Annotated in this window: 186 protein-coding genes (2 of these 186 only partly in view); 105 read left to right on the top strand and 81 right to left on the bottom strand. The window is 55.1% G+C overall.

Going from position 1 to position 230,686, the window contains the following annotated elements; all coding sequences use genetic code 11:
• The 3 genes from Poly59_RS12305 to Poly59_RS12295 all read left to right on the top strand — a co-directional run.
• Positions 1-1,533, top strand: the 3' end of a protein-coding gene (locus tag Poly59_RS12305; protein WP_146534294.1) for an Ig-like domain-containing protein. Its footprint begins 2,919 nt before the window's first position; 1,533 of the gene's 4,452 nt are visible here — the last part of the coding sequence; the start codon falls outside the window, past its left edge; its stop codon occupies positions 1,531-1,533.
• Positions 1,534-1,535: 2 nt separating this feature from the next.
• Positions 1,536-2,330, top strand: a complete 795-nt coding sequence (locus Poly59_RS12300) for a hypothetical protein (protein WP_246151582.1) — start codon at positions 1,536-1,538, stop codon at positions 2,328-2,330.
• Between the two features lie 71 nt (positions 2,331-2,401).
• A complete protein-coding gene (locus tag Poly59_RS12295) occupies positions 2,402-2,641 on the top strand; it encodes a hypothetical protein (protein ID WP_146534293.1) in 240 nt (79 codons plus the stop codon).
• A 313-nt stretch (positions 2,642-2,954) separates the two neighbouring features.
• Here Poly59_RS12295 and Poly59_RS12290 read toward each other — a convergent pair whose 3' ends face one another.
• The 3 genes from Poly59_RS12290 to Poly59_RS12280 form a co-directional block, all read right to left on the bottom strand.
• Positions 2,955-3,944, bottom strand: coding sequence for a hypothetical protein (locus Poly59_RS12290; RefSeq protein ID WP_146534292.1), 990 nt, complete (start codon positions 3,942-3,944; stop codon positions 2,955-2,957).
• A gap of 65 nt (positions 3,945-4,009) precedes the next feature.
• Positions 4,010-8,695: a vWA domain-containing protein gene (locus tag Poly59_RS12285; protein WP_246151581.1), complete on the bottom strand. Its 4,686-nt coding sequence runs from the start codon at positions 8,693-8,695 to the stop codon at positions 4,010-4,012.
• Between the two features lie 262 nt (positions 8,696-8,957).
• Positions 8,958-10,121 carry a cellulase family glycosylhydrolase gene (locus Poly59_RS12280; protein WP_186776198.1) on the bottom strand — a complete coding sequence of 388 codons (1,164 nt, stop codon included), beginning with the start codon at positions 10,119-10,121 and terminating at the stop codon, positions 8,958-8,960.
• 213 nt (positions 10,122-10,334) lie between these two features.
• On the opposite strand from Poly59_RS12280, the gene Poly59_RS12275 reads away from it, so the two are divergent.
• Positions 10,335-10,727, top strand: coding sequence for a PH domain-containing protein (locus Poly59_RS12275; protein ID WP_146534290.1), 393 nt, complete (start codon positions 10,335-10,337; stop codon positions 10,725-10,727).
• Between the two features lie 56 nt (positions 10,728-10,783).
• Here the strand turns inward: Poly59_RS12275 and Poly59_RS12270 are convergent, their stop codons facing one another.
• Positions 10,784-13,831, bottom strand: a complete 3,048-nt coding sequence (locus Poly59_RS12270; protein WP_146534289.1) for a protein kinase domain-containing protein — start codon at positions 13,829-13,831, stop codon at positions 10,784-10,786.
• 78 nt (positions 13,832-13,909) lie between these two features.
• On the opposite strand from Poly59_RS12270, the gene Poly59_RS12265 reads away from it, so the two are divergent.
• From Poly59_RS12265 to Poly59_RS12255, 3 genes are all read left to right on the top strand, one after another.
• Positions 13,910-14,563 carry an RNA polymerase sigma factor gene (locus Poly59_RS12265; protein ID WP_146534288.1) on the top strand — a complete coding sequence of 218 codons (654 nt, stop codon included), beginning with the start codon at positions 13,910-13,912 and terminating at the stop codon, positions 14,561-14,563.
• Positions 14,564-14,646: 83 nt separating this feature from the next.
• Positions 14,647-16,263, top strand: coding sequence for a sulfatase (locus tag Poly59_RS12260; RefSeq protein ID WP_146534287.1), 1,617 nt, complete (start codon positions 14,647-14,649; stop codon positions 16,261-16,263).
• A 531-nt stretch (positions 16,264-16,794) separates the two neighbouring features.
• Positions 16,795-20,370 (top strand): WD40 repeat domain-containing serine/threonine protein kinase, encoded by a 3,576-nt coding sequence (locus tag Poly59_RS12255; protein WP_146534286.1) that lies wholly within the window; start codon positions 16,795-16,797, stop codon positions 20,368-20,370.
• A 286-nt stretch (positions 20,371-20,656) separates the two neighbouring features.
• On the opposite strand, the gene Poly59_RS12250 is transcribed toward Poly59_RS12255, so the two are convergent.
• Entirely contained in the window at positions 20,657-22,267 is a 1,611-nt protein-coding gene (locus Poly59_RS12250) for a sulfatase (RefSeq protein ID WP_186776197.1), read from the bottom strand.
• A 256-nt stretch (positions 22,268-22,523) separates the two neighbouring features.
• Here Poly59_RS12250 and Poly59_RS12245 point away from each other — a divergent pair, with 256 nt between their 5' ends.
• Together Poly59_RS12245 and Poly59_RS12240 are read left to right on the top strand one after the other, a co-directional pair.
• Positions 22,524-23,321, top strand: a complete 798-nt coding sequence (locus tag Poly59_RS12245; protein WP_146534284.1) for an Fpg/Nei family DNA glycosylase — start codon at positions 22,524-22,526, stop codon at positions 23,319-23,321.
• Positions 23,322-23,502: 181 nt separating this feature from the next.
• Positions 23,503-23,916 carry a hypothetical protein gene (locus Poly59_RS12240; protein WP_146534283.1) on the top strand — a complete coding sequence of 138 codons (414 nt, stop codon included), beginning with the start codon at positions 23,503-23,505 and terminating at the stop codon, positions 23,914-23,916.
• 49 nt (positions 23,917-23,965) lie between these two features.
• On the opposite strand, the gene Poly59_RS12235 is transcribed toward Poly59_RS12240, so the two are convergent.
• On the bottom strand, positions 23,966-25,453 hold the full coding sequence (locus Poly59_RS12235) for a cryptochrome/photolyase family protein (RefSeq protein WP_146534282.1): 1,488 nt from the start codon (positions 25,451-25,453) through the stop codon (positions 23,966-23,968).
• 211 nt (positions 25,454-25,664) lie between these two features.
• Between Poly59_RS12235 and Poly59_RS12230 the strand changes: the two genes are divergently transcribed.
• The 9 genes from Poly59_RS12230 (at position 25,665) to Poly59_RS12190 (ending at position 34,721) form a co-directional block, all read left to right on the top strand.
• On the top strand, positions 25,665-28,130 hold the full coding sequence (locus tag Poly59_RS12230) for an FAD-dependent oxidoreductase (RefSeq protein ID WP_246151580.1): 2,466 nt from the start codon (positions 25,665-25,667) through the stop codon (positions 28,128-28,130).
• A 168-nt stretch (positions 28,131-28,298) separates the two neighbouring features.
• Positions 28,299-29,084: a hypothetical protein gene (locus tag Poly59_RS12225; RefSeq protein WP_146534281.1), complete on the top strand. Its 786-nt coding sequence runs from the start codon at positions 28,299-28,301 to the stop codon at positions 29,082-29,084.
• A 29-nt stretch (positions 29,085-29,113) separates the two neighbouring features.
• Positions 29,114-29,608 carry a 3-hydroxyacyl-ACP dehydratase FabZ family protein gene (locus tag Poly59_RS12220; protein WP_146534280.1) on the top strand — a complete coding sequence of 165 codons (495 nt, stop codon included), beginning with the start codon at positions 29,114-29,116 and terminating at the stop codon, positions 29,606-29,608.
• A gap of 294 nt (positions 29,609-29,902) precedes the next feature.
• Positions 29,903-30,403 carry a fasciclin domain-containing protein gene (locus tag Poly59_RS12215; protein ID WP_146534279.1) on the top strand — a complete coding sequence of 167 codons (501 nt, stop codon included), beginning with the start codon at positions 29,903-29,905 and terminating at the stop codon, positions 30,401-30,403.
• Between the two features lie 109 nt (positions 30,404-30,512).
• Entirely contained in the window at positions 30,513-31,247 is a 735-nt protein-coding gene (locus tag Poly59_RS12210) for a DUF7450 family protein (RefSeq protein ID WP_146534278.1), read from the top strand.
• A gap of 449 nt (positions 31,248-31,696) precedes the next feature.
• On the top strand, positions 31,697-31,969 hold the full coding sequence (locus Poly59_RS29435; protein ID WP_222436084.1) for a DUF1080 domain-containing protein: 273 nt from the start codon (positions 31,697-31,699) through the stop codon (positions 31,967-31,969).
• Between the two features lie 52 nt (positions 31,970-32,021).
• On the top strand, positions 32,022-32,714 hold the full coding sequence (locus Poly59_RS12200; protein ID WP_146534277.1) for an orotidine 5'-phosphate decarboxylase / HUMPS family protein: 693 nt from the start codon (positions 32,022-32,024) through the stop codon (positions 32,712-32,714).
• A 3-nt stretch (positions 32,715-32,717) separates the two neighbouring features.
• Positions 32,718-33,746: a zinc-binding dehydrogenase gene (locus Poly59_RS12195; RefSeq protein ID WP_146534276.1), complete on the top strand. Its 1,029-nt coding sequence runs from the start codon at positions 32,718-32,720 to the stop codon at positions 33,744-33,746.
• Between the two features lie 48 nt (positions 33,747-33,794).
• Positions 33,795-34,721 (top strand): sugar phosphate isomerase/epimerase family protein, encoded by a 927-nt coding sequence (locus tag Poly59_RS12190; RefSeq protein WP_146534275.1) that lies wholly within the window; start codon positions 33,795-33,797, stop codon positions 34,719-34,721.
• A 120-nt stretch (positions 34,722-34,841) separates the two neighbouring features.
• On the opposite strand, the gene Poly59_RS12185 is transcribed toward Poly59_RS12190, so the two are convergent.
• The gene (locus Poly59_RS12185; protein WP_146534274.1) at positions 34,842-36,884 is read right to left on the bottom strand and encodes a GMC family oxidoreductase N-terminal domain-containing protein; all 2,043 of its coding nucleotides are present in this window, start codon (positions 36,882-36,884) and stop codon (positions 34,842-34,844) included.
• Positions 36,885-37,106: 222 nt separating this feature from the next.
• Between Poly59_RS12185 and Poly59_RS12180 the strand changes: the two genes are divergently transcribed.
• The 3 genes from Poly59_RS12180 (at position 37,107) to Poly59_RS12170 (ending at position 45,612) form a co-directional block, all read left to right on the top strand.
• On the top strand, positions 37,107-39,233 hold the full coding sequence (locus tag Poly59_RS12180) for a hypothetical protein (RefSeq protein ID WP_146534273.1): 2,127 nt from the start codon (positions 37,107-37,109) through the stop codon (positions 39,231-39,233).
• Between the two features lie 162 nt (positions 39,234-39,395).
• Complete coding sequence (locus Poly59_RS12175) at positions 39,396-44,099, top strand: PVC-type heme-binding CxxCH protein (protein WP_222436083.1); 4,704 nt, start codon at positions 39,396-39,398, stop codon at positions 44,097-44,099.
• A gap of 106 nt (positions 44,100-44,205) precedes the next feature.
• Complete coding sequence (locus Poly59_RS12170; protein WP_146534271.1) at positions 44,206-45,612, top strand: PQQ-binding-like beta-propeller repeat protein; 1,407 nt, start codon at positions 44,206-44,208, stop codon at positions 45,610-45,612.
• A 127-nt stretch (positions 45,613-45,739) separates the two neighbouring features.
• Here the strand turns inward: Poly59_RS12170 and fae are convergent, their stop codons facing one another.
• Together fae and Poly59_RS12160 are read right to left on the bottom strand one after the other, a co-directional pair.
• A complete protein-coding gene (fae, locus tag Poly59_RS12165; protein ID WP_146534270.1) occupies positions 45,740-46,288 on the bottom strand; it encodes a formaldehyde-activating enzyme in 549 nt (182 codons plus the stop codon).
• Between the two features lie 432 nt (positions 46,289-46,720).
• A complete protein-coding gene (locus Poly59_RS12160) occupies positions 46,721-47,059 on the bottom strand; it encodes a hypothetical protein (protein ID WP_146534269.1) in 339 nt (112 codons plus the stop codon).
• Between the two features lie 11 nt (positions 47,060-47,070).
• Between Poly59_RS12160 and Poly59_RS12155 the strand changes: the two genes are divergently transcribed.
• Complete coding sequence (locus tag Poly59_RS12155; RefSeq protein ID WP_146534268.1) at positions 47,071-47,565, top strand: hypothetical protein; 495 nt, start codon at positions 47,071-47,073, stop codon at positions 47,563-47,565.
• On the opposite strand, the gene Poly59_RS12150 is transcribed toward Poly59_RS12155, so the two are convergent.
• From Poly59_RS12150 to Poly59_RS12125, 6 genes are all read right to left on the bottom strand, one after another.
• A complete protein-coding gene (locus Poly59_RS12150; protein WP_186776194.1) occupies positions 47,545-47,973 on the bottom strand; it encodes a hypothetical protein in 429 nt (142 codons plus the stop codon). The two genes, Poly59_RS12155 and Poly59_RS12150, sit on opposite strands and share 21 nt — an antisense overlap.
• A gap of 147 nt (positions 47,974-48,120) precedes the next feature.
• The gene (locus Poly59_RS12145; RefSeq protein WP_146534266.1) at positions 48,121-49,686 is read right to left on the bottom strand and encodes an arylsulfatase B; all 1,566 of its coding nucleotides are present in this window, start codon (positions 49,684-49,686) and stop codon (positions 48,121-48,123) included.
• A 150-nt stretch (positions 49,687-49,836) separates the two neighbouring features.
• Complete coding sequence (locus Poly59_RS12140) at positions 49,837-50,691, bottom strand: thiazole synthase (protein WP_261343487.1); 855 nt, start codon at positions 50,689-50,691, stop codon at positions 49,837-49,839.
• A 73-nt stretch (positions 50,692-50,764) separates the two neighbouring features.
• Positions 50,765-50,968, bottom strand: coding sequence for a sulfur carrier protein ThiS (thiS, locus tag Poly59_RS12135; protein ID WP_146534264.1), 204 nt, complete (start codon positions 50,966-50,968; stop codon positions 50,765-50,767).
• A 1-nt stretch (position 50,969) separates the two neighbouring features.
• Positions 50,970-51,974 carry a sugar phosphate isomerase/epimerase family protein gene (locus tag Poly59_RS12130; protein ID WP_146534263.1) on the bottom strand — a complete coding sequence of 335 codons (1,005 nt, stop codon included), beginning with the start codon at positions 51,972-51,974 and terminating at the stop codon, positions 50,970-50,972.
• A 205-nt stretch (positions 51,975-52,179) separates the two neighbouring features.
• The gene (locus tag Poly59_RS12125) at positions 52,180-52,665 is read right to left on the bottom strand and encodes a hypothetical protein (RefSeq protein ID WP_146534262.1); all 486 of its coding nucleotides are present in this window, start codon (positions 52,663-52,665) and stop codon (positions 52,180-52,182) included.
• Between the two features lie 325 nt (positions 52,666-52,990).
• Here Poly59_RS12125 and Poly59_RS12120 point away from each other — a divergent pair, with 325 nt between their 5' ends.
• The 6 genes from Poly59_RS12120 (at position 52,991) to Poly59_RS12095 (ending at position 60,370) form a co-directional block, all read left to right on the top strand.
• Positions 52,991-54,166, top strand: a complete 1,176-nt coding sequence (locus tag Poly59_RS12120; protein ID WP_390621467.1) for a prenyltransferase/squalene oxidase repeat-containing protein — start codon at positions 52,991-52,993, stop codon at positions 54,164-54,166.
• Positions 54,167-54,237: 71 nt separating this feature from the next.
• Positions 54,238-55,296, top strand: coding sequence for a WD40 repeat domain-containing protein (locus Poly59_RS12115; RefSeq protein ID WP_186776193.1), 1,059 nt, complete (start codon positions 54,238-54,240; stop codon positions 55,294-55,296).
• Entirely contained in the window at positions 55,289-56,245 is a 957-nt protein-coding gene (locus Poly59_RS12110) for a PSP1 domain-containing protein (protein WP_315852581.1), read from the top strand. The genes Poly59_RS12115 and Poly59_RS12110 overlap by 8 nt, the downstream gene beginning before the upstream one ends.
• A 142-nt stretch (positions 56,246-56,387) precedes the next feature.
• Positions 56,388-56,828 carry a Minf_1886 family protein gene (locus Poly59_RS12105; RefSeq protein ID WP_146534260.1) on the top strand — a complete coding sequence of 147 codons (441 nt, stop codon included), beginning with the start codon at positions 56,388-56,390 and terminating at the stop codon, positions 56,826-56,828.
• A 166-nt stretch (positions 56,829-56,994) separates the two neighbouring features.
• Positions 56,995-57,711: a class I SAM-dependent methyltransferase gene (locus tag Poly59_RS12100; RefSeq protein ID WP_246151611.1), complete on the top strand. Its 717-nt coding sequence runs from the start codon at positions 56,995-56,997 to the stop codon at positions 57,709-57,711.
• A gap of 58 nt (positions 57,712-57,769) precedes the next feature.
• Positions 57,770-60,370 (top strand): MFS transporter, encoded by a 2,601-nt coding sequence (locus Poly59_RS12095; protein ID WP_146534258.1) that lies wholly within the window; start codon positions 57,770-57,772, stop codon positions 60,368-60,370.
• Positions 60,371-60,541: 171 nt separating this feature from the next.
• Here the strand turns inward: Poly59_RS12095 and Poly59_RS12090 are convergent, their stop codons facing one another.
• From Poly59_RS12090 to Poly59_RS12080, 3 genes are all read right to left on the bottom strand, one after another.
• Positions 60,542-60,826, bottom strand: a complete 285-nt coding sequence (locus Poly59_RS12090; protein ID WP_146534257.1) for a hypothetical protein — start codon at positions 60,824-60,826, stop codon at positions 60,542-60,544.
• Between the two features lie 155 nt (positions 60,827-60,981).
• Positions 60,982-62,157 (bottom strand): 3-hydroxyacyl-CoA dehydrogenase family protein, encoded by a 1,176-nt coding sequence (locus tag Poly59_RS12085; protein ID WP_146534256.1) that lies wholly within the window; start codon positions 62,155-62,157, stop codon positions 60,982-60,984.
• The gene (locus tag Poly59_RS12080) at positions 62,154-63,467 is read right to left on the bottom strand and encodes a dienelactone hydrolase family protein (RefSeq protein ID WP_146534255.1); all 1,314 of its coding nucleotides are present in this window, start codon (positions 63,465-63,467) and stop codon (positions 62,154-62,156) included. Before Poly59_RS12080 ends, Poly59_RS12085 begins: the two co-directional genes overlap by 4 nt.
• A gap of 133 nt (positions 63,468-63,600) precedes the next feature.
• Here Poly59_RS12080 and Poly59_RS12075 point away from each other — a divergent pair, with 133 nt between their 5' ends.
• Positions 63,601-64,590 (top strand): hypothetical protein, encoded by a 990-nt coding sequence (locus Poly59_RS12075; RefSeq protein WP_146534254.1) that lies wholly within the window; start codon positions 63,601-63,603, stop codon positions 64,588-64,590.
• Positions 64,591-64,706: 116 nt separating this feature from the next.
• On the opposite strand, the gene Poly59_RS12070 is transcribed toward Poly59_RS12075, so the two are convergent.
• The 4 genes from Poly59_RS12070 to Poly59_RS12055 all read right to left on the bottom strand — a co-directional run bounded on the left by Poly59_RS12070 (position 64,707) and on the right by Poly59_RS12055 (position 70,099).
• A complete protein-coding gene (locus Poly59_RS12070; RefSeq protein WP_246151578.1) occupies positions 64,707-65,363 on the bottom strand; it encodes a hypothetical protein in 657 nt (218 codons plus the stop codon).
• Positions 65,364-65,702: 339 nt separating this feature from the next.
• Complete coding sequence (locus tag Poly59_RS12065; protein WP_146534253.1) at positions 65,703-66,884, bottom strand: BON domain-containing protein; 1,182 nt, start codon at positions 66,882-66,884, stop codon at positions 65,703-65,705.
• A gap of 266 nt (positions 66,885-67,150) precedes the next feature.
• Positions 67,151-67,537 (bottom strand): hypothetical protein, encoded by a 387-nt coding sequence (locus Poly59_RS12060; RefSeq protein WP_246151577.1) that lies wholly within the window; start codon positions 67,535-67,537, stop codon positions 67,151-67,153.
• A gap of 105 nt (positions 67,538-67,642) precedes the next feature.
• Positions 67,643-70,099: a TonB-dependent receptor gene (locus tag Poly59_RS12055; RefSeq protein ID WP_146534252.1), complete on the bottom strand. Its 2,457-nt coding sequence runs from the start codon at positions 70,097-70,099 to the stop codon at positions 67,643-67,645.
• Between the two features lie 311 nt (positions 70,100-70,410).
• Between Poly59_RS12055 and Poly59_RS12050 the strand changes: the two genes are divergently transcribed.
• Both Poly59_RS12050 and Poly59_RS12045 read left to right on the top strand, forming a co-directional pair.
• On the top strand, positions 70,411-70,626 hold the full coding sequence (locus tag Poly59_RS12050) for a hemin uptake protein HemP (protein WP_146534251.1): 216 nt from the start codon (positions 70,411-70,413) through the stop codon (positions 70,624-70,626).
• A 31-nt stretch (positions 70,627-70,657) separates the two neighbouring features.
• Complete coding sequence (locus Poly59_RS12045; RefSeq protein WP_146534250.1) at positions 70,658-71,416, top strand: energy transducer TonB; 759 nt, start codon at positions 70,658-70,660, stop codon at positions 71,414-71,416.
• Between the two features lie 33 nt (positions 71,417-71,449).
• Here the strand turns inward: Poly59_RS12045 and Poly59_RS12040 are convergent, their stop codons facing one another.
• Genes Poly59_RS12040 through Poly59_RS12030 form a run of 3 tightly spaced genes read right to left on the bottom strand, consistent with a single transcriptional unit; the run spans position 71,450 to position 76,577 of the window.
• A complete protein-coding gene (locus Poly59_RS12040) occupies positions 71,450-73,594 on the bottom strand; it encodes a hypothetical protein (RefSeq protein WP_146534249.1) in 2,145 nt (714 codons plus the stop codon).
• Positions 73,591-74,646, bottom strand: a complete 1,056-nt coding sequence (locus tag Poly59_RS12035; protein ID WP_186776192.1) for an efflux RND transporter periplasmic adaptor subunit — start codon at positions 74,644-74,646, stop codon at positions 73,591-73,593. Before Poly59_RS12035 ends, Poly59_RS12040 begins: the two co-directional genes overlap by 4 nt.
• 41 nt (positions 74,647-74,687) lie before the next feature.
• Entirely contained in the window at positions 74,688-76,577 is a 1,890-nt protein-coding gene (locus tag Poly59_RS12030; protein ID WP_146534247.1) for an efflux RND transporter periplasmic adaptor subunit, read from the bottom strand.
• A 347-nt stretch (positions 76,578-76,924) separates the two neighbouring features.
• On the opposite strand from Poly59_RS12030, the gene Poly59_RS12025 reads away from it, so the two are divergent.
• The 3 genes from Poly59_RS12025 to Poly59_RS12015 are packed head-to-tail and all read left to right on the top strand — an operon-like array spanning position 76,925 to position 81,825.
• Complete coding sequence (locus tag Poly59_RS12025) at positions 76,925-78,754, top strand: TolC family protein (RefSeq protein WP_146534499.1); 1,830 nt, start codon at positions 76,925-76,927, stop codon at positions 78,752-78,754.
• Between the two features lie 57 nt (positions 78,755-78,811).
• Entirely contained in the window at positions 78,812-79,519 is a 708-nt protein-coding gene (locus Poly59_RS12020) for an apolipoprotein acyltransferase (RefSeq protein WP_246151575.1), read from the top strand.
• A gap of 56 nt (positions 79,520-79,575) precedes the next feature.
• A complete protein-coding gene (locus tag Poly59_RS12015) occupies positions 79,576-81,825 on the top strand; it encodes an amino acid permease (protein WP_246151574.1) in 2,250 nt (749 codons plus the stop codon).
• Positions 81,826-81,852: 27 nt separating this feature from the next.
• On the opposite strand, the gene Poly59_RS12010 is transcribed toward Poly59_RS12015, so the two are convergent.
• Complete coding sequence (locus Poly59_RS12010; protein ID WP_146534246.1) at positions 81,853-83,283, bottom strand: phytoene desaturase family protein; 1,431 nt, start codon at positions 83,281-83,283, stop codon at positions 81,853-81,855.
• 378 nt (positions 83,284-83,661) lie between these two features.
• Between Poly59_RS12010 and Poly59_RS12005 the strand changes: the two genes are divergently transcribed.
• From Poly59_RS12005 to mqnC, 3 genes are all read left to right on the top strand, one after another.
• Positions 83,662-84,333, top strand: coding sequence for an RluA family pseudouridine synthase (locus tag Poly59_RS12005; RefSeq protein WP_246151573.1), 672 nt, complete (start codon positions 83,662-83,664; stop codon positions 84,331-84,333).
• Between the two features lie 80 nt (positions 84,334-84,413).
• Positions 84,414-85,241 carry a menaquinone biosynthetic enzyme MqnA/MqnD family protein gene (locus tag Poly59_RS12000; RefSeq protein WP_146534245.1) on the top strand — a complete coding sequence of 276 codons (828 nt, stop codon included), beginning with the start codon at positions 84,414-84,416 and terminating at the stop codon, positions 85,239-85,241.
• Complete coding sequence (gene mqnC / locus Poly59_RS11995) at positions 85,228-86,376, top strand: cyclic dehypoxanthinyl futalosine synthase (RefSeq protein WP_146534244.1); 1,149 nt, start codon at positions 85,228-85,230, stop codon at positions 86,374-86,376. The genes Poly59_RS12000 and mqnC overlap by 14 nt, the downstream gene beginning before the upstream one ends.
• 7 nt (positions 86,377-86,383) lie before the next feature.
• On the opposite strand, the gene Poly59_RS11990 is transcribed toward mqnC, so the two are convergent.
• Both Poly59_RS11990 and Poly59_RS11985 read right to left on the bottom strand, forming a co-directional pair.
• Positions 86,384-86,647 carry a WYL domain-containing protein gene (locus tag Poly59_RS11990; RefSeq protein WP_246151572.1) on the bottom strand — a complete coding sequence of 88 codons (264 nt, stop codon included), beginning with the start codon at positions 86,645-86,647 and terminating at the stop codon, positions 86,384-86,386.
• A gap of 113 nt (positions 86,648-86,760) precedes the next feature.
• Positions 86,761-87,708: an NHL repeat-containing protein gene (locus Poly59_RS11985; protein WP_146534243.1), complete on the bottom strand. Its 948-nt coding sequence runs from the start codon at positions 87,706-87,708 to the stop codon at positions 86,761-86,763.
• Positions 87,709-87,886: 178 nt separating this feature from the next.
• Between Poly59_RS11985 and Poly59_RS11980 the strand changes: the two genes are divergently transcribed.
• From Poly59_RS11980 to Poly59_RS11965, 4 genes are read left to right on the top strand one after another with little or no spacing between them, the layout of a single operon-like run.
• Entirely contained in the window at positions 87,887-89,053 is a 1,167-nt protein-coding gene (locus tag Poly59_RS11980) for an L-threonylcarbamoyladenylate synthase (protein ID WP_146534242.1), read from the top strand.
• A gap of 2 nt (positions 89,054-89,055) precedes the next feature.
• Positions 89,056-89,556 carry a ribose 5-phosphate isomerase B gene (gene rpiB / locus Poly59_RS11975; protein ID WP_146534241.1) on the top strand — a complete coding sequence of 167 codons (501 nt, stop codon included), beginning with the start codon at positions 89,056-89,058 and terminating at the stop codon, positions 89,554-89,556.
• An 8-nt stretch (positions 89,557-89,564) separates the two neighbouring features.
• The gene (locus Poly59_RS11970; RefSeq protein ID WP_146534240.1) at positions 89,565-90,584 is read left to right on the top strand and encodes a DNA polymerase III subunit; all 1,020 of its coding nucleotides are present in this window, start codon (positions 89,565-89,567) and stop codon (positions 90,582-90,584) included.
• 38 nt (positions 90,585-90,622) lie between these two features.
• A complete protein-coding gene (locus Poly59_RS11965; protein ID WP_146534239.1) occupies positions 90,623-91,345 on the top strand; it encodes a family 16 glycoside hydrolase in 723 nt (240 codons plus the stop codon).
• A 3-nt stretch (positions 91,346-91,348) separates the two neighbouring features.
• On the opposite strand, the gene Poly59_RS11960 is transcribed toward Poly59_RS11965, so the two are convergent.
• Together Poly59_RS11960 and Poly59_RS11955 are read right to left on the bottom strand one after the other, a co-directional pair.
• Complete coding sequence (locus Poly59_RS11960) at positions 91,349-92,194, bottom strand: sugar phosphate isomerase/epimerase family protein (RefSeq protein ID WP_146534494.1); 846 nt, start codon at positions 92,192-92,194, stop codon at positions 91,349-91,351.
• Positions 92,195-92,336: 142 nt separating this feature from the next.
• A complete protein-coding gene (locus Poly59_RS11955) occupies positions 92,337-93,137 on the bottom strand; it encodes an SDR family NAD(P)-dependent oxidoreductase (protein WP_146534238.1) in 801 nt (266 codons plus the stop codon).
• Positions 93,138-93,337: 200 nt separating this feature from the next.
• On the opposite strand from Poly59_RS11955, the gene Poly59_RS11950 reads away from it, so the two are divergent.
• The 12 genes from Poly59_RS11950 to Poly59_RS11895 all read left to right on the top strand — a co-directional run bounded on the left by Poly59_RS11950 (position 93,338) and on the right by Poly59_RS11895 (position 101,981).
• On the top strand, positions 93,338-94,126 hold the full coding sequence (locus Poly59_RS11950; protein WP_146534237.1) for a DeoR/GlpR family DNA-binding transcription regulator: 789 nt from the start codon (positions 93,338-93,340) through the stop codon (positions 94,124-94,126).
• A 31-nt stretch (positions 94,127-94,157) separates the two neighbouring features.
• The gene (gene pduL / locus Poly59_RS11945; protein WP_146534236.1) at positions 94,158-94,889 is read left to right on the top strand and encodes a phosphate propanoyltransferase; all 732 of its coding nucleotides are present in this window, start codon (positions 94,158-94,160) and stop codon (positions 94,887-94,889) included.
• 170 nt (positions 94,890-95,059) lie between these two features.
• Positions 95,060-95,353, top strand: a complete 294-nt coding sequence (locus Poly59_RS11940) for a BMC domain-containing protein (protein WP_146534235.1) — start codon at positions 95,060-95,062, stop codon at positions 95,351-95,353.
• A 60-nt stretch (positions 95,354-95,413) separates the two neighbouring features.
• Positions 95,414-95,683, top strand: a complete 270-nt coding sequence (locus Poly59_RS11935) for a BMC domain-containing protein (RefSeq protein WP_146534234.1) — start codon at positions 95,414-95,416, stop codon at positions 95,681-95,683.
• A gap of 129 nt (positions 95,684-95,812) precedes the next feature.
• Positions 95,813-97,012 (top strand): acetate/propionate family kinase, encoded by a 1,200-nt coding sequence (locus Poly59_RS11930; protein ID WP_146534233.1) that lies wholly within the window; start codon positions 95,813-95,815, stop codon positions 97,010-97,012.
• A gap of 11 nt (positions 97,013-97,023) precedes the next feature.
• A complete protein-coding gene (locus tag Poly59_RS11925; protein WP_146534232.1) occupies positions 97,024-97,338 on the top strand; it encodes a EutN/CcmL family microcompartment protein in 315 nt (104 codons plus the stop codon).
• Between the two features lie 96 nt (positions 97,339-97,434).
• Positions 97,435-98,859, top strand: coding sequence for an aldehyde dehydrogenase family protein (locus tag Poly59_RS11920; protein ID WP_146534231.1), 1,425 nt, complete (start codon positions 97,435-97,437; stop codon positions 98,857-98,859).
• Positions 98,860-98,863: 4 nt separating this feature from the next.
• Entirely contained in the window at positions 98,864-99,118 is a 255-nt protein-coding gene (locus Poly59_RS11915; protein WP_146534230.1) for a EutN/CcmL family microcompartment protein, read from the top strand.
• 6 nt (positions 99,119-99,124) lie between these two features.
• Positions 99,125-99,709 (top strand): hypothetical protein, encoded by a 585-nt coding sequence (locus tag Poly59_RS11910; protein WP_146534229.1) that lies wholly within the window; start codon positions 99,125-99,127, stop codon positions 99,707-99,709.
• A complete protein-coding gene (locus Poly59_RS11905; protein WP_146534228.1) occupies positions 99,706-99,987 on the top strand; it encodes a EutN/CcmL family microcompartment protein in 282 nt (93 codons plus the stop codon). Before Poly59_RS11910 ends, Poly59_RS11905 begins: the two co-directional genes overlap by 4 nt.
• A 50-nt stretch (positions 99,988-100,037) precedes the next feature.
• Positions 100,038-100,907, top strand: a complete 870-nt coding sequence (locus Poly59_RS11900) for a class II aldolase/adducin family protein (RefSeq protein WP_146534227.1) — start codon at positions 100,038-100,040, stop codon at positions 100,905-100,907.
• A 138-nt stretch (positions 100,908-101,045) separates the two neighbouring features.
• Positions 101,046-101,981 (top strand): lactate/malate dehydrogenase family protein, encoded by a 936-nt coding sequence (locus Poly59_RS11895; RefSeq protein ID WP_146534226.1) that lies wholly within the window; start codon positions 101,046-101,048, stop codon positions 101,979-101,981.
• A gap of 244 nt (positions 101,982-102,225) precedes the next feature.
• Here Poly59_RS11895 and Poly59_RS11890 read toward each other — a convergent pair whose 3' ends face one another.
• On the bottom strand, positions 102,226-103,413 hold the full coding sequence (locus Poly59_RS11890) for an anti-sigma factor family protein (protein ID WP_146534225.1): 1,188 nt from the start codon (positions 103,411-103,413) through the stop codon (positions 102,226-102,228).
• A 374-nt stretch (positions 103,414-103,787) separates the two neighbouring features.
• On the opposite strand from Poly59_RS11890, the gene Poly59_RS11885 reads away from it, so the two are divergent.
• On the top strand, positions 103,788-104,612 hold the full coding sequence (locus Poly59_RS11885; protein WP_146534493.1) for a class I SAM-dependent methyltransferase: 825 nt from the start codon (positions 103,788-103,790) through the stop codon (positions 104,610-104,612).
• 33 nt (positions 104,613-104,645) lie between these two features.
• Here the strand turns inward: Poly59_RS11885 and Poly59_RS11880 are convergent, their stop codons facing one another.
• On the bottom strand, positions 104,646-105,812 hold the full coding sequence (locus Poly59_RS11880) for a type III polyketide synthase (RefSeq protein WP_246151571.1): 1,167 nt from the start codon (positions 105,810-105,812) through the stop codon (positions 104,646-104,648).
• Positions 105,813-106,128: 316 nt separating this feature from the next.
• Between Poly59_RS11880 and Poly59_RS11875 the strand changes: the two genes are divergently transcribed.
• The 7 genes from Poly59_RS11875 (at position 106,129) to Poly59_RS11845 (ending at position 114,698) form a co-directional block, all read left to right on the top strand.
• Complete coding sequence (locus tag Poly59_RS11875) at positions 106,129-107,967, top strand: sigma 54-interacting transcriptional regulator (RefSeq protein WP_146534224.1); 1,839 nt, start codon at positions 106,129-106,131, stop codon at positions 107,965-107,967.
• Between the two features lie 12 nt (positions 107,968-107,979).
• Positions 107,980-109,212 (top strand): glycosyltransferase, encoded by a 1,233-nt coding sequence (locus tag Poly59_RS11870; RefSeq protein ID WP_146534223.1) that lies wholly within the window; start codon positions 107,980-107,982, stop codon positions 109,210-109,212.
• Positions 109,213-109,242: 30 nt separating this feature from the next.
• The gene (locus Poly59_RS11865; RefSeq protein ID WP_146534491.1) at positions 109,243-110,811 is read left to right on the top strand and encodes a sulfatase; all 1,569 of its coding nucleotides are present in this window, start codon (positions 109,243-109,245) and stop codon (positions 110,809-110,811) included.
• A gap of 73 nt (positions 110,812-110,884) precedes the next feature.
• A complete protein-coding gene (locus Poly59_RS11860) occupies positions 110,885-112,204 on the top strand; it encodes a Gfo/Idh/MocA family protein (RefSeq protein WP_246151570.1) in 1,320 nt (439 codons plus the stop codon).
• Between the two features lie 76 nt (positions 112,205-112,280).
• The gene (locus Poly59_RS11855; protein ID WP_246151569.1) at positions 112,281-113,315 is read left to right on the top strand and encodes a leucine-rich repeat domain-containing protein; all 1,035 of its coding nucleotides are present in this window, start codon (positions 112,281-112,283) and stop codon (positions 113,313-113,315) included.
• Between the two features lie 3 nt (positions 113,316-113,318).
• Positions 113,319-113,951, top strand: coding sequence for a DUF2238 domain-containing protein (locus Poly59_RS11850; RefSeq protein WP_146534221.1), 633 nt, complete (start codon positions 113,319-113,321; stop codon positions 113,949-113,951).
• 120 nt (positions 113,952-114,071) lie between these two features.
• A complete protein-coding gene (locus Poly59_RS11845) occupies positions 114,072-114,698 on the top strand; it encodes a thymidine kinase (protein WP_246151568.1) in 627 nt (208 codons plus the stop codon).
• 70 nt (positions 114,699-114,768) lie between these two features.
• Here the strand turns inward: Poly59_RS11845 and Poly59_RS11840 are convergent, their stop codons facing one another.
• The 5 genes from Poly59_RS11840 to ilvN form a co-directional block, all read right to left on the bottom strand.
• Positions 114,769-115,473, bottom strand: coding sequence for a 3-keto-disaccharide hydrolase (locus Poly59_RS11840; protein ID WP_146534220.1), 705 nt, complete (start codon positions 115,471-115,473; stop codon positions 114,769-114,771).
• 39 nt (positions 115,474-115,512) lie between these two features.
• Complete coding sequence (locus Poly59_RS11835; RefSeq protein ID WP_146534219.1) at positions 115,513-116,709, bottom strand: peroxiredoxin family protein; 1,197 nt, start codon at positions 116,707-116,709, stop codon at positions 115,513-115,515.
• 170 nt (positions 116,710-116,879) lie between these two features.
• Positions 116,880-117,488, bottom strand: a complete 609-nt coding sequence (locus Poly59_RS11830; protein WP_146534218.1) for a DUF4254 domain-containing protein — start codon at positions 117,486-117,488, stop codon at positions 116,880-116,882.
• Between the two features lie 3 nt (positions 117,489-117,491).
• On the bottom strand, positions 117,492-118,496 hold the full coding sequence (ilvC, locus tag Poly59_RS11825) for a ketol-acid reductoisomerase (RefSeq protein WP_146534217.1): 1,005 nt from the start codon (positions 118,494-118,496) through the stop codon (positions 117,492-117,494).
• Positions 118,497-118,577: 81 nt separating this feature from the next.
• The gene (gene ilvN, locus Poly59_RS11820; protein WP_146534488.1) at positions 118,578-119,117 is read right to left on the bottom strand and encodes an acetolactate synthase small subunit; all 540 of its coding nucleotides are present in this window, start codon (positions 119,115-119,117) and stop codon (positions 118,578-118,580) included.
• Between the two features lie 204 nt (positions 119,118-119,321).
• On the opposite strand from ilvN, the gene Poly59_RS11815 reads away from it, so the two are divergent.
• The 4 genes from Poly59_RS11815 to Poly59_RS30130 all read left to right on the top strand — a co-directional run bounded on the left by Poly59_RS11815 (position 119,322) and on the right by Poly59_RS30130 (position 122,940).
• Positions 119,322-120,125, top strand: coding sequence for a segregation and condensation protein A (locus tag Poly59_RS11815; protein WP_146534216.1), 804 nt, complete (start codon positions 119,322-119,324; stop codon positions 120,123-120,125).
• A 105-nt stretch (positions 120,126-120,230) separates the two neighbouring features.
• Positions 120,231-121,070, top strand: a complete 840-nt coding sequence (locus tag Poly59_RS11810) for an MBL fold metallo-hydrolase (protein WP_146534215.1) — start codon at positions 120,231-120,233, stop codon at positions 121,068-121,070.
• Entirely contained in the window at positions 121,061-122,221 is a 1,161-nt protein-coding gene (hemW, locus tag Poly59_RS11805; protein WP_315852577.1) for a radical SAM family heme chaperone HemW, read from the top strand. The genes Poly59_RS11810 and hemW overlap by 10 nt, the downstream gene beginning before the upstream one ends.
• Before the next feature lie 140 nt (positions 122,222-122,361).
• Positions 122,362-122,940, top strand: coding sequence for a hypothetical protein (locus Poly59_RS30130; RefSeq protein ID WP_246151567.1), 579 nt, complete (start codon positions 122,362-122,364; stop codon positions 122,938-122,940).
• 23 nt (positions 122,941-122,963) lie between these two features.
• Here the strand turns inward: Poly59_RS30130 and Poly59_RS11795 are convergent, their stop codons facing one another.
• The 8 genes from Poly59_RS11795 to Poly59_RS11765 all read right to left on the bottom strand — a co-directional run bounded on the left by Poly59_RS11795 (position 122,964) and on the right by Poly59_RS11765 (position 130,311).
• Positions 122,964-123,218, bottom strand: coding sequence for a DUF202 domain-containing protein (locus tag Poly59_RS11795; protein ID WP_146534214.1), 255 nt, complete (start codon positions 123,216-123,218; stop codon positions 122,964-122,966).
• Position 123,219: 1 nt separating this feature from the next.
• Complete coding sequence (locus tag Poly59_RS11790; RefSeq protein ID WP_146534213.1) at positions 123,220-123,936, bottom strand: class I SAM-dependent methyltransferase; 717 nt, start codon at positions 123,934-123,936, stop codon at positions 123,220-123,222.
• A gap of 84 nt (positions 123,937-124,020) precedes the next feature.
• Positions 124,021-125,067, bottom strand: coding sequence for an AAA family ATPase (locus Poly59_RS11785; protein WP_246151566.1), 1,047 nt, complete (start codon positions 125,065-125,067; stop codon positions 124,021-124,023).
• The gene (locus tag Poly59_RS11780; RefSeq protein WP_146534212.1) at positions 125,064-126,497 is read right to left on the bottom strand and encodes a hypothetical protein; all 1,434 of its coding nucleotides are present in this window, start codon (positions 126,495-126,497) and stop codon (positions 125,064-125,066) included. The genes Poly59_RS11785 and Poly59_RS11780 overlap by 4 nt, the downstream gene beginning before the upstream one ends.
• The gene (locus Poly59_RS29430; protein ID WP_186776191.1) at positions 126,497-127,264 is read right to left on the bottom strand and encodes a DUF4129 domain-containing protein; all 768 of its coding nucleotides are present in this window, start codon (positions 127,262-127,264) and stop codon (positions 126,497-126,499) included. Before Poly59_RS29430 ends, Poly59_RS11780 begins: the two co-directional genes overlap by 1 nt.
• A 59-nt stretch (positions 127,265-127,323) precedes the next feature.
• Positions 127,324-128,298, bottom strand: a complete 975-nt coding sequence (locus Poly59_RS29425) for a hypothetical protein (RefSeq protein WP_186776190.1) — start codon at positions 128,296-128,298, stop codon at positions 127,324-127,326.
• Positions 128,288-129,349 (bottom strand): stage II sporulation protein M, encoded by a 1,062-nt coding sequence (locus tag Poly59_RS11770; protein ID WP_146534210.1) that lies wholly within the window; start codon positions 129,347-129,349, stop codon positions 128,288-128,290. The genes Poly59_RS29425 and Poly59_RS11770 overlap by 11 nt, the downstream gene beginning before the upstream one ends.
• Positions 129,346-130,311 carry an RDD family protein gene (locus Poly59_RS11765; RefSeq protein WP_146534209.1) on the bottom strand — a complete coding sequence of 322 codons (966 nt, stop codon included), beginning with the start codon at positions 130,309-130,311 and terminating at the stop codon, positions 129,346-129,348. Before Poly59_RS11765 ends, Poly59_RS11770 begins: the two co-directional genes overlap by 4 nt.
• A gap of 166 nt (positions 130,312-130,477) precedes the next feature.
• On the opposite strand from Poly59_RS11765, the gene Poly59_RS11760 reads away from it, so the two are divergent.
• Complete coding sequence (locus Poly59_RS11760) at positions 130,478-132,061, top strand: Nramp family divalent metal transporter (RefSeq protein ID WP_186776189.1); 1,584 nt, start codon at positions 130,478-130,480, stop codon at positions 132,059-132,061.
• A 64-nt stretch (positions 132,062-132,125) separates the two neighbouring features.
• Entirely contained in the window at positions 132,126-133,121 is a 996-nt protein-coding gene (locus Poly59_RS11755; protein ID WP_146534208.1) for a Gfo/Idh/MocA family protein, read from the top strand.
• Between the two features lie 28 nt (positions 133,122-133,149).
• Here Poly59_RS11755 and Poly59_RS11750 read toward each other — a convergent pair whose 3' ends face one another.
• On the bottom strand, positions 133,150-134,577 hold the full coding sequence (locus tag Poly59_RS11750) for an undecaprenyl-phosphate glucose phosphotransferase (protein ID WP_186776188.1): 1,428 nt from the start codon (positions 134,575-134,577) through the stop codon (positions 133,150-133,152).
• A gap of 93 nt (positions 134,578-134,670) precedes the next feature.
• Positions 134,671-135,600 (bottom strand): carboxylating nicotinate-nucleotide diphosphorylase, encoded by a 930-nt coding sequence (nadC, locus tag Poly59_RS11745; RefSeq protein ID WP_146534207.1) that lies wholly within the window; start codon positions 135,598-135,600, stop codon positions 134,671-134,673.
• 97 nt (positions 135,601-135,697) lie between these two features.
• On the opposite strand from nadC, the gene Poly59_RS11740 reads away from it, so the two are divergent.
• Both Poly59_RS11740 and uvrB read left to right on the top strand, forming a co-directional pair.
• Complete coding sequence (locus Poly59_RS11740) at positions 135,698-136,090, top strand: ComEA family DNA-binding protein (protein ID WP_222436082.1); 393 nt, start codon at positions 135,698-135,700, stop codon at positions 136,088-136,090.
• Between the two features lie 94 nt (positions 136,091-136,184).
• Complete coding sequence (gene uvrB, locus Poly59_RS11735) at positions 136,185-138,314, top strand: excinuclease ABC subunit UvrB (protein ID WP_146534205.1); 2,130 nt, start codon at positions 136,185-136,187, stop codon at positions 138,312-138,314.
• A gap of 4 nt (positions 138,315-138,318) precedes the next feature.
• On the opposite strand, the gene Poly59_RS11730 is transcribed toward uvrB, so the two are convergent.
• Positions 138,319-140,313 carry a c-type cytochrome domain-containing protein gene (locus Poly59_RS11730; protein ID WP_146534204.1) on the bottom strand — a complete coding sequence of 665 codons (1,995 nt, stop codon included), beginning with the start codon at positions 140,311-140,313 and terminating at the stop codon, positions 138,319-138,321.
• A gap of 203 nt (positions 140,314-140,516) precedes the next feature.
• Complete coding sequence (gene folD, locus Poly59_RS11725) at positions 140,517-141,431, bottom strand: bifunctional methylenetetrahydrofolate dehydrogenase/methenyltetrahydrofolate cyclohydrolase FolD (protein ID WP_146534203.1); 915 nt, start codon at positions 141,429-141,431, stop codon at positions 140,517-140,519.
• 163 nt (positions 141,432-141,594) lie between these two features.
• Between folD and Poly59_RS11720 the strand changes: the two genes are divergently transcribed.
• Positions 141,595-143,340 carry an NADPH-dependent assimilatory sulfite reductase hemoprotein subunit gene (locus Poly59_RS11720; protein ID WP_146534202.1) on the top strand — a complete coding sequence of 582 codons (1,746 nt, stop codon included), beginning with the start codon at positions 141,595-141,597 and terminating at the stop codon, positions 143,338-143,340.
• A gap of 97 nt (positions 143,341-143,437) precedes the next feature.
• Here Poly59_RS11720 and Poly59_RS11715 read toward each other — a convergent pair whose 3' ends face one another.
• From Poly59_RS11715 to Poly59_RS11700, 4 genes are all read right to left on the bottom strand, one after another.
• Positions 143,438-144,313, bottom strand: coding sequence for a dihydroorotate dehydrogenase electron transfer subunit (locus Poly59_RS11715; protein WP_146534201.1), 876 nt, complete (start codon positions 144,311-144,313; stop codon positions 143,438-143,440).
• A 2-nt stretch (positions 144,314-144,315) separates the two neighbouring features.
• Positions 144,316-145,521, bottom strand: coding sequence for a pseudouridine synthase (locus tag Poly59_RS11710; protein ID WP_146534200.1), 1,206 nt, complete (start codon positions 145,519-145,521; stop codon positions 144,316-144,318).
• A 194-nt stretch (positions 145,522-145,715) separates the two neighbouring features.
• On the bottom strand, positions 145,716-145,985 hold the full coding sequence (locus Poly59_RS11705) for a membrane or secreted protein (RefSeq protein WP_246151565.1): 270 nt from the start codon (positions 145,983-145,985) through the stop codon (positions 145,716-145,718).
• Between the two features lie 238 nt (positions 145,986-146,223).
• Complete coding sequence (locus tag Poly59_RS11700) at positions 146,224-147,192, bottom strand: type I phosphomannose isomerase catalytic subunit (protein WP_146534199.1); 969 nt, start codon at positions 147,190-147,192, stop codon at positions 146,224-146,226.
• A gap of 217 nt (positions 147,193-147,409) precedes the next feature.
• On the opposite strand from Poly59_RS11700, the gene tatC reads away from it, so the two are divergent.
• On the top strand, positions 147,410-148,507 hold the full coding sequence (tatC, locus tag Poly59_RS11695) for a twin-arginine translocase subunit TatC (protein ID WP_146534198.1): 1,098 nt from the start codon (positions 147,410-147,412) through the stop codon (positions 148,505-148,507).
• 313 nt (positions 148,508-148,820) lie between these two features.
• Positions 148,821-149,498, top strand: coding sequence for an NHL repeat-containing protein (locus Poly59_RS11690; RefSeq protein WP_146534197.1), 678 nt, complete (start codon positions 148,821-148,823; stop codon positions 149,496-149,498).
• Between the two features lie 31 nt (positions 149,499-149,529).
• Here the strand turns inward: Poly59_RS11690 and Poly59_RS11685 are convergent, their stop codons facing one another.
• Both Poly59_RS11685 and Poly59_RS11680 read right to left on the bottom strand, forming a co-directional pair.
• Entirely contained in the window at positions 149,530-150,822 is a 1,293-nt protein-coding gene (locus Poly59_RS11685; protein ID WP_146534196.1) for a class I adenylate-forming enzyme family protein, read from the bottom strand.
• Positions 150,823-150,861: 39 nt separating this feature from the next.
• Complete coding sequence (locus Poly59_RS11680; RefSeq protein WP_146534195.1) at positions 150,862-152,799, bottom strand: YjhG/YagF family D-xylonate dehydratase; 1,938 nt, start codon at positions 152,797-152,799, stop codon at positions 150,862-150,864.
• A gap of 308 nt (positions 152,800-153,107) precedes the next feature.
• On the opposite strand from Poly59_RS11680, the gene Poly59_RS11675 reads away from it, so the two are divergent.
• The 10 genes from Poly59_RS11675 (at position 153,108) to gluQRS (ending at position 170,076) form a co-directional block, all read left to right on the top strand.
• The gene (locus Poly59_RS11675; RefSeq protein WP_146534194.1) at positions 153,108-154,700 is read left to right on the top strand and encodes an isochorismatase family protein; all 1,593 of its coding nucleotides are present in this window, start codon (positions 153,108-153,110) and stop codon (positions 154,698-154,700) included.
• 160 nt (positions 154,701-154,860) lie between these two features.
• A complete protein-coding gene (locus tag Poly59_RS11670) occupies positions 154,861-157,062 on the top strand; it encodes a DUF3488 domain-containing protein (protein WP_186776187.1) in 2,202 nt (733 codons plus the stop codon).
• 218 nt (positions 157,063-157,280) lie between these two features.
• Positions 157,281-158,045, top strand: a complete 765-nt coding sequence (locus Poly59_RS11665; RefSeq protein ID WP_146534192.1) for a copper homeostasis protein CutC — start codon at positions 157,281-157,283, stop codon at positions 158,043-158,045.
• 184 nt (positions 158,046-158,229) lie between these two features.
• Positions 158,230-159,891, top strand: a complete 1,662-nt coding sequence (locus Poly59_RS11660; RefSeq protein ID WP_246151564.1) for a Na/Pi cotransporter family protein — start codon at positions 158,230-158,232, stop codon at positions 159,889-159,891.
• 62 nt (positions 159,892-159,953) lie between these two features.
• Complete coding sequence (locus Poly59_RS11655) at positions 159,954-161,792, top strand: ABC transporter ATP-binding protein (RefSeq protein ID WP_146534190.1); 1,839 nt, start codon at positions 159,954-159,956, stop codon at positions 161,790-161,792.
• Positions 161,789-163,645 (top strand): ABC transporter ATP-binding protein, encoded by a 1,857-nt coding sequence (locus Poly59_RS11650; protein ID WP_146534189.1) that lies wholly within the window; start codon positions 161,789-161,791, stop codon positions 163,643-163,645. Before Poly59_RS11655 ends, Poly59_RS11650 begins: the two co-directional genes overlap by 4 nt.
• A 90-nt stretch (positions 163,646-163,735) precedes the next feature.
• Positions 163,736-166,645 carry a PSD1 and planctomycete cytochrome C domain-containing protein gene (locus Poly59_RS11645; protein ID WP_186776186.1) on the top strand — a complete coding sequence of 970 codons (2,910 nt, stop codon included), beginning with the start codon at positions 163,736-163,738 and terminating at the stop codon, positions 166,643-166,645.
• Positions 166,642-168,108, top strand: a complete 1,467-nt coding sequence (locus Poly59_RS11640; protein WP_146534187.1) for a DUF1501 domain-containing protein — start codon at positions 166,642-166,644, stop codon at positions 168,106-168,108. Before Poly59_RS11645 ends, Poly59_RS11640 begins: the two co-directional genes overlap by 4 nt.
• A gap of 210 nt (positions 168,109-168,318) precedes the next feature.
• Positions 168,319-169,161 (top strand): protein kinase domain-containing protein, encoded by an 843-nt coding sequence (locus Poly59_RS11635; RefSeq protein ID WP_246151563.1) that lies wholly within the window; start codon positions 168,319-168,321, stop codon positions 169,159-169,161.
• 6 nt (positions 169,162-169,167) lie between these two features.
• On the top strand, positions 169,168-170,076 hold the full coding sequence (gene gluQRS / locus Poly59_RS11630) for a tRNA glutamyl-Q(34) synthetase GluQRS (RefSeq protein WP_146534186.1): 909 nt from the start codon (positions 169,168-169,170) through the stop codon (positions 170,074-170,076).
• A gap of 18 nt (positions 170,077-170,094) precedes the next feature.
• Here the strand turns inward: gluQRS and Poly59_RS11625 are convergent, their stop codons facing one another.
• Both Poly59_RS11625 and Poly59_RS11620 read right to left on the bottom strand, forming a co-directional pair.
• Positions 170,095-171,690 (bottom strand): aldehyde dehydrogenase (NADP(+)), encoded by a 1,596-nt coding sequence (locus Poly59_RS11625; protein ID WP_146534185.1) that lies wholly within the window; start codon positions 171,688-171,690, stop codon positions 170,095-170,097.
• A 98-nt stretch (positions 171,691-171,788) separates the two neighbouring features.
• Positions 171,789-172,643, bottom strand: a complete 855-nt coding sequence (locus Poly59_RS11620) for a fumarylacetoacetate hydrolase family protein (RefSeq protein ID WP_146534184.1) — start codon at positions 172,641-172,643, stop codon at positions 171,789-171,791.
• Between the two features lie 57 nt (positions 172,644-172,700).
• Between Poly59_RS11620 and Poly59_RS11615 the strand changes: the two genes are divergently transcribed.
• From Poly59_RS11615 to Poly59_RS11600, 4 genes are all read left to right on the top strand, one after another.
• Positions 172,701-176,444, top strand: a complete 3,744-nt coding sequence (locus Poly59_RS11615; RefSeq protein WP_146534183.1) for an FG-GAP repeat domain-containing protein — start codon at positions 172,701-172,703, stop codon at positions 176,442-176,444.
• A gap of 107 nt (positions 176,445-176,551) precedes the next feature.
• Positions 176,552-179,326, top strand: coding sequence for a tetratricopeptide repeat protein (locus Poly59_RS11610; RefSeq protein WP_146534182.1), 2,775 nt, complete (start codon positions 176,552-176,554; stop codon positions 179,324-179,326).
• Between the two features lie 126 nt (positions 179,327-179,452).
• On the top strand, positions 179,453-181,294 hold the full coding sequence (locus Poly59_RS11605) for a CRTAC1 family protein (protein ID WP_186776185.1): 1,842 nt from the start codon (positions 179,453-179,455) through the stop codon (positions 181,292-181,294).
• Between the two features lie 34 nt (positions 181,295-181,328).
• On the top strand, positions 181,329-182,372 hold the full coding sequence (locus Poly59_RS11600) for a methyltransferase (RefSeq protein WP_146534180.1): 1,044 nt from the start codon (positions 181,329-181,331) through the stop codon (positions 182,370-182,372).
• A gap of 34 nt (positions 182,373-182,406) precedes the next feature.
• On the opposite strand, the gene Poly59_RS11595 is transcribed toward Poly59_RS11600, so the two are convergent.
• The 6 genes from Poly59_RS11595 to mdh form a co-directional block, all read right to left on the bottom strand.
• On the bottom strand, positions 182,407-183,726 hold the full coding sequence (locus Poly59_RS11595; RefSeq protein ID WP_146534179.1) for a dihydroorotase: 1,320 nt from the start codon (positions 183,724-183,726) through the stop codon (positions 182,407-182,409).
• Positions 183,727-183,731: 5 nt separating this feature from the next.
• Positions 183,732-184,745, bottom strand: a complete 1,014-nt coding sequence (locus Poly59_RS11590; protein ID WP_146534178.1) for an aspartate carbamoyltransferase catalytic subunit — start codon at positions 184,743-184,745, stop codon at positions 183,732-183,734.
• A 108-nt stretch (positions 184,746-184,853) separates the two neighbouring features.
• Positions 184,854-185,306: a DUF423 domain-containing protein gene (locus Poly59_RS11585; protein ID WP_146534177.1), complete on the bottom strand. Its 453-nt coding sequence runs from the start codon at positions 185,304-185,306 to the stop codon at positions 184,854-184,856.
• Positions 185,307-185,310: 4 nt separating this feature from the next.
• The gene (locus tag Poly59_RS11580; protein WP_146534176.1) at positions 185,311-185,784 is read right to left on the bottom strand and encodes a response regulator transcription factor; all 474 of its coding nucleotides are present in this window, start codon (positions 185,782-185,784) and stop codon (positions 185,311-185,313) included.
• A 148-nt stretch (positions 185,785-185,932) separates the two neighbouring features.
• Positions 185,933-186,781 carry an alpha/beta hydrolase gene (locus Poly59_RS11575; RefSeq protein ID WP_146534175.1) on the bottom strand — a complete coding sequence of 283 codons (849 nt, stop codon included), beginning with the start codon at positions 186,779-186,781 and terminating at the stop codon, positions 185,933-185,935.
• A 212-nt stretch (positions 186,782-186,993) separates the two neighbouring features.
• Positions 186,994-187,941 (bottom strand): malate dehydrogenase, encoded by a 948-nt coding sequence (gene mdh, locus Poly59_RS11570; RefSeq protein ID WP_146534174.1) that lies wholly within the window; start codon positions 187,939-187,941, stop codon positions 186,994-186,996.
• A 286-nt stretch (positions 187,942-188,227) separates the two neighbouring features.
• Here mdh and Poly59_RS11565 point away from each other — a divergent pair, with 286 nt between their 5' ends.
• Together Poly59_RS11565 and Poly59_RS11560 are read left to right on the top strand one after the other, a co-directional pair.
• Positions 188,228-189,661 carry a multiheme c-type cytochrome gene (locus Poly59_RS11565; RefSeq protein WP_146534173.1) on the top strand — a complete coding sequence of 478 codons (1,434 nt, stop codon included), beginning with the start codon at positions 188,228-188,230 and terminating at the stop codon, positions 189,659-189,661.
• A 148-nt stretch (positions 189,662-189,809) separates the two neighbouring features.
• Entirely contained in the window at positions 189,810-190,001 is a 192-nt protein-coding gene (locus Poly59_RS11560; RefSeq protein WP_146534172.1) for a hypothetical protein, read from the top strand.
• A gap of 12 nt (positions 190,002-190,013) precedes the next feature.
• Here Poly59_RS11560 and Poly59_RS29935 read toward each other — a convergent pair whose 3' ends face one another.
• Complete coding sequence (locus tag Poly59_RS29935; RefSeq protein WP_222436081.1) at positions 190,014-190,232, bottom strand: hypothetical protein; 219 nt, start codon at positions 190,230-190,232, stop codon at positions 190,014-190,016.
• A 90-nt stretch (positions 190,233-190,322) separates the two neighbouring features.
• Here Poly59_RS29935 and Poly59_RS11555 point away from each other — a divergent pair, with 90 nt between their 5' ends.
• A complete protein-coding gene (locus Poly59_RS11555) occupies positions 190,323-191,561 on the top strand; it encodes a DUF1559 domain-containing protein (protein WP_146534481.1) in 1,239 nt (412 codons plus the stop codon).
• A 129-nt stretch (positions 191,562-191,690) separates the two neighbouring features.
• Here the strand turns inward: Poly59_RS11555 and Poly59_RS11550 are convergent, their stop codons facing one another.
• The 3 genes from Poly59_RS11550 to Poly59_RS11540 are packed head-to-tail and all read right to left on the bottom strand — an operon-like array spanning position 191,691 to position 196,254.
• Positions 191,691-193,517: a glycosyltransferase family 39 protein gene (locus Poly59_RS11550; protein ID WP_246151562.1), complete on the bottom strand. Its 1,827-nt coding sequence runs from the start codon at positions 193,515-193,517 to the stop codon at positions 191,691-191,693.
• The gene (locus tag Poly59_RS11545; RefSeq protein WP_146534171.1) at positions 193,514-194,854 is read right to left on the bottom strand and encodes a hypothetical protein; all 1,341 of its coding nucleotides are present in this window, start codon (positions 194,852-194,854) and stop codon (positions 193,514-193,516) included. Before Poly59_RS11545 ends, Poly59_RS11550 begins: the two co-directional genes overlap by 4 nt.
• The gene (locus tag Poly59_RS11540; protein WP_146534170.1) at positions 194,851-196,254 is read right to left on the bottom strand and encodes a hypothetical protein; all 1,404 of its coding nucleotides are present in this window, start codon (positions 196,252-196,254) and stop codon (positions 194,851-194,853) included. Before Poly59_RS11540 ends, Poly59_RS11545 begins: the two co-directional genes overlap by 4 nt.
• A gap of 155 nt (positions 196,255-196,409) precedes the next feature.
• On the opposite strand from Poly59_RS11540, the gene Poly59_RS11535 reads away from it, so the two are divergent.
• The 8 genes from Poly59_RS11535 to Poly59_RS11500 all read left to right on the top strand — a co-directional run bounded on the left by Poly59_RS11535 (position 196,410) and on the right by Poly59_RS11500 (position 204,766).
• Positions 196,410-199,508 carry a tetratricopeptide repeat protein gene (locus tag Poly59_RS11535; RefSeq protein WP_146534169.1) on the top strand — a complete coding sequence of 1,033 codons (3,099 nt, stop codon included), beginning with the start codon at positions 196,410-196,412 and terminating at the stop codon, positions 199,506-199,508.
• 78 nt (positions 199,509-199,586) lie between these two features.
• A complete protein-coding gene (locus tag Poly59_RS11530) occupies positions 199,587-200,618 on the top strand; it encodes a tetratricopeptide repeat protein (RefSeq protein ID WP_146534168.1) in 1,032 nt (343 codons plus the stop codon).
• A 117-nt stretch (positions 200,619-200,735) separates the two neighbouring features.
• On the top strand, positions 200,736-201,614 hold the full coding sequence (locus Poly59_RS11525) for a MotA/TolQ/ExbB proton channel family protein (RefSeq protein WP_246151561.1): 879 nt from the start codon (positions 200,736-200,738) through the stop codon (positions 201,612-201,614).
• Between the two features lie 11 nt (positions 201,615-201,625).
• Positions 201,626-202,063: an ExbD/TolR family protein gene (locus Poly59_RS11520; protein ID WP_146534166.1), complete on the top strand. Its 438-nt coding sequence runs from the start codon at positions 201,626-201,628 to the stop codon at positions 202,061-202,063.
• Complete coding sequence (locus tag Poly59_RS11515) at positions 202,060-202,530, top strand: ExbD/TolR family protein (protein ID WP_146534165.1); 471 nt, start codon at positions 202,060-202,062, stop codon at positions 202,528-202,530. Before Poly59_RS11520 ends, Poly59_RS11515 begins: the two co-directional genes overlap by 4 nt.
• A 5-nt stretch (positions 202,531-202,535) precedes the next feature.
• Positions 202,536-203,183 carry an anthranilate synthase component II gene (locus Poly59_RS11510; RefSeq protein ID WP_146534164.1) on the top strand — a complete coding sequence of 216 codons (648 nt, stop codon included), beginning with the start codon at positions 202,536-202,538 and terminating at the stop codon, positions 203,181-203,183.
• Entirely contained in the window at positions 203,134-203,787 is a 654-nt protein-coding gene (locus Poly59_RS11505) for a DUF447 domain-containing protein (RefSeq protein WP_246151560.1), read from the top strand. The genes Poly59_RS11510 and Poly59_RS11505 overlap by 50 nt, the downstream gene beginning before the upstream one ends.
• A gap of 52 nt (positions 203,788-203,839) precedes the next feature.
• Positions 203,840-204,766 carry a GHMP family kinase ATP-binding protein gene (locus tag Poly59_RS11500; protein ID WP_186776184.1) on the top strand — a complete coding sequence of 309 codons (927 nt, stop codon included), beginning with the start codon at positions 203,840-203,842 and terminating at the stop codon, positions 204,764-204,766.
• 18 nt (positions 204,767-204,784) lie between these two features.
• Here Poly59_RS11500 and Poly59_RS11495 read toward each other — a convergent pair whose 3' ends face one another.
• Complete coding sequence (locus Poly59_RS11495; protein ID WP_246151559.1) at positions 204,785-206,458, bottom strand: permease; 1,674 nt, start codon at positions 206,456-206,458, stop codon at positions 204,785-204,787.
• A 266-nt stretch (positions 206,459-206,724) separates the two neighbouring features.
• Between Poly59_RS11495 and Poly59_RS11490 the strand changes: the two genes are divergently transcribed.
• Complete coding sequence (locus tag Poly59_RS11490; protein ID WP_146534162.1) at positions 206,725-207,399, top strand: RNA polymerase sigma factor; 675 nt, start codon at positions 206,725-206,727, stop codon at positions 207,397-207,399.
• A 187-nt stretch (positions 207,400-207,586) separates the two neighbouring features.
• Positions 207,587-208,651, top strand: a complete 1,065-nt coding sequence (locus Poly59_RS11485) for an anti-sigma factor family protein (RefSeq protein WP_146534161.1) — start codon at positions 207,587-207,589, stop codon at positions 208,649-208,651.
• Positions 208,652-208,677: 26 nt separating this feature from the next.
• On the opposite strand, the gene Poly59_RS30125 is transcribed toward Poly59_RS11485, so the two are convergent.
• The 4 genes from Poly59_RS30125 to xylB all read right to left on the bottom strand — a co-directional run bounded on the left by Poly59_RS30125 (position 208,678) and on the right by xylB (position 213,916).
• On the bottom strand, positions 208,678-209,061 hold the full coding sequence (locus Poly59_RS30125) for a hypothetical protein (RefSeq protein ID WP_246151558.1): 384 nt from the start codon (positions 209,059-209,061) through the stop codon (positions 208,678-208,680).
• A gap of 92 nt (positions 209,062-209,153) precedes the next feature.
• A complete protein-coding gene (locus tag Poly59_RS11480) occupies positions 209,154-211,085 on the bottom strand; it encodes a cytochrome C (protein ID WP_246151557.1) in 1,932 nt (643 codons plus the stop codon).
• 234 nt (positions 211,086-211,319) lie between these two features.
• Positions 211,320-212,294, bottom strand: coding sequence for a ThuA domain-containing protein (locus tag Poly59_RS11475; protein WP_146534160.1), 975 nt, complete (start codon positions 212,292-212,294; stop codon positions 211,320-211,322).
• Positions 212,295-212,389: 95 nt separating this feature from the next.
• Entirely contained in the window at positions 212,390-213,916 is a 1,527-nt protein-coding gene (xylB, locus tag Poly59_RS11470) for a xylulokinase (RefSeq protein ID WP_146534477.1), read from the bottom strand.
• 176 nt (positions 213,917-214,092) lie between these two features.
• On the opposite strand from xylB, the gene Poly59_RS11465 reads away from it, so the two are divergent.
• Positions 214,093-215,412 (top strand): type 2 periplasmic-binding domain-containing protein, encoded by a 1,320-nt coding sequence (locus Poly59_RS11465; protein ID WP_186776183.1) that lies wholly within the window; start codon positions 214,093-214,095, stop codon positions 215,410-215,412.
• 96 nt (positions 215,413-215,508) lie between these two features.
• On the opposite strand, the gene Poly59_RS11460 is transcribed toward Poly59_RS11465, so the two are convergent.
• The 7 genes from Poly59_RS11460 to Poly59_RS11430 form a co-directional block, all read right to left on the bottom strand.
• Positions 215,509-216,120 (bottom strand): bL17 family ribosomal protein, encoded by a 612-nt coding sequence (locus Poly59_RS11460; RefSeq protein ID WP_146534158.1) that lies wholly within the window; start codon positions 216,118-216,120, stop codon positions 215,509-215,511.
• A 71-nt stretch (positions 216,121-216,191) separates the two neighbouring features.
• Positions 216,192-217,187, bottom strand: a complete 996-nt coding sequence (locus Poly59_RS11455; protein ID WP_146534157.1) for a DNA-directed RNA polymerase subunit alpha — start codon at positions 217,185-217,187, stop codon at positions 216,192-216,194.
• A gap of 130 nt (positions 217,188-217,317) precedes the next feature.
• Entirely contained in the window at positions 217,318-217,701 is a 384-nt protein-coding gene (gene rpsK, locus Poly59_RS11450; RefSeq protein WP_146534156.1) for a 30S ribosomal protein S11, read from the bottom strand.
• Between the two features lie 142 nt (positions 217,702-217,843).
• Positions 217,844-218,215: a 30S ribosomal protein S13 gene (gene rpsM / locus Poly59_RS11445; RefSeq protein ID WP_146534476.1), complete on the bottom strand. Its 372-nt coding sequence runs from the start codon at positions 218,213-218,215 to the stop codon at positions 217,844-217,846.
• Between the two features lie 153 nt (positions 218,216-218,368).
• Positions 218,369-218,908, bottom strand: coding sequence for a dihydrofolate reductase (locus Poly59_RS11440; protein ID WP_146534155.1), 540 nt, complete (start codon positions 218,906-218,908; stop codon positions 218,369-218,371).
• A 5-nt stretch (positions 218,909-218,913) separates the two neighbouring features.
• Positions 218,914-219,708 carry a thymidylate synthase gene (locus Poly59_RS11435; protein ID WP_146534154.1) on the bottom strand — a complete coding sequence of 265 codons (795 nt, stop codon included), beginning with the start codon at positions 219,706-219,708 and terminating at the stop codon, positions 218,914-218,916.
• 70 nt (positions 219,709-219,778) lie between these two features.
• Positions 219,779-220,492, bottom strand: a complete 714-nt coding sequence (locus Poly59_RS11430; protein WP_146534153.1) for a class I SAM-dependent methyltransferase — start codon at positions 220,490-220,492, stop codon at positions 219,779-219,781.
• A gap of 421 nt (positions 220,493-220,913) precedes the next feature.
• Between Poly59_RS11430 and Poly59_RS11425 the strand changes: the two genes are divergently transcribed.
• From Poly59_RS11425 to Poly59_RS11405, 5 genes are all read left to right on the top strand, one after another.
• Positions 220,914-222,620, top strand: coding sequence for a GumC family protein (locus Poly59_RS11425; RefSeq protein ID WP_146534152.1), 1,707 nt, complete (start codon positions 220,914-220,916; stop codon positions 222,618-222,620).
• A gap of 132 nt (positions 222,621-222,752) precedes the next feature.
• Positions 222,753-223,946 (top strand): sugar transferase, encoded by a 1,194-nt coding sequence (locus tag Poly59_RS11420; protein ID WP_246151556.1) that lies wholly within the window; start codon positions 222,753-222,755, stop codon positions 223,944-223,946.
• Between the two features lie 5 nt (positions 223,947-223,951).
• Positions 223,952-225,178: a glycosyltransferase family 4 protein gene (locus Poly59_RS11415; RefSeq protein WP_246151555.1), complete on the top strand. Its 1,227-nt coding sequence runs from the start codon at positions 223,952-223,954 to the stop codon at positions 225,176-225,178.
• A complete protein-coding gene (locus tag Poly59_RS11410) occupies positions 225,175-226,206 on the top strand; it encodes a polysaccharide deacetylase family protein (protein WP_146534151.1) in 1,032 nt (343 codons plus the stop codon). Before Poly59_RS11415 ends, Poly59_RS11410 begins: the two co-directional genes overlap by 4 nt.
• A gap of 17 nt (positions 226,207-226,223) precedes the next feature.
• Complete coding sequence (locus Poly59_RS11405; RefSeq protein WP_146534150.1) at positions 226,224-227,030, top strand: WecB/TagA/CpsF family glycosyltransferase; 807 nt, start codon at positions 226,224-226,226, stop codon at positions 227,028-227,030.
• A gap of 14 nt (positions 227,031-227,044) precedes the next feature.
• Here the strand turns inward: Poly59_RS11405 and Poly59_RS11400 are convergent, their stop codons facing one another.
• On the bottom strand, positions 227,045-228,883 hold the full coding sequence (locus tag Poly59_RS11400; RefSeq protein WP_146534149.1) for an SHD1 domain-containing protein: 1,839 nt from the start codon (positions 228,881-228,883) through the stop codon (positions 227,045-227,047).
• A 59-nt stretch (positions 228,884-228,942) separates the two neighbouring features.
• Positions 228,943-230,686: the 3' portion of an outer membrane protein assembly factor BamB family protein gene (locus Poly59_RS29420; protein ID WP_186776181.1), read on the bottom strand. It continues 806 nt past the right edge of the window; only the last 1,744 of its 2,550 coding nucleotides appear in the window; the start codon falls outside the window, past its right edge — the gene reads right to left on this strand; its stop codon occupies positions 228,943-228,945.

The following is a 230,686-nucleotide window of genomic DNA, read 5'->3' as shown; positions in this document are numbered from 1 at the left end:
GCGAAGGTCACGTTTTTGCCCGCCAAGCTCGATCCGCTTGCTGCACCGGTCACGGTCGCATCACTGTGGTGTGAAGTGACTGATGAAGATTGTGACGCGGTCCAAATGATCGACCTCGGACCGTGTGTTTATCGCCCGGCTGCGTTGATTCGACCTGTGGTAGCGTTTGATCACAATTTGCAACGTGTCGACGTTTCAATTCAATCGCTCGACGGAGTCGATGCATCGACTCATGTTCGTGTCGAACTATTCGACGTGGTCAGCAATCGCATCATGGCCAGTGGTGACATGATGGTGCCGCCCGGCACGCAAGCGAATAAATCCTACTCAGCAGCCGGTTGCGACGGACGTGCGTTCGGCGTTCGCGTGCTAACCGACCAATGGCCGAGTGCTTTTGTGTTTCACGTTGCCGGCGATCGCAGCGAGGTTGCAATTGCACCGTCGGATACCGACGCGTCCGTGACGATTCGGACGCCCGATTCCGATTCGGATCAGTTCATTGTCCCCAAGGGTGCTGATGTGGTCGATGCGAATGTTTGGGTCGACCTAAGCGACAGCAAATTTCGGTATGGTTCTGACCAACTGACGCTAGGCATCGATCTGAATGGCGATCGATATCTTGACGAAGAACCGTCCGTGACGGTCTCAACACCGACCGCGATTAAGTTTGCTTGGGCGGGTGTCAACGCAACCGGGGCTTTGGGGCTTCACAGTCAAGTCGAACCTCATCGACTGTCCGTTCCGGTTGGCCTGGTCAAAGATCGACGAGCACCGCTGATTGCAAGTCTGCAACGAGGCGCACAGATGATTTGGAGCAATGCTTTGACGGGAGTGTTTGATGCGCAGGCACCGAAGGTCAAAGATGTTCAGTTTCAATCGCCGCTGCCGTCCGTGTTGGGGAAACCGGTTGTGGTTCGGGTCGTGGTCGACGATGCGGGACTGAGCGAAGCGGCCTCGATTCGCGCCGGTTGGGCGACGGCCGGTCAGCAAGAATTCACGTCCGATGTGAAGCCGTTGGCCGGACAGCGGATCGGCCAAGGGCACTGGGCGATCATCGCTCCGACGGACGCGCTGGTCTCGGGTACTCACACGTTGTTGATCCAAGCAACGGACGCCGCACAGAATATCGGTGCCGTTACGACCGTCGCGATCGAAGTCCGCAGCGAGGCGGAATGGATCACGAAACAACAGTCGCAGTCCACCGCTGTCCGCGGCAAGATCGCCTATGTGAAACTTCCAGTCGCGGGGATGAAAGTCGCCCTGACACGGCGAACGGAATCGAAGCCGGACAGTCCAAATGAAAAGCCGGACAATCCGACCGGAAAAGCAGTGGAGGAACCCTCCCAAGCGTCGAATTTACCCCAAGAGGTACTGACCGACGCGGGCGGCAATTTCGTGATTCCCGACGTCAAAGCGGGCGAGTACGAATTGACCCTCGAGGGGCTCTACCGCGGAATGAAATATGCCAAAAGCGTACGTGTTGCGGTCAAGCCGCCGCAACCATCCAACGTCTCCACCATCCGCATCGATTGAGAATGAACGCCCGACGGCAGACGACCGCTCGCCGATTTTCGCCGTTGAGTCTGCTGCTGGGCTTCGCTAGCGTTCCCCTCGTTTCCGGCTGCGCCTCGCTGGATGCACTTGATCGCCAAGCAACAACGCCGATCGTCGTTGGTGCCGATGGATTGGTCGTGCCACAGGCGGAATCATCGATGACCCTGCCTCGCTTTTTGGGAATCGACAATGTGGCCCGTCGAGCGGCTCGTAAAACGATCCTGCTTGCTCAGCTTACTCGCGAGAAGGCTGCAGTTGTCGTTCCGGCGCTGGAGCCAAAGCCGCTCAGCCTGCCGCTCTCGCATCCCGCTAACGCAGCATCGCCGTCGCCCGCCGTTGCGGGAGCTCACAAAGTGAAAAAGGCGAAGGCTGTCGAAGCGGCAAAGGTCAAAGCGATGGCCGTCTTGGCGGGCGAAGATTGTGTCACAAATCCGCATGTCGAAGAAGGAATTTTGGCGGCGCTCGACGACGTGTCCGCTAACGTTCGCATCGCCGCGGTCGAAGCCGTAATTGCTTCGCGTCGTGGATGCGACCCAGGATGCAGCGGATGTTGCAGTGACGCGATTCGTCGCAAACTGACCCGAATGGTTTTTGAGAAAACGGGGCCATGCTGTTGGTTCGAACCAAATTCCAAAGCACGTCGGCTGGCCCGACTGGCGCTGGATGCTTGTGGCGGACCGCTCGATCCCGCTTCCTGTGGCTGTGTCACAGAAACCGAGTTCCCAATTGAGACACCGCCGAGCGAACTGGTGCTGCAGATTCTGTCGGAAGGTTGATCGTCCGGTACTAGCGATTCCATCGCTGCTTGTCGTTTGGGTAGCGAAACTCGTCAACGGTTTCGGCCTGCGTGGAAAACGCCGAAAGTCTTGACGACTGTCGCTACAAATTCTTCACGAAAACTAAGCTGCGGTACAACACTCGATGGGGCGAAGACGTTCGTTTATCGCGATGCCATTCGGGCGGCCAAGATGAGAGCGGCGGGTTCAACGCTGAAGCGGTACTCAAGCCACAGCATAGAATCTTGGTCGAACAGTTTCGCAGTGATCAACTCGGCCAATTCGCATTCGTGTTGAATCGAGGTGGATAGCTAAGTCGGTTGCCACTCGGCCTCGCTTAACGCCGTTGGTTCCGTTGACTAGCTTGTAGCCTGCGCGGCCATGCGCACGCTCGCAAAATTTCGCTGGAGATTCGCAAAGCTGGACTCTGTGGTGTCGAAATCTTCAGCATCATCGGCTTCCTCAAAAGGAGCCCGTCAAGCTTCGCTGGCGACGATTCGCAAGTGCCTTCGCGAAGTCCACGACTCAAAGCTCTCCCGGCCTATTGGCAAGTCATGGCGACGTGTTCGAAGTATGAACCGTTGCGCAGAAAAGACGCCACAACGAGAAAACCAGACGGCTCCATCAGGCGACTCGTCGATACTTCGGCTGAACCGAACTCGAAAGAACCAACTCGCGATTCTTGATTCGCTTGGCTTCTTTGTCACTCAGCCCGTCGTAGTACGCTCGCATGGCATCTTCGGCACTTTCCGGCGAATCGAAGAACAAGTATTTGGCGGCTTCGCCCGAGACGAGCTTTCCAGCCCGGTCGAGCGATTTTAATTCGTGAGCGTTCTCCGTGTCGCCGACCAAAACGTGCCACAAGATTCGAAATCGCATGCCATGTTGCTGCTGCAACTTCAGCAGTTTGGGTAACTCGATACGAAACATCACGCTATTTTTATCAAAGTTCCGTACGAACATGTGGATGTCTGATTGCGCGGCTTGGCAAACAAATTCGTAGGACAAGTAATTCCAGAGTGCCTTGAGTGTTTCATCGCTGCGGTACCATTTGCCGCGCTCCATCGCAGCACCGATTAGGGAAGATTCAAGACAGGTGTAGCCAAGTGATTGAGCGAACTCGCTGACGGCGTAGCCACCCGACCAAAGTGCCATCTTGTTGTGCGCGAACAGCGATTGATTCGTCTCAAGAACCGATGCAATGTCCAAAAACGAATGGTTGGTGTGCTCGGGATGATCACGACCAATTTTGACGTCGCGTGTGTCCCTCAGCTTGACCAGTTCGCGTTGTTCGACGATTCCCGTTTTGAACAGTTCCCAAAGCTTATCGATCGCCGGCTTCTTCAATTGCAGTTCCTTAAAAAACGCTCGGATTTTCATCTCCAATAGAACGGTGTGGTGGCCCCGGAAAACGGCATCCGCAGGCAATTGAATTTTGGCGGACCGGCCCTCGTCCATCGCGTTGGACCGCTTGCGGGTCGCTTGCTGTAGCCGGTGGACTTTCGAAGGCGGAATACTCGGGGGCGCCTCGGCAAATGCGGCGATGATTACCTCCGCCATCTGTTGCATGATGGGATTGCCCTTGACCCGTGGCTCTACAAGAAAATTCGGCATTGGCTTGTCCTTCTTATACGGTTGTGTTACCCGGGATTTGGTCCGTACCCGAACAACGGTGGGGGCTATTTACGTATTCCGCCGGGCGTCGTTGCTTGAAGGGTCGCAACACTTGGCAGCATGGTTCCTTGGATGGGGCGAACCGTGTGTACCGATCGCTTTTTGATGTTCGAGATCGTTTCAAGCTCAAGGTGAACCGTCCCCGATGTGTCTGCCAATCGGAACACGTGGAAGCTGCGTTTGCCGCCGTCGTCGTACCAATGATCTGCGGACGCTAGCGGGACTCCGTTGACATTGACCACCAACATCGCGTCCAAGTCGACTGAATCGGTGCCGGCATACTCAAACCCGATCTGGATTTCATCAGCAGTTCGTTCAATGCGGTACGTCACGCCGTCGATCCCCTTCAAATCTCGTGATTTGCCTTCGCTTGACTCAGCGTCGATTGTCACTAAATCAGAAGTCGGTGACTTGGCCGCGCACCACACTTGCATCTGGTAACCAGTCGCGTTGGCAGGCCAATCTTGGCACGAGAACTCGGCGACCGGACAAGGCATCTTCGGCAACCACTGGAACTGGCTAGTTCGATAGGCAACCTGATCAGTGGCAACTTGGTTAGCAATAGGCTCACGAGACTTCGGCACGATTTCTACCCACATCGACGCTGGGCGATCGGAAACTTGTTGATCGCCTCGTTGCAGCGAGAGCCGGAAACGACAATCTTTCTTTTCAAGCGTTGGCGTTTCAACGCCGACACGTGTCGATACGGCGTGGTCCTCCGCAGTCGCCAGCGGTCGAAACACCGGAGCCCCAGCCAGATACGGGGGTGTACTGAGTCGATGTTGCATTTGGTTGGCCAGCAATTCCAAACAATCGCCGGGCGAGACCGCAATCGTCGTGGATACGCCGCCGATGCTTACCAAGATTGGTGAGTTGACGTTCGCGATCTCTGGCAACTTGATCGTTTCGCTAAATTTGCCTTCCCGTTTAGTTCCGTCGGGCAGTTGGATCTGGAAAGTCTGGGACGACGATAGCTGTTCCATTCGCCTCAGTAACTCCGTTGCGTTCTTCACATCGATCACGGATTCGCCACCGCTACCACTTGCCAAGGTCTCAAACTCGATCGCTGCGGTGGCTGCTTCGGCCGTTGGCAACCCAAATCCGATGACATGAATTCGCACGCCATGTTCGGTTGCCTGAGAAACCAATTGACCAAGCGTGAAGACAGTCTCGGCCGTTGGATTGAACTGGTAGTTACGTCCATCTGAAATCACGATGATGTCTTTGGTGACACCGTGACCGGCGCGACTGATGTCATTGATCGCTTTGGAAATCGCAAGATAAAGAGGCGTTTGCCCCCACGGCACGGCAGCGTCCAAGTGCTGTCGTGCGAGTTCGAGTTCAACGATATCAAAGCGTCCTGTGGGCAAGGCAACCTCTACATCTTCGAACGGCCGGATCGTTGGTGAGAAGGGAAACCGTTTGTGATACCGTTTCTGTAATAGCAGTCCATCGTTTTCACTGAATCGTTGGTCAGCGGCAACGGCCATGCGGTGCCCATACAGAACTAGTCCAACTTGCGAGCCGCTCGGCTGCATGCGCCGCATCATCTCGTAGAGAGCCGAACGGGCGGCGTCGAACTTGTTCGCACTTCGCGAGCCCGGCGTGGAACGACCGAGTTCCCCGTCCACAGACTCGTTCATCGAGGCGGAACAGTCCAGGATGAACGTGACCGCGCGGCCAGCGTCCATTGCGTCTCGGATCGTGATCTCGGCGCCGGTTTCGCGGGATTGGCCGCGTGACGCAACGCCAAATGCCGTGCCAGATGACATCACCGACGATTGGTAGCGATTGCCCCGGAAGTTCACCTCGGCGACCGAGTCGCTACTTTGCATGGTCGTCAGCGTCAGTTCACTGATCGCTGATTTTGACGGCGAAGTCGTCGGACCAGAATCACGAATCACAATCGGCTGATCCGATAGACTGGTCACACCATCGGGTTGGCGAATTGACAAGACTGCAGTTCCGCCGGGCAGTTGTCCTTGACCTGCCGATGGATCCAGCGAAACCGAAATCGATTGTTTCTGTCGCTCGATAAACGAAGGTGTAGATTTCGCTTGGATCACCAGTCCGTTAGCGGACGCGAGTCGACGCAAGATAAGCTTTTCATTCACCGCTCGCTTGGTCGTTTTCCAAGTCGGCGTTTCAATCGCATCGGTCCCAGCCAGGCTTAGCAGCGCCTGAGCAGTAACGTCAAAGTATGCCGATCCCGAAGTAGACGGCGCGTACCAAAAGTCATCCAGCGTCTCGTCGATGCGGCTGGCCAACCGAGACTGACGTTCGGCTTTCTGGGCAGCGTCGATCACGCCAGAGAATTGTTCGTTGACGATGATCGAAACTGCTCGCCGCGCCTTGTGGCGGTTCGTCAGCGTCTGGCTGTGAGTGGATGTCAGGGAACGTAGCTGTCGGCGAACTTCGCTGGCGTTGGTATCGTCGGGATCCAGTCCCAGCATGATCCCCAATGAATCGGGAGTGACATGGACCGTGTGTTCGTCAACTTGATCATGATTTGAGACAAGCGACGGAAGGGGCTTGTGAGCAAGCTCGCCATCGAGTTGTCGAAGTCGTTCTTCGATTCGCATTTGTTGAAACGGATCCGACGCAATCAAGCCACAGCGATTGGCGGACGATAACGTGCCCGCCCTGGCACCCATCGAGCCGGATGAGCCCTTCGCCGGCGTGTCGTGCATGGACATCAGAGTCGACTCTCGCGCTCCCGACATGTGTTCCAGAAACTCGCGAGATCGCTTTGTCGCGATGGCGATTTGGTCGCTGCTGGTCGGTGTCCAGGGTTGTTTTTGATCGGTAAATTGATTCAGCAACGTATCCAATCGCATGACATCATCCATGCCAGTTGACTCGTCCGTATCGGCCAAATGGGAGTGCAGTGTCGCGGTGACTTCGTCAATCACTTGGATCAGATAGGGCAGTTCTAGGAAAGCTTGATCGCGAGTCTCCCATGCCAGCACTAACTCGGATAACGCCGCTCGTGCCGTCTTCACACTGCTTTCGAACTGATCCAGCGATTGGACGACCGAATCGATCGAAGTAGATTCGCCGGTTTTAGAATCGTCCGCGAGCGCATCGCCCAGTGGCGAGACATTTGCCAGGATCGTATCGGCCAGATGTCGTCTGCTATTGTGTACAGGCGACGCAATCTGATCGGCAGCCGGGAACACTCCGTCGGGCAGACTCAAAGTCGTATCAAGCCAGCTGGCCTGTGCCGACGCCAGACGCCGAATCAGATCCGTCCGTCGCCAAAATTTCGACTCCGTACCGCCCGATGCAACGATTTTGTCCTCGTCGCCATGCAGCAGAGCGTACAGCATTGGGACTGGTACGATTTTGTCTGGGGCGAGCTCTCGGATCATGTCGGCTGCGGTACGATGGGTGGGCTGCTTTGCGATCGCGGACCAAATTTGGTGGGCACTTCGATTCATTTCGATGTCCACCCAATGGGATGACTCGCTCGCTCGCATAGCAATTTTTTGTCGCAAACTTTGCAATTGGTGTTCCAGTCGGCTGTACCACCGATCGCTGGAATCTCGGACGGACTTGCCTCCGTAGACCGATTGCCCGATCGAATGCATGGTTCGTTGTATCTGTGACCAAGCATGAGCATCCACCGAAATTGGATGCAGGTCGCGCATCGCCACAGCGGAATCGATTGCTGATCGCAAGCGTTTCAGGTCTTCCTTCGACGGAGCCGGAGTCTTTGTCGATTCACGCCGCTGTTGACGGCTCACGCGAGCGATTTCGATGGGCTGCGACGCACCTGCGCGATGTAATGTCGGCGTCTGTGACAGACTGCGGTGTTGCACGGCCCAGCCATCGACTTGTTGACGGACAAAGCGATGCAGTTCGTCAGTGTCGACGTATCCGTCCGCCTTTTGATTGGTCCCATAGCCGTCGGCCGCTCCGCTCAAGCCATCGGCAACATAGCGAGTGAACACGTCACCGTCGCCAAGCCGAGAATACAGACTGCGTTGTCGACGAGCCGCCGATGACAGAATGGTGACCCTGGATTGTGGGTAATTGCGGTGATGCGATGCTAGCACACCACCGAGTTGATCATCAAAATCGTTGTCGGAAATTCCTGCCGGCCAATGGGCTCGTAGCCGGCCGCATTCAAGCAGCAAGACGATCGGGCGGAACTCATTCTCGGACTGCAACTGCGCGACATGGTCCAGGAAGTCGTTGATTGGAAACCAAGTCGACGCGTCTGTCACTAACGCATTCGGCGGAATCCAGCAGGCGCGACCTTCATCGTCTACTGCACCGTGCAAGTTCACATAGAACGTCAACGGCCGCTCTTTTGGGCAGGCCTGCAGAGCCGCGCGAATCGCATCGTTGGTTTCGTCCCAAAATCCGCCCGCGATTTGATCGATGCTGGGCAGTTCGCGGACAGAGAACGTGCCCTGGCCCAACGTTCCGATCGTGTCCAGATCTTCGGCCACCCAAGCATTCAAGTCCCATTCGGGACCGTAGACGCCAGTTAAAGTCAGAATGGGCGTGCGTGCTGGACGCGAAAGAACGGATGCAACGAAACAGGCACAGACAATGATCATCGCGATCAAACACAGCAGCAACTTGAATCCGACTCGCGGACCTGCTCCAAGGGTTGGCGTTTCTATCGCAAGAATACGACGATTGGATATCGCGGTATCGGCATTTTGTATCGGGAACGTCATGCAGCGGTACAGCCCGTCGAACCGTTGAGTGTTTAGTCATCCGAAGAGTGTGGTGCCCCGGTCGCCGACACGCAGCGATGATCGCCGACCACGTGCCCGTCGAGAGAATCATCGGGATCCCGTCATCCGACATTTCGCTTGTAAAGGGATAAGACGGATTAATCCTCACCATGGACCGTACAATCGGTACGACATGACTGTTTACGTGTCGCGGCGACGACGTAGAGCCGTGAAACACGTTTCAGTCGGCAAATCGTCTCGGCTACCAAGCGTACCCGTGCTTCGCCGCGTCGGTGATCAGCCAGTCTAGATTTCTCATTTCTTTGGGGCCTGATGTGTTCCAAAGAAACCAACTGATGCCAAGACGCTGCATGGATTGGATCCCTGTGCTATCGCCTTTTAAGAGCGGCGGAGAATCGGGATCTTCGGACTCGATCGTGCCGGTTGGAAAGTTTTGTTCAGTATTCAGTGCCGCATACCCAGCTCTCATCAGCTCGGTCACGGGCTTGATCAGATCCAAGTCAGCGACCTGGGGCGAGCACGCTTGGCCATCAGCGTCGATGTCGGCAAGCGAGTAAGGATGAAATCCGATAGACGCGTTGGAAAAGTCGACACCCCGTTTTTCAAGTTCTCGGGCTAGGAACAGCAAGTTCCGGCGGCGATCCCAACTGGCCGTCGTTGCGGCTGATACCAACACCACATGAGTCTCGGGTGCATCACTGCGTACTTGGCCGTACAGCGAGGCGAAATTTTCCAAGTCGGTCGCGGTATAGTCGTTTGGATGCCAACGCACCGGTTCGTTAGTCAGTTCGTAAAAAACATGAGCCTGGTTTCGATAACGGCTGGCTACCAGTTTCCAAAACCGCTGGCAATACTGCATCGATTCCCCGTAGGAAAAGTGTCGGTCGTCGGCAGCGACCGTGTGCAGCGGATCTCGATAGCCACCGGTGTCGTGGTAATTGATCATCACCGACATGCCGCGCCGGTCGGCCTGTTCGACAGCCTTGTCGATGTCGCGAAGCGTCGCCGCGACGTCGTCAGCATTGTCGAGGTCAGCGAAGGGATACGGATCGCTGGCACCTGCGTCGCCGTGAGACCGTTGCCATGGATCAAAGTAAACGACGCGAACCGCATTGATGCCTCGGTCAACCAATTCGTCCCAGTAAGTGTCCGAGTCGATGTCATCCAGCAGCGCGACACCAGACTGTTGAACGTCGCTCCGGCGATACTTGAATACAAAAACAGCAACACCGCGAAGCATTTCGCCATCGCCGCCGCGAACGGTTACTAAATCATTCTGGCGAAACACGCCCGGACGTTTGGGAGTTGTCTGTTCCTGTGCATAGACGCAAGGTCGTGCTAACGAGAAGCAGATTCCGACCGCGATCAAAACGAGCAAACCGATGGAGCGAGACAGCAAGAGCATGGTCGGATTTCCGAACTTCGTTATGAGGGAAACAGTCGTATAAATGCGCAAGCCGGCGTTAAGAGATAATTTTACCAGGGAACCATCATCGATCTTCATTTTTCGACGCATCGTTTTTTCGCGCCTTGACTGACTCCATTCTGGGCCGGTCAAAGTGTGGGAAAAGAGATCGTATCTGTTTCACGCTTGAATTTCTCTAGGAGAACACACAAGATGTCCGACGAAGAAACCGTCTTTGTTGACTCGCCTTCGATGTTTCGAAACAACCCCATCGGATTCGTTGTCACCGTGATTTTGTGCCTTGTCGGGGTCGGAATCCCCATCCTATTAGTTTGGTATTTTCGTTGCCGGTCGACTGAATTGACTATCACCAACCTTCGAACGCGATTGCATCGAGGTTGGCTCAGTCGGTCGATCACCGAAGTCTGGCACCGTGACGTACGCAACGTTCAGCTGGATCAAACGTTCTTTCAACGAATTCTTGATACGGGTCGGATCGGGGTCAGCAGTGCGGCTCAATCAGGGATTGAAATCGATGTCAGCGGCCTGCGAGGTCCTGATAAAATCAAAAACATCATCGACAAATATCGGGCCAAGGCCGACTGACACGCTAGGATCGAATTAGAACCATGACCTGTTCGGTGACAACCTATCCGATGTTGTTAGGGGGGCAAGATTTCGCCGCCGTCTCTTGTGATCAGGGATTTTAGTTTGTCCATGTCGATTGGGTGCATCGTTTGCACTGATCCGTCGGCCAGGGCGTAGCGAAGTACCGCGTCATTGGTGAACTCGGGTATCCCGTCCAGATCTTGCGGCTTCGTCCAAGGTATCGACGATTCGGTTTCCATGATCAATAACGTGTTCGACGTTCCGTCGCGGATGTCTCGTAGTTTTAGGCCGTCGGTGGTTCCCATCGCACCGGTTCCGTTGGCGATGCCTTGATAGTTGGTGTGTCCGGCCGGTTGATCGGCCGGCGCCGTGGGGCTGCGATATACGTCGGGCATTTGGTCCAGTAATTTCAAATTGGCTTCGCTGTCCCACGGTTCGTCAAAGCGATATTGCTCGTAAAGCTGTTGTTGTTCAATAAACGGCAAGATCGCTACTCGCCAAGAGAACGGCTGAATCTGCGATTCGTTGTCGACGCCAAGTGATCCTTCCCGCCCGGTCGATGCCGAAGCGGGAAACTTTCGGTACACGGCGTTGAAGTTGTGAAAACCAAGGGCCAATCGTTTCAAGTGATTGTTGGACTCTGTTTGATGTTGGGCCGTCTGTGCTTTCTTGTGGAACGCGGCGTATCCTTCGATGCCCATCGACTTCACTTGCATGATCTGCATCGCGGCCTGCAGCAACTTGCCCCTCGTGTCTACTTCGATATTGGCCAACGGAGGACTCTTTGTCAGCTCAAAAGTCTGTTCCATGGTGCTGGGCATGTCGCCAAGACGATCGATTACCACCACGTTGACACTCAGGGCGTCGTCGGGGTTTGTCGACAGCAAGGCAGAAGGATCGTAACTAAGCTGTAGTTCGATTCGGTCCTTTGCAAGAAAACGGTAAACTGCCGTTTGTTTTGGCCCAGATGGAAATGAATAATTCAGTTCCATCTGTTTGTGCTTTCCGCCCTTGAAGGTCATTTTTCCAGCGGATAGAACCGAATCTCGATCGGCTATGACAAAGGTTGAGGTGTCGAACGCGACCAGCGAATGGTTGTTCTCTGACATTAGCCAAACGCCTTGCAATCGCTGGAGATCGGTTTTCGACTCCGTCGCGTCTGCCGGTTTCGACAATGGTTGAACAAGTCCGCTGCCCAGTGAATCCATTAGGAACTTGATTTCTGCGTCGCTGAACTTACCCGAGATGGCGACATCGCGTCCGACTTCGTCGTTGATCGTTGGCGCCATTCGAATCTTGCCGTTGACGATGATCGCCAGTTGTCGCTTCAAGTTGTTGCGAGTCAACTCGCGGAGTGATTTTCCGGATTGTTCGCTCAGTCGCAGTTCGATCAGTTGCCTGCCTTTCGATTGCGCCGTTTCGATTTCCTCACGCAAGTTTCCGTTGGTGAACTTCAGCGATTCAGCTTCGCGAACTAAATGAAAAGCTTGGCCATCCTTTTCGAAATTCTGCACCGTGGTCACGTCTGGATCTACTACGTACCAGCGAATGCCATCGTGAGAAATGTTTAGGTCGTCGGACGGCCCACCATGTTTGGCCACATACTGGTCCGTTTCGGCCTTCGACGCCAAAATCGCAAACATCAGGAAGGGGGCTTCGTATTCGTTTCCGAGCGATGTCGCGACAGCGGATGTAGGTACGGACTCTTTCGTTTCTTCGGGATGAATGCTGATCTCACTCCCCTCCGGTGCACTCACTGTCACGACCGAGCCATCGGGCGACTTGATGCGAATCAGAAATCCACCGCACAATCCAACGAACAAACCGACAAAGCCCGCAGCGATCGCAACGGATCGAGGCACGGTTCGTCGCAGCCACGGCTGTGTTTGAGGGGGGGCTTGCTGTACCGATTCGGTAGCGACGGCGTGATCGGGTACGACCGTTTCGGCGTGATGAATCAACGCATTTAGGTCGGCGTCTCTAGCAAACGGTGTCAGTTTTTCAGCAACCTGCATCGGAGTTTGTGGTCGCGATGCGGGATCTTTCGCCAACATCGACGCGATCAAGTTCGACAAGCCGCGGGGCACATCGGGAAGCTGATCGCTGGTCTTTGGCGGTGGGGAAGAAACGTGCGCGGTCATCTTCGCGAACGCGGTCGAGTGTTCGGGACCGGTAAACGGGGCGTGTCCGGTCAGCAGTTTGAATAGCGTGCAGCCCAGCGAATAGATGTCGGCACGAACGTCAACGCTGCGACTGTCGGTGACCTGTTCGGGCGCGATGAAGTCAGCCGTCCCCATCGCTTGTCCGGTGCCGGTCAAATTGGACGGCTCGTGAACGGGTTCCTGCAGACGGGCCAACCCCAAGTCCAGCAACTTCACTTCGGCGCCGCTGCCCAGCATGATGTTAGACGGTTTGATGTCGCGATGAACGAATCCTTGATCGCTGGTGTATTGCAGTGCCACCGCGACTTGTCGGACGAGCTCGCAAGCGTTCGCGACGCCGATCGGTCCGGTTCGCGAAACCAACTGAGACAAATCCATGCCGTCGATGAACTCGGTCACCAGCACCGCCGTTCCGTCGATTTCGCGAGCGTCATGAGCGGTGACGATGCCCGGATGACTTAGCCGACCGACCGCCCGCATTTCGGCCTCGAAACGCTCCTTCATTTTGGCATCAGCTAGACGATGGTTGGCTAGCACTTTGATCGCAACCAATCGCCCCAGCTTGGTATGGCGGGCTAAATACACGTTCCCCATTCCGCCACGGCCGAGCGGACGAACGATCTCGTACTCGTCCATTGAAACGGGGAAGGCGGGAACGTCCGAGGACGTGAGCGATGGATCGCGGCTGCCGAGTGCCCCCAGGGCCGCGACCAAAGCCTGCTGGAACTGGGGTTCGCTAGCCAAGCCCGAATCGTCGTCGGGAGACCGAATGGCGTGGATGAGGGAGTCATCGCCGTCGCCGATCGTTTCCAGTTCGGCTTGGCAAACCTGACAGTCGCGAAGATGGTCCAGCACGGCATCACTATCGTCTTCGGCCAAACGCCCAAGCGTCAGCTCTCTGAGACGTTCGATCGACGGGCACTCGGTTGCGGTCATCATGGGGTTCTCCGGGCTTGTTAGGGTAACTCACCAGGATGAACGCCGGCATCTGACACGCTTTGCTGATAAAATCTTTTTATGAACAAAGTTTTTCCCCCATTTGTGAACTCAGACGAGCAGCCCGGCGATCACCCCACGCTTTCAACGATGCTGATGAGCGGCGTCAAGCAAATGGATGCGGAAAGTTGGAGCCGGCTGGTCAACACGTTTGGCCCGATCGTTTATCGGTGGTGCCGGACTTCGGGAATCGCGCCGTCCGACGCGCCGGATGTGGTTCAAGACGTGTTTGCGTCGGTCGCGCGAGGCATCGGCGACTTCCAACGCCAAAAGGACAAAGGCAGTTTCCGGTCCTGGTTGGCCACGATCACACGCAATCGGGTTCGCGACCATTTTCGCCGATTGTCAAAACGCGAGGCCGCCGAGGGAGGTGCGGCCGGCGGGACCGCGGCACTGGATCAACTGCACCAAGTCAGCCAGGATGGCCAGCCCGATTCGTTGGATTCAACGATCTGTCCGGCATCGATCGAGAGCCCGCTGATCCGGCAAGTCCTGACGTTCGTGGAATCCGAATTCGAGCCGACGACTTGGCGAGCATTCTTGTTGACCGCCGTGGACCAGCAACCCGCATCAACGGTCGCAGCCACCCTGGGGATCTCGGTCGCCAGCGTCTATCAAGCAAAGTCGCGAGTGCTGCGCCGATTGAGAACGCGTATGGCCGAGTTACCCGAGTAGCAACAAGCGTCACGCTCTATGCCGGGTTAGCAATCATCGATCCGACAATTTGAATACAATTGTGATCGAATAGAACTCGTAAAATGATCACGCACTCGGACAAGGCTTTGCAAGTGTCGACCGATCTATGTTTAAGAATTGAAATCTTAAGAAGCCGCATCGCGGCGATGTTCGCAGTGGCGGCGTTTGTTGTCACCGGGCCGCTGTTATGCGCCGCCGACAAACTGAATGTGCTATTCATCGCTGTCGATGATCTCCGTACCGAGCTTGGCTGTTACGGCGAACCAGCGATTCAGTCGCCCAACATCGATCGCTTGGCAAAATCGGGTGTGCTGTTTGATCGTGCCTACTGCCAAGTGGCTGTCTGCAACCCTTCGCGAGTCAGCATCATGACGGGATTGAGGCCGGACACGACCAAGGTTTGGGATCTGGTGACTGAGTTTCGTACGACGATGCCGGATGCGGTCACCATGCCCAAGCACTTCATCGATCATGGTTACCACGCGGTGTCCTATGGAAAGATCTTCCATAATCCGTGGCCGGATAACGAATCCTGGAGCGAGCCGCATGCTTGGCCGACGCCACGGGTGCTTTGGTCGGATGATTCGAAACGTAAGCTTGCCGAGTTCCGAATTCAGATGAAGGTCGAAGGGCGACCACAGAAAAAGATTAACCGCATGCGAGCCGAAGCGACGGAGATCGTTGATGTTCCCGAACACTTACACATTGACGGTGCAATTGCCGAGCAAGCACTTACGGCCATGAAGCGATTGGCGAAACAAGACAAGCCGTTCTTCTTGGCCGCCGGATTCGTTCGTCCGCATTTGCCGTTCGTCGTGCCACGCAAGTACTGGGAACTTTACGACCCCAAATCAATTCCGGTTGCCGTCAATCCGATGCTGCCGAAAGACTCGCCTGCATTCGCTATGAACACGATGTACGAACTGCGAGACTACTTCGATTTCGCTGGCGCTCCGGCACCCGATCAAGGTTCTCTTACAAATGAGCAGCAACGTCGGCTCAAGCATGGCTACTATGCATCGGTCAGTTTTATCGACAGCTTGGTGGGCAAACTAATCAGCGAATTGGACCTGCTGGGGCTGTCGGAAAATACGGTGGTCGTTTTGTGGAGCGACCATGGTTGGAAACTTGGCGAACATAACAGTTGGTGCAAGCAGACCAACCACGAGATCGACACGCGAGTACCATTGATCATTCGCGCACCTAGCGCCAAGGGAAACGGCCAAAAAACTCGCGCACTGGTCGAATTGCTTGACGTTTTCCCGACCCTGTGCGAACTGACGGGACTTCCGATCCCCGATCAACTTGAAGGCCGCAGCCTCACGCCGCTGTTGGCGGGTTCTGATCAAGAGGTAAAGCAGGCTGCGTTTAGTCAGTTTCAACGAAAGCACAACGGCACGCCGATGATGGGCTACTCGATGCGCACCAGTCGCTACCGCTACACGCAGTGGCAGGACCGCCGAAACGGTAAAGTCATCGCAACGGAACTGTACGACCACGAAACCGATCCGATGGAAAATACAAACATCGCTAGCGCACCTGAGAATCGCCAAACCCTAGCCGATCTAGACCACCAAATGTGGAAAACACTACCACCGCCACCGACGGTGGCGAGTCTCGGCAATGATCCCCGCACGACAAAATCACCGGTAAGCTTCGAGGCCACAGTCGAAAACTAGACTGGTGTTGCCATAATCAAAGGCGCCGCGTTCGTTAGGTGATTGAACCGGTTGCTTAGTTGCGAGTGGTAAGTCGAGACGTCGCAAGATAATTGCTGCGTTAACAGACTCCGGTTGGAGCAGGGTTGAGTCTGTAGCCGGGGGTACATCGTCAGCATTCGATTCAACATGACGACGACGCTAACGCGAGCGACTGAAGATTCACGTTCTCAAATTCATGAAATTTGCTTTTTGTTGAGATTTAGAAAATCAATTGTCTCCTTGCTGCATCTCGGTCGATGCTTTGGCTAAACTTCACGGTTTTATCGTGATCGCAATGACGGCATTGGACCAGCGTCGTTAACAAAATGCATTCGGATGCACCGGACTAATTTAAAGAAATGATCGTAAAACTAGACGTTGGAGTTTCTTGATGGTTTGGGGTGTGATTGGAATTTACTCTTGTCGGCGATCGCTGGCGTCACTGTCGATCGTTCAAGGACGGTGGATCAAAGGTCTTGACCAGCTTGGATTGAAGTTGGAGGAGCCAAGTTGACCACGGATGATACGTTTGACGATTCGGATCCGCAGCTTGGTTTCGGTCAGAGGAAATCATTTTCCGGAGACTCGTCGTCGCTGAATCAGTTGGCGAGTGCAGCCGAGGATTTTGATCAACGATTGCGTCAGCGCGGCTTGGGCGAACTTTCCGAACGACTGAGTCACTCACGCATCGCGCAAGTGCTAAGACTCTTGCACGCAGCGACGGGAAGCAGTCTGCCGACGCGATCGATCGGCCAGTCGTCCGATTCGTCGTTTACGATGCTGCCCCGGCAAGTACCTGAACGCATTGGCCGATTTGTGATGGGCGCAAAAGTAGGCCAGGGAGGGTTTGGTGTGGTCCATCGCGCACACGATGAAGTGCTGCGCCGTGACGTGGCGATCAAGGTGCTAGCGAAATCAGTTGCCGGCCAATCGATCGAGAACGAGTATCGTCTGTTCGAAGCCCGCGCGGCTGCGAGTTTAAACCATCCGTACTTGGTGCCGCTGTACGAAGTGCTCGATGACGACGATCACGTTTATTTAGTGTCTGAATTTTGTGACGGTCCGACGCTGCAGCAATACCTGCGCGAAGGCGGCAGCATGAATCCGAAACTAGCGTCGGAGGTGACGATCAAGATTGGTCAAGCAGTCTCGCACGCACACGGTCGTGGTTTGGTACACCGCGATATCAAGCCCGGCAACGTCATGTTGGTTGCCGATACTGCGAAGGACTCACCGTTACCATTCACGCCTCGGTTGACCGACTTTGGATTGGTCACCAATGCGAATTGGGAATCGGACGTGGGCGACCAGTGGCGAATCGGTGGCACGATCATCTACATGGCTCCCGAGCAACTGATGGGACTGAAAGGTGCCGATGCTCGAATCGCCGATGTGTATTCGCTGGGACTGTTGCTGTACCAAACGTTGGTCGGAAGGTTGCCGTTTCAGTCAGTCGATTCGGTCGAGTTGCTGGCTGAGATCTGTACCGGCGACATTGAATCGCTGCCGATTCAGGCTCCGCCAATTTCTCGCGATCTGGTGGCGATTTGCTTGAAATCAATTCGCCGCGATCTCACCCGCCGCTATGCTTCGGTACAAGACTTTGTGGACGATTTGGTTCGTTGGCGCGAAGGTCGCGAGGTGCATGCTCGGCCGCGATCGGTTGTGGAAAGAAGCGTAGGTGTTGCGAAACAGTCGCCGTGGTCATCGCTGTTGGTGTTCGCAATGATCGTGTTGGCGATGTCGAGTTTGGTTTACTTCGCGAACACGAACCAGCGTCTGAGAACCCAGGGTAAATCCTTAGAGCTTGCGCTCGATCAAAAAGCAACTTCCGAGTCCAAGGCAATCAATATTGCGTATCGATCGGATTTGGAACACGCGTTCGCCTCGATCGCGCGCAATGATGACGCGGAAGCAATCGACCGAATTCGCGAGATCGAACGTTACGTCAGTGACGCTTGGCGAGATCGTTTCGATTTTCGTATTTTAAAGGCGATTTCGACAGCTGACTGGTTCCGAGGCGAATCGTTCGATACTCGCGTCTCGGAAATCGTTCCCCTATCTGGGACGGATCTTTTCGCCATCGTTGCCGAACAGAATCTGATTCGAGTTTATCAAGGCAGCAACGGCGCGATGGTTAAAGAAATTGCCTTGGATCCGAAAACAAAGATATACGCATTAGACGTTTCTGCTGACAGAAGCTTGTTTGCAGTTGGTGTCTCGGTTCCAACGAGTTTCTCATGGTTTGGACCATCGAATCAAGTTGAGTTTTGGCCCACGTTGCTTGGAACGGCTGACAGCAATGCCAAGTCAAAACGTTTGGATGTAAATTTGACGGGGTTCAAGACTACCGTCGAGTCCGTGGCGTTTTCAGGTGATGGTCAGCGACTTGCTGTCGGAACGCGATACGAGCCGCTGGAAACCTATGACTGGAAAACGAATGCCCGGACCGGCGTCTACGAATCCAAGTCTCGAAGCAATGATCTTTGCTTTGAAACAGGCCAGGACTTGATGTACATGCCCAATAGTGGCGAAGTCGTCATTCGAAAAACTGAAACCGGGGACGTGCTCAACCGCTTTGTGCCGCCCAAATGGCGAAAATTTTACCGAATGGCGAGGTCAGGCGATGGTCGATGGGTCGCGGTATCGTTGTCGGCACGAGGCGCGGTGTGCCTTTACGATGTTAATTCGGCCCCAGAAAATGGTGAGACCGGGTTGCCGATTGTTCTCGAAAGTCCGCACGGTGAAACACTTGTTGTTCGAATCTCGGCGGATGGTCGGTTCGTGGTAGCCGGAACGTCTGGTGGCGGCATCGTGGTTTGGGACTTGAGTGATGTCGTCAATGAACAATCCAGTGTCGAACAACCTAGAGACGAACAAACCAACGACGAAACGATCCAAAAGCCGATCACGGTTTCTCCCGCCCTTTACCGTGTCATTCACGACCAACCGATCACAGCGATTTCAATCAACGATGACGGGGTGATCGCTAGCGGGAGCGAAGACGGCACAGTGGCTTTCTCCTATGCCTTACCGAAACCCGTTACGGAAAACGCAATTCGATTTGATGACGGATCCATCGTGGCCGCGATGACGGCGGATGGACGTACTGCCTTCGTCGGATGCTATGACGGATCGATTTGGCGATTCGATGTCGAAACGAAAAAACAAATTTGCATTCGGAAAGCGAATCGATTGAGGGCCAGATCCATCGCTGTGATGCCGCGCGGACCGTGGGGCGAGGACGACTGGATTGCAGTCGGATTCGACCAAGGCGGCGCAATCATCGGTCGAGTGCCAGTTTCGGGTGTCGCAAACACGCCCGTTCACTGGCACGACATCCCCTCGAAAATTCAGCCCGGTGTTCCATTGGACGACGAGTCGTTGGTTGCGGTAAAGATTGTCTGTGATGAATCGGACAAGAAAATCTGTCTTTGCCGGGGCTTTGGTCGCATTCAATGTGTTCGATTCGAATGCACACCTGATAACCAAGAAATACAAAGCATCAAGCCGGATGTGATTGATCAAACTTTGACGTCTGTCAAAGCAGCCTACTTCGCCGACGACCAGACGGTCGTGACGCTCGGCGAAACGATTCACGTCTTGAAACATTCGCCCGAATCATCGGTCATTAGCAAGCCCGGAATAAACTTTGTTCAATGTCTAGCTTTCGATCGAAACAAGCAGCTGATTTATGTCGGGGGCAAGGACGGCCGAGTTCGAATGCTTGACAAGAATTTTGAACTATTGAAGTGCAGTCGACCGTGGGTGCCACTTGAATCGAAGCTGCATCACAGTCGCGTGATTGAGTCGATCACGCTATCACCGGACGGCAATAGTTTCTTGACTGGCAGCGACACGGGCGACGTGGCGATTTGGGATTCGGAGACCGTGCGATGCCTGGGAACCATATGGACAGGTGACAGTATCGGAGGCTTGGAAAGCATGTCCATTTCCGATGATGCGAGCGTGCTGTTGATGCATCAGTGTGGCCTGTACAAACCGCTGGATTCACATCGCGGCGCTCTAAGGTTTTTAAATCTACCGGCCTTAACTAATCCGCAAACAACGCTCCCGTCGAACTAATCGTCACTACGTTTTTTGGGGCTGCTACTGCGTAAAAGTAGAAAACCGTTTCTTGAGTGATCCATCGAGCTCGGCGAATGTTCAAAACGATTACGCTACGGTGAGCGTTTTACGAGACTTGGTGAAGCATATTTTGGGTTTGAGTGGTCGAAGAGTGATTAGGGCTCAGCAAAAAGTGACTGTCGTCCTCGACATCGAAATCGGGCACTAGTTTTCCCGCTCGGCCTTTGATGATCGACATACAACGCGAGTCCGTAGCGAGTGAGGCGGGTGAAAACGATCGAAGCTACTTGAGTTTCGATTGATCGCGGCGCGGCTTGATTGTTTCGTCGATCTTGCCACCCTGCTTTGCCGCATTCTTAGCGAAGCGAGATTTAACCACGGCGGCGTCGCTTTTGGGCAGGAAGGATTTCAATTTTGCGATGACAACTTCGGCTTCTTGCGGAGTCGTCTGGATCAGGTTGGTCCACTCCATCGGATCGTTTTCAAGGTTGTACAGTTCGTCGACTCCGTTGGCTCGAGTGATGTAGTGCCATTGTTCGGACATCACGCTGTGATTGCCTTTTCCCGCAGTCGTGATAGTTGGTTGCCAGGCAAGGCTCGGGTCATCCAACAGCGGCGCAATCGAGGTGCCGTCGAGTTTCTTTTCGGGAAGACCGCAAAGTTCGATGAGCGTCGGATACAGATCAATCAAATTCACGTTTCGGGTGCAATCCTGTCGCTGATTCATTCCAGGGATTTGAATGATCAGCGGCAACTGGGTGGATTCTCGCCACAGTGACGCTTTGCGGAATTTCAGTTTTTCGCCAAGGTGCCAGCCATGATCGCCCCAGATGACGACGATCGTATTTTCGGCATGAGCACTATTGGCCAATGCATCGAGGACAACGCCCACACATTCGTCCGCGTAACTGATCGAAGCCATGTAGGCACGAACGGCTTCCTTCATGACCCCGTATTCTTGACACCACTGAAAATCAACATGCGGTTTGAATGCCTTCTTACCATCGGGGGTCAGAATGTCGTCGAGGTCGTCCATCCGGTATTCCGGAACCTTCACTGAATCGAGATCATAGAGGTCAAAATATTTCTGAGGCGCGTAAAACGGTAGATGCGGCTTCGAGAAACCGACCGCCATGAAGAACGGTTTGTCAAAATCCTCTTTCAATTTTCCCTCAAACCACTTCGCCGTTTCATAGTCTTTCGTACCTTCGTTCCCGCCCAGCAGGGGCCCGAAGGCAAAGCTTGAACCACCGCTTTCAGTGTGCTTTGGGTTCACCAGCTTTTTTCCGTTCACGATGCCTTGGTCACGAAAATTGAGTTGTGCGGGGTCCGGCTTTCCGCCGCCTTTGGAATTCTGCCACACATCAAACGCCCACTGCCCCTGATCCGATCCGTTCCCTGTGGTGTGAGCGTGAAAGATTTTGCCGCGAGAGATGGTCCGGTAACCGTTCTGGGAGAAGTATTCTGGCAGCGTTGCATGTGACTGCACGATGTTCGAATCGAGCATGTTGTTGGCGTTGCCGTACAGTCCTGTTGTCGCCGGCATGAAACCTGACAATAGTGCCGATCGCGATGGACCGCATACCGGGCCAGGACAACTTGCGTTGCGAAAGACCATTGCTGTTTCTGCAAAACGGTCGATGTGAGGCGTTCTGCACTGGGGATGCCCGCCGTACACGCCGACCCAATCGTTCAGATCATCGACCGCAATGAACAGCACGTTTGGTGCGTCGTCTGAAAACGCCTGATGGGCAACTGAGACGTGTTGAGAGAAAACCCCTAACGCAAGCAGCACGATCGCGGTTTTGGCGACGGTTCGAATCGACCTAAAACCGTTCATGCGGATCTTTTCGTGATACAGAGACGGCTTGGTTTGGGATCGTACGGTGTTCATGGGGTGACCTTGGCGGTGTGTTTGCATTTGCCTGCTTTGTCGTTTCGTTTTTCGTAAAGCAGTGGGCCGTTCGCTGGCGGCAACCGTTATCACGGACATTGGCATTGACAAGCCAATAAAATGCCGACAATTCCATTTTGCGGTAACTCTCGCCTAGCGAACGCTTATCGTAGTGGGTGATGGTGAGGTGAAACCACCTCGGTCTGTGGGATTGTCACTGCCAAGACCATGCCTCCTCCCTTAACCGAAACCGTTGATGCCTGAAGGACACACGATTCACCGGATCGCCCGCGACCATCGGGTTTGGTTTTCTGGTCAAACGATCAGCTTAACGTCGCCACAAGGACGATTCGGAGCGGAAGCAAGAACACTTGACGGTTGTCGACTGCAAGATGTGACGGCGCGCGGCAAGCATTTGTTTTACCACTGGAGTCCGCAGGAAATTGTTCACATCCATTTGGGGCTGTATGGAAAATTCCGCATTCATAAAAATCCTGCTCCCGAGCCTCGCGGCGCGGTAAGGGTGCGGATGGTCGGGCAAGAACGTTCGTTCGACTTGAACGGCCCCACCTGCTGCGAACTGATCGATGCGGAAAAGTTTGTCGCGATTAAGAATCGGCTCGGGCAGGATCCGCTGTGCAAAGATGCGTGCCCCGAAACGCTCTGGCAGCGTATGAGTCGAAGTCGATCTGCGATTGGCACGCTATTGTTGAACCAATCGGTCATTGCGGGTGTTGGAAATATCTACCGAGCTGAAATCCTTTTCTTGCTCGGCATTCATCCCGAGACGCCCGCCAATCAGCTTTCTCGTGAGCAGTTCGATTGCTTATGGGAGTTAACCGGTAACCTGCTAAAGACCGGCGTTAAATACAATCGGATCATCACGGTCGACCCTGGGCTTTTCAACAAACCTCTTAGCAAATTGAAATCTTCAGAGCGTCTCTGCGTTTACAAACAATCAAATTGCCGAAACTGCAACACAAAAATCGAAGACTGGTTGCTGGGCAACCGCAAAATCTTTGCGTGCAGTAAATGTCAGAAAATGCGAAGCTAGCGAATTGCAATGCAATCGCGACGCGACATTTGAAGTGCCATGGCAAATCGCCGCCTTTATTGCCATTCCTCTAAGATGCCTTGGACGTTATCCGGGGCTGTGCATCTGAAATTGGGACGGAGTCGTGGGCGACGGTGCCGCAGGGTGGCCGAGCAGTTTGCAATCGAAAGCGAGTTGACCAATGCGTTTTACAGAAGATGAGATTGTTGCCGCGAAACGGCTACATGAGTGTGGCTTGCCATGGGAACCGCAGGCGGGACACTACGTTTTTGACGAAACGGGGTTTTGCGAACAGTCGTCACCATTCCAAGAAAAAGTCTATTTCATTTTAAACTACTCTTACTTCATGCGAATCGTTGGCGGCGTGAAGCGGTTCACGGAGATCATGGTATGGTTGCCAACCTGGGAGGACCTGCGAGAGGTTTTGCGAGACTTGGGATTGTCTGACATTGAGGTGGCCAACTACTTGGACGAACGGCAGGCTACTGGATTGGGATCTGAGCGATTGGCACTTTATCAATTGGTCCAAGATTGCTTGTCGAAATCCGCCACTTCACCCCAAGAAGTCCAATCATCGGATCAGACAGAAAGCTGAAAGCATGATGGTGATGGTGATCGCATGATTGCGTACAGCGACAGGAACGCTAGCGAAGTTTCTCTAGAAATTTTTCGGCCTTGGACAAGTGTTGCTCTCGCTTCGTGGTGTCCATTTTCTTTGCCATGCTACACATCATCGCCCACCTTGGATTCTTGCTCAATTCGTCGACGTGGTTCCAGATCCAGCGCCAATACAAGCCGTCCCAAATTTCGCACCACGGCTCTTTTTTGTAGTGGCTCATCTTGCGAATGTACGACGATCCCGAAAAGTACGGCTTCGTCGTTATTTTTCCTCCGTCAGCGTTTTGGCTCATGGCATAAACATTTGGAACCATTACCCAGTCGTAGCTGTCAATGAACATTTCCATGAACCATTGGTAAATGTCATCGGGATCGATTTCGCACAAAAACATGAAGCCGCCTAGCACCATCAAACGCTCGATGTGATGGCAATAGCCCGTATCCAGAATCCGCCGGATCGTATCGTCAACTGGGGCGATGCCGGTCGTTGCATTGTAGAAACTGTCGGGCATGGCTCGATGGTGTTGCCATCGATTGGTCGTTCGCATGGGAACGCCAAGATCTTCATAGGTCGCCCGCATGAACTCGCGCCAGCCAATGACTTGCCGCAAGAATCCTTCCAGCGAGTTTAGTGGAACAGTGTTTTTTTCGGCATAAGCAATGGATGCATCGACCACATCGTCGGGGGTTAGCAAGCCAGTATTCAACGCCGGCGTCAGCACGCTATGCCAGAGCCACGACTCGCCGGCGGCGATTGCATCTTCGTAGTCGCCGAAATGGTCAAAGCGATTGGCCAGAAAGTGATCTAGCCACTTCTTTGCGGATCGATGCGACGTGGGATAGTAGAGTTGGTCGAGGCTGCCCGGATGATCCGAGAAACGTTTCGCCACGTAGTCGCGGGCTTCGTCGTCTATCTTGTCCCGATCAAGCGTCGGTATCTCTGGGACGGTCGCGAGCAGTTTCTTGGGAATCTTCTTTCGGTTCTCGTCGTCGAAACTCCACTGGCCACCTTGCGGTTGATCACCGTCCATCAGGATGTCCAATCGCTGACGCTGCCACTTGTAAAAGTCAGCCATGAACCATCGTTTCTTGCCAGCGCGGTATTCCCGGTTCTGCTCAGGTGAGTTAAGAAATCCGGGGTTGGGCAGTACTTGTCCGTCCATGCCCAGATTTTCACATGCCTTGTGAAGACGCTTTTGCAAAACGAAGTCCGTCGGATCGATGTAGCACAGCGTATGGTCTGGCCGGTCCTTCGGATCGATCGATTTCGCTAGCTGGTCAGCGAGTTCGGCTCCGAAGTCGACGTACTGCGTCTCGTAGCCTTGCTCTTGAAGGTCAGCCTCGTACCGTTTCATGCTGGCACGATGCAACCACAGTTTTTGCTTATGGAAACGCATCGCGTAACGGTGATCTGAAAAAAAGAGAGGGTCCTCAAACAGGATCACGCGAGACGGATTGAGCTCGAGACCGGGGTGCTTGGCAAATAGTTGGTTTGGGAAAATCAGCAGGATCATTATTTCTTTGGCTTCGCATCTCGATGAATTCAATCGGCGTCTTTTTTCGGTTCAGTGCGTCTTGCTAGCGGACCGGTGAAAGTGTAGCCACAGGGGAAATGGACCGGAGAGCCACCACGTTTGCCGATTTCGTCGCGTGGACCGAGGTGGTCTTGTCTGATCTCTACAATATTGAAAAACTCTTTGAACTTTGCCAAATTTGGGCGACAGAATGGACAACGGCGGGATCTATCATTCGCTTCCCAAGCCCCTTTTGGAACGAACACGATTGGTTGGTCCCAACCAAGTGCCCAGCCGAGGTGAATTTGTCCTCTACTGGATGCGGGCAGCAATCCGCACAGACGAAAACCCGGCACTCAATGTTGCGATCGAGCTTGCGAATCGTTTGGAATTGCCGCTGTTGGTCTACCAGGGACTTTCTGAACGATACCCGTTCGCATCAGATCGTCATCACACGTTTGTTTTGCAGGGGGCTCGCGATGTGCAGTTGGAAATGGCTAGGCGAAACCTTCCTTACGCCTTGCATGTTGAACGGTCGGGGCATCGCGGTCCGCATCTGAAGACGCTCGCGCAAAACGCATCGTCCGTCGTTACCGAAGACATGCCCACCGAACCGCTGCGAAGCTGGACCCTTTCACTAAGCCGCAAGATTTCTGGTGCGTTGGTGGTTGTCGATACGGCATGTGTCGTGCCCATGCGGTTAGTCGGGCGAAGCTACGAGCGTGCTTTTGAATACCGCGACGCTACAAGAGACCTATATTCGCAGCGAGTTTCAGTACCGCCCAATGATTCCGTGCTTGGGAATTCCGTGTTTGGGACGAACGGCCGAGCGTCGATCGACCTGCCGTTTGAGCCGATTGATTTGCAAGACTGCGACATCGCCAGTTTAGTTGGTCAGTGTGAAATTGATCACTCGATTGGTCCCGTATCGCATTCGCCCGGCGGATCCATCGCGGGCTACCGACGCTGGCAGGAATTCAGAAACAAAGGGCTGTCAAGCTATGCCCGTCGGCGGAACGACGTCGTCGATGATGGGGTAAGCCGAATGTCGCCTTACCTTCACTACGGCATGGTGGCTCCCACGCGAATCGCCCGCGAAGCAACAGCAGATCAGTCAGCCGGCGCTGAGAAGTTTCTGGATGAGTTATTGATTTGGCGAGAACTGTCCTACGCCTTTTGCCATTATCGCCGAGACCATGGCAGAGTCTCGGCGATTCCAAATTGGGCTCGCGAGACTCTGCGCGAACACAAGCGGGACTCTCGCGATCTATTGTCGTGGGAAACGATGGCTCGCGGCCGCACTGGCGATTCGATTTGGGATGCTGCTCAGCGATCTCTGTTGATGCATGGCGAGTTGCACAACAACGTTCGGATGACGTGGGGCAAGGCGGTCTTGAAGTGGACTCCCGACGCAAAGCGGGCACTTGCTCGCTTGATTGATCTGAACCATCGCTATGCCTTGGACGGACGAGACCCTGCATCTTATGGTGGGATTCTATGGTGTTTGGGGCAATTCGATCGTCCTTTCTCGCCGGTGCAACCTGTGTATGGAACCGTTCGAAATCGCCCAACGGATCAACATGCCAAACGAATCGATTCCATCGCCTACCAACGCAAGGTCACGCGACCGCTGTGGAACCCGGTTCCGAAAGTGGCGGTGATCGGAGCTGGAATTTCAGGTCTGACGTGCGCTCGAACACTTGCTGATCACGGCTGCGACGTCAGCGTCTTTGATAAGAGTCGTGGAGTGAGTGGCCGCATGTCGACGCGAAGGCTCGAGGATGCGATCAGCTTTGATCATGGAGCCCAGTATTTCACCGCTCGTGACGGTCGCTTCAAAAGGTATGTCGAATCGTGGATCGATGATGGAATCGTTCAGCGATGGGATGGACGAATCGTTGCCGTTGAAAAAGGCGTCGTCTATTCTGAGAAAGTAGGTGACCAACGTTTCGTGGCAGTGCCCGGTATGAGTGCGCTTGGCAAGCACCTGGCATCAGACTTGAAGATGTGCCTGGGAGCTCAGGTCGTAGCGCCCGAACGAGCGAATGACAAATGGCAGCTCGCTACCGATGATGGATCCGACTTGGGCGAATTCGATTACGTGGTCGTTGCAGTGCCTTCGCATCAGGCGACCTCTCTGCTGGTAAACGCCCCAGGTCTGGCCGAGCAAGCGAGCGGTGTCAAGATGAACGGATGCTGGGCGGTGATGCTGGCGTTCGAGCAATCGTTGAACATCGGCTTTGACGGAGCTTTCGTTCAGCAGTCGCCGTTGTCATGGATCGCCCGCAACAACAGCAAACCTGGTCGGAACGGCGATCGCGAGACGTGGGTTTTGCATGCTGACGCCGAGTGGACCGAGGCACACATGGAAGACTCGCCTGGCGCAATCGAATCGTTCTTGATCGCAGAATTCTTTCGAGCGGTAGGTGGAATAAATGTTGAGCCAAGCTACTCGGCAATCCATCGTTGGCGATTCGCAATTCCGCAAGACCCACTTTCCGCTGATTGTCTGTTGGACGTTCAACGAAACATTGGGGCTTGCGGTGACTGGTGTGGCGGACCGCGAGTGGAAGGTGCCTTCCTGAGCGGAATGGCGATTGCGGGACGAATCCTGGGGCAGATGAACATGAACGCCGCGCCTCTTTTGCGAATGGACCAGCAGCTTGACCTCTTCTAAATCGACGTCTGTTTCAACTGAGCCAATAGCATTTCGGTTCCCTAGGCTTGTGCTCGCGGCCAGTCATTTTTCGAGAGTTTTTGTGTCACAGGTTTCTGTTGTGGAATGTCGACGGCGGATGGAAACGAGCACTGGTCCTACCATTCAAGGCGTCGATGGAGCTTTGAGATGAACTTCGATCTGTGCATTGGGGTTGATTACTCGGGGGCGAAGACGCCTGTGACTCGCAGCAAGACGTTGCAGGTGTACGCGTCGCATCGTGGCGAAGAACCGTCACGTGTTTCGTCACCCTCCTCGTCAGACAAGTCTTCACGCAATTGGTGTCGACGCGAGATAGCGTGCTGGCTGGCGGACCAAGTTAACCAGGGCAATCGCATCATCGCTGGAATCGATCACGGGTTTTCGTTTCCGATTAGCTACTTTGAACGTTACGGTCTTGAGTCCTGGCCCCAGTTCTTGGCTGACTTTGTTGAGTATTGGCCGACGGATCAGGATCACGTTCACGTCAGCGAAGTCCGGGGACATAACAACAGTTTTGAATCGAAACGAACTGGAACCAACAAGGAATTTCGACTGACTGAAAGATGGTCGAGCTCGGCAAAGTCTGTGTTTCAGTTTGACGTTCAAGGGAGTGTCGCGATGTCGACGCATGCGGGCATCCCATGGCTCCATCAATTGAAAAGCGAGCTAGCCGATCGTATCCACTTTTGGCCGTTTGACGGCTGGGATCCTCCCGAAGACAAGTCAGTCATTGCTGAAATCTACCCTTCGATTTTCAAGAATCGTTATCCGCGTTTAGATCGAACGTGCGATCAGCAGGACGCTTATAGTGTCGCGAAGTGGCTCAGCGAGACTTCTCGAAGCGGTTTCCTAAATCGCTATTTCAACCCACCCCTTAACGATAAAGAACGGACCTGTGCTGAACTCGAAGGTTGGATCCTCGGCATCAGCTAGGTCTGCTAGCCCAAACCAAAGTGACACTCATGCAGTATTACGAACATCGTTTCGACCGTGTTGAAGACTACCTTCACCATCGGTCGCCGTACCTGATGGTGGATCGAATCCTTTCGATCTCTAAAGACGAGGTTCAAACGGAAAAAAGTATCAGCGGTGACGAATTCTATTTGCAAGGACACTTTCCGGGTGCTGCGGTCTTCCCGGGTGCCATGATGCAGGAGTTGAGCACGCAATCAGCGGGCATTTTAATCGCAGCCAAATACAATCCGATGCAAGAATACAACACGCATGATCCTCACTTCAATAAGTTTGCGCTTGGCGTGCTGGTTCGGGTGAGAAATGCAAAATACAGAGGTTTCGCCAAGCCCGGAGAAACCCTAACGGCTCATGTCAAACTCAACGAACACGCATCAAACTTGTTTGATTTCACTGCCAAAATCGCGGTGGATGGCAAGACCGTCATGCGAAACGCTTTTCAGTTGGCAACTGTCGAATCAGAGTTGCTGTATCGTCGACCATAGCACTGGAAATTGACCCGATGGCGACCGAATACAACGATTCATGTTGATCTGGATCGTTGATCCCTGCCGCGGCAAGAGTCATTTGACGCGGTACAAAGGCGTTTATTTCCGACTATCGGTAACCCACACGACGATTTGCGGTTTTTTTGACGTTGCCACTTGACTGGCTTCGTACAGTCTACGGCTCCAAGTGTTTGCGAGCAGTCATCAATAAAATGACTTACCCAACACAAAGTGTCTCTGCAACGAGGTTCCCAATCGGAAACCGGTTGCCCCTCTCGAAGGATGTGAAAAATGAAGAAGTTCGTGCTCGCTCTCGCTGCCACCGTTTTGACTTTGACCAGCTCGGTCACTTCGGTGCAAGCCGATTGCGGAACTTGCGACAAAACGATTGTAGAGGTCGCCGTCGCAGGCGACGATTTCAAGACTCTTGTTGCTGCTGTCAAAGCAGGCGGATTGGTCGAAACTCTGTCAGGTGAAGGTCCATTCACGGTTTTTGCTCCCACGGACGCTGCGTTCGCGAAATTGCCCAAGGGCACGTTGGAATCTCTACTTCTGCCAGAGAACAAGGAGAAGCTGGTTGCTATTTTGAAGTACCACGTTGTCGCTGGAAAAGTGATGGCGAAGGACGTCGTCAAGCTGACCGAAGCCAAGACCGTTCAGGGCTCAGCCGTCCAAATCAAGGTCGTAGAAGGCAAGGTGATGTTGGATAAGGCAACCGTTGTCAAGGCAGACATTCCCTGTAGCAATGGCGTCATCCACGTCATCGACTCGGTAATCTTGCCAAAGGAATAATCGCCTCCTAATTGTCGATTGAGAGTAGAACGCTGGGTGCGACGGTGCCCAGCGTTCTTTTGTTTTTGTGGACTGTTTGCCGATCAGCCTCCTTACCATCGAGAACGCTTTGAACATTCGCTTTCTGGTCGCTGTAGTGTGCATGGCTGTCGGAGCGCCTGCGACACCGGGCTTTGCCCACGTGCCTGCGGAATTTCTGGAGGTCTTTAGTGTCCACGCTGCTTTGCCAGTTGACCACGATGTTGATTTGAAGACTGCCGTTGACCAGGCTCGACGCGAATCAAAGGTGACTGGTCCAACGTACTTTGCACACTCGACCGCGGCGATGGGGCGTTCGTCAGGCGAGACTCCTGCGTTCACGAACTGGTACGCAATTGTTGATCCGGTCGATCAGCCTCGTCGGTCTGTTAGTGTTTTAGATCTAGTCCGTGGCAGCAAGGAGAAGATGCTAACGCTTGGAAAAGCGGAATTTCTGTTGTGTCCGTCGCAGTCGATCACGACGGGTGCACCTGCTCCCATACCCGACGGACTTGACTTCTATAAGGCCTACAGGGTCGTTGATGGGCCAAAGGTCAGCATGGCGGTTTCCGTTGGCGGTTCTGGATCGTCGCAACGCCAACTTGGGAAGCCGCTTTACGTTTGTATCGCGACCCAGCAATGGCATCACGAGGCGACCGTTACCCCTTCTCATCCTAGAGACTGCTTTGTCGTTTACGAGTTGGATGAAGTTAAAGCTGAATCCACCGTCAGTACGATTGACCAGTTCGGGTTAAACGAATTGCGACGGACGAAGTCCGTATGGCTTTGTGTGCACGGTGCGATTCTGACGAAACTCGTGGACTAATCTTCAAACGTACTTGCGCGTCGCGGACAACCTACCGTCACTTGAACGCTCGCTCGGAAGCCATTTGCCTTTCTTTTTACAAGCAAATTGCTGAGCATTTCATACGCCGGCACCATTTAGGTGTTACTGCGATTGTACCGGCAATCGACCGCAACCGTTTTGCGACAGTTGGGAATGCAATCAAAGTGAGTCGCGGTTATTCACCCAACTGATTATTGCGGATGCACCTCAAAGCTTCGCAGATATGCGCCTCGGCAACGCACGTGCCTATTGTGATTGATGGTATTTGTTGCGATTCACATCTAGCTGAGAAAGTCTGGCAAGATTTACGATATCATACGCAGGCGAATAGCTGCCGCGATCGAATCACCGGGAAGTAGCGACGCGCAACGTCGAGACCCAAGTCTCTTGACAGCTAGTAGGGTCATTTTCGTTTTGAAAGGTCCGTCGTGATACGCACATTTACCGTTTTTTCGATGGTTTTGGTCTCCGCTGCAATTTCGTCTGTCCAGGACGGCGGCAGTTTTGTTGACCTGTTCAACGACAAGGACCCGAGTGGTTGGACGCAGCGGAACGGAACTGCGACGTATCGAGCCGAAGACGATTCAATCGTTGGCAAAACAATGGTGGGGCAGCCCGAACTTGTTCCTATGCCTGGAATCGGCGCTGGTCAGGTGCCGTACGAAGTTCGTCGGCGAAATCTAACGAGTCGCGAACTGTAAAGCGATCACCGTTTGCATTTTCTTAACATACGCATTAGCAACAGGCTTCGTCATGCGACCCATCGTTCAAATTTCGCTCGACCTAACCAATATCGACGAAGCCCTCGATACGGCCCGCTTAGCAATGCGAGCTGGCGTGGATTGGTTGGAAGCGGGTACGCCGCTGATTCTTGCGGAGGGATTGCATGGCGTGCGTGCGCTTCGCGAAGCCTTTCCTAGTACGCCGATTGTCGCTGACTTGAAGACGATGGACGGTGGATATTTGGAAGTCGAGATGATGGCAAAGGCCGGTGCGACGCATGTCGTTGTGATGGCTCGGGCGCACGAAGAAACGATTCGCTGTGTCGTGAAAGCGGGTGCTGATTTTGGTTGCAAGGTAATGGGCGACAACATGGTCTGTGATGACATGGTGGCGGGAGCAAAGTGGTTGGAGGATCTCGGTTGCGATTTTGTGATTCATCACATTGGTTATGATGAGCGGCGCGGTATCGCGGCACGCGGCCAGCGGATGCCAAGCCCGCTAGACCAGCTTCGGCAAGTAGTGGATGCGGTAAAGATTCCCGTTCAAGCCGTTGGCGGACTTTCGCTAGAGCAAGCAATTGAGTGTCCAAAGTACGGTGCACCGCTGGTGGTCCTGGGGGCTCCCTTGACCATCGACGCAGACGCATTCAAAACGGCAGATGGAGATCTGGAAGCTTCGCTGCGAATGATCTGTGATGCCGTTCACTCGCAAGACGTAGGTTAAAAAATGAAATCAGCTGCTGTTGTGAACTTCGCACCTGAAAAGGGAAGCGTCGAAATTCGCGAGGTCGAAAAACCAGTGATTGGTGCTGACGATGTGCTGCTGGAAGTTGCCAATGTAGGCGTTTGCGGCAGTGACTTGCATCAATGGACAGCCGATCATTCGTGGCCCGTGAACTATCCGGTTGTGCTTGGGCACGAATTTGGCGGACACATCGTCGAGACAGGTTCGGGGGTCGAAGGCTGGAAGGAAGGTGACCGCGTCGTCAGCGAGACCGCAGCGATCATTGACCAGCGAAATCCGATGTCGCGTCGTGGGTTGTATAATCTCGACCCAACGCGAAAAGGATTTGGCTACGGTGTCGACGGCGCGATGACCAAGTACGTGCGTGTCCCGTCGCGGATTTTACATTCGGTTCCCGATTCGCTCGCGTTCGAACACGCTTGCCTGACCGAGCCTTGCTGCGTGGCTTACAACGCGGTTGTTCGCAATGCGAGAATCGAACCGGGAGATCGTGTTGTCGTTCTCGGTCCTGGAACAATTGGCATTCTTTGCGCAGCGATGGCCCGACTATGCGGAGCCGAGGTCGCATTGGTTGGCCTCGAATCGGATCGTCATCGACTGGCGATTGCAAGTGAACATTACGGATCTGAAGGAATCGTTGGGGATCCAATGGACTGGGCGCGCCGGCGTGACGGCCTGGGGTGCGATGGTGTGATCGACGCAGCAGGTGCCAGCGCGACGCTGAAGATTGCGATTGACATCGTGCGACCGGCGGGCTGGATCAGCAAGGTCGGCTGGGGGCCACAGTCGCTGGGATTCAATCTCGATCCGTTGGTGCAAAAGAACGTCACTCTGCAAGGTAGCTTCAGTCACAACTGGCCGATTTGGGAACGTGTGCTGGCGCTGTTGGCCAGTGGTCAACTGGACGTCAAGCCGATCATTGGCGGTGTGTGGCCCATCGACAAGTGGCACGATGCGTTTGAAAAAATGCACAAGGGCGAGGTTGTGAAGTCAGTGTTAAAACCGATTTGAGTCTCTGACTTCAGATTCATTTTTATCGCAAACGAAAGGACCACGCTCGTGCCAAAACTTGCTGCGTTTCCAAAAGCTTACATGCAAGCCCTGTGCAAAGACGGCACGATGAAGCTCGCCGAGTGGTTTGAGCTTGCGACTACTTTGGATGTCGAGGGTTTAGAGTTTTACGCTGGCTTCATTGAAATGGATGACGAAGCGAAGTGGTCTGGGTTCCGCAGGCAGGTCGAAGATCTTGGCATGTCCATTCCCATGCTTTGTTGTTCGCCCGACTTCACGCATCCCGACGCTGCGTTTCGAGAGCGAGAGATCGCCAAGCAGAAACGTTGGATCGATATGACTGACGCACTGGGTGGAAACTATTGCCGAGTCCTCAGTGGCCAGCGTCGACCCGAATTGACGATTCAAGAAGGCGTTGGTTTGGCCGCCGATAGCATCAAGGCCTGTTTGCCATACGCGCAAGAACGAAACATCACGCTGATTCTCGAAAACCACTACAAGGACGATTTCTGGGAGTACCCCGAGTTTGCTCAGGCGATGGATGTGTTTTGTGACCTCGTTGCCGCGATCGACCATCCCAACTTTGGTGTTAACTACGACCCCAGCAACGCGTTCCTCGCCGGCGATGATCCGATCGAGTTACTCAAGCGAGTGTCGCACCGCGTCGTCACCATGCATGCGAGCGATCGCTATTTGTTAGAAGGTACGATCGAAGACTTACGACGCGAGGAAGGTGGATCGCCAGGTTACGCAAAACGACTCAGTCATGGCGAGATTGGCAAAGGGCTGAACGACTACGATGCGATCTTCAGCGAACTGAAAGGCAAAGGCTTTGACGGCTGGATCAGCATCGAAGACGGCGTTGATGGTATTGATCAACTAAGGCGAAGCGCCGAATTTTTGCGTAGAAAAATCGCACAGCATTGGCCATCGCCAGCGTCTGCTCGGCTTCCACCAGGTGAGCCTGGTCTCTGACTTCAGTAAGTCAGCTGGATCAAGCGACCATTGCAGGTTCGCAATGCAATCGATGCTGGTAAAGTCGAGAAACAGTTTTCGATCACCTGGCCTGCCTTGCCCTGGCGTTTCGTGAATCAATCAAGCAAACAAATCCGCATGGGCTGGGTCGCCTGCTATTTGCTGGGAGATACGTTCGGCTAGCGCTGAGATTGTCATCAGCGGATTGCATCCGATCGAGGTGGGGATGATCGACCCGTCGGCAACGTAAAGACCGGTATGGATGGATGGCGTTTCCAAACCCGTGGCGGCATCCCATTGGCCGCCTCGCGATGCATCAAAAACTCGCCCGCAATCATCGACGACACCATTTCGTGGATCATCAGCCATCGCGCATCCCCCCAGTGGGTGCACGGTGATTAAGTTGTCGCCAAAGATTTTCAGGTATTTGTATTTGCCGCCATGGGCGGCAGCGACCTTAGCGAATTCACGGCGGATTAGTTTTCGATAGGGGCTGTCTTTCAAGCCGGGCCACTTCACGCTGCCCAGTCCATCGTCGCCCAGCACCACTCGCCCCGCCGCGCCGTCGTGCCCCATGCCAAGCATCACTAGTGTCTGGTCAAGATCCATGTCTTGCATCAAAAGACCTAGCACGTTGGCGTATGATCGCGAGACGCTGCCATCTTGAATCAGCACTCGCTCAGACAACCTGGTGCGGCCTGGGTAAGTCAGATTCGTCTGAATCGTGGGGCCGACCGCACAACCGCTTTGAGCAAACGCGCTGAAGCCGCCAATGTTGGTCAAGTGATCGCTCTTTCGAATGAAGCCAACTGCGTCACCGTTGGTGGTCCAGCGATGGCCAACACGATCAGAAACGGATAAGCCAGCCGAGCGACTGCGTAGCAAGATTTCGTTGCTGCCGATACTACCCGCACCGACGACCACCATTCGAGTGGTTGTCGTTCCAGACTGCGTGCAAAGTTTGCCTTCGCGATCCGGGTGAAAATTGTTGAAGTGAATTCGGTAGTGATCACAAAGTTTTTCGATCCGGACCACTTCGGTGTGCGTGTAGATTTCAGCGCCGTGTCGTCGAGCAAGCGGAAGGTAGTTCATCGCCAGCGTGTTCTTGGCGCCGACATTGCAGCCTGCCGTGCAGTCGCCGCAATCGATGCATCCACGTTGCCGTAAACCTTGACGATTCAAGATAGCGGCCGTCTCATTCTTGCTGCCGCGAGTCACCGTTAGCGAAGCTGGTTCGAAATTTGCACCGCAAATTTCCAGACGCTTGGCCGCCAATCGTTGGCTTCGCATTTTCGGACTGGCGTCGATCGATTCAACACGGGCGTCTAGCTCCAAACTGGCGCGGTCGTAGTACGGATCCAGCACGCGTCGATCACGTAGGGCCGCGGGCCAGTCCGTCTGGTTGAAGCAATCCGCATCGGGGCGAATCGCAACATTGGCGTTGATCAACGACGAACCGCCCAATCCGTTGCCCGACAAGACGTTCACTTCGTCATTCTGCATCGCGTTGAACAGGCCGATCGGATTGTCGATCGTTTTTTTGTTCGGACCGAGCATTTGGTATCGCGATTGCTTCATCGCGCCGGCAAACGTATCTGCAAAGGTTCCCGGAATCCACTCGCGTCCACGTTCCAAAACCGCCAATCGAACACCGGACTGTTTCGCCATCGCCAAACGGGCCGCACAGATCGATGCTCCGTAGCCTGATCCAATTACGACGATGTCAAAATCCCAAGGGCCGGTTGCGGCGCTGCGTGTCTGGTGAAATAACGCATGCCCATGGCGGGCAAGTGATCCGCCAAACGGTTTCATGTTTGCGGCATGATCGGCGATTGCCCGTTCTTTAAATTCACTCGACCCCGTCCGCGCGCGGTCAACGATCACTGGCAATGATCGGACTAACGCGAAGTCAGCGCTGGCGCGTGGTGATGCAATCGAACTAGCTGCGCTGGCAACAAGCGCCGCGGTCGATTTCAATACGTTTCGTCGGGTTTCCATAGACACTGGTATCGGTGGGCGAGCGGCCGAGACTTCCGCGTCGAGCGTTACAATCGCGTTAGCGTGATGTCCACGGTGAACGGTTGTGTCGATCGTAACGCTAGCAGCGATCCCCTCAGTTTTCCCAATGCCGGCGGGGCGACAAAGCCGGATTGTCCATGGCATGTTCGCTACACAGGTTGAAGCCAAGTTTCACGAAACGATTGCGGCAGTCACAAGGTCAGCCGACAAAGTGGATCGAGCTTGTTTGGTTCGTTAAGATGGGTGTCCAGTCGCTTTGTAGATGGTCATCGCCTCGATAGCAGCCCAATTTTTCAATTTATGAGCAACTTTCTGATGTTCCGTTTTCTGCTTTGCCGTCAAGTTTGTTTTGTCGGAGTGGTTGCCATGTTGACTGGTTTTGGTGAAGTCGGCGGCGAAGATATCGTTACGGCTCTGGCAAATCTCAGATCGACAGATCTTGAAATACAAATGCCGACTGGCGATGACGTGGTGACCAGCATTGAGCTGCGCGAACATCGTTATGTGTTCAACCGCCGAACACTCGTTGATGCTTATCAAGCAGTTGGTGCACGAAGCGAAAAGTGGGACGACGCCGCGGTCGAGTTTCTTGATGACATGGCCAAGTACTTTTCGCGGACGGGTGGGAATTTTTGCTCGGCAAAGCTGGCAAACAAAGGCGAGAAAGTCATCGAACTCGGGTGCGAGGATCCGTTGGTTCGGTACTGTCGGGCCGTGATGATGAGCGACGGCGATGCATCGGATTCGGACCGTGGCAAAGCGATGCAAATGATCGAAGACGTGTATCCGTTGATCGTGGTGCGACGCTATCCAGCGATCCGCTGTTTCGCCGCGGCCGACCGTCTTCGCAAATTCTATGAGGCCAAAGATGGCGAAAGCCAGAGAGCCAAAAAGTACTTTGACGAATGTTGGCGTCACTCGTTACAGATGATCGTCCAGGATGATTCGTCGAATCCCGAATCGCTGCCCATCGTTGATTCGGCGTTGAAGTTCTTTCACGCGATGCCGCTCAAACTCCGAGGCAACTACTTCTTCACTGCCAAGAAGTTGGAGAAAGAATCACCGTGGTTGGTCAACGTGATCGGCGGCGAACTGCATCTCGATAAAGCGTGGGCCGAGCGCGGCGGCGGCTGGGGCTATAACGTCAGTGATTCAGACTGGGAAGGGTTCGCGGAACATTTGAAGCGTGCCGAAAACTGCTTCAAACGAGCCTGGGAGATCTGCCCCGAACGTCCACACGCGGCGACCGGCATGATCACAGTATCCATGGGGGCGTCCGAAAACCCACGCCAAGCGATGCAGGTGTGGTTCCAGCGTGCCATCGATGCGCAACTCGACTATTCGTTTGCCTATCACCGGATGTTCAACGGACTGAGACCGCGCTGGCATGGATCGCACGAACAGATGTTACAGCTCGGACGGTTGGCGGCTTCAACGCAGCGCTACGACACCGACGTGCCGTACATGTTGTGCGAATCGCTGTGGAGGATCTTGCATGATTTCCAGAATGACGAGGGCGATGGTTTTTTGCGTGAAAACGAAGTCTTTGACGAAGTCGAATCGGTTTGCCGCAAGTACATCGATCATTATCAGCAACAGGAATGCGAATCGCCCTGGTGGCAGACCGTATTGACCGGGTTCGCGTTTTTGGACCAGCGTTACGAACTTGCGAAGGATCAAATCAACGAACTCGATGGTGAACTGAACGAAGAAGCGCTGAGCCGATTTCCGCTCAGTAGTGATGCCGTGATTTCGAAAGTCTTTCGAAGCGTTGGCCCCCAACATGATGCGATCGCCGCGATCGACGCGGCGATGAAAAAGGCGGAGTACGGCAACGCGATGGTGTTGATCGAATCGCTGTTAAAAGGGGAAGGATTGCGACCACAAGTGATCGGCTCGCTGCGCTCGGACTTGCAGGCCGCAAAGTGGTTGACACAGTTTGCGACCGGTGAAGAGGTCAGCTTGCTTCCGGAGAAGGATCTGGCCGGTTGGTTGATCCTGTCGGGAAAGTGGATAAGTCGTCCCACTGGCGCGCTGCGTGGGGAATCGGGTGAGTCCAATCGCAACGGTTTGATGACTACTTGCCAAGCCGATTTTGGGCAGCGGTGGGTGTTGACGGGCGAGATCGCGCGCGGCGGTGGTCGTGCTTCACACGGAACAGCAGGCGTCTATTTGTACGAAGGTCGCGATCGAAAATACTCGTTCGTTTACAACCATGCGTCTCAGTGGATGAGCTATGGCGCCATCGGTGAACTGAGTACGAACGAGCGCAGGTTCGTCCCGAAATCAATCGTCGTGCCGTTTGAGATCCGATTCGAGCAAGGTGAAATCAACGTGTGGATGGACTACCGCGAATTGGTCAAGAAATACAAACTGACCGACTACGATCCGCAGGCTGCATTGTCGATCGCACTCGGTACGGTGATCGAACACGATGGCACCGTACTGACGTATCGCAATTTAAAAGTGAAACGTTTACCAGAAAATGACTAGTGGGTCAGCGTGCCTTGGATGGGAGATTGGGTGTCGTTCGCATTTGCAGAGCGCAAAACCCAAATTTGCGGAATCCACTTGAACAGACAGGAGTCAAATGCTGTGTTCGGCATGCTGCTCAGGTACATTGATCGATCCCGCCCCTCCAATGAGTACGTGTTTATGCGCCAGATCCTCTCGCCAACTTCGGTCATTTTCGCTTGTGCATGTTCCGTGCTGTTGACTGCGGCCGAGCCGGATCTGGTGACCTGGAAGACGCAGCAACTGTCGTCAGAATTTTATAGCGAGTCTGCGACAACAGGCGACTTCAATCGCGATGGGCTGACGGACATTGCGTCCGGTCCGTTTTGGTACGAAGGACCTGATTTTCAATCATCGAATCGTTTTTATACTGGCGACGCGTTTGACCCGCACGCGTACTCGAATAACTTCTTTGCCTTCACCGACGACTTCAATGGCGACGGTTGGGACGACATCCTGGTTTACGGATTTCCGGGCAAAGACGCATCGTGGTTTGAAAACCCCAAGGGTCAAGATCGTTTTTGGCCGCGTCATCAAGTACTGGACAGCGTCGATAACGAATCACCAACTTATGCCGATATCAATGGGGACGGAAAACGAGACGTTGTCTGTAGCAGCGATGGTTATTTTGGCTTTGCCGAAGTTCAACGCGATCATCCGGCGGCAAAATGGAAGTTCCGACGGATAAGCGATCAGTCAGCGGGCGGCAAGTTTACGCATGGTTTGGGCGTCGGCGATATCGATGGCGATGGACGAATGGACTTGATCGAAAAAAGTGGATGGTGGCAGCAGCCCGAGTCTTTGGACGGTGATTCGGTCTGGACGAAGCATCCGTTTGAGTTCGCACCCGGTCGTGGTTCGGCGCAAATGTTTGCCTATGATGTCGACGGCGATGGCGATAACGACGTCGTCACGTCGTTGGATGCACACGGGTACGGGTTGGCATGGTACGAGCAAACCGGTGGCGATGGCGAAGTGCAGCGTGACTTTATTGTGCACCGCATTCTTGGATCCAAGGCAGACGAGAGTCCCTTTGGTGTGGTCTTTTCTCAGCTTCATGCGGTCAAACTCGTCGACGTCAACGGCGACGGACTTAAGGACATCGTCACTGGAAAACGATGGTGGGCACATGGACCTCATGGTGATGCCGATCCGAATGATCCGGCCGTTCTGTATTGGTTTGAGCTGAGTCGATCTGCCGAAGGAACGGTCACTTGGATTCCTCATCTTGTGGACGATGCGTCCGGTGTCGGAACGGATCTGTGCGTGGCTGACCTCAACGGTGATCAAGCACCTGATGTGATCGTTGGCAACAAAAAAGGAACGTTCGTCAGCCTGCAAAAGCGAACCCCGGCCAACGCGGGCGACAGCAGCCGGACTCAACCTCGACCAACTGAACTGAATGCGATCAGCGAGACGGCAGGCCTGCCAACAAACGAAGGCTTGTCGCCGATCGAGGCCGCCGAGGCAATGACGGTTCCCGAAGGATTCCGAGTGCAATTAGCAGCTGGTGAACCGATGGTTCACCAGCCGATCGCGATGACGTTCGACCATCGCGGGCGATTGTGGATCGCCGAAGCTCACACGTATCCGGTTCGTGCTCCCGAAGGCGAAGGTGACGACAAAATTATTATTTTGGAAGATGTGGATCACGACGGTGTGTTCGACAAGCGAACGGTTTTTGTCGAAGGATTGAACTTGGTCAGCGGCCTAGAGGTTGGGTTTGGCGGCGTATGGGTCGGCGCGGCACCTTACTTGATGTTCATTCCCGATGCGGACGGTGATGATGTGCCGGACGGCCCCGAGCAAATTTTGTTAGACGGATTCGGATACCACGATACTCACGAAGTACTGAACGCGTTCACTTGGGGACCCGACGGATGGTTGTACGGTTGTCACGGCGTGTTCACTCATTCATTGGTCGGAAAACCGGGCACGGTAAAAGACGATCGTACTCCGCTTAACTGTGGCGTATGGCGATACCATCCGATTCGGCATCAGTTCGAAGTATTTGCGAGAGGAACCAGTAACCCGTGGGGAGTCGATTTCAACGAGTATGGGCAAACGTTTATCACGGCGTGTGTGATTCCGCACATGTTCCACATGATTCAAGGCGGCCGATACCATCGCCAAGGCGGACAACATTTTAATCCGCATATTTACGAAGACATTCAAACGATCGCGGACCACGCGCACTATGCCGGCAATATCCGCGACCATGCTTGGTGGGGACGAGATCAACCCGCCGGTGCAGACGATACTCATGCGGCGGGCGGTGGCCACGCCCACTGTGGTGCGATGATCTACTTGGCCGATAATTGGCCGCATCAGTATCGCGGGTCCATCTTCATGGCGAATGTTCATGGCAACCGCATCAACAACGACATTCTCAGTCGTCAAGGCAGCGGCTATGTTGCTTCGCACGGATCCGACGTGCTGTTTGCAAACGACCGTTGGTTTCGCGCAATCAATATGAGGTACGGCCCCGACGGCAGCGTCTACATGATCGACTGGTATGACAAAAACGCTTGTCACCGCGCGGACAAAGAAATCTGGGACCGAAGCAACGGGCGGGTGTACCGAGTATCGTTCGGTGCCACCGACTGGCCGGGGCTGTCGCTTGACAGCGCCACGATGCACGAACTGGCATTGTTGCATCGCAGCACCAACGAAAACCACGTGCGAACCGCTCGCCGGTTGATGCAAGAAAAACTGCTGCTGCGTGGCGAATCGGTCGACGCGGAGGATCGCGTGGTGGCGATCAAGTCGCTGCGAGAAATCGCGATGGGCAATGAAGAAGTCTCGTTGCGATTACGAGCGATCTGGACCCTGCACTGCGTCGGTGAACTTGGCGACGCTGATTTAGAAGCGTTGCTGCATGAAAGTGGGCACAAGTCGGAATACTTGCGAGCTTGGGCGATCCAGCTTGCCATGGAAGACTCCGCCGCCAGTCAGGCACTGCTGACGCGTTTCGCCGAGATGGCGAGCAGCGATTCGTCATCGCTGGTTCGACTTTATCTCGCGTCGGCGCTTCAACGTCTGCCAATCGAATCGCGATGGGCGATCGCAGCAGGTTTGCTCAGCCACGCTGATGATGCGAACGATTCGAACTTGCCATTGATGTATTGGTATGGCATCGAACCACTTGTGCCAGTTGACACGGATCGGGTATTCGCGCTAGCGTCTGCCTATCGGATTCCAAAGGTCAGCCAATTTATCTTCCGCCGTGCCGCGGCCGATGAGGATAGCATCGGTGCGCTGCTAACATCGCTTGGCAAGACGGATAAAGCAGAAATGCAAGCCATCATGCTCGGCGAAGTCGTTGCGGCGATCAAGAATCAAGGCAAATTGCGGATGCCCACGGCATGGCCCGACGTTTACGCCAAGCTGACGGCCAGCAATGACGCAAAGATCCGCCAGCAAGCTCAACTGGTTACCGTCAAGTTCGGCGATGCGTCGATTTTTCCAGTGCTGCGGTCGATTGCGAGTGACAGTGCGGCGTCAACTGAGCAGCGGACCAGCGCGTTGCAAGCACTGATTGCCGGCAAAGACAATGCGTTGGTGCCGACCTTGATTTCAATCTTGGACGACGATGTCATGCGAGCAATGGCGATCCGTGCGATGGCGGGTTACGACGATGCGAAGATTCCCGACGCGATCCTGGCTCGCTACCAAACGCTTTCGCCTAGCGAACGATCCGACGCCGTGGCAGCGCTGTCATCGCGATCCGCCTGGGCGCACAAGCTGCTGGGTGCCGTCGAAGATGGTATCGTCGACCGAAAAGATCTGTCAGCGTTTACGATTCGGCAAATGCAATCGCTTGGCGACGCGGAGATTTCCGAACTGATCAACAGGACTTGGGGGTCGATGCGAGCGACGACGGCGGACAAGAAGCAGCAGATCGAACAATGGAAACAACGGCTCACACCGGAGACGCTGCAATCCGCGAATCGGTCGCACGGACGTTTGCTCTACAACAACACCTGCGGAAAATGCCACCAGCTATTCGGTCAAGGCGAAAAAATTGGTCCCGACATTACGGGCAGCAACCGTGGTGACTTGGACTACACGCTGCAAAACATCTTGGACCCAAGCGCGTTGGTCGGCCGTGATTATCAGGCCACCACGATCGTGACGATCGACGGCCGAACAATCAATGGTCTCGTGCGTGAAACGAACGAAACCGCCATCGTGATTCAAACGGCCAATGAACGTTTGGTTGTCGATCGCGGCGATATCGAAGCACAGAAGTTGACCGAGGTGTCCATGATGCCGGACGGACAACTCGATCAACTGAAGCCGGATGAAGTCGTCGACCTGATAGCCTATTTGGCGAGTCCGACACAGGTGCCGTTGCCTGGCGAAGGACCTGTGCTTAACGAAACAAGCGGGCGTGTCGAGGGAGCACTAGAAGGTGAGTCGCTGCACGTTGCAAAGATCAGTGGGGGCAACGTGAGTCCGCAAGGAATGGGCAATTTCAAAGCGGGCAAGTGGAGCGGCAATGCTCATCTGTGGTGGACGGGTGGAAAGACAGGCGATCGACTGAGTTTGACCGTTCCGGTGAATAAGGCTGGGCGTTACGAAGTATTTGTCGCGATGACCCAAGCACGCGACTACGGAATCGTCCGTTTCGCCGTGAATGATTCGCAGGTGGCTGAGAGATTCGATCTGTTCAACGGACCCAATGTCGTTTCGACGGGGCCGGTTTCACTCGGCACGTTCGAATTGGCGTCGGGCGACAATGCACTGCACGTTTCTATCGAGGGAACGAATCCGCATGCTGCGCCCGCATTCATGTTTGGTCTGGACTATGTTCATTTAAATCAAGCGATGCCAAGCAATTAGTCGCTCAGTAGTGGCGTTCACGGCCCTACAATCCAGCGATCTCAAGGTGCTCGCATTTTGCGGGTGCCGACTTTGTTCCCATCCCTTTTCGATTTGGAGCTCCGCAATGCAAACCTGCCCTTTCCTTTGTCTGTTCGGTTTGACGTTCAGTGTTCTGGCTTACTCTGCCGCGGCCGAAGATGTAAATCGAGATTGGCCCCAGTGGCGTGGTCCAGACGCAAGCGGAGTTGCGGAGGGTTCTGAGCCGCCGACCAAGTGGAGTGAATCGGAGAACATCAAGTGGAAGATCGAAGTTCCTGGTGTCGGCAGTAGCACCCCTATCATTCTTGGCGATCGAGTTTACGTCAGCACGGCGGTGAAGATAGACCGGGTCGCCGACGCGAAAGCGGCCACTGAGGACAAACCGGCCGAAGCAGCACCGGTTGAAGTCGCGCAGGCCGAACAAAGCGACCGAGGTTCGGGGCGACGTGGTGGTGGCCGTGGACGCGGTGGTTTTGGTGGTGGGCCAGCACCAACCAACTTTTACGATTTTATCGTTTTGGCTTACGACCGAGCCACGGGCAAAGAAGTTTGGCGGACGTCGCTAACGCAGCAAGTCCCACACGAAGCTGGACACAACACCAACACCTTTGCATCATCATCACCAGTGACCGACGGCGAGCGACTATACATGTCATTTGGTTCGCGCGGCGTCTTTTGTCTTGACCTCAATGGCAAGCAGCTTTGGGACGTGCACCTAGGGCAGATGAGTACGCGAGCACAGTTTGGCGAAGGCAGCTCACCAGCGATTCATGATGGAACTCTTGTCGTGCCGTGGGATCACGAAGGCGACTCGTTCATCGTTGCCTTGGACGCCAAGACGGGCGATGAAAAGTGGCGTCAATCGCGAGACGAGCAAACGACTTGGTCAACGCCGCTGATCACCGAATACGACGGACGTACCCAAGTCATCACCAACGGTTCCAACCGAGTGCGCAACTACGACCTTGCCACGGGTGAATTGATTTGGGAATGTGGCGGACAGGCTGGCAACCCCATCCCAACGCCAGTTCGTTTTGAAGACAACGTCATCGTGATGACCGGATACCGAGGCTACGCGATCTATTCGATTCCACTGAGTGCCAAAGGTGACATTACTGATTCGGACATCGTCACTTGGATCGAAGACGATGCCGCGCCGTACGTTCCGTCGCCGGTGCTTTATAATGGCCAGCTCTATTTCGTCAAATCGAACAATGGGATCCTGGTTTCGCGAAACGCAAAGACGGGCGATCTTGTTATCGACGAGACTCGCCTGCCCGATGTTTCGTCGGTCTATGCGTCGCCGGTTGCCGCCGCGGGTCACATTTACCTGACCGGCCGCGACGGTACGACGCTGGTTTTCAAGCACGGCAAGACCTTCGACGTGATTGCGACGAACAAACTTGACGATGAGATTGATGCGTCAGCCGCCATTGTCGGAAATGAGATTTTCCTGCGAGGCAAGAATCACTTGTACTGCATCGCCAAATAGTCCACGACTTGCTGCACGAATGTGAAAGTCCTGTGCGTAGTGGACGAAGACTGCTTCGATTCTCTTGGTTGCGGTTCCAAAGGGGGAAACTAAAAAACCTTCGGAACGATGCGTTTTGAATCGTCGACTAGATTTTTCCGTCTAGGCCCATCTGGTAGTACTTGTGGGTGATTTTGTCTTGGTTTTCTAGCAACCAGTCAATCGACGGTTCGTTGTTCATCGCTTTGTGAATCGCCAGCGTCATTGCTTTTCGGTGAATGTCGAACAACGCCTTGTGATCCAAATTGTCATCGTCGATGACACCGGGGTTCAGCCAAACGCTGCAAATGATTCCAAGTTCATTGACGCGGTCCTTCGGCAGGTCACCTGCACGAACTGCATCAAGGACACCGTTGGCAATCGCGGCTTGGACGGTGCCCATCAGAATATTTGTGTAGCGGCTGTTTTTGACTGTCACCTTGCTGACGCAAAGAGTGACTGGACGAACCTGAATGTCCGTGTTCAAAATTGCGAATACCTTCGAGTGCCCCATCGACTGGTCGCCCGTTAATGTCGCCAAAGCGGTACCGACTGGACCGTCCAATTCACCAATCACGACTTCGGGTTCGGCGGCTGTGAATGGTGGGCCGCCGGCGACCAATGCCTCGCCGGTTCTCATGATGATTCGTTCGGACATTCGATGGCACTCTCAAAAAACAAAGGTTCAAGCGGGACATGGCGAATCCGCTGTTGGTAACGGTTTCGCCATAGGGGGAACCGAGTGTATCGCGAATGCGGCGAAGCGTTAACCGTGCCTCCAAGGGTTAACGGCCTTCAGGTTAACTTCAGTGAAAATTGATTTTTTAAACGTGGCTGTCTCAAGGTCGCGACAACCACAGCCCATAGAATCAATTTGGTTATGACGTGCAGATCCAAATGTGTCAGGCAATAACCCATTGGGGTAAGTCCGACAGTTCGAGACCTAATCGCAAGCGTATGAAACGCTAGTCTCGTTTGGGTTTAATTTTTCGTTTCTTTTTGGTTCTGCAAACGCGCATAAAAAAACGCGGCGACTGCTCACACTTCTCAGCGTGAGCAACATTGCCGCGTCCACGTTCACTGGAAGCTACTACTTCTTCTTAGCGACAGCCTTCGGCGCTTGCTTTGCCTTCGGGGCCGATTTTGCGACCACCTTGACGGCAGCAGCTTTCGCGGCTGGCTTCTTTGCGGCTGGCGATTTCGCAGCAGCCTTTACGGCGACTGGCTTGGCAGTTTGAGCGACTGATTTCACAGCAGCCTTTGGCGAAGCTTTCACCTTGGTTGCGGTCGTTACTTTCGGAGCCGCGGTTGCCTTGGCGGTGGTGACCTTTGCTTTGACGCTGGTCGCCTTTACCGTGGCAGCGGAAGGCTTGGCAGCCTTAACCGAAGTGGTCTTGTTGGCCTTTACGTTCGCTACTTTTGTAGCCATCTCGAATCCCTTTGAAACGAATAAAACGCGGGCGAAAGCCCAACGTTGAAATCCATTTAGCAGAAGAAATGAAATTTAAAAATATCAGTTCCTCAGCGATCAAGGAAAAACACGACGGTGTTTGGGTAAAGCAACAAGCAGCCCGCCAATCAATAAGGACCCTGACTTATTTTTGTGCCGGCATTCCTGATGCGCATGGGCTGGGGTGGCAACGACGTTCGGGGTGGCGTTCATATGACATTTGTCGGTCAAAGATGATGGTTGAGTCGCCTCGTCGCAAGAATGTGTGGCGATATCTTACGGTGGGTACGGCGAAACTTGTGTGCGTCGCGGAGCTTTTTAGGCAGTTAAACGCCGGCGGGAATTTGGCCGATTGTCATGTCGCTTGGCATAGCGTCTTGATAGATCAAGTTGTCAACCTACACGACGACGCTAAGCGGATAGGTGTTTCAGAGTGTGGGTTCGCCGCTGGTGAGCGAAAAGATTTAGCTGCCGCGATTGTTTGAGTTTTTCGGGATGCCGTCCTGTGCTTGGAACTGTTGCGTCTCGACATGTTTGTTGTATTCGGCTTTGAAGATCAAGCCGGCGCGCGATGCGACCGACCAACCGATGTCTTCTAGCATGGCGGTGACTACTGCAGTGATCCGCTCGTGTGCCACGCCGCTTTGGACGTCAAGTTGAACTTTGGTGCCTTCACCCCGAGCCGCAAATTCTGGATTGCTTGTGATCGAGTCTAGGAACAGCAGCACGTCGGGGATGGTGCAGTGCACGATCGAGTCTTCGCTCAGATTCGCAATCACCCATATGAACGGTGAGTCATGATCCAAAACGGCAGCAATGTATCGGCCGTCCACTCCTGCTGATTTGCTAAAACCAACAGGAACCCCCAACGCCGAGATCAAGACAATTGTCAACGTATCGCGAACGGGCGGACAACTGCAACTTCTGATTCCAACGACTCGGATGAGGGCTCGTGTGTCGATTCAAACACAACCATCAATCTCATCCGAAATCCGGATGGCTATGGTCCGCATCGCGAGTTGGTTTGATCGGTCACCTCGTCATTTGGTCAGTTCGTCTTTCAGCCCATCCATCTTGCTGGCGTCTGCGCCCAGCGGCGCTTTTGGCCATGGCGTTTCGCCTGGTGCCCACTCGGTGGGCTGGGTGGCGCGGACCGCATCGACGGCTGTGACCAACCAGTCGGGCACATTGGTCTGTTCGTCCAGGCCATAGACGTACGGCAATGGCGGGTCCATCAACAGCGGTTTGTCGCCCAACGGGGGACGTTCGGATGCGGCTTTATCGAGTCGTTGTTTCAGATCTTGGACAACGCCTGGATGTTTGTCGGCGACGTCGGTTTGCTCACCGGGATCTTTCGCAATGTTGTAAAGCACGTCGCCCATCAACTTGAAATCGCCTCGGCGAATCGTTGGCAAACGAACGCTTCCCGTCACGTCATAGATGATTTCTTGACGAGGGCTTTCCTGGCCGGCAAACAACATCGACGTCATGTCGATTCCGTCGATCGGCCGGTCCTGTTGGTGATTGCCGTTTGCCAATGTGATGAAGGTTGGGAAGAAGTCGGCAATGAACATCAATCCCGATTTTGTTGTCCCTGGTTCGGTGTGTCCTGGCCATCGCAGGATCGCGGGCTGTCGCACGCCGCCTTCGTAGGTCGTGTTCTTGGTACCGCGAAACGGTCGGCTCAGTTCTTCGAGCACTGGTCCGTTGTCGTTGCAAAGCACTAGCAACGTGTTGTTTCGAAAGCCGTGCTGGTCGATCGAGCGTTCGATGCGCCCCACTGCGTTATCGAGGCTGCTTAGCATGGCGTCGCGGATTGCCATCGAGTCGTCGGGATCGCCCGAGAAGCCTGGTGGCGGATTCAGTGGACCATGCACTGCGTTAAAGGCGACGTACACAAAGAATGGTCGATCGTCGTTCTTTCGGGCTGCGATCACGCGATCCGCTTCCGCCGCGATCAAGTCCGTCGCGTACCCAGTTTCGTGAATCGGTTGTTGGTTGCGATGCCAATCGTAAACGGCAAAACGAGCCGGTGCGTTGTGGACGATCGTTTTATTGTAGTAGTCGATGCCCCAGGCGTAATGACCGTATTGATGTTCGAACCCCTGTCCCATTGGCAAGTGCCCGGGCAACCATTCGCCAAGGTGCCATTTCCCGATCAGGGACGTGAAGTAACCAGCATCGCGAAGGGCTTCGGCAATCGTTCTTTCTTCGGTATCGAGTGCATGGATGCGGCGTGTTGGTTCGCCGCGATCGTTGTGAGCCAGTGTCAGACCAAGCTTGGCAAGGTAGCTTGGTTTGCCAAAGTCTTCGGTCCGCCAATCGCTCCAGGTGCGAAAGGCGTAGCGTCCGGTCAGCAGCGCGGCACGCGTTGGGGCGCAAACACTGTGAGTGTAGAAATCGCTGAGTCGCATTCCTTCGTCGGCCAGCGCATCCATGTTTGGTGTCAGTGCCGGATTACCGCCGTTGAACCCTGGCTGAGCCCATCCCATGTCATCGGCCATGATGAAGACGATGTTCGGCCGACTTCCCGATTGAGCATGGCCGACTGGCAGGATGCCAAGCTGGATTAACGCCACGACGGCAGCGATGATGAATGGTCGCATAGGGCTTTCACACGCTTTCGCGGGAATCGACGGAATGGGGCAGCGCAAAGGAAGACGACAAAAAGTCAATCTTAATCAAACGGCCGATGCGACTTTGTAAAGTTGATCGCGATTGATGGCACAGCAAGTTTTCGAAATTCGCAGGCGATATTAAGCCTGCGATCCGTACGGGCGTGTGCTGATGACGCCGTCGGTTGGGCTGCTGGCGGTCCCGTAGAGTCGCTTGGGGATTCGCCCAGATAGATAGGCGTCGCGTCCGGCCAGCGTGGCGTACTTCATGGCGCGAGCCATGCGGATCGGGTCGCGAGCATGAGCGATGGCGGTATTGAGCAAGACACCGTCGGCGCCTAGTTCGAACGCTTCGCTGATGTCGCTGGCCGTGCCGACGCCAGCGTCGATGATGACAGGATAGTCCGCGTCGTCTTCTTTTAAGTATTCCAGGATGATCTTCAAGTTATTGACGTTCAGTAGTCCTTGGCCACTGCCGATCGGGCTGCCAGCTGGCATCACGCTGGCTGCGCCGGCGGCTTTCAGTTTTTGCGCCGTCACGGGGCAATCGCTGGTGTAGCACAAGACTTGGAAACCATCGGCTGCCAGTTCGCGGCAAGCGGCTAGGGTTTCCGTTGGATCGGGCAACAGTGTCTTGCTGTCGCCCAGGACTTCCAGTTTGACCCAGTCGGAACCGGGGTTCCCAAGCGAGCGCAGGATTTCGCGTCCTAGCTTTGCGGCACGAATGGCGTCGGCGGCGGTGTAGCAACCAGCCGTATTGGGCAACAGAATGTACCGGTCCAGGTCCAAGAAGTCCAAGATGTTTTGGCCGGTTTTGTCGTACAGTCGCTCACGCCGCACGGCGACGGTGACGCAGTCGGCACCGGACGCGTCGAGTGACGCTCGCATCTGTTCCATCGTGTCGTAACGACCGGTGCCAACGATCATGCGGCTAGCCAACGTGTGCGTTCCGATGGTCAGCGGTCGGTCGTCGGCAATGATTGGATCGGTGGGCAAGTGGAGACGCTGGGTGTTACGGGAGCGGCGGGTGATAGGGTGTCGCGATCGAACGAGGCTGCGCGGCCGTATCCTAGCCGCCGCCGACCAGCGTGACGACTTCGATGTCGTCGCCATCGCTAACCGTGGTGGCGGAGTAGTCTTCGCGAGGCACGACGTCGCCATTGACTTCGACCGCCAAATAATTTGGCGGCACGTCGACTGTTTCAAGCAATTGCTTGACCGACATCGACGTCTGGATTTCGACGGCTGTGCCGTTAACCGTGATAGAGATCAAGTCAGTCGTTCGCTTCGTCAAAGGCTGCGTCAAACGCTCGGTTGGATGGCGAGAAGTCCAGCTTCTTGGTGAACTCGCAGGCTTCGCGAGCACCGAAGGTTCGTTCCATGCCACAGTCTTCCCACTCGATCGACAATGGGCCTTCGTAACCGATGTCATTGAGGGCACGGATGATTTCTTCGAAGTTGACGCCACCACGACCAGGGCTGCGGAAATCCCAGCCTCGACGGTAATCGCCAAAGTTCAAGTGGCTGCTGAGGATACCGCTGCTGCCATCAAGTTTGACGATCGCGTCCTTGATGTGCACGTGATAGATGCGATCGGCAAACGTGCGAATGAATTGGACCGGATCAACGCCCTGCCAGATCAAGTGGCTGGGATCAAAGTTGAAACCGAATTCGGCGCGATGGTCCAGAGCTTCGAGTGCTCGTTGGGCGGTGTAGATATCGAACGCGATTTCAGTCGGGTGAACTTCCAATGCGAACCGCACGCCACACTCGCCAAACACGTCCAGGATCGGATTGAATCGATCCGCCAGCAAGCTGAAACCATCGTCAATCATCGACGGCGGGACAGGCGGGAACGAGTACAGAAGGTGCCAAATGCTGCTGCCGGTGAACCCGTTGACGACGTCAACGCCAAACTTTTGGGCGGCGCGAGCGGTGTTTTTGAGTTCTTCGATTGCCCGCTCGTTGACGCCGGCTGGGTCGCCATCGCCCCAAACGTAAGGCGGCAAAATCGCTTTGTGCCGTTCGTCGATGTTATCCAGAACGGCTTGGCCAACCAAGTGTGCGCTAATCGCATGGCACTGCAACCCAGCGTCGTCAAGCAGTTTGCGATGGTTGTCGCAGTAATCGTCTTCGGCCAGCGCGCGATCGACTTCGAAGTGGTCACCCCAACAAGCCAGTTCAATTCCGTCGTAACCAAAGCCGGCGGTCATGCGGGCCATTTCTTCGATCGGCAGGTCTGCCCATTGGCCGGTGAAAAGAGTGACGGGACGAGGCATCGAGGTCTCCGAGGAAAAGCCATGGCAAGAAGTGAGGGACCACTGAGAATAATTCAGAGATCACGAGGGCTGCTATTTTGGCTTTCCGACAGTCATCATGCAACGACCCGGACAAAATGTGCCTCAATGCCGGGCGATTGGCCGTCGATTTGTGGTTTTCTTGGGGCAGGGACGGCCGTGTTGTTGAATTCGGAGCCGATCAAGCTCACTCGCCAAACGCCATTCGGCGGGCCTGGGACTGAAGTTCGGTACGAAGTCGTTCGGCCGAGCGTTTTTGTTCGGCGAGTTCGGTGACGGCGTCCTGCTGAACCATCCGAAACTGGCGTTCGCGGTGATCTTGGACTGACGCACGCACGTTTAATTGGGCCTCGCGAGCGTCAAGATCCGCTGCCCAAGCCTGTAAACGGTCGATCAGGTCGGTCGCCTGCAGTTTTAGCCATTCTTGATTCGCGTCGGATTGTTCGAAATCGATGGGTTGCGGGGCCGCCGAGCCCGATCCAGCCAATTTGAGGCGATCAGGCCGGTCGACGCGAAAAGTCCGCCCGGGTGCGGAGGCGTCTGATTTTTCGCCGTCGGGAGTCGGATTTTCCGTCGAGGTTCGTGCACGCACGACCGATCGTCGTCGCGGCAGCGACGGCGAGGATGTTCCGAGCGACGCCGGATCGATGCGGTACGAAGGTTGGCTGGACATGATTGCATGAGGGGAGATCAAGGGTGCCGAAACGCCGAAGATCGCCAGAATCAACCGGAAAACTCGAGACTTCTACTTCTCGTTCCATCGACCAGCGATCCCGGGGCACTGCATTGAAGTCCGGTCCTGGCTAGGATTGAGGGTGAGGAGGAGCACGTTTGCAGCGAGGGCACGGCTTTTGCGGGTGTCTTTGTGGATGTCACTGCGACCAGCGATTTTCTTCGCAAGTCGGTTGGGCGAGTCCTGTGGCACGATTGCCAAGCCGACCAACCATTCCAACCGTGTTTGTCTTCCCGAACCCTTTCCCTTCTACGGATTCCAAGTGATGCGATCGCATTCTCTTTCCCTGAACTATTTGATTTTGTCATCCACAAAGTTGTCAGCCATGTTGTTGACGGGCATTTTGATCTGCTCGGTGGACACCTCCGCAGCGCCTGCGCAGGAAGCTTTAGCGACAACACCTGCAAAATCAACGAGCTCGGAAATCGAAACCGCAGCCAGTCGTGGAATCGAGTTTCTCAAGGCGCGTGGTCAGGCTGACGACGGATCGTTTAGCGGCGAGACCGGCGCGGCGGTAACGTCGCTTTGTGTGCGCGCGATTCTGGAGCACCGTCCAGCCGCGATTAACGATCCGGCTGTCAAAAAAGCGATCTCGTACATCGAGAGTAAGTTCCAAGGCGACGGCGGCATTTATGCAACCGGTTCGCGGTGGAAAAACTATGAAACGTCGGTCGCCGTGATGGCGCTAATGAAGGCGAACCAGGACGGCAAGTACGACAGCATGCTGAAGAAAGCCGAACTGTTTCTAAAGGACATCCAGTGGGACGAAGGCGAAGGCATCAAACCGTCGGATACCGCGTACGGCGGCGCGGGTTACGGCAGCCATTCGCGTCCGGACTTGTCCAACACATCGTTCTTGGTCGAGGCGCTGCATGAATTGGGCAACGAAGCCGATGACGAAGCGATCCAGAAGGCATTGAAGTTTGTCATTCGAGCTCAAAACTTGGCCGGCCACGGTAACGACACCGAACATGCGGACGACGTTGGCGATGGTGGCTTTTATTACACTCCTGCCGCAGGTGGCGAAAGCCAAGCCGGCAAAGACGACGGCGGTGGGCTGCGAAGCTACGCCTCGATGACCTATGCGGGACTGAAAAGCATGATCTATGCGGGGTTGTCCAAGGATGATCCACGAGTGGTTGCGGCCATGGATTTTATTGGCAAGAACTATTCGCTTGAATCAAACCCAGGCATGGGGGCCGCCGGTCTGTTCTATTATTACCACACGTTCGGCAAGGCCCTGCAAGCGGCGAGCATCACCACGATCGATGACGCATCGGGCACGCCGCACGTATGGCGAGACGAGTTGGTTCGTACCTTGGTGTCCGAGCAACAAGCCGACGGTTCGTGGGTCAATGGGGAAAATGATCGCTGGATGGAAGGCGATCGAAACTTGGTGACGGCGTACGCACTGTTAGCACTCGCTTATGCCGGTGAGTAATCAAAGACCATGACTCGTCATGGTCAACAAATCTAAACGCAGATGGGAATAAGCGGATGAACCAAAGCTCGATGAAATCATCAGTCGTCGTTGTGGCCATTTTGGCAGCCTTGTTTTGGGCCCCCGAAAATCAGGCTTACTGCGAAGATGCCGTATCCGACGTCGATGGCGCCTGGGTGACATCGATGGCTAGGGTTGGTGATAGCGACAAGTTTGTCGCGTCGACGGCCAGCGGACTTCTGCTGCGCCCGGCTGATGTGGTTTCATTCGAAGCATCGGATCCGGCCGTTCTAATGACGCTTTATTCTCATCCCGCTGCAGTTTGGCGAGTCGTTGCGACCGGCGATGGACAAACTGTCGCTAGCGTTGATTATCGCGGCAATTTGATGACGTTTAATACCGAAGGCGGCGAAGCGAAGACATTTGAAAAAGCGTTCGAGCGATGGTGCCAAGCATTGGTGTTGATGCCGGACCAAAAATCAGTGATCGCTGGTAACGAAGGCGGCAAAGTCTTCCTATGGAATTTGGCCGATGCGAAGGTCGCAAAGTCAGTTGAACTTGATGGTCATGCCGTCACCGGATTGGCGGTGTCGCCGGACGGTGCGATGGCTGCGGCGTGCGATGGCGGCGGTCATGTGCATTTGCTGAAATTGCCAGAACTGGAAGCGGTTGGAAAGATCGAGTTTGGAACCGAACCGGCTTGGTGCGTTGCGATGATCGACGACGGCAAAAAGTTGGTCGTCGGAAGCGGCGATCGCAATCTGTACCAGTGCGAAGCTGTGGCCGACGCGAAGTCCGAAGTGATCGCCAAGGGGACTGACTGGATCACGCAAATTGCTGTTTCACCGGCCGGGCAAATCGCGGCATCCGAAGTCGGTGGTCGACTGCACTTTCCGGCCAGCGATTCGATGGACGCGCCCAGCGGCGTTTGGTCGTTGGCTTGGAATGGTGACGGTCAGTTGCTCGTCGGGACTCGCAAGAGTGGCGTGGTCGCGGCCGGCCGGTCCTGGAGCTGGTCAAAACCAAAGCCGAAACCAGCCGCTGCACCCGAGACGACTAAGCCGGCCGGGTCGCAAGAAGGCAAGGTAGACGACGAAACGCCTCCACAAGACGGTTCCACTGATGAGTGAGCCGCTAAATGAGCCAGGCGAGGCTGACGCTGGCAAATCGACTTCATCACAAACCGCAACGGCGATCGCATCGGGGCCACCCGAGTACGTGGTCCGCTGCGGGTCGATGCGGACGCTTGGCGTGATGACGTCCAAGCAAAGCTATCGGTACGGTGACGAAGTGATTGTCCGCACTGATCGGGGGACGGAGATCGGAACGGTTCTGTGTGAAGCAACGCCGACAGCGCTCGATTCGATGAACGAGCCAACGATGGGCCGCATCGTCCGGGCGATGTCCGACGACGACCGATCCCAGTGGCGACATCTTGAATCGAAAACAAGTGACGACTTGGATGCCGCCAACCGCTGCGTTGAATCGCTTCGTTTGAAGATGGAATTGGTCGACGTTGAACGCATTCTTGGCGGCGAACGTTTGGTGATTTACTTCTTGGCCGACGAACGCGTTGACTTTCGCGAACTCGTTCGCAAACTTGCCAAAGAGTTTCAAACACGAATCGAGATGCGCCAAATCGGTGTTCGCGACGAAGCAAAGTTGTTGGCCGATTACGGCGATTGCGGCCAACCGATCTGCTGTGCAACGTTTCTCAGCAAGATGCCGCCAGTGTCGATGAAGATGGCCAAGTTGCAAAAGGCGACGCTGGATCCATCGAAGATCTCGGGTCGTTGCGGCCGGCTGAAGTGCTGCTTGCGTTACGAATACGACACGTACGAGGCACTGGCCAAGGAACTGCCGCCACCCGGCAGCGTCGTGTTGACTCGAGAAGGCAGCGTGACGGTCATTGCTCAGGATATTTTGTCGGGGCAGTTGACCGTCAAAACAGACGACCATCGCCGAGTCTTGATCCAGTCGGACGACGTCATCAGCATCGTCAGCCGTGGTGAAGAACTGGGAAAACCCCGGCGCAGCCGAACCCGCAAGCCTCGGGATCCTGATTCGGGAACCAAGTAGTCGGCGCTCGATCGAGCAACTTGCGCAGCGAAACTAGGTTAAGTTATCGGTGCCCGGTATTCCCAGAAAACCGATTCCCATTAACAATCTTGCCTCGGCCAGTGGTTTGTCCCCCAACTCGATGTTCCCAGATGAGTTTGAAATGAAGTCTCCGTTGCAAGCAATGCGAGATCTGTTGGCCGAGGACACGCGTTACAAGATCGAAGCGTATCAATTTATCCGTGAATCGCTGCAGTTCGCTCACGAAAATATGCCCGAAGCGACGGATGTCTTGCACGGCGAATTCGGGGATGATGATCTAGAAACCGATGAACAAGTTGCCGCCCGGCACGTCACTGGACAGCAACTGTGCGAATCGTGCCGGCAATATGCGCTGCAGCAGTACGGGTACTTGGCCAAAATGGTCCTTGCCAATTGGGGCATCCATCGCACCGGTGACTTCGGTGATTTGGTTTACAATCTGATTCGTATCGAGCAGATGCGAAAAAGTGAAACTGACCGCCGCGAGGATTTCGATGATGTCTATAGCTTTGAAGATGCGTTCGAACCCGAGTTTGAATTCATTCCCAAAGACGAAGATTAGGTTTGCCGTAGGGATCGCCTTGGCCCTGTGTTTGTGTGCCAGGACGGTTGCGCAAAAAACAGCGGTTGCGCAAAAAACAGCGGTTGCGCAAAAAACAGCGGTTGCGCAAGAAACAGCGGTTGCACAAGAAGCGGCGATCGAACCTGCGCCGGCGGATGTCGGCACTGTGCCGGTTGCATCGAAGCCTGTTGGTTCAAAGTCAGCCGATTTGAAACCAACTGATTCGAAACCAATCGAAGAAGCTCGCAATGACTATCTAGGCCGGACGCTGGCCAAACCGATGTCGCACCTGGGCGCGTCCTGGTTGATTCGCCCCGAGCGTGATGAAGAAGAGAGCACGTCGGAATCGTTTATTCAATTGAAACTTGCGCCCGGCATGACTGTCTGCGACTTGGGTTGCGGTAACGGCTACTGGACTCTGCCGATGGCTCGCGCGGTTGGCAAAGATGGCAAAGTGCTTGCCGTCGACATCCAACGCGAAATGTTGCACAAGCTTCGTGAACGATCCGGTCGTTTGAAGTTGCCGCAAATCAAACCGGTCCTTGGCGAGATCGATGATCCCAAGTTGCCAACCGGTGAAGTGGACTTGTTGTTGATGGTCGATGTCTATCACGAGTTTTCGCATCCGGAATCCATGCTGTGGGGCATCCGCCGATCACTTGCGCCGGAAGGCGTGGTGGCGCTGCTTGAGTACCGAGAGGAAGATCCCGCCGTGCCGATCAAGCCGCTGCACAAGATGTCAAAGTCGCAAATCATCAAAGAATACGAAGCAAACGGGCTGAAGCTTGTACGCGAGTACAACGATCTTCCCTGGCAACATCTGATGTTCTTCGCACGTGACGATAGTCCGCTCGAACAGATCGAGCCCGTGGCCTTCAAGTGATCTTATTCAGTTCACCAAAATCCCCTCTTCGCTGACCTCACCAACCGAACGGAAACTCATGAATCCTGTTGTCCGCGTCCAGCTTTCCATCATGATGTTTCTGGAGTTCTTTGTTTGGGGAGCCTGGTACGTCACCGCACCTAACTTTTTGCAAACGATCGGCTTTGATGCCGGTGATATCGGCAATACGTATTCGGTTGGTCCGATCGCTGGTTTGTTGACGCCGCTGTTGGTTGGATTGATTGCCGACCGCTTTTTCAGTGCTCAGAAAGTGCTAGCGATTTTGCACCTGCTTGGTGGCGGGATTTTGTTTGCTGCTGTCTCCGTGATGAAGGGTGAATCGCCATCGCCGTCCGTGCTGAACTGGGGATTTTTTCTTGGTTACATGCTGACTTATTATCCCACGTTGGCGCTGACCAACACGATCGCTATGAAGAACATGTCGGATCCGGAAACTGAATTTCCTGGCATACGAGTATTGGGAACGATCGGCTGGATCGCGGCCGGTTTTGCTTTGACTTTCACGGGTTTTGAAACCAACGCGGGAATGTTTTACATGGCCGCAGGCGCAGCGATCTTGCTAGGCGTGTTCAGTTTCTTTTTGCCTGATACGCCACCGGTCAAGTCCGACGAAAAGGTTAGCATTCGCCAACTCTTTGGACTTGATGCGTTGGTATTGCTCAAAGACCGCTCGTACGCCGTGTTCGTGATTTCATCGATTCTGATTTGCATCCCTTTGGCTTTCTATTACCAAATCGCCAGCCGCGTCGTCGAGTTGGTTCAGTTGCCGATTGCGTTCACGATGTCATTTGGCCAGTGGTTCGAAATCCCGTTCCTGTTGGTTGTACCGTTCTTCTTCAAACGCTTGGGCGTGAAGTGGATGCTGGCGATCGGCATGTTGGCTTGGGTGCTTCGTTACACTCTGTTCGCGTTTGGTGCATCGGACGAAATTCGCTGGATGATTATTGGCGGGATCGTTTTGCACGGCATCTGTTACGACTTCTTTTTCGTCACGGGCCAGATCTACACCGACAAAAAGGCTCCGCCGGCGATGCGTGCTCAAGCCCAGGGATTGTTGGTCATGTTGACGCTCGGTCTCGGCATGATGATCGGTGCTCAGGTTGCCGGGCAAGTCGAAGGCCAGCACACGACCGAACAAGCAAAGCAATTCAACGAACAAGTCGTCGAGAAGACCAAGGCGATCGAGTCGGCCACTCAGGCCGGTGCGAGTCCCGATTCAATTGCCGCAATGGTCGCCGAAAAGGACGAACTGCGGCACTCGGAATTGGCATCGATCGAATGGAAAGAGCTGTGGATGAAACCTGCCTTCTTCGCGCTTGCTGTGTTGGTTGGATTTGTGCTGTTGTTCCGTGATCATGGCAAAGATCATGGAAAACCGTCCGGCACGACTGCGGCGATGTTGTTGTTTCTGGGCTCCTTAGCCTGCACCACGAATTCCTCGGCAGCCGACATTTCTGCGACTGACTGGCCCGCTTGGCGCGGTGCGAATCACGACGGCATCGTGACGACGGCGACCGGTGTGCCGACGACTTGGTCCGATACCGAAAACGTGCGATGGAAGTCACCGATCAAAGGACGCGGTCACGGATCGCCAATGGTGTTGGGCGATCGAGTTTATGTGCCGACCGCGCTAGCGGATTCTCAGCAACAGCTTGTGCTTTGCTTTGACCGAAATACGGGCCAGCAGGTTTGGCAAGCGATCGTTCACGAAGGCGGTTTTGCCAGTAAGAGTGGCCGCAAAGCAAACGACAAAGCCTCGATGGCTTCTTCATCGGTCGCGACCGATGGCACGCGTCTGTTTATCAATTTCTTGAATGACAACGCTGTTTGGACGTCCGCGTTATCGCTGGATGGAGAACTGCTTTGGAAGTCAAAGGTATCCGACTACGAAGTCCATCAAGGTTACGGTAGCTCGCCGGTGATCTATCGATCGATGGTGATCGCATCGGCTGACAACAAAGGCGGCGGTGCGGTCGTGGCGATGAACCGCGAAAACGGAAGTATGCTTTGGAAACATGATCGTCCTGCCAAACCCAACTACGCATCGCCATCGATTGTCCAAATCGATGGTGAAGACCAATTGATCATGACGGGCTGTGACATTGTCGAAAGCTTGGATCCGATGACCGGAAAAGTTCTCTGGAAGGTCGATGGCGCAACCACCGAGTGCGTTTCATCGACACCGACCGACGGTCGATTGGTGTTCAGCAGCGGTGGCTATCCCCGAAATCATTTGGCCGCCTATGACGCGACCGATTCGGGGAAACTGGTTTGGGACCAAAATTTGCGAATCTATGTTCCTTCGTTTGTGCTGCGCGACGGTTATTTGTATGCCGTGCTCGACGAAGGAATCGCGGTCTGCATTCGGGCAGCCGACGGTGAGACGGTGTGGAAGAAGCGACTCGGCGGCACGTTCAGCGGTTCGTTGGTTCTCGTCGGCGACCGAATCTACGGTACCAATGAAGACGGCGAGACGCATGTTTTCGAAGCCAACTCCGACGGATTCAAAAAGGTCAGCGTCAATAAACTAGGCACCAGCGTCTTTGCAACGCCAACGTTTAGCGGCAAGCAGATCTTCCTTCGAATGGCCGAGTATCAAAACGATCAGCGCCAGGAATATCTTGTCTGCATCGAGTAAGTCGGCTGGTTGGCTCTTTTGTCCCAGCGAGACAGTTGATTTGCGTCATCACTAAATGCAGCAAGCGGCTGGTGAGAACACTGGCCGCTTGTTGGCATGAACGATTCAGACTTGGGCGCTACAGGGTTAGTTGCCGTCGCCAACGTCTGATTCTGATTTTGAAAGGTTGTCTTACTCGACAGCGTTTTTGACAGCATCGGCAGCTTCGCCGATCTTTTCTTCGGCGGCATCGACGCCATCACCGACGACTTCTTCTGCTTTATCCTTTGCTTGACCGATTGCTTCGGTGGTTGAGTCGACAGCAGCGTCAACTGCTTCGCCGGCACTGTCGGCTGCTTCGCTGGCGGTGTCGGCAACGTCGCTTGCGCCCTTACTGATTTCATCAGTGGCTGCTTCGCAACCGACCAACGACAACACGAACGTCAACAAAGCAACGCTGAAAATACCTGACTTCATCACAAAACCTCTTCCAACTATTCAAACGATTGATCGAATCAAGCGGACGCAATCCATCGCCCCGCGTGCCGCCCAACTTGGGTAGCAGATGTTCATTATGGGTCGTCGCCCCCCCTTTCCTAGTGGACTGCCCGCGAATTGTGATGATTTTGCGATCAGGATGGTCGTTGTTCCAGCAATTGCCGGGCTGATAAATCGTGATTCATTGACTTGAAAGTTGGCCGCCAACGTTCGATCGAGGATTGAATCGTGTCGCTGCCAAGATCATTAAAGAATTCAGACCAAGCTTGGTGGGGTGAGAATCCAAGTCCACCTCGCATCGCGACGTCGAACGATTCAAACAATGAAACGGTGCCCTCGTCGTGGGCAATTGCCGCTTCGATTCGCATCGGAATCGATAGGAGCTCGACTAGATCAAGATCGGTTAGTTCCGCGATGGGCCGAAAATAACTCTCGGCAAGTTTTATGGTCTCCGGCGCTAGATCCTGGGAACGTTGGCCGTTCGTGTAATCGTAGAACCCTGCGCCGACCGACTTGCCTAGTCGTCCAGTCTTGATCATTTTTCCTAGCATGGGTGCTGGAGCGATCCGATTGGGAAACGATTGCCAGTACACGCGGCCAGCATCAAACGTTGTGCGAGTTCCGATGGTGTCAATCAATTCGAGTGGCGACATCGGCATTCCATACGCGATCGCCGCACGCTCGATCCGGTCGGCGGCAACACCATGGCACAGCAGCAGCATCGCTTGGTTCAAATACGGTGATAACAACCGATTGACGATAAAACCGGGGCTGTCTTTGACCACCAGCGGTTCTTTTCCGAGACGCAGGACATGTTGGTTGCAGGCTTGGATGGTTGCTTCGCTGGTGCGTTCGCCGCGAACAATTTCAACAGCCGGTCGCTGTTCGACCGGCATGAAGAAGTGCATCCCTGCAAATCGGCTAGCGCATTGAAGCGACGACGCGATCGTCGTGATCCGCAGCGTTGATGTGTTGCTGCAGAAAACCGTTTCATCAGCAAAGACTTGCGCCGCTTCGGCAAAGAACTTTTGTTTGACGTCCAATCGCTCGGCAATGGATTCGATTAAAATTGTCGGTCGCGGCTCGCTGTCTCTACCATGTCGAATTGGAACGGTGGTCAACGACTCGCTGATTTGAGCTGGTGGCATGACCTGCCAGTCGTCGCTTAGGTCTAGTGAATCGATCGCGAGCTCGATCGCAGATGGATTCATGTCGACCAGATGGACCGATATCCGGGCGTCGATGTGGGCGCGTAAGATCGATCGTCCGACGACACCGGCACCTACGAGAATGGTTCCGGCCAAACTCACTTCGGCAGCCTACCGAAAAAATCTAGGAAGTTCTTCCAATCCACATGGGTCAATCCGTGGCCACCGGAACCGATGTGATAGCCCGTTTGGCCCACGATGACGGGGTGATCCAGCGGTGGCGGGTAGGCGGAGTTGGTCAAATCAGAGTCTGCGATGACTTCATCGCCGATCGATCGTTTGCCAAGCAATTGATACACCGGTGCGGATAGCACGAGCGATAAATATTCGCCTCGCGGGTCAGCCCACAAGTCTTCGTCAGCGCTGGCTACATAGACGGGACGCGGAGCGATCAGCGAAAATAATTCGTGTTGATCGATCGGCAATTCGTTTTCTCGGCCAGCATACTTTGCAAAATTGGGACTGAACCAATGCGGAAATGCGGACGTGATTCGATCGACGGTTTCACCAAAGGCTCGACGCGATAGGGCAGCGCCGCCGCATCCGGAATGGTTGCTGTACGCGACCGCAAATCGAGGGTCTTCGGCAGCCGCCCACAGCGAAGTTTTTCCGCCCCGAGAATGGCCGACGACAGCAACTCGCGACGAGTCAATTTCCGGCAGTCGTTCGAGGTAGTCCAGCACACGACTGGCAGCAAATCCCCAAGCCGACAGACTTCGCCAAGCGTCGTCGGCCAGTGGTTTACCCTGAGCGAAGAATCCGCGAATGCCATCGGCAAAACCGTCCGCGCGATCGGGATCGACATCGGATGTAAAGAACGCGGCCGCCGCGTATCCACGATCGATCAGGTCTTTGACCGGGAAAAACGAATCGTACTTGCTGTTCACTTCATCAACCGATGGAAACGATCGGTTGTTGATGAGAATGACCGCAGGCAGGTCATTACCGGCATTGGTCGGAGTGAACAACACAAAGGGGAACGAAAACGTGTGGTCATCGATTTGCAGCGTGGCCGTGATTGTTTTCCCGATTGCGGTGCCATCCAGGATGGTTGCTTCGGAAACTGTCGCGAAAGAAAGCGAATACTGTGTGTCGGGGCGCTGGCCGTAAACGAGTTTCCGGAACGAATCGAGCAGTTCAGGTCGGCGCTGGTCGAACCATTGGTCGGCAGAGGTGACTGGATCGCCATTTTGCATCACCAGCGGATCGGGAATTGAATACTTGGGCACCTTCGATTCGTCGTAATTGAATTCCGATCGCTTTTGGGAAAGCTTGGCCACGATCGCCGGATCGGCACGCCATGCTTTTGCCGCCGTGCCGGTCGATTGAGCGTTTGCTGGACCTGGCGAAGTCATCGCCGTCAAAATCATCCCGATCAAGATCACAGAAACGGCAGAGGGAGGTATGGTCATCGCGAAGATCCTGGATCAATGAGGCAAACGGAGACAAAGACGCAAATCTAGCGTCCCCATCCAGCAATTTGATGCCGCTGATGATACCGTATATTTGGATTACTGGCGTTCAAACGAAGAAGAGGGCATTGGTATGTGTTGTTTCAGTCAGCCCGTTTCGCATGTGGGGAACACGCGAATCTTTGGTCGCTTGGCCGCATCGGGGACTCAGTTCTTGGCGTACGAGATGGAGTACGAGTCCGAATCGCCCACAGCGATGATATTGCCGCTGCCGATTGATTTGGCTGTCCGTGATGGAGACACCCATGATTCAGCGGCGAATGATTCATTGGCTGGCGGTAGGCCACTGCGATTCATTTCGTTGGAAGGGTACCCCGATTTCTTCTCGCATTTTGAACGTGGGTTTCCGTTCATCCCTGGTGTGTCGATTGGTTGTTCAACCAACGAACTGATCACGAGCTCATCGGCGGCAATGATCGAGGTTCAAGAGATTGGCGACTACATCGCTTCATACGTTCCCTCGCTGCAGGACTTTGATCGGCTTGATCCTCAGTTTTCGATTGCCTCGTCGGTCTGGGATCAATTGCCGCTTTACCACGACTTTGGATTCGCTGTTTTTCAGCTCAAGAAATTGTCGGGAAAGCCTCATCCGATGGCGATGGAGTTTGCGACACGCTGGCCTGCGGAAGTGTTCTTTCCCACGGTGCACATTCACGACGGTGAAGTGCACTCGGTCGAACGATTTGACCATGCGTTGTATTTGCAGCATGCGGCTTGGGATAGCATCGTCGATGGCTACGTGAACAGTGACGTGCGAGACCAAGCCACTGGATTTGTACGTTCCAATCGCCCGGCCAAGCAGTTCATGGCGACGGCTGATTCGGCGGGGTTGCTGCAACCGGATCTGCTGGTGCACCGCAGCATCTTGAGCGGTGATCTTGCGAATGAAGACCAGCGTTTTTCAATTTCCGGTGATCCGATCACTCCGACGATGAACTGGAACAATCTGAAACAATTGTTGCCGTGGGGAATCGGTGCTGGGGCGCTGGCATGGTTCTTGGGTCGACGTTCGCGTTTGCGACGTCAGGCAACTTTGAATTCTAAACCACTTGAAGGTGCATAAAAAAAGCCAGCCTGATTGAATCAAGCTGGCTTGGTAGTTCGTGGCTGTTAAACGTTGCGGCGATCAAGTCGCCAGCGATCGGGAACGAGCGACCGCTAAGCGGTGATCGGTTCCGTTTACAGGTTCGGCGTCGTGTACGGTTCGACGTCGCCAACCATGTGGAAGTGGTTGTGGTCGATGTACACTACTTCGATTGCTTCGCGGTCATGCAGTGTATGAGGCACTGGGTAGCCGACGGTAGTCTTTTCGTCGAAGTAAATCGTGCACTTGTAGTGAGCGTGGTGCAATTGTGCCGGGCCGATCAAAGGATAGAAACGCGGCGGATCGATGTAGTCGGCGATCTTTTCTTTGATGATGCGAACGTTGTTCCGTTGCTTTTCATAGATCAACGGAATGCCACCTTGGACCGGGCGAGCGGTTTCCAGGGCATGGATAACTTCGTCATCACTTGGTGGGTCAAGTGCCTTGACGGTACCGCCCGACGTGGTCGGCGCCAGGATCGGCACGCGTTCATAACGCTCGTGCTTCCAGAACTTTTCTTCTTGCTTGTGTTGATAGTAGGGGCTGACGGGAATCGGATATCCGAGGAATCCGAGATTGAATCCGCCACCCGTACCAAAACACCCGGTGGTCGAAATGGCCATCAAGGCCAACGTCCCCAGGGCGATTCGGCCCAAGATGCGATGTTGCCCGACGCACGTGCGTTTAGGCGAAATTGAATCGTGGGTCGCGTTACTCGTTTCGTGAGTGCGACGGCAATTCGAGCTGGTCATCCGAGAAACCTTCCGTGGTTCGTTCCATGTGCGAGAGGCTTCGGCACCTCTTGCGTACCAGTAGTATCGTGTGAACCTGTGCCGATCTTGCGGGTAATTCCGAAGAATCGTTCGATTTGGTGATTGGACTTTGGCCGAGGCCGTCTTCACTGGTCCGTGTTTGCTGGGCATGGCCGTGTGCGGGCACGTCTGCCGCCGCAGCTGCCTGCGTGAATCACGAAAGAAGCTTCTTCCACGAAGTCGACGCCCACGCACGAAAAAAGCCCGCCTGCGACAAGTGTCGCGGACGGGCTTCTGTTTCACGCTAAAGCTTTGGCTAGTTTAACAACCAGCTATGGATCAGCGGTCTGTGAAGTCCAAGAACCACCAACCGTCGTCCCATTCCAAGCTGACCTTACGCCATCCCAGTGGGACTTGTGGATAAGGATAGAACGGGCCGATGTATGGCCATGCCGATGGGCTGTACTGTTGTGGGTACGTGACCGCCGCATAGTTGGGGTGAGCCGCGTAGCCTGGCCAAGCATAGTTAGGCAGGTTGGGCGAATCGTACCGTGGTGCTCCGCCGCCGGACGAGTACGGTGCCATTGGGACAGGCTGTCCCATCACTGGTGCACCGTGCATGCCAACGGTTCGCATTTGGCCTTGTTGTGGCTGACCATTTTGCGTGCGGTAAGGAGCCGTCATCGCTTGTTGGGGTGCCATTTGTTGCTGCGGATAGCTCGGAGCCGATGCCAATTGAGCTGGTGTTCCAGATTGTGGCAGACGGGCCAAACTCGCAGGTTGTGTCGAGGCAACCGAGATCGCTTCGCGAATCCCTGAAACACCGGGCACCGATTCAGCAATGCGAAGAATTTCAACGCGTTGTTCGGCACTGGCGGCACGGCCGGTCAGTTGCAAAACGCCGTTGTTGCTCTTCACGTCGACGCCAAAGCCCTTCAATTGGCCGGCATCTTTCGCTTGACTGAGCGCGTTGACCACGCTGCTGACAACCGCATCATCATCGAGTGGTTCAACCGCCGATGCAGGGCGAATTTCGCCGGGCATCACTGAGCTTGGTTGAATCGCCCGAGCTTGAGCAGCCAGAGCTTCTCGGAACGAAAAGTCGCTGGCGGGTTGAGCTTCGGTTGCTAGTTCCAAAGGAACTTGTTGAAGTTCGATTTCCTCGGCCGTTGCAACTTCGGTCGAGGGTTTCACGATCGATGCCTTTTCGGCTGTCTCAGTCGCAGCAACTTGAGCTGCGATCACGCTGACTTCGTCAACAATCTTTGCGATGCCTTCGATGCCGTCGGCGGCGTCAAGGACCAAGTCCTTCTGAGCCGCTTTGCTTACGCTGCCTCGGAACAACACCACGCCATCGTCGACTTTCATGTCGAGGGTGAAGTCCTTGAGAGCTCCTGAATCACGATTCGTCTTTAATCGCGAGATGATCTGTTCCGCGATTTCGCGGTCGCCACCCCAGGCCTGCATTGGCCCGAGGGTAGCGAGCGCGGCAATCGCCAATCCGAAATACTTGCGTCGCATTGAATATGCCTCCCTGCAGTCCTAGATCCGTCTGGGCCTGTTCCACTACAAGTTCCGCCGACACGATGTCGATGGGCAAGTCGCCCAGTCGTGGGGACTTGGTGGTTCAGGCGGTAATACCAGACTGGTGTTGCTGGTAGTTTCGGCTTGTTAGGGAGGTGCAAGGTAGGTTTTTTCTGATTTTGTCGCTGATTCCGTTTGCAGCGCCCGCAAATTTTAACACTGTCGCAGTTTCACAGCACTTAGAACGCAACGAACGACACCGTCTATCGCAGCCCACGCATGAAAACTGTGATCGCGGCGATCGTGCCGATTGCTGGAAAAACGACCAAGGCCAATTGAGGCCGGACGGCGATCACTGCCAAACCTGCAACACCTGCAACCGCGATCCCGGGGGGCAACCATCGTGCGGGTTTCTTAAGTGATGGCCAAGCCAACCACAGAGCCCCCATCAACAAGCCGACTCGGCCCGTCGCGGCCGACAGAAACCGAGCCGATCCGTCGCTGCCGAATTTCCAAGTCACCACGCCACAAACGACCAACAGCACAATCGCGATCAGTAATACCAAGACGCGGCGCGGATCGGCGGGCGGGCGGGTGCTGGCCGAGTAGTCGGGTCTGGCCGTTCGAGGCGGTTGGGATAATCGGTTCATGACGGTAAACGATAACGTCTGATCGGATAGGGACCATAGGCGACTCGCCTGGCACCGACTGGGCATAGTTCCTGGGGAAGTCTCAGGGGGCGTCTCAGTGACATGCTATAGTCGCCACTGGTACCCAAAGATTGCGTTGAACCCGGTACCATCGACGCCACTGCCAAGCACTCGGTATCCCTTGTCGGTTAGGTTTTCCAGCGACAAGGACAGTTGATGTTGGCGTTTGTCGCCAAAGCTTCGCCCTGTTCGAACGTTCAAGGTCGCATAGCCCGGCGTGCCGCCCGGTATAAATCGCACGTCGCTGAGATTCAGTTGGTTGTAACGATCCGATCGCCCCACCATCCATGTGTAGACATCGACAAAGGCGTTCGCGTTAGGTTCCGTCAGACGCAGTCCAAGGATGCTCTGAATGGGCGGAATGCGGGTGATCGGTTCGTCACTCGATGTGATCTGGCCATACGTGTAAGCAAAGTTTCCGTACAGCGAAAGGTTTGTCGTTAGCAAGTATTCGCCGTTGATTTCGGTACCGTTCAGGTACGCCGTTTGGTTCGTCAAGAAGTCAACGCCGCCAATCGTTTCACGCGACAGAAAACTATCGAAGTCCGTCCAGTATTCGACTGCCTGCAATCGCAGTCGGTCGTAATTGAACTTCAATCCGACTTCATACGTGTAGCTATGTTCGGGCTCAGCCGCCAAGTTTCCAACCAATGGAACCGAGACATTATTTTGCAGCGAAGTCTTGTTGGCCGTCAAATCGTCAATCGTGGGTGCTCGAAATCCTTCGTATACACCGCCGATCAAACGCATGTTCTCGGTCAACTCGTAAGACAAGCCGATGCTGGCGATCCAGTCTTGGTAAGAACGTTGAAAGTAGGTTTCACCCAGGCCGGTAAAGTTGGGCGTGCCCGAAACGTTGATGTTTTCGTATCGAACACTGGTCGTTGCATCAAGCCGATCGGTCACGGGGACGTTCCATGACAAGTAAGCGCCGACTCGATCGGCTGCGCTGTCGTCCGGATACTGGGGATCCACGTTGGCGGGCGTCGAGACCGGGTTCGCGGGATCGTTGATTCGAATCCGCTCGGCGTTGATCGATTCGGCATAGAAGTCGGTGCCGTAAGTCAATCTGCCAAAGTCGCCCATATTCTTCACCGCCGACAGCACCGTGCCCCAACCGAGGTCGTCGAACTCGCTGATTTCGCGGCGAGTGATCGTGGCAGCCGCCGAATTGTCGGTGTAACGATCAACGATGGAGCCTTCTTTGGTTCGCGTTCCCGAGAACGTGACTGAATAAGCGTCGGCAAAGAACACGTCGTCGGGCAGCAAGCCTTCCAGTCGTGCGTAGATCAGATCCCGTTGCTGCGGATCATAAATGGTGGGGCGCTGTGTGGGCACGCTTCCGTCCGGGGCCGGCCCCAGGACAAACGGCAAAAATCGGTCGCTGCGTTTCAGGTCTTGCTGTTCAAAATGTTGCAGTGCCACTGTCAGCAGATGATCTTTGGTCAACATTCGTTGCAGTTTCACGTCGCCGGCGTACTGCTGGTAGTCCGTCGCAAATTGGCGTCCAAGATCGCCTCCGCGATCGACATTCCCGACGTCCAGGTACGAAATGCCACCGACGATTCCGGTGGCGCCGTACCATCCGCTGAAGCCGGTGCGTGTGTAGGATGAAGCTTCGGCCGAGCTGTAGATCTGACTGAATTCGGGGCTCGAATAGTTGCCACGCAGCGGATCAGCCGACCGAGTGACCACGTTGATGACACCGCCAATCGCGTCGCTTCCCCACAGAGCCGATTCGGCTCCGCGAATGACTTCGATCCGCTGGATGGTTCCTGGATCAATCGTCGCGGCATATTGATTAGGACCAGGACGCAGGATGCTGGTATTCATCCGAATTCCGTCGACCAGCACCAGGATCTGTTGCCCCGTCAATCCGCGAATGAACGGCGACAATTGGCCGTTGCCGGTCTGTTGCAACGTCACGCCGACTTCGTTTTGAAGGGCGCGAAACATCGTCGTGGCCTGACGCCTATCCAAGTCAGATCGGTCGACGATGGTGCCCAGTTGGGGCGAATCAAACAGATCCGACTCGCCACGAAAAGCACTGTTGAGTCCGGTGGGGTTGCTCGCGATTGAGCCGAAAATTTGTTCGCTAAGCGAAGGGAACGAGTCGCTGAAGGGTGAGTTTGCGGTGGCGCCATTCGATGGTGACGCGGGCGCGCGGCTTGCAACGTTTGCCGGTGAGGGCGAGGCGACCGATGATCCATTCGTCGGGAACTCTGGCGGTGCAAATGCTGGCTCGATAGGAGTGGAATTTGGTGCCAGCATTGGCGCTGGTGTAACGACGGTATCCGGTGGTGTGTCGATCGGGGCGATCGGTGGCTCTGCGGCGGGTGGGCGGACTTCGATCTCTGGTAACGTCGCCGACTCGTTTTGTTGCAGCAGCGTTGCCAGGCTGACGTTGCTGTCGGTCACGATTTGGGCGCAGACGCTAGAAACAAGGACGCTCGATCCAAGTGCAGTCGCCAGCGTCAGGCCGAGAATGGAATGCAGTTTCACAGTAGCTGACTTTTAATCCGAACGAATTTCAGCCGTCGCAACAGGGCTAGGCTAGCGTAATCGTTCTGGTTGGTTCATTGGTTGTCATCGGCGCAAGCGGCTTGAACGCTTTGCCCGTTGCATCCGGCACCGGCAAAGTTGCCTCAACGCGAATAATGGGAACAACGATCTTCGATTTCGTGGCGTTCGTTTCGCCGTCGCGGGCGGATTTTGCGTCGCTCGGGTCCATTTCACCGGCTTCAAAGTGGGAAAAAGGCCATGCGAAGCAAAAGTCGACTGGGGCGGCACGACATCTGCATTAGGGAAGTAGGATGCCTGAATCTGAAAAACCCGATGATCCGTGCAAAATCGAAGAGTCGAGCAAAACGCTCGACTGCAGTGGGCGGTCGGACCATTCTGGTCAGGATCCGTTGTTCATCTCCTCGCAAGAAATACTACGTGGTCGACGAGAGGTATGGATCGATCACGCAGGCGATGTTTACCGTTTGCGGCTGACTTCATCGGGAAAATTATACTTAAGTAAATAGTCGCTTTCGCGGCCGAGTACTGGAATTCATTTTGAAATCGTTTGTCCGTTCGACTCTGATCTCCGTTGCCGTTCATGCGAGCGTGATGGGGGCGATCTGCGCGTTACCGATTTCAGTGGTCAATCGATTCAAAACCTCTGGTCACCAGAATGCTGTTTCGATCGAGATCAGCATCGCCAGTGCAACGTCGACCGAGTCGGTTGCGATGACGATGGTCAGCTTAGCGGCTGAACCGATTGCGATTCGTCAGCCGACGCCCGTCGAAGCGATCGATCGGGACTTGAAATCTCTGGTCGACAAATCGCCCGTCGATCCGACTAATGTCGCCGACCGATCACTGCCCGAGTGGGATGAATGTCAATCTGAACGCGAACCGATAATTTCGCGAACGTCGATTGCGGTCGTGGACATGCCAACGATTGAGTTCACTGCCGAGCCAAGGCCGAGGCGATCGGTCGCCCGCCAATCCAAACCGCCATCGGTCGATCTATCGCCACTTGAGCAAGTGGTCGGGCTCGCGGAAAAAATCGCGGTGGACTTTTCATTCAGTCCACCACCGGAGTATCCGGTCGAAGCTGTGCGTGACGGTTTGGAGGGAACGGTCATGCTGCGATTAAAAATCGACTCGGTCGGGCGCGTTGCCGAAGTTAAAGTTGTCGAATCCAGCGGCCACACGACTCTTGATCGCGCAGCCGTCGCGGCAGTGAGTCAATGGCACGGACAACCTGCGCGGCGTTTCGGGCGAGCAACTGAGTCGGTGGAAGTACTGCCGATTCGATTTCGGTTATAGCGACGGTTGAACTTAAGCGTTTTGCGTGGTTGATCAAAACGCGTCACTTGCCCAGCGATTCAGCCGCGTCCAAAAGGATGCTGAATCCACTTTGATTTGGGCCGCTGCGATCATTCGAACCGGTAGCGTGATCGGTTGATGATCGATTCGGATTCGGGCCTGATAGTAAGGTTGCGGTTGCGAGTCGACTGACGATTGTTGAATTCGCCCGGACTGGATTAGACTCGCTGGTATTTCGTTGGCCGGAGACGTTGCGATTTCGGTGATGTGTCCGGTCACGCTGCCTCGCGGTCGGTCGGCAACTCGCAGAATCGCTTGTTGGCCGATCCGAACCAATTCAACGTCATTCTGGCTCAAGTAAACGATCGCGTCTCGCCGGACGGCGTCACCAATCACACAAACTTGCGTGCCTTCATCAAGCTGCGCGCCGCGATTGCTGACGTCCAGCGGTGTGCCTTTCCAACCGCGAGGTTGCCAATCCGGCGTTTGTGATTCTGTGATCCGCTCGGGCGGAAAGGCAACACCGTTGACGTCGGACCGCAGGGTTCGACGGTCGAGTTCGCGATCGATCAGGCTGAGTTGCTTGTTCGTTTGATCCAGAGACTTTCGGGTCATCGGGATCGCTGCCGATGCGCCGGCGTCAACGCCGCGGCGATTCTGCAATCCCGCCAACTCGGATTCCAGTTGGTCTCGGTGAGTCGCAATCGCTATGCGTTCTCGATCGGCGTCGTCATCGATCAGGCTTGCCACGATGTCGTTGGGCCGGACCGTGGCACCCGACAATACGGCGTGACGAATTTGGCCTGGGGCCGAGACGACGATTGATTTGGCGGACTGTGGTTCGGTGATCGACACCGCGGTGACCGAACGAGGCAAGGGGAACGTTACTGCGATGACAGTTAACGCCGCGGCAATCCCGGTGGCCGTGCCAACTCGAATCTGTGAACGCCCGTGTGGCGATCGGGCATGTTTCGGCTGTGTCAAAAGATGGTAAATCCTTCGGCCCACAGCAAATGATCCCGCCGCTAGGCCCACCGCAAAAACCGTATCGGCAAATCCGTGCAATTTGGCCCACTGATAGAAGGTCATCGCGATCACGGAGTAAACCAGAGTTCGGTAGATTCCGCTGGCGATTGCAAATCCGATCAGGCCGATTTCGTAGTGCGCCGGATCGTGAATCGATCCGGATCCAGAATTCGACGGTGCACCCCAAATCGTGTTCGTGAACCGACGCTGAAACGCAGTTCTCGCACGACTAGCAAGATTAGGCATTCCGATCACGTCCGACAGAATGTAATAGCCGTCGTACTTCATCAACGGGTTGCCATTGAACAGTAGGGTCGAAACCGAACAGACTACCATCACGGTGACGCAAATGTCGCGCAGCGGGCCGTCGTTGGCTGCGACCCAAGCCACGGTTGCAACGGCAGCGATCGAAAGTTCGGCGATCATTCCGGCTGCCGACACCAGAATTCGTTTCCAAGGCCGGTCCAGCATCCAAGCGTCCGAGACGTCGCAGTACAAACAGGGAACGCCAACCAAAAACATCACACCGATTTCGCTACATCGGGCACCCAGTTTTTGGCATGCCATTGCATGGGCAAGCTCGTGAGTGATTTTGGTTGTTCCAATCACGAGGGCCAGAATGATCCAGTTGTCCAACCGCGAGGCCGCCGTTGCTACATCGCTGGCAAACGAAGACCACCGAGTGATGACCGTCAAGACGGCGGCAATGACTAGTGTCGCGATCACGGTCATTGCCGGCACTGAAAAGAGCAGACGCGAAACGAAATCGAGTTTGGCAAGTCCTTGGGTGGGATCGATGCCGGGCAATCGAATGGCGAGTGGGTTTGACCACCGGCGGGATCGCTTCGCAAGTGATGGCGTTGACGTGTTTCGGGTTGCGACAAGACCGTTGTGGCTGGCACCAGCGAAGAACTGGAGGACTTGTTGGGGCGACAAGTGTAGCGGCAAGAACAACGATGCTGCGTCGGCAGACAATTGCTTGAAAGATCGACGGCCATCGGCCAACATCAACATCGCGTGCTCTTGATCGGTAAAGTGAAAGTACGATCGGACAAGCGGATCTTTGACCACCCAAATCTTTTGGCCGCCCGACCTGATTTGGCGATGGATCAAGTCCGCCCGCAACCGCACGGTTGTCGGATGCGATGTCACGGCGACCGGCTCGCGGTTAAGTGCATGCCGGGCAACACATCGCGATTCGGATTGTCGAACTCGATCCAGAATTTTGCTTCGTTGTTGACGGGATCAATTTCGGGGCTGACGAAAACCACCTCGCCAGTCCGCGTGATGACTTCGTCGCTTCCAATCCGAATGGAGAGTTCGACCATAGGGCGATTTCGCAGGTCTTGAATCTGGTCGGCGCTGGCGTAACCTTCGGCCCTTAGTCGATCTAGGCGAATCACTCGCGCGATCGGTTCGCCTTCGACGACCCAATCACCGGGTTTGCGATGAATTTCAACGACAACACCGTCAAGCGGCGACTTGATGAGGTGTCGTTGGCTTTCCAAATTTGCGAGTTCTTTTTGATGATCACCCAGAGTCAGTTTTAGCCCGTCGACGATTTTGTTAACGCGTGATTGTTGCAGGGCAAGCTTCGATTGCTGGATGCTCCATAGATGGCCTTCTGCGGTCTCGGCTTCGGCATCGGCTTTCAACTGGTCAATGTCATGTTCAACTTTAGCCTGAGTGGTATCCAGGAGAGATTTTTCGAATACCAGTCGCAGCCCATCAATTTCTGACTTTGAAATGCTCTCTGCATACTCGGCGCGAGAACGCAGTGCGCGGTCGAGCTCGTTCTTCGCGACAGCTGCTGACTTTTCCGCAGCCTCGATGCGAACGCTGTTCTTAGCCATTCGCTGCGCGATTTGTTGACGGACTAAGTGTTCTTTGGCAGTTTGCCGTTGGGCACCAAGCTCTGCTTCGGCTTGTTCAGTCGCAAGACAATCATCGACCGCTTGCTGGAGAATTTCCAATTGAGTCTTGGCGATCGCCGCCCGAACGCGAGACTCGCGGTCGTCCGTGGATGCAATCAAGTCGCCTGCGGAAATCGACTGGCCTTCTCGCACCGCGAGTTTCGAAATTACACCGGTCGCGGCCGAAGGGACTTCCACCGAATCAATCACCGTCACGACAAGGTTTTCGAATTGAATCAAATCATCGGCGCAAGCGGAACCCGTTCCTGTGGAAAGGGAAAAGAAGACCATCGCGGCCGAAAATGTTCTCGAAAAGGGCATCATAGCTATTCTTAAAACCAACTCACTTGACGATACCACTGGATCAGACTTCGCAAATAAACGAAGCCGGCTGCACGTCGACCGCAATGCAATTTCGCGACCACGGTTGCTCCTTGTCGCATCGAAGCATCGGCGTCGATTTCGATCGGGACGTGAACCTTGACGACCGATTGGCCGGCCATGTTCATGTCGGCCACGTTCGCGACTCGGTCAACTTGGCCATGCAACACGATCGTTGGACTTGAACGCAGTTTCAATGAGCAAGGCGTCGGGCGCCGCGACTGCGATTCGAGCACGTAACCAATCGATTGGTCGGCAATCTCAAGTTCTGCATTCCAGCCGTCAGTCTTCGATACTACGCTGACGAGATACTGGCCGTGCGAAACGGGCCGGGACGCCAACATGCCAGTCACGTCCCATTGGTCGACCGTTCCGTCGATGGGGCTGGTCAACGTCAGTCCTTCAAGTTGCCAGTTAATGGCGGCAATTTGGCGGTCTAGTCCAGCAATTTCAGCCTCCAGGACTTGTTCGTCGGCTGAGATCTGCGAATCTCGTGTGACGCCGCGACGGGCCGACAGCGACGCTAGCTTTGCCTTGGCGGTTTCCATCGCGGCCATGAGTGATTGGTATCGCAATTCAAGGTCAGGGCTGCGCAAAATCACGAGCGGTTGGCCCGCTGTGACCGCGTCTCCGTCGGATACTAAGACGTCGGACACGACGGCTTCCGCAGGCGAATAAATGCGTGACTGATTCACCGCGGTTATTTTGCCTTCGGCGGGAATGGCAAATTGGACTGGAATCCAAGCAAGTAGTGCAAGCGTTAGGACTGCAACGGCCGATGCGATTCGCGTGCGCCGGCCATCGGTCGATATTAGATGACGGATTGCAGACGGCAGCAGTGAGGCTTGGCGATCGATTGCGGCACGGACGGCCGAGGCGACTGGGATGCGGACAGGATTCCAAGCGTCGCAAAGATGCTCGGGTGCATCGAGTGGATACTGGAATCGTTCAAGGACGACAGCGGCAACGGTTTTTTTTGATTCCGGATCGATGATGGTTTCGAAGTGGACTTCGCGGCATCCAGCTTCGTCGATGTAACGTAGCACCTCGTCGGCGGTCGACGTGTTCTTGGGCGGTCCATCGCCGATAGCAAACGCGAATCGTGATGAGTCGGACAAGCAACGTTTGGCCAATTGTTGCAGTGATCGAACGTGGTCGGCACGTCGGTCGACCGAATGGGACGCGGACGAGGCGCTCAATTGATAACGACCTTCGCGGTATCGCATCAGGCTGACTCGATCGATCGAGACCGCCTCGGCCGAAGCAGCGGCGATTGCTGCTAATGTTTCAGACAAACTATTGCCGCGGTGCAGATCGGCGATGAAGCGATCTCGGTTGGACTGTTGGTTCAGACGCGACCTCAGCAACTCGACACTGTTTCGTAATTCGATCGGTGCCGCCAGATCCACCAGCACCGTCAGCAATTGCTCGACGGGGGCTCGGCGGGCCAGTGGAAGCGGATCACCGAATCGGACTTCGATTTCGAGCGTGTCGTTGTCGGCAAGCGGCGCCGAAGCGATGACCGATTCCGAGGTATCACTCGTCACTGCAGTATCTTCGGTGTGATGCAATAGTGCGAGGCCCTGATTGGCCAGATTGATCCAAACGCCACTATGGCAAGTGCGAATCCGAACCGCACCAGCACCGATGGTCGTTAACAAGTCTGACGCGATTCGCTGATAGAGCCGGTTGCTCGTTTCGCTGGCTTCGCCGCTAGGTCGATGTTCTCGACCTGTGGTTTGCTTAGCGAGTTGTTCGATTCGGTCGATCAACCGCTGACATTCATCCCAAAACTTGTCGCCCGATAGTCGATCGTCGACGGTGCGTTGGCGGTCGGTCATGAGATCGAACCAGTGGACAGACAAGGATGTGGAAAAGAGGGCTTTGCTAGACCTCGCATTTTAACATCCGTGTCATCAATATCGCACAAAACACGTGTGTTTCACGGCAATGTTTTGACAGCCATGTGAATTTGTTCGGATTGAGTGGACGGGTTGGGGCCGGTCGTACGATCTATGCCAATGGTACCGGTTATGTCGGCGAAAATGGGCATGCTGCGCCTGCGATGGTAACTCATTGCCGGCCTGTGAGTTTCGCATCGCCAGAGAGATCGGACTTGATGACTCAAAGAACGATTTTACAGACGCTATTGGCGAAAACGTTGGCAATTGTGCGGCTAATCAATCGAATGAAGCGACCAACACTCGGACTTGCCCAATGGGCAAAGATTCTGCTGTGCGCGCTCGTGGTTGTGTCGCCGACCGGATGCCAGTCCTATCGTAATCTGCCGCAGACGATCGGCAACAATACCGACTACGTTGATTCGATCATGCGACAAGTCGATGCGGGCGCGCCGGCGTCGGACGCATCGGTCGCGACAGTCTCGCATTCGGTAATCGAGCCGATGACCTTGCGGACGCCGGATGATTTTGAAAACGCACAGTACCGCGAGATATCGCTTGCTCAGGCGATCGAATCGGCGGTTGGTAACGCGCAGGTGTTACGAGACTTGGGTGCGACTGTGCTGCGCTCGCCAAGCCAAGTCGTCACGACCGAAGCCCTTGGTTTGATCCAGACTGATCCTCAAGCCAGCATCGAAGCGGCTTTATCGGCCTACGACGCCCAGCTCTATGCATTCGGAAAATGGCAAAACAACGACCGACGGTTCAATAACCGGTTTTTCGGTGGTGGCTCAACTGCGTTCAAGCAAGACACGCACGACTATGTGGCGCAGTTGTCAAAGCGAACCGCCACCGGCGCTCAGTTTGCGGTTCGCAGTGTGACCGACTATGACGCCAACAACGCGACCGGCAATCTTTTCAACAGTGCTTGGCAAACTCAGTTGCAAGCCGAAGCACGCCAGCCGTTGTTGCAAGGCGGTGGTTTGACGTTCAACCGGATTGCCGGTCCGGCGGCTGAGCCTGGTGTGTACCACGGCATCCTGATCGCAAAAGTCAATAATGATATCACTGCGTCGAAGTTCCGCAGTCAGACGCGTGACTTTGTCAGCGACGTGATGAACGCCTATTGGGACTTGTACTTTGCGTATCGTGATCTCGATGCGAAACGCGATGCGCTGGATCGGGCGCGGCAGACCTGGGAAAGTTTCCAGGCCCAGAAAACAAGCAATCGAAAATCAGGTGCCGCCGAAGCGCTGGCTCGCGAGCAGTACTATCGATTCAAGTCGGAGCTGCAGGATGCGATCGCGGGCAAGTTGACTCAGCGAACTCAGGTTGATAATTCCAGTTCGGGAGGCACGTTTGCGGGCGTCGGTGGCGTTCAAGCGGCCGAACGTCGGTTGCGATTGTTGATTGGGCTACCGATCAGTGACGGTGTCTTGCTTCGCCCATCGGACGAGCCCAACGATGCGCCGTTGATCTTTGATTGGGATTCCATTTCGGCCGAAGCGATTCAGCTTCGCAGTGAGTTACAGCAGCAGCGATTGACCGTCAAACAACGCGAGATGGAATTGTTGGCGGCCAAAAATTTCCTAATGCCCTCGCTCGATTTGGTGTCGATTTATCGACTGCGAGGACTCGGGAAAGACTTGGCGGGTGACGGCAGTGCGTGGAATGAACTCGGTTCGCTCGACTATCAGGAATACGAGGCCAGTTTGGAACTTCGAATGCCGGTTGGTTTCCGGCAAGGTCATTTGGCGGTCCGAAACGCGCAAATGCAGATCGCACGCGAGAAAGCAATTTTACGAGAACAGGAACGACAAATCCTGCACGACTTGACTGCGGTCGTCGCGGATGTTGATCGATCATTCGCTCAGATGCAGACGAACATAAATCGGTTTTTGGCCGCTAGCGAGGCAATGGACGTTCTGGAAGCCAACCGTAAAGCCGGGCTGCCCGTCAACTTGGAACAACTCCTCGATGCCCAGCGACGAGTCAGCGAAGCTCAGAGTCGTTATTATTCAGCGATTGCCGAATACACGATTTCAACCAAAAACGTGCAATTCGAGAAAGGCACGCTGCTGGAATCAGCCAACTTGATGATCATGGAATTGCCTTAGCGGTAAAGTGGGGGACGTCACTCGAATCCGACACTCCGTTTCACCTAGACTGTTGGTATGAATACCGAGTCCCTTTTTCAACGATTTCACGACCGTTCCGGTCAATCGCCCGAACAGCCGCTGGATCCCGATTCCTTGATTGGTTTTTTTCAGGCGTTTCGTCCCGATGGGCGTGCGCTTGTTGATCTGTATGACGGCCTCGAAGTGGGCGAATTCGACGTCACTGCGGCTCTTGCCCAGCGTTTGGAATCGCTGTTCAAATTCGCTGGCGACGATCGACGGCCGAAGGGAGGACGTGACGCTTATTTTGTGGTCCGAAATCCACGGCCGCTGGATCCTGAGCAGGCGGAAGCTTGGACCCAGGACTGGCTCTCGAGTGTCCGAGATTTGGCGATTTCCGTCGGCGATTTAGAGCTCGTCGAATCGCTCGATCCAACTCCCGCGGTTCGAGTGCTCGAAGGCATACCGCCGAAGCATCCCAAAAAAGATGACGAAAAATCGGGGCTGCTGAAGGCCATCCAGCAGAATCTGCCGATGCTGGTGGAACAGCTTGACGTCGGTCCGTTCCCCGCTGTTTTGCGGCCCGCTTACTACTTCATCGCGTGTGATGCGATCCTTCGTGACTATTTGATGTGGCCGCTGTACGCCAGCGCGGCTGGTCTCGCGGATCCGTTCGAACCGTACTTCCAATTGTGGAGCCACGGTGTCAAGTATCGCATTTTTGAAGACGGCAAGATCGACGTTTATCTGCCACGTCAGAACTAGCGACATTGCTGTGGCGTCTTCCACTGAACCGCTCATTCACCGGACGGAAATAGGTTTTGTCGAATCGAGCCGCAGATTCATTGCCCGCAGGTCCTGCTAAGTTTGGCATGTTCGCGGGTGTGTTCACGCCCTGTACGCTGACGATCCTTGGCGTGATCATGTTCCTGAGGTTCGGCCAAGTGGTTGGCCAATCGGGGATCATCAACGCGGTGCTGATCGTTTTGGCGGCCAAAGCGATCACGACGTTAACCACGTTGTCGCTTTCGGCAATCGCCACCAATACGCGTGTCAAAGGCGGCGGCGCGTACTATCTGATCAGCCGCTCGTTGGGGGTTGAGTTTGGCGGCGCGATTGGGATTCTGTTTTTCTCGGCCCAAGCGATTTCGGTGGCGATGTACATCATCGGTTTCACCGAAGCGTTTGCCGAAACGTTCCCTCAGTGGTCTGGCCATTTCATTGCGATCGCAAGCACGGTTAACCTGATTACCTTCGTTTGCGTTTACATCGGCGCCGGATGGACGATCAAAGTCCAGTACTTCATTCTGGCGATTCTGGTCGCCGCGTTAGGTTCGTTTTACGCGGGCGCGATTGCTGATTTTAATCCTGTCTATCTGCAGGAAAACCTGACTTCGCATTACATCGGCGGTGAAAATTGGTTCACGATGTTTGCACTGTTTTTTCCCGCGGTGACCGGAATCATGGCGGGCGCCAACATGTCTGGCGATTTGGCTAATCCGTCCAAGTCGATCCCACGCGGCACGTTGTTGGCGATCGCCGTGACAGCGATTGTCTATCTTTCACAAGCTTTCTTGCTTGGATGTGCTCGTCCGGCTGATGAACTGATCAACAATACCATGGTGATTCGTGATCTGTCGATTTGGCCGATTGCGATCACGGCAGGTGTTTTTGCAGCCACGTTGTCGTCGGCGCTCGGCAGCATGATGGGGGCACCGCGAATCTTGCAAGCGTTCGCACGTGATGAAATCTTTAGCTCGCTAAGCTTTTTTGGAGCTGGCAGCGGGCTTACGAATGAACCGCGCCGAGCGACGGTGTTGACGTTTGCGATCGCGCAGATCTGCATCGTTCTTGGTGACTTGAACGCGATTGCGCCGATCATCACGATGTTCTTCATGATCACTTATGGTTTGTTGAACTTGGCAACGTTTTATGAAGCCATCACAAAGAACCCTAGTTATCGGCCGACGTTCAGGTTCAGCCACTGGCTGACGTCGCTAGCAGGAACGATCGGCTGTTTAGGCGTGATGTTCTTGGTCAATTGGAAGTGGGCCACCGCTTCGATTCTGTTCATTGGCGGATTGCACTGGTTTATCCGGTCGCGCGAAATCGAGGCCCGCTGGGGTGACCTGCAAAGTGGCGTGATCTTTGAACGTGCCCGTAAATCGTTGTTGCGTTTGGAAACCGAAGCCTATCATCCGAAAAACTGGCGTCCCATCATCATGGCGCTCAGCGGGACGGGTTGGACGCGCAGTCACATTCCCATTTATGGTCACTGGTTGACGTCGGGGCATGGCATGATGACGCTTGCTCATGTCATTTCGGGCGACATCGAAGATCATGCCGAGCTTCGAGACCGTTACGAAAAGGTGCTCCGCAACTTCATTGCCAAAGAACAACTCGAAGCCTTCCCGGCGGTGACTTGCAACGCGTTGCTGTCTGACGGCATCGAATCTCTAATGCAGTGTTCGGGGATCGGCGGCCTGCGCCCCAATACAGTCTTGCTGGGCTGGCCGCGCGATGAATCGAAAGCCGAAGCGTTTGGTGCGAATATTCGTTTGATCGCGCGGATGAACCGCAGCATCCTGACGATGCGTTTTCTTTCGCATCGTGGTGACGAAGCGTTAGCAGGATCGGACGACAACAGTAATGTCGACGAGCACTGGAAGATTCCTGCCGGCACGATTGACGTTTGGTGGCGTGGTATGGAAAACGGCGCTCTGATGATGTTGCTGGCACACCTTTTGAATCGTAATTCGGGATGGCGTGACAACCCGATTCGGTTGATGCGGGTTGTTGAAAACGAGGAGGCCAAAGAGGAAGTCCGCAAGCACTTGGTTGAACTTGGCGCGTCTTCGCGTATCAAAGTCATCCCCGAGGTCGTGGTGTCCAACCGGCCTGCATCCGAGGTGATCGCCCAGGCATCAGCATCTGCGGCGATCGTCTTGCTGGGTTTCCAGACTCCCGACGAAGGCAAAGAAATGGAGCTTTACCGGCGAATGGAAGAACTCGCCGGTGACTTGCCGCGTCTGTTGTTCGTCGACAGTGCCGGTGGGATGGCACTTGAATAGGCGAGTGATGCTCGCTGACTGCTCAACCTAGACGTGCGAGCTTTCGCGGATCAGTTGCTGGTCAACCTCGTTGCTGACAATGACGCCGTAATTGATCGCGCCCAACCAGCCGCTCATGATGATGCCAACGCTGCCGGCGTGGTACATGCCGCCGACTTGCGATGGCAGTTCGCGGCTGACCCCCAGACCTTCAAATTTGGTTCCGAAACTGGCACCCGATTCGTGGCGAGTATAGTGCTGAAATGTTCGCGGCGTGGCGGCTTCGGCGCGGTCGATTTTGTTGCGGATGCCGGGGATGTATTTTTCGAGCGCATCGATGGTCGTTTCGACCAAGTCGGCTTTGCTGGCTTGGTAATCGGTTTCGTTCAAATCGGCCCAGTCCGACCAGTTTGCGTTGGTGCTGCTGACGATTGCGTAACGTTCTTTCTTGGTGGGCCGTGTTCGTGGGTAATAGAAACTAAACGTGCGGCTGGTGATGTCACGGCTAAGCAGCAGGTCGGTGCGAAATTCTTTTGACGTGCTGGTGAAGAACAGGTCACCGCTGGATTCGTCGATTTCTTCTCCTGCCTTTAGCGCCATATAGACCTGGGTGCTACTGTTATTCAGCCTTACGGCTTCGGTCTTTTCGACAAATGATTTGTCCAGTGCATCCGGGCCGATCATCTTCAGCACCGTCGTGCGCAGGTTTGCGTTGCTGACCACGGCGCGGCATTTGATTTTGCGACCGTTGGTTTCAACGGCCGCAACGTGGCCATTTTCGACGTGGATTTGGTCAACGCCGCAATTGATTCGGATGTCGACGTTGTTGGACAGTAGTTCCTTCTTCATTCGGGCGACCAAGTCGTCGGTTCCGCCTTCGTAGATGAAGACACCCTTGCTCATGAAGTTGCTGAACACGATGCCGTAGGTGATCGCGGGGTCTTCCAGCGTCGATCCGTTGGCATACGTGATCGGTTCCATCAGCAGTCTTACCACGTCGTCGCGACCGGGAAAGAACTTGTCGAACAATTGTCGCGTCGTCAGCGCCTGATCGTCATAGAAGTTCATGCTGCGGGCGGTGTCGAAAAAATCGGATACCGTTTGGTGTTCGATGCCGAACTTCGTCGTCAAAAGCTTTGTGAAGTCTTCGCGATTGAACGTGGTGGTCAGCGAGAACTGGGGATTGTCGAACCGAATGTTTTTCAGTTGCACGATTCGGTCGGAAATGTCTTTGTTCCAGTACCTGCGACATGACTTGATCATGCCGTGCGGAAACCCGTGAAGCGAGATATCGAAGGTGTGTCCGCCGGGACGCAAAAACCAAGTCGCTAGTCCGCCGAGCTTATAGTGTTGTTCAAGCAGTAAGACGCGGTGACCGGCGCGGCCGAGGATGTTGGCCGAAGTCATTCCGGCAAGCCCGCTGCCGATCACGACGACGTCATACTCGTCGGCGGCACCTTTCAAAAAATCGCGTGACATGAAAACTCAAAGGGAAAGTAATATGGATTGAGTAGTTTGCCAGATCGTCCAGCCTGGTGGCAGCGACCGGGCCTGGGAGTGGCCAGCCAACACCGTACAACAACCGGCTCCGCTCGCCGACCAGCCATCTTTTGACGGCGGACGGCAATGCTCGCTGCCGGCCTGTTCGGGTTGATTTTGGGTGGGGAATTCGGTTTTCTGACCTGTGGCGGAAAGATGTCCGCTTGCGTCATGGGGCAATTGTATCGAAGTTGTCCAGGATGATTGCACCGAAGGGATGATTGCACGAAGGGCCGCATCTCTAGGACAGGGCCAAGTTTTCGTGGTTTCGTGTCTGTGTGCAGGCAATTCCCCATCACTGCAAGCTGATTTTTCAACGTGAACGAACTTTCGATCCTATGGGACGGCGGTCATTTGATCGCCGTCGACAAGCCGCCCGGCCTTTCGACTCAGGCGCCGCCGGGGGGCGAGAGCTTGGAAAGTCAGTTGAAGGCCCAACTCGCCGATCGGGCCGAGTACTTTGCGATCATCCACCGACTGGACCGGCCGGTTGGCGGTGTGGTGCTGGTGGCCCTTCGAAAGAAGGAAGCTCGGTTGTTGTCGGACCAGTTTTCCAGCCGAAAGGTGATCAAACAGTACGCCGCGATCGTTCAGGGCAAGATCGCGCCGAGTGAATCGGACATCGTTTGGGTTGATCAAATCCGCAAGATCGCTGATCAGCCCAAAGCCGAAATTTGCTCGGGCGGTGACGAAGGCGCCAAAGAAGCAGAGACTCGAATCGATGTGGTCGGATATGACGCTGCGACCGACCGGACTCTCATCCGCATGTATCCCCACACCGGGCGAATGCATCAATTACGGATCCAGGCGGCCCATCGCGGGCATCCGATCGTTGGTGATGAATTGTACGGCGGAGCGAGTTCGGGCGATGGTTCGGAACAAGGAACTCTGTTGCTACGAGCCGAATCGATCGTATTTCACGATCCCAAAAACGGGAAACTGCGAACCGTCCGCGGACCCGCGTTGCCTTCAAGCGAAGCCTTCGGTTAACAAAATCGGCATGGTGTCCCCCCGTGACCGAAACGCTTCACGGCGCGTCATCGCCGTGCTACCAAAAAATGAGTCTGACCATGTTACGCCTCGGCGCAGTTTCTTACCTGAATACCAAGCCGCTGATTCACACGCTTGCCGAGCAACTGGGTTCGAAAGGAACTTTGTCGGTGGATTTGCCCAGCAGGCTAGCCAGCGACTTGGCAGCGGGCAGACTTGATGTGGCTCTAATTCCGTCGGTCGAGTACTTCCGCGGTCAGGGCTACCAGATCGTGTCCGACGCTGCGATCGGTTGCCGTGGCCCGGTTTGGAGCGTCCGGTTGCTCAGCCGCGTGCCGGTTCCAGAAATCCGCACCCTCGCGCTCGACGAAGGAAGTCGGACGAGTGCCGCGATGGTGCAGGTCTTGCTGCACGAAATGCATGGATTGCGACCCTCGACGGTACCCATGGAAATTGATCAAACGGTTGACGACGTGGACGCCGACGCGATTTTGATGATTGGTGACCGGGCGATGCATCCGGCCTCGGGCGTTTATCATGAGATCTGGGATCTCGGTGATCGATGGTGCCGATGGACAGAATTGCCCTTTGTGTTCGCAATGTGGGTGGCCCGTCCGGGCGTCGAAGTGACGGGGTTGAGCGAGATTTTGGAATCGAGTCGCGACGTTGGAATTGAGCACTTCGAGTCGATCGCCGCCGCACACGCCGCCACGCACGGGCTGACGAAAGAAGACCTGCACCGTTATTTTGCAGAGAACCTGCACTTTCAACTTGGACCGGGCGAGCGGCGGGGCCTGGAATCGTTCCGCCAGCGAGCGACCGCGATCGGATTGGTGCCCGATCTCAACGTAACCACAACCGCTTACAAAAGATCCCTTGGCAGCGACAACGATCATGATCTCCACTGACACGACCATTCGGCCCATCCTCGACAAAGCCCTCGCCGGCGAGCGATTGACGCTCGGGGATGGATTGGCGCTTTTGCAAAGCCACGATTTGGCGGCGATCGGCTCTGCGGCTGACCAGATTTCTCGCCGTATGCACCCCGAACCGTATCGGACTTACAACGTCGATCGGAACATCAACTACACCAATGTTTGTTCGGCGGTTTGTCATTTTTGCGCGTTTTATCGTGGGCCAAAGAGTGACGAAGGCTATGTGCTGTCGCGCGAAGAAGTCCTCAGTAAGGTCGAAGAAACAGTGGCCCTTGGTGGCAATCAGATTTTGATGCAGGGCGGACTGCATCCGAAATTTAAACTTGATTGGTATGAGGAACTGCTGCGCGACATCAAATCTTCGTTTCCTGAGGTCAATATTCACGGGTTCAGCCCACCCGAATTCCACCACTTCACGAAGGTCAACAAACTGTCGATCGAAGAAGTGCTGACCCGGTTGAAAGCCGCCGGCCTTGGCAGCATTCCAGGTGGCGGCGCGGAGATCTTGGTTGACCGTGTTCGCAATGTATTGACTCGCGGCAAAGTGATGTCGGACGACTGGCTCGGCGTGATGCGAGCGTGGCACAAACTGGGCGGCATCAGCACGGCGACGATGATGTTTGGCCACGTTGAAACGCTTGCCGAACGTGTCGAACATCTGCAGCGAGTGCGAGACCTGCAGGATGAAACCAACGGATTCACGGCGTTCATTTGTTGGACATTCCAGCCCGACAATACCGACTTGTCGCACATTCCGCCGGTGGGATCATTCGAGTACTTGAAGACCTTGGCGGTGTCGCGGTTGTATTTGGATAACGTCCCCAGCATTCAAAGCAGTTGGGTCACCCAGGGGCTAAAGATCGGACAGCTCGCGATGCTGTTCGGCGCCAACGACATGGGCAGTTTGATGATCGAGGAGAACGTCGTCGCCGAAGCTGGCACGGTTCATTACCTGTCGCTCGACCAGATTCGCGCGGCGATCGAAGAACTCGGTTTCGAAGCTCGCCAGCGCGATGTGTTTTATAAGCTCGTGTCGCCCGACCTGGAACGCAAGGCGATCGAAGCGGCCCACAACCCACCGAAAGAATTGGTGCAGTTGTCGGTCTGATGCAATCTTAGTTCAGCTCGCATGATCCGGCCCCCATTGGGACCGGCATCATGACGTTTTCGGCAGCCACCAAACGGATGTTGCGACAGCGTGAAAGTTGGAACTGGCGAGGCTGTTCGCGACACAGGCATAGCCCCAAGAATCGGTAGCTGCCCATCAATCGGATTGGGCTGACAACGCGGTGCGTGCGGTTGCCCTTGGCATCTTCGTAATCCATTTCAATGACGTAATTTTCGCAGTCGTTCATCGCTTGTTGAAGAATTCGGTTCATTTGTTTTCCCCCCGGAAAATTGTTTCAAAAGTGTCTTGGTCTGACACTTTTAATATGCGTGACGTCCATGACACGTCTGGTCACGGATGGGGGAAAACGGCCAAATCTGCGATTTATGCGGGCAAATGGATGCGTTGAACTCGGTGATTGTTGCTGTCCAAAATGTGGACGCGGTCCTGCGAGTCGACAACGATGCCCCAGGGCTGGTTCAGCATCCCGGGCTCGAACCCAGGGCCGCCCCACATGGCGATCGGTTTTCCGTCGGGCGATAGACGTTGGACTCGGTTGTTCTTGTACTCGACCACCAGCAGGCTGCCGTCGCTAGCCAACGCCAAATCGTACGGATAATAGTACTGGCCCGGTTGGGTTCCCGGTCCACCCCAAACGTCGATCAGTCGCGGCGTTTCTTCGCTCAAATCGAATCGCTGAATGCGGTGGTTGCACGCGTCGGCCACCCACATCACGTCGTCGCGAATGATCAGGCTTTGCGGACGAACGAACGTGCCCGGCGTGTCGCCGGTGCCGCCCCACTGGGTCATGAATATTCCGTCGGGATCGAATTTCTGGATCCGATCTGACGCGTTGTATTCGCCGATGTAGACGCATCCCTGGCTGTCGCTGACCGCATCGGTAACAAATGCAAATTCACCCGGCAAATGGCCGGCGGTTCCACCGATTTGTTGGTCAGCAAGCAATTTGCCGTCGGGTGTGTAAGCCAACATTCGATAGTAATGAGTGTCAGCAACCAATAGTCGCGATTGTCCGCTAGGGCTAGCTGACGCCGGTTGGAATGACATTCCCGTCGGGCGTCCGTTGGCGGTTTTTGGGGTTTCCCAAAAACGCAGAAAGTTCCCGTCGGTGTCAAACACCTGGATCCGTCCGGTTGTGTCGACAATGTACAACTGGTCCGCGTCGTCGATCGTGATCGCGCGGGGTTTTAAGAACCTGCCCGAACTTAAACCGCGGCGTCCCCAGACCAGATCGGGCACGTCGCTATCGGTGACGGGAACACACCCGGATGTTCCGGCTAGCGAAATTGCGGCGATTCCGGTCGAGGCCATTTCGAGGGACTGACGTACGAAATGTCTGCGATTGACGGGCTCGAACGTGATTCGAGTCGACGTAGGGGGGGGCATCAAGTTGCTGGCCGACTTGTGAAGGCGATTGCGAGAGAATTACAATGATTCTTGCCTTTGAATTTTACCCGATGGTTGGCCGTAAGGTCAGAATCCTTTTTCGATGTCAATAATCCTGGACCTCCGAGCGACGGATGACCCGCGCGACATCGTTCATCGGTCGGTTCAAGCTCTCGTCGAGGGCGAGGTTGTCGGAGTCCCAACTGATACGGTTTACGGACTTGCAGCCAGCGCCCTGTCCGAGCGTGCGGTCGAGCGGCTTTGCGAGATCAAGGGCCGAGCCAATTGGATGCCGATCGCGATTTCTGTGGGCAGTCGCGAGTCAGCCGAGGATTTCTACTGCGGCACCAGCCCGCTTGCGCGGCGGTTAGCGTCGCGATGCTGGCCGGGGCCGTTGACGCTGGTGATTCCCTGCAATTCACCCCATTCGGCGGTGACTCAGCTACCCCAAGGGGTTCAGGATCGCATTCGGGGTGAGTTTGGCTGTGTCGGTTTTCGGGTCGTTAATCACCGCGTGATCACGCATATTCACCGTTTTTTGTCGGCTCCTTTGTTGTTGACTAGCGCCAATCTGACTGGTCAACCTGTCGCTACCACGGCGGATCAAGTTCAGCAGCAACTCGGAGATTTAATTCCACTGCTGCTCGACGACGGTCCAACCCGTTATGGTGGAGCTTCAACGGTCGCCCGCGTTCAGGGCAATCAAATGGAAATCCTTCGCGAGGGCGTCATCGAACGAGCCGCCATGAATCAATTCGTTAAACCAGTGATCGCTCTGGTCTGTACCGGAAATACGTGCCGCAGCCCGATGGCAGAAACATTGCTGCGCGACCAAATGAGCAAGAAATATGGCTGTGAAGACGCTGTGCGGGTCTTGTCGGCCGGCGTCGCGGCCAATCCCGGTTGCGGTGCCACGCCCCAAGCGATCGAGGTGATGGGCAACCGTGGACTGGATTTGACCGGGCATAGCAGTCGGACGCTCGATGAATCGGTGATGGGAGTTGCTGACCTGGTGCTGACGATGACGCGAGGCCACCGTGCAGCGATCTTGGCGGCATGGCCAGGATTGCACGATCGAGTCTTCACGCTGCGACGTGATGGGGGCGACATCGGGGATCCGGTCGGGATGCCTGTGGACGTCTATGAAGCCTGTGCTGACCAGATCGAAGGTGAACTGCAAGCGTGGGCGGAAGCTTTGGGCGACGATTTTTTCCCTCAAGCGATTGGCTCGAGCGATCCCGAATCCGATTCAACAACTGACCAGGCATAAAGATGGAGGGCGTCGTGTTAAAAATTGCAATCGGCAGCGACCACCGCGGCGTCAAAATTAAAGACCGCTTGGTTCAGAATCTGACTGCGGCAGGTTTTCCGGTCATCGACGTGGGAACCCACGGCGATGCCGCTGTGGACTATCCCGACATTGCCCAGGCCGTTGCCCAGCAAGTCAGTCATGGCGACGTTGATCGAGGTATTTTGATTTGCGGCACGGGGATCGGTATGTCGATCGCCGCAAACAAGTTTGCCGGCGTCCGCGCCGCGTCGTGCTATGACGAAGTCATGGTCGAAATTAGTCGCCGGCACAACGACGTTAACATCCTGTGCTTACCAGGTGACATGATCGGTGATCGCCCAATCGACGATCTGATTCGAATGTGGTTGAACACCGAATTCGATGGTGGCCGGCACGCTGTTCGAATCCAGAAAATTGGCAACATCGAACAGGGCTCCAAGCCCGTTGTCCCTGTCGACGCGGTTAGTCCTCCATCGTCATGACGGCCGAGATGACAAATTGGTCAACGTTAATCGGCCACGACAAAGCCCAACGTTGGTTCGCCGCTGCGATCAAGCAAAACCGTCTTGGCGGCAGCTTCTTGCTGGTAGGATCACCGGGGATCGGCAAGCGAACGGTAGCCAACGTGCTGGCTAGAACACTGCTGTGCCAGCGGTCCGACCCACGCCTAATGTCACCCTGCGGTGTTTGCCCGTCGTGCTTGCAGGTCAACGCGGGCACGCACCCAGACGTGGTCAGGGTCTGCAAGCCAGATGACAAGAGTTTGATTCCGGTCGAACTGTTGATCGGTTCACGCGAGAATCGGATGCAAGAAGGTTTTTGCCGCGACATTCGGCTGCGTCCGATGGTTGGCAAACGCAAAGTTGCGATTCTCGAGGATGCTGATTTCTTGAATGAAGAAGGCGCGAATTGCCTTTTGAAGACGCTCGAAGAACCCCCGTCCGGTGCTGTCGTGATGCTGGTCGGCACCAGCGAACAGCGTCAATTGCCGACGATTCGGTCACGCTGTCAAATTCTTCGGCTCGGTCCACTATCGAACCAGGATGCTGCGAAACTGCTGCGCCAGGTTCACGGCGTCGAGGCCAGCGATGAAGCGATTGAAAACGCAATGGATGTCGCCGGCGGTGATGTCGAAGTCGCCTTGAGATTACTCAGTGGCGAATCCGACAGCCTGCGCAGCGCGCTGGCTGGGCAACTGGATGCGGACTACCCAGACCCCGCCACTTTGGCGCGGATCATCACGACTCACGTCGACGGTGTTGGCAAAGATGCAGGCAAGCGTCGTGGTGCAATGCGAGACGTCTTTGCCATGTCGGTCCAGCATTTTCGCCGGAAAATGAGATCTGGTGCCCACCAAAACACGGTCTCGCCGATCATACTGGCTCGCGTGGACCGATCCGTCCGCGCCCTCCGCGAAGTCGATCGTAGCGCTAATCAGGCGACATTGATCGAGTGCTTTGCCGCTGACATTGCCGCCGGTGTGACGGGTGATCGCGGCGAAATCGGTTGATCGACAAGCTCTGTTTCTCTCTCTTACGGAATTGTTCTATGAAACGTGTTTCCCGCTGCGCGGCTCTTGTGTGTCTGTCTAGTGCCACGTTTGTTTCGTCGTTGCATGCTGATACGCCGGAGTCCAAGGTCTTGTTTTCAGACGACTTTGAGCGTACCGAATCGAAGCCAGAACTCGAAGAAGTCGGCAATGGCTGGGGGACCAACAGTAAGAGTCGCGCCAAAGGAAACAAGCAAGTCGATTTGGTCGATGGCGCAATTTTTATCGTTAAGCATGCCGAAGCCGATCACGGTGTTTCAGTGACTCAAGATGTTGAGTTTCGCGATGCCACCATTTCACTGCGTTTTAAGATTGGGCCCAAGGATGATCTGGGCATCAACATCGCCGACATGAACGAGAAGTCTGTTCATGCGGGCCACATTTGCATGGCCAAAGTTCGGCTCAATCGCGTCGAAATGACGGACCTGAAAACTGGCCGAATGGATTTGGGAATCCGCACACGGCGGCTAGCCAATGAGACCACCGAAGCGGACAAGAAAGCGATCAAAGCAGACACGAAAACAGTGCCGGTTAAGCTAGACGCCGATGCGTGGCACCAGCTTTCCGTTGCGGTCGCTGGTGACACCATGACCGTCTCGATCGACGGGGCGAACGTCGGCCATTTTTCGTCGCCCGGCATCGGTCACCCGACCAAACGACGGTTGCGGTTGGCGGTCAACCGCGAAGCCCTGGTCGATGACGTGAAGATCACCACGCCGTAGCAATCAAGCCAAGGTTTGCTGTCTGAGTTTGGTCAGCAGTTCGATTGCTGCACCTATTTCGGCTTTCTGTCGCGCGGGGTCCTGAGGGATCTCGCGTTCAATCGTTAGTGGTCCTTCGTACCCAATTTCCCGGAGGGTTCGAAGGTACGATTCCATGTTGACGTCGCCCTGCCCCAGCGGCACTTCCTTGCCCCAAGTCACGCCGGGTTGGTCGCTCCAGGTGCCGTCTTTGCAATGGATGCTGCGGACGTGCTTGGCGACTTTTCGCAATGCTTCGATGGGTTCGCCGGTTCCATACAAAATCATGTTGGCCGGGTCGAAGTTGATCTTCAAGTTGGCTCGGTCGACATGATGAATGAACTCTAGCAGGCCGTCCGCCGTTTCTTGGCCGGTTTCCAAGTGCAGGAACTGGTCGTTCGCAGCGGCGTGGTCACAAAGGTCGCGAGTCACAGCGACGATGCCGTCGTAGCCATCGGCCGAAGGGCCTTCGGGGACAAAGCCAAGGTGCAGTGCGATCGCGTCGCAGCCGAGTGCTTTCGTGAAGTCGGAGATGTCTTTCATCTCCTGCAGTCGCGCTGGACGTGTTGATTCAGGGACCAAGCCGATCGTCTTCACAACCGTTGGGATGTCTGCATAGCTTTCGCCGTCAAACCCACCAAAAACCGCCGTGCAGCGAACGCCCATGTCGGCCAATTGGTCGGCAAGCGATTGCGCTGATGCCGTGTTTCGTTTGTCAGGATTGGGTGCATGGAGCTGTATCGTGGGAACTTTCAATTCCGAGATCACATTCCAAGCGACGCCGAGGCCGGCGTCGACCGAGGCAAATACACCAAGAGGCCAAGATTCCATCATTCAACCTTCGTTCCGCGTTCATTAAGGCGTTGTGTAGGCCAACTGCTGCTTTGCAAGGTTCGGCCTCGTATTGAAAAACTCCGACGCGCGTCGCATTGCGCCACGCGTTGAAGTAGTTTTAGAAAACATTGAAAGTGGGTCAAGAAACGCCCGATGGCCTCTCTTTTGTGCGATACATTTCTCGCCACGGCAATTGAATTCCGCCGTCGATGGTCAATGTGCTGCCAGTAATGTACTGGCTGGCCGGATCGCAAAGGAACACCACGCCACGGCCAATTTCTTCGGCAGCACCAAGTCGTCCGAGTGGCAGCTTTGCAGCTTCGGTTGCCAGCGTTTCTTCGGAAAAGAACTTTCGTTCGCCGGGAGTGTCCGTCCAGCCTGGGTGAATGATGTTGACGCGAATGCCGTGCTGGGCCAGTTCGCAGGCGGCGGTTTTTCCCATTTGGTCGTTCGCGGCTTTGGCCATGTTGTAGGCCATCGCGCCGGGGATCGCCATGTGAGCGTGGGGGCTGCTGATGACAACGATGTTGCCGCCGTTTTCTGCTTCGACCATCAATCTGGCGCTGCTTCGCACCAGATAAAACGCGCCCCACATGCTGATGTCGATCGTCTTGTGGAATTCATTCAAATCCGATTCCAGCATCAAGTGGCGATCGCTGTAAGCGGCATTGCTGACGACGATATCCAGTCCCCCCATCAAGTCTGCCGATTCGGCCACCAAACGCTCGACTTCGGATTGAATGCCAAGATCGGCCGCGATCATGTGAGCTTTTCCACCGACCGCTTCGCACTGGGCAACCACGTCTGCCGCTTCGTCCGGGTGGCTGCGAAAATTAATGATGACTTCGGCGCCTTGGGCAGCCAATTGCAGGGCAATTCCTCGCCCGATTCCTCGTGATGAACCGGTGACAATCGCCCGCTTTCCGTTCAATACCGTCATTGATGCCTCTTTTTCGCCCTCGAGATTTGGGAGTTCGTCACGTCGAAATTAGCGTACCTGCCCCATGTGCGTGGGTCGATTGCGGGCAACAAACGAAAATTTGAAGAAAATCTCTCAAATCCTGGTTCGGGTGATTGCTTTCTGTCACTCGTGAGAGAAAACTGTCAGCAGTCGAAAGTTGATGACCTAGGAGGTCCCCTGTGGCTGGCCAATTAACGAGCGAAACGCGTCGCGAGCGGCTGCGAGAGATGGTTCAAGCACGCGGTTTTGCATCGCTTGGCGAGCTGGCAGCGGCGCTAGAGGTTAGCGAATCGACGATCCGACGAGACTTAGAGCAGCTTGAAAAAGAGGGTCAGGCAAGGCGAACGCATGGCGGCGCATTTTGGACCGGTGAGCCGGACACGATGCAGATCTTCGAAAACCGACGCGACGATTCGTGGCCGGCCAAAGTGGCGATTGGCGAATTGGCCGCGGCGATGATCGAAGACCATGACACGATTTTGCTTGGCGGCGGAAGTACGACCTACGAGCTGGCACGTCACTTGGTGAATCGACCTCTGCAGGTCGTCACCAACAGCCTGCCGGTCGCCCACTTGTTATCGACCAGCGACTCCATTGATTTGGTGATGATTGGCGGATGCGTGCGGGGGCGAACGGCGGTCACGATTGGGCCGATGGCCGATTCGATGCTGCGAAGCATCAATGTTGGAAAAGTGTTTTTGTCGGTTGCAGGAATCACCGAACGTGGTTTCTTCAACAGCAACATGATGTTGGTCGAGAGCGAGAAGGCGATGCTAGAGTCGGCCGATCAAACGATTGTGGTCGCAGACAGCACCAAGTTCGGAAAGGTCAGCCTGAGTCGGTTGTGCGGATTACAGGAAGTAGACACGGTCGTATCCGACGAGGGCATTGAAAACAGTTGGAAAGAGCATCTTGAATTTGCGGACGTCAAACTAGTCTTGGCTTCCGCCTCGGAATCAAAAATCTAAGCGAGCAATTTTTAAAGGCTCATACAAAAATATGACTGCATCTACGATCGATCGAAGTGTAATCGAGCAGCTAGTCCGAAACGCGATTCGCCAATCCGGTGGTCCTGCGTCCACGCCTGTTGCGGCACGTGGCGCCGCGAACCCGCCTGGCTGGATCGATGGCAAGCCAAATTTGCGTGTCAGCATTTCAGCGCGCCACTGTCACTTGACCGACGAACATGTCGAGATTCTGTTTGGTGCCGGTTCGGTGCTCAAACCCGAAAAAGACCTCTATCAAGACGGCTTCTACGCCGCCGAACAAACCGTGATGGTTGTCGGTCCACGTCGGCGCATGCTCGGCAGCGTTCGCGTCCTAGGCCCCACTCGTCCATTCAGCCAAGTTGAATTGGCACTGACAGATTCGATCTCGCTGGGCATCGACGCACCCGTCCGCCACAGCGGCAAGATTGATGGCACGCCCGGATGCGTTCTGGTCGGACCGGCTGGCAGTGTGCAACTGACTCAAGGCGTCATTCGCGCCGCTCGTCACGTTCACATGAATTTTGCCGACTGCGATCATTACGGTGTTCAGAACGGTGACATGATGAAACTAAAAATTGTTAGCCCGGATTGCAGCGTCACCTTCGAAGACGTTTTGGTTCGCGCCGACGAAGCAGCCAAGTTGGAAGTCCACATCGACACCGATGAAGGCAACGCTTGCAACTTGGACACCGCAACCGAAGTGACTTTGAAAAAAGGCGGCTGCGGCTGCGAGAAAAAGTAAGTACCCGGTGAAAGGCGTTTGATGTTTGGGAGAGATCCTGCATCGGACGTTAGCCGAACCCTGCGTCCCAAGTCAGTGGTTTTAGATCAGTGACACTGGACCAGAGATTTTAGAACCTTGATATCTGATAACCGAGACCTCTTTCCCTTTCCAATAAGGCAGTTTTAACGATGGCAAAAGTTAGCGAAGCGCTCGGCATGATTGAAACCAAAGGCTTCATCGCCTTGGTCGAAGCATGTGACGCAATGATGAAAGCAGCAAACGTTCAATTCATGGGCTGGGACAAGGTCGGCAGCGGCTTGTGTAGCGCATTCGTGACCGGTGATGTCGCCGCGGTCAAAGCCGCAGTTGATGCGGGTGCTGCGGCTGCTGGACGCGTCGGCGAAGTTGCCAGCGTTCAGGTAATCGCTCGTCCCCACGAAGACGTGGCTTCCATTTTGAAGTTCCCTACCGCCAAAAAGTAGTCGCACCGTCGACTGCTGTGACCTATTTTTCCACTATCAACTCAGCGAAGAAGCTCTCTCATGAATGATGCAATCGGATTGATTGAAACCAAAGGTTTGTTGCCCCTGATCGAAGCGACCGACGCAATGGCCAAAGCCGCCAACGTCAAAATCGTCAAGCGAATTGACATCGGTGGCGCCTACGTGACGACCGTCGTCAGTGGTGATGTCGGCAGTGTTCGTGCTGCAGTCGAAGCGGGTGCCGCAGCTGCGGCACAAGTAGGTGAACTGGTTGGCAGCCACATCATCCCGCGTCCAGCCGAAGGCTTGGCTGCGGCATTGTTGTCGTAAAACGCGTGCTGTAGACGGCCTTGTCAAACGTTCGGCGGTGTCATGGTTGGCACCCAAACCGTAACGCAGAATTGCTCGGCCGCTGGCCTTTCGTCCTGTACCTTTCTCCAGCTGAAAAGTGTTAAGTCAGTGCTTGTTCTTGTAGCGAACCTAGGATCGACCAGCTTCAAGTATCGTTTGTTCGATATGTCCAACGGGCAATGTTTGGCTCGAGGTGCAGTCGATCGAATTGGCGAAGAAGTCAGTCACTGCGAGGTCGAAATCGGTGACTGGAAAGACGAACGTTCGATGTCGGTGCCAGACCATGGTTTGGCAGTGTCGGCTTGTTTGGAACAGTTGACCGATCCAGATCACGGTGCCCTAAAGGATGCATCGGAGATCGTAGCGATTGGATTCAAAGCGGTTCACGGTGGTCGATTGTCGGGTGTGTTCGTTGTGGATGACGATGTGCTTGCGGCAATGACGGAAATGAACGCTGCTGCACCGGCCCACAATCCACCCTACATCGCCGCAATGAAGTTGTTGCGAGAGCGGTTCCCTGATCTGCCGTTGGTGGCAGCCTTTGAAACCAACTTTCATCGCACGATTCCTTCGTCGCGACGGGAATACGCGATCCCGCGTGCTTGGGCGGACGGACTACATATTCGTCGATATGGCTTTCACGGCGCCTCGCACCGATTCATTGCCGGCCGCGTGGCCGAAGTGTTGGGACGCAGCGATGCACGCGTGATCTCTTGTCACCTTGGCGGCAGCAGTTCGTTGACCGCGATTGTTGGCGGTGAAAGTGTGATGACGACGATGGGCATGACGCCGCAAACCGGTTTGCCGCAGAACAATCGCGTCGGTGACTTTGATCCGTTCGCGTTGCCGTTGATTATCGAAAAAACTGGGTTAACACTCGACGAAGTGTTGGGGAAACTCGCCAGCGAAGGCGGCTTACTTGGGCTCAGTGATAAGAGTGGCGATATGCGAGATTTGGAACTCGCCGCTGCCAATGGCGACGAAAAATCACAACTCGCTCTGGATGTGTTTGTCGAAGAAGTTCGTCGTCACATGGGCGGAATGATTGTCGCGATGGGTGGGGTCGATGCCATCGTGTTCACCGGCGGAATCGGTGAAAAGGGCAAGGAAACGCGAGCTGCGATTGTGGCGGGCTTGGAAGAGCTTGGCATTGTCGCCGATGGCGAAGCCAACAAGAAGATCAAGGGTGAAGGTTCATTTCACGCTGGCGATAGCCGGACTGAATTGTGGGTGATCCCAACCAACGAAGAACTGGTCGTCGCCCGGCAATGTGTCGAGCTTTTGCAAGAAACCGATAAATCTGCTTAGGCACTCCCTCAATGTTCATTGCCAAAGTTACCGGTTCGGTTGTCGCGACGCAAAAAGTCGGATCCATGACCGGCCATAAATTGCTGGTCGTTGAACCCTACCGACTGGAAGACAAAAAACGTGCGTCAATGGTTTCGACCGGACGAACGTTCATTGCCGTCGACACACTCGGAAGCGGTGAAGGCGATTATGTGTTGGTGTGCCAAGGCAGCAGTGCTCGCCTGACACCGGAAACGAAAGAGCTACCTATCGATGCGGTCGTGATCGGCATCGTTGATAGCGTTCACATTGAAAAACGAAACGTCTACGACAGAAATGGAAGTTAGGTCTTCTTGACTTCGCAGTGCAAGCGATCCCGGATTGCTTGCTTGCCCGCAAAATCTATTTCCTGATTCCTATAAACCAACAACGTATCTCATCCTATGCATTTCGACGAAAACACCATTCGCAGCGTTGTCGCTCAAGTCTTGGCCGAAGTTGGCCCGATGCCCAAGTCCAATGGGGCTTCGTCCCAGGCCGGTGGCAAGAACGGAGTCTTCTATGATGCGGACTCGGCGGTCACGGCTGCTCGTGCTGCGTTCGAAGAATTTCGCACTCGGTCGATGGCGACTCGGAAACAAGTCATCGACATCATTCGCCGCATTTCGATCGAGAATTGCGAAGAACTCGGGTTGATGGAAATGGCCGAAACCAAGATCGGTCGCCCGGAACACAAAATTGAAAAGCTGCGAGCTCTTGGTGAAATGTCACCTGGGACTGAGTTCTTGGAAACCAAGTGTTACAGCGGCGACCACGGTTTGGCGATCATCGAACGAGCACCGTTTGGTGTGATTGGTGCAATCACGCCGGTGACTCATAGCTTGCCAACGATCACCGGCAACGCCGTCAGCATGTTGGCCGGTGGCAACACGGTTGTGGTCAACCCGCATCCATCGGGTAAAGGCGTGGCAACCGAAGGCGTGCGACGATTCAATGAAGCCATCGCTGCCGAAGTTGGCATCGACAATCTGATTTGTGTGATCGCCGAACCGACTCTCGAAACAGCCGAAGCTCTGTTCAAGCATCGCCAAGTCTCGCTGATCTGTGTGACGGGTGGACCTGCAGTTGGACGCGCGGCACTGAACAGCGGCAAGCGAGCCATCGTTGCTGGACCTGGCAACCCGCCTGTGGTTGTCGACGAAACGGCCGATTTGGACAATGCCGCACGCTGCATCATTCAGGGCGGTGCGTATGATAACAACTTGCTGTGCATCGCAGAAAAGGAAGTTTTTGTCGTCGACAGTGTTTTCGACGCGATGATGGCTGCCATGCGACGTGCGGGTGCCGTTCAGCTTGATGCAATTCAAATTTCAAATCTGACCAGCAAGGCGATCGTAAAAGTCGGCGACGACCAACACGATGCAGCTTGCAAAGACTACATCGGACGCGACGCGTCCGTTCTGGCCCAGGCAGCCGGCGTCAGTGTTCCCGAGGGAACTGAATTGTTGTTCGGCGAAACGGACGAGCATCATCCGTTCGTTACCGTCGAGCAAATGATGCCTTTTATTCCATTCGTGCGTGCTCGTGACGTTGATCATGCGATCGCACTTGCGAAACATTACGAGCACGGATTCCGGCACACCGCCATCATCCACTCTCGCAACGTTCACAACATGACGAAGATGGGACGCGAATTGGACACAACGCTGTACGTCAAAAATGGTCCTTGCATGGCGTCGCTGGGCCTTGGTGGCGAAGGCTATCTGTCCTTTTCGATTGCCGGTCCGACGGGCGAAGGCGTCACAACGCCCAACACGTTCACTCGGGAACGCCGCTGCAGCATGATTGACGAATTGCGAGTGGTCTAACCCGATGCAAACTGCCCGCGTCCTAGGATCAACTCGTGCGACCGTCAAAGATAAAAGTCTTCAAGGTCAACGTTTGGTGATTGTCCAGTTGTTGCTCTTGAACGAGATGCCCGACGGACCACCCTTGATTGCTCTGGACGTGCTGGGGTGTCGACGCGGTGACCGCGTGATGTTGACCAGCGACGGGACACTTGCACGCGAATTTACAAAAAATATAGATACACCTGCCCGTTGGACTGTGATGGGAATTTTGGACTAGCCCGCAATGCCGACCCGACCCAACCCTACGATTCTCTCTGCGATCGATTCAGCCGTCTTGGCTCGGATCGTCGGCGAGGTGATTGCGCGGTTGAAAGCGAGTCAATCCGTTGTGGTTGAATCCAAAATCATTGACGCCAAGACGATTGGACAGTACGCGGTTGGTGCCACGATCACGATTGCTGCAAGAGCCATTGTGACACCGGCGGCAAAGGACGAGGCAAAACAACGAAACATCACGATCACGCGTGACGCGGTCATCACCCAGGAATCGATCGGCAAGCCATCCTGCTCTGTCAAAATCATGGATTCCGACCATCAAAGGGCGGAATCCGTCGAGGCACAGTTGGTCCGTCGCGGTATCAATTTGGCTGCGGCCAGCGTGGTGCTAAGCGATGCACCGGCGCTTGAAGTTGCCAGTCAGTTCGGCAGTGGAAAGCGAGCGGTCATGATCGGTTCTCTCGATGATGTCAATCGTTTTGGACGCGAAGTTGATCCTCAGGTGTGGGTTTTGGATATGAAACGATTGAATTTGATCGCAGCGGTGAACGTGATATCAGCGATCACTCGATTTAGGAGCGTGAGCAAATGAAAATGGCCCGAACGATTGGATCGGTGACATTGTCGAAAGCTCATCCAGCCATGGCTGGTGCGAAGCTTCGTTGTGTTGAAGTGGTAGAGTCGATTGAACAAATCGACACGTTTCCGCTTGGTGGCGAAACTGTCGTTGCTTGGGATTTATGCGGCACCGGTATTGGAGACTTGGTGGCGATCGCAGAAGGCCCGGAAGCGGCGCAGCCGTTTCGGCCGGATGTGAAACCGATTGATGCGTCCATCGTGGCGTTACTGGATGAAGTGGACTTGGATTGACGCCAAGCGAAAAAGAACCCTTAGTCAGATACTCAAACGAAAAAACTGATATGCAAAACCTTCATAAGATCAAGCAAGACATGTGCGACATCGGTCGTCGCATCTACGACCGTCAATTCGCTGCGGCTAACGATGGCAACATCACCGTTCGGGTTAGCGAAAACGAAGTACTTTGCACGCCGACATTGCACTGTAAAGGGTTTTTGACGCCTGACGATATTTCGCTCGTCGACATGACTGGCAAGCAATTGTCGGGTCGCAAGAAACGGTCAAGCGAAGCTCTTTTGCACCTAGAAATCTATCGCCAACGCGAAGACATCAAGAGTGTCGTGCACTGCCACCCGCCGCACGCAACTGCTTTCGCGATCGCTCGCGAGCCGATTCCACAGTGCATCCTTCCCGAAGTTGAAGTATTCCTGGGTGACGTGCCGATCACCAAGTACGAAACACCAGGCGGGCAGAGCTTTGCTGATACGATCATTCCATTCGTCAATCGCACTAACGTCATGATCCTCGCCAATCACGGTACGGTCAGTTACGGCGAAACGGTTGAACAAGCATATTGGTGGACTGAGATTCTTGACGCTTATTGCCGCATGCTGATTCTTGCCAAGCAACTAGGTGGGGTCTCTTACCTCAGTGGCGAGAAGTCACAAGAGTTGTTGGACCTGAAGGAACAGTGGGGCTACAAGGATCCACGCAATACGCCTGAGTATGAAAACTGTGACATCTGTGCAAACGATATCTTCCGCGATTCGTGGGCCGATTCGGGCGTTGCTCGTCGTGCCTTCCCTGCACCGCCGTCACTGAAGCCGTCGGCTGATGTGGGTGCCAAGAATGGCATGCCAGCAGGCGTCACCGAAGAAGCGCTAGTCAAAGCGATCACTGATGAAGTGATGCGTCAAATGCGCCAAAACTAGGCGGCAAACGAACTGTATTCGTAACCGCAAACTCTATTCGCAACTGGAAAACGCCGCGCGGTCGTCGCCAACGCCTTGGCAGACATCGCCGCTGGTATTCAGCACCTCAACGATCTACTCCCAACACGATTTGAAATCATGAAAGTATCCATCATCGGCGCCGGCGGATTGGTTGGCTCTTGTGCGGCCTACGCGCTGCAGTGTGGCGGCATCGCCAGCGAGATTGCGTTGCTGGACGTCAACCAAGAAATGGCTGTTGGGCAAGCGCTCGACTTACAACACGGCAGCCCCAGTGTCGCTGATCAAGTGATCTCGGGCGGCGGCTATGAACACATTCCTTCCAGCGATGTGATCTGCATCACGGCGGGACTGCGACGCAAGCCGGACGAGTCGCGTTTGGACTTGATCAATCGCAACACGGACTTGTTCGTGCAAATCTTGCGTGACGTCAAAGCGGCTGGTCCTAAGCCCTCGGCGATCGTATTGGTGGTCAGCAATCCTGTTGATATTCTGACTTACGTTGCTGCCCAAACGCTTGGGTTGCCCGTCAACCAAGTGATCGGGTTGGGAACACAGTTGGACACGATCCGGTTCTGTTCGTTGATCGCAGCCGAACTGAAAGCGCCGCCTACTCAAACCAAAGCACTGATCCTTGGCGAGCACGGGGATTCGATGGTGCCGATCTGGAGTAGCGCGACAATCGCCGGTTTGCCGCTGGACAAGTATCCAGGTTGGAACGCCAATTTGGCCAACCAACTGTTCACGCGAACACGCGGCAGTGGTGCCGAAGTGATCAAGCGAAAGGGCGGCGCTGGTTTTGCCGTCGGGATTGCGATTCGTGACGTCATCGACGCAATTGTCCTGGACCAGCACAAGATTCTGCCCGTCAGCAGCGTCCAATCAGGCTGCTATGGCATTCGTGACGTCGCGTTATCAGTACCCACTGTGGTGGGAAGAAAGGGCGTGATTGATCGTTTGGAAATTGATCTTTGGCCCAAAGAAGTTCAGGGGATTCGTGCAAGCGGCGCGGCTTTACGAAAAACTCTCGAGATTGTCCTGCCCCGGGTTGGTTAGGGTCTCGTCAAAGCTCTGTGTTTGATTACTTTAGAGGCAGCCGATGCCTCGAAACGGGGTGCACAGGTTTTCGAAGTCACATTTTAACGGCTGTGTACTAACTTTTCCTGTGTCTCCCTTTCGGGGCATCGATTTCTTAGCCACACATTGCGACTTGAGTCGCCATGCGAGATCTCAAGAGTTGCGGACGGGGAACGAATTTCGAGCTTGCAGGTTTCGCCTCGATCTCGCCGCATCGTGTGTGTCAGCGGATCAGCACGATGATTTGCACGTCGATGTCGCTTCCCGAATCGCCGACAGATCCAGCCGGCATCGGAAGGAACTGCAAGTTACCCAAATCGCGAGAAACCGCTTGGGTCGCATCTGAATCGCTGGCCAGCCAAACCAGATTTGAATGCCGGATCGCGTGAGGTTCGTTTGCTGCGTCCTGGAACTTCTGCAGCAGCTTGACGTCGTCCGTCACCGACAATTGCAATGACTCGATGCCCTGTTCGTCGGCCAAAAGTTGGACGTGCAATTGGTCGAATTTCTTTCCTGTTGTTCGCAGGTACATCACCGAGACTCGGTCGTCGGCATTGCCCTGGGTCGCTGCCTTGACCGCGGCATCTTGAAGAGACGCTTGGACGTCTTGGGGCTCTAGCTGAGCGATGCCGGCGGATCGAAGCGACTTTCGAAATGCACCGCGTGCGCGGCCTAGTTCGGTTTCGCGAATGTTAACGACCATCAATGGCGAGTTTGACAATTGCAGATTGCTAGCCAGCGATAGGTCGGTTTGCAGTAGATTCGATTGCGATCCCGTTGGCATCGATCCAGTTGTTGATGGTTCACGCGGGGTAACCGCAGGCGATTGGTCAGTCGCGGCCGCAATGTTGGCAGTCATCAAATCGGGCGATTGGAGGGCTGCCGATGGGTGCGTCGGAATCGAATCCGAAATGGCGATATCCATCGCGACCGTTTCGGGAGTCTTGGCCGGTTCAAGCTTGGCGATCGCGTGGGTTGGTGGTGGTGACTTCAAGGCAGCGTCATCAGCGTCTGGACCGAAAGCCAGGACCGCGATTCCGACGCTGGCGGCGATTCCGCCAATCACGCCGGCCATCCGCAACCACGATACCGAATCACCGGGCTGATGCAGCGACGTGGGATGTTCCGAAACGCGTACCAACGGATGGTCTTCGGCTAGTCCTTCGGCGCGGGCTCGAGCCACAGCGGCTTCGACGACTCGGCCGGCAAACCCTTTGTCGAGTTGATGCGTACGGTCGATCGAAGCAATCAGTCGAAGCGACTTACGCATTTCGCGAAGCTTGTTCAATTGTGCGCCGATCGTCGGGTCAGTACGAAGCCAGTTTTCGACCTCGGCTTGCTCGTCGGATGTGAGGGCTTCATCCAAATAGCCGCTCAGTAGGTGGTCGACGTGTGCTTGAGAGAATGTCATCGCGTTAAAACCGTGGGTCAATAATTGGGGCTCGATCGAGGTTGCGTTTCCCGACTCGCCCACCGCCCGCTTGGCTGCTATTCAGAATCATCGTCTGGCTTGGCATGATAGCGGTAATGGAAAGCAGTCATTGCTTTCGACCCTGTTGTGATGCCCAAACGAGGGCCAAAGTTCCCTGTCGTGTCGTCAAAACTGGATGAAGCCGTTTTTTTCGACATTTTTTTGGGTACACCCGGTGGCAACATGCACAGCAAATCGGCGTCGGGAATTCTCAATAGCGCTCAGACGTTCACCTTCATTGCTGCAACTACAGAACAACGGTTTATGGGATGTCTGACGACTATTTGCGAACCAACCGAAAGGTTTACGACTCGATGGCGGCGGCTGGCGATCCGCTGTGCCGGCCGGCGAAAGACTGCGAGCTGGCAGATCCACTAAGGACGGTCGATGCCGCCGGCTGGTTGGGAAAGTCGATCCAGGGCCGCCGTTTGCTGTGCTTGGCCGCAGGCGGTGGTCGCCAGAGTTCGCTCTATGCGGCCGCCGGAGCTGACGTCACGGTGGTTGATTTGAGCGGCGCGATGCTAGAACTCGACCGCCGCGTGGCGGCCGAACGTGGCTACTCGTTGCGGCTTTTTGAGACCTCGATGGACGATTTGTCGATGTTCGCGGGCGGTGAATTCGACATTGTGATCCAGCCAGTCAGCACTTGTTATGTGCCCAACATCGCACGCGTTTTTGCTGAGGTCGCAAGAGTCTCGCGGTCCGGAGCACTCTACATCAGCCAGCACAAGCAGCCGGGCAGTTTGCAAAGCTCAGTCGAGCCAAATTCAAGCGGCGGCTATTCGAATCTGCATCCCTACTATCGCCAAACAAAATCGTCCAGCCAACCTAACCAACCGATTCCGGCTCCGCCTGCTTCGACGCACGCGGTGACCCGCAGCGCGACAAAGCGACTGCGAGAGTCGGGAGCCGTGGAATACTTGCATCGATGGGAAGAGATCGTCGGCGGGATGTGTCGATCTGGGTTCGTGATCGAGGATCTGACTGAACCGCTGCACGCCAAAGCGGATGCCGAGGTCGGCTCGTTTGGCCACCGTGCCAAATTTATTCCCCCGTATGTTCGAATCAAAGCCAAACGCGTTGGCGCGACGCAGGCATCCACGAGCGACGGCGGAAAGATCTGGCTGCCGTCGAGCTAGGCAACTATTAATCAACGTCTATCGAACTAGCGCCTATCGGATCAGTGCGACCTCGATTTCAAGCCCAGGGCCAAAGCCCAGCATTACCCATGGTTTCGGGCGACCCTGTTCTGCGAAACGTTGCAAAATGAACAGCATCGTCGCTGATGACATGTTGCCGTGATCCGACAGAACTTTGCGAGAAACGCTGAGAGCGTCGGCATCCAGTTTCAAGCTAGTTTCGGCCGCAGTCAAGATTCGCGATCCGCCCGGATGAACAGCCCAGCCCTGAACCGATTCAATCGTTTCGCCTTGGCCAGCAAGCCAATCCACCATGAATGATTTTAGGTACTTTTCGATCAGCCCAGGGACTTTGGCGGACAGCGTCATTTCAAAGCCGTTGTCGCCAATCAACCAAGTCATCGCATCCCGGCTGTCGGCGACCAAGTAGGAACCTGTTGCAGCCACGGATCCGATGGACCCGAATGCCGAGTCATTCGTGTCGTCCGAAAGGGCGGCGTCGGTGTGGGCGCGATTGAGCACGACGGCTGCTGCACCATCAGCAAACAACGCTCCGCTAACAATGCGATCGGGGTCGTATCCGTATTGGTAGTGCAGGCTGCAAAGTTCGACACTGCACATCAGCACGTTGGCGTCTGGCGAGGCTGCGACCAAACCGGACGCGGCGCGCAGACCGTTGATGGCACCGTGGCATCCCATGAATCCAACTTGAACGCGCTGGGTCGTCGGCGGTAAACCTAAACGATCGATCAATTCAATGTCGACGCCGGGGGCGCTAAATCCGGTGCATGAAACGGTCACCAGGTGAGTGATTTGATCTGCCGTTGTGCCGCTGGATTTCAGAGCTTTCAATGACGCTTGAGTCGCTAATTGAGGCGCTTCGAGAGCGTATCGATCGCTTCGTTGTTGGGTGGTCGGGCCACGATCTTCGGGCGAAATCAGCGGTGGGTAGAATTCGTTGACGATTTCTAAATCGTGGTTCTCTTCCAGCAAGACACTGCCCCTGTGCTCGATTCCGGTGCGCCGGTAGAGCGCAGCGACCTTTCGAGACTGGCTTGACGTGGTGCACGACATTTTGTCGGCGAAATTGGCACTCGCTAGATGACCAGCTCGGAACTTCGGAATCGCGATGCCCATCCCTCGGATGGCGGACTCGATCGTGTCGGCGGAGAGGTCGACAGTGGTGGCGTTCGGCTTCATAGGGCCCGTTCAGTCGTATTGTGGTCAAAACCAGAGTGCTGCCGATCGAAGTTACGACACATGCACGCTGCGGTACCCGTCAATTGATAATACCAATTAGCTAATACCGTACCGAACAATGGTAATCACGGGCAGGTGCGAAATTCGCGAACCTGAACAAAAGGACGGTCAAAACCAACACCAAAACCATTGCAGCACGCCAGGGCGTGGAATCACGACCACTGGTCGCATGCAATTCGATCGCGCCTTAAAATGAGACGAACGCGAGATTGTCGCTGGCAGCATCGCAGTCCCCGTAAATGAGCCAGAATGATTCATGGTCGCCTACTTAGCGGTTCGCAGTGGTCCCGAGAAAGGGAAGCAGTTTCCCCTGGATCGATCGCGTCCGTTGCATATCGGACGAGGTTCGTCTTGTGAGATCATGTTGAGTGATCCGGTCAGTTCGCGATTTCACGCCGTCGTCTATTTCGAAGACGGTAATTGGCACCTTCGTGACACCAGCAGCCGAAACGGGACTCGCGTGAATGGCCAAAAAACTGACCATGCTCGACTGCTGGACGAGTCCGTCGTTTCGATCGGCAGTACGGACCTGCAATTGGTCGAGCCCGATATGGATTCCAATGACGAGACGATCCACACCCAAACGATGGTCCAGGATGCGCCGACTCGGCGAAGCTGGCGAAACGATCTGGACGATCCGGTCGAGGGCGTTGCCAAGGCTGGCCACCTGATCGACTTGTACACACTTAGCCTGCAATTGCTGAAGAGTGAGGGATCCAGTGAAGTCATCGAAACGGTTCTGGAACTGCTGCGAGACCGAACCGATGCGGACGTTGTTGCCGTGTCGTTCGATACTGGCGACGGCCGGTTGAAGCCGCTTCGTGTTTTCCCACCCGAACAAGCCGACGCGGTTTCAATCAGTCGGGCGCTGGTTCGGCGAGTGGTACGGCACGGCGAAGCTTTGTTGATCAACGAGGAAACCCAAACCGATCTGAATGGACCCAATTTAGATGGCTTGAAGATCGACGGCCCTTGGTCCGATGTGATCTATGTGCCGCTCGATAACGGTGATCAAAAGTTGGGCGTCTTGCATCTGTACCGTTCTACGCCCCGATTTCAAGAACGACACTTTGAGTTGTCCGTCGCCGCTGGGCGACTCTTGGCCGTCGGTTTAGCTCGCGCGATCGAAAATGATGTCTTGCGAGTCGAGAGTCGTCGCATCGCCGATCGCAACGCGGACTCCGATGACTTCATTGGTTCCAGTCCGTCGGTGATGAAGTTAAAGGCCAAGATCGAGCGAGTGGGAAACGCGAGCGGGTCGGTGTTGATTCGTGGCGAGAGTGGCGCGGGCAAGGAATTGGTTGCTCGCGCGGTTCATCGCGCCAGCCAACGTTCGCGCCGGCCGATGTTGACGGTCAACTGCGCTGCGATTCCCAGCGAGCTGATCGAGAGCCAATTGTTCGGACACAAAAAGGGTTCGTTCACCGGCGCGGACAATGATCACGTGGGTTGGTTCCAGCAATCGCATACCGGAACACTGTTCTTGGACGAGATCGGTGAGTTGACACTCGAAGGGCAAGCCAAGCTATTGCGGATTCTCGAAGGACATCCTTTCTTACCGGTCGGGGCGACCGAGGAAGTGCTGGTCGATGTACGCGTTTTAGCGGCGACCAATCGCGACTTGGCAGAGTTCGTTCGTGAAAAGAAGTTCCGCGAAGACTTATTCTATCGTTTGAGCGTGTTCGAGCTGCTGGTGCCTCCGCTGCGTGATCGTGGCGACGACATTGACATTTTGATCGATCACTTTCTTGATCATTTCCGCCGCCAACATGGCCGGGCTGCTCTAAAACTTTCGGACGCTGCGCGATCTCGATTATGCGAATACGCCTGGCCGGGAAATGTTCGGCAACTTCGCAATGTGATCGACAGCGCGGTCGTGATGGCCGATGAACCGACCATCGAGGTCGACGATTTAGGTTTGCGTGACGCTGGTCTTAGCCAGCTCGATACGCTGCGAATTGACGAATGGGAACGAAGGCTGATCACCAAAGCGCTAGAACGATCGGCGGGCAGTGTTCCCGACGCGGCCAAGTTGTTGGGGATCAGTCGAGCAACGGCTTATCGAAAGATTACTGAATACGAAATCAATCGCTAACGAGCGAAATGCATGCGAGCGATTCTGTCCGCGCCGGGCTCACGAGGCGACGTCAATCCAATGGTCGCCATCGGCGCGGCACTGAAACGTCGTGGATTCGAAGTCGTCATCTCTCTCGCCGAGCCCTACGCAAAAGTTGCCGAAGACGCTGGACTGATCGTCGAGCCCGTCATCGATACTGCTCGGTTCGACGAATTGCTGTCCAATCCAGCCGTCTGGAAGCCGATTCGTGGTGCGCGGGCTATCTTTCGTGAAGTTGCCGGTGATTTTTTGCCAAGACACGCCAAGGTCATTCGGCGCCACCATGTACCGGGCGAAACGATTCTTGTTTCGCATCCGCTCGACCTGGCGTCGCGGATTCATCGCGAAGTGGATCAGGCGACGCCGCTGGTCGATGTTCATTTGGCGCCGTCGATGCTACGCACATTTGATGATCCGCCACGAATGACTCCTTGGCCGTTCGAGTTGCGGCGTCCGCAGTGGTTACTTCGGTCGGCGTATTGGTTGGCCGACAAGATCGCGGTCGATCCGATAATCGCGAGTAAAGTCAATCAAGTTCGCGCCGAACATGGTCTGGCACCGATCAGTCGCGTGATTCACGATTGGTGGTTGTCGCCCGATCGTATTTTGGCCATGTATCCGCAGTGGTACGCACCGGCAACCGCATCGTTTGCGCCCCGATTGGTGCATTGTGGGTTTCCGCTTCATGACGCGGTTTCCGGTGACGTGTCTGGTCTGCCGGGCAACCGTCCGATCGTGTTCACCGCTGGCACGGCTCACCATCACTGTGGCAAATTCTTCAGTGCGGCAGTCGCTGCTTGCCAGCGTCTGGATCGCCCCGGACTGTTGGTTTCGACTCACACAAAAAATTTCCCCGATCGATTGCCGCCTCAAGTCGCGACGACCGGCTACGTCTCGTTCGCGAATCTATTTCCTATTGCATCCGCGGTCATTCACCATGGTGGGATTGGAACGACGTCCCAATGTTTTGCCGCCGGCGTCCCGCAAATCATTCGGCCGATGGCGTTCGACCAGTTTGACAACACGGCACGTGTCGAGCGGTTAAACTGTGGACGCTGGCTGAGAAACGATCGGCATCTCGCCGAAACACTGGATGCCGTCTTGCGGGATCCTGCGATTGCTCGATCGTCCCACCACATCAGTCAACGCATCCAACGTGATGCCGTCGAGCGTGCCGCAAGTGAAATCCACTCGCTGATCTTCAATCCCAATGCGACTCAATAGCCAAATCAGAAACCAAAATTTGAAACCATGATGCACGTCTCTCGCGTCTTCGCCGTCCTGTGTTTGGTCACGCTGTCCGCCTTTGCCGCTCGTGCTGCGTCGCTCGACCGCCCCAATGTCGTCATGATTTTGGCGGACGATTTAGGGCTGCATGATTTATCAGTTGAAGGTAGCACGTTTTATCAAAGCCCGAACATCGACGCGCTCGCTCGCGGCGGAATGCGTTTCACCCAGGGTTACGCGACCTGCCGAGTATGCAGCCCGTCGCGAGCCAGCATCCAATTGGGGAAGTTCACCGCACGTCACGGAATCACCCAGTGGATCGGTGCAGCATCAGGGAAGGATTGGAAGCGTGGCGACCGGCTGCTACCTGCCGATTATCTGCATGCACTTCCTGCGGATGACATCACACTTGCCGAATCCATGAAAGAAGGCGGCTACAAAACCTTTTTTGCGGGCAAGTGGCACTTGGGTGGCGAAGGTTCGTTGCCCACCGACCATGGTTTCGACATCAACGTCGGTGGTCACCACGCTGGCAGCCCGCCCGGTGGATACTTTGCACCGTACAAAAATCCAGAAATGAAAAATGGCCCCGACGGAGAATCGTTGACGCTGCGACTTGCTCGCGAGACTTCGGACTTCATCGCATCCAATCAGGACAAACCGTTCTTTGCGATGTTGTCGTTCTATACCGTTCACGGGCCACTGCAAACGTCGCCCGATCGATGGTCTAAGTATCAAAGGATTGCAGCGGAGAAACCTGCGGTTGATCAGCGTTTCAAAGTGGATCGCACGCTGCCGGTTCGCCAAGTCCAAGATAATCCAGTTTATGCCGGCATGATCGAAACGATGGACGATGCCGTCGGCATGGTGATGGAAACGCTCAAGAAAAATGGTTTGAGTGAGAACACCATCGTGATTTTCACCAGCGACAACGGCGGAGTCTCGTCGGGTGACGGTTACGCGACCAGTAATCTGCCGCTGCGTGGTGGAAAGGGACGGCAATGGGAAGGCGGAGTTCGAGAACCCTATTACATTTGTTTTCCGGCCAAGATCAAAGCTGAATCGACTTGCGATGTGCCAGTCACCGGTGCCGACTTCTATCCTACGATCATGGAACTGTGCGGGTTGCCGGCCAAGCGTGACCAACACGTCGATGGCGTCAGTCTGGTTCCGCTGCTCGATGGCGGTTCAATTTCACCTCGCCCGCTGTATTGGCACTACCCGCAATACGACAACCAAGGCGGCGAGCCCAGTTCGTTGCTGCGAGACGGCGATTGGAAGCTGATCCATTATTACGAGGATGGGCGAAATGAACTCTATAATTTGGAAGCAGACCCGACCGAGACAAGCGATCTAGCGTTGACGCATTCGGTTCGCACCCAGCGAATGGCAGCGCAATTAGATGATTGGCTAAGATCCGTTGGCGCGTTGTTTCCTGAGTCTAACCCTCGGTTCGATCCAGCAAAGTCGGAGGCACGCTTTGAAAACGCACGCACGGTCGGTAAAGCAAAGCTGGAACGACAGCATGCCGAATTGTTGAATCCAGATTGGCAACCCAATGCCGATTGGTGGGGAAGCGCGGTCACAAAAGACTAGCAATTCTTTTAAGTCATTAAATACAATGCCGTTACCCGCAACGGCCAACTCTACGTTACCCGGACGCAAATTCATGAATGCTCTCAATCGACGCCGTTTTATTCAATCGACCACGGCGGCCACGATCGCCGGAGGTTTCTTTAGCGAAACCAAGGCACAGGGGACCAACTCGGCAAACCAGAAACTGAAAATTCTTTGTGTTGGTACTGCCAATCGAGCCGCGGAAGACATCAGGGGAGTCGAAGGCGAAGACATCGTTGGTTTGTGCGATGTCGACAAGAATTATCTGGATCGTGTTTCGGCAAAGTTTCCTACCGCAAAAACCTATGCCGACTATCGCGAAATGATCGCGGCTGAATCTGACCGCGCTGATGCAATCGTGATCGGAACGACTGACCATCATCACGCACCTGCCACCATGCGAGCTATCCAAGCGGGGTTGCACGTGTACTGTGAAAAGCCGTTGACTCACACCGTGGCCGAAGCACGCATGATTGCCGAAGCTGCCAAGGTGGCTGGTGTCGCGACGCAAATGGGCACCCAAATTCATGCCGAGGACAACTACCGACGCGTGGTCGAGTTGGTCAAGTCCGGCGCGATCGGTGACGTTGGCGAAGTTCACGTTTGGGTCGGCAAAGGATGGGGCGGCGGTGATCGGCCGGAAAAGGGGGATCCCGTACCGGCGCACCTTGACTGGGATCTGTGGCTTGGCCCAGCACCCGAGCGCCCATTCGCAATCGGTCGTTATCATCCTGCGCAGTGGCGTCGTTGGTGGGATTTCGGTCAGGGAACACTTGGCGATATGGGATGTCACTACATGGATTTGCCGTTCTGGGCGTTAGATCTACGTCATCCGGTTTCTTGCGAGGCCGAAGGCCCCGAGGTCCATCCCGAAACTTGCCCACTCGGTCTGACCGTTCGTTACAAGTATCCGAAGCGAGGTGATTTGGCGGCCGTTGACTTGACGTGGTACGACGGCGACCAATGTCCCAAAGAAGTCGCCGGCGAACGAGTTCCTGGCAGCGGCGTGATGTTTGTGGGCAGCGAAGGTAATCTATTTGCCAGCTACACCAACTATAAATTGTTTCCGAAAGAAAAGTTCGCAGACTTTCAGCCACCGCCTCAAACGATTCCGAAATCGATTGGGCACCACGCAGAGTGGATCGCCGCTTGCAAAGACGGCACGCCGACGACGTGCAACTTTGATTACTCCGGTGCATTGTCTGAATCGGTGCTGTTGGGCAACGTCGCCTACCGAACCGGAAAGAAGCTGGATTGGAACGCCGCCGAATTGAAGGCGACCAATTGCCCCGAAGCCGACGCACTGATCCACAAAGATTATCGCGCTGGATGGGAAGTCGAACCGCTAGTGTTGGCCGAAGCTGGTCAGTAACGTACCTGCCTTGCACTTTGAACGCCCTGCACCGGGCGCCTCACTCGATCCATCAATCATTTAACGGAGAACTCACTTGTCACGGAAAATCTTCCTGTCAATTGGACTGGTCGCTCTAACCGGTTGTGGATCGTCGACACCCGCTACAGTCACGCCACCTGCCAAAGCGGAGGCGGCGAAAGTCGTTGCGGTAGCTGATGATGCCGAGGCGGTTGCGAAAATCGAAGCACTGACTGAGAACCTGCGGCGAAACGCAGACGGCTCGATCACTCATGTTGATTTGCGTGGAACCGATGCGTCGGACGAAACGCTGGTGGCCGTTGGTAAATTGGCTTCGCTCGAGCAACTAGATTTGCGAGAGTGCGGGATCAGCGACGCAGGGCTGGAGCATCTAACTTCGCTAACTAAGTTGAAGGCGCTGCGGCTTTCCGGTAAGGAAGGCGACTGCAGTGTCAGCGACGACGGAATGGTCGCAGTTGGCAAGCTGACCAGCCTGAAAGTGCTCGCTATTGACTATCTGTGGATCAGTGAAGATGGATTAGGCGAGTTGTCGGCGCTAAAGAATCTGCAAGAGTTGTACATGGCTGAAACAACGATCGCCGATGAAGCGATCGACGTGATGGCAGGTTTTTTGAACCTGAAAAAGCTGCGAGTCGCACGCACACGGATCGGTGAAGCAGCCTTGGCTTCACTGCCAAAGTTGTCAAAGTTAGAAGAACTCGATCTCAGCGAATGTGCTCAGATTTCGGATTCCGCGATGGGACCGCTTAGTGAAATGAAGTCGCTGAAGAAACTAAATCTCTGGCGAGTGAACTTGTCGGATGAAGGCATTGAACCACTGGCTGGTTTGACGAATCTGGAAAACTTGAATTTGGACAACACACGTTTGAGCGACGAAGGGTTGCCGCTGTTAAGCGGGCTGACCAAGTTGACGTTCTTGCATCTCGGTTCGACCGCGATTTCGGACGCAGGACTTACGCATTTGAAAAACTTGACGGCTCTAAAAGACTTGATCGTGACGCGTACCGGCGTAACACAGGCCGGCGTTGATGAACTGAAGAAGTCGCTGCCGAACACGAAGATTCAACTGTTGTATTTGGGCGGCGAATGATCCGTGAAGTTTCAGTTTGCGGTTCTGTTTGTAACGGCAATCACGGCGGCTGCGTCGTTTTGGGACGCTCCCTATCCAGAAGAACTGAAATTGCAGCATGGACCGACGTTGCTGATTCTGGTTGGGATGGCGTCGTCGTCGGTTTGGTTTCGGATGTCGAACCTGTCGTTCACGTGCATCATCGCATTTTTGATGCTGCACATCATTGGGGCGCGGTGGATCTATTCATTCGTGCCTTACGACAAGTGGACGGATACGTTGTTCGGGATCGAGTTGACCCAGCATTTCGGATGGCAACGAAATCACTACGATCGACTGGTACACTTTGCATCAGGCCTGCTGCTGACGCCTCCTGCGTCAGAATTGGTACAGCGTGCTGGTCGTATGCGACCGTGCGCAGCGGCGGTCACGAGCATTGCGGTTGTGTTGGCGGTCGGTGCGATTTACGAAATCCTTGAATGGCAGATCGCGACCTTTTTCTCGCCAGCGGCAGCCGAGTCCTACAACGGTCAGCAAGGCGACGTCTGGGATCCACAAAAGGATATGGCTTTGGCGTGGTTTGGCGCCGTTATCGCAGCCGTCATTGTGTTTCGCTGTTCATTTGATCCGATCAAAGGACAGAGTGTTTCGTCATAGAAGAATCGACGAGTGACAACGAACTTTCCATTGGCGACGGGTCTGAGATTTTGATTACATTGAGCTGTTCGCGAGGTCGATTTTCTATTGAAGATCGTTCCGCGTAGAAAACGGACTCTCGTGACTCTCAATTCTGATGCCATGGCCAAGCTCTATTTCTACTATTCAACGATGAACGCGGGGAAGTCAACGGTCCTGTTGCAGTCCAGTTACAACTATCGCGAGCGTGGCATGAACACGCTGTTGTTAGCGCCTGAAATCGATAATCGAATGGGGGCCGGAAAGGTATCGTCGCGGATCGGAATCAATGCGGAAGCCGAGGTTTTCAACACCGCCGATAACTTGTTTGTGATCGTCGATCACGAGCATAATCGAGCGCCGATTCACTGTGTCTTGATCGACGAGGCTCAGTTTCTGACGAAGCGGCAAGTTCATCAGTTGAGTGATGTTTGCGACAACTTAGAAATCCCTGTGCTCGCCTATGGGCTGCGGACCGATTTTCAGGGCAACTTGTTCGAAGGCAGTGACGCACTGCTCGCCTGGGCCGATACGTTGTCCGAAATCAAGACGATCTGCCACTGCGGCAGCAAGGCAACGATGGTGCTGCGGATGGACAATTCAGGGCGTGTTGTCAAAGAGGGCCAGCAGGTCCAGATCGGTGGCAACGAACGATACGTGCCGGTTTGTCGAAAGCATTTCAAAGAAGGAATTGCCCAAGGCGGCGATCCTCAATTGCCGCTGCTGTAGTTTATCCTGTACGTCGGTCGGCTCACGATGCCGAAGCAGAGTGCTGCATCTAGAGTTCGCTCGACGCAGGCTACGGCAGTTCGCGGACGCGAATATTTCGGAAGTGAATCGGGGCACCTTCGGATTCAAGGCACAGGTAGCCTTCGTTCGGTTGGCTGTCCTTGCCGCCTGATACTTCTACGCCGTTGACCCACAGTCGGACTTCGCCGTTGATCCCCCGAACGTAGTAGTGATTCCATTCCCCGAATCCGTTACTGAGATTCTTTGACGGAAAGCTACGACTTCCGTTGGGCGAAAGTGGTGGGAATGGTTTCATCGTTGATTTTCCGACCGCGAAAATATCACCGTTGGTCGAGAACCAGTCGCCCGGTTTTCCGCTTCGTTTTTCGTACAGCTCGGTGTAGCCATGGTCGAGCATCTGGATTTCGATTCCACCGTTGGGCAGCGTATCGGGTTTCAGTTTTTCGAGCGCCGAGATGGGGACCCAAGCGAATACACCCGAGTTACCGCCGTGCGTTTGGTGTTGCCACTCGATCGACAACTCAAAGTTCTTGTAAGATTTTTTAGTTCGCGTGACACCGATTGGTGTGCCGCTGCCAATCGCGATGCCGTCCTTCCAGGTCAACGTTTTGTCGTCGCCGTTGACGCGAACAAAATCGTCTTCGCCAAGCGTGATCCACCCCGGCCCATCACCAACTTGCGTTGGCCATGATTCAGCTCGCGCTGAAATGGTGAAGGTAAGCAGTCCAACCATCAAGCATAGAGATCGAATCATCAAGTTGTCTTTCGGTGGCGTAGGAGGCAGCGTAGGAGACTATTCAGCGTCGTCAGCATCAACTTTTTCAGGCGGGGCGCCGAGTTGTTCTTCGAGCAATCGGTCCAGTTCTTTACCGCGTGCTCGCATCGAAACAACCTTACCTTCTTTGTCCACTAAGATTGCGGTCGGGATTCCGGAGATTCCGTAGTAAGTGGCGACTGGGTTGTCCCATCCCATTTCGTCTTCCTTGTCGCTGATCAAATTGGTCCACGCCAGTTCTTCTTGCTCGACATATTCTTGGCAAGCTTCCAGCGTGCGATCTAAATTGATTCCAACGACGGCGAACCCTAGGTCGCCGTAGAGGTCGAGATTGCGTTTCATGTTGGGCACTTCACCACGACAAGGTCCACACCACGAAGCCCAAAAGTCGACCAAGACTACTTTGCCGCGATAGCTTTCCCAGTCAAATTCTTCGCCTTCGGTTGTTTTTCCAACCAGCTCGATTGGATTGCCTGGCAACTGGATTCGTCTGGCCGCGCCGATCATTTTAGGAGCCCGTTCCTGCATGGCTTCATCGTCGGAAGCCTTCATCCAGTCGCCCATCTGTCGATAGAAATTGGCGGCGATTTCAGTGTTGCCGGATTGGGCGATCGATTCTGCCAATCGATATGAAAGTGCAAAGACACTGCGGTCGAACGATGATTCGGAAACCATCGTTTCGATTTCGCCAATCAGTGCTCGCTGGTCTTCTGGGCTCGCGTTACTTGCCTTTTCGATTCGCTGTTTCAACTGTTCGGCCACAGCTAATTTGCGAATGGCCGGGCGGTCATCGTTAGCCAGTTCGTCCACTAGCTTTTCGAGACGCGCGGCTGCTAATTTTTCGTAGCGGGATAGGAACGTTAACACCGAAATCTGCTCCTGCAGGGCACCAGTGAGCAGTTCAACATCGACGTCATCGAGCCTGCGAATCTCGTCGACGGTGTCCGCCACAACGGTCGCGGACTTTGACATTGTCTCGAGGGTTCGTCCTCGTAGCCGAGTGACGGCGCGCATGTGGGCGACCAGTTCTTCGGCGGTTGCGTTTTCGGGGATCTGATAGGGATCCGCCTCTTCGGCGTCCTCGGTTTCGGTTGCAGCAGGTTTGTCAGCATCCGCAGTGACGGAATCTTGCGACTCGGCGCTAGGCAGAATCATGCAACTGGCGAATGAAATCGCCACAGAGAACGCAATCGGCGATCGAAAGAAACGCAGCATGAAACGAGACCTCGGGAAGAGTAGCGAAGGGAAACGCGGTACTCAAAGCTTAGCGATCTCGCAGCACGCATACAAACCAAATGGCTAAGAATCGAGCCACCTGAAATTCACCAGTTTCGCCGGGCTGTTCACGGTGTTGTTCACCATAACTCCGGACGTCACTGCCCGAGTTATTTCTTCGCGTCGTAAATCGACGGGTTCAGTGTCGGGTCATTGTACATCTTCATTTGCCGGTACGTTCGATGCTGTTTTCGCCCGGCAAAGATGTCGTCGAGAAGCTGCTGTAGCGACGTGGACAGGTCCGTGTGCTGCTGCTCGCACAGCGCGATTCGTTCGTTCACTTTTGCGCGGTGCGATTCGTCCGCGTCGGCGCGGTCGGCTTGTTCGCGATAGTGATACAGTCGCAGCGACATGATCGACAGGCGGTCGATCGCGCTGCCAGGTGTTTCCGTGTTGATCGGACCGCCCGCCGCCGACACGCCCGCGTCACACAGGATTATGGTCAACGCATCGTCGACCTTTTCGATCATGTCGTTTCGAGCTTGGTTGAAACCGTCGATCGCCCGTTTGACCGTCGCGATCTCTTGATCAGTCGCAGATGGGCTTCGTGCTTTATCTTCTTCGTGCCACAGCCGATAATTGAATTCATGTTGTTGGCAGACAAGCGACTTGATCCCTTCGTAGGGATTTTCGATCGGCTCGCGGTGCCAAAGATCGACCGTGTCGATCTGCAACTGAGTCAATTCAGCTATGGCGGGAAAGGATAAAGCATTCGGCATCGATCAAACTTCCTTTTCTTCGATCCAGTTCATCATGCGACGAAGTCCGATGCCGATTTGCTCGACACCATGTTGTCGTTCCAAACGACGAGTTGCCTTAAAGAACGGTGCACCGGCACGGTTTTCCGAGATCCACTTGCGAGCGAATTCGCCGGTTTGAATTTCGGTCAGAATCTTCTTCATCTCAACTTTGGTTTCAGGCGTGATGATGCGTGGGCCGCTGACATAGTCACCGTACTCGGCTGTGTTCGAGATACTGTAACGCATGTAGCTGAGTCCACCTTGGTAAAGCAGGTCGACAATCAGCTTCAGTTCGTGCATGCATTCGAAGTAAGCCATTTCGGGCTGATAGCCAGCTTCGACGAGAGTTTCGAAACCAGCTTTGACCAACTCGCTGACGCCACCGCAGAGAACGACTTGTTCGCCGAATAGGTCGGTTTCGGTTTCTTCGGCGAAGGTGGTTTCGATCACACCACCGCGGGTTCCGCCGATGCCCTTGGCGTAGGCCAAGCCGATTTGCTTGGTAGTGTCCGATGCGTCTTCACCGAGTGCGATCAAGCAAGGAACGCCACCGCCCTTTTCGTACTCGCTGCGAACCAAGTGGCCAGGTCCCTTGGGCGCGACCAACAGAGTGTCGATACCGGCGGGTGGTTCGATTTGGCCGAAGTGAATGTTGAAGCCGTGCGAGCACATCAACACGTTGCCCTTGGACAAGTTGTCGCGAATGTCGCTCTTGTAGATGTCGCCTTGAACTTCGTCGGGAAGCAAGACGTTGATGACATCGGCTGCTTTGCAAGCGTCAGCGATCGACATTGGCTTGAAACCGTGCGAGACGGCCAAGTCGTAGTTGGGCGAACCGGGGCGTTGACCGATCAAGACTTCGACGCCGCTGTCGCGAAGGTTTTGAGCTTGAGCGTGGCCTTGCGAGCCGTAACCTAGGATCGCGACCTTCTTGCCCTTGAGGTGCGAAAGGTCAGCGTCGTTTTCGTAGTAAATCGTTGCAGCCATGTCAGGAATATCGGTTCGAGTATCGGGGAGAGGGTTTTAAAGATTAAGAGTTTCCGGCGATCCGTCGTCTTCGTCAGTCCGTTAGGAGGCGAATCGAGATTCGCTTTCGTCGATTGCTGAACTTTCGTTGCCGCTGCGGACCATCGCAATTCGGCCCGTGCGGACCAATTCGGTGATGCCGTAGGATCGCATACGTTCGATGAACGCTTGAACCTTCGTTTCGCGTCCGCTGATTTCGATCATGACTTCTTCGGGGCCAACATCGACGATTTGCCCGCGGAAAATGTCGACCAGTTCTCGAATTTCGCTGCGAGCGGATCCGGCTGGCGCCTTTACCTTCAGCAACAGTAGATCGCGTTCAACGAAATCACTGCTGCTGACGTCCAGCACCTTCACAACCGTGACAATCTTTTCCAGTTGTTTGCCGACTTGTTCCAAGACTTGATCGTCGCCGACGACCACGAAAGTCATTCTGGACAGAAGTACGTCGTCCGTTTCGCCAACGGCCAGCGAGTCGATATTGAAGCCGCGTGACGCGAGCATGCCCGAAATGTGGGCCAGAACGCCGGGGACATTCTGGACCAGGGCGGATAGAACATGACGCTGGTTGGATTGAGACATCAGCGGGCGGAAAATGGGTTCGGGGGACGAATGGAGTCGGTCGGGGAACCGTCCGAAGCGTGGCATCATAATTTTGGCCTCTAAATCCAACAAGGGCTGCGATTTGGGACCGGTCAGCTTACGATAGACTTCCGGCCGGTCCCTTTTCATGGTTTTGTGAACTGGTTTCAATTTCTGGGACGCGTCACCTCAGACGCGCTAAACATGTCTTTCCGTATCGATTTACCGGCTTATCGAGGCCCCATCGACCTGCTGCTGTACCTGGTACGGCGGCACGAGGTCGACTTGGCCGAGATGTCGTTGGCTAAGATCGTCGACCAGTACGTTTCCTACATCGAAGTGCTGCAGGAGATGGATTTGACGGATGTGGGGGACTTTATCGATCTGGCCAGCACGCTGGTGGAGCTGAAAAGTCAGTCGGTTTTGCCGAAAATTGTCGATGAAACCGAAGAAAGTGCCATCGAGGACCCGCAAACCGAACTGGTCGAACGGCTGTTGCAGTACAAAGAAATCCGAGACGCGGCGGCTGTTTTGGACGAAATGGGCGGCCGATGGCAGCAGCGGTACGAAAGGATGACGGACGATTTGCCGGCTCGGCGAGTCGATTTGGGAGATCAGCCGATCGTTGATTTGGAGATTTGGGACTTGGTCAGTGCGTTTGGCCGGATCATGCGGGAAGCTGGTGGACCACCCCAAACCGAGGTCATCTACGACGACACCCCGATCCATGTTTATATGCAGCGAATTCATGCCAAGCTGGGCAAGTCTGAACGATTGCCGCTGTTCGATTTGGTGGAAGGTGGAATTCACAAATCAGCCGTCATTGGGTGGTTCTTGGCAACGTTGGAATTGACCCGCCACCACGGTGCGGCGGTCGAACAGTCTGACACCGGCGACATCTTTGTGGTTCGCACCGCAAGCTATACCGACGACTTAAGTGTCAACGAAGTCGACAACTACGGCGCCGAAGAGTTCAAGGCTGCCAACATGCCCGGGATGCCTCGGTAGTCTTGGTGTGTGTCAGTTCGGCCTTTAACGCCGACTGTTCTGCGAGTCGTTGTTATCACCGCCTGGCTGCCGAACCTTTATTTAATCATTTGCATCACTGGATTCATGGTCGATAACGTCCCCCTCATTTCGCATGTTCATCACGGTCTGACGATCGATGGCTATTCGCGCGCCGCCGTCCAAACGTGCTGGCGGATCAATGAACTGAAGCTGTTGTTCGACGTCGGCGTCCAGCCTTGGGAATTCATGGGCACGCCAACCATGTTTATCTCGCATGCGCACCTGGATCACATTGCTGCCCTACCCGCTTACGTGTCACGTCGGCGCATGATGAAGATGGATCCGCCGGTGATTTATATGCCCGACTCGGCGGTCGATACGGCCTGGGACATGTTGCAGTGTTTTCGCAAACTCGATCGCGGTGCGATGCCCTGCGAACTGGTTGGATTGTTGCCAGGCGATGAAACTCATATCAGTCGCGAGTACATCGTGACCGCGTTGCCCACGACTCATACCATCGATTCGCTTGGGTTTGTGGTTCATCAGCGGCGTCACAAACTGAAACCTGAATTTGTTGATCTAACGGGTGAACAAATTCGTGATCTGAAAACAAGTGGCACGGAAATCACGACCGAGTCGAGGATTCCGATCGTTGCGTATTCTGGTGATACGGCGCCGAAGGGGCTGGATGACAATCCGGTTTTCTATGAAGCGAAAGTGTTGATCAACGAGATGACCTTTGTCGCGCCGGAACATCGAAAAGACAAGATTCACAAACATGGTCACATGCACATTGACGATTGGCGAAAACGCGCCGATCGTTTCAACAACGAACTGCTGATCGCCGGCCACTTAAGCACTCGGTACAACGAGAGCCAAGTGAAACGGTTCGTCGACAAAGTGTTCCCCGACAAAATGGACGGCCGTTTGAAGCTATGGCTGTAGAGGCGATGGCGGCAGCGTCGTTTGTTTGGCCGACACCTCGATCGGTTTACCTTCATGTGCCATTTTGCAGGCACCGCTGCGGGTACTGTAACTTTAGCGTCGTGGCGGATCGAGACGACCTGATCGATCGGTACTTGGATGCGATCGATTGCGAGTTAGCATCGCTCGACCGTCCTGTCGTGAATACCGTGTTCATTGGTGGTGGTACACCGACACATTTGCCACCCGTGGCCCTTTCAAAACTGCTGGCGATCGCAAAGCAGCGGTTTCAGTTTGAAGGTGATGTCGAGTTCAGCACCGAGGCGAACCCGGAAGACATCACGGCCGAGAAACTCGATTGCCTGGTTCACCATGGCGTCAATCGAATCAGTCTTGGCGTTCAATCATTCAATGACGACAAGTTGCGTTTGCTTGAACGGGGCCATACCGGCGGGCGTGCCGCCGCGATGATTGAGTTGGCCGCGTCGCGGATTCCCAACGTTTCAATTGACCTGATTTTCGCGGCACCCGGTGAAACAACCGAGCAGTGGCAGCAAGACCTAAGCACCGCTTTGTCGCTGCCGATCCAGCACATTTCGACCTATGCGTTGACGTTCGAAAAAGGCACGTCGTTTTGGTCGCGTTTGTCTCGCGGCGATTTGTCGACCACCGACGAAGCGATCGAAGTCGAAATGTATCAAGCTGGTCGCCGGATGACCGCCGAGGCTGGTCTTTCGCACTACGAGATTTCCAATTTTGCTCGGGCTGGTCATCGTTGCCGTCACAACTTGGCATATTGGGATGGGCAAGGTTGGTATGCGGCCGGCCCCGGCGCGGCTCGGTTTGTTGGCGGTCGGCGTGAAGTCAATCATCGCAGCACGACGACCTACATCAAGCGAATGGAATCGGGCCAAACGCCAACGGCCGAGTCCGAATTGATCTCGCCGCTGCAGTGTGCGCGCGAGCGGGCGGCGTTTGGAGTTCGCCTGATCGACGGTGTCGATATTGATGCGATCGGACGCGAGACAGGGATTCCGATCCGCGAAGCATGCTCCGACGCAATCGCTGGTTCGTTTGCCGAAGGGTTGCTGGAAGAAGCCGGCGGTCGAATGCGGCTGACTGATCGCGGTGTGCTGTTTGCCGATACGGTCGCGTCCCGCTTTTTGGGGTAGGGACGCGTGCAGCATGGTTGCGTGAAACTCGCTTAGCGATCGACCTTAACGAATGGGTAAAAAGATTCAATTGTGACGGTTGTGTTGGTCGATGTTGTGGATATCTATCCACGTATGAGACTGCCACAGGGCTTCCGACTATGTATTTGCAGAAACGATTCGCGGCCGTCATTGCTTGCTCGGCTTTGCTTTGGATGACCGGATGTGTCGGACCCATGGCTTGTGGGCCAAACGGCGCCCGCGGACCTTTGGCGATCAATTCTTGTGGCGGATGCGGCGACTGTGAAGGTTGCGGCGAGCTTTACATCGATCCGTGGATCAATGAACCGGCCAATTGTGTCGATCCATGTGACAAGTGCGGAAACCACAACGGCCAGTCGTGCGGAAAGTGCCGTTCGGTGTTCAGCGGCTTCGAAAGCCTGTGGGGATACCGTTGCAATGGCGGATGCGATTCCTGCGGCAGCGCATCATGTGGCGGCGGATGCTGTCCACCGATCAGCGGCGGAGCACTGGGCGGTGGCCCTGGCGATTGTGATTCCGGCTGTGGATGTGATGGCGGTTGCGACTCGTGCGGTGGCCAGGATTCCGTCTACATCAGCGGTGACGAAATGATGCCGCCGACCGAATACATCGAAAGCACTCCGACGCGAGCTTACGCGCCCAGCCGATCTCGCCAAATCTTCAAGCCTCGCGGTGACTTTGGTTCGGGTTTGCGATAAAGCATCGAATTCGAAAGTCGTTGTTAGTTCAAGCGTCTTTTCAGAGAAACGAACCTCTGGATTCCGACTAGCCCAACGATCAAACCCAAGCCGATCAGAATCAGTCCCATCGTTCGGATGGGAACGGTATCGGCAAAGAATTTGATCAGCGTGACTCCGGTCGCAGCGACCATCAAAGCCGTTCGACCATAGGCTAACAACGTCCGCTCGTTTGCCAAGTGAGTACGAGCGAGAGCGAGATCGTCGCCGCGGGAACTCACCGCTTTCTTGTCAGCCATCCTAAGAGTCGACCCTTGGGAAAGCCGCCGGTTGGCCAAACCAAGGCGGATAGAATCCTTCGCGAACGGCCAGCAAAATCGCTTTGCCGTGCAGGTGTTCGGGGCCATGAGTGCAATCCCATTCCTGGCGTTCTTCGTACCGTAGTACTCGCAATCGCGAACTTGGATCGACTGCCCACCTCGCCAATTGGTTCGGCCGAAAATAGTTCACCACGGCGCCGGCCGTCTCGCTGATCGGCGCGTCGCTGTCACAGCCCGGCTTTTGATCGCTGCCCGGATCTTCGGTCGTGTGGACTTCGACAAACAGCATGCCGGTATCGGTCAATGCCTCAGTCATCCGCTGCCAAACCCGTTTCGCATCGGCGGCGGGAATGTGATCGAGCACGGTCGTCGCGATCAGGGCGTCAATGCTGTTTTGTGGCAGATCAACCTCGCGAACATCTGCTTCCTTGGTCGTGACCAATTTCTCGACGCCCGCTGCCTCGGCCCGTTCGCGGACTCGTTTGAGGCCACGACTGCTTAGATCTACCGCCGTGACTTGAAAACCGGCTGATGCCAACGCGATCGTGTCTCGTCCGGCACCGGCACCCAAGTCAATTGCGGTGCCCCCGCATTCGATTTGATCCAGAAACGCCGCGATCGCTGCCGTTGGCGCGTCACCGTAGGCGATATCCTTGCGGTCGTAGGGTTCAAAAAAAGGGTCGGCCGTTTGAGGCATGTTTGGCGATCACAATTGAGTACATTTCCGAGAGGTCCGTTGATTTTAGCGGTGCGGCAAGCAACTGCCCACCGACAACTTTGATCAATCGCGCGGAACCTCAATGCCTCGAATCAGCGTGCTCAGTTCCTCGTCGGCGGTCCGCCCTTCGATTTCTGATTCAGCGGTCAATTGAACGCGGTGTCGCATCGCTGGGATCGCAATTTCGACCACGTCGTCCGGGACTGCGTAGTCGCGGCCACCAAACGCGGCCAACGTTCGCGCCGATTGCATCAGCGCCAATCCTGCTCGCGGTGAGGCACCGATATGGAATGCCGGCCAAGTCCGAGTGGCTCGGACAATCTTGTTGATATAGTCCACTAAGCTGTCTTCGACCCGGACACTGGCGCACATCTGCATGACTTGCAAGACTTGCTCAGGATTCGTAACCGCTTGCACTTCCTTTCGAAGTCGCTCGTTCAGGTCAACTTGTTGGCTGTGCATCTTTAGAATTTCAGACTCTTGTTCGGCGCTCGGGTAGTCGACACGCAATTTGAACATGAACCGGTCCAGCTGGGCTTCGGGCAGGTTATACGTGCCTTCACTTTCCAGTGGGTTTTGAGTTGCCATCACCAAGAATGGCCGCGGCACTTGGTGGCTGGTGCCGTCAACGGTGACGCGGTACTCCTGCATGATTTCAAGCAGCGCCGCGTGAGTCTTGGCGGGCGAACGGTTGATTTCGTCAGCCAACAAGAATTGAGTAAAGACGGGGCCAGGGCGAAACCGGAACTCGCTTTTTTGCATGTCGTAAACCGGCGCACCGGTGATGTCCGACGGCATCAAGTCGGCGGTGAACTGGATGCGACCAAACTCGCACCCCAGTGTTCGGCCTAGCGTTCGCACGAACAAGGTTTTTCCTAAACCCGGGACCGATTCGATCAGCACGTGACCACCCGAAAATAACGCCGTTAACGTGCCCAGCACCAGCTCGTCTTGCCCAACGTAGAGCTTGGCGATTTCCCCGGCAATTTGTTCGTACAGTTTTCGAATAGGCAGAAATTTTTCTGACGTTTGGCGGGCGCTCGGCGACGTCGGCGCAGGGGATGCGGCAACGGTTTCGGAGTCAGACGAGGGCAGCAAAGGATCGTTCAAGAGTCTTCCTTTTCAGGGGCAACCGCAGGATCGACTGCGGTAATGGTTGGGAGGATGGTTTTGCGTTTGATGCCAAGTGGCGGCAGCGGTTTGGATTTTGATTCCGCGGTCTCGCTTTGGATATTGACCCAGGGACCGGTCGTTTCGCCGCGAACGCGCTTGAAGTATTCACTAATCCGGTCCCGTGCGTATTCCTCGCCGCCGGTACGGTTCATCAATCCGGCAACCGCATCCAAGTGATCACCAAAGTGTGTGTGTTCGGACAAGTGAACTCGTTTGGGGCGTCCCAAAATTGGCCACAGCATCAAACAGATCACCAAGCCCAACATGGCGCCATGCATCGTGACCAGCGACAATGGCCATACCGTTAACAGTTCCATGCCAGTCGCAACCGGCACGCCAGGTTTGGTCTCGCTGACCGAAACACCCATCCAGTCGCTGGTCAGGAATCCGACTAATAGCGTTTCACGATCATTTACGCCGTCGTTTGCTGAACCAACCGTGGACGCTGACTCGGTGATGATCTTTGCTGCTAGTCGCTGATTGGGGTCGTGCGTTAAGGCGAAGTTCGTCAAAAGCGATCCGCCGGCGACCACGATGATCTTCGATGTGCGCCAGTCGTCGGATCGGATTTCCGCCACGATTGTTCCACCACCCGCATCTCCATCTCCACCCGCATCCTTGACGACAGCATCGAATCCGGTCTGCGTCGAGGTTGGGCTAACGTCATTGGCCGGCAAGAAACCAGGGGATGCGGGACCGGTCGGGCCTGAATTGTTTTTGGCAACCGCTGGTGGCGTTTGAGCGGTCGCAGCATCATCGTATGTTTTGATTGAAAACTCAGTCGCAAATTTCGGCTCTCGCTCGTCATCGCCTAACAGTTCCCGGCTCCAATCGCCGGTGATCAGATTGGCCGTGGTTCGGTGCTGCAGCGGCTCGATTTGGAACCAACCATTGCTAGCCGAGGGTTGACGGTTCAAACGCCAGATCATCCGTTGATTGATACTGCGAGCGGATCGCTTTCGATACTCGATCCGTTGATCCGGCGGCGCTAACGCTGCGGCTTCCGTCCAGTAGTCCGCTTCGCTGCCGCTGTCGGGTACCACGTAAACCAATGTCTTGCCGCCACTCTTCAGCCAACGATCAAACCAACGAGTCACACTGTCATCGATGACATCAAGCGTTTGGGGTGTCCAAACAATCACATCGCTGCGGCGCACGCGGTTTGTCAATCGAGATACATCGCGGCTACGGTAACCTGCGTTTTCAAAACTGTTTCGCAGCGCACCAAATCCGTTCAAGCTGGATTGCCCTGTCAGTCCCTTGGTCTTGCCGTAGTCCGTCGACAATTCACTGCATCCGGACATCATCAGCAAAACGAAGACTGCCACTGACCGGATCAAGTTTCGCTTCTGGATTTCTTTGTCCATCAGGCAACCGCTCCTTGATCGACTTGAATCGATGATTCTAGATCACGGTTGGACTTCCAAAGTTCGGCAAATTCGCTGGCCGTGATTTCGTGACGCCCAAAGTACGACCGTTCGAATGCGTCGACTGTTTCTTGTAACGCGGTGGAGGTTTTGGGATTGATTTCACGAGTCTCACGCAAATACTTGCGATTCGTTTTGCCGCGGTTCAGTCGCAGCATGCCAACGCGGTCGAGCAACAGTAGTTGATGTCCGAACAGCAAGATGATCGCTTGATCGAAGAGGTTCTCGTTCATCAGCCGTTCAGCTTCGGTTCGCAAGTTGACGTCCGTTCGGCGAAGTTCGGCCGGCAAGTGCTTCATCCGCTGGATCATCTGCTCGTCCGGCGTGTTGTTGTTTGCAACTGATCCGCAACGCGTGGATGGGTTCGCGGTCAAGTCGATTTCGGCTTTGTTCATTGCGAATAAAATGATCGCAATCGCGAGGGCGAATAAGGTGGCAAGCAATCCCCACCCCAGCACGTTGGCAAGCGTCCATCCAGTACCAAACAGTCCGCCGTTACCAGTGTTGGTCGTCGGTGTCGTGGGCGTTTTGGGTTTGGCAACCTTCTCGGGCTTTGGCAACCAGCGACTGTCGCGATTAACCGAATCATCAAGTTCCGGATCGACATCAACCGGGATCAGACTTTGTTTGTCAGAATCAAACCAGATTGAATCGGCCACCGCATTTTCGGTGCTGGCGATCGCTTGGTCGGCAAACAAAGTATTCATCGAACACGGTTTGAAAACCAACGCCATTATACCTAGCAGCATCAGGAAGAGCCGTGCGTTCATGACACAACCTCGGCCATTTGGACGTCGTCGCAGGTCGTGGTTACCGGTTCGATCGGCGCGTCCACTGAGTCGCCAAACTGGCGGATGGCTTCGGCGCGGACGGCAAGCTCGACTTCCCAGCCTTCCAGTCGAATTCGAGTGTCCAAATAGTTCAGCAGCCGAACCAAGACGCTGATGCCAGCGACGATCCAAAGTGCGAGCGGATACATCACCAACAGAACGGTCAAGTCTAAGAAGGCCCATTGGCCGATCGTTATGCCTCGCGCCCACATCAACGTGTACAACACGCTCAAAAAGACCGCCGTCAAAACGAACGCTGCCGCCACAAAACGACCCGTCAAATCGCTTGCCACAGGTGAGTGCAGTGACTTTGACCGACGTTTGGCGGTAATCACATTCTCGTTTTGACTTCGCAACGGGCATTGTTCCAGCATCAAAATCTCTGGCAAGAACGGTCGCCCTGCGCGGACGAGCGATGCGCAAAGCAAGAAAACCACTGGTGCGATGACGTCCCAAAAAGCAGACACCGGTTGTCCCCATCGCACCGCCAGCACCATCATCATCGGCACGGTTAGCCGGACCACCGCTAACGCCCAGAACCAACGGGTAAACAGTCGTTTCGTTTCTTGGAAAACGCTCGCCCATGTTGGACGCTGCTCGAACACAGCCTGACCTAAATACACCGTTGTCATGATTCCTGCGGCCGGCGCCTGGGCAACGACTAGGATTGCCATCCAGGTCATGTAGCGCGCGATTTCCGTCATGGCTTCTTCGTCATCGAGGCCGTAGCCCGATTCAGCGATCGGAATCCATCCCAATAGCAACAGATTTGCGACTGCCCATGGCACTGCACCAGCGGCGAAACCGATCAACAGTGCGGCCGGGTAGCGACGAATCATCACTAGCGCCAAGTCGCCGATCTCGGACATCGTTCGCAATCGAATGACGACGTGCGTTTGGTCAAGTTGCATGAGGGTCTCCATCGTCATCGTCTGCCCACGGCGATGAAACGGTCGACACATTCGGACGGGCAAAACCGTCGCGAGGGAATCCCAGAACGACAAAGTAGAAACTGATCAGTCCGGACGACATGATTGCCCAGGCGGCTTTGATCAAATACGGCGCTGGGCTCGGGGACAAAAATCCTTCGGTGAACGCGGCCAGCGTGAACAACACCGCGGACGCCACCATCACGGGCACCGACTTCATTGCGTTGACACGCAGCGAATCCGTTCGACTAAGTCCGGCGGTATAGAACAAGCCAACCCCCAGCCTTAAACCGGCCGCTGCGGACAACGCGATCGCTGTCAATTCAAACGGTCCGTGTGCAGTCACGAAGTGATAGAAGTTGTCACCGCCGACGGCACCTTCGCGGCCCATGTAACCAAAGACTGTCCCCAGCGTCACCGCGTTGAACGCCAGGATGAACAGGCACGGAATGATCAAAATGCCGTACGCAAAGCACTGCAAACCAATGCCGGTGTTGTGCATGATGTAGAAGCCAGCCATCGGAACGTAGTGATCGAGCGAACCGGAAATTGGTTGTTCATACATTTCTTCCATCTGTTCAAGCTGGGCCGTTCCGACCATCGCTTCGGCAAATCCGGGGAACAGGTGTTCGTTGCGTCCCAAGTAGATTGAAAGTGCAAAGAGACCAAAAAACACGATCGTGGCGATGCGGACACAGGGATCCGCAAAGATCTGCTGCGGGGCTTCGCGAAAGACCACGTCTGCCCATTTCGTGGGTTCGAATTTATTGGCCCGATACAGTTGGTTGTGCGCACGAGCTACCAGACGGTGCAAGTAAGTGACCGTGCCGGGCGGCAGCTGGTAGGCATCGGCAAGCGCCAAATCCGCGCACACGCTGCGATACAGTTCCGAAAACCTTGACACACCCTCGGCGCCACGGTGATGGGCCGCACCGGTCTTGTCGGTCCGTCCACGCATCTCCATCGAATCGCAAAGGGCTTCCAGTTCGGTCCACTGGATGCGTCGTTTGTCTAACAGCGCGGCGACGTTCATTGAGTCATCTCCGGCGAGTCAGGTTGTATCGGCGGTGGTGTCGCTGTTGCCGTCGTAGACTGCAAGTCGGCGTTCTTGCCGGGTTTATTGGAATCGCGCCGCAGCGGGCTGTAACCGGCCAGCGGCCCCAGGTCAGGTAAGTCGGCAGACGCATCAGCAAGAAACGTTTTGTAGTACAACGCGTACATCAACAAGTCGGGATCAATGTCGCTGCGGAATTCAAACCGCTCGATCAACGATGTTGTCAAATGACGAGCCACCTCGCGCCGGCGAGCAGGCGTCAGATAATGCCGGCGCTCGGTATAAATAGCTAGCGTTCTGGCCATGCTGCGCGAGACTCGATAGTCACCCGGAAAAAACGACGCCAGCGCGGGGACGCGAGGATCGTCGACTTTCGCAATCGGCAACTTCCAAGCTCGTTCGTCGACAATCACCATCGTGCCGGCTGCCAAATCACCAAGTCGCTGCATTCGCCGGGTCACTAACATCGTCGCCAATCCAACCATGCCGGTGGGAATGATGAAAGCTGGTGGTACGTCCTCGGCAAACGTGCTCATTGCCGCGATCGGTGCCAGGTCGGCGATGCGCAATAAGTTGCGCAAGAAAGCTCGCTTACCTGTGATGGGACGTCCTTCGACATCAATCGCGCGAATCCCGACGGCCCATTTGCCGATCGTGCGGCCGTTGTAATAGGTTTCCATCAGCGTCCCGTAGAACCAACTGATGGCAAAATAGAAAATCAACGCGGCGGCAATGGCGAACGGGCCAAGCAAGCGAATGTCGATCAGGGCGCCGGTTAAGAAGATGGCGACCACAAAGATGGCAATCATCAGCCACCGTACTGCCACGTCGATCAGGTAAGCGGGTAGACGCCGAAACGGACCAGCCAACTGATAGTCAAACGCGATGTTCTCGGGCGTGACCACGGCGATCGTCGTATCGATTGCTTGTGAAGCGGCCATGCGGCGGATTGGGATTCTTGATGTTTGAAGGGTCGGTTTGGAAACGACGAGAATTCCGCCGCAGTGCATTATCGGTTCCAGACCACCCAGATTGCAACGCGGGTACCAGAAACCTGTTAAAACCGACCGGCCTCTTGGTTCTCCCTTTCTTTTCGCGTCGCCGACCATGACCGTCACACCTTCCGAAGATGATCTGACACCCGCCGAATCGCAAGCCGATTTGACCGAAGGCGATGTGACGACCGATCCACCCACCGCTCCGCTAAAGGTGTTGCGTTATGTGGGGCCCGGATTGATTGTGGCGGGTTCGATCGTCGGCAGCGGCGAATTGATCGCGACCACCAAGACCGGCGCCGAAGCGGGGTTCACCCTGTTGTGGCTGATCATTTTGGGCTGCGTCGTGAAAGTATTCGTGCAGGTCGAGTTTGGGCGCTACGCGATCATCAGCGGAAAAACGACGCTGATGGCGCTCGACGAAGTCCCCGGGCCTCGGTTCCGCGGTCGCGGAAACTGGTTGGTTTGGTACTGGGTCATCATGTGGTTTACCAGCATCGGCCAATTGGGCGGGATCGTCGGCAGCGTCGGTCAAGCACTCGCGATTGGTGCGCCGATCACAAAGGCTGGGGCAGCCTACAACGAGATCGCCGATGCGCAAACGCTGTTGCAATTCGAACAATTCGCGCTGGAAAAAAGTGCGATCCGCGAACAGCCGCTCGTGCCGACGACTACGGACGCTGAAATTGAATCACGCTGGGAAGCGTTTCGGATTCAGTTCGGCGACGTGACGACGACGTCCGACGCAGCGACTTGGGCCACCGTGATGGCGATCGTGACGAGTTTGATTTTGGTAAACGGTCGTTACGGTTTGATCCAGTCGTTATCGACGGTTTTGGTCGGTGCGTTCACCCTGCTGACGATTGTCAATTTGTTTTTGCTGCAGGATCAGCCTGATTTTCGGGTTCGTTTTTCTGAGTTCATCAGCGGATTGCGTTTCAGTTTGCCAGCCGCCAACGGTGATGCCCGGCCGATCGGTACCGCGCTTGCGACGTTTGGAATCATCGGCGTCGGAGCGGCGGAGCTTGTCGTCTATCCGTATTGGTTGTTGGAAAAAGGCTACGGACGATTCGTCGGTAAGAACGATGGTTCATCGGAATGGACCACGCGCGCGGCCGGCTGGATGCGAGTGATGCGTATCGACGCATGGGGTGCGATGGCTCTCTACACGTTTGCCACTGTCGCGTTCTATTTGTTGGGGGCGGCGATCCTTCATCGGGTTGAACTGAATCCTGCGAAAGACAATCTGGTGCGGACGCTGGCGGTGATGTTTGTGCCGGTGTTTTCGACGTGGGCATCGTCCGTCTTCCTGTTCGGCGCGTTCGCGGTTCTGTATTCGACCTTTTTTGTTGCCAACGCTTCTCACGCTCGCACGTTTTCTGACGCGATGCGAGTGATTGGATTGATCGATGACGACGCCGAGACGCGAGCGAAATGGATCAGTTGGCTTAGCGGCGCGTTTCCGATTCTCTGCCTGGTAATCTACCTGGTGTTCCCCGAACCGGCCCAGTTGGTGCTGATCAGCGGGATCGCGCAAGGCATCATGTTGCCGATGCTAGCAGGTGCGGCGCTGTACTACCGATACCAACGGTGTCCACCGGGGCTGGCGCCGGGCAATTTGTGGGACATCATGTTGTGGCTGTCGGCGGTTGCCATGCTGATCACGGGACTGTGGACGGTGTGGACGCAGTTTTAGGTCGCCGTAGTGACTGTCCAGTATTTGCAGTCACCCTACTTATCGCTATATCGCTTGAGATTTTATGACCACGTCTTCTACTCGTTTCGGCGTCATCGGCACCGGACGAATCACTCGTCGGTTGGTTGCCGATTTGCAATCGACTGACGGGGCTGTGGTCACTGCGATCGCCAGTCGCTCTCGCGAGCGTGCACGGTGGTATGGCGACCAGTATGGCATCGACGCAGCGGTCGAAGGCTACGCAGAACTGCTAAAACGCGATGACGTGGATGCTGTCTACATCTCACTGCCGCCGTCGATGCATGCCGAGTGGGCGATTGCGGCCGCCAACCATGGCAAACATGTGCTGTGCGAAAAGCCGCTTACCGTCTCGGTCGCTCAAACTCGCCAGGTAGATCTCGCTTGCCAAGCCGCCGGCGTTCGGTGGCTCGACGCAACGGGGTGGCTGCATCACGACCGGACCGACGCGTTTGCAACCTGGCTGGGCGAAGGCCGCTTTGGCAAGATCGGCCACGTTAGCGCTGCGGTTTCTTTCTACCAACCGTTTCAATCAGGCGATCACCGCTTGGACGCATCGCTCGGTGGCGGATGCATTCTTGACTTGGGTTGGTACGCCGGTGGACTCGTTCGGTTCGCAATGGGAAGGATGCCAGCGTGGGTGCTGGCCGATGAAGTGATTCTGGACGGTGTGTCCCAGCGATTGACTGCGATGATGGGTTTCGACGACGGTGCAACCGCAACGATCAGTTGTGGCTATGACACTGCGACTCGCAAGTGGTTCGAGGTCGCCGGTACTGAATCGTCATTGATCTGTGACGACTTCACGCGGCCCTGGGCCGATCGACCGGCGCGTTATTGGATCCATGACGCCGCCGGAACGGTGAAGTCCGAATCCTTCGACGGGCATCAAGAACGAAACATGATCAAGCGATTGATCAGTGACGAGCCATTGTTGCGCTACCAACAGCAAGCGATCGATACTCAGGCGATCGTCGAAGCCGTCCAAGCATCGATCAAAGCCGGTGGAACCAAGTTCGTGCTCTCGACCATGACGGACTAAATGATCTAGCTACGATCGCGCTGCCGAACTAGTAGGCTTCGTCTTGTTTCAGCACGACCAGCACGGTTTGGATCATGATCTTGATGTCCAACCATAGCGACCAACTGCGGATGTAGCGGTGGTCCCAGTCGACGCGTGCCTGCATTTTATCGAGTGTTTCTGTTTCGCCGCGACAACCGTTCACTTGGGCCAGTCCGGTGATGCCGGGTTTGACCTTGTGACGCAGCATGTAACCGCGAATCAAGCTGCGGTACTGTTCGTTGTGCGCTGACGCATGAGGACGAGGTCCGACCAACGACATCGAACCGTCGATGACGTTGAACAGTTGCGGTAGTTCGTCCAGGCTGGTCCGACGTAGGATGCCACCGAGCTTGGTGATGCGGGGATCAAGTTTGGTAGCTTGCTTGACGACAGGGCCGTTGTCGCACGTTCGCATCGAACGAAACTTCCAAACTAAGATTTCGCGTCCATCGAGTCCGTAACGTTTTTGGCGGAAGAACACAGGTCCCCTGGATGTCAATTTGATCGCAACCGCGATCGCAGCCATGGGGACCGCGGCAACGAAAATGGCACACATCGCCAGCGCGATGTCGGCGATTCGTTTGACGACGCCATCGACACCGAACAAGGGATTCTCGAACACGCTAACCGCAGGTAAACCGCCCATGCTGGTCCACTGCGAATGTAGCAGTTCGAAGACAAAGAAGTCCGGCACGATATAGACCGACGCCGTTGAATCACTGAGCTGGTCCAGGATAAACCGGATGCGTTTTTCAGCTCGCATCGGCAACGTGATCATGACAGTATCAATTTCACCGCGGCGTGCTTTGGCGACCAAGTCGGTAAGCGTTCCCGAAAGCGTTTCGTCTTCGTTTTCTGAAGCACCGACGGTAGTGTCCGATTCAGGGTCGCGAGCTTCGATTCGGTCGTCGTAGAATCCGGTCATTTGTAAACCGAGCGACGGATCGTTCTTGATATTGCGAAACGTTTGACGGCCTAGGTCATTCAAGCCTGCGATCGCAACACGACGAACGCCGACTCCGCGGCGCAGCAATCCTTGTTGTAGGATGCGCTGGCACATTCGCCCAAGCCCCACAAGTGCTGGCGCTAACACGATCCATGCGAACATCACCCCGCGAGACAGATACTGGCCATACTGCGTGGCAAACGCGAGCACTGCAAGCACCATTACAGTCATCGACCAAGTAGCAACCAACCGAGTCATTTCTCGGTCGGGCGTGCCCACATCGGAACGACGATGAAAACCCGACAACTGTGAAATCAGCAGGAATACGATCGTGGCAATCAAGCCAATCGCCACCGCCATTTCGTCCACGGTGCCTCGTGAGCACCATTTGACAAAGGCCAGCGACGCCATCACGGCCGCCGAGTCGAGCGTTGGCTGAAGTACGTCCCACCAACGTCGTTGAGTGGTAATTGGCGTACGAGTTTGCATAAAACTGATTCGGACGGGAACGAGTAGGAAGCGGCTCGGCAGTCACCCATTCGCCATCACCGTGGACGAATAAACACTGCTTCTGCACGAACCCTAGCTTGCGTTTGTGTCGAACCAATCGAATCCGAGATCTAAAGATGTGGCTTGGTGGGTCAGGGCTCCACTACTGATTCGGTCCACGCCGGTTGCCGCGATCGCAGCAATCGTGTCGATTTTGACGTTGCCCGATGCTTCAAGCTCGACCGGTGAACCAGCCTGGTCGCGATAGGCGACTGCTTCGCGAAGATCTTCAAGTCGAAAGTTGTCCAACAGGATGATGTCCGGGCCGACCGGCAGCACATCGCGAAACTGTTCGAGCGAATCGACTTCGATTTCTACGATCGACGGTGCATGCATCCGATCAACCGTGCTGTCTCGCCACGCCAGGGCTCTTTCGGCCGCCGCACTCGCCGCCATCGGACCATTGGCATCACCGGCCAGCGCCAAGTGATTGTCCTTGATCAGGAAACCGTCGTACAAACCACTGCGATGATTTTGACCGCCTCCGCATCGGACTGCGTACTTTTCGATCAGTCGCCAACCTGGGGTTGTTTTGCGAGTGTCGTACAATCGCGACTTGGTTCCGACGATCGCATCGACATACGACTTTGTCAGTGTCGCGATCCCACACAACCGAGACAGCACATTCAAAATCGTCCGCTCGGCCGTCAACAGATCGCGAACATTTCCCTCGATGCTAGCAATTGCTTTTTTAGGTTCTAGCTGTTCGCCGTCAGTGCTGTGGATTTGCACATTCAAGTCAGCGTCAAATTCTTCGATGATCCAAGGCAGTACCGCCAGTCCCGCGCAAACGCCCGATTTTCGCGGCACGATTTGGCATCCGCCGCGTCGGTTCGGGTCGATCAAGCAGACCGTCGTCCAGTCGACGGCGTCGCGCAAGTCTTCGGTGATCGACAGTCGAACCAGGGATCGCAAGTTGCTTTCCATCGCCGCGTCGGGTTCAACGGTGGCATAATCTTTCATCTTTTTTATCGCCTTCGAGGATGCAGTTCGTTAGCTTGATAGAAGTCGTTGGCGTCGGCAATGACCGACCGAGTGGATGCAAAGGGGCCAAGAAAGCATGACGGAGCGAACTGGACAAGTCGAGTCACCCTTTGCCAAGTTGTCGGTGCAGCGAATCGTTGCGTTACTGGCGGTTGGGATTGCCGGATCGCTGTGGATCTTATCCGCGCCCGTTGACCGGCCGATCGAATTCAACGCCGCTCGGCCGCCTCGTTTGCAAATTGATCTGAACCAAGCCGGATCCAACGAGCTGTCGTTGATTCCGGGCGTCGGGCCGATTTTGGCGGACCGAATCATTGCCGACCGTGACCAGAATGGCGACTTTGCGTCAATGAACCAGTTGGACCGAGTGTACGGGATCGGCCCCAAAACACTTCAACAACTTCGGTCCATCTGCGTCGTCGAAACCCCTCTTTTGCCTGCTCGATTCGCGGCGATGGAAGATGAGTAGAGACCGTCGTCGTGACCGCCTACGGAGATATTGGCCTAGGGGGTAACATGGATGCGTCACGTCATCCAACTTGATCGCCGGATCGCCCGCTACGATGCCAGAATCTGAAATCGAAACCGAGTCTGAAACGCTGCCTCCGGCCGACTTTCAATTGCACCAGCCATTCTTGCCGGGTGGTGACCAGCCCAAAGCGATCGAGCAATTGACTCGAAATTTCTTGGCCGGCCGCAAAGAACAAGTCCTGCTGGGCGCGACCGGTACGGGCAAGACTTTCACGATGGCCAACGTGATCGCCAACGTCCGCCGCCCCGCACTGGTGTTGAGTCACAATAAGACGCTGGCCGCTCAGTTGTACGGCGAATTCAAAGAGTTCTTTCCTGCCAACGCCGTCCATTATTTCGTCAGCTACTACGACTACTATCAACCCGAAGCCTACATTCCTCAGCGGGATGTTTACATCGAAAAAGACTCTTCGATCAACGAAGAGATCGACCGACTGCGGTTGGCTACGACCCGTTCATTGGTCTCTCGCCGCGACGTCGTGATTGTTGCGTCGGTCAGCAGTATTTATGGACTCGGTTCGCCGAAAGAATACAAGGCACAAATCGTCTCGCTTCAGCGCGGTGAGAAGACTCGGCGTGATCACTTGTTGTTGAAGTTCGTTGACATTCTTTACGACCGCAACGACATCAACTTTGAACGCGGCAAGTTTCGCGTTCGTGGTGACTCCATCGAATTGTGGCCCAGCTATGAAGAGTTCGCTTTTCGGATCGAAATGTGGGGCGACGAGATTGAACAAATTTCGATGATCAAACCAGTCTCGGGCGAGACGATCAAAACGCTTGATCATCTTTACATCTACCCGGCGCGTCACTTTGTGATGCCAGAGAGTCGTATCCAGGCAGCGATTCGAAGCATCAAAGAAGAGCTCGCTCAACAATTGGAAACATTCCAGAGCCAGGGGAAATTGCTTGAGGCCCAGCGGTTGTCGGCGCGGACTCGTTTCGATCTGGAAATGATGGCCGAAGTCGGTCATTGTCCAGGGATCGAGAACTACAGCCGAGTGTTGTCGGGCAAACCGCCCGGCGCGACACCGGATACGTTGTACGATTTTTTTCCTGATGACTTCATCACCTTTGTCGACGAGTCGCACGTGACCGTGTCGCAGGTTCGGGCGATGTACGCAGGCGATCGCAGTCGTAAAGAGACGCTTGTTTCGCACGGGTTTCGTCTGCCCAGCGCGCTAGACAACCGGCCGCTGAAATTCGACGAGTGGGAGAACCGTACGGGACAGATTTGTTTCGTCAGCGCGACGCCCGCCGACTATGAACTTGAACGTACCGGCGGCGAAGTGGTCGAACAGATCATCCGTCCGACTGGCTTGCTGGATCCGATAGTCGAAGTGGTTTCGGCCCGCGGCCAAGTGAATCATTTGCTTGACGAGATTCGAAAACGAGCGGCGGTCGATGAACGTGTGTTGGTGACGGCGCTGACCAAACGGTTGGCCGAAGACTTGGCCACGTTCTTTCAAGAACAGAACGTCAGGTGTCGTTGGCTTCACAGCGAACTCGACGCGTTTGAACGCGTAGAGTTGTTGCAGGACTTACGCGGTGGTGCCTTTGATTGCTTGGTCGGTGTGAACTTGCTTCGGGAAGGCTTGGACTTGCCGGAGGTTTCGCTGGTGGCGATTTTGGATGCCGACAAAGAAGGCTTCCTGCGCAGCGAGACCAGTTTAATTCAAACGATCGGCCGGGCTGCTCGGAACGCAAACTCGCGAGTCATCTTGTACGCTGACAAGGTGACCAATTCGATGAAGATGGCGTTAGACGAAACGGAACGCCGCCGCGCGGTTCAGCAGGCCTACAACGAAAAGCATGGAATCACACCAACGACGGTTCGCAAGAACATTCGAAAAGGTATCGAAGCCGATGCAGCCAAGCGGCGCGAAAACGTCGCAGCGGCCAAGGCCGAATCCGACGGCGTCTACATCACGCTGGAATACGTCGAAGCCCTTGAACAGGAAATGTTGCTGGCGGCGGAAGAACTGGAATTCGAACGAGCCGCCAGTTTGCGAGACCGCGTTTTGCAGCTGAAAGACAACATCGGCAAACCGCTAAGCGAAATCGAAAACGCAAAACCAGCTGGGGGAGGAAAAGGCGGTCGGCAAAGAAAAGGCCGCAAGGGAGTTCGTGCCGGAAGCAAAACTCGACGGCCTAAAGAATAGCTCGCTAGCCACGGACCCATTTCATCCACGCGTCAACAAACGCCGTCGGCGTGGCGCCAAATGATTGTTGAAACGCTCGATCAAACGATGCACCTTCGCTGAGGAATTTGAGGCAGCGGTCGAAGTTGCGTCGGTGCGTTCGGTCCAGCAGGCTGGTGGCAATCGCGGCGCCGATGCGGTCCGACTGTTCGGGAGTCAGTTTCCCGGTTAGGAATTTTTTGGCATCGCCCATCGCAGCGATGGCTTGCGAAATCTCCGATTCAATTTTTTGTCTCTCGGCCCGGTCAAGGCCCTTTGTGCGACTTGCGGTTGCCGTCGCGACGCCTTCGGCCAACCATCGTGGCACGTCGCCACCGCGAGTCGCTACCGCCAATCCAGTTAGCGGCGAAAGCAAGCGTGTTGCGATCACCTCTTCATCATCACGGTCCGTCGCAACCATCGAAACGTAGGCATCGATGCCGTCGAATTTCCAGTGGCTCGACCAATCACTAGGCACGCTACGGGCTTCAACCATCTTGGCAAATTCGCTGTAGTCGTAGCGCCGAGGCAACACAAAAATGGTGGCGCGGCCATGATAAAAGCCTTCGCCTTTGTCACCGGATACAACCGACTTGACCATCTTCATTTGATCTTCGGCTGCCTTGGCGACAACTTCTAGAGTGGCTTCCGAAGCGGTACCGACTAAATAGAAATGCTCGGTCGTCTTTTCTGCTACTGGCGCGCCCGAGGCATTGGCGAGCTTAAAACTATCGGCGGCCATTTCGCGGCGCCGTTCGCTGAGTTCTTCGTTGGAGGCTGATGCCGCCCAGGCAAGTTCACTCATCACGGATAACGGTTGGTTTTCGCTGGCACCGTCGAGTGTTGCACCTTCGTCGATCCATTTTGAAATCAGCTGAATCTTTTCTTCTGACAGCGCCGGACGGCCACCGGCCGGCATGCGGTCGCCTTCCATGCCGCGAATTTTCTTGACGATTAAACTTGCTGCACTCTTGCCAGGCTCAACGACTGCACCACTGTCACCGCCGCGAAACAAACCGGCAAAGTTTGTCATGTTCAAACCACCCCGAGTCTGCATGGCATCGATGTGACATCCTTTGCAGTTTTCAACCAAGATGGGCGCGATGTCGCCAGCAAAGCTAACGGTTTCATTGCCGGTCGCCCGACGTACTTCCGGGCGAGCCCCGTTTGCGGTCATCGCCGGTGCCGGGCCTGCACCGCCGGTGATGGAAGCTGCCGGATCAGTGCCGTCAAACTTGGCACCGGTCATGATCCAAGCCTTTAGCGTCGCCAATTCGTCGGGTGAGACTTTGCCGCCACCGCGTGGCATGTCGCCAGTTTCAATCGTTTCAATCAAGCGGCTGCCAATCGTATCGCCAGCGAAGATAACGACTCCTTCGGGCGGCCCTTTCATCAGCGCCGCGAACGTCGCCAAACTGAACCCGCCCTTGGATCCGTTGATGTGACACCCGCCACAGCGATTGGACAGAATCGGAGCCACCGTCTTCGTAAAGCTGATGGCGTTGGGGGCGGACGTTGGAGCTGCCGCTGGGTCAGATTTGGGAACGACCTTGGGATCGAGATCAAAAATTCTCGGGGTCGCAGGCTCTGGCGCGGCCATCTCGGCTGATTCCATTGGTTGTTCTTGTTTCGGTGCCGCGGTCGGAGCGTCGGGAACTTGGAACGGAGGCAGTGAAACACCCTCGAATTGCAGCATCGTGTGCGCCTTGCTGATTCGCCGCATTGCTGGCAAAAGCAGTTCGTAGACTTCCGGCGATCCGTCGACGCTGGCCGCTTGAACCTGTTTGATCGCCTCGCGAATGCTCTGGCCGGCCGATTCGTAGTCGCCTGCGGCGAATTGGGTTCCCGCTTGTTGCACCGCTGAGTTGGCCGATTGGATCGCTTTGCGTTGGCCCAGGCTAATGCCCGCTGCATCAACGACAGACGACGCTGAGACCCAAGCGACAGCCACCAACCCCAATACCTGAATCAGTCCACGCATCAACAATCACCATCCAAATCAGACCCAAAGAACCGCTGACATTCGCAAAAGAGAACGCCAGAGCACAGTATAAAGTACCCGTCGCAGATCTTGGACGCCGAAAACACGGTGTTTCAGCGAAGAACAAGCCTCCTCGCGCGATTGTGCCGCACGCAGGGACTCGTTTTGCGAGATGAGGCCTGATCAGGTGCTGTCAGGACACGCTATTTTTTGAAAATGGCCTGCGCGGCTAGCAATGTGTTGTGCAGCAGCATCGCAATCGTCAGCGGGCCGACGCCGCCAGGTACTGGCGTGATCGCGGACGCTTTTTTGGCTGCTTCGTCAAAATTCACGTCGCCCACCAACTTGTAGCCGCCCGCACCGTCGGCGACTCGGTTGATACCCACGTCGATCACCACGGCACCGTCCGAAATCATGTCGCCGCCAATCATTTCCGGCACACCAACCGCCGCCACCAAAACGTCTGCTGACCGACAAATCTCAGCTAAGTTTGCTGTCCGGCTGTGAGCGATCGTGACCGTGGCGTTGGCGACTTTCGGGCCACAGGAACCATCACGCTGGGCCAACATCATTGCCATCGGCTTGCCGACAATGTCGCTGCGCCCGACCACGACAACATGTTTGCCGGCGACGGACAGGTTCTCGCGATGCAGCAATTGGACGATTCCGTGGGGCGTGCAAGGCAGAAAACGTGGGCGTCCTTGCATCAGAAGTCCCACATTGACGGGCGAAAATGCGTCAACGTCCTTGCGTGGGTCGACCGCATCGAGAACCAGTCGTTCGTCAAATCCTTTGCCGCCGTTGCCATCCTTGGGTAACGGCAATTGCACCAAAATCCCGTGAACGGCGGGGTCGGCGTTCAGGTTTCGGACCACGTCGAGCAGTTCCTGCTCGGTCGTTTCGACTGGCAAACGCAGGGTTCGGCCGTCGATGCCAGCCTTTTCACAGGCCCGTGATTTATTTCGGACGTAAACCTGGCTGGCAGGGTCTTCGCCAACTAAAACGGCGGTCAAGCAGGGTGTCGGACCACCCGACTGGACGAATTCCTTGACCTTGACCCCCACTTCCTCTCGGATCTCTGCCGCGATCTTTTTGCCGTCCAACAGTGTCGCTGTCATTTGGATTTACCTGGTTTTGCGTCCGAGTTGATCGCCATAGTGATAAAGGGCGGCGACCGGTATAGTTACGAGAGAGGCGAGATTTGCGGGAGTTATACCGCGAGATGGCGGTTTTCCCGCTCTGCCGTTTACGAATAAGAAATCACACAGGATTTGTGTCTCGATGTCTACCGACACACCAAAATTAAGCCCCGTTGAAAAGATCAAGACTGCCAGCCACTACTTGAAAGGCACGATTGGTGAAGAAGTCGCCGATCCGGTTGACCATTTCAACAAAGACAATTTGCAGTTGCTGAAGTTCCACGGATCCTACCAGCAGGACGACCGAGATTCGCGCGGCGCCGCGAAGAAAGAGGGGGGCGGTAAATCGTACAGCATGATGCTGCGACTGCGGATTCCCGGTGGGCGAATCACGTCAGATCAGTTCTTGTCGATGCTGGACGCTTGCGAAGAGCTCGGCAATTCGACGATGAAAATCACGACTCGCCAAACGATTCAGTTGCACGGCATCCTGAAAGACAATCTGCAGCCGACGATCAAACGCATCAATGATCTGGCGCTGTCAACGCTAGCGGCCTGCGGCGACGTGAACCGAAACATCATGTGCTGCCCTGCCAAGCGGACTGGCAATGTGCATTCCCAAATCGAAGCGTTGACCGACGAACTGACCACGGCGATGGCGCCTCAAACGAGTGCCTATCACGAGCTTTGGTTGACGGATCCTGAAACGGGCGAAAAGACACTCGAGGGCGGCGGTACGGCGCCAGTCGTTCACGGCCGAGTCAGTGGTGACGAAGTCGAACCGCTTTATGGATCGACGTATCTGCCACGTAAGTTCAAGATGGGGATTGGCTTCCCCGACGATAATTGTGTCGACCTGTACACCCAGGACATCGGCTTGCTCGCCATCGTCCGCGACGACAACGTGATTGGTTACAACGTGTTGGTCGGTGGCGGCATGGGGACGACCCCATCGGCCGCAAAGACTTTCCCGGCGCTGGCCAAGCGAATGGCCTTTGCGACGCCTGAGCAAGTCGTCGGTGTTTGCCAGTGTGTCTTGCAAGTTCAACGCGACAACGGGAACCGAGCGGATCGAAAAGTTGCGCGGCTGAAGTACTTGATCGCTGACTGGGGTGTCGAAAAGTTCCGCAGCGAAGTCGAAAAGTACTACGGCGAAAAACTGGCCGATTGCACGCCTGATGACGTTCATGAAGTGGATGATCACATGGGGTGGCAACCCCAGGGTGATGGCAAGTGGTCGTATGGTTTGAACATCGAAAACGGTCGCCTGTACGACAATGATGATCAGCAATTGAAGGCGGGGCTGCGAGCAGTTTGTCGCGAATTCAAAACTGAAATTCGGATGACCGGCCACCAAAGCGTGATCTTCACTGACATCGAAGAAGCGGACAAAGCCAAGCTGATCAGTTTGATCAAGCAAAGCCACATGCCAACGACCGAAGAAACCAGCACGGTGCGTCGTTGGTCGATGTCGTGCGTGGCACTGCCGACGTGCGGTTTGGCGATCACGGAAAGCGAACGACGTCTGCCCAGCATCATCGATGGACTGGAAGCCCCGCTTGCAAAGTTGGGTTTGGCGAAAGAACGGTTCACGATTCGGATGACGGGTTGCCCCAACGGTTGTGCTCGCCCCTACAACGCCGATATTGCCTTGGTTGGAAAAGCCAAAGACAAATACACCGTTTTCACGGGCGGCGGATGGTTGGGCAATCGGTTGGCAGTCGTCTACAAAGACTTAGTGCCTGACGACATCGTCATTGACGAACTGATCGCCATCTTCGCCGCGTTCAAAGTGAACCGTGAGGGCACCGAATCGCTCGGCGATTTTTGCAGCCGTGTCGGACCAGAAGACTTGGCCGTGTTGGCCGCCGCAGCACCGAAACCTTAGTGCTCGGCGTCAGCCTAGTTTTCACGTAACGAAACTCGTCAAGAGTTTCGGGCTGCATGCGAAACCGCCGAAAGTCTTGGCGACGTTCTTGACGAACTCAGTCCCAGCAAAGCTTCTCTGCGTCGAAAATTGGCCCTTCGACGCACGTTCGTTTGTAGTCCCAATCGCCGTCATCTTGGCGGACTTTGGCGACGCACGAAAAACAGATTCCGATACCGCAGGCCATCGGTGTTTCCATGCTGACTTGGCAATCGACGCCGGCCGCTTCACACGCCTCGGCCACTTTCTGCATCATGATTTCAGGGCCGCAGGTGACCACGCGGATTCGTGTCCCCGCCTGGATTTTCGATAGTCGTTCGGCCAAAACATCCGGCACCAATCGCTTCTCGCCGATCGAGCCATCGTCGGTGCACAAAGTGACATCGAAACCCGCGGCTTTGAAATCGTCAACGCCGGCCAACAGGCTAGCTCGCCTAGCACCGTAGATCAGTTCTACTTTTTCGGCCCAACCGGACGCACGATCACAGCCGAACGATCGCGTGCCGAGCGCTTCTTGGCCGAGCAACAGCATGGGCGTTTGCCCAATGCCGCCGACCGCCATGATCAAGTGGTCGCATTGGCGGTTGGAGAATCCGTTGCCGAGCGGTCCCCACACCGTGACTTCGGTACCGACCTGGCAGTTCGCCAGCGCCGTCGTTAACACGCCTTTTTTAAGGTAAACCAAGTCGATGCACCGGAGCGATCCGTCGTCGTCGGCGACGACATCGTAGACCGCCAGGGCGCGTCCGATCAGTGGAGAATTGAGCCCCTTGATTCGGATCATCACAAATTGACCGGGGGCAACTTGCGCTGCGATCTCGGGTGCGGCGATGCGGACGCGGTAGGTTCCTTCGCCGATCAGTTCATTCAGTTCAATCGCGCCGTCGACTTGTTTCATCGAATCGGCGTAATACTCGGCGTGTAGTTTCGACATGATTAGCGTTTCTTGGTGCGTCGTTGGTTGGTCCGTCCTTTGCCCGGTCTCCCCTTCGTCGGCTTGCCTCTGCCGCCGGCGGATCGCGAATCGGTTCCGCCTGCGGCTTCTTTACGCTGTGCGCCTGTGGGTCTGGCTTTGACGACGTGTTCTTTTAATTTTGATCGGTCGACCAGTGGCTTCGAGTCACCACCAATAATCGCACCCGATCCCGATGGTTTGATCGGCGTGTTCAGCGGCGCAGCCGACTTGGTTGCAGGCCCCGCTTTCTTGCCAGTCGACTTGCCGGCCGATCTGACTGTCGTTTTGCCGCCAGACTTTGCATTCGAACCGGTAAATTTCTTGGTCGCGCCACCAAACTTTGTGGACGCTTTCTTTTTGGTTGAACGTCCCGGGCCGGCGGTCTTTTTCTTGGTGTGTCGTGGGGTCGGCGTGTTCTCGGCGGCCTCGATGGTCGCCCACAGCTTGTCGATTTCTTCTCGCCGCAAAACTCGGTAAGCGCCCGGTGGAATGTCGCCCAGTTTCAGCGGCCCAACCGCGATGCGGCGCAATTGTTGGACCTTGTGGCCAAGTCGGGCCAGGATCCGGCGAATCTCGCGGTTCTTGCCTTCGCTTAGCGTGATTTCCAGTTCGGTTGATCGAGCCTTTGCTTTCAACAGCTTGGCACCGTCAACTTTGACAAACCCTTCGGCGATGTAGATGCCTTCCCGCATCTTCTTCATCGTTTCGTTTTCGACTTTGCCGGCCACTACGACGCGATAGATTTTCTTGACACCGATACTGGGGTGAGTCAGCTTTTGTGCCAGCTCGCCATCGTTGGTCAATACGATCAGCCCTTCGCTACTAAGGTCGAGCCGGCCGACTGGAAAAACACGTTCGTCCGGCGGGACCAGGTCAACGACACGCGGCCGTCCCTGTGGATCGCGGTTGGTAGTGACCACACCGACGGGCTTGTTGACCGCGTAGTAGACGACTTTTTGCTTTCGCAAAGGTTGACCATCGACCAAGATTTTTTGGACGCTAGCGTCCACAGTTGTGCCCAATTTGTCGACGACAACGCCATCGACGTGGACGCGTCCATCCTCGATCAATTCCTCGCACTGACGCCGGGAACCAAAGCCCGCGCCAGCCAAAACGCGTTGCAGCCGCAGTGACGAGGACTCTTCCGTGGAATTGGCGGGGCGTTTTTGAGCGGTTTTGCGAGGCATGTTGGTCTTGGAGTTGGAAGGGACGTCAACGTCCCAACCTACCAAAACCGAACCTGATTCCGTAGTGGCTCAGTCGTCAAGTGGACGAACTTTCCCCGTGAATGACGACGATCGTCGCGAACTTACACGTCAGAGCCGTGATCTCGAAACGGTCATTTCAAGACGTCATTTCGAGACAGTCCAGACGAGGCAGGCTATCGGCCGAGCCAAGGCATCGCGTCGGGAACCAGGCGATTTCGTACGGCTTCGGGCAGCGGTTGCTGGTAATCCGGCGGACGTGACGCCATGTCATCGGGGGCGATACCGCTTTGAGGGAACGGATCGTGAGCGATCGCGTTGGCCTGTTGCTGGTTCATCGAACCAGGCGGTGCGAGGAAGTTATTGCCTCGGCATCCCCCGATCGCGGCGACAAAAATCGCGGACAGGACGAGTCCAAGTAGGGGGGCGAATCGGCAACAAGACATGGCGAGACTTTCAGCGGAATCGAATCGGCGAGACAAAGTGCCCGGCAACGGTCGTAAAACGTGCCCAGGCACGCGGATCCTACGAAGCTTTTCCGGTCGATGTTAAGAGCGATCTGGGCAAAGCCAACGATGCGGACGAGGCCGGCACAGTGGTTGATTCGGTATCCGGCGCGAAAGTGGACGAGACATCCGATCAAAACGACGCCAAATCAGCCAAAGCTCGTTGGGATTGTTCGCATCAATCCGGCAAATGCGATGACATCACGGCCGTGCCGGCGGCTTGGACCGCGACGTTGCAAGAACCAATTGCCGCTGGCAGCATCACTGTAGCGCCCGCATCGAGCTTCATCGATTGGCCTGCCACCGAAAGGGTTACGGTGCCGCGTGGAACCGTCAGGATGTGAAACTTCCCGTCGCCGCCAACTTTTGCCGTGCCTTCTTCCATCACTTGCATCACGAACTTGTCGCACTCGACCATCGTTTGCCAGCCCGCAACGCCTTCCTCGCATCGACGCGGGGCAACTGGCCCCGACACGTAATCGGTCACCGATAGGCTCTGGTCGACATGCAGTGGACGGCTGTTCCCCCGTTCGTCGACTCGGTTCCAGTCAAACAGTCGAAATGTGGTATCGCTGGACTGCTGGATTTCGGCGATCAACAATCCCGCGCCCAACGCGTGAATCGTGCCAGCCGGAATGAAGACGACGTCGCCGATCGAGGGATTGAACGAATGCAAAGCCTGTTCCGTCTGTCCGGCTGCGATTGCTTCACGCAGCATTTGCTGGTCGACGCCCTGTTTCAGCCCCGCATAGATCAGGCTGCCCGGATCCGCCGCGACCACAAACCAGGCTTCGGTTTTGCCAAGGTCCGGTTTGGGCATTTTCAGAGCATAGGCATCGTCGGGATGCACCTGAACCGATAGGACTCGGTTGCAATCCAAGTATTTTAAAAGCAGCGGAAATGGGCCATCGGGCACGTGTTTTCCAAGCAGCCATTTGCGGTGGTTTGCAATCACGCTGGCCAGTGTTTGGCCGGCAAGCTCGCCGTTTGCAACGATGCTTTGGTCGTCGCCATGGTCGACCACTTCCCACGATTCAGCATAGTTTGATTCGTCGCCGATGGGTTTGCCCAGCTGCTGGCCGAGACGTCGGCCACCCCAAATGGTTTGCTTTAGGACAGGTCGAAAACTGAGCGGATAAGGTTGCATTGCAATGATTTTGTCGGTGACAACACTAAATTTGAGACGTTCCGGTCACTGGCGGCGCGGGCGATCTCGCCGCTGGCTGTTACACTAAGGAAACGCGGGTTTGTGGCAAGGTTAGCTTGCCGCCAGCGTGAAGGTGTCGAAGTTTTCGCTTCGATAACATCCCCCCTGACCATTTTTACTGCCGGAAATACGTTCTGGCCCAAGTGAGACACGATTCGTGGACCGATTGGCTCGCCCCAAAGACGACCTGTTTGATAACTCAACGATGACCTTCGGGGAACACCTCGATGAGCTTCGCCAATGCTTGGTGAAAGCCATCATGTGGTTGGTGATCGGCATGATGGGCGGTCTGTTTTTCGCCGACAGCGTGATTTTATTCATTCAGCGGCCACTGGAGAGCGCGATTCGCGAATTTCAGGCTGACCGCGATCTGTATCAAATGGGCTACGACCCCAAATCGGAGGAAGTCAAGCCGCTGCAGGCGTTCTTGTCGGGCGGCTCGCTGATCGCCGAAGTCGTTTACGATGTGCCCGAGGAATATCAGAAATTAACGATGGACTCGTTGCGAGTTTCGTCGTCGTTGCCGACTGACACGAACGGCGAACCAGCCGGAGCTTCCCAGACGGAGGCTCAGGTCACGATCGAGCCTAGTGAGCTGGCGGACATCTTGGGATCGTTACCTGATCCCAATCAACTGAAACCACGGATTCAGTTTCGTCAAAATAAGACCGGCCTTAGCTCTCTGAAGGTCGAAGAGCCGTTCATGATCTGGGTCAAGGCTGGCTTGATCGTCGGCGCCGTTTTTGCCTCGCCGATGATCTTCTATCACATCTGGGCATTTGTCGCCGCAGGCATGCACGACCATGAACGACGGTACGTCTATGTCTACCTTCCGATCAGCGTGATCTTGTTTGTTGCGGGCGTCGTGTTGGCGTTCTTTCTAGTGCTGCACTACGTGCTCGCGTTCTTGCTGGCGTTCAACGGTTCGATGGACGTCGCGATCGAACCGCGGCTTTCGTACTACGTCAATTTCGTGCTGATGTTGCCGCTTGGGTTCGGCATCGCATTCCAGTTGCCGCTCGTGATGCTGTTCTTGCAACGAATCGGGATTCTAGAAACGCAAGCTTTCATCGACAGTTGGAAAGTCGCAGTACTGGTGATCTTTGTGATCTCGATGGTCGTGACACCAGCCGACGTGACCAGCATGGTGGCGCTTGCGATTCCGCTAACGTTTCTGTATTTGCTAGGCATTCTGATGTGCATGTTTATCCCCCGAGGCCGAGGTTTAGGCAGCGACGCCTACGATCCGGCCTAAAGAGGTCAAACACGAAAGTCATCATGCCATTTCGTACTTCATTTGAGATGGCATTGGTTCTGCGGGGCGTGGCATTGGGACCCGTCCTCGTTGCCGGTGTTTCCATGGGTGACGAGGATTGGACGCTGGTGTAACCATCCGTCCAATCATCGCCGTCGCGGCAGTTCGAACTGCTTGGACATGCCAAGCCGATCGCTTCCCCGATCCACAATGTCTTTCGGTTCGCGGTCGACGACCAGCGACGCATCGCCTTCATCCGCAACGAATCCGGTGAAGACAAAACGGACATGGCTATGGTGTCGATGGGCGGACTGTGACTACACATGTGTTTGATGCATCGGGGCAGTTCATGCACCAGTGTGTGCTAGGTCCGGATCAGTTTCGCGGCGAAATTTGCTGGCCCGCCATTTCGATCAGCGACGAGGGCACGGTCTCGCTCTCCGTTAGCGGTCCAGAGTATACGGCTCGCTTGTTCCGATTCGATGCAAATGGCAAGCCAATTTGTCAATTTTCATTCGATGTGGATTCGGATGAAGTGTTCCCCCAACCGGGAACCGATCGCGTTGTCGCAGTGACGTACGAAGAAATCCACTTGCTGGATCGTCATGGGAAATTGATTCGCAAAATCGAACACCGTCCGGATGGACAGTGGGTGGTCTATCCGCAAAACCTCACCTTCGCCAAGGACGGTTCGTTTGCGGTCATCTCGGATCGCACCGTTTGCATTTTCTCAAGTGATGCCACGCCGATCAACCATTTTGATCTGCCGCCACCGGTGACACATTGCTCGAAAATTGCAATCAACAAAGACCGTGTGGTGGCGGTCAGTGATCGTGATCTGACCATCCAGGATCGAACCGGAAAATTGATTCAGTGCACCAAGCTTGGCGTAGATCGGAAGGACGCGCATCCCTGTTTTTCTGTGGATGAATCGGAACTGTTGTTGATCCCTCGTGCAGGAACGCAAGTGACTCGGTACGCGATACCTTGAATCACTCCCCTGCCCTTCACTCATTTGGCCTTCACTCGCTATTCCATCTGGCCATGATCGCGTTTCGTCGGATCGTTCCCTTGGCGGTTAGCTCGGCATGCTCGGCCGACAGAGGCGGATCGAAGCGATGAAGCGTCGCGTGGCGACAATGGGGATACTGGCTGAGAGTTTTTCGAATCGAATCTTCGTTCATGTCTCCATCGATCCAGCATTCCAGTCGCCCCCGCCAAACCAACATCGCGTGGTTCACGCCGGCGACTTGTTCAAGGTCGCGCTGAATCGAATTGGGTGAGATCTTTCGGCCGTTGTCCATCACCAACACATCATCCACTCGGCCGAGAATACGGAGCTGTCCGGTCTCTTCATCACGCTCGACTAAGTCTCCCGTTCGCAGCCAGCCGCCCGAGTCGATTTTCGCTCGCGTTGCAGTTTCGTCGTTCCAGTAGCCCTGCATCACATGCGGCCCGCGGACGTACAGTTCACCGCTACGGATTTCGTGTTGCCATCCGTCAACAAAATCACCAACCAAACCAGCCGTCGCATTCTCAGGCGTCGCACTGCAGATCACTGGCCCGGTTTCGGTCAATCCGTATCCTTGAATCACGGTGATGCCGAGTCGTTTGAACAGATCAAACGTGACCGCCGAAATCGGTGCGCCGCCACAGCCGAGCAATCGCAGTCGGCCCAATCCCATCGCGGCGAGGTCGGTGTCGGAATCAAGCAATTGATAGGCGATCGATGGCACGACATTCATCAGGGTTGGATGCACGATCGGCGCAAAATCACGCAGCCCATCAAACCCAAGGGTCACTGCCAACTTGCAACCGCTGATCATCCAAGTACCAAAGTCGCTTGTACGGGCGTACGCATGCGAAAGCGGTAGGACGGTCAGCCGCACGTCGTCGGTTGATTGAGGGACGGCCGTCAATTTTGCAGCCGCGTTGCCAAGCAAGTTCGTGTGCGTCAAGACGACTCCCTTGGGCGTCGACGTGGTGCCGCTGGTTTGCAGGACGAGCGCTGCCTCTGGCGATGCCGTTTGCATTTCATCAACGGAGATCAGTTCAGGATCAACACAAGCTTCCATCACTCCGTATCGCATCATTGCCAGAATATCGACGACTTGCTCGTGCGAGTTGTCGGGGTGGGCGTGACCGAAGTGGCGGTTTGCAAAGAATGCTGATCGCTCGTGGATCAAACGGTCAAGCTGTTTCCAAGTTGACGTGATCAACTGACCCGAAGAGCGCGAGCGAGCGATCAAAGCGACCGCGTCGCCACGATCGGCGACGTGAAAATCAAAGGCATCAATTAGACGTCGGTAGGGCACTTTTTTCTCGCGTGATGCAAAGCAAAATGGTAGCCGATTTCAATCGTCGCCGCGCAGCTTTCGAACAATGTCGTCAACGTCGTAGACGCATCCGCCCCAGGTGCCACCGCCGACTTGTTGCAGAGCTGCCCACAGTTTGGTGTCGTCGGGCATGTCCGGTTCGACTTGCAGATCAGGGTGAGGGGACCGATGGTTAAGAATTTGCTTGGCTGTCATCGATGGATCTTCGCTGACAAGATTCACATGCCCGATCATTTCATTTCGGTCGATCACGATATCAATCAGGTCGCCATCACGGACCTTGGCGATTGGGCCGCCGGCAAGTGCTTCGGGGCCAACGTGACCGATGCAAGCACCGGTGCTGACGCCCGAAAACCGTGCGTCGGTGATCAACGCGACTTGCTTGCCAAACGACAAGTACTTTAGCGCCGACGTGATCTGATACGTCTCTTCCATGCCGCATCCGATCGGCCCGCGACCAATCAACACGATCACGTCGCCAGCTTTGATCGGTCGATCGGTTTGCCCCTTGATCGCGGCAATCGCATCGCGTTCGGCAACGAACACTCTGGCACGCCCGCAATTGCGATACACGCCATCATCGTCAATCACATCCGGATCGATCGACGTTGCTTTGATCACAGAGCCTTCGGGGCACAAGTTGCCCGTCGGAAAGCAGACCGTGCTGGTAAGCCCGCGAGTCTTCGCGACCGACGGTGTCATGATGACGTCGTCCGGATCGATGCCATCGGCGTCACGCAATCGATCGCGGCAAACTTCGCGGCGCGGGCTCGTTTCCCACCGATCAAGAAGTTCATCCCAGGTCATGCCCGTGACAGTGCGAGCTTGCGTTTTCAGCAATCCCAGTCGGCGCAGATGCAGCGCCACTTCGGGGACACCGCCAGCCAAGAACATTTGCACCGTGGGGTGACCGACGGGGCCGTTCGGCAGACAGTCGACGAACCGAGGCACCAAGCGATTGATCTCGCGAAAGGCTGCCGCATCAGGTCGTTTCAGTCCTGCGGCGTGTGCGATCGCAGGAATGTGCAGCAGCAAGTTGGTGCTGCCGCCGACGGCCGCATGAACCAGCATCGCGTTGAAGAGTGCATCATCAGTCAAAATGTCGGCCATCGTTTCGCCTCGCTCGACCATGCCCAGGGACGCGTCGGCCGAGTCGCGTGCCAGTTGGGTCCAGATCGGTTGTCCGCTCGGGGCAAGGGCCGCATGCGGCACCGTCATCCCGAGTGCTTCGGCGACGACTTGGCTGGTCGCCGCGGTGCCTAAGAATTGGCAACCGCCGCCGGGCGTCCCACAGGCACGGCAGCCTTCTAGCGACGCTTCTTCCAATGTCATCTCACCCTTGGTGTATCGCGCACCGATTGTCTGGACCTTGCCCGCGTCTTCCCCGGTCGTTGGCGGCAGCGTTACACCGCCGGGAACCAACACATTTGCCAAGTGCCTTGTTCCGGCCAGCGCCATCATCATCGCGGGCAGTCCCTTGTCACAGGTCGCGATGCCGATGACTCCCTTTCGCTGTGGCAATGAACGAATCAGTCGCCGCATCACGATGGCAGCGTCGTTGCGGTAAGGCAACGAATCAAACATGCCTTTGGTCCCCTGCGTCCGGCCGTCACAGGGGTCGCTGACGAATGCAGCAAAGGGAACGCCGTCATGTCGACAGATCTGTTCGGCCGCTGCTTGGACCAGCAACCCAACTTCCCAGTGACCGGTGTGATAGCCCAGCGCAATCGGTTGGCCGTCCGGTGCCCGGACGCCACCCTGAGTGCTGAGTATCAAAAACTGGTCGCCCAGAACTCGCCGCGGATCAAATCCCATGCCGACGCTTTGCGTCAAACCAAAGATATCACCGCTGGTCCACTGGCGAAGAATTTCGTCGGACAACGGCAATGAACCTGTTGGTCCCTTTGCATGAGTCAGGATCGTGTCAGGGTCAAGTGATTCAAAGTATTGTTTCATAGCCGTCAATCGTATCTTAAACGCGCGAGGTTCCAAGGTCCGCACGGCTTCACGATGCATGACATTCGTCAAAATGTCCACAAGCCGCCGCGATGGAGCTCACTAGTTTGTGGATTTTACGATTGTCCGATCGATGTACGTTTGCTGCGAATGGACGAAGACGCCTCGCAATCCCACAGACGGTATGATTAGCGGCGGGGATCGAACGCCTATTCGATTAGCAACCCTGCTTTGCAATCGGCTCGATCGGTGTTTGGGATATCGTCGTTCCTTGGCGGCACCTCCTTTCTTGAATCGGTGGGATCAACGTGACACGTTTTTTTATCTTGCATTTCGTTAGCTTGCTGTCGATTGCCTCATTGTCGAATTGTCGCGGAGCAGAGGCCATCCCCTTGCGGCTTCGGCATCAAGTCGAGACGCAGTCAGGCAGTGGGATTTACCATCGCTTGGAAAAGGACGCCACTTGGTCACCCAGCGAAACCGCTCTGATCGTCTGTGATATGTGGGATGCGCATCATTGTTACCGTGCGGTGCAACGTGCCACCGAGTTTGCACCCCGCTTGGAACGCTTGGTAGGCAAAGTCCGTGATGCCGGAGTGACGATCATTCACGCGCCAAGCGGTTGCACGGCAGCCTATGAAGATACCCGGGCCAGGAAGCGAGCACTCGACGCAAAACCTGCCAGCGACCATCCGCCGAAAATTGCGGATTGGTGTACTGAAATTTCGGCGTCGGAAATGGCAGTCTATCCGATCGATCAAAGCGATGGCGGTGAAGACGATAGTCCGCAAGAGCACGCTGCTTGGGCTAAGAAGCTCGAAGCGAGCGGGCGGAACCCGCTCAGTCCATGGATGAAACAAATGGACGCGATCACCATCGATCAATCGAAAGATTTCATTAGCGATTCTGGCACCGAAATCTGGAACATACTGCAAGAACTTGGAATCAAGAATGTGATACTTACCGGCGTGCATACCAACATGTGTGTACTGGGGCGACCATTTGGATTACGCCGCATGGCGATGGCTGGAAAGAATGTTGTCTTGATGCGAGATCTGACCGACACGATGTACAACCCTGCGGCCAAACCTTATGTCAGCCACTTCACGGGCACCGACTTGATTGTCGACCATATCGAAAGGCATGTTTGCCCGACAATCAGTAGCGATCAAATTCTCGGCGGTAAACCGTTTCGTTTTCGAAACGACCGACGGCCTCATTTGGCAATCATGGTTGGTGAGGCAGAATACCGAACCAGCGAAACGTTACCGCGTTTTGCACTCGAGATGCTGGGGACGGACTATCGAGTGTCCTGGTTCTTTCCCCGCGCCGATGATAAGAATCGATTTCCAGGTCTCGATCAAATGTCCGAGGCGGATGCGTTGCTGATCTCCGTTCGTCGCCGCACGCTTCCCGCCGATCAGTTGGAAATCGTGCAACGTTTCGTCCAATCGGGCAAACCAGTGGTTGGGATCCGCACCGCCAGCCACGCGTTTTCGCTGCGAGGCCAACAGCCCCCGGAAGGTTGCGTCAGTTGGCCGGAATTCGATGCGACAGTATTCGGCGGTAACTACACCAACCACTACGGCAACGATTTGAAACCCGCGATTGAGTTGGCAAATGCGGACGCCCATCCGCTGGCCAGCGGATGGAAACCTAAACCGTTTCAAGCCGGCGGTTCGTTGTACGTGGTCTCGCCGGTTGCGAAAACCGCCGCCGTTATCCTTAATGGAAAAGTCGACGGACACCCAGCCGAACCGGTCGCATGGACGTATCAGCGAAGCGACGGTGGCCGATCGTTTTACACTTCGTTGGGCCACACCAAAGATTTTGAGCAACCCGAGTTCAATGAACTATTGAAGCGAGGCATCGATTGGGCGGTTAGAGAAGTCGCTCACTGACAAACGATGCGATTGGCGGCGAGGCTTTGGCTCCTAAATTTTTCGGTCAGTGTCTTCCTGTCAGCACCGTGCCCGGCGTTCCTGTTCGATTCCGGATGCTTTGTATCAAGACGCCGCCGGAGTCTCCTCATCCTCCCAACCTTAACCCATCGAGAATTCGTTGTTGCGTTCGTCTTGGTTGATTCGCGGAGGCCTGTTTGTTGTTCTGCTGGTGTGGGCAGTTCTGGTTTGGTATGTGCCAGCGATCAATGTATGCCAAGGGCATTTCAATGGGATCTATGGTGATCCGCCCAAGATGTTGATGTCGGCGTCCTCTTACAGTTCACCGCTGACACCGTCCGTGATCACCGAATCCGCAGTGGTCGACTTCGAAGAGCATCGTGTGTACCGACCGGTGCAAGGACGCGGCATTTCGTCACCCATGATCTTGGTCGACGGTAACCGGTTGTTGATTCAAGCGATCTATCCGACCAAATCGATCGACATGAGCGATGTCACGCAACGGTGGTTCGAATGGCGTGATGTGAAGACGGGTGAAGTGATCGAGTCCAAGTCGATCAAATTCGGTAGGTTCAAGGCCTGGGGAAGTTTGGGCACGATCCATGTTTCGACCGATCGAAAACAGATTGGGCTGGTCGACTTTGCAGACATGAAGAACGCCAAGTTTCGTACGTTCCCGTTGAACGTTTCGGATCACTGGTACGAGATTGAAGGTACCAATCACGTTCATACCGTCGAGCCAAAGCGTGTCGTGGTGCCTGCGCCAGTCGGAACTGCCAAGGGGACTGGTCCCGCGAAGACGCGTGACATACTAGAGAATGTTCTTTACGAACTTGACGCCGTCGAGGGCCCCAAGGAGTTGGCACGCTGGGTAGCGGGGGAGAAGCCGGAGTTCAGCTACACTAAATCGGGTTTGCCAATCATCACCGTGTCGGAGGAGCGAACAGGACTGGAGATTCGTTCCTCGGATGATGGATCGTTGCAACAAACGGTTGCATTGCCGGTTGGGTTCGATCCTTTGAAATCAAGCTTCAAGGTCAGAGGCGAAATGTTTGTCTTCGATCAAGGCGGAACAACGAAGTACTATGACGCGATCCGTGAAGTGATGCTCGCGGAACCTGATGATCGGGGTGACTGGCATGTGGACGGCCAATGGGATGGTCAGACGATTTGGTATAGCCCTGATTATGTTGCGGTGACGCGGGTCGCGAGCGATGGGGAATCGAAGTCCGTCGTGCGATGTAAGATTTCCGTTGCTGGCAAGGGCCGTTGGGTATCACATTTACTCGGTCCCGATCGACTTGCCGTTTCCATGACACGGCTGGGTGGATCGGTCGAAGTCTACGACGTCAATTCGGGTCAGATGATCGATGCGATTCGGCCGTACGCGTGGGTCGGGTGGGTATTTCCGGTCGCCTTGATCGGATACGTCGTCTGGATGGTGGCATGGCTGCGTGATTCAAAGCATCGGTATGAAGCGATCGCTGCAGAAGGCGGGCCGCCGAAGTGGCTTGTACTCGATTCATTGAAACTGCTCGGATTGCCGATGATCGCCTTGGTGGCGCGTGTGGTTCTTGTCGGAGATTCGACTGATTTGTATCGGCCGCCCTTCCAGTACGCGCAGGGGATATCGATGGCGATGTTGGCGATGGCAGTGGCACGGTTTTGTTGGGGGCAAGCCGTTTGGACTCGCCGTATCCTGCCGGTAGCGATCGTGTTTGTTTCGATCGGTTTTATTTTGGCGTATTGTTTCCGCGATGCGCCCCAGCATGCGACGATGGCGATCGTGTCCGTCAGCACGCCCCTGGTAGTCGCAGCTGCGGCCCTGATGTTCCTTCGTTTTGCGGGGTGTCGAATCAGCTACTTTCCGCCCGACCAGTTGCGGCATTCTGACCAGTTGCGTAATTCTGGCCAACATCGATCAGCTAGGCACGTCACAATCGGCAACGATCAGCAAAGCCGTTGGCCGATTCGCGATATGTTCTTGATTACCGCAGCGGCGTCGATGGTATTTGCGGCGATTCGTTTGTTGATCCCCACGCTCGGAGATATTCCTAGCATCAACTTCATGGAGCCGCTGCTGTTCCAGTTCAACTTGATCTTCCTGAGCGTGTTGATGCTGGCGCTGGTTCGTTGGCGTTGGGTCTATGCCGTCGGCGCGGTACTGTGTTCGTGTTTGATCGCATGGCTGATTGCCTGCGTCTTGTACCAATACATTTGGAATGCCGATTGGGCTGATGTAATGGGGATGCACCCTAATAACATCGTCCTGGCGACATTTGCAACGTCGCTGTTTGTTGGCCTGGTTCCGTTTCGAAACGCTGGGTATCGAATTGGAAACCGGTTCTTGGGGACTGCCTAAATGGACAACGCTATTCGTACCTGACCCCTTTGCGCCGATTGGGAAGACCCGCATTCAATGCACGATTGAAATGGGCTTCGATTGGTCGTCACCGAAATTTCTTCCTGCCCGAATGGCAACGGCGAAAGCGATTTGGGCGGCTTGCGGTTAAATGCGTTTTTACTGGCACACCCTAACGCTTTGTCATCTTATCACCTTCAACCTAATTCATTTCAAGCATGACAATCTCGTCGGCACATTCAGGGCTGCTGATCGAATTGTGTGCAGGTGGCATTGATGATGTTCTTCTAGCGGCGGAACTCCAGGTCGATCGGATTGAGCTCAATTGTGGCATGGCACTCGGGGGCCTCACACCATCGGCAGGCCTCGTGGCAGCCGCTCGGGAAGCATTCACCGGGCCGATCGTCGCCATGGTTCGTCCACGTGAAGCTGGTTTCACGTACTCAGAGGCTGAATTCAATCTGATGCTGGCAGACTGCGACTCTCTGCTGGCCGCGGGAATCAACGGCATCGCGATCGGCTGTCTCACGTCATCCGGTACAATTGATGCCCAGCGATGTGCCGCCATCCGTCGCCGATGCGCTACCACGACTCTGGTGTTCCATAAGGCGTTTGACGGAACCTCCGATTTGCTACTTTCGGCTCGTCAACTGATTGATGTCGGATTTGACCGCATTCTGACAAGTGGCGGAGCTAGCACAGCCGTCGCGGGAAGGCAACAAATTCGGACCCTGGTGCGGGATTTCAGCTCCCAGATAGAGATTGTCGTGGGCGGCGGAGTGCGAGCTGAAAATCTGGAGGACATCGTCAGAGAGACCGGCTGCGACCAGATTCATTCTTCCGTGCGTCGAGTCGTTGAGTGTCCACTATCTGCAAGTGATTGCGACTTCGGAGCAATTTTCCACAACGGTGTCGTGGGTTTCGGTATCGCCGACCGAACACAACTGCAACGTCTGATCCAGGTTGCTCGAGAACTCACCTAGCAACCATCACGAAAATAGGGTGACACTTTTGTCCAAACCACTCCTTTTCGCTGTTATTGGCTGATTTTCGCAGTTCATTGCAAAACAACTCACCCGCCGTAGAATGGGCGGTCTTCATCGATTCTTATTAAAAGTTCCTTCTCACCTGACTGACAATGCTTTGGACTTTTCCAATCTAATCGAAATGATTTTCACCCTCGCCGGCGGGCTGGGAATTTTCCTGCTAGGCATGAAGTATATGTCCGACGGAATGCAGGCAGTCGCCGGCAGCAGCTTACGGCGGCTAATTGGTGCGGTGACGAACAATCGCATCCTGGCTGCCACGGTGGGTGTCGTTGTCACGTGCATTGTACAATCCAGCTCGATCACAACCGTGATGGTGGTGGGCTTTGTGAATAGTGGTGTGATGGTATTGGCACAGGGAATCGGAGTGATCATGGGGGCCAATATCGGCACCACGATCACCGGATGGATCTTGGTACTGAAAGTTGGCAAGTACGGATTACCACTGCTGGGATTTTCCTCCTTCGCTTACCTGTTCTCCAAGGGCGACCGGTGGCGATACTGGGCAATGTTCGTGATGGGCGTTGGTATGGTTTTCTTTGGGCTGGAAATCATGAAGGACGCTTGCTCAGTCATCAAGGAGATTCCCGAATTCGAGGCTTGGTTCGCCAGGTTCAATGCCGACACTTATGTGGGAGTGCTTAAGTGCGCTGCCGTTGGCTGTATTCTGACGACGCTGGTTCAGTCCTCTTCAGCGACGCTGGGAATCACAATCTCGCTGGCGACGCAGGGAGTCATTTCTTATCCAACCGCCGCTGCACTCGTGCTTGGGGAGAACATCGGCACCACCATCACCGCCTTTCTAGCGTCGCTTGGGACAACCACTCACGCTAGGCGCGCCGCATACTTTCACATCATCTTCAATCTCATAGGTGTATTCTGGATTACGTTAATTTTTCAGTGGTACATCGGCTTGATTCAGTCCATCGTCGGAGTTGATGTTGCTGAAAAAGTGATGGTTGACGGCAGCCCGACGTTTCCAAATGTGGTGGCTGCGATCGCGGCGACGCATAGTGTTTTCAACATTGCGAACACGCTGCTGTTTCTGCCGTTCTTGACTCCGATGGTGCGGTTTCTCGAGTGGGCGGTTCCTGCGCGAGCTTACAAAGAGAAACCACGTTTAACAGACCTGGATGTCTTGATTCTCGAAACGCCACTGCTTGCGATCGAACAGTCACGTAAAGAAGTCCTGAAAATGGGTGACGGATGCTTGAAAATGATGGATTGGTTGCTGCAATTGATGAACGAGGACGAGCCGGATAAGACGCTCGCGGATCGTTTGAAGCAACGGGAACGAATCCTTGATAGCGTCCAGGACGAAATCGCCGAGTTCATGACGGGACTACTGTCGGGCGGTAATATTTCACACGCGACGGCGGAGGAAGCCAGACGCCAATTGCGGATCGCTGACGAGTACGAGTCGATTAGCGACTACATCGCCAATCTGGATAAGTTTGACCGCAAGCTTCGTCGTGATGGCTTTCGGTTTACTGATTCCCAGCGGGCCGATCTGGGGCAATTGAACCGACACATCGTTGAATATGTTGCGGCGGTCCACGATGGATTGGCGAAAGACAATCGAAATACGTTGGCGGCGACAAGTGCCGCTGCCAAACGAGTCCGCGCCGAAGTCAAATCGCTGCGTCGCAAGCACTTGGAAGAACTGTCGACAGGCCCGATTCCGCCGGTGGTCAGTGTCGCGTTCCTGGCCGCGCTCAATGCCTATGTCCGAGTTCGTGATCATGCACAGAACATTGCCGAAACAATTGCACCAGATAAATAGGCGATCGAGCTAGTAGACTTACGGCTTCGCGGTCGTCGTTTTAATCGCTACTCTTGGCGTTCATGTCTGCGAACGAATCTATCACCACGACCGAGCTGAGTAACGCGAAAGTCGTGGTCCGGCTGCTGCGGTTGGCTTGGAATTACCGTGGTTGGTGCGCCGCAATGCTGGTGCTGCAAGCGGTGTTGATGGGGCTAGCCGTGACGTTGGTGCAAGTTGGTGGGCTGACGATTGACGTGATTCGTTTTCACGCGGGCTCGTCGGCCCTGCCGCCAAGCCTGCCGCTAGGCTTCGTTTTTCCTGTCGCTTGGGCGCCGATGCAGCAGGTGATCTCGCTCGTAGTTGCGATGATCGTGATTGCGATTTTGCGAGCGATTCTCAACTACGCCTATGCGCTGACGTCCGGCACTCTGGTGCAGCGCAAGATTGTCGTGGACTTGCGTGCGGCCGTGTATGCGAAACTGCAACGACTAAGTCTTCGGTTTTACAGCGATCAGCCGGTCGGCACGATCATCAATCGTGTCACCGGCGATGTGCAGGCGACGCGAATGTTCATCGACGGCGTGCTGGTGCAGCTTTCGATTCTGGCAATGTCGTTGATTGTCTACTTGACGTTCATGTTGCGAATTCACATTGGTTTGACGATCGCGTGCTTGATGACAACCCCGGTGATTTGGGGGATCAGCATTCGTTTTTCGCAAACCGTACGGCCGATGTACGATCGCACGCGGCAACTGTTCGACGATTTGGTTTTGCGGATCGCCGAAAGCAGTGACGGAGTTGCCGTGATCAAAACTCTAGGGCGACAGTCTGCCGAGACCGAACGTTTTCACCGAGCCAACGATGCTGTTCAGAGTCAACAGCAAGACGTCTTCGCCAAGGTCAGTAACTTCGGCCCGCTGATCGGCTTTTTGACTCAGGTCAACTTGGTCATTCTGCTGATCTATGGCGGCTACTTGACCTCGATTGGCACGCTGGCTTTGGGTACTGGGCTGATCGTTTATGCGGGATTACTGCAACAGTTCAGCAATCAAGTCGGCAATCTATCTGGTCTGGCCGGCTCGATTCAACAATCGCTGACTGGCGCAAGACGGGTCTTTGAAGTGCTTGATGCGAACGAAGAAGTCAAGGCTCCGCTTGATCCTTGGAAACCCGATCGCATTCGCGGCGATATCGACTTGCACGGCGTGTGGTTTGAGTATCAGCCCGGAACAACCGTGTTGAAAGACATCTCGCTGCACATTCGAGCGGGCGAGCGAATCGCGATCCTGGGGGCGGTGGGCCAGGGCAAGTCGACGCTGTTGAGTTTGATTCCGCGGTTCTTTGATCCGCAGTGCGGTATCGTCGAAGTCGATGGCGTGGATGTACGACAGTGGGATTTGAAAACGCTGCGCCGCAGCGTTGGTTTGGTTTTGCAAGAACCGCTTCTGCTCAGCAATACGATCGGCGCGAATATCGCATTCGGCGTTCCCGGTGCGTCTCGCGAACAAGTGCGGATGGCGGCGCGCTTAGCAGTGGCTCATGATTTCATCATGGATTTGCCTGACGGTTATGACACAATGTTGGGCGAATTCGGCATGTCGCTTTCCGGCGGACAGCGACAACGCCTGGCATTAGCGAGAGCAATCTTGACGGACCCGGCAATCTTGTTGCTCGATGATCCGGTATCGGCGATCGATCCAGAAACCGAACACGAAATCATGACGGCGATGGAAACTGCGTCCGCCGGCCGCACGACGTTCATTGTCGCGCATCGTTTAAGCACGCTGCGGGGGTCGGATCGAGTGCTGGTGATTGACGAAGGTGCGATTGTCCAAGAGGGCACGCATGCGGAACTGGTACGACAAGAAGGACCTTATCGAGCGGTAGCGCAGAGCCAGGGAATCGAGGTGACGAAATGAGTAACGCCGCCTTCCCGCCGATGGTTCGTGTCGTCCGCGATCCCGAAGCCGACGCGGAAGCCAAACAACGTCCGCTGTCGATGGCGCTGGTGCGGCGGTTATGGGCGCTGATGAAGCCGCACACTCGCAAGCGAAACCTATTGACGGTGCTAGTTGTTCTGCGATCGATGCAGTTGCCCGCACTCGCATGGGCGATCGGTGCGGTCATCAACGGGCCGATCACGCGTGGAACGCAGGCTGATGGTGGACAGTTTTTCGCGATTGTGATGGGAGCGGTCGGTGTGCTGATTTTGGCAGCGATCACGCAAGTGACCTTCATTTATCGACAACGGTTGGCGCTAGAACTTGGTGAGTCTGTGGTTCACGATCTGCGAGGCCAAGTGTACGAACACTTGCAGCAGATGCCGATGCAGTATTACGCAAAAACAAAGACAGGCCGCATCATCAGTCGCATTACCAGCGATTGCGATTCTGTTCGCGTGGGCGTGCAAGATGTGCTGTTCGTTTCGATGGTTCAAGCCGGACAAATGGTCGGCGCGGCGCTAGTGATGGCCTGGTATGACCTGCCGCTGCTGGCCGTCGTCGTCGCGATGAGTCCGGTCATGTGGCTGATCGGCCGCGTGATGCGTTCGAGACTTAGTAAAGCGTATCGTGAGGTGCAGGAGAGTTTTAGCCGCGTGACGGCAACGATCGCCGAATCCGTCGCGGTGATTCGGGTTACTCAGGCGCTCGCTCGCGAAGACGTCAACGCAGATCTGTTCCGCGAACTGACCAGCGACCATGCCCAGTACAACATGAACACGGTTCGAGCAGGCGGGCAATTGATGCCGCTGTTGGAATTGACCGGTCAAGTTTCGATGGGCTTAGTGTTGGTGGTTGGTGCTTACCGCGCGATTGTCGTCGCCGATCCGATGCCCGTTGGCGATCTAATTCAGTTCTGGTTTTTGGTCGGCTTGTTCTTTAGTCCCATTCAAGTGTTGGGCAACCAGTACAACCAGGCGTTGGCGGCGATGGCGGGTGCCGAACGTGTGTTTCGATTGCTCGACACGCCGCCTGCATGGACCGACGTTGACAACGCTTGCGAACTACCTCCGGGCGTCCGCGGTGACTTGTCGGTCGAAAACGTTACATTTGCGTATGAGCCCGGTCGCCCGGTGCTGCGAGATATCTCGTTCAGTGCCCCGGCGGGTTCGATGATTGCTTTGGTGGGCGAAACCGGCAGCGGTAAATCGACACTCACCAACATGATCGCCCGATACTACTTGCCCGATTCTGGGATCGTCAAAATCGATGGTTACGACATTCGCCAACTGACATCAAAGTCGCTAGCACACGTCGTTTCCGTTGTGCCACAGCAGAACTATTTGTTTACCGGCACTGTGGGCGAAAATATCATCGCCGGTCGCGACGGAGCAACGGCCGACGACGCGATCGCGGCGCTGCGGTCGCTCGATTGCGAGTGGCTAATCGATGACTTGCCTGAGGGTTTGAACACACAGGCCGGTTCGCGCGGTGGCCGAGTTTCACTGGGGCAGCGTCAATTGATTTGCTTTGCCCGCGCGGTCGTCGCCAATCCAAGAATCTTGATCTTAGATGAGGCCACCAGCGCCGTGGATACGATGACGGAAGTGCGGATTCAGCATGCACTGGAACGGTTGCTCGAGAGTCGAACCAGCATCGTCGTCGCGCACCGGCTGAGTACGATCAAATCCGCCGACCAAATCCTCGTCTTTGATCACGGCCAAATCATTGAACGCGGCAGCCACGACGAGCTCCTAGACCAGTCTGGCACCTACGCCACGCTGTACGAACGATTCGTGTCGCAATCGATACCTCAATCTCGGTCGCGTTAACACCAGTCTGCCTTGGGCATATCTGGCCGTGGTGGGTTACAATGACGGATGTTTCTCGAGTCTCCGCCTGAACCCGCCTCGACATCATCAATGCGCACTGAGTACCCCCGCCCGTTTTTGGGCATCATCATCGCCGCAGTTTTTTCATTGCTGGTTTCCGCTGAAGCGATGGGAGTCGAGCCGATCGATTTCAACCGTGATGTGCGACCGATTTTGATCCAGCACTGCACGTCGTGTCATGGTGGCGTTAAACAGGCGGGTGACGTGTCATTTGTCTATGCCGACCTTGTCTTGCCGCCGGATGGCTGGATCGTGGAACCCGGCGATCCTGATGCGTCGGTCTTGATCGAACGAATCACCACCGATGATCCCGATGCGCGGATGCCACCACCGGACGAACATCCCGAACCGCTTTCAGCAGAAAAAGTCGCGACATTGACGCGGTGGATTGCTGAAGGTGCCAAGTGGGGCGATCTATGGTCGATGGCGCCGCTGGAGACCGATTTCAAGCTGCCCGTTCACGATTCCAATTGGGCGAGAAAGTCGTTGGACGAATTTGTTCTTGCTGGTGTGGTTGCCAATGAATTGACACATGCACCCGAAGCGCCACCGGCCCAGTGGCTGCGGCGAGCGTCGTTTGATCTGAACGGCTTGCCACCGACGATCGACCAAATTGATTCGTTCTTGAAAAAGTGTGTCGATGCGAATTCCGGTTTAGAAGTCGATCAGGTCTACGCCGCGGAAGTCGATCGAATGCTCGCCAGTCCTAACTATGGGCAACGGTGGGCTTCGCTTTGGATGGACTTGGCTCGGTATGCGGATTCGCGTGGCTTCGAAAAGGATCCTCACCGTGACATGTGGCCTTACCGTGATTGGTTGATCGACGCTTTCAATCGTGACATGCCCTACGACGAATTTACGATCAAGCAATTGGCCGGCGATCAACTTCCTGATCCAACGGCCGACGAATTGATTGCGACGGCGTTTCATCGAAACACGCAAACCAACACCGAGGGTGGTACCGACGACGAAGAGTTTCGTGTTGCGGCGATCATTGATCGGGTCAACACGACATGGACGGTCTGGCAAGCGACGACGTTCGGATGTGTCCAGTGTCACTCGCACCCGTACGACCCGATCGAACACGACGAGTATTACCGATGCATGGCGTTGTTTGATAATTCGTCGGACGCCGATTTGGATGATGACTATCCGACCATCAAAGTCCCAATGGATCGATCGCAAATCGAAGACGCCGTCGCAATCCAGCGACAGCACGAAATCATTCGCAACGAACGCAACGAATTTGGCCGCTCATTTGCGACTTCCGTTCCGTGGAACTTGATCACGCCGGCAAACGTTTCCTCCACCGGTGGCCAGTTGGAAATCGTTGGCGATCATGTGCAGACCAAATCGGGCACGTTCCCGGTTGGCGTTGAGTATACCGTTGACTTCGCTGCTGAATCCATGACCGAAACGGAGTCGCCGATGACGGCGCTGCGGATTGAGATTGCTCGCTTGTCGGATGATCCCACGACCGGCCCCGAAAAAGGTTCCGTACTTAGTAAATTGATCGCTAGTTTGATCGCCGCCGACGGCACAAAGTCGCCAGTTCAGTTTACTGATGTTTTCGTCGATTCTGTGACTGGCCCGGCCGATCCACGCGATGCGTTGAAAGACAACGATCGAGGTGTGGGCGAGTTTCCGAAGTTAAACGCTACACGCTGGGCCGTTTTTGTTTTGGCCGAACCGCTGCAAATCCCTGATGCAGCAAGCTTGGAATTAGTGATGCGACAGAAGGCCTCCACGTCGGGCAACAACGCGACACCGATCCGCCGGTTCGCTTGGTCGACCAGCGATGACATAAGATGGATTCAGCGATCGACAAGCGATGAACTTCGGCGACTCGACGAAACGCTTTCCCAGTCAAAATCGCGAGTCGACAAGATCCAGGGTGGGTCGTTGCCGGTGATGGCCTCGCGGCCAGTTTCGGCGCGAAGAGAGACTCGAACTTTCACTCGCGGAAATTGGATGGATCGTGGTGAAGAGGTCGAACCGGGAATTCCAAGTGTGTTTGCAAATGCAGACGGGTTTCCGGTGGTCAACAATCGATTGCAGTTCGCGAAGTGGTTGGTTTCGACCGAAAATCCATTGGCGGCAAGAGTTTGGGCCAACCGTGTTTGGGCACAGTTGTTCGGACGCGGGTTGGTCGAGACTCAAGAGGATTTTGGTTCAAGCGGCCTGCCGCCGTCGGACCCGCTGTTGCTTGATCACATCGCCAATCGATTGCAATCCAGCCATCAGTGGCACTTGAAACCGTTCTTGCGTGAACTGGTGTTGTCGTCAACCTATCGACAAGACAACGAAGTGACGGCGGAACAGCATGCTAAGGATGCAGCAAATCGGTATTACGCTCGCGGACCACGGACCGGATTATCGGCGGAAATGGTTCGTGACCAAGCGATCGAAGCATCGGGGTTGATCAACAATCAAGTCGGCGGTCCGTCCGTGATGCCACCTCAGCCCGACGGAGTATGGCAAACCATTTACAGCGGCGCGTCATGGGAAAATGCAAAAGATTCACAGCGTTACCGGCAGGCCCTCTACACGTATTGGCGGCGCACGAGTCCCTATCCGAGTTTTCTGACATTTGATTCGCCGACTCGTGACCTTTGTTCGGCACGTCGGATCGATACAAATACTCCGCTTCAAGCATTGGTAACTCTAAACGATCCTGTTTACCAGGAATGTTCGCACGCGCTCGCTGACCGTTCGCTCGCTCTGTGCGATGGATCGATTGAGCACACGATCCAGCGGATGTACCGGTCCGTAACGGGGAAATTTCCGACTGATCTGGAATCCACCGAGCTGTTGTCGCTGTACCGAGATCTGTGCGATCCTTCGGCAGAAGACCAGTTTGCAGACCAAACCGTCGATCGGGCAGCAATGGCGATTGTCGCCAACACTATTTTGAACCTCGACAAGGCGTTGACCAAATGAGCTACCCTAACGATTCGATTCGCGACGGTGTTGCCCGCTGGGCCACGCGGCGTCACTTCATCAAGGACTGTTCGCTTGGTCTGGCTGGGATGTGGATGGGGGCTTCGGCGACCGGGCAAGCCAGCGCCATGGAATCTGGCGGACACGATGGTCGTGGCGTGCATTTTCCGCCTCGCGCCAAACGAGTGATCTTTCTGCACATGGCAGGCGCGCCGAGCCAACTTGAACTGTTCGATTACAAGCCGGACTTGCAGTTGCTTGATGGCAAGGAATGCCCGGCAAGTTTCTTAGAAGGCAAACGGTTCGCGTTCATTCAGGGCGTTCCTAAAATGCTGGGACCGCAGTTTCCGTTCAAGCAATGCGGCGAAAGCGGCGCTTGGGTATCGGACCGATTGCCCGAGTTCCAATCGGTGGCGGATAAGGTTTGTTTCATCAAATCGATGCAGACGACTCAGTTCAACCACGCTCCTGCGCAGTTGTTACTGCACACCGGAAACCAGAATTTGGGTTCTGCTTCGTTTGGTGCTTGGACGATGTACGGGCTGGGCAGCGAGAACGAAAACCTTCCCGGATTCATCGTTTTAGTTTCCGGCGGAAAAACGCCGTCGGCGGGCAAGAGCGTTTGGGGATCAGGTTTCTTGCCATCGGTTCATCAAGGCGTTCAGTGTCGTTCCAAGGGCGATCCGGTTTTGTACCTTTCAAACCCAGATGATGTCTCTCGCCAGCAACGTCGCCGAGCGTTGGACGCGATTGAACGAATCAACCGAGCGACCTTCGAGGAATCCGGCGACCCCGAAGTGCTGACCCGCATCTCGCAGTACGAGATGGCGTTTCGGATGCAGACTCATGCGACCGATGCGTTCGATTTGTCACAAGAAACAGTGGCGACTCACGAGGCCTACGGGACTCAGCCCGGCCAGGAGTCATTCGCCAACAATTGCTTGCTGGCTCGGCGGTTGGCAGAACGGGATGTGCGATTCATTCAGTTGTTTCACTGGGGTTGGGATTCGCATGGCGCGGGTGCGGCGGAGGCGCTCAATGCAGGTTTCACGGACCGCTGCAATGAAGTCGATCGACCGATGACGGCACTATTGAAGGACTTGGAGCAACGCGGGCTGTTGGAAGATACGCTGGTGGTTTGGGGCGGCGAGTTTGGCCGGACGCCGATGCGAGAAAATCGCGGCGGAAAGGAAATGAAGTTGATCGGCCGCGATCATAATCCTGGCGGCTTCACGATGTGGTTGGCCGGTGGAGGTGTGAAACCCGGTATCTCGTTCGGCGAAACCGACGAGATTGGATACGAAGCTGTCCGCGACAAGGTTTCGCCGCACGATCTGCACGCGACTCTGCTGCACACGCTGGGGATTGACCACAAGCGACTGACGTACTTCACCCAAGGATTGCCTCAGCGGTTGTCCAACGTCACGCAGCCGTCGCGAGTGGTGGAGGAAATATTGAGCTGAGATTACTGGCGAAGCTTTTTCCCGACGGATCCGTTTCTGTTGACGCGTCATTGAATCGGCTGTCGGCGGGAAACTGCGTCGATCCGGTCAGGCAAGATATGACGGTTGGTGGATCGACGATTCCGCATCCGTGCTCGGTTGGTCGATACAAACGTTACGACTTCTGCGTTGACCAATTCGCATTGAACCGCGAGCAAAGGATTGCTTCTTGTGACGAACGTCTCACCCCAACGTTCCGCATCGCCTGGCATCAGCCCAGGCGAAGCGTCGACTTCGATCCTCGGCATTTGGCGAGTCGGCCGCCTGCTGCATCGCAGCACGACAGCCGAACTGAGTTTGGCACAGCCCGCCGACGCCGCAGGCAGTCCGCGATGGGATTACGCGATCAAGCGTGCCACCGCTGACGATATCGAGAGTCGTCGACAAATCACCCAGTTCGTCGCTGCAGCTTCGACGATCGTACATCCAAATTTAGTTGCTGTTTTAGACGCTTCGAATTCGGCTGCATCGCCGTATCTTGTGATGCCGCGACTTGATGGCGTCACGATGCAGGCTCATTTGGATTCTTCGGATCCGAAACCGTTGCCGGTCGCGTTATGGTTGGTTCGGCAATTGGCTCAGGCGCTAGACGCGTTGCACACCGCCGGCTGGGTGCACGGCGATGTGAAACCCGATAACGCGATCGTCGGTTCACGTGGGCACGTGACGCTTGTGGATCTCGGGTTTGCCTGTCGAATTCACACGGTGGCGGGAGGCCATTTTCGCGGCACTCCGGCTTACTCGGCACCCGAAGCGATCTCGGGCAATCACGCTGCGATTGCGGCGTCAGATGTCTTTTCGCTGGGGCGGATTTTGTGGCAGTGGCTAGCCCACACTCACGCAGCCAGTCGCGCGACGTTGGAACCGATTGCTGATCTTGTTGAGTCGATGATTGCGGTTGATGCGGTTAAGCGGCCAACCGCTGGCCGAGTGGCAAAGCAATTGTTGAAGCTCGAAATTGAAACGTTGGGCCAACACATCGGTCCATCCGAAGGAATTCGCCGCGCGGCGTGATCGAGGATGATCACTTCCCGTCTGGCACCATCGCCCACCGGCGCCCAACATTTGGGGAATGCGCGAACGTACTTGATCGCGCATTGGTCGGCGCTGCATTCGCAGGCGAACATGATTCTGCGAATCGAAGATGTGGATTCACCGCGGATCAAACCATGGGCGACGGCGCAAGTGATCGAAGACTTGCGTTGGTTAGGTATCACGTGGAACGAAGGCCCCGATGTTGGCGGTCCTCATTCACCCTACGTCCAAACCGAGCGAATGAGTCTGTATCGTACCTCGCTGGATCGCTTGATCGAGGCCGATCGAGTTTACCCGTGTGTTTGCACGCGGAAAGACATCGAGGAAGCCGGATCCGCGCCCCACTTCGAACACGAGAGCCCGATCTATCCGGGCACCTGTGCGAGCTGGCAAAACGGTGACCAGCTTCCAGAGCCTGGCAAGTATTGTTGGCGATTTCGCGCGGGCAGCGATAACGTCGCATTTGACGATCTCGTGCTCGGTCAACAATCGTGCATCCCGAAGACGTCGCTCGGTGATTTTCCAATTACCCAAAAAAACGGGCAGCCGTCTTACCAGCTTGCGGTCGTGGTGGACGACGCGGCAATGGGGATCACTGAAGTCGTCCGTGGCAACGATCTTCTCGCCAGCACATTTCGGCAGTTAGAAATCTATGCTGCGTTGGACGCCATCCCACCTCAATTTGCTCACGTGCCGCTGGTCCGAGGCCCCGACGGTCGGCGACTCGCCAAGCGTCATGGCGACACGAGGCTGAGCCACTATCGTGACCGGGGTGTTGCACCAGAGACGATCATCCGCTGGGCTGCCCAAACAAGTGGGCTCGATCCCAACGGCGAAGGTTTCAGTTGGTCGAAGCTCAGCCGAGAAGACGTGATCTTTGACGACTTCTCGTAAGGTTGTCCGCGTCAATCGCTACGCGACTTCTGCAGTCGTCCACTTTCCGTCAACCAGACGCCAAGTTTCGCCGGTCGGGTTTTTGTCTTGCAAGATCGCGGGCAACCGGTTCGGGCGAACGTTGTCGAAGCTGGTCAGCTTGCCAAATCGAACCAGTGATCCAGGAACACCAACGGCCGTGAAGCCCGGATGTCCCGTCGCAGGATACGGTCCGCCGTGGTTCATCGCGGCCGAGACCGCAACACCCGTTGGCATTTTGTCGTTCAGCAAGCGGCCAACTTTGGGCGTCAGCTCGAAGCTGATCGCCGATGCAGCGTCCTCGTCGCTGCCGTCTTTGGCCGTGTACAGGCAGCCCGTCAAGTTGCCTTCGAGATGACCGATCGCTGCACAAAGTTGTTCAACGCTGTCGGCCACCACCAACAACGACGCGTTTCCGAATGCTTCGGTTTGAAAGCCTTCGGGATTGCTTAGAAACTCGGATGCGGTTGTTTTGAGCAACGTGTTGGCGTAGGCACATCGGCCGGATTCTGGTTCGCCACCACCAGTCAGTAGTTCCGCGCCGAAGTCACATAGCTTTTTGATGCTGGACGACAAACTCTTGGCGACGGCTGGCGATAGCAGCGTGCCCGCAGGCGATGACTTGAACTTGTCGGTAACCGATGCAATGAACTTATCTGTGGCTTCGCCTTTGACCAGCATCACCATGCCGGGGTTGGTGCAGAACTGGCCTGTCCCCATTAAGACACTGGTGATGAATTCGCCAACGATTTCGTCGCCACGTTCGGCTAGGGCGGCCGGAGTGATCGCAACCGGATTGACGCTGGAAAGTTCCAAGTAGATCGGCTTGCCGGCTTTGTCGGCGGCGGCCTTGAGAGCCAATCCGGCACCACGGCTGCCCGTGTATCCGGTTGCTCCGGTGCGAGCATCGGAAACTAGCCGTTCACCATCCGCGTGGCTGGTGCGATAGATCAATTGAACCGTCGCCGCCGGCAGTCCCGTTTCGGTCAAGGCTTCGGCGGCCTGTTCGGCTAATAACCGGGTCGTTTCAGGATGCGAGCTGTTCGCTTTGGCAATCACGGGGTTGCCGGCAGCGATCGCGGCAGCAAAGTCGCCACCCGAAACGCTGTTGAACGCGAACGGGAAATTGTTTGGTCCGAACACGCAGACGGGACCGAGCGGTTCAAAGACACTGCGAATGCCGGCCGCGGTATCGATGGTCGCCATTGCCCAGTTTCCGGTTCGGCAAGCTTTTGCGGCGGCGCGAAGCTGGTTGCTGGTGCGTGGCAATTCAACGTCGGCAAGACGAGGTGACTTGCCGAGTCCGGTTTCAGCAAACGCCGATTCGACGAGAGAGTCTTTGGCAGCGTCAATTCGATCCGCATAACGTTCCATGAACTCAGCGATCTTGGCCGACGGCAACTTGCGAAGCTGGCGTGCTGCGTCAACGGCGGCGTTTAGAGCTTCGTCACAGTCTTGCCAAGAACTGACGGGGAATTCGGCAGCTAGGCGTTCGTTTTTGTTCGGGTCTGTGGCTTGATAGGTGTCGGAAAAATTGGCGTCACGCCATTGGCCGGCGATCAAGACAGGACGAACGGTTGCGGTCGAGGTGGGCATGGTTGGTTGTGGTATTTGGGTATTGAAAACGGAGTTGCTCTCTGGCAGGCAAGAGAGCATGTGTGAAATGTCGGAATGACCAGCGGTTGGCGGCGTGCTTAACCTTGAACGACCGTGTTGGACAAAGTGCCAACGCCTGCAATCGAAATGTCAACGACATCGCCCGGGGCGAGAGTGAACTCGTTGCTGGGAACAATCCCCGTGCCTGTCATCAGGAACGCACCATCGGGAAAGCTATTGTCACGGCCCAGCCACCCGACCAAGTCGTCGAACTTGCGAGCCATTTGGTCAGCACCGGATTGGCCTTCGAAGACGACGCTGCCGTCACGGATGATTTTTAGATCAATCGTGATCTCCGCCACAGGCGGCAATGAATCATATAGCGTGATCCAAGGGCCGAGTCCCGCGCACTGGTCGTAGCACTTTGCCTGTGGTAGATACAGCGGATTGTCGCCCTCGATGTCTCGCGAGCTCATGTCATTGCCGATCGTCAAACCGACGATTTTTAGTTGCGGCGACAAAACCAGCGTGACCTCAGGTTCGGGCACGTTCCATTTCGCATCGATGCGAATTCGTAGCGGTCCGTTGTGTCCCGACACGCGGTGCGGCGTCGCCTTGAAGAACAGTTCGGGCCGATCGGCTTGATAGACACGGTCATAGCAAGACGCGGCAGCTTCGGATTCTTCCATCCGAGCGGTTTGGCTGCGTTTGTAGGTCACGCCAGCTGCCCAGACTTCCTGGTGATCAATCGGCGGCAACCACTTCGTTTGGTGGTCAATCGTGAGGGGATCCTCTTTGGTCAGGGCTGCAATCGCCTTCGTTGGCGACTCTGCCGCCAACAAGTCCGCAAGCGTCCGATATCGCTCGCCAAGAACGAGCGGATATATTAAATCACCCTGAACCAGCCCAACTCGTGGGGCGCCAGATTCGTCGACAAATTTTGTTACGTTCATAGCTTAAAGAATATCGAAAACTGATCGGGCCAAACAGATTGGCTACCGGAGGGATAAATGGTCAAAAACGAATCTCGCGACGCAAAACGTTCCGGCGGAACGGGCAAGATCGTCATCGCGCTTGCCGTAATCGCCGTTGTCGTCGCCGGAATCATCCTTTGGTCGTCGCGTCCTGACAACCTTGGCAATGTCGCCGACGTTGATGATAGCGAAGAAAGGCAGGCCGCTGAGCAACTGGATTTGACCCGAAGGGCGCTTGCGGCGACCGAGAACTTGGAAGCTAAATCGGCAGACAAGTCCTGGGAATCGTTGTACCAGCAATCCCCCGGCGACAAGTTTATGCTGCAAAATCGGGCTCTGAATCGGATTTTGAACGTCGACGAACTTGCCGGACAGGCATCCAATTCTTCCCTCGAAGCCGCAGCCAAGCAAGCAGCACGGGCTCAGTTGCCCGACGCAATCGCAGCCACACGATTGGCAATCGAGCAATATGCGACCGAATCGGACGACAAGGTGCTGCCAGTCTGGATGAAGGCACGAATTGACTTGCAAGAGGCATCGCTGTTGCCGGGATCGATGACAAAGTCGCTGCGCCGCGAAATTTTCGAGCGTTTGTCCGAAACATTGCGGGGTGAGCTTGGCAAACTGCCTTCGGCGCGGATCTTGGGCGGATCGCTAATCGAAGTTCTTGGCCAAATGGAAGATCCGATTGACGGTCTGCCAGCCGCCACGATGAAGTCAGCTGCCGAGACCGTGAAAGTTTTGTCGGATTCGCACCCCGATAATCTGTACTTTGCCCTTCGTGCCGCTCGATTGAATATCGACATCAAAAATGCGAACGCAACCGAGTTGGTCAAACGCACCGGCGAACTGGCTCGGGCGATCGCCCCACTGGTTGGCCGCGAAACTAGAGCGATCGGCATGACGCCCGCCGAGCTTGTCACCAGCATCGTCGATGCGATCGGAGCCGGCGAGTGGCCGACCGCCGAAACACGGATGTCGCAGTGGTTCAACGTGCTCAACGGAACAGAAATTGTTAAGACCGATCGTCGCTTGGCGCTGCCCCACCCGCTTGATCGATTGTCATTTGAGTCCCTGCGTCGCTTGTCGTCCTTGATTTCCCAAAAGTCACAGATCGAGCGAGGCAAGTCACCGCTGGTTTTCGAAAGTGTACAAGTTAATGCATCTGAGAAATCTCGTCTTGTAACGTCGATCGATTTTGACGTTGATCTGGATTCCGACATCGTCACGGTCGATGACCAATCGATCATGCACGCGTATCGAAATGACGGTGACGCCAAATTTGTATCGGCAGGATCTGCAAAGCTACCGCTGACGCCAGCGGGAATCGTGGTGGCCGATCTGTTCGTGGTTGATAGCAGCAGCCCAAGCCGAATTCGGTCGGGCGGCGCGTCCGTCGCAGGCCGGCACGACACGCTGCCATGCTTGGTGATGTACGGCGACGAAGGTGTGACATTGGCGTGTATCGATGGACGGGAAGCCACCGGCGACGACAAGCGATTCATCCTTGTCGACGAAGAAACCGGACTTGAAAGTGTTACTGGTGTCACGTTCGCTGTTGCCGGTGACCTCGAAGCCGATGGTGACTTGGACCTAGTTTTTGCGACCAAGACGGATGGAGTGCGGATGTTTGTCAATCGTGGCAACCGAACCTTTTTTGAACTGGATCGCGTTGAAGCTTCGTTCGGCAAGTCCGACCCGGTTACCTGCATTGCTGCCGGTGACTTGGACCGCGACTTGGACCTTGATCTCGTGACGACTCACGCCAGCGGCAAAGTCGGGATGCTGGAAAACTTGCTCCACCTGCAATTCCGCGGCCGTTTTCTTGACGAAATCAAAGCGGTCCCTGGTGCTTCGCAGATTGCGATCGAAGACGTTGATGGAAATGTTTCGTGGGATCTGATCGTCAGTGCTGATTCCGGATCGACGATCGTGTACTCGCAGACTGCCGCTGCAGGTGCGTGGACGGTCGAGCGAACCGAGAGCACGAAGACTGTAGCCGCACCGGCATTGCTGGCGGATTTTGACAATGACTCTTGGCTGGATCTCATCACTGACGCTGGTATTTCAACCATTGGACCATGGGGATTCGACCAGCGGCAAGGAAGTGCAGTGCCTGGGTTTCGCGGGAACGCTGCGGATTTCAACGCGGATGGATTGCAGGATTTCCCCATCATCGATCAGGGCAAACTGTCGATCGCGATTAACCAGACAGCGGCGTCTGGTCACTTCGTCAACGCTCGATTCAAGGGCATCGACGATAACGCCAGCGGACGTGTCAATCACTTTGCGATCGGCAGCGTGCTGGAGATGCGATTCGGGCCTCACTATCGTGCCCGAATTGTCACGTCACCGTCGACTCACTTTGGCATCGACGGATTTGACGACGGTGCAACGATTCGAGCGATTCTGCCAAACGGTTTGACGCAGACGATTCGCGACATCAAGGCCGACACTTTGGTCGAAGAGGAACAAACTTTAAAAGGTTCGTGCCCGTATCTGTACGCCTGGGACGGAAGCAAATTTCGCTTTGTGACGGATTGTTTGTGGGCGGCACCGCTTGGGTTGCAAGTTGCCGACGGAATTGTCGCAAAGGATCGGCCTTGGGAATACTTGAAAATTGACGGAACCCATATCCGTCCTCGGGATGATCGGTACGAGTTCCGGCTGACCGAGGAATTGTGGGAGGTTGCCTACTTTGACGAAGTTGCGATCACCGCTGTTGATCACCCTTCGGACGTTGATATTTGGACGAATGAAAAGGTCGGCCCGGCCGATATTGCAACACCGACCATCTTTGCCTTCGACAAACAGCAACGACGACAACCCACGTTGGCGATCGACACGAATGGCCGCGATGTGACTGGCGAGATGATGCGTGTGGACGGCGACTTCATGCAGGGTTTCGATCAACGCTTGCGACAAGGGCTATGTCCGCCGCACTGGGTCGATTTGACTTTCGAGACTTTGCCAAAACAGGGGTCGGTTTACTTGGTGATGACGGGCTGGATTTTGCCGACCGACACATCGCTGAACATTCAGATTGATCAGAACGACAGTCTGTCGCCGATCGAGTTTCCGTCGGTCTGGGTTCCCGATTCGAAGAAAGAATCGGGCTGGCGCCAGGCGATTCCGTTTGCTGGTTTTCCAGGTGGGAAAACAAAAACAATCGTGATCGATGTGACTGACGCGGTGGACCGTGAAGATGTCCGTGTAAGGGTGCGAACGTCGGCCCAGATTTACTGGGATGCTGCCGAGATCGCGACGCAAGTACAGCCTGCTGAGTTTACGACGTCACCGATGTCATTGCTGGCGGCATCGGTCGGCTTTCACGGTTTTTCCCGCCGATCCAAGCCAGGCCGGTTGGCACCCGAAACTTACGACTACCAGGACGCGGCCACGGTCCCTCGCTGGCCGCCGCTGACCGGAAAGTTGACGCGGTCCGGTGATTGCCTGGAGCTGCTGGGCCGGTGGGATGACAAGATGGTGGTGATCGGCGCGGGCGATGAAGTTCGCTTGTCGTTCGCAGCCCCGAAAAAGCCGCCGCCAACCGGGTGGGTGCGTGATTTTGTGATGCACAATGTCGGCTGGGATAAAGACGCCGATTTGAACACGTTGGCTGGCCAAAAAACCGGACCGTTGCCGTATCGGTCCATGTCGACCTACCCACCGCCGGCCGCTGAATCGGATCAATCGCGAAAGCGAGACGAACTCAACCGCGATCATTTGCAACGTGAACAGTCATTCCGAAAGTTCTGGCATCGTCCGATCCAACCGTAGACAATGTGAAAGAACTAAATTGGGGCGGCGGACGATGAAACCGGAATGCCGTTCGTAACGTATTGCTGGATTCTGGCCTCGACCGACTGATTGCATTTCACTGGACAATGACTGACTTAAACACCGCAAAAAAAACGCCCAAACGACCCGTCACTCCTCGGTTGCGCCTGGTGCTCTATGTCGTGCTGACGTTGTTTGGAATTTTGTTTGCAAACGGTCTGTACCTGACCTCGATCACGTGGCTGCAGGTGGCGACGGGACGAGTGCTCGAAACGCACTTCTACCAATTGATGTTTCTGCTGCATCTGGGACTGGGATTGCTGTTGATTGTGCCCGCAGTCGGTTTCGGGCTGGTCCACATGTGGCGCAGCAAAGACCGTCGCAATCGCCGTGCTGTCAAAATTGGATACGCGTTGTTTGCCGTTGCAATCTTAATCCTGGTCAGCGGTCTGGCACTGATGCGTTTGGGTTCGTTTGCGATCGTAAATCCTGCTTCAAGAAACGTCGTCTACTGGATGCACCTGATTGCACCACTAGCAGTGATTTGGCTGTATTGGCTGCATCGTCTCGTCGGCCCACGAATCAAATGGGAGGTGGGGCGACGCGTCGGTTTGGCGATTGGGATTTTCGTTGCCGCAATGGTGGCCTTCCAGGCCTCCGATCCTCGTATCAGTGAAGACCGAGCGCCTATCAACGGTGACGAGTACTTTGAGCCTTCGTTGGCACGGACCTCGTCCGGAAAATTCATCAGTTCGAAAACGTTGATGAACGACGAATACTGTTTGCGATGTCACAGCGATATCAACAAGACCTTCATTCACAGTGCGCACAGACTAAGTAGTTTCAATAATCCAGCCTACCGAGCGTCGGTTCGCGAGACACGGAAAGTCGCCTCTGAACGCGCCGGTACGGTTCAGGCGTCGCGTTGGTGTGCAGGCTGTCACGATCCGGTGCCATTTTTCTCGGGTGAGTTCGACGACCCGAACTACGACGACGTCGCCAATCCAACCGCGCACGCGGGAATCACCTGCACTGTCTGTCACGCGATCCAGTCGGTCGACAGCGCGCTCGGCAACGCGGACTACACGATCGATGAACCCAAGCACTACCCATTTGCCTACAGCGACAATTCGCTATTGCAAGAACTCAATTCATTGATGGTCAAAGCGAAGCCGGCATTTCACAAACATGAAATGTTAAAACCGTTTCACAAGACCGCCGAGTTCTGCAGTACCTGCCACAAGGTTAGCTTGCCTGGCGAAGTGACGGCATACAAAGAATTTCTGCGTGGGCAAAACCACTACGACAGCTATTTGCTGTCCGGCGTTTCAGGTCATGGTGCACGAAGTTTTTACTATCCCCCCAAAGCCGAAGCCAACTGCAACGAGTGCCACATGCCGGCAATGGCCAGCAATCAGGTTGGAGCAAAGTACATGGAAAAGCTTGGCACGCTGGGCGTTCACGATCACTTCTTTCCAAGCGCCAATACGGCGCTAGCGCATTGGTTTGGCGATTCGAAAGCGGTCGAAGCTCATCGCGAGTATTTGAAAGGCACGCTTCGGGTTGATTTGTTTGGACTGCGAAAAACGGGGGCGATCGACGGTGAATTGATTGCACCGCTAGGCGATTCGCAAACGGTCCAGTCGGGCGAAAGTTATCTGATCGAAACGGTGCTGCGAACGATGAAACTGGGGCATCACTTCACGCAAGGAACCACCGATAGCAACCAAATTTGGGTCGAGCTGATTGCGACACAAGACGGTGAGGTCATCGGAAAGAGCGGTGGACGCGACGACCGCGAGGTGGTCGATCCTTGGTCACACTTCGTCAACACGTTCATGCTTGATCCCGAAGGCGTGCGACTAAATCGGCGTAACGTGCAGAATATCTTCACACCGCTTTATAGTCACCAAATTCCACCGGGTGCGGGCCAGTCGCTGCACTACCAATTGACGATCCCCGACCAATCCAAATCACCGATTCAAATCACCGCTCGGCTGTTGTATCGCAAATTTGACACCGAGTATCTCGATTACGTTCGCGCTGATCGCGACCCTGTTCGCGACCCCTTGGACTTGGGCCAACCTGGCGATCCGAATGATCTGCCGATCATCGAAATTGCAAGCGACAAAGTGGTGCTAAACATCGCTGGGGCCGCTAACAAGGTCGCCGAAACGGAACCGGTCAACGAGCCGATTCCGTTATGGCAACGATGGAATGATTATGGAATCGGGTTATTGCTGAAAGGCAAGGCAGAGCTTCGGCAGGCTGCCGAGGCATTTGCCATGGTCGAAGAACTCGGGCGTTTCGACGGGCCGCTGAACTTGGCTCGTGTGCAATTTGCCGAAGGAGACCTCGACGGCGCGACCGATTCACTCGGTCGTGCTGCCGCAATGGATCCGCCGCCACCAACCTGGACGCACAGTTGGCTTAGTGGCATGGTGAACCGGCAACAGGGCAACTTGGAAGCCGCCGCCGATTCGTTCCGAGCGGTGCTGCAGACCAAAGTGCCAGAGCGAGGATTTGATTTTTCGCTGGACTACGATGTTCGAAACGAACTTGGACTGACGTTGATCGACTTGGCTCAGCGAGCCGAAGTCATGGGCAACGACGATGACTTCAAGAATTTGCTCAGCGAAGCTCGAGAAACGTTCTTGGCGGTTCTCGCTGTCGATGCCGAAAACGTGACGGCGCACGTTAACCTGGCTGAAGTTTATTCATGGAGTGGTGACAATGAGCGAGCGGATCATCATCGGACCCTTCATGCAAAGTACAAGCCCGATGATAACGCGGCCGAAGTCGCAATTCCGAAGGCACGCCGCCGATATCCAGCCGCCAATCATGCCGCCGAAGCGTTGGTAATCTATGATCTTCAGCGATAGGAAAGCCTGTCGCCACAATGATGGTTGATGCTCAACTCTTGAGCATCTTTATTTACGCGTCGCGTCCTTCCCTGCCGAACTGCAAAGTTTCCTCCGGATTTCATTACTCCTATTAGCTTTTGATTGATGACCGATCACGAATCCGATGAAGATGTCCAAAACGATGCTGTGATCGCCAGCGCGCTTCGAACTTCATTGATTGTGATCATGTTGATGGGGGTGCCGGTGATCGGGGTGTTGGTCTACCTGAATTTGAAGAAGGTGACGCAAGAATCGACCGAAATTGAAGTCACGCTGCCTGAGGTGCGTGAGGCGGTCGAGCAAACGATTCCCAAGTTGTCGATGTCGGATGTGACGACCAAATGTGGTATCGACTTTGTTCACCAATCGGGTCGCTACGGAGAAAAACTGTTGCCCGAAACGATGGGCAGCGGTGTGGCCGTGTTGGATTACAACGGTGATGGGCACAGCGACTTGTTTTTCGTGAACTCGTCGTTCTGGCCGTGGGACGAATCGCATCAGAATCAACCCACGCCATGCCGGTTGTACCGCGGCGATGGCAAGTTTCAATTCACCGATGTCACCAAGGAAACGGGCACCGAAGAAACTCTTTATGGAATGGGAGTCGCAGTTGGTGATATCGACAACGACGGTGATAGCGACCTTTTCATTTCGGCGGTCGGGAAGAACCGCATGCTGCGAAACGACGATGGAGTCTACACGGACATTTCTGACGATTCGGAAACGGCCGGATCGGATGAAGCTTGGAGCACGAGTTGTGGATTTTTTGACTATGACAACGACGGATTGCTGGACTTGTTTGTATGTAATTACGTGACTTGGAACAAAGAGATCGATTTGAGCCAAGAGTTCACCTTGGATGGACAAAGTCGTGCATATGGGCCGCCAAAAGCGTTTTCAGGTTCGTTCTCTTACCTGTACCACAACGATGGCGACGGCAAGTTTAGCGACGCTTCGGAAACGGCCGGCATTCAAATTCGCAATGACGACACGGACGTGCCGTTGGGCAAAGCGATGGGTTTGGCACCTGTCGATTTCAACGAAGACGGGTGGATGGATATCGTGGTCGCCAACGATACCGTTCGCAACTTTATGTTTCAAAACAACAAAAATGGAACGTTCACCGAAGTTGGTCGCTTGACGGGGATCGCCTACGATCGCAGCACCGGAAGTGCTCGCGGCGCGATGGGAATCGATACGGCAATGTTTCGCGACGACGGTACTCTGGCGATTGGGATTGGTAACTTTGCTAACGAAGCAAGCGCACTTTACATGGCACGTTCGGGTGACTCGAATCGTAAGCAGTTCATCGATGCGGCTATGTTCACCGGTTTTGGGCCTCCGACGCGTCAAGGTTTGACTTTTGGGTTGTTTTTCTTTGACGTCGATTTGGATGGGCGTCTTGATGTGATGGGCGCGAATGGTCACTTGGAAGAAGAGATTTCCAAGACGCAAGCGACCCAGCGATACGAGCAACCGCCGCAACTGTTTTGGAATGCGGGACGCGAATCGCAAAGTGAACTCGCGCTTGTCGAAGCTGACTGCACCGGGGAATCTTTCTGCGATCCGATCGTTGGACGGGGAACCGCGTATGGCGATTTTGATGAAGATGGTGATTTGGATGTCGTGATCTCAACCAGTCATTCGGCACCCAAGGTGTTTCGCAATGATCAAGCGACCGGTCACCATTGGTTACGAGTGCGTCTGATAGGTTCGGACTGTAACCGGGATGCGATCGGTGCAATCATTCAGATCAAGACGGGCGACGCTGTACTGTCGCGGACGATCATGCCAACGCGAAGCTATTTGAGTCAATCTGAAAAGACGGCAAGCTTTGGCCTCGGCACCTCTGAACAGGTCGACGCTCTGACCGTGACTTGGCCGGGTGGTGAAACGAAGACGTACCCTATCGACGGCGTAGATGCATTGGTTGAATTGAAGCAGTAAGCGTTCGATATCGCAGTGACTTGAAAGTAAAAGAATGACTCATCCGCTGGCACAATCACCAAGCACGTCGCCAACTCTATTATTGCGATATCGCGATCGCCAATACGCAGCGGATTTGATCGGTGCGGCGATTTTAGAATTTGATCTGTTCAGTTGGTTGGCATCGAATCCAGGTGTCGATACGAAGACACTGCTTGGAAATTTTGGTATTGCTGATCGGCCAGGTGATGTGCTGCTGACGCTGTGCCGGGCGATGGATTTGATTGAAACCGATGCAAACGATTGCCACGTCCTGACCGCGATGGGGCGTGAGCACTTGGTGGCATCGTCGCCTTGGTTTTTGGGACCGTATTACAAGCCGATTGCCGACTCGCCTATCTTAAAGGACCATCTGAAGGTGCTCCGCAGCGGCAAGCCAGCCAATTGGCAAGCGAAAAACGACGGCAGCGATTGGCACGCATCGATGCTGAAGCCCGAGTTTGCGCGCAGCTTTACCGACATGATGAACTGCCGTGGGCTTTCGTTCGGCCAAGCACTCGCCAAGTCGCTGGCTCCGTTGGTCGGCAGTCGCAAGCATCTTCTGGACGTGGGTGGTGGATCGGGCATCTATTCGGCGACGATTGTGGCGGCTCTAGATCAAGTGAAAGCAACCGTGCTGGAGCAACCGCCGGTCGACAAAATTGTTCGGCAAGAGATCGCCCGTCACGAGCTAGAGAACCGCGTTGATGTTGTTAGCGGCGATATGTTCACTGACACTTGGCCAAGTAACGTCGACATGGTGTTGCTGTCGAACGTGCTGCATGACTGGGGGTTTCCCGAAGTCACCCAGTTGCTTCAGAAGACCGCTGCGACGTTGTCGAGTGGCGGACTGTTGATCATTCACGAAGCGTTCATCAATGACGACAAAACGGGGCCGTTGCCGGTTGCCGAGTATTCAGCATTGTTGGCCAACATCACACAGGGCAAATGCTATTCGGCCAAAGAGTATCGAGACTTATTGGAACCCCTGGGGTTCGACGTCGGGCAGTACCAAGACACGATCGCCGACCGCGGCTTCATGACCGCGATAAAACGCTAGATCGCTTTTGATCGGAACCCGTTGTGCCTCGCGCTTATGCCAGGTGGCTAAGTTCAGGACGCAGGGAGAAGCGTAGTCGTCCGCCGACAAACGTGTGCGTGACACGGCTGGTCAGTTCAATGTTATCCAGCGGCGTGCTGATGCAGTGCGACTTGAATTGGTGACCGTCGACGGTCCATTTGTCGTCGGGGTCGATGATGGTGATATCGGCTGGCGAACCAACCGCCAGCGTACCGCCTGCGATGCCGGCAATTCGAGCCGGGGCGGTAGATAGTCGATCGATGATGGCAAGCCAATCAAAGCCGTTGATGCCCAACATAAACGTTGCCACCGTCGACAATGTCGTTTCGAGCGACGCCAAACCGAACGGAGATTCGAACAGGTCGTCCATCTTTTTTTCGCGAGCACGTGGCATGTGGCCGCTTTGGATCGCGTCGATGGTTCCATCGGCAACTGCGTTTCGCAGCGTTTCGATATGCCGTGGGCTGCGGAGCGGCGGATGGACTTTGAACCGTGCATCGAATGATCGCAAGTGGGTGTCGTCGAGACAAAGGTTATGCGGGCAAACCGATGCGGTGATGTTGATGCCACGCTCTTTGACTCGCGAGATCAAGTCGACCGCACCCATCGTGCTCACCGGGCCAATGTGCAGTCGCCCGTTGGTCGCCTCGGCGATTCGCACATCGCGAGCGACGGCCAAGTCTTCGGCTTCCGTCGGCAAGCCTTTCAGCCCAAGCACGAGAGCGACTTGCCCGTCGTGCATGATGCCGCCTTCGGACAACGTCATCACGTTGGGCCGATTGATGATGGGCAAATCGAACATTTGTGCGTATTCGAGTGCTCGCTTCAGCAGTGCATCGTTGGGCATCGGCCGCGGCGAATCGCTGTAGGCGACAGCGCCGGCTTCGTGTAGCAATCCAAGTTCGGCCATTTGCTGAGCGTCACGGTTCTTGCTCAGACAGCCAATCACGTGGACTCGAACCCCATCGGCTTGGACGGCTTTTTGCCGCACAAATTCGACGGCACCGTGCGAGTCAATGCAGGGTGACGTGCTGCTGCAGGCCAGAATCGAAGTGAACCCGCCAGCCAGCGCCGCATCGCTGCCCGAGGCGATTGTTTCGTCCTCTTCGAATCCAGGTTCGCGAAGTTCGACGCCAAGATCAACAAGCCCCGGCGCCACAATTTTTCCGGACGCATCGATGTGTTCGATGTTGCTAGGGATTTCGCCATCAGCAGGATCGATGGCTTCAACTTGGCCATCGATTACTAGCAACCGGGCAACACGGTCAAGATTCTGGGATGGGTCAACCAGGCGACCGCCAGTGATCAGAAACGATGGGGCAGCAGGAATCATAGAGACTAAACCGGAGAGTGACTTGCGCAATTGGCGTTTGTACTGCTAAATGGTTCGCTGCTGGCTTGAGCGCCGGCGGTCAACCACAACGCGGCCATGCGAACGGCGATGCCGTTGGTGACTTGTTCCAAAATGACACTGTGTGGACCGTCGGCAACTTCGGGGGTGATCTCAACCCCACGGTTGATTGGCCCCGGTGCCATGATCAGGATATTGTCTTTGGCACGCCGCATCCGAGCAGCGTTCATCGCGTACAGCGCTGCGTATTCGTGAACGCTTGGAAATGGCCGTGCCGATTGACGTTCGAATTGAATGCGCAGCAAGTTCAGGACATCGCAGCGGGGGAGGATCTCGTCGAGTGAATGAGCGACTTCGAATCCAAGCTCGCGCCACCGAGGACTGACCAGCGTCGGTGGCCCGCACACGATCACGTGGGCACCCAGCTTGCTGAGTCCCCAGATGTTCGCTCGTGCGGTGCGGCTGTGTGCGATGTCGCCCACCAGTGCAACCGTCAAGCCAGCGACCGAACCACGGTGTTGCAGGAGCGTCAGGATGTCCAGCAAGCCTTGGGTCGGATGATCGTGCGGTCCATCGCCAGCGTTGATCACGCTGCAGCCGAGTTCGCGGGCCAGCAAGTGCGGCGTGCCGGGGACCGAGTGGCGAGTGACGACCCAGTCCACACCCATCGCTTCGATGGTCTTGGCCGTGTCGACGAACGTTTCGCCTTTGGTAACGCTGCTGCCGCTGGCGCTAAATTCAACGGTGTCGGCGCCCAATCGCTTAGCCGCTAGCGAGAAACTGTTTCGTGTGCGCGTGCTGTTTTCAAAGAATAAGTTTGCGCAGGTCTTCCCGCTTAGCAGCGTCAATTTGTTTCGGCAGCCGCCCGTCATGTCCTTAAGCTGCTGGGCAACCTGAAGAATCGTTGTGATTTCTTCCGCGGAAAGGCTTTCCAAATCCAACAGGTGTCGACGCGTCCACGTCGATGGGAACGTCAATTCGGCCTGGTCGGTTTCAGCCATGGTTACACCACCGGTTTCCATCAAGTTCGGATCACGAACAGTTCGCTACGGTGTGACACGTTAGCGATTGATGCGTCCACCGGCGAGTAGGCCCCATCACGTTTTCGCCTAAGGCATCCTGCCGCGAATTTGGTGGAAACGTTTCTCTTTGCGTCTGCCTTCTCTTGCAATCCAAATCAAGCCGCACCAAGCCGAGATCCAGGTTAACCCACCGAGCGGGGTGATCAGGCCAAATTTGCTGATGTTGGTAATGGCAATCGCGTACAGCGATCCGCTGAAGATGACCGTGCCGACCACGAACAAACGACCAATCCAGCGGCGAATAACGCTGGGGCCAACCGGCAGGCCGGCCAGGGCCACCAGGACGACGGCGTGGACCAGTTGATATCGAGCTCCGATGTCGAACTGGCCAGTGCGCTTCTCGACTAGATCGGGCTGCATCCCTTGGTTGGCAAGATACTCAGGCAAAAAATGAGCACCAATGGCGCCAAAGGCTACGCCGGTCGCGCCGAGGATCGCGCCATAAATCAGGATTCTTTGCGAAGCTGAGTCTTCGAGCATCTTTTTAGGTGTCCAACAACTTGCCGACGGCTTCGATCAAACGATCCATCGCAAATGGCTTTCGAATGTAATCACTGACACCGAGCAATTCTGCATACGCCTTGTGCCGGCTCCCCTCGTTCCCCGTAATCATAATTACAGGAAGTGGCACGTCACGGAGGCGACGAAGTTTTTCCAGAACCAGGAAACCGCTACGTTTCGGCATCATCATGTCCAAAACCATCAGATCTGGGTTCTCTCGCTCGGCCAGCGCCAAGGCCTGGTTACCATCGCGAGCGATAACAACTTGATAGCCAGCACCCTCGAGCGCGTAGCGAACCGATTCAATGATTTCAAAATCGTCGTCGACAACCAGAATCTTTTTCCCGCTCGGCACTGCAGCCGGATTTATTGCGCCAGACGCAGCTGGTATCGCAGCGTCGACGTTGGCGGGTTCGTTGTCGTCGGACGGGTGGGGGGCAGGGTCACCGGAATTCATGAGGTTTCACGATCAGTGGACTGGGCCAGGTGGGAAGGCGGGCGGATGCATTCAGTGTAGCCGAAGCGACGAAAAGCGTAGCCCGGCACCGCGCCAAATTGAATAGGAACAACCGAAGCTTAGGCTACGTTTGTCCATCATCGTCGTGCTAATTGTTCGAATACGCCGTTGGCTTCGTCGACCATCGATCCGATGAGTCGCTTGGGACGGAAACAATCTCTTGCATCACCCATCGATCCAGGTCCGCCAACAGGACAGTATCCATCTCATCGTCGCCGGGATACTGACGAATCTCAACTTTTGATCCAATCGCCATCGCCGCCTGGCAATCGACTTTCAGCCCTTCGTCAGTGTAGTTCTTGTTTTCACGTGCCCATTGCCAAAGCATTGGCATTCGGCGAGCTCGCAGCTGCGACAAGTTTCGAATCGCTCCTTGCGGCATTCGGCCGCCGACTGAAATTGCACCCGCAATGCGACTGGGGTCTCGCATCGCGATCCTCATCGCCATCGTTCCGCCTGTGCCAAAGCCCGCCAGCACGATACGGCTCGAATGAACGGAATAGCGATCGGCTGCCTCTTCGGCGGCGTCGATCACGTTGTCGTGTGCAATGCCAATTGCCGCACGACTGTCGTGCCAATCAAATCGGTGGCCACTGGAATCAGCCGCTCGGTTTCCTCGGACACCCACGCCCACGTAATTTCGCAAGCTGATATGCGGCATCACCTGCTCGATCTGGTTCTCGTTGAACCCGTCACAGTGCAGCCAAACGATCAGGGGATAGCTGTAGCCTGGGGAGTAATGCACCGGTAAAAAGAAAGTGCGTTTTGAACGTACTTGTTCCCATTGCCCGCTGGCCAAACGAGACTGTTTCGAATTCCCCGATTCGGCGTGGTCACGACCGTCATGGGAGTTGCCTGCGCCCGGTTCTTGGGAGGCGGAACCCGGCAATTGGGATCCGGAAAATTTCCATGACATCGGCTTTTCAAAACGACTCATGGCCCTGCATTTGTTTTGGAGGATGGCGAAGGACGTTTGCAGCGGATCGTTGTGACGATCGATTCCCACATCGCCGCCAAAAGTAAGGTTCGGCGGTGATTGGTGTCAACGTCGATGAGGACAAAGTCTGTTAGCTTTCGGAAAGTCGCGACGGGTGAATCGATACACACGTCGCGACCTTGACTACTGCTTCGTCGGTGGGGATCCCGCGATTAAGCGGACAACAACCCGTCCATTGTGGCGACCAAGTCCTTGACGGCCTGAACGCTGTTCTTGAAATCGGCGGTTTCTTTGTCCGTCAAATCCAATTCGATTACTTTTTCGACACCGCCGCTGCCCATCACAACGGGAACACCGACGTAATAGCCGCCAACGCCGTACTCTTTGTCACAGTAGGCGGCGACTGGGATCACTCGTTTCTTGTCGCGGACAACCGCTTCGACCATCTGGGCACATGCTGCGGCGGGAGCGTAGTAGGCCGATCCTGTCTTCAAAAGTGCTACGATCTCTGCGCCGCCCTTGCGAGTACGGTCGACGATTTCGTCCAGTCGCGCCGATTCGATCAACTGGGTGACCGGAATGCCGCCCACGCTGGTGCAACTTGGGATCGGTACCATCGTGTCGCCGTGGCCACCCATCAACAGAGCGCTGATGTCTTCGACGCTGACGCCTAATTCCATAGCCAGGAATGTTCGGTAACGCGCCGTGTCCAGAACGCCGGCTTGGCCGCAGACCTTGGCTGGATCAAAGCCAGTAATTTTGAACATTTGCTGGACCATCGCGTCCAGAGGGTTGCTGACCACGATCACGACTGCGTCGGGGCTGGTCGCTTTGATGTTTTCGGCTACATCGGTGACAATTTTGGCGTTTGTCGCCAACAAGTCATCGCGACTCATGCCCGGTTTCCGTGGAATCCCTGCGGTCACCACGATTACGTCGCTGTTGGCAGAGTCGTCATAGCTGGTCGTCCCGACAATGTTGGAATCGTATCCCATGATCGGCGAAGCCTGCATCAGGTCCAACGCTTTCCCTCGCGGCATGTCTTCCGTGCGCGGGATGTCCAATAGGACGATGTCGCCCAATTCTGCAGCAGCGCACCAATGGGCACAGGTCGCGCCGACGTTTCCGGCGCCGATGATTGTAATTTTTGCTCGTCGCATGCCAAAAGCCTTCAATAGGATTCGCGGTTCGGTTGATTGCAGATCACAAGTCGATATGGTGCCCGTTGCCCCCGCTGGGTCAAGTGGACGAGTTGGCGTTGTTCGCGTTTCCGGGCGGTTCGCGTGACTCGGATGATTTTATCGCGGGCAACCGGGTACAATGAACGGCGAATTGTGATGCGATTGAAGCTCTTTCTGGCACAGGGTGTAAGGCTTCCCAAGCGACGATTTGTCATTCGGTTTTTATTTTTGGCTTTCTCTCTCTACTTATCTGCAGACAGTGCTCGTGCGAAAAAAACACCTGTTGATCGTCGCGTTGACGATTTGCGTCATTGGGTGGTTCCTATACGCGGAATCGCGCGTTGATGACTCGGCTAGCGACGTTGCCCGACTGCGAAAACTAAAGCGGAGTCGGCCCACGGAGTCCGAGATCGCGACGGCGAACTTCGACGCACTGGCTGAGGCTGGAAAGGGACAACCGGTTCCCGCCGGGTTGATCAACCATCGCGATCCTTCGGGGTTTTGGTTCGTCGGTAAAAACGGCCAAGACGTTGGCGTGGAAGTACCGTTTGCGCCCGGGACGATACCAAAACCGCCAAAATCGGTTCCGCCGATTCATGAAAACCCTGGCTTCGTCGGTGCTGTCGCCTGCGGAAAATGTCATCCAGAAACATTCAAGACTTTTTCGCAAACCGCGCACCACCGAACGAGCAGTCCGGCGACCGCCGAAACATTAAACGGCCCGTTCACGCCGCCAGAGAACGTGATGCAGACGTCGAACTATGACGTCAATTTCACCATGCTCAAACGCGGCGATCGGTTTTACCAACGAGTGTCGTTTTTTGATTGGAAGTTTGAAGTCCCCTTCGACATCATTTTTGGGTCGTCGAAGATGGCGCAAACGTGTCTTTACTGGAACGACGATCAGTTGTTTCAAATGAACGTTACGTACTTGACGGAAATCGACGGTTGGATCAATAGTCCCGGATTCATTGATGGCGATGCTGCCTACGCGCGCCCGATCGGTGCGGTGTGCATGGATTGCCACACCACGTATGCTGATTTTCGATCCGATCCGAACCACTTCACACCTGGGTCGATTGTCTATGGCGTGTCCTGTGAACGGTGCCATGGCCCTGGTCGCCAACACATCGAATATCACGAGCAGAACCCGAATGTAAAGGGAGGAAAGCACTTGATCGTTCCGAGTGACTTGCCTCGCGATCGTGAGCTCGAAATCTGTGCCCAGTGCCATTCGGGGACTCGGAACTTGCTAGAAGGCGCGTATCAATTTCGTCCGGGCGACCTTACCAGCGATCATTACTCGCCCGCCGCCGGGGATTCGAAAAACCATGTCCATACCAGCAACCAATTGGCGCGTTTGTCGATCAGCAAGTGCTTCACCGAATCAGAGATGACCTGTGCCGATTGCCATGATCCCCATCAGTTCGAACGAGGCAACAAAACACTGTTTTCACAAAGGTGTTCGAAGTGTCACAATGATCTCGACGAAACCGTACACGCTTCGATCGCGTCGAAAGTTTCGCCTCAGCAGATCGCCGATAATTGTGTGGACTGCCACATGCCAAGCAAAGCTGGCGATCATTTGAAAATGGATCGCGGCGGCGAAATGATTTTTCCGCCGCTCCGCGACCATCACGTTCGAATCGATCTAGAAGCGGCGGCCGAGTTCATCCGTCAGATATCGCCAATTCAGTGACCTCCGCGTCTGACAACCGTGCATGACCCCGAAACTTGGTGAAGGCAACGACGATCTGATCGACTTGCACCAATAGTGTCGATCGATAAAAGTGTTGGCTCACCGGGAGGCACAACCCTCTCATGAAACTACCTTATTTGAGAGACTGATGATGAAGACGACCTGGATGAAGCTTGTTTTTGCTGGCCTTTGTTTCGCAATGACCATCGGGTGTGGCGGCGACGCTGGTGGTGTCATCGATCAACCAGAAAAAACCCCAGAAGAGCTGGCAGCTGAGATGGAAGCCTACAATGCAGAAATGGACGCTGATTCGGAGCTGAATGGCGAGACACAGAGATAGTTTGACGCGAAATCAAACTTTCTTAAAAAAATCAAATAGAGCCTCGGGCATCAAATGTTCGAGGCTTTTTGCGTGGCTTTTTACACCGTGCCAGCAAGAAGTCTCTGTCAATTGAGTTTCTTTGCCGTTTTGCGACATGTTTGCTAGTGGTGTGATTGTTTCCGCCGCATCTTCTGGCGGTGTCAAGCCTGCACTTAAATTTGACTCCGGTCGGTCAGGTTGATAGAACATCTCAGGTAGGGGAACCCCCTTGCACACTCTCTTGTTTGATCGGCCTCTCTTGATGGTCGGATTCTATTTCTCTATTTAGGAGTCTGGATGATGCGAAATCGCACTTCCTCTCGGCAAGCATTCACGTTGGTGGAATTGCTCGTCGTAATCGCAATCATTGGTGTTCTGGTCGGGCTGTTATTGCCCGCCGTCCAAGCTGCACGCGAAGCAGCACGTCGTATGTCGTGCAGTAACAATTTCAAGCAAATTGGTCTGTCGATCCACAATTATCACAGTGCGTACAAACAGTTGCCGCAGACCATGATGGGCACCAGCCGTACTGAAATTGCCAACGTGACATACAACTCAAGCCGCTTGTATACCAGCGGGTTGGTTGGTTTGTTGCCTTTCATCGAGCAGCAAGCGCTTTGGGAGCAAATCGCGAACCCTAGCCAGGACTTAACTCCTGGAACAACCTTGCCCGGCGGTGTGACGAACAACACTTGGCCCGCCATGGGACCATGTGCGTGGGTCACCCAGTACCGACCTTGGGCTACATCGGTTCCTGGTTTTCGTTGCCCTAGCGATCCAACGCAAACTCCTGGAATCGGTACCGCTTTCACGAACTACGGCTTCTGTTTTGGTGATGGCGTCCAGTTCGTGAACAATGGCGGCAAGAACGATTGGGGTAACATCGATAACGACAACAACAATACGAATGGGATCAACCAAACTTGGGTTGCAACTCGTGCTCGTGCCGCTAACCGCGGTATGTTTTGGGCTCGTCACAAGACCACGTTTGCGAGTGTCCTAGACGGCTTGTCGAATACGATCGCCGCAGGCGAAATTGTCGCCTCGGGTGGTAAGAAAGAGCTCATTGCCGACATTCGTCGAGACATGCCTGGTGGTGGTGATGCGATCGTCCGAGATCCAGGCATCTGTTTGGAAGTGGCGGCGTCGGCTGGAGTTGTTGGGATCGATCCCTTGCGACCTAATTTCTACACGCGTTCCACTAATATCGTGCCGCGGGCAACTCGTTGGGCAGATGGACGGGCTAACTACAGCGGGATGAATACGATTTTCCCACCTGGTAAGCCTAGCTGTGCCGATGGCGGTGACAACACTCGCGGTATCTACACCTCAGCAAGTCGCCACCAAGGTGGTTGCCACGTGTTGATGGGTGACGGTGCGGTCAAGTTCATCACCGACAGCATCGAAGCTGGTGATTCGACCGCACCAAGCGTCGAACGTGACGGTGCCGTTAATGCTCAGGGTGCCGAAAGTCCTTATGGCGTTTGGGGTGCTCTTGGTACTCGTGACATGTCTGAAGTGATCGAGATCGAGCTCTAAGTCTTTAAGCGAGCAAGCTTGAACGATTCGAATTGTCCCCGCCATCAGAAATGATGGCGGGGATTTTTTTGTGCTTGTAGTAATTCGCGAGACATTCGGTTCGCGTGTTTCGCTACTGCTAGTTCAAGCTTACTCGGGCGTCAGTCGCTCGATCGCATCCATGGCGGAGCGGTTATTCGGTTCAAGCAGGAGGGTTTGCTTATAGAAGACGATGGCCCGCTGTGGTTGGCCGATCCGTTCAAGGTTCTGTGCCAAGTAAAAATTCGCCGTCGCGAAATTAGGTTCTAGGCGAACGGCGTTTTCAAGGAAGCCGACCGCTCGATCAGGCCTTCCTGCCATCGACCATGCAAAACCCAAATTGAATTGGCTTTCCGCGATTTGTGGAGCCAGCGAGACCGCTCGTTCCAGCAGCGTGATTGCGGTTGGCAGGTCTCCGTGTTGCCCTGCGGCTACGCCCACATTCATCAATGAACTTGCGTTCAATCCGGCTTCGTCATGGACCGGCAAATTTGCCAGTGCACCCATGACGACGGCGGCGGCTGCTGGAAGAAATAGCTGGGACCATTTTCGGTCGGCCACCGCAGTGATCACAGACGTGATCCCGGCCGCAGCGAATGGGATTAGCAGCGGCACCAATGGCAACCGATACCGCCCCAAAATGAAGAACAACGCCACCGCGGCAACCATGATCAAAATCAATGTGTCGAAAAACCACAGCTCGCGCCAACGTCGTCGAGTGGCGACGATTCCCAGGGTAGCCAGTGGTACGAGCGTCCCAAAATTCCAAAACGACAACACGGCTAAGCCGATGGAGTACGACTGAAAGATGTTCAAACTGTCGACGTCTGGGACTTCAAATCGGTTGACCACCATGAATGTTTTTTGAATCATCAGCTGAACCCAACTGCCCGGTGACCGGGAAATTTCGTCATAAGATTGTGCAAACCAAAAACGGGAAACCTCGCGCGACGTCAGCGGATGTCCTTTGGTTTGCTCGGCGATGCGTTGTGCATCGGTACGTTCGTAGACAGGAGTTTCGTGTCCAGGCACCAGTGCCTCGTAGATTCCGCTAGCGCCGGCCCGGTTCCCGATGTAAAAGTTCGGTCCCGCCTGAAATGTCGTCGGTGACCATTCACCGCCAAGCGAGGCGTTTCGAGCCGCAACAGGCACGAGCACGATCGCAGCGCCGACAAAGTAAAACGCCACCATCGCAGTAGCGAATTGTTTCGACTTTGCAAAAGCCAAAATCCCAATCCAGAGCGGAAAAATAGGCAACCAAAGCATCGCGTTCTCGCGCGTCAAAACCAGCAAGCCAATCAGCACGCCGGTCGCCATCGCTAGCGCCGCCGAAGCTCTTGTGTCCACCGCTGGGGATTGAACCTTAGATCGGAACAGCGAACAGGTCGCCAGCAAGACACACAACAGGAACGAGGCCAAAGACGCTTTTTGGACGATTCCGTCGTAGTAGATTGCCGGGGCGTACATCGCCATCATCAAGCCGGCAAGGATCCCGACTCGGTTGCCGAACCACTGCTTACCGGTCACGCCGATTGCGACAGCTCCAATCGTCCCTAGGATCGCCTGAACCAGGCGCAGCCCAGGGACGCCCACACCAAAAATTTTAATCAGTACGGCAATGAAGTACGGGTAAAGCGGTGCTTGGTAAAACGTTTCATTACCGTACCAATTTCCGGCCGCAATTCGGCTGCCCCATTCGAAATAGCCCGCCGCATCACCAAGCAGCTGGACGATCGATGGCACGTTGGCCGTATGCCAAACATTCATCAGTCGAAGCGTCAATGCAACTGCGGCAACACCCAACATCCAAACCGAAAACGAAAAACCGATTAACTGTTCCGAGTGCAGGCTATGACCACCACTTGGATGTTCGTCTTCGCCGGAATTAGATTTCGTATCGGGCGAGGTTTTCGTCCGGTGTCGATTGCGTTTGGTCATTTCAGTAGTTCGTCGTCGATGGATTGCTGTTGTTTGCGTTTTCGTGACACGACTTGGTCACCGGCCGTCGTTAAGCGATGCCAAATCCAGGTCGCCAGCAGGCCCGCAAGCACGGCGACCGCGGCAACTTTCCCAATGATCGAAACGCCGATCGGGTCGGCAGTCTTGGGAGTTTGGTCGATGATACGCGCGGCGATCACCAGGGGGCCAAATTGATCTTCGCCACCAAAACGTTCCATGTATTCCGATTGGTAACTCCACAGTCGGAAAAAGAAGCCGTCGATCGCGACTTGGCGACTGACTTCGGCGATAACGGCGTCGGGGCCTGCCTGTTTCCAGACCGCTTCGTTTAAGAACGCTGGTAACTCGGTCGTCACAATCGACACCGGGTATCGGTTCTCGAACGTTGCTGACGGCGCAATTTCACCGGTTTCGTTTGAATCTTTTTCCGAGCTTTCAATCTTGATCACAGCTCGCCCGAGATCGGCGACGGCGTCGATTTGAAAATAATGATCAGCGCTCAGCTGACTTCGCCGGAGCGGATCGATGACGGAAATTCGCGTGATTTGGACGGTCTCTAATTCCAGGCGAATCCATTCACCCGCCATCGATGTTGCGTCGGTCAACATTTTCACGGCACTGGCCGGAACGGCGGGCGGCAAATTCGATTGCTGGGTCACCGTCTTAGCCGCGGCTAGTACGGCATAAAAAGCGTCCGAATCCGCACCCACCAACGGTTTTCGATTGCGAGTTGAAACGTCCGCAACCATTCCGATATCGACACCTTCGTGGGCTAACAAACGCCATCCAACCGAGTTCGCCGCACGAGGAATCCAGCCCAGTTTCGCCACTGCAACTGCCGCGGGTGAATTGGTTTGCGCGTTGGCAATGACTCCGACGCCACGGACTCGGTCGCCAATCTTTGCGTCGGCCGACACGTTTGCCGTGATCACGATCACTTCGGCATCATCGACTTGGACTTGTAGCAATGTCATGCGTTTGAATTCCAAGAATTCAACCAGTCTCGGCGGCACGTTGATTTTCTGGGTCGAGATGATCTTGCCATCGATTTTCAGTACATTCCCGACGTCATTCTTTTGACCGGCGACCATCCGCTCTGCAAGCGAGTTGGTGTCCACGGACTTGAGTCGGAACAACAATTTCGCTAGTTCCCCGCTCGATTTTTCGGTCGATGGTGGATACGCCGCCGCAATGCGATCGCGATCGAAACCGCTTAGCAAATCAAAGGCGTCTCGTCCGACCGCACGAGATACGTTTGTCAGCAACACCATGGCCAGGGCCATCGAAGTGAAGTTCGCTTTTGCCGATCCGATCATTGCAATTGGTCTTTCGACGATGACAGGGCCGTCGTTTCGAGGTCTTTCAGAAATTCACTTTGCGACGGTCGCCCGGAAACACGAAGTGCTCGACTGCGACGCGTCATCACGGTCGTTCGCCACATCGCCAGCGAAGTCGCGGCCACACCGATCAGGCAAGCCAGCGTGACCGTCCAGCCTAATCGCCAACGAATGTCGGAATCCGAAAGGCTTGATGTGTCCACTGGCAAACTAGTATCAGCGATCGATTCCAATGGCACATCGAGCACACCAATGATGACCGGGGCCAAGTCTGCGCCAGCGGATGACTGATACGCCAAGCGTTTTAGAAACGTGCCCATCAGTTCGGCCGGCGGGCCTGATTCAAGCGATGCATCTTCGTCAACGCGAGCGATGGAAGGGGGGACTGTGGGAACGATTGCCACGATTGGTCGGTCCGCACCGTCATCGGGACGCAGCCAAAGCTGCCAATATTCTGTGATCCCAAACACGTTGTCTCGGGCATCCAAACGCTGAGCCCGAGCAACCGTGCCCGAAACGCGGACGGGATGTCCGCGGAAAACATCGGGTTGCTGCAGCAACGGAACCACTCCGACCCGAGTCGCCGAGCGGTTGGTCCCCCGCTGCTTTGATTCGTTGGCAGCTTGGTCGAGCAATCGATAGAACAAATCGAAGTCGCCACTTCGCCAAACACTGCCATCCACCACACGGCTGAGTGCGGCATCATCAAGCGACGCCAAAAGTGCGGCCGCGATGGCGCGTGTCTCGTGACTGGATGTTTGATCGTGATTCGGGGCGACAGCGTCGGGTGATTGGCTTAGCCGCGCCATTGCGGTTTGCCACTTTGCAATTTGTTCGTTCGACAAGCCGGATTGGCGGTCTGCCAGCGCGTCGACGTGTCCGGCGATCTCTGACAGGGACGACCGGTTCGCGAGTGAATTGGCAACCGGCGACTGCGGATCACCTGGTGGCTCTCCCTCTAAGACGCGCGAGAGATCGCGAACCCAGATTCGCTGGGCCTCGGGATCGGTTTGAGCCACCAGTTCGTCTGCGATGCTGCGATCTTCGGGAAGAATTTGATTGCCCGAAAAAAGTCGAAATTCGCCTCGATTTTGACTGCCTGATTTGGTCGCTTTTGAAGTTCTCGCTTCTACTGTAGCTGCCCCCCCACCAGAGCCTTCGGTCGGCATTGTGGAATTCGTGACCAATGCGGGGGGAGCGGAAAAGAACGGGCGATAAATTGACGCTTTGGACGCTTGCTTCATCACGACGATGACCAGTGCTAGGCCGATCACCAATCGAATCAAGCGGCGAGATTGGCCGAAACTTCTGCCGGTTCGGCAACCGTTTTGACCGCGCCGATAGAGGTTGTCATCGTTAAATTCGGAAGGGATTCGCACCAGATTTTCCAATCAGACCGGTTGAAGTGCCAGGGCTATGCTTGAAGGCGTGATGAGCGGCTCTTACTCTAATGATAATGGGCGGTTCTTGGTTACTATTACAACTTAACCAGAGTTGGCCATCACGCTCATCTGTCCTGAACCTACGACTAGCCATGCTCTTCCGACGTATCGCTCGACGCATTCAAGCCAACGGTCCCAACGCCCGCGGTTCAATTCGGGTGATCACTCTGGTGTCGGGAGCCTGTTTTTTTGCGGGCGGCTTACCTTCGGTCCTGCCAGGAACTTCATCTGGGATGGCCATTGTCGCAGCCGCTGAGCCTGCGGAAGACTTTTTGGCTCGGCTGCGTGCGGCCAAGTACTTCGACACCGCCATCTTGTACTTGGATCGGCTGGACAAGTATGCGGGTGTAGACGGTGAATTCAAAAAAGCAGTATTGCTCGAAAAGGCACAGACCTACGTCGACGCGGCTCGAGTCTCTCGAAGCGCCGCGGCACGTGACGATTTCTTGAAGGAAGCGACCACTTCGCTGGATGAATTCCTGAAGGGCGGCTCAAATCCGCGACAAGCCGAAGCTCGTTTGATGTTAGGCACGCTGCAGATGTTTCGCGGCGCTCAAGCATTAGGAGTGAAGCCCGACGATGCCGCCCGGAAAGCTGCTCTTGGGCACTATTCCGCCGCCGGGAAAACTTTCGACGAGATCGTTGCGACTCTGAAAGCAAAATTGACAGAGATGCAGGGGGCCAAGATCGACGCAAAAGCGAATCCTGAAAAAGCTGCCGAGCGTGATCAATCCCGTGGCGAGTACCTGCAGGCCCTCACGATGGCAGGCGAAGCTCGCCTGCAAGCAGCCAAAACGTACAAGGATCCAGCCAAGGCCGGCAAAACGCAATTGGACGAAGCACTCGGCTTCTTTACGGACTTGAGCGAGAAGTACACGCACTTTCCACCCGGTGCCGTCGCCTTGATGAGTCGCGGCCTGGTGCAAGAAGAGCTTGGCCAAAATGACGCGGCGATGGACAGCTTCATTCGAATGTTAGAAACGCCCGATGTCGAAGATTTGCGTGACGCCAAGTTCAAGGCGACCAGCGGATTGATTCGATTGTCCTTGGCCGAAAAGCCGCCGAAATACCAGCCTGCGATCGATCGCGGCCAAGGAATGATCGACACGGTTCGCCCCAACGAACGACGCTCGCCCGTCGTGATGCAGTTGCAAGTGGATTTGGCCAAAGCGTATTTGCAAAAATCGACTGACAAGGAAAATCAAAAACCGGCGGACTTAAAACGTTCTGAATCCGAAGGACGCCAATTGCTGATCAAAGCTAGCAAGGTTGACGGTGATCATGTCGCCGAAGCCAATGAGTTGTTGAAGGGGCTGGGCGTCGAATCGGAATCTGGCAAGGTCGCTGAATTGCCCACCGCCGAAGACCCGACCAGCCTGGATGATGCTTACGCCAAAGCGATCGAACTTTATCAGGCGGCCGAAAATTACTCGGCGATGTTGGCGACGGCTAAAAAAGACAATGACGCGACAAAGCAAAAAGAACTTGACCAAAAAATCGTCGAGTCTCGCGGCGTCGCGATTCGGATTTTGTCGCGTGGTCTAGCAATGATTGGCGCCAATTCGGACGGCGAAGTCGCGAACAATGGACGCCAACTGCTCGCCTTCATGCTGTACCAGGACTCGCGTTACCGCGACGCGGCGGTTGTCGGCACTTTCTTGGCCAAAAACTCGCCTGGTACGGATATGGGGATGAAGGGCGCGTTGATCGCTCGCAATTCGTTGCAGACCCTGTTGGTTTCGGATTTGTCAAACCAGCGTCTGATTTCCGAGGTCAAGGATTTGGCTGCGTTTGCGGAAATGAACTGGGCGACTCACTCGGAAACCCCCGTCTTTCAACGTTTGGTGGTCGAGTTATCGTTGCAAGAAAATCAATGGGACAAAGCTCGGGCGATCATCGAAAAGATGTCCGAGAGCCCGACGCGTTCTCTGATGCAGCGGAAGCTTGGTTTGTTTCTGTATCAAGCATCTGCAGAGGCTCGTGCGGCCGGCGAGGATGCCGAGGCGACCAAGTTGATGGGCGACGCTGAAAAGGAACTGCGTTCCGGGCTGGATTCGATCCAGGGAAACTTGGCCGACGAAGAAGCCATGAAGGCGGCGCTGATTCTGACTAAGGTCTATCTGCGAAGCGACAATATCGAACAAGCCGACAAAACGCTTCGCAGCACCAAGTACGGTCCAGCAAAACTGGCGGATACCTTGGGCAAATCGGACGAGACGTTTGCGAGCGACTTGTACAGCACCGAGCTCAGTCTGTTGGTTCAAAAAATGACTGCGCCGGGCAGCGATACCGAATCGCTGGTCAGCAAGGCCAACGAAGTGATGGATAAACTTCGTGGCAGTGTCACCGGCGACGATGCGGCCCAGCGGATCAGTGGCATTTACTTGCGAATGGCACGCGACATTCGCGAGCAGCTTGATACGGCCGATCCGGCCCAGAAAACGAAACTAATCGGCGCGTTTCGCGTCTTCTTGCAACGCATCTCGACCACCACCGACGACACTGCCACGTTGCAGTGGATCGGCCAAACGGTAATGGAGCTTGCCGAAGCGTCTATGCAGCCAGGTGAAACAAAGGCGGTTGGGCAGGCAGCTGACTTGTTGGGGACAGCGATTGAAACTTTCGGACGCTTGAAAGAGAAGTCGTCCGAAACTCCTTTGACGGTCGACTATCAACTCGGCCGTGCCCAACGCTTGCTCGGCGAATACAAGAAGGCCATCGACACGCTCGAGCCTGTGCTTCGCAAGAACCCCAATATGCTGAACGCGCAAATCGAAGCCGCCACCGCGTACGAGCAATGGGGCGCAATCTTGCCGCCCAATTTTGCCAGCAGCTCCTTCAAGGCCGCTCTCAATGGTGCCAAGCCAGACGAAAATCGAAAAAACGTGATTTGGGGTTGGGGCAAGATCAGTCAGTTGACCAGCGGAAATCCTAAGTTTCGCGACACCTTTTTTGACGCTCGCTACCACGTCGCTTTATGCCGATATCTGTGGGGCAAAACGACCAAAGAGGAAGCGTTGATTTCAAAATCGGCTGGTGACATCACGCAAGTTGCTGCGTTATTCCCGACGTTGGGCGGGCCAGCCCAGCATCGGAAATTTGATCAACTGTTGAAACTGATCCAGAAAGAACTGGGCCAAAAACCCGACGGGCTTCCAGCATTGCCAAAACCCGCTCTGCCGGCTGGTTAAGCTTGGCGGCTTGGTTGGCTACGCCAGCGGCCGTCGCATTTTTACCCTCAACTCGTTCTCGACCCTTGGTCGCTTTTCATGAACCACTTTTCAAAACTCATTTGCATCGTCATTGTCGTTACTGTGACGCTTGCGTTTGCGTCGCCTGTCCAGGCCCAGAACGATCGGCTGTACGACAAGTCGGGTAAGAGCGTCACCGGCGCAGTTGCCCAGACCAGTGCCAAAGGTGTTCAAGTAAAACGCAGCGATGGCGTTCAAAATTTCTTGTCGGCGGACATCGAAAAAATACTCTACGAAGGCGACCCAGGTTCGTTGACCAAGGCTCGCGAGTTTGTGATCGACGATCAATACGAGCAGGCGCTCGAAGAGTTGAAAAAGGTCGACACGAAAGAAATCAAACGCGCTGTCATCGAAGCCGACTACGCTTACTACACCGTTCTTTCGCAAAGCAAACTGGCCTTGTCGGGACGCGGTCCTAAGGAAGCTGCCGCATCGGCGGTACTTGGCTTCATCGGAAAGTACCGCGATTCATGGCACTTGTTTGACGCCGCGAAGATCCTGGGCGATTTGGCGCTGGCACTGAACAAACCGGCCGATGCGCTGAAGTACTACAAACTGCTTGACAGTTCAGCTTCGGCGGACACCAAGATCGAATCGGTTTATCTGCAGGGGATGGTTTCTGTCTCGCAAAAAGAAAGCGATGCGGCGATCTCGCTGTTTGACAAAGTCATCAACGTCAAGGCGCAAACACCGCAGACGATTCGCACTCAATCGCTTGCTAAAGCTGGCAAAGCCGTCGCGCTAGCTCAAACCGGTAAGGCGACCGAAGGTCTCGAGCTAGTCAATTCGCTGATTGCTGAATTGAATCCTACCGACATTGAAATGGCCGCTCGGATTTACAATGCGCAAGGTGCTAGTTACGAAGCATCTGGCGACTTTGAAGGAGCCGTATTGGCCTACTTGCACACTCATTTGATGTTTTCGCGTTTGCCAGATGCACATGCGCAAGCGTTGCTAAAGCTTGTCGAACTGTGGCCCAAACTCGGGAAACCCGATCGAGCGGCCGAAGCACGCCAAGAACTGCAACAACGCTACCCCGGTGCTTTGTAGTCGCACGAAATCGCTAGACTATGATGGAGACAATGGTTTTGCCGTCGTTTCGTAAACTCCCCATCCAAATTCAAACTACCTTTTCTCACTCAAGCTTTGACTCGGAGAGCCTCTTTGATGTCCGTCTCCTGCGGTTCGCTAACTGGCATGTCCAGTCTTCTTCGTTCGATCGTTTTCATGATCGTGTTCATTTCTTCGTCTTCTCTGGCAATCACTGCCAGCGCTCAAGATGATGCCGCTGCCGAATTCGGAGACGCCGCAGGCGAATTTGCCGACGACGTCGCTGCCGAGCCGGAGCCACCGGCCGCAGACGGTGGAAACGAAAACCAAGCAGACACGCCGGCTCCCAAGGGTAGCCAGAACTTGTTGAAGTGGACCTATGACTCACTTGGACTCGGCTACGTGCTGATCTTCTTAGCCCTTTCGATCACTTTGGTGTCCTTGTTTGTGATGAACATGTTGGCCGCCCGACGCGATACACTTTGTCCGCAAGAGTTGGTCGATAATTTCGAGGCTCGGCTGAACGAAAAAGACTTCCAAGGCGCCTATGACATGGCCCGAACTGACGAGTCGGTGCTTGGGCAAGTCTTGTCGGCTGGCTTGGCAAAACTAAGCCGCGGCTACAACAAGGCGCTCGAAGGAATGCAGGAAGTCGGCGAAGAAGAAAGCATGAAGCTGGAACACCGCCTCAGTTACATGGCGTTGATCGGCAACCTTAGTCCCATGATCGGTCTGTTCGGAACGGTTCAGGGGATGATTTCATCGTTCCAAGTGATCGCGTTGGGCGGATCCACTCCCAAGCCATCGGATTTGGCCGCAGGTATTTCGACGGCGTTGTTTACGACGCTGGTCGGCTTGGCGGTCGCGATTCCGGCGATCGCGGCTTACAACATTTTGCGTAACCGAGTCTCGCGTTTGCTGTTAGAAGTCGGCGTGACTAGCGAAAACTTGATGAGCCGTTTCGAAGACGTTCAACCTCAAGCGGTTAAGAAGTAGGAACTGATTCGATGCGCGTAAAAAACAACAAAGTCGATTTGGCCGAAGGCGACCTGACGCCGATGATCGATATGACGTTCCAGTTGATCGCCTTTTTTATGGTCCTGATCAACTTTGCGCAAACCGAATCGAATGATCGCGTCAAGTTGCCAAGTAGCCAATTGGTCAAGCCGCCGGAAGTCGCGATTGAGTTTCCGATCGTGCTGCATGTAGCCAAAGATGGCGAGATCATCTTGGGCGGTGACGACTACACCGCAGAAACACTTCGGATTGGGCTAAGCCGTGAAATATCGGTGATTCGAGCCGAAGGTAAATCGGTGAATGACGCCAACGTCATCATCCGAGCGCACAAGGACACCGCCGCTGGTGACGTGCAGGAGATCATTCGTGTCGCCCAAGAACAGAAGCTCGAAAACTTTGCGCTTCGTGTGAAGGAGGATCGTTCATGAAAATTCGAAATCAAAAAGACGCCGAAAAGAACGGACTGGACATGACCAGCATGATCGACATTGTCTTTCTGCTGCTGATCTTCTTTGTGATGACGTTCAAAATTGTTGAGATGGAAGGTGATTTCAGCGTTCGGATGCCATTGGCTGGTGGTGCTGCGTCGGACCCGACGGACTTGCCGTTGAAACTGCGATTGCGAGCTAATGAGGAAGGTCAATTGACCGGCATGTCGATGAATGAAATTGATCTAGGAACCGATTTTGACAAACTTCGCGGCAACGTTGTTTCGATGGTGGGCGGCAACGCACCCGTCGCCGGTGACGAAGGTCCCGAACTGGAAATTGACACCGATTACAACCTGCGATACGAATACGTGATCCGCGCGATTACCGCAGTCAGCGGTTACAAAGACGGTGACCAAGTGGTGAAGCTGATCGAAAAGATCAAGTTTGCAAAACCACGCCGGTAAGTTCCTTGATCCTACTTCTCGACAATTACGATTCCTTCGTTCACAACCTGGCCCGATACTTTCGTCGGGCTGGATGCGAAACAATTGTCGTTCGAAGCGACCAGATCGATGTACGCGGATGTAACGAACTGTCACCCGACGCAGTGGTGTTGTCGCCGGGCCCGCGGCGCCCCGAAGAGGCAGGTTGTTCGATTGAGGTACTGCGTGAACTGTCGCCCGAGATTCCGATTCTAGGTGTCTGCTTGGGCCATCAATCGATCGGCGCCGCATTCGGTGGCGTGATCCATCGTTGTGGACCAATGCACGGCGTCAGCAGTTTGATCCAGCACGACGGACTTGGCGTTTATGCCGATTGTCCGTCACCGATGCGAGTTGCCCGGTATCACTCACTTGCGATCGATCCGGATCATGTTCCCCGTGAATTGATCGTGACCGCATCGACGGACGATGGAGTCATCATGGGCGTGCGGCATAGAACTCGACCGATCCATGGCGTGCAATTTCATCCCGAATCGGTGCTGTCAGATTACGGCGCAAAGATCATCGAAAACTTCATTGCAATTGCTCGTCAATGCGCTGGCGACAGCGCGGCGGATTCACTCAATGCGTTTTCTCGATCGCAGCCAAATGCGACTCTTCCCGAGAAAGGGTGAAGTCTTGATTCTAGAGTCTCTCGTTTCGTCGATCGATGCATCGGGCCGAGTCAATCTTGCGCCGATGGGGCCGATCGTTCATGGTGACCTTACTGAACCAAGTGGCATGGGGGTGACCTTTACGCTGCGCCCGTTCGTGTCGTCGCGCACGTTCAGTAATTTGAAACAGTCCAAGTGTGCGGTCATTCACGTCACCGACGACGCCATGCTGATCGCTCGTGCGGCCGTAGGCCAGATCGATGACGTCGATGTTGCGGGACTCGTTCGCCAGATCGAGGGCACCGATTGGTGGCCGCTGATCGATTGTCATCGCTGGTTCGCGGTCGAGATTGAATCGATCGAGCATGACGAAGTTCGGTCCGAGATGCATTGCAGAGTGGTTCGGTCCAAGATGGTTCGTCCATTCTTTGGGTTCAATCGCGCCAAGCACGCGGTGTTGGAAACTGCAATTTTGGCGACGCGAACGCATCTGATTTCGGCCGACGCGATTCACGACGAGATCAAACGTCTGACACCACTGATCGACAAAACCGCTGGTTCTGCTGAACATGATGCCTTCAAAATGCTTCGCAGGATCATTGATGAACGACTCGCCGACCAGTAACACCCATTCCAGTAACACCCATTCCAGAGCACCAATTCCAGGTGAACGAACGGTGCGTGTGACCACGGGAGCTCGATTGCATTTTGGGTTGCTGGACACCGCTGCTCCGTTTGGCGGCGTCGGTGTGATGGTGGACCAACCGGCAACCGAAATTGTGGTTCGTCCAAATGCCGCGTTTGTTGCCGATGATTCGATCATCGGGCGAGCCACCAAAATTGTGACACGGCTTTGCCATCACGTTGGTTGGGATGGACTGCCGGCTTGCCAAATCAACCTGGTCGCAGCACCACCGTCGCATTGCGGGCTCGGTAGCGGTACTCAGTTGTCGATGGCGATCGCGGAATCGATCTGCGCATTTTTTGATGTCGACATTGCTGCGGAAACGCTGGCCGTTGAGATTGCGGGCAGGGGGAAACGTTCAGCCATCGGTGTGCATGGTTACTATGCCGGCGGATTGATCGATGAACGGGCTGATTCGCCGACGGACCTGAATCCGCTCAATCATCGGATTGAATTGCCTGAGTCGTGGCGGGTGATCGTCATGCGTCCCAAAGCGGAGGCAACGACGATTAGTGGCGACACCGAGATTGAACAGTTTTCGGCTTTGAAGTTGGCCACTGCTGAAGCGAAGTCGAATCTGATCCACATTTTGGATCACGAGATATTGCCAGCGGCCAGAGCGGCCGACTTTGCCACGTTTGCAAGCAGCGTGCAGCGGTACAACTACGCCAGCGGAATGTTTTTCGCGAGCGTGCAAGGCGGGCCGTATCACGGTGAAGACGTGGCACGCTTAATCGATGAAACGATCGGTCGTGGCGGTCACGGCGTTGGGCAAAGCAGTTGGGGGCCGGGGGTTTTCGCTTGGTTCGAATCCGCCGGCGATCTGGAACGCTTTACAGACAACTTGCCCGCGGATGTCGACGTGATCGCAAAAACGAAACCGAAACACCAACCGCGATCAATCGAAATCGAATCCTGAGCAAAATAAACGCTTTGACTAGGCCGGTGGTTCTTCGTCACCGATGATGGGCTTTCCAATGCCGCCCATGAATGACCACGCAAACAGCAGAACTGCGGATGCAAAGTACCCTGCTGCGAATTCCAGCACGAGTTTGCGATTGACGGGATCTAGCACCATGTTGCCCCAAGTCTCGGGACCAATGGGAACGAATAAGCGATTCCCGGCAAGCGGCGAATGCATCACTCCAAACAGCGTCAAAACACAGGCAAGCAGCAGGACTTTCGCCGCCAATACCAGTCGTCGGTCAATCGCAGCCGCCAGCGCCCACGACCAAAGCAGACTGGTCAGAATGAATCCGCTGCTGAGCATGCCGATCGTTTTTAGGTTTGCCATCAACCCAGGGTCATGAAGCGTTTCAGCACTGATGCCCTGCGACATCAACGCGTCATCACCAAAGATTCGGCCGGGCAGATTCATCGCTAAAAATGCGAGTGCAGGCAGGCAAGCTATCGCGACCGCTGGGTAGTGTCGACGCGGTGTTGCTAGAAAACTTTGTGCTGTGATTTCAAGGCCGACAAAAACCAGGATTGGAAAAACCACCGGGGCGGGGATCCATGCATTCAACCACGCGAAGTATCCCACTAATCCAGCAGATCCGACTAACAACGCTGTCCCCAGCACATAGGCCGCGCGACCGCCCATCGCCTTGTACGCAGGGTGTCCGATGTACGGCGTCGTCTGAATCACGCCCCCCGACAGGCCCGCGATCAATGTTGCCAGTGCTTCGACACCGATGACAGTTCGCGTGTCGTAGGCATCGCCCGCGGCGCATGCACTTTCGGTACAGTCAATGCCGCCAACAATGGTGGCGATTGCAAACGGCATCGCTATCGGGACATATGGCAATGCATCGGCAAAGCTACCGAGCCACTGGAACTGCCAACTTTCCATCCACATCGTCGGGAACCAAGCAACGTCGACGGGTTTGGGAAAATGGTATCCGGTATCGGGGATCCAACACATAATGTAGTACATCGCGCCGGCGACAATCAAAGCGCCTAGCGTTCCGGGCGTTCGTCCGGGCAGCGGAATCCGGCCAATCAAAGTCGTCAGCACGATCACCAGCGCAATCATGCCCGGCAGTGGATGACCCAGGATTTCCATCAGCGGCAGAAAGCTGATCAAGACCAACGCGATCGCGGCGAGCGATCCCAACAAACCGGCTCGCGGCACACAGCGGCGAACCCACTCAGTCGCTGGTGCCAACATGAACTTCAGTAATCCCGACAGCACGATGCACCAAATCCCGATGTACCAAGTTCGGTAGGCCGCAGCGGTTGGGTCGAGCCCCATCGCTTGACCTTGCAGGAACGACGGCCCTAGTACGAACAAGACAATGCCAAAGGTAGACGGAGTATCTAGCCCCAGCGGCATCGCGGTGATGTCGTCGCGTCCGGTCTGTTTTGCGAGTCGAAACGCAAGAAAGAAAAACGCCAAGTCACCGATCAGAACTCCCAAAGCCGTGCCGGGAACCATCGCCGAAACCGCGAACTCGGTCGGGAATCCGAATCCGGCCAGCAGACCTACCATCAACAGCAGCCCGGCAATGTTGTCCAGCATCAAGCCAAAGAAGGCGTTGATATCACCCGGCGCGGCCCAGCGGTATTTTGTCCGGCCAAGAGGGGATATGGACGTCCTTGAATCATTCATGCAGCGTTTCCGGCGTTGATCGTATGGTTCTTTACGGTTTTAGCATGTCCAGAGGTTCTTGCGACCAAACTGGGCTAATTCGCTTTGACGTGCAGCCGATTTTGGAGATACTGGGGGAGGATCGCAGAGAAAGCTGTCTCCAAAGTGAAATTCGTGACCACTAACGTGAATTTTCCGCGGGTTACGCCAGCGAAAACCGCTTTCTTTTATTGTCTTGATATTCGTGTTACGCATTCGTCCAAACTCTTCACCCTTTCAGGCCCCTCATGAACGCATCGACTAAGATCGCTGCCGTGGAAATGCCCACTGTCGAACATGAAATCGATGGGGCGATCCAAAGTGACGTTTCGGATGAAAGCTTGATTGCACAGTACCGAAAATCGGGCGACCGTGGCTTATACGAAACGCTGATGCGTCGGTACGAACGAGAAATCTACAGCTATCTTCGACGCTACATTGGCGATGCGGAACTAGCAGAAGACGCGTTTCAGGGCACTTTCTTGCAGGTCCACCTGAAATGCCACCAGTTTGACCCGGTGCGGCGATTCCGGCCTTGGCTGTACGCAATCGCGACCAACCAGGCGATCGACGTCCAGCGCCGAAATAAGCGTCACAGGATGGTTAGTCTGGATCGTACCGCGGTCACTGACAAAGACGGGTCGGGTGGTGGTTGGTCTGAAAAGTTGGTGGGTGATTCGCCTGATCCGCTGATCGTCGCGACCGAGCAGGAAAATAGCCGCTGGATCCATGAATCGGTCGCGTCGCTTGGCGAATCGATGCAGCAAGTTGTGCAGTTAGTTTACTACCAGGGCATGAAGTACCGCGAAGCGGCTGATGTGCTGGGGATTCCTGTGGGAACCGTCAAAAGCCGTCTGCACGCTGCGGTCCAGCGACTGGGGCTGTTGTGGGACGAAAGCCACGAAGGCAGCGACAGCCAGTAGCTAGCCAGGCTGTCGGATTGTGCGTCAATTGCGTCAGCGAGTTGCTGTGTTTGGTTTGGCGAACTAGAGAACGTCGAGTTTTTGCGAACCTTCTTGGCGTCTAGCGCGTAAGTAAAGAAAACCGCAGGGTTGGTTTTCGACGTTGAATCCGGCCCCGCATCTTCCTTCCGCGTTGGCGTTTTTGGCGATGCACGAAGATCTTCTTGGCTACTTGCTTGGCGCATTAGAACCGCATGAAATGCGACGCGTCGACCAATGGTTGAGGGACGACCCCGAGGCTCGTCGCCAACTGGCCGATGTCGAGCGACTGCTCAAGCCGCTCGAAGAAGCACCGCCGGTCGAGTTGCCGCCTCCGGATTTGATCGCTCGCACGATGGCAAGCTTGCCGTCATTGCCGCCGGTCGATTCCACCGGCCGGAGTGATCGTTCCGGTTCGAGTTCACCGGCTGACGCGGCACCTGTTTTGGTTTCAATGCAGGCTAATCTGGATTCGTCCGATCATCGAGGTTGGACTTGGTTGGATTGGGTTGCCAGTGCGTCGGCGGCGGCGGTGCTGCTGGCACTGTTATTACCGTCGATTGCCGAAGGTCGTTTCGAAGCTCGAAAAGTTGCCTGCCAAGATCAACTGCGCCAACTTGGCACGGCGATCACTCACTTCGTGACCCGTAACGAGCAATCCCGTTTGCCGGCGGTTTCTAGTTCGGGACCGGAAGCGTTTGCAGGTGTCTATGCGGTTCGGTTGCGAGACGCAGGATTGTTGGACGACGAGCAAATTCGATGGTGTCCATCATTGGACCTGCCTGCCTCGGCTTCCGACATGCCGTCGACCGATCTGGTGTCGGTCCAGGAACTGCACGTCGCGCCGCTGGACCGTTTGCGAGAGATCCAGCAGTTCGCTGGCGGTCATTACGCATACACGTTGGGCGTGGTCGAGAAAGATCATTTGACGTCGCCACGTTTTGAATCGCGATCCAGTTTTGCGGTGATGTCAGATGCTCCGCTGGCTGGAATTGCCACCGAATCAAGTTTGGCAGGATCCAACTTGGCTGGTTCAATTGGACATGGTGGTGTTGGCATTAATGTGCTTTACGAAGATGGGCGAATCCAGTTTCTGCAAGTTGCATCTTTGGCGTCGATTCCGGATCACCCGCTGTTGAATAATCGTGGCGAGGGCGAAGCGGGCGTGAATGTTGATGACGCTTCGTTGGCACCGAGTTGGCGGCCACCCTTCGTCAACGTTCGTCAGCGCTAGATTGGTTTCACGCGTTCAGCGATTTCTTATGGCTGTGATTTTGGCTTCCATTTTCGGTAACCAAATCCGCCGACCACCAAAGCGCCAACCAGCATTCCACCGAGCGCCAACAAGACTTGTCCCCACGCGCTGGTCAGTACAATTTTGTTGACCAATCCGAAGTGTTGGTTCGTCGTCTTGGGCAACTGGCCGGAGTACTCGGCGACGTGGTGCAGAAGGCTGACTGCGAGCGACGCTTTCGGGATTTCTTTGTGGCACGCGATGCATGTGCCATCGCGTTTGATGTGATCCATCTCTTCTTTGTTGAACGCACGCGACAATTTGAAGTGATGCCCTACCGTTCCGATCTGGTTGCCTTCTTCGTCAACAATCTGTGACCAGTCATTTTCCAGGCCGTCGATCGCTTCCATTTGCGGCTGTGTATTTTTGGGCAGGATCTTGCCGTCGACGGTTTCCAGATCGACGGTGTGCTCTTCATCCCACGGACGCGTCGAGCCGATTCCTAGGCCAATCGCCTTGTCGGATGCGTGACATGATTCGCATGAACGGGCGTCCTGGTGGTCGTGTGTGGCTGGGTTGGGCTCATGTCGATCGCCAACTGGCCTTCGTCACCGCCGCCTTCGGTGCCGGGTGCTGTCCTGAAGATATGGTTCAGTAGAATTGGCTTGCCGTCTTGGCCGATCAAAGTCACGGACGGTTGGCATCCCGGCGCCAGCGGTGTCACGCGACCTTCGCCGTTGATGCCCATCATCGGTTCTTCCCATCGCAAGTACGACCGCTGCTCGGTGATCTTGCCGGGAATGATCGTGTCGTAACCCGATTCGCCAGGGTCAGCCGCGTGGGCCGCTTCCATATGCTTTCGTCCGGCCGCAACCCAGTCGAAGTTTTCCTTCGATTCGTTGCATTCGGGACACTTGTCTTTCTGCGAGTAATCGATTTTGACGTGACAGCCGTAGCACTGCGGCGTCCAACTGCTGTGGCACGTGTAGCATTCCATCCGATCCAGGTGTTTTGAAACTCCCATCATCGACACCATGCCGCGCTGGCTGATGCTTTTCTCTTCGACCAGTTTTTTTAGCGGCTTCATCGGGATGTCTTTGCCGGCTGCGGTGTGAACGAGGATCTCGTCACCGACGCGAACGACATTTTCGTACGGGTTGCCGCGCGCCGTCAAAAGCAATCCATCGCGAACCGCGACAGGTGAGCCTTGTTTCGTGTGAGGAAGCGAATCAGTCGCTGTTCCGCGCGGTGAACCGTCGGCCGGTGACATCGCGAACTCATCCATGTAACCTAGTGGCAATTCCCAGGGGTACTTTTCCGGCGTTCCGTGACAGTCACTGCATTCGATTTGCACCGACGCCAAGTTGGCCGCCGCCAAGAAACCGTCGCCGTGAACATCAAGCGAAGTGTGACAATCTTGGCAAGTCATTCCCTTTTGGTAGTGAACGTCTTGCTCCATCGCGATGTAGTGCTTGGTATGCAGTGCGGGTTGATCGCCACCGTCGGCAGCAAATGGCGCGTGGTACGGCGATTCCATCAAACCTTGAAATGACACGCCGATCCGTTTGCCGCGGTCATGGCAAGTCGTGCAGGTTTCGACGGGAATGCCCGAGTAAGTTTCGTCGTGAACGGTCACCTTTGCTTCGCGAGTTCCTTGGATCGAATGGACCAGCATGTGGCCGGTCTTGTCATGGGGAATCGACTTGTCTTCGCCTTCGTAGAAACCTTCGTTTCCATAGGGTATGTGGCAAGACGAGCATCCCATGCCGCGAAAATCGCCTCGTTCCTGGCGGCCTTTGACCGCATGGTGGCAGCGCTGGCATTCTTGGCGAATGTAAGTGAACGCAGCCAACGTCGGGTCGTCGCTGAGTTTGTCCAGATCGTCATACCCGAGTGCGTCGGGAAGTGGTTCGTGTTTGGAAACAAACACGTCCGGTTCGATTTCTGTCAAGCGTTCCATGTAAGCGCGATACGCATCGGTACCAAGCCTTGCACCGGGGTCCGCCGGGTTCTCGACCGCGTAGTTGGCCCAGCGGTGGTTGTATCCGGTCAGCGAACCGAACGCCCAGCAGACGCCTTGGATCTTTCCCGCCTCGGTCATCATCAGACTTTGCCACTGAACACGAACCTGCGTCGGGTGGCACTGGCCGCAGGTTTGTTCGTTGACCCAGGGGCTGCCGGGATCCGCATAAAACGCTTCGCCAGCGAATGTGCCGTGCGCAATCTCTTTGTCGATCCGTTCGTTGGGATTGCCGCGGTGGCAAACGACGCATCCGGCTGGGTCACCCATTGATGGCCCAAGTTCCATGATCTGCTTCATCATCCCCGAATCGGCTTCGCGAATCAGTTCAATGTCGCCGTGGCAGGCCATGCAGCCGCTCGCAGCGGCCTCGGGAAAGTGGTCGACAAGCTTGTCGGCAGCCGCCGAAATCATGGGGATTCCAACGGTTAGAGCTAGGCAGATGAAACAACGAAGCAGCAGAAAAAGCATATCGACCTGTGGGTTGCAGCAGACGAGAACCACGATCGTACCACAGAAGTCCGTGTTGCCCGTTTTCCTCTCAGTCCACAACGTCTCCCCTCAAAGGCATCGCTTCCCAAGCACCTGGCCCGTCGATGAAATCGAACAGGCGGTGGCATTTGGACGGTGCTAATCGATCGTCCCTAATTACTGGAGCACGAATTCGCGTTCGCTTGACTGTGTTGCCGTTGGGAAATCGTCTGGCGTTTCGGTCAGGGTCACTTCGCCCGTCGCGGCCCATTCGGCGCCTCGAACGACCAGAGTGATGTACCCCACGCAGGCCACCGACTTATCATCGTGACCCATCGGAGTATGAAAGATCCGTCCCTTGCCGTAGTCGATCGTCATCAACATCGGTTCGTGGCGGTCGGTGCCTTTGAATTTCGGGTCGGCGTACGCAGTTGCCAAGATCGACATGTTGTTTGCAGGTCCGCGAAGCTGTTGGTAGAGTTCGTCCTTGACGTGCATCCAAGCGCGGGGCAGTCCATTGGTGATTGGGTGATCTGGATCGCGAATCACGATTTGGTATTCGTGCTGGGGACCGTGGTTTCCGCCGCTGCCTTTGGATTCATCGCGAACGACTTTGCCATCGTTATCCAAGTAAACGTAGGGGCCAGACTTTTCATTGCGGCCATCCCAGCCGCCCAGTCCGATCATTTGGTTGAAGGCGTCCCAATCGCCGAATGAATTGTCGGCTGCATGAACAATCACCATTCCGCCTCCGCCGCTGACATAGGCTTCCAGGGCCGCTTGGGTTTCCTTGGGCCATGGCGCAGCCTTCCAGCCAAAGTTGCTTAGCACGACGTCATAGTCAGCGAAGTTTGGTTTGAAGTCAGGGTCGGTCTTCGGTTCGCTTAAATCTTCATAAGTCTTGCCGTCACCGAGCGGAAACTTCTCTAGCAAGTCGCCTCCTTTCCAGGTGTACTTGGTTCGCTGGACATCGACGGTGAAGCGACCGCTGTCTTCCAAGTAGTCCTTCATCATCATCGTGGTTTTGGGCCACGCGGCATGGTTGTTTTGACCATCAATGATCAAACATTTCAGTTTGTCTTCGGCCGATGAAATGGATGCTGGTCCGATTGTAAAGACCGAAAGAAAAAGCAGAGTGAAGATGGGTTTCATAAATTTGCCATTGAGGTTGAGGTAGGTCGTGATCGTTCGCTTCTTGTGGGCACGATCAAGACGTCAGGGTGGGCGTTTTGTCGGCCTAAGTTTGGTCAAGCTGATTGATACTCGGCCAGCTTCGTCATTGATTCTTTCAGGTTGCCATACAGGTCACGATAGATCGGGAACAGTTGGTCGTATTTTTTAGCCGCGGCACGGTCGACCTTTGTTTCATCCGCCACTTTAATCGTTGCCGAACACGCTTGCTCGATCGATTTGAAGGTCCCGTCGCCGACGGCGGCTAACAGGGCGACGCCGAACGCCGGTCCTTGCTCGACTTCTAGCGTGGTGACTTTCTTGCCAAACACGTCCGACTGCATTTGTCGCCACATCGGGTTCTTGCTGCCGCCGCCGGATGCTCGGACCTGCTTCACAGGAACGCCCATCGAGGTGATGATTTCAAGGCTGTCGCGAAGCGCGAATGTGATTCCTTCCATCACACTGCGAGTCATGTGGCCGCGAGTGTGAGTCAAGTTCATGCCGACGAAACTGCCGCGAGCATTTGGGTCGCCGTGCGGTGTTCGCTCGCCGTTCAGGTAGGGCAGAAAGATCAGCCCGTCGGATCCTGCCGCGACCGATTGTGCTTCGTCGGTTGCCGCGTCATAGCGTTTGCTTTTTGGGATGCCTGTTAGACCTTGCAGTACCGAATCAACCCACCATTGCAGCGACCCGCCGCTGGTCAAGTTGACGCCCATCATGTGCCACTTTCCATCGACTGCGTGACAGAACGTATGCAGTCGTCCGTCGGCATCGTATTGGGGCTGGTCGCTGTGCACGAACATCACGCCACTCGTTCCAATTGATGTGCTCAGTACGCCAGTCTTGACGACGCCGTTTCCGACTGCGCCGGCGGCACAGTCGCCAGCACCGCCGACGACCTTGCAGGCAGTCGTTAATCCCAGTGTCTTGGCTGCGTCAGCCGTAAGTGTGCCCGTGACTTCGTGACTCTCAACAACGCTTGGCAGCAGATTGGCATCCAAGCCCAGCTTGCTGATCAGTTGGGTCGACCACTTTCGGTTGACGACATCCAACAGTAACGTGCCGCTCGCATCGCTGACTTCGGTGACGTACCCGCCGGTCAGGCGGCGACGGATGTCGTCCTTGGGCAATAGGACTTTCGCCAGCTTGTCGAAGTTGCGTTTCTCATTATTGCGCAGCCACAGAATTTTTGGAGCTTGGAACCCTGTCAGCGCCGGGTTGGCGACCATCTTGACCAGCGATTTGCGTCCACCGGCGGCGGTGGTGATTTCGTCGCACTCGGCGGCAGTGCGTTGGTCATTCCAAAGCAGCGCGTTCCGGATGACTTTGTCGTTCTTGTCTAAAAAGACACTGCCGTGCATTTGGCCGCTCAAGCCGATCGCTTTTACATCCGCTGGCTTGACCTTGCTGGACTTCATTACCGCTCGGACAGTCTTGACGGTGCCATTCCACCAATCTTCGGGGTCTTGTTCGGTCCAACCTGGTTTGGGTTGGTGCATCGGATACTCGGCATTGGCTTCGGCGATCACCTTGCCGGCTTGGTCGATCAGCAACGTTTTGGTGCCGCTGGTTCCGATATCAATGCCTAGGTAGTAGCTCATGATCTGTTCAAGTCGTAGTGAGAAAACAAAGTTTGTGACGAACGATTTGCCGTACGATTGAGTGTACTGGACGAATCGCGGAACGGCGTTTCGAACGAACCGAACGGTAATATAGTTCGTAAGGTCATATTGCTGTTGCTGCGTCGCCATCTCTCTCTTTTCGTTGAGCGTTTGACTTGTCATTTGAATCTGGCTCTGTGCATCGTGTGACCCGCCGGCAAGCGATTTCGCAATCCGCCACCTGCTTGGCCGGCATCACGCTGTTGGGATGCAATCGTACCGACGAAGTGGTTGCGCCGGTCGCGGCGGCGCGGACCGACATTCCCCTGCGAATCACGTGGGTGGGCAGCCAAGACGAAGCCGATGCGATCGAAAGGGGATGGTCGTCGGTTAGTGAGCAAGCGATCGCGATCAATGTCGTAGTGATTGATCGCTCTCAGTCCGTCCCGTCGATTGCCGACTTGACCGAACTGGCCAAAAGCAGCGATTTGCTAAGCGTGCCCTTGATGATGGTCGCGGAATTGGCGTCGAGCGAGTCCATCGAATCTCTTACCGGCGATGCGATTAGCGTGATCACGTCGGACCTGTTGCCGGCGATGCGCAGCGGAGTCGCTCGATATGGCGGAGACACGTTTGCAATTCCTTACGCTGCGAATCTGCCGGCTTTGTTCTTTTCGACCAACCGTAGCGAGGCCGACTTGGCATTGTCGTGGAAGGAATACGGCGATCGAGTTGGTGCAGATTGGAACGGTAAGGCGGGTGAGCCGACGACTGCTGGATGGGCGGCTTCGATGTTTTTGTGGCGTTCGATTGGTTCGGCCCAGCGATGGCTCGTCAGCCGCGAGACGTTCGAACCCACGATCGACGACGAGCCCTACGTTCAGGCTCTTGATCAGATGCGGCAAACGGTGGCTCGCTATGAAACGCCTCGCCAAACACCCTCGCAAATTTGGCAGAGATTGCAGCAGCGCGAATTGGCCGCAGGGATCACGTTTCCAACGAGCCAAGCGAACTCGGAAGCTGAACTCAGTGCTGCAGACCTGCCGAGTCCCGAATCGAGCAGCCAGTCGCTAGCTTCGCTTGCATTCAGCCCTTGGTTGAATGCGATCACGATGTCGGCAAACTGCCGGCAAACTGATGCTTCGAAGCTATTTATGGACTGGATCAGCGGCGGTGAGGGAAGCGAGTCGACGCGGCAAATGGTTGCGCCCTATAACGCCGTGCGATCTAGCGACGCGTCATCGAGCTTAACTCCATACGCACAATGGATAGAAAAGAAGCTTGGTTCGCCTGTCACCCTGCCGTCGATGCAATTCATTTCCGCTGGTGAATACTACGCAGCGCTCGATCACGCGGTGATGGACTGCCTTGATGGAAAATCGACTGCGGCCGAGGCGCTTGCCAGCGCAAAGTCTCACTGGCAATCGATCACCAAACGAGTTGGCGTTGATGTGCAACTGCGTGCATGGCGAAGAGCCAACGGTATGCGTGCTTAGTTGAGCGTCACAATCAGTGGTCGTCGCGCATAAAAAAACACGCCGTGCCTTGATGGCTCGGCGTGTTCTTCTGAGTTTGATTTCGAACGGTTGAAACTATTCTTCGCTGCCTGCAGCGACTGCTTCAGGTTCTTCTTGCGGTGCTTCACCTTCGAATGCAGGACGTTGAGCTGATCGCTTGACACGGTCGTTCTTACCGACGAATTCCAAGATTGCTCGTTCACCGTTATCGCCCAAGCGAGGCTTGGCCAATCGAAGGATACGTGTGTATCCACCGGGACGGTCAACAAAACGCGGGGCGATGGTGTCGAACAGGATCTTGGCGGCATCCTTGTCACCGATCAGTTGAACGACGCGTCGACGTGCGGTAACAACCGGTGCACGAGCGGCAGCCCACTTGGACCATTGATCGCTGGTGCGCCATTTCTTCCATGCGTCGGAGCCGCGTTCCGCAGGTGCGGCAAACTTCTCGGCTTCTTCGGCAGCGGAAATTGACTTCTTAGCAATCGTGATGCACTTTTCGACCAGAGGACGTACCTCTTTGGCCTTGTGCAAGGTAGTCGTGATGCGGCCGGCAACCTTCGGTGCGTTGTCGTCGTAAGTCGCGTCGCGTTCTGTCAAAAACAGAGCGCTGGCGAGGTTCTTCAGCAAAGCTTTACGGTGGCTCGGGCTGCGACCGAGCGTGCGGCCTCGTCGTCGGTGACGCATGGCGAAATGTCCGTCAAAAAGTTTTCAAGGTGATGATAAATGGGCAACGCAAGCGAATCAAAGCAAACCGCTTAGAATAGCGGTGCGTTTGGCACTCGCATGCCGAGGTGCAGTCCGTACTGAGCAAGCTTCTCGCGAGTCTCGTTCAGGGTGGTGTCGCCGAAGTTGCGCACTTCAAGCAGACTGTCTTCGGTTCGCTGGACTAGGTCACGAACCGTTTGAATATTTTCGCTTTCCAAGCAGTTGTTGGCTCGCACCGACAAACGCAAATCGGCAAGCGTCATGTTTAGCTTGGCTTCGAGCTGAGCCTCTGGTGATCCCGCGCCGCCTCGAGCTGCCGAGAAAATACTCGGGCCAAGTTCGCGGTATTGAACGAACGGGTTCAGGTGTTTGCGCAAGATCTTGGCCGCTTCAACCAACGCCAATTCCGGGCTGACCGATCCATCGGACCAAATTTCCAAGTTCAATTTATCGTAGTTGGTCTTTTGACCCACGCGAGTTTCTTCGACTTCGTATCGAACGCGAGTGATCGGGCTGAAGACCGCGTCGATTGGAATGATTCCGATTTCGTGATCGACAGAGCTGTGTTCGGTGCTTGGCACATAGCCTCGACCGTTTTCAACGACCATTTCCATCATGAATGGAACGTCGGACGTCAACGTCGCGATGACGTGGTCCTTGTTGATGATTTCGACATCCGAGTCGGTTTGAACGTCGGCGCCGGTTAGCACGCCTGCCTTGTTCGATTCGATCGTGATCACGCGAGTTGCTTCGCTGTGATTGCGAACCACCAAGCTCTTCACGTTCAGAACGATCTGGGTAACGTCTTCGACGACACCGGGGATCGAGGTGAATTCGTGTTGGGCACCGCGGATTTTGATTTGCGTAACGGCGCTGCCCATCAAGCTGCTTAGCAGGACGCGACGGAGGCTATTGCCAACGCTTGATCCAAATCCACGCTCGAAAGGTTCGGCGACGAACTTGCCGTAGGACGATGTTAGGGTATCACGGTCGACTTCCAGGGCGGAGGGAAGTTCCATGCCACGCCAACGAATATGCATTGTCATGTGACCTCAGTTCTGTGGGACCAGATGTGAGAGAGGAGTGTTTTGGCGAAAGAGCGTTCAGGACGAAAACCGGCAAGTGCGGGCAAGCCGAAGAACCCTGGAAACGCTTGGCTAAACGAAAGCCGACGGATTAAACGCGGCGTTTCTTGCGAGGACGACAACCGTTATGTGGAATTGGCGTTACTTCCTCGATCACTTTCACATTCAAGCCAGCAGCCTGCAGCGAAGTGATGGCACTTTCGCGTCCCGAGCCGGGGCCCTTGACCTTCACTTCACAGTCACGCATGCCAAACTTCGTTGCTTTTTCAGCAGCTTGCTGTGCAGCACACTGACCAGCGAACGGAGTGCTTTTGCGGCTTCCCTTGAAACCACTCGTTCCAGCACTTGCCCAGCAAAGGGTGTCGCCTTTGGGGTCCGTGATTGTCACAGTTGTGTTGTTGAAGGTCGCGTGAATGTGCGCGATGCCACTGCTGACGTTGCGACGAACGCGTTTCTTTTTATTGGTCTTTGCCACTGCAAAGGTCTCGTGATGGCTGTGAGGTGATTGGCTTGAACAAATAGGATCGGCGGCTTGCCTGCCTGCACCTTGGATGTGAATCCAACGCTGGGGGATAGGCTAAGCCGCGATAACTGCTGCAGTCGGTAAACACCAAGGACTATCGAAGGTCCTTGACGCCCTTCTTGCCGGCAACCGTCTTACGAGGCCCTTTACGGGTTCTCGCGTTAGTTTTGGTGCGTTGACCGCGAACCGGCAGGCTCGAACGGTGACGCATACCGCGGTACGACTTGATTTCTCGCAAACGGCTGATGTTTTGAGCGACTTGACGGCGAAGAGGGCCTTCGACCGTGTAGTCACGCTCAAGCATCGCAGCGATTTGACCGAGTTCATCCTCGTTCAGCTCGCTAGCCGGTCGATCTGGATCGATACCCAACTTCTCGCAAACTTGGCGAGCTGTACGTAGCCCGATGCCATACAAATAGGTCATCGAGTATTGGATTTTTTTGTCGTTGGGGATATCAACGCCCATCAAACGGGGCATAACCAGACTCCGGTGAATGTTTCATCAGGTAGTTCAACGTAAGCGGACACTTACACACTTGAATTGCAAAGTTCCCGCCAAGAATCCCGGAATATACAGACCGGCCCCCTTTTTGCTCAAGTGGCAAGAGGCATGATTTTTCTAGGAATTTTGACGAACGAGCCGAAAAAACTCTGTCGGCACGTCATCGCGGTCCGAAGCGGGGACGCGAGTTTGCTCTAAAACCCGGAAATTCGATAGGTCAATCGATAATTTGGTGTCGCCCAGAATTCCGGACCAAACTCGCGTTAACCAAATTTCTTTACAGCTTGGAAGCAGTTGTCGATAGATTTCGGCACCTCCGACCACAAAAATCGGACCCTGGCCGGCCATCAAAATTGCTTTTTCAGGATCTGACGCCCGGTCAACCCCTTCGGCGTGCCAAGATTTGTTGCGAGTCACCACAATCGTGCGGCGTCCTGGCAAAGGTCGGCCGATTGAATCGTAGGTTTTCCGGCCCATGATCAAAACGCCGCCCATGGTCATCGACTTGAACCGCATCAAATCAGCTCGCAGTCGCCAAGGCATGTCGCCATCAAGGCCGATTGTTCCGTTGGAAGTCATCGCAACGACGGCGATCACCGCAGGCTCGATCGCTCGCGTCTCTAAGTTTGCGTTCGTCTGCGGAGATTCAGGTTCCATGCGACTTAAACCGCTACCGATGCTTTGATCGTTGGGTGCGGGTCGTAGTCGACCAGCGTGAAGTCTTCGAATTGGAAGCCGTCGATGGATTCAGGGCTGGAGCTAATTTGCATCTTAGGCAATGGGCGTGGGTGCCGAGAAAGCTGCTCGCGAGTTTGGTCAAAATGGTTTCGGTACAGGTGCAAATCGCCCAGTGTATGGACGAATTCGCCGGGTTTTAGGCCTGTGACCTTCGCCATCATCATTGTGAGCAATGCATAGCTGGCGATATTGAAAGGAACGCCAAGAAACATATCGGCGCTGCGCTGATAGAGATGGCACGACAGTCGATCGCCGCTGACATAGAACTGAAACAGCACGTGGCACGGTGGCAGCGCCATGTCCTGGACGTCGGCGACGTTCCACGCCGACACGATCAGTCGCCTTGATTGCGGATTGGTTCTGATTTCATTCTGGATCCATCCGATTTGGTCAATTGTCGTTCCATCCGGTTTCGGCCAAGAACGCCACTGGTGACCATAAACGGGGCCAAGGTCTCCCTTTTTATCCGCCCATTCGTCCCAGATTCGAACGCCGTTTTCCTTCAAATACTTGATGTTTGTATCCCCACGCAGGAACCACAGCAGTTCATAAATGACCGACCGAACGTGGATTTTTTTTGTTGTCAGAAGGGGAAACCCGTCGGCCAAGTCGAACCGCATTTGGCGGCCAAATAATCCGCGAGTCCCAACGCCCGTTCGATCATCGCGATCGAGTCCGTCGTGAAGAACTTCGTCAAGGAGTTGAAGGTAAGTTCGCATGCGTTTCAGTCGGTCAGAAAGGTTAGCCAGATTCCGAAGTCAAACTCTCAGCGAGCCGATAGATGCCGGCTTATTGAATCATCGGCTTTACCCAATCAAGGGTCCAGTGACGGTCGCTGGTCATTTGAACGCACGAAGCACGTGCTCCCAACCCCTCGATCCCCATCCGAGCGGCGATTTCATGGACCTCGTCGATCGATAACGCAGCCCAAAGTGATTGTCTTAGCATTTGCTTGGCCGCGTCGGTGTGACCATCGCCATGCAGCGATACTAGCGACTCGATTTCAGCTTCCGAATCGGGACGGGACAGGTCGCGAATGAACACTCGGCCGCCTGGGCGAGCCAATCGCACTGCGGTCGCCAGTCCAAGGCTCGGTTCGTCCAGATGATGCATCGCGCTGTTGGAAATCACTGCGTCCGCTAGTCCGTCCTCGAACACGGACATGTCGGTAATATCAGCTTGTTCCAGCCGGATTCGCCCCAGCATTCCAGCGATGTCGATTTCGATTTTCGCGATCTCCAGCATCTCGACTTCAAGGTCGACCGCCAGCATTTCGATGTTCGGGTCAGCTTGGCAAAGCAGGATTGGGATCTGGCCTGGTCCGCATCCCAGATCGATCACCCGTGGGCCGGCCGTCGCTGGAAAGTTTTGGTTGTTGAATTTGCCACTCAGGAAATCGTCAACGAATTGCTGGTTGATCGCCAAGTGGTCCATCGCGAAGTACTCGTCCGCGTCCTCGCGAGCGTTCTCTGGCTTGGGCTCGGGGACTCGTGAAAGTGTCATCGGCAGTGCATCCAATTGCGGGGGTTCGTGTCGCCCAGAAACGCTGCTGGGTTAGCCGGAAAATGTTTTGCTGGCAAAAAGGTGCGGGAATGTATCGTGTTTCACGCATCTTTTTCCGCAGGCGAAAACCGGGATGGTCACCGCTAGAAAAGGTAGCAAGGAACATTTGACCACCTTAGGCCCGACATTGTGATTCTATGCGATGTGCCACATCCCCTTCATCGGGCTCGAGCGTAAGATAAACAACGTTGGATTCGGGGAAAATAGTACAGATTCTGACGCTTGCAGGGGTTAAAGTCTGTGGCTGGATCTGGCGGGGGGGACCGAGTAAAAACACGGTTTGTTTGGCGATCTAACGATCACAGCACACCAAACCCGCATTCACAACTATCTTCCATTCTGTAAAAGACATCGAATTCTAATGGACCGCAATCATCTCGCCACGCGTGTCGGACATGTCGATTCCCAGCCTGTGGACTCCGCAGACACTTACAACTCTGACGTTTGGTCGACGGTTTCACCGCACGACCTGACCCTTGTGATCATTCGACGTCTGCCGTCTGTCTTGGTGACCGCTGGGATCACCACGCTCTCGGTAGGTGCGTTGTTGCTTGCCTGGCCAAACCAATACGCCAGCGACGGGTTGTTGTACGCTCGGTTGGGGCGCGGTGCTGTTGCTATTGATCCGACAACCGAACCGGGCCGTTCGGTGTCGCTGCAAGATAGCCGGTCGTCGGAAGTTGCTAGTATCTCGGAAATGCTTGGCAGTCGCGAAATCGCTGATCGGGTGGTGCAGAAAGTTGGCGCTCGCGAAATCAACTTCCCACGCACTTGGACGGATCGGTTGGCGAACAGGGTTGGTTCCTTGGTCAATAACATGGCCCCGTCAAACGACATTGACGGTTCGGAACTCGATCGGACCGAGTTCGATCGTCAAGTATCACATGAAGAGGCTGTCAAACGCGTCATCGATTCTGTCACGATCAAGGTTCCTAAAAATACCTATACGATTTCGGTTGCTTCGCGATTCAGCGACCCGGTTGTGGCACAGAAGATCGTCCAGTCCATCATGGACCAGTACGGTCAATATCACGTCGAAGCTCACACTTCGGTGGGAGCGCTGGGATTCTTTGAAGAGCAAACGACAGCAAGTCACGCCGCAGCCATCGCCGCTCGCAAGAAGCTGCAAGAAACCAAAAACAGCATGGGTTGGATGAGCGTCGCGTCAGCGGAAGAATCGCTGCGTGAACGAATTTTGAATCTGGAACTATCGCTTGATCAAGCCAACAGCGAATTCGCGGACGCGGAAAGCAAAGCCGCTTCGATCAGCGAGCGGTTAGCCGAGATCGAAGAGTGGATCCCAATGGAAGTTACCAAGGTCGCTGATAACGCGGTCGATGGAATGAAGACCCAGTTGTACGGACACAAACTGCAAGACGGCGAAGAGCTTTCCAAGGTAACCGCCAGCCATCCGCGTTACAAAATCTTGCGAGACAAGATCATCCAAGGTGAACAGATCGTTGAATCTGCCGAAGGTGATCGCGAGCAAACTGTCGAGGCACTGAATCCTTTGCGGCTAAGCCTCGAAACGGCTTACCAAACCGCCCTGACGACGGCAGCCGGAAACAAGAGCCGGCTAGAATCGTTGACCAAGAGCCTCGCTTCGGCACAACGCGATCTGAATCGTTTGAATCAAGACGGAATTGTCCTCGCAGAATTGGGTTGGGCTGCGGACATCGCCGAGACGAACTATCTGAGCCACTCGCAGAGTCTGGAAAGTTCACGATTGGTCCAGGAGCTCGATAACCAGAAGATGTCCGATGTCTCGGTCATTCAGAACGCTTCTTTGAACTTGAAAAAGGTCGGGCCGCCGCGATTGATTCTGGCACTGGTCGGTGGAATCCTCGGTATTTGCTTGGGTCTGATGCAGGCGATTATTCGAGGAACTGGCCAAAGTAGAGACTCGAAATCGTTGGCAAGTGCCGGCAATCGGGCCATATCGACACAATCTAAAAATCCGGTGAACAAATCCGACCTATCGCAATTAGACTCAGAGAGCGAGATCGGGCACGGGCTGGATGATGATGATGTTTTGGAAGAGGCATTTGCTTCTTCGTTACCCCGATAAATCCGACTATTTTTAACTAAGTACCCCCCCATAAGAGCCCGCGTTCGCTACAACAGCGGGCGTGTCTTGCCCCACTTTGATGCCTGTCGCGGGGCTTTCGCGACAGCGTCGATCTCAACAGAGTTTACGCAAGTGCTTGGAGCATTGATTGACGACTTGAGACAGCGAGTGTCGACCATCGGCGTTCGTGATGCGTTATTGCTTAGCGAGACTCATTTCAACCGTGAGCTCGCACGCGAGCGGATTCGTGCGACGCGGCGTTCGATCCCGTTTTGCATCATCACGGTCAAATTGATCGGCAATCGCCAGCGACGTGCCCAGTTGCGAAAAATGCTGCGTTTGCTGCATCGCAATCTGCGGATGACGGACCAAAAAGGAATGCTCAGTCAAGGTGTCGTGGGCATTCTGTTAGTGGACACGTCTGAGATGGGCGGTCGCTCTGCGATGGACCGACTAGCCGGTGTCATGCAGACGAATCATTTGCATGTTGAAATGGACTTGAAGGTTCATGATCCAGACGGTTTTGGCCCCCAAGATCAGTCGGGCCCGAACGACCAGCAATCTCGCATCGACGTAGGTCGTTCGCCGTGGCAATCCACGCCTCACCATCGCGTCGACGAACCTACCCATCAAGAAGCCGGAATCTCGGGTGAACTGACGGTCTCGGGTGGGCCCGCTGCGATGGCAATGATCGCCAGCGAAGAACCGATGATGGATCTTCCCCGCCTTCGGATGTTCAGCAAGCGCGCGTTCGATGTCGTTGGAGCTTCGGTCGGATTGGTTGTTCTCAGCCCCGTGATCGCGGCCGCAATGCTAAAGATCCGAATGGACGACGGTGGTTCGCCATTGTTCAAGCAGACTCGCGAAGGCATGCATGGCAGGCCGTTCACGATCTACAAACTTCGCACTATGGTTGTTGACGCTGAAAAACGACAAGCCGAACTGCGTCACCAGAGTCATCGTGACGGGCCAGCGTTCAAGATCAAGCATGACCCTCGTATCACAAATGTGGGCCGTTTTTTGCGTCGCAGTTGCATTGATGAATTGCCACAACTTTGGAACGTGCTAAAGGGCGACATGTCATTGGTCGGTCCACGTCCACTGCCATGGCAGGAAAGCCGCGCTTGCGCAGGCTGGCATCGCCGCCGTTTGGATCTGCGTCCCGGCATGACCTGTTACTGGCAAGTTAACAAAGCCAACATCAAGTCGTTCGACGACTGGATGCGACTTGATCTGCGATACCTCAGTACATTCGGCGTCGTCGAAGACGCTCGTCTGATCTTCCAAACCATTAAGGTTCCTATTCTTGGGCGCGGGAGCGAATAGGGATCGTGACGTTGACCGAAGATCGTACTACTGAAGAAAGCGTTTCCGTTGATTCGCTCATCGATGCGCGGGTTGTGTTTTTGACGCACTACATCCCGCTTTATCAAGTTCGAGTTCTGCAATCTTTGGCTTCATCGATTCGCGATTTTCATGTGTTGCTCAGCACTCCCATTGAACCCAACCGAGACTTCAAGCCGGACTGGACGGGCTTGGACGTTCGTGTTCAAAAGACGGTAACCTTTCGGCGAAAATGGCGGCACCGCGAAGCAGGCTTCGACGATCCGTTGTTTGTCCATTTCCCTTACGACACGACCGCTCAGCTTCGTAAACTGAATCCTGACGTTGTGATGTCGTTGGAACTTGGCGCTCGTTCAGTCGGTGCGGCAAGATACTGTCGCCGCTATCCCGACACGAAACTGGTGCTTTGCACTTACATGAGTGAGCGAACCGAACAGGGACGCGGTCCTTTGCGGCAAATGGTTCGCCGGTGGTTGATCGATCGCGCCGATGCGATCACTTTCAACGGGCCGTCTTGTAAAAAGTATCTGCGACAAGTCGGTGTTCCAGAACCAAAGCTGTTCCCGTTGCCGTACGCCGCCGACGACCGAACCCAATACAATGGCCCAGTTGAGCGAGTTGATGCGACGACTCGCCCTCGCCTGTTGGTTGTCGGGCAACTTAGCGAACGAAAAGGCGTATTGCCTTTGATCCAACAAGTTGCCAAATACGCCGTCGCTCGCAAAGAGCAGATGATTGAATTGGTGTTCGCTGGTGACGGTCCCTTGCGGTCCGCTGTCGAAGAGCACGATGTTCCTGCGAATCTGCTGATCAAGGTGTTAGGGAACATCTCGCCATCTGATCTCGCTCATGAAATGAAAGACTGTGGTTGTCTGATCGCAGCAACTTTGGCCGATGAATGGATGTTGGTCGTTAACGAGGCACTTAACGCTGGTGTGCCAGTCATTGGCAGCGTTCATGCGCAAGCCGTCACGACGTTGATTCAGGACGGCGTCAATGGTTGGCGATATGACCCGACGATTGCGGGCGACTTGGACAAGTCGCTTGATCAGTACTTTGAATGTTCAGCTAAACTGATCAGCAAGATGCGACAGGCGTCTCGAGATTCCGTCGCCAATCGAACGCCACGGTGGGCCGCATCGGGTGCCCTTGAAGCCGTTCGATATGTCTTAAATTCCAACCGGACCACCGATTCAGAGACAAGCAAATCATGACGCGCCCATTGGCAAGTCTATCGCTGGACCTGGACAACAAGTGGGCGTATCTGCGTGCCGCGGGGCGACCTGATTGGGCTCAGCGGCCGGGGTACCTTCCCCTGGTGGTTGACCGAATGGTTGATGTGCTCGGCGAGCTGGATTTGCCGTTGACCGTTTTTGTTGTCGGCCGCGATTTGGCCGGTGTTTGCGACGATGACGATGCATCCGAAGGAACGAACGAAGCGGACGCGATCAAGGGGTTTTCGGCCCTGCGAGCTTGGGAACCGGCCAATCACTCATTGAACCACCTGCCGTGGATGCACACGATGGATGCGGCCGAAATCGCTGCGGAAATCGAGACCACCCATCGCCGAATCGTGGCCGCAACGGGACGCGTGCCGATGGGATTCCGCGGGCCTGGATTCAGTTGCCCGGACGAAGTTTTGCGCGTGCTTGCAAACAATCATTACGTTTACGACGCATCCATTTTTCCAACATCGATCGCACCGATTGCGAGAATGGTCTTCTTGATCAAAAGTGACTTGAAAGGCGAACAGCGCGAAAAGGCAAAGAAGTTATACGGCGGATTCTCATCGCTGCTTCAGCCCAACCGTCCGTTCCAACGAACCGTCGACGAGTCTCAGCTTTGGGAAATGCCGGTCACGGTGATGCCGATCACTCGAACCCCGATCCATTTCAGCTACTTCACGTACTTGGCAAGCTTTTCGACATTGGCCGCTAAATCGTATTTGCGATTGGCGATCCGAATGTGCAAGCTGACTCGAACGCCACCCTCGCTGCTGCTGCATCCGCCAGATTTCATGGGACAAGAAGACGATTCCGACATGGCTTACTTTCCGGCGATGAACATGTCGCGGAAGGACAAGCTTGCGATCGTACGTTGGGGGCTGAAACTGTATGCCGATTCCTTCGATGTGCGATTGATGATCGACCAGCTCAAGGCGACAGACCCCAACGTCGGTACCGCGATCGCGTCGGCTGAAGACCAAACCATTCCATCCCCTAAAATCGCATCCGCGGTTTAATCAAGAGTCAGTTCAGCATGATCGATCTCGGCAAACGAAGTGTCGTCGGAATCAACGTTAACGCTATCGATTACGAAGCGGCCGTCACCAAAATTATCGATGCTGGCAAAGCCCGCCAGTCTATGTCGGTGACAGCGCTCGCCGTTCATGGTGTGATGACGGGTGTCAGCGATTCACAGCACAAGTATCGATTGAACCAGTTCGACTTGGTGTGTCCTGATGGGCAACCAGTGCGTTGGGCACTCAACAAATTGCACAAAGCCAATTTGTCGGATCGTGTTTATGGTCCCGAATTGACGCTACGTCTGTGCGAAGCGGCAGCAAAAAGCGGTGTTTCGATTTTTCTGTTCGGTGCCACGCAGGAAATGCTTGATCAGTTCGCCGAAAAGCTTTGCGAGAAGTACCCGGGCCTGGTGATCGCCGGCAAGCAAGCATCACGTTTCCGGACTCTATCAACGACCGAGCGAGACGAGCTTGCTGATAAAATCAATACCAGCGGTGCCGGGATTTGCTTTGTCGGTCTCGGTTGCCCGCGCCAAGAAGTGTTCGCTTACGAGATGCGTGATCGTGTTTCGATGCCTCTCGTTGCCGTCGGAGCTGCGTTTGCATTTCATGCAGGCATGCTTGAACAAGCGCCGCCGTGGATGCAGCGAAATGGTTTGGAATGGTTCTTCCGTTTGTCTCGCGAGCCAGGTCGATTGTGGAAACGTTACTCGACCACGAATCCTGCCTTTGCGACACTCGCAATTTTGCAAAAACTGAAGCTCTACTCCGCGCGGACGGACACCGGTAAACAGCCAACCGATGAAGTTCTGTTTGGTTGATTGACGCTCGATCGTTAAGGCTGAACGACTTCAAAGGGATTGGCGGCATCGACGGCAAAGTCGCGTGCTGCCTTAGCGTCGGGATCGCTTAGCTTTTCGATCGCAATGTCGATTGTCGTGCCGTCGGTCTTTTTTAATCGCACGACATCTTTTTCTAACGACACGAACGATGCGGTGATCGAGTAGCGTCCTGTCTTGTCCATCCAAGTCTTGAGTTTCAACTCGGCCGAAGATTCTTTCACCATGGGTGCTGTTGTCATGCGTTCCGGAGTTGCCGTCGCCGTTCCACGCTGATCCGCAGGCAAGTACTTGGTCACTTTAGGTGACGCAAGGCGCACGCTCGAAGCGGGTACCCGTTCAATGCGGCCTTCGCCCACCGGTTTCGAATCGATCGGTTGGACAATCACGAATCCTTCGGCATCAGCCGAGACGACGAACTTGGCTCGATAGTCATCGCTGTGTTTTTGCTTGACCGCCACGACTTGTCCCTTACTAAGATCGTTGCCCGAATCCAACGGGGTTCCCATATCGTCCAGCGATGTGTGCGAGTTGGCGTAAGCCTTTCGAAGCGTCACCACTTTGGCAAAGTCCGGATCAAATTTGGCCGCCAGATCAAAAAACATAGTCGGCAGCGAACCGCCGCCCATCCGGTTTGCGAATTCGTAGATTGCTTTTCCCAGTTCGGGATCGTTGCGATCCGATTTGCTGTTCAGCTTGCCATATAGTTGTGCCCCGTCACCGTATTCATGTCCAGCATCGAACGTGGCTATCCATGCTTTGCGATCGGCCGCATCAAACGGGGCGGACAATTCGGCTTCACGCTCTTGTTTGCGAGTTTCGCTTCGCATTTTTGCTTCGGCGAGTGACTTGTCTCGCCTCGCTCGTTCTTCGGCCATCCGTTTTTCATTTTCGGCAGCCTTGGCTTTTCCTTCGGGCGTTTTCGCAAACGATTCGGCTTCGGCTTTTTGTCTCGCAATGGCTGCTTTTTCTTTGGCCGTTAGCGGCGCCAACCCAAAATCCATTTCGCGTTTTAGTGATATTGTGACCGGCAATCGGACTTCGGCGCCGCTGCGGTTGCTGACCACTTCACGTGTCCATTCCAATTCGACAAATACGCCGCGTCGACGATCGAACTTACCGCTTCCTTTGCCTGAAAGCGTCAGCGGAGGGTCGGTACTGTTGGCTTTCAATTCATAGGTTTGTTCGATATTCGTGATTGGGCCGTCGGTACCCGTGATTCGGTAGTTGGTTGTCTCAATGCTGGCTGATAGCCGCTCGCGGTCGAACATGGACATGCCCGAGCGAGGATAATTGGGACCGAAGCTCGACCGAATGCTGCTAGGAAAACGTGAATCGTGACTGATTTGTTGCACCAAGATCGGTTCTGAACTACCCCATTTGGATTGACCGTTCTCGCCGAGCGGCCAAATCGCCCACAGCAAGTAATCACCAAGCAACAGCTTTATCTGCTCTTCGGATGAAGTCGAAATCACTTTTCCAACAGACGTGATTTCAAAACGAGTGCTGGCGTGCGAAACCAGGTCTAGTAGGCTGTTTGTGAACAACGGGCCGATCGGCCGAGCCTGCCGCGGAACGCCTGATTTGGATGCCGCTTCGAAGTCCCGTTGCAGACTACCAGTCACCTGCCAGCGCCCGGCATCCCCAACGTCATAGGCCAGCCTGCCCTTGTAGAACTCCGCTCCGTTGCCCCGGCCGACTTGCATCGTGACGACGTAAGTGATCGAACCACTCGGGACATTGGCGTAGGTCAGTGAATCTCGCACCGGCGGTTCAGCCGTCGCCAATGTACTTGCCAACAAACACACAAAACCGATCACCAAACCACGAAACATCGTCTCAGCCTCACCAGCGGAAAAACGCGAACAGCAGATCACGCCTGATTGTAACGGAGTCAATCGGCTGAGTTTGAGGTTGGTTCGGTCTCGGAAGCTTCAAGGCACAATAGCTCGGAAATCGTGTGTGCAAACAAACGCCCGCCAGCACTGGTCAAGCTGGCTCGGTTCCAAGCTTTCCCCGGTGGTCCCAGGTCGTTGATCGCAGTGATTGCCTTTTCGTCGAATTGATCGGCATTCCAATCGATCACATAAACCGTACCCGCCATTGTGGGAACGTACAGGGACTTGCCGATGACGGTTGGAATTTGCGAGGCATGATGTCCCCATCCGTTTCCTTGGGACCGTGCGTCGCCCATCACTCGATGCCCTCGGCTGTTTAGCATGTTGTTGGGGGCGAACGCCCACTGGGTGATCGGAAGTCGTTTCGGTTTCTTTCGGTTCGCGTCTAGCAATTGTTTGACGAGCGCCGGATCCATGTCTTGATCGCTCCATAGCAAACGGTCGTTGGTGCGACGATCGCCTGGCAACATTTGCACCGGCAACTGTAAGTATTCGACCGAACCATCCTCGCAATCCACGCGGCCAATCCAGGGCTGGGTATAGCTGCGAAAGTAGTGGTACTTGCCAACGAACAAATTGGATTGCTGGATGATGCCCCGCTGCACATCCGCGTCATCAAGCGATTCGGTGCCAGTGGTCCACCGGTCATCGGTGTGTTGGACGACTTGAACGTCACGCAGGATCGATACTCGGCGGTTGATCTCGCCGGTCATCGCGTTTATCCAGAGGTGTTCGTCGCGATGAAACACAAGCACCTCGTCTTTGATCACCGGGAATGTCTGAGTGCTCATGAATTCGGGCAGTGGCAAGGTCCACAGTGTCGAACCATCATGAGCATCAACCATCGAAATGCCTTCGGGTTTCTCAGGCGGTGAGTGACCGCCGCCGCGACCGACGACAAACACTTGCCGCCCATCCAGGCGAGTCTGAAGCAGCGGAACACTGCCCATGTTGACGCCGCATTTTGAAGACCAGCGGTCCACGCCCGTTTTCAAATCGATCGCCTGCAATTGTGTCCACAGTGGTCTTAACGCGTCGACATGATCGTGCGTGAAATGCCCGTGATCGTCGGGCATGTAGTGCTGGCGGATGAATACAACGGTCCCGTCCACCAGCACCGGTTGCGAGCGACCAACCGGCATCACATCACGTGTCCATCGCAAGTTGCCGTCCAGATCGAATGCCGTGATCGCGCCCGATGCATTGAAAAAGCAAACGGTCCTGCCGTCTGTGACCGCAGGCGGCGAACTGCTGTCGCTGAAGCATCCTGAAAGCTGCAGCACACTAGTGCCAGCGATTCTGCGTTTCCAAACAGTATCCCCCGTGTCCAAGTCACAGCACCAAGCGATCACGTCGCGGCCCAATTCGCTGTCACTGTTGACCGGCGCCATCGTTGTGAAAAAAAGGCGATCTTCCCAGGTGATGACACTGCTTTGGCCGGTCTCGGGCAGGCTCTTTCGCCAACGCACGTGCTCATTGCGAACGGCACTCCATGTCGTCGGCGCTCGCTCACCAAGCATTCGGAAATCGGCTCCGGCACCGGGTCCTTGATTCCACGAGGCGTATTGGAAGTCGGTTGTTGAGTTGACGGTTGTGGAGTTGACGGTTGCTTGGGCGTCACAAACGTTGGCGATCCAGTCTCTCACTTGGTCGCGATAGACGCTTGGCTTGTGCATCCACCGATCGGTGTGCGGATGGACAACGTCGCCTTCTGGGATGTCAAAAATTTCACTCGTCGGA

Origin of the sequence: Rubripirellula reticaptiva (assembly GCF_007860175.1) — a bacterium.
Taxonomy (GTDB): Bacteria; Planctomycetota; Planctomycetia; order Pirellulales; family Pirellulaceae; genus Rubripirellula; species Rubripirellula reticaptiva.
The sequence above is the reverse complement of the archived record's forward strand: the minus strand, read 5'-3'. Positions and strand labels throughout refer to the sequence as shown.

Coding starts and splice junctions, on each gene's coding strand:
- Poly59_RS12300 (WP_246151582.1), top strand. CDS start 1,536: ATGAACGCCCGACGGCAGACGACCGCTCGCCGATTTTCGCCGTTGAGT.
- Poly59_RS12290 (WP_146534292.1), bottom strand. CDS start 3,944: ATGCCGAATTTTCTTGTAGAGCCACGGGTCAAGGGCAATCCCATCATG.
- Poly59_RS12285 (WP_246151581.1), bottom strand. CDS start 8,695: ATGACGTTCCCGATACAAAATGCCGATACCGCGATATCCAATCGTCGT.
- Poly59_RS12280 (WP_186776198.1), bottom strand. CDS start 10,121: ATGCTCTTGCTGTCTCGCTCCATCGGTTTGCTCGTTTTGATCGCGGTC.
- Poly59_RS12275 (WP_146534290.1), top strand. CDS start 10,335: ATGTCCGACGAAGAAACCGTCTTTGTTGACTCGCCTTCGATGTTTCGA.
- Poly59_RS12270 (WP_146534289.1), bottom strand. CDS start 13,831: ATGATGACCGCAACCGAGTGCCCGTCGATCGAACGTCTCAGAGAGCTG.
- Poly59_RS12265 (WP_146534288.1), top strand. CDS start 13,910: ATGAACAAAGTTTTTCCCCCATTTGTGAACTCAGACGAGCAGCCCGGC.
- Poly59_RS12260 (WP_146534287.1), top strand. CDS start 14,647: ATGATCACGCACTCGGACAAGGCTTTGCAAGTGTCGACCGATCTATGT.
- Poly59_RS12250 (WP_186776197.1), bottom strand. CDS start 22,267: ATGAACACCGTACGATCCCAAACCAAGCCGTCTCTGTATCACGAAAAG.
- Poly59_RS12245 (WP_146534284.1), top strand. CDS start 22,524: ATGCCTGAAGGACACACGATTCACCGGATCGCCCGCGACCATCGGGTT.
- Poly59_RS12240 (WP_146534283.1), top strand. CDS start 23,503: ATGCGTTTTACAGAAGATGAGATTGTTGCCGCGAAACGGCTACATGAG.
- Poly59_RS12235 (WP_146534282.1), bottom strand. CDS start 25,453: ATGATCCTGCTGATTTTCCCAAACCAACTATTTGCCAAGCACCCCGGT.
- Poly59_RS12230 (WP_246151580.1), top strand. CDS start 25,665: ATGGACAACGGCGGGATCTATCATTCGCTTCCCAAGCCCCTTTTGGAA.
- Poly59_RS12225 (WP_146534281.1), top strand. CDS start 28,299: ATGAACTTCGATCTGTGCATTGGGGTTGATTACTCGGGGGCGAAGACG.
- Poly59_RS12220 (WP_146534280.1), top strand. CDS start 29,114: ATGCAGTATTACGAACATCGTTTCGACCGTGTTGAAGACTACCTTCAC.
- Poly59_RS12215 (WP_146534279.1), top strand. CDS start 29,903: ATGAAGAAGTTCGTGCTCGCTCTCGCTGCCACCGTTTTGACTTTGACC.
- Poly59_RS12200 (WP_146534277.1), top strand. CDS start 32,022: ATGCGACCCATCGTTCAAATTTCGCTCGACCTAACCAATATCGACGAA.
- Poly59_RS12195 (WP_146534276.1), top strand. CDS start 32,718: ATGAAATCAGCTGCTGTTGTGAACTTCGCACCTGAAAAGGGAAGCGTC.
- Poly59_RS12185 (WP_146534274.1), bottom strand. CDS start 36,884: ATGCCATGGACAATCCGGCTTTGTCGCCCCGCCGGCATTGGGAAAACT.
- Poly59_RS12180 (WP_146534273.1), top strand. CDS start 37,107: ATGTTGACTGGTTTTGGTGAAGTCGGCGGCGAAGATATCGTTACGGCT.
- Poly59_RS12175 (WP_222436083.1), top strand. CDS start 39,396: ATGCGCCAGATCCTCTCGCCAACTTCGGTCATTTTCGCTTGTGCATGT.
- Poly59_RS12170 (WP_146534271.1), top strand. CDS start 44,206: ATGCAAACCTGCCCTTTCCTTTGTCTGTTCGGTTTGACGTTCAGTGTT.
- fae (WP_146534270.1), bottom strand. CDS start 46,288: ATGTCCGAACGAATCATCATGAGAACCGGCGAGGCATTGGTCGCCGGC.
- Poly59_RS12160 (WP_146534269.1), bottom strand. CDS start 47,059: ATGGCTACAAAAGTAGCGAACGTAAAGGCCAACAAGACCACTTCGGTT.
- Poly59_RS12145 (WP_146534266.1), bottom strand. CDS start 49,686: ATGCGACCATTCATCATCGCTGCCGTCGTGGCGTTAATCCAGCTTGGC.
- Poly59_RS12130 (WP_146534263.1), bottom strand. CDS start 51,974: ATGCCTCGTCCCGTCACTCTTTTCACCGGCCAATGGGCAGACCTGCCG.
- Poly59_RS12125 (WP_146534262.1), bottom strand. CDS start 52,665: ATGTCCAGCCAACCTTCGTACCGCATCGATCCGGCGTCGCTCGGAACA.
- Poly59_RS12120 (WP_390621467.1), top strand. CDS start 52,991: ATGCGATCGCATTCTCTTTCCCTGAACTATTTGATTTTGTCATCCACA.
- Poly59_RS12115 (WP_186776193.1), top strand. CDS start 54,238: ATGAAATCATCAGTCGTCGTTGTGGCCATTTTGGCAGCCTTGTTTTGG.
- Poly59_RS12110 (WP_315852581.1), top strand. CDS start 55,289: ATGAGTGAGCCGCTAAATGAGCCAGGCGAGGCTGACGCTGGCAAATCG.
- Poly59_RS12105 (WP_146534260.1), top strand. CDS start 56,388: ATGAAGTCTCCGTTGCAAGCAATGCGAGATCTGTTGGCCGAGGACACG.
- Poly59_RS12095 (WP_146534258.1), top strand. CDS start 57,770: ATGAATCCTGTTGTCCGCGTCCAGCTTTCCATCATGATGTTTCTGGAG.
- Poly59_RS12090 (WP_146534257.1), bottom strand. CDS start 60,826: ATGAAGTCAGGTATTTTCAGCGTTGCTTTGTTGACGTTCGTGTTGTCG.
- Poly59_RS12080 (WP_146534255.1), bottom strand. CDS start 63,467: ATGACCATACCTCCCTCTGCCGTTTCTGTGATCTTGATCGGGATGATT.
- Poly59_RS12075 (WP_146534254.1), top strand. CDS start 63,601: ATGTGTTGTTTCAGTCAGCCCGTTTCGCATGTGGGGAACACGCGAATC.
- Poly59_RS12070 (WP_246151578.1), bottom strand. CDS start 65,363: ATGACCAGCTCGAATTGCCGTCGCACTCACGAAACGAGTAACGCGACC.
- Poly59_RS12065 (WP_146534253.1), bottom strand. CDS start 66,884: ATGCGACGCAAGTATTTCGGATTGGCGATTGCCGCGCTCGCTACCCTC.
- Poly59_RS12060 (WP_246151577.1), bottom strand. CDS start 67,537: ATGAACCGATTATCCCAACCGCCTCGAACGGCCAGACCCGACTACTCG.
- Poly59_RS12050 (WP_146534251.1), top strand. CDS start 70,411: ATGCCTGAATCTGAAAAACCCGATGATCCGTGCAAAATCGAAGAGTCG.
- Poly59_RS12035 (WP_186776192.1), bottom strand. CDS start 74,646: ATGGTCTTCTTTTCCCTTTCCACAGGAACGGGTTCCGCTTGCGCCGAT.
- Poly59_RS12030 (WP_146534247.1), bottom strand. CDS start 76,577: ATGACCGACCGCCAACGCACCGTCGACGATCGACTATCGGGCGACAAG.
- Poly59_RS12025 (WP_146534499.1), top strand. CDS start 76,925: ATGAAGCGACCAACACTCGGACTTGCCCAATGGGCAAAGATTCTGCTG.
- Poly59_RS12020 (WP_246151575.1), top strand. CDS start 78,812: ATGAATACCGAGTCCCTTTTTCAACGATTTCACGACCGTTCCGGTCAA.
- Poly59_RS12010 (WP_146534246.1), bottom strand. CDS start 83,283: ATGTCACGCGATTTTTTGAAAGGTGCCGCCGACGAGTATGACGTCGTC.
- Poly59_RS12000 (WP_146534245.1), top strand. CDS start 84,414: ATGTTACGCCTCGGCGCAGTTTCTTACCTGAATACCAAGCCGCTGATT.
- mqnC (WP_146534244.1), top strand. CDS start 85,228: ATGATCTCCACTGACACGACCATTCGGCCCATCCTCGACAAAGCCCTC.
- Poly59_RS11990 (WP_246151572.1), bottom strand. CDS start 86,647: ATGAACCGAATTCTTCAACAAGCGATGAACGACTGCGAAAATTACGTC.
- Poly59_RS11985 (WP_146534243.1), bottom strand. CDS start 87,708: ATGGCCTCGACCGGAATCGCCGCAATTTCGCTAGCCGGAACATCCGGG.
- Poly59_RS11980 (WP_146534242.1), top strand. CDS start 87,887: ATGTCAATAATCCTGGACCTCCGAGCGACGGATGACCCGCGCGACATC.
- rpiB (WP_146534241.1), top strand. CDS start 89,056: ATGGAGGGCGTCGTGTTAAAAATTGCAATCGGCAGCGACCACCGCGGC.
- Poly59_RS11970 (WP_146534240.1), top strand. CDS start 89,565: ATGACAAATTGGTCAACGTTAATCGGCCACGACAAAGCCCAACGTTGG.
- Poly59_RS11965 (WP_146534239.1), top strand. CDS start 90,623: ATGAAACGTGTTTCCCGCTGCGCGGCTCTTGTGTGTCTGTCTAGTGCC.
- Poly59_RS11960 (WP_146534494.1), bottom strand. CDS start 92,194: ATGGAATCTTGGCCTCTTGGTGTATTTGCCTCGGTCGACGCCGGCCTC.
- Poly59_RS11955 (WP_146534238.1), bottom strand. CDS start 93,137: ATGACGGTATTGAACGGAAAGCGGGCGATTGTCACCGGTTCATCACGA.
- pduL (WP_146534236.1), top strand. CDS start 94,158: ATGACTGCATCTACGATCGATCGAAGTGTAATCGAGCAGCTAGTCCGA.
- Poly59_RS11940 (WP_146534235.1), top strand. CDS start 95,060: ATGGCAAAAGTTAGCGAAGCGCTCGGCATGATTGAAACCAAAGGCTTC.
- Poly59_RS11935 (WP_146534234.1), top strand. CDS start 95,414: ATGAATGATGCAATCGGATTGATTGAAACCAAAGGTTTGTTGCCCCTG.
- Poly59_RS11925 (WP_146534232.1), top strand. CDS start 97,024: ATGTTCATTGCCAAAGTTACCGGTTCGGTTGTCGCGACGCAAAAAGTC.
- Poly59_RS11920 (WP_146534231.1), top strand. CDS start 97,435: ATGCATTTCGACGAAAACACCATTCGCAGCGTTGTCGCTCAAGTCTTG.
- Poly59_RS11915 (WP_146534230.1), top strand. CDS start 98,864: ATGCAAACTGCCCGCGTCCTAGGATCAACTCGTGCGACCGTCAAAGAT.
- Poly59_RS11910 (WP_146534229.1), top strand. CDS start 99,125: ATGCCGACCCGACCCAACCCTACGATTCTCTCTGCGATCGATTCAGCC.
- Poly59_RS11905 (WP_146534228.1), top strand. CDS start 99,706: ATGAAAATGGCCCGAACGATTGGATCGGTGACATTGTCGAAAGCTCAT.
- Poly59_RS11900 (WP_146534227.1), top strand. CDS start 100,038: ATGCAAAACCTTCATAAGATCAAGCAAGACATGTGCGACATCGGTCGT.
- Poly59_RS11895 (WP_146534226.1), top strand. CDS start 101,046: ATGAAAGTATCCATCATCGGCGCCGGCGGATTGGTTGGCTCTTGTGCG.
- Poly59_RS11890 (WP_146534225.1), bottom strand. CDS start 103,413: ATGACATTCTCTCAAGCACACGTCGACCACCTACTGAGCGGCTATTTG.
- Poly59_RS11885 (WP_146534493.1), top strand. CDS start 103,788: ATGGCGGCGGCTGGCGATCCGCTGTGCCGGCCGGCGAAAGACTGCGAG.
- Poly59_RS11880 (WP_246151571.1), bottom strand. CDS start 105,812: ATGAAGCCGAACGCCACCACTGTCGACCTCTCCGCCGACACGATCGAG.
- Poly59_RS11875 (WP_146534224.1), top strand. CDS start 106,129: ATGGTCGCCTACTTAGCGGTTCGCAGTGGTCCCGAGAAAGGGAAGCAG.
- Poly59_RS11870 (WP_146534223.1), top strand. CDS start 107,980: ATGCGAGCGATTCTGTCCGCGCCGGGCTCACGAGGCGACGTCAATCCA.
- Poly59_RS11865 (WP_146534491.1), top strand. CDS start 109,243: ATGCACGTCTCTCGCGTCTTCGCCGTCCTGTGTTTGGTCACGCTGTCC.
- Poly59_RS11860 (WP_246151570.1), top strand. CDS start 110,885: ATGAATGCTCTCAATCGACGCCGTTTTATTCAATCGACCACGGCGGCC.
- Poly59_RS11840 (WP_146534220.1), bottom strand. CDS start 115,473: ATGATTCGATCTCTATGCTTGATGGTTGGACTGCTTACCTTCACCATT.
- Poly59_RS11835 (WP_146534219.1), bottom strand. CDS start 116,709: ATGCTGCGTTTCTTTCGATCGCCGATTGCGTTCTCTGTGGCGATTTCA.
- Poly59_RS11830 (WP_146534218.1), bottom strand. CDS start 117,488: ATGCCGAATGCTTTATCCTTTCCCGCCATAGCTGAATTGACTCAGTTG.
- ilvC (WP_146534217.1), bottom strand. CDS start 118,496: ATGGCTGCAACGATTTACTACGAAAACGACGCTGACCTTTCGCACCTC.
- ilvN (WP_146534488.1), bottom strand. CDS start 119,117: ATGTCTCAATCCAACCAGCGTCATGTTCTATCCGCCCTGGTCCAGAAT.
- Poly59_RS11815 (WP_146534216.1), top strand. CDS start 119,322: ATGTCTTTCCGTATCGATTTACCGGCTTATCGAGGCCCCATCGACCTG.
- Poly59_RS11810 (WP_146534215.1), top strand. CDS start 120,231: ATGGTCGATAACGTCCCCCTCATTTCGCATGTTCATCACGGTCTGACG.
- hemW (WP_315852577.1), top strand. CDS start 121,061: ATGGCTGTAGAGGCGATGGCGGCAGCGTCGTTTGTTTGGCCGACACCT.
- Poly59_RS30130 (WP_246151567.1), top strand. CDS start 122,362: ATGTATTTGCAGAAACGATTCGCGGCCGTCATTGCTTGCTCGGCTTTG.
- Poly59_RS11795 (WP_146534214.1), bottom strand. CDS start 123,218: ATGGCTGACAAGAAAGCGGTGAGTTCCCGCGGCGACGATCTCGCTCTC.
- Poly59_RS11790 (WP_146534213.1), bottom strand. CDS start 123,936: ATGCCTCAAACGGCCGACCCTTTTTTTGAACCCTACGACCGCAAGGAT.
- Poly59_RS11780 (WP_146534212.1), bottom strand. CDS start 126,497: ATGGACAAAGAAATCCAGAAGCGAAACTTGATCCGGTCAGTGGCAGTC.
- Poly59_RS29430 (WP_186776191.1), bottom strand. CDS start 127,264: ATGAATACTTTGTTTGCCGACCAAGCGATCGCCAGCACCGAAAATGCG.
- Poly59_RS29425 (WP_186776190.1), bottom strand. CDS start 128,298: ATGCAACTTGACCAAACGCACGTCGTCATTCGATTGCGAACGATGTCC.
- Poly59_RS11770 (WP_146534210.1), bottom strand. CDS start 129,349: ATGAACGTCGCCGCGCTGTTAGACAAACGACGCATCCAGTGGACCGAA.
- Poly59_RS11765 (WP_146534209.1), bottom strand. CDS start 130,311: ATGGCCGCTTCACAAGCAATCGATACGACGATCGCCGTGGTCACGCCC.
- Poly59_RS11760 (WP_186776189.1), top strand. CDS start 130,478: ATGACCGTCACACCTTCCGAAGATGATCTGACACCCGCCGAATCGCAA.
- Poly59_RS11755 (WP_146534208.1), top strand. CDS start 132,126: ATGACCACGTCTTCTACTCGTTTCGGCGTCATCGGCACCGGACGAATC.
- Poly59_RS11750 (WP_186776188.1), bottom strand. CDS start 134,577: ATGCAAACTCGTACGCCAATTACCACTCAACGACGTTGGTGGGACGTA.
- nadC (WP_146534207.1), bottom strand. CDS start 135,600: ATGAAAGATTATGCCACCGTTGAACCCGACGCGGCGATGGAAAGCAAC.
- Poly59_RS11740 (WP_222436082.1), top strand. CDS start 135,698: ATGACGGAGCGAACTGGACAAGTCGAGTCACCCTTTGCCAAGTTGTCG.
- uvrB (WP_146534205.1), top strand. CDS start 136,185: ATGCCAGAATCTGAAATCGAAACCGAGTCTGAAACGCTGCCTCCGGCC.
- Poly59_RS11730 (WP_146534204.1), bottom strand. CDS start 140,313: ATGCGTGGACTGATTCAGGTATTGGGGTTGGTGGCTGTCGCTTGGGTC.
- folD (WP_146534203.1), bottom strand. CDS start 141,431: ATGACAGCGACACTGTTGGACGGCAAAAAGATCGCGGCAGAGATCCGA.
- Poly59_RS11720 (WP_146534202.1), top strand. CDS start 141,595: ATGTCTACCGACACACCAAAATTAAGCCCCGTTGAAAAGATCAAGACT.
- Poly59_RS11715 (WP_146534201.1), bottom strand. CDS start 144,313: ATGTCGAAACTACACGCCGAGTATTACGCCGATTCGATGAAACAAGTC.
- Poly59_RS11710 (WP_146534200.1), bottom strand. CDS start 145,521: ATGCCTCGCAAAACCGCTCAAAAACGCCCCGCCAATTCCACGGAAGAG.
- Poly59_RS11705 (WP_246151565.1), bottom strand. CDS start 145,985: ATGTCTTGTTGCCGATTCGCCCCCCTACTTGGACTCGTCCTGTCCGCG.
- Poly59_RS11700 (WP_146534199.1), bottom strand. CDS start 147,192: ATGCAACCTTATCCGCTCAGTTTTCGACCTGTCCTAAAGCAAACCATT.
- Poly59_RS11680 (WP_146534195.1), bottom strand. CDS start 152,799: ATGAAACAATACTTTGAATCACTTGACCCTGACACGATCCTGACTCAT.
- Poly59_RS11665 (WP_146534192.1), top strand. CDS start 157,281: ATGACAATCTCGTCGGCACATTCAGGGCTGCTGATCGAATTGTGTGCA.
- Poly59_RS11660 (WP_246151564.1), top strand. CDS start 158,230: ATGATTTTCACCCTCGCCGGCGGGCTGGGAATTTTCCTGCTAGGCATG.
- Poly59_RS11655 (WP_146534190.1), top strand. CDS start 159,954: ATGTCTGCGAACGAATCTATCACCACGACCGAGCTGAGTAACGCGAAA.
- Poly59_RS11650 (WP_146534189.1), top strand. CDS start 161,789: ATGAGTAACGCCGCCTTCCCGCCGATGGTTCGTGTCGTCCGCGATCCC.
- Poly59_RS11645 (WP_186776186.1), top strand. CDS start 163,736: ATGCGCACTGAGTACCCCCGCCCGTTTTTGGGCATCATCATCGCCGCA.
- Poly59_RS11640 (WP_146534187.1), top strand. CDS start 166,642: ATGAGCTACCCTAACGATTCGATTCGCGACGGTGTTGCCCGCTGGGCC.
- gluQRS (WP_146534186.1), top strand. CDS start 169,168: ATGATCACTTCCCGTCTGGCACCATCGCCCACCGGCGCCCAACATTTG.
- Poly59_RS11625 (WP_146534185.1), bottom strand. CDS start 171,690: ATGCCCACCTCGACCGCAACCGTTCGTCCTGTCTTGATCGCCGGCCAA.
- Poly59_RS11620 (WP_146534184.1), bottom strand. CDS start 172,643: ATGAACGTAACAAAATTTGTCGACGAATCTGGCGCCCCACGAGTTGGG.
- Poly59_RS11615 (WP_146534183.1), top strand. CDS start 172,701: ATGGTCAAAAACGAATCTCGCGACGCAAAACGTTCCGGCGGAACGGGC.
- Poly59_RS11610 (WP_146534182.1), top strand. CDS start 176,552: ATGACTGACTTAAACACCGCAAAAAAAACGCCCAAACGACCCGTCACT.
- Poly59_RS11605 (WP_186776185.1), top strand. CDS start 179,453: ATGACCGATCACGAATCCGATGAAGATGTCCAAAACGATGCTGTGATC.
- Poly59_RS11600 (WP_146534180.1), top strand. CDS start 181,329: ATGACTCATCCGCTGGCACAATCACCAAGCACGTCGCCAACTCTATTA.
- Poly59_RS11595 (WP_146534179.1), bottom strand. CDS start 183,726: ATGATTCCTGCTGCCCCATCGTTTCTGATCACTGGCGGTCGCCTGGTT.
- Poly59_RS11590 (WP_146534178.1), bottom strand. CDS start 184,745: ATGGCTGAAACCGACCAGGCCGAATTGACGTTCCCATCGACGTGGACG.
- Poly59_RS11585 (WP_146534177.1), bottom strand. CDS start 185,306: ATGCTCGAAGACTCAGCTTCGCAAAGAATCCTGATTTATGGCGCGATC.
- Poly59_RS11580 (WP_146534176.1), bottom strand. CDS start 185,784: ATGAATTCCGGTGACCCTGCCCCCCACCCGTCCGACGACAACGAACCC.
- Poly59_RS11575 (WP_146534175.1), bottom strand. CDS start 186,781: ATGAGTCGTTTTGAAAAGCCGATGTCATGGAAATTTTCCGGATCCCAA.
- mdh (WP_146534174.1), bottom strand. CDS start 187,941: ATGCGACGAGCAAAAATTACAATCATCGGCGCCGGAAACGTCGGCGCG.
- Poly59_RS11560 (WP_146534172.1), top strand. CDS start 189,810: ATGATGAAGACGACCTGGATGAAGCTTGTTTTTGCTGGCCTTTGTTTC.
- Poly59_RS29935 (WP_222436081.1), bottom strand. CDS start 190,232: ATGTTCTATCAACCTGACCGACCGGAGTCAAATTTAAGTGCAGGCTTG.
- Poly59_RS11555 (WP_146534481.1), top strand. CDS start 190,323: ATGCGAAATCGCACTTCCTCTCGGCAAGCATTCACGTTGGTGGAATTG.
- Poly59_RS11550 (WP_246151562.1), bottom strand. CDS start 193,517: ATGACCAAACGCAATCGACACCGGACGAAAACCTCGCCCGATACGAAA.
- Poly59_RS11545 (WP_146534171.1), bottom strand. CDS start 194,854: ATGATCGGATCGGCAAAAGCGAACTTCACTTCGATGGCCCTGGCCATG.
- Poly59_RS11535 (WP_146534169.1), top strand. CDS start 196,410: ATGCTCTTCCGACGTATCGCTCGACGCATTCAAGCCAACGGTCCCAAC.
- Poly59_RS11530 (WP_146534168.1), top strand. CDS start 199,587: ATGAACCACTTTTCAAAACTCATTTGCATCGTCATTGTCGTTACTGTG.
- Poly59_RS11525 (WP_246151561.1), top strand. CDS start 200,736: ATGTCCGTCTCCTGCGGTTCGCTAACTGGCATGTCCAGTCTTCTTCGT.
- Poly59_RS11520 (WP_146534166.1), top strand. CDS start 201,626: ATGCGCGTAAAAAACAACAAAGTCGATTTGGCCGAAGGCGACCTGACG.
- Poly59_RS11515 (WP_146534165.1), top strand. CDS start 202,060: ATGAAAATTCGAAATCAAAAAGACGCCGAAAAGAACGGACTGGACATG.
- Poly59_RS11505 (WP_246151560.1), top strand. CDS start 203,134: ATGCGTTTTCTCGATCGCAGCCAAATGCGACTCTTCCCGAGAAAGGGT.
- Poly59_RS11495 (WP_246151559.1), bottom strand. CDS start 206,458: ATGAATGATTCAAGGACGTCCATATCCCCTCTTGGCCGGACAAAATAC.
- Poly59_RS11490 (WP_146534162.1), top strand. CDS start 206,725: ATGAACGCATCGACTAAGATCGCTGCCGTGGAAATGCCCACTGTCGAA.
- Poly59_RS11485 (WP_146534161.1), top strand. CDS start 207,587: ATGCACGAAGATCTTCTTGGCTACTTGCTTGGCGCATTAGAACCGCAT.
- Poly59_RS30125 (WP_246151558.1), bottom strand. CDS start 209,061: ATGGAAGCGATCGACGGCCTGGAAAATGACTGGTCACAGATTGTTGAC.
- Poly59_RS11480 (WP_246151557.1), bottom strand. CDS start 211,085: ATGATTTCGGCGGCTGCCGACAAGCTTGTCGACCACTTTCCCGAGGCC.
- Poly59_RS11475 (WP_146534160.1), bottom strand. CDS start 212,294: ATGAAACCCATCTTCACTCTGCTTTTTCTTTCGGTCTTTACAATCGGA.
- xylB (WP_146534477.1), bottom strand. CDS start 213,916: ATGAGCTACTACCTAGGCATTGATATCGGAACCAGCGGCACCAAAACG.
- Poly59_RS11460 (WP_146534158.1), bottom strand. CDS start 216,120: ATGCGTCACCGACGACGAGGCCGCACGCTCGGTCGCAGCCCGAGCCAC.
- Poly59_RS11455 (WP_146534157.1), bottom strand. CDS start 217,187: ATGACAATGCATATTCGTTGGCGTGGCATGGAACTTCCCTCCGCCCTG.
- rpsM (WP_146534476.1), bottom strand. CDS start 218,215: ATGGGCGTTGATATCCCCAACGACAAAAAAATCCAATACTCGATGACC.
- Poly59_RS11440 (WP_146534155.1), bottom strand. CDS start 218,908: ATGGAACCTGAATCTCCGCAGACGAACGCAAACTTAGAGACGCGAGCG.
- Poly59_RS11435 (WP_146534154.1), bottom strand. CDS start 219,708: ATGCGAACTTACCTTCAACTCCTTGACGAAGTTCTTCACGACGGACTC.
- Poly59_RS11430 (WP_146534153.1), bottom strand. CDS start 220,492: ATGACACTTTCACGAGTCCCCGAGCCCAAGCCAGAGAACGCTCGCGAG.
- Poly59_RS11425 (WP_146534152.1), top strand. CDS start 220,914: ATGGACCGCAATCATCTCGCCACGCGTGTCGGACATGTCGATTCCCAG.
- Poly59_RS11410 (WP_146534151.1), top strand. CDS start 225,175: ATGACGCGCCCATTGGCAAGTCTATCGCTGGACCTGGACAACAAGTGG.
- Poly59_RS11405 (WP_146534150.1), top strand. CDS start 226,224: ATGATCGATCTCGGCAAACGAAGTGTCGTCGGAATCAACGTTAACGCT.
- Poly59_RS11400 (WP_146534149.1), bottom strand. CDS start 228,883: ATGTTTCGTGGTTTGGTGATCGGTTTTGTGTGTTTGTTGGCAAGTACA.